The organism is Spiroplasma phoeniceum P40 (genome assembly GCF_003339775.1).
In the GTDB taxonomy this organism is placed as follows: domain Bacteria; phylum Bacillota_I; class Bacilli_A; order Mycoplasmatales; family Mycoplasmataceae; genus Spiroplasma; species Spiroplasma phoeniceum.
Genome location: NZ_CP031088.1, coordinates 173,015 through 403,700 on the forward strand (window position 1 = coordinate 173,015; position 230,686 = coordinate 403,700).

Annotated in this window: 303 protein-coding genes, 9 tRNA genes and 28 pseudogenes; 129 read left to right on the forward strand and 211 right to left on the reverse strand. The window is 24.4% G+C overall.

The window, feature by feature from the left end; all coding sequences use genetic code 4:
• Positions 1 to 1,133: 1,133 nt before the first annotated feature.
• Genes SDAV_RS01170 through SDAV_RS01185 form a run of 4 tightly spaced genes read right to left on the reverse strand, consistent with a single transcriptional unit; the run spans position 1,134 to position 4,661 of the window.
• A complete protein-coding gene (locus tag SDAV_RS01170) occupies positions 1,134 to 1,970 on the reverse strand; it encodes a hypothetical protein (protein WP_114564228.1) in 837 nt (278 codons plus the stop codon).
• Positions 1,963 to 2,877: an ABC transporter ATP-binding protein gene (locus SDAV_RS01175; RefSeq protein WP_114564229.1), complete on the reverse strand. Its 915-nt coding sequence runs from the start codon at positions 2,875 to 2,877 to the stop codon at positions 1,963 to 1,965. Before SDAV_RS01175 ends, SDAV_RS01170 begins: the two co-directional genes overlap by 8 nt.
• Positions 2,878 to 2,917: 40 nt before the next feature.
• Positions 2,918 to 3,754, reverse strand: coding sequence for a hypothetical protein (locus tag SDAV_RS01180; RefSeq protein ID WP_114564230.1), 837 nt, complete (start codon positions 3,752 to 3,754; stop codon positions 2,918 to 2,920).
• Complete coding sequence (locus SDAV_RS01185) at positions 3,747 to 4,661, reverse strand: ABC transporter ATP-binding protein (protein WP_114564231.1); 915 nt, start codon at positions 4,659 to 4,661, stop codon at positions 3,747 to 3,749. The genes SDAV_RS01180 and SDAV_RS01185 overlap by 8 nt, the downstream gene beginning before the upstream one ends.
• 451 nt (positions 4,662 to 5,112) lie before the next feature.
• On the opposite strand from SDAV_RS01185, the gene SDAV_RS11530 reads away from it, so the two are divergent.
• The 9 genes from SDAV_RS11530 to SDAV_RS01205 all read left to right on the forward strand — a co-directional run bounded on the left by SDAV_RS11530 (position 5,113) and on the right by SDAV_RS01205 (position 8,367).
• Positions 5,113 to 5,301, forward strand: coding sequence for a hypothetical protein (locus SDAV_RS11530; protein WP_151202493.1), 189 nt, complete (start codon positions 5,113 to 5,115; stop codon positions 5,299 to 5,301).
• 83 nt (positions 5,302 to 5,384) lie between these two features.
• Entirely contained in the window at positions 5,385 to 5,558 is a 174-nt protein-coding gene (locus SDAV_RS11685; protein ID WP_186823427.1) for a hypothetical protein, read from the forward strand.
• Positions 5,559 to 5,571: 13 nt separating this feature from the next.
• Positions 5,572 to 5,742: a hypothetical protein gene (locus tag SDAV_RS11690; RefSeq protein ID WP_186823428.1), complete on the forward strand. Its 171-nt coding sequence runs from the start codon at positions 5,572 to 5,574 to the stop codon at positions 5,740 to 5,742.
• A 1-nt stretch (position 5,743) separates the two neighbouring features.
• Complete coding sequence (locus SDAV_RS11695) at positions 5,744 to 5,881, forward strand: hypothetical protein (RefSeq protein WP_186823429.1); 138 nt, start codon at positions 5,744 to 5,746, stop codon at positions 5,879 to 5,881.
• A 1-nt stretch (position 5,882) separates the two neighbouring features.
• Positions 5,883 to 6,116, forward strand: a complete 234-nt coding sequence (locus tag SDAV_RS01190; protein WP_114564232.1) for a pentapeptide repeat-containing protein — start codon at positions 5,883 to 5,885, stop codon at positions 6,114 to 6,116.
• Entirely contained in the window at positions 6,116 to 6,886 is a 771-nt protein-coding gene (locus SDAV_RS01195; protein WP_114564233.1) for a hypothetical protein, read from the forward strand. Before SDAV_RS01190 ends, SDAV_RS01195 begins: the two co-directional genes overlap by 1 nt.
• A gap of 1 nt (position 6,887) precedes the next feature.
• Complete coding sequence (locus SDAV_RS01200) at positions 6,888 to 7,430, forward strand: recombinase RecT (protein ID WP_114564234.1); 543 nt, start codon at positions 6,888 to 6,890, stop codon at positions 7,428 to 7,430.
• A 312-nt stretch (positions 7,431 to 7,742) separates the two neighbouring features.
• Entirely contained in the window at positions 7,743 to 7,889 is a 147-nt protein-coding gene (locus SDAV_RS11700; protein ID WP_186823430.1) for a hypothetical protein, read from the forward strand.
• A 292-nt stretch (positions 7,890 to 8,181) separates the two neighbouring features.
• Positions 8,182 to 8,367 carry a hypothetical protein gene (locus SDAV_RS01205; RefSeq protein WP_114564235.1) on the forward strand — a complete coding sequence of 62 codons (186 nt, stop codon included), beginning with the start codon at positions 8,182 to 8,184 and terminating at the stop codon, positions 8,365 to 8,367.
• 18 nt (positions 8,368 to 8,385) lie between these two features.
• Here the strand turns inward: SDAV_RS01205 and SDAV_RS01210 are convergent, their stop codons facing one another.
• From SDAV_RS01210 to SDAV_RS01265, 12 genes and pseudogenes are all read right to left on the reverse strand, one after another.
• Positions 8,386 to 8,745 carry a hypothetical protein gene (locus SDAV_RS01210; protein WP_114564236.1) on the reverse strand — a complete coding sequence of 120 codons (360 nt, stop codon included), beginning with the start codon at positions 8,743 to 8,745 and terminating at the stop codon, positions 8,386 to 8,388.
• A 389-nt stretch (positions 8,746 to 9,134) separates the two neighbouring features.
• Positions 9,135 to 9,440: a hypothetical protein gene (locus SDAV_RS01215; protein ID WP_114564237.1), complete on the reverse strand. Its 306-nt coding sequence runs from the start codon at positions 9,438 to 9,440 to the stop codon at positions 9,135 to 9,137.
• Positions 9,416 to 9,859 carry a hypothetical protein gene (locus SDAV_RS01220; RefSeq protein ID WP_114564238.1) on the reverse strand — a complete coding sequence of 148 codons (444 nt, stop codon included), beginning with the start codon at positions 9,857 to 9,859 and terminating at the stop codon, positions 9,416 to 9,418. Before SDAV_RS01220 ends, SDAV_RS01215 begins: the two co-directional genes overlap by 25 nt.
• Positions 9,860 to 10,124: 265 nt before the next feature.
• Entirely contained in the window at positions 10,125 to 10,340 is a 216-nt protein-coding gene (locus SDAV_RS01225; RefSeq protein WP_114564239.1) for a YneF family protein, read from the reverse strand.
• A 175-nt stretch (positions 10,341 to 10,515) separates the two neighbouring features.
• Positions 10,516 to 11,091 carry a hypothetical protein gene (locus SDAV_RS01230; protein ID WP_114564240.1) on the reverse strand — a complete coding sequence of 192 codons (576 nt, stop codon included), beginning with the start codon at positions 11,089 to 11,091 and terminating at the stop codon, positions 10,516 to 10,518.
• A gap of 204 nt (positions 11,092 to 11,295) precedes the next feature.
• A pseudogene (locus SDAV_RS01235) lies at positions 11,296 to 11,549 on the reverse strand (DUF3627 domain-containing protein); the annotation flags it as partial.
• 325 nt (positions 11,550 to 11,874) lie between these two features.
• Positions 11,875 to 12,126 carry a hypothetical protein gene (locus SDAV_RS01240; RefSeq protein WP_245938441.1) on the reverse strand — a complete coding sequence of 84 codons (252 nt, stop codon included), beginning with the start codon at positions 12,124 to 12,126 and terminating at the stop codon, positions 11,875 to 11,877.
• Entirely contained in the window at positions 12,126 to 12,275 is a 150-nt protein-coding gene (locus SDAV_RS01245; protein ID WP_114564241.1) for a hypothetical protein, read from the reverse strand. The genes SDAV_RS01240 and SDAV_RS01245 overlap by 1 nt, the downstream gene beginning before the upstream one ends.
• 497 nt (positions 12,276 to 12,772) lie before the next feature.
• Positions 12,773 to 14,506 carry an aspartate--tRNA ligase gene (gene aspS / locus SDAV_RS01250; protein ID WP_114564242.1) on the reverse strand — a complete coding sequence of 578 codons (1,734 nt, stop codon included), beginning with the start codon at positions 14,504 to 14,506 and terminating at the stop codon, positions 12,773 to 12,775.
• Positions 14,506 to 15,762 carry a histidine--tRNA ligase gene (gene hisS / locus SDAV_RS01255; RefSeq protein ID WP_114564243.1) on the reverse strand — a complete coding sequence of 419 codons (1,257 nt, stop codon included), beginning with the start codon at positions 15,760 to 15,762 and terminating at the stop codon, positions 14,506 to 14,508. Before hisS ends, aspS begins: the two co-directional genes overlap by 1 nt.
• Positions 15,763 to 16,786: 1,024 nt before the next feature.
• The gene (locus SDAV_RS01260; protein ID WP_114564244.1) at positions 16,787 to 17,533 is read right to left on the reverse strand and encodes a hypothetical protein; all 747 of its coding nucleotides are present in this window, start codon (positions 17,531 to 17,533) and stop codon (positions 16,787 to 16,789) included.
• Positions 17,534 to 17,715: 182 nt separating this feature from the next.
• Positions 17,716 to 17,991: an HNH endonuclease gene (locus SDAV_RS01265; protein ID WP_114564245.1), complete on the reverse strand. Its 276-nt coding sequence runs from the start codon at positions 17,989 to 17,991 to the stop codon at positions 17,716 to 17,718.
• A gap of 727 nt (positions 17,992 to 18,718) precedes the next feature.
• On the opposite strand from SDAV_RS01265, the gene SDAV_RS01275 reads away from it, so the two are divergent.
• Positions 18,719 to 19,036 (forward strand): hypothetical protein, encoded by a 318-nt coding sequence (locus tag SDAV_RS01275; protein ID WP_114564246.1) that lies wholly within the window; start codon positions 18,719 to 18,721, stop codon positions 19,034 to 19,036.
• Between the two features lie 96 nt (positions 19,037 to 19,132).
• Here the strand turns inward: SDAV_RS01275 and SDAV_RS01280 are convergent, their stop codons facing one another.
• The 5 genes from SDAV_RS01280 to SDAV_RS01295 form a co-directional block, all read right to left on the reverse strand.
• The gene (locus SDAV_RS01280) at positions 19,133 to 20,380 is read right to left on the reverse strand and encodes a phosphatase PAP2 family protein (protein ID WP_151202494.1); all 1,248 of its coding nucleotides are present in this window, start codon (positions 20,378 to 20,380) and stop codon (positions 19,133 to 19,135) included.
• Positions 20,381 to 20,495: 115 nt separating this feature from the next.
• Positions 20,496 to 21,005: an HAD hydrolase family protein gene (locus SDAV_RS13850; protein ID WP_281268818.1), complete on the reverse strand. Its 510-nt coding sequence runs from the start codon at positions 21,003 to 21,005 to the stop codon at positions 20,496 to 20,498.
• Positions 20,992 to 21,390, reverse strand: a complete 399-nt coding sequence (locus SDAV_RS13855; RefSeq protein ID WP_281268819.1) for an HAD family hydrolase — start codon at positions 21,388 to 21,390, stop codon at positions 20,992 to 20,994. The genes SDAV_RS13850 and SDAV_RS13855 overlap by 14 nt, the downstream gene beginning before the upstream one ends.
• Positions 21,391 to 21,433: 43 nt before the next feature.
• Complete coding sequence (gene yqeH, locus SDAV_RS01290; protein ID WP_114564248.1) at positions 21,434 to 22,510, reverse strand: ribosome biogenesis GTPase YqeH; 1,077 nt, start codon at positions 22,508 to 22,510, stop codon at positions 21,434 to 21,436.
• Positions 22,497 to 23,093 (reverse strand): YqeG family HAD IIIA-type phosphatase, encoded by a 597-nt coding sequence (locus tag SDAV_RS01295; RefSeq protein ID WP_114564249.1) that lies wholly within the window; start codon positions 23,091 to 23,093, stop codon positions 22,497 to 22,499. The genes yqeH and SDAV_RS01295 overlap by 14 nt, the downstream gene beginning before the upstream one ends.
• A 385-nt stretch (positions 23,094 to 23,478) precedes the next feature.
• On the opposite strand from SDAV_RS01295, the gene SDAV_RS01300 reads away from it, so the two are divergent.
• Positions 23,479 to 23,628 carry a hypothetical protein gene (locus tag SDAV_RS01300; RefSeq protein WP_083436084.1) on the forward strand — a complete coding sequence of 50 codons (150 nt, stop codon included), beginning with the start codon at positions 23,479 to 23,481 and terminating at the stop codon, positions 23,626 to 23,628.
• On the forward strand, positions 23,628 to 24,179 hold the full coding sequence (locus SDAV_RS01305) for a DDE-type integrase/transposase/recombinase (protein WP_114564250.1): 552 nt from the start codon (positions 23,628 to 23,630) through the stop codon (positions 24,177 to 24,179). Before SDAV_RS01300 ends, SDAV_RS01305 begins: the two co-directional genes overlap by 1 nt.
• 306 nt (positions 24,180 to 24,485) lie before the next feature.
• Here the strand turns inward: SDAV_RS01305 and SDAV_RS01310 are convergent.
• The 12 genes and pseudogenes from SDAV_RS01310 to SDAV_RS12800 all read right to left on the reverse strand — a co-directional run.
• Positions 24,486 to 24,749, reverse strand: a pseudogene (locus SDAV_RS01310) (hypothetical protein); the annotation flags it as partial.
• Positions 24,742 to 25,755, reverse strand: coding sequence for a hypothetical protein (locus SDAV_RS01315; protein ID WP_114564251.1), 1,014 nt, complete (start codon positions 25,753 to 25,755; stop codon positions 24,742 to 24,744). The pseudogene SDAV_RS01310 and the gene SDAV_RS01315, both read right to left, overlap by 8 nt.
• Complete coding sequence (locus tag SDAV_RS01320; protein WP_071937469.1) at positions 25,755 to 25,958, reverse strand: DUF2649 domain-containing protein; 204 nt, start codon at positions 25,956 to 25,958, stop codon at positions 25,755 to 25,757. The genes SDAV_RS01315 and SDAV_RS01320 overlap by 1 nt, the downstream gene beginning before the upstream one ends.
• Before the next feature lie 152 nt (positions 25,959 to 26,110).
• Positions 26,111 to 26,560 carry a DUF3627 domain-containing protein gene (locus tag SDAV_RS01325; protein WP_114564252.1) on the reverse strand — a complete coding sequence of 150 codons (450 nt, stop codon included), beginning with the start codon at positions 26,558 to 26,560 and terminating at the stop codon, positions 26,111 to 26,113.
• Positions 26,544 to 26,906, reverse strand: a complete 363-nt coding sequence (locus SDAV_RS01330) for a hypothetical protein (protein ID WP_114564253.1) — start codon at positions 26,904 to 26,906, stop codon at positions 26,544 to 26,546. Before SDAV_RS01330 ends, SDAV_RS01325 begins: the two co-directional genes overlap by 17 nt.
• Positions 26,907 to 27,314: 408 nt before the next feature.
• Complete coding sequence (locus SDAV_RS01335; RefSeq protein ID WP_245938442.1) at positions 27,315 to 27,494, reverse strand: hypothetical protein; 180 nt, start codon at positions 27,492 to 27,494, stop codon at positions 27,315 to 27,317.
• A 72-nt stretch (positions 27,495 to 27,566) separates the two neighbouring features.
• Positions 27,567 to 27,665, reverse strand: a complete 99-nt coding sequence (locus tag SDAV_RS14560; protein WP_408641548.1) for a hypothetical protein — start codon at positions 27,663 to 27,665, stop codon at positions 27,567 to 27,569.
• Positions 27,655 to 27,717 (reverse strand): annotated as a pseudogene (locus SDAV_RS14565) (hypothetical protein); the annotation flags it as partial. The gene SDAV_RS14560 and the pseudogene SDAV_RS14565, both read right to left, overlap by 11 nt.
• A gap of 383 nt (positions 27,718 to 28,100) precedes the next feature.
• On the reverse strand, positions 28,101 to 30,074 hold the full coding sequence (locus SDAV_RS01350; protein WP_114564255.1) for an MOLPALP family lipoprotein: 1,974 nt from the start codon (positions 30,072 to 30,074) through the stop codon (positions 28,101 to 28,103).
• Between the two features lies 1 nt (position 30,075).
• A complete protein-coding gene (locus tag SDAV_RS01355; protein ID WP_114565573.1) occupies positions 30,076 to 31,203 on the reverse strand; it encodes an SGNH/GDSL hydrolase family protein in 1,128 nt (375 codons plus the stop codon).
• Between the two features lie 16 nt (positions 31,204 to 31,219).
• The gene (locus tag SDAV_RS01360) at positions 31,220 to 32,128 is read right to left on the reverse strand and encodes a hypothetical protein (RefSeq protein WP_114564256.1); all 909 of its coding nucleotides are present in this window, start codon (positions 32,126 to 32,128) and stop codon (positions 31,220 to 31,222) included.
• A gap of 383 nt (positions 32,129 to 32,511) precedes the next feature.
• Positions 32,512 to 32,748: a hypothetical protein gene (locus tag SDAV_RS12800; RefSeq protein ID WP_245938444.1), complete on the reverse strand. Its 237-nt coding sequence runs from the start codon at positions 32,746 to 32,748 to the stop codon at positions 32,512 to 32,514.
• A gap of 389 nt (positions 32,749 to 33,137) precedes the next feature.
• Here SDAV_RS12800 and SDAV_RS13860 point away from each other — a divergent pair, with 389 nt between their 5' ends.
• The 8 genes from SDAV_RS13860 (at position 33,138) to SDAV_RS13870 (ending at position 34,929) form a co-directional block, all read left to right on the forward strand.
• Positions 33,138 to 33,269 carry a hypothetical protein gene (locus SDAV_RS13860; protein ID WP_281268820.1) on the forward strand — a complete coding sequence of 44 codons (132 nt, stop codon included), beginning with the start codon at positions 33,138 to 33,140 and terminating at the stop codon, positions 33,267 to 33,269.
• 225 nt (positions 33,270 to 33,494) lie between these two features.
• Positions 33,495 to 33,659: a hypothetical protein gene (locus SDAV_RS11705; RefSeq protein WP_155522072.1), complete on the forward strand. Its 165-nt coding sequence runs from the start codon at positions 33,495 to 33,497 to the stop codon at positions 33,657 to 33,659.
• A 2-nt stretch (positions 33,660 to 33,661) separates the two neighbouring features.
• Positions 33,662 to 33,910 (forward strand): hypothetical protein, encoded by a 249-nt coding sequence (locus SDAV_RS01370; protein WP_114564257.1) that lies wholly within the window; start codon positions 33,662 to 33,664, stop codon positions 33,908 to 33,910.
• A 10-nt stretch (positions 33,911 to 33,920) separates the two neighbouring features.
• Positions 33,921 to 34,118, forward strand: coding sequence for a hypothetical protein (locus SDAV_RS01375; protein ID WP_114564258.1), 198 nt, complete (start codon positions 33,921 to 33,923; stop codon positions 34,116 to 34,118).
• 14 nt (positions 34,119 to 34,132) lie between these two features.
• The gene (locus tag SDAV_RS13865) at positions 34,133 to 34,258 is read left to right on the forward strand and encodes a hypothetical protein (RefSeq protein ID WP_281268821.1); all 126 of its coding nucleotides are present in this window, start codon (positions 34,133 to 34,135) and stop codon (positions 34,256 to 34,258) included.
• A 1-nt stretch (position 34,259) separates the two neighbouring features.
• Positions 34,260 to 34,520 (forward strand): pentapeptide repeat-containing protein, encoded by a 261-nt coding sequence (locus SDAV_RS01380; RefSeq protein WP_222611558.1) that lies wholly within the window; start codon positions 34,260 to 34,262, stop codon positions 34,518 to 34,520.
• A gap of 31 nt (positions 34,521 to 34,551) precedes the next feature.
• Positions 34,552 to 34,794 (forward strand): hypothetical protein, encoded by a 243-nt coding sequence (locus SDAV_RS01385; protein WP_114564260.1) that lies wholly within the window; start codon positions 34,552 to 34,554, stop codon positions 34,792 to 34,794.
• A 3-nt stretch (positions 34,795 to 34,797) separates the two neighbouring features.
• Positions 34,798 to 34,929: a hypothetical protein gene (locus SDAV_RS13870; RefSeq protein WP_281268822.1), complete on the forward strand. Its 132-nt coding sequence runs from the start codon at positions 34,798 to 34,800 to the stop codon at positions 34,927 to 34,929.
• An 18-nt stretch (positions 34,930 to 34,947) separates the two neighbouring features.
• Here SDAV_RS13870 and SDAV_RS11710 read toward each other — a convergent pair whose 3' ends face one another.
• The 5 genes from SDAV_RS11710 to SDAV_RS01405 all read right to left on the reverse strand — a co-directional run bounded on the left by SDAV_RS11710 (position 34,948) and on the right by SDAV_RS01405 (position 37,370).
• The gene (locus SDAV_RS11710) at positions 34,948 to 35,088 is read right to left on the reverse strand and encodes a hypothetical protein (RefSeq protein ID WP_186823431.1); all 141 of its coding nucleotides are present in this window, start codon (positions 35,086 to 35,088) and stop codon (positions 34,948 to 34,950) included.
• Positions 35,089 to 35,155: 67 nt separating this feature from the next.
• Entirely contained in the window at positions 35,156 to 35,455 is a 300-nt protein-coding gene (locus SDAV_RS01390) for a hypothetical protein (RefSeq protein ID WP_114564261.1), read from the reverse strand.
• 4 nt (positions 35,456 to 35,459) lie between these two features.
• Positions 35,460 to 36,158, reverse strand: a complete 699-nt coding sequence (locus tag SDAV_RS01395) for a hypothetical protein (protein WP_114564262.1) — start codon at positions 36,156 to 36,158, stop codon at positions 35,460 to 35,462.
• A gap of 25 nt (positions 36,159 to 36,183) precedes the next feature.
• On the reverse strand, positions 36,184 to 36,978 hold the full coding sequence (locus SDAV_RS01400; protein WP_114564263.1) for a phage terminase large subunit: 795 nt from the start codon (positions 36,976 to 36,978) through the stop codon (positions 36,184 to 36,186).
• On the reverse strand, positions 36,978 to 37,370 hold the full coding sequence (locus SDAV_RS01405; protein WP_114564264.1) for a hypothetical protein: 393 nt from the start codon (positions 37,368 to 37,370) through the stop codon (positions 36,978 to 36,980). Before SDAV_RS01405 ends, SDAV_RS01400 begins: the two co-directional genes overlap by 1 nt.
• A gap of 228 nt (positions 37,371 to 37,598) precedes the next feature.
• Here SDAV_RS01405 and SDAV_RS01410 point away from each other — a divergent pair, with 228 nt between their 5' ends.
• From SDAV_RS01410 to SDAV_RS01425, 4 genes and pseudogenes are all read left to right on the forward strand, one after another.
• Positions 37,599 to 38,591 carry an IS30 family transposase gene (locus SDAV_RS01410; protein ID WP_114564265.1) on the forward strand — a complete coding sequence of 331 codons (993 nt, stop codon included), beginning with the start codon at positions 37,599 to 37,601 and terminating at the stop codon, positions 38,589 to 38,591.
• 333 nt (positions 38,592 to 38,924) lie between these two features.
• A pseudogene (locus SDAV_RS01415) lies at positions 38,925 to 39,907 on the forward strand (IS30 family transposase).
• Positions 39,908 to 39,957: 50 nt separating this feature from the next.
• On the forward strand, positions 39,958 to 40,233 hold the full coding sequence (locus SDAV_RS01420; RefSeq protein WP_151202495.1) for a hypothetical protein: 276 nt from the start codon (positions 39,958 to 39,960) through the stop codon (positions 40,231 to 40,233).
• Positions 40,234 to 40,424: 191 nt separating this feature from the next.
• A complete protein-coding gene (locus tag SDAV_RS01425) occupies positions 40,425 to 40,727 on the forward strand; it encodes a hypothetical protein (protein ID WP_114564267.1) in 303 nt (100 codons plus the stop codon).
• A 286-nt stretch (positions 40,728 to 41,013) separates the two neighbouring features.
• On the opposite strand, the gene SDAV_RS01430 is transcribed toward SDAV_RS01425, so the two are convergent.
• The 5 genes from SDAV_RS01430 to SDAV_RS01450 all read right to left on the reverse strand — a co-directional run bounded on the left by SDAV_RS01430 (position 41,014) and on the right by SDAV_RS01450 (position 48,866).
• A complete protein-coding gene (locus tag SDAV_RS01430; protein ID WP_114564268.1) occupies positions 41,014 to 41,973 on the reverse strand; it encodes a hypothetical protein in 960 nt (319 codons plus the stop codon).
• 12 nt (positions 41,974 to 41,985) lie between these two features.
• The gene (locus SDAV_RS01435; protein WP_114564269.1) at positions 41,986 to 46,062 is read right to left on the reverse strand and encodes an ABC transporter permease; all 4,077 of its coding nucleotides are present in this window, start codon (positions 46,060 to 46,062) and stop codon (positions 41,986 to 41,988) included.
• Positions 46,063 to 46,104: 42 nt separating this feature from the next.
• Complete coding sequence (locus tag SDAV_RS01440; protein ID WP_114564270.1) at positions 46,105 to 46,827, reverse strand: hypothetical protein; 723 nt, start codon at positions 46,825 to 46,827, stop codon at positions 46,105 to 46,107.
• A 61-nt stretch (positions 46,828 to 46,888) separates the two neighbouring features.
• Positions 46,889 to 48,505: a hypothetical protein gene (locus tag SDAV_RS01445; protein ID WP_114564271.1), complete on the reverse strand. Its 1,617-nt coding sequence runs from the start codon at positions 48,503 to 48,505 to the stop codon at positions 46,889 to 46,891.
• A 145-nt stretch (positions 48,506 to 48,650) separates the two neighbouring features.
• Entirely contained in the window at positions 48,651 to 48,866 is a 216-nt protein-coding gene (locus SDAV_RS01450; protein WP_114564272.1) for a pentapeptide repeat-containing protein, read from the reverse strand.
• Positions 48,867 to 49,551: 685 nt separating this feature from the next.
• Here SDAV_RS01450 and SDAV_RS01455 point away from each other — a divergent pair.
• Entirely contained in the window at positions 49,552 to 49,767 is a 216-nt protein-coding gene (locus SDAV_RS01455; protein WP_408641550.1) for a spiroplasma phage ORF1-like family protein, read from the forward strand.
• 185 nt (positions 49,768 to 49,952) lie between these two features.
• Complete coding sequence (locus SDAV_RS01465; RefSeq protein WP_114564273.1) at positions 49,953 to 50,426, forward strand: hypothetical protein; 474 nt, start codon at positions 49,953 to 49,955, stop codon at positions 50,424 to 50,426.
• Positions 50,427 to 50,896: 470 nt separating this feature from the next.
• On the opposite strand, the gene SDAV_RS01470 is transcribed toward SDAV_RS01465, so the two are convergent.
• Positions 50,897 to 51,991: a DDE-type integrase/transposase/recombinase gene (locus SDAV_RS01470; RefSeq protein WP_114564274.1), complete on the reverse strand. Its 1,095-nt coding sequence runs from the start codon at positions 51,989 to 51,991 to the stop codon at positions 50,897 to 50,899.
• A gap of 116 nt (positions 51,992 to 52,107) precedes the next feature.
• Between SDAV_RS01470 and SDAV_RS01475 the strand changes: the two genes are divergently transcribed.
• Positions 52,108 to 52,584, forward strand: a complete 477-nt coding sequence (locus SDAV_RS01475) for a lipoprotein (RefSeq protein WP_114564275.1) — start codon at positions 52,108 to 52,110, stop codon at positions 52,582 to 52,584.
• A 10-nt stretch (positions 52,585 to 52,594) separates the two neighbouring features.
• On the opposite strand, the pseudogene SDAV_RS01480 reads toward SDAV_RS01475, so the two are convergent.
• The 10 genes and pseudogenes from SDAV_RS01480 to SDAV_RS01530 form a co-directional block, all read right to left on the reverse strand.
• Positions 52,595 to 54,789 (reverse strand): annotated as a pseudogene (locus SDAV_RS01480) (spiroplasma phage ORF1-like family protein).
• Between the two features lie 11 nt (positions 54,790 to 54,800).
• The gene (locus tag SDAV_RS01485; protein ID WP_114564276.1) at positions 54,801 to 55,037 is read right to left on the reverse strand and encodes a hypothetical protein; all 237 of its coding nucleotides are present in this window, start codon (positions 55,035 to 55,037) and stop codon (positions 54,801 to 54,803) included.
• Entirely contained in the window at positions 55,037 to 55,414 is a 378-nt protein-coding gene (locus tag SDAV_RS01490) for a hypothetical protein (RefSeq protein WP_071937327.1), read from the reverse strand. Before SDAV_RS01490 ends, SDAV_RS01485 begins: the two co-directional genes overlap by 1 nt.
• The gene (locus SDAV_RS01495) at positions 55,407 to 56,420 is read right to left on the reverse strand and encodes a hypothetical protein (protein WP_114564277.1); all 1,014 of its coding nucleotides are present in this window, start codon (positions 56,418 to 56,420) and stop codon (positions 55,407 to 55,409) included. Before SDAV_RS01495 ends, SDAV_RS01490 begins: the two co-directional genes overlap by 8 nt.
• A complete protein-coding gene (locus tag SDAV_RS01500; RefSeq protein WP_105298526.1) occupies positions 56,420 to 56,623 on the reverse strand; it encodes a DUF2649 domain-containing protein in 204 nt (67 codons plus the stop codon). Before SDAV_RS01500 ends, SDAV_RS01495 begins: the two co-directional genes overlap by 1 nt.
• A 152-nt stretch (positions 56,624 to 56,775) precedes the next feature.
• Positions 56,776 to 57,230 (reverse strand): annotated as a pseudogene (locus tag SDAV_RS01510) (DUF3627 domain-containing protein).
• A complete protein-coding gene (locus SDAV_RS01515; protein WP_114564279.1) occupies positions 57,214 to 57,564 on the reverse strand; it encodes a hypothetical protein in 351 nt (116 codons plus the stop codon). The pseudogene SDAV_RS01510 and the gene SDAV_RS01515 overlap by 17 nt, the downstream one beginning before the upstream one ends.
• Before the next feature lie 324 nt (positions 57,565 to 57,888).
• Positions 57,889 to 58,146 carry a hypothetical protein gene (locus SDAV_RS01520; RefSeq protein ID WP_105299281.1) on the reverse strand — a complete coding sequence of 86 codons (258 nt, stop codon included), beginning with the start codon at positions 58,144 to 58,146 and terminating at the stop codon, positions 57,889 to 57,891.
• Positions 58,146 to 58,295 (reverse strand): hypothetical protein, encoded by a 150-nt coding sequence (locus SDAV_RS01525; protein ID WP_071890527.1) that lies wholly within the window; start codon positions 58,293 to 58,295, stop codon positions 58,146 to 58,148. Before SDAV_RS01525 ends, SDAV_RS01520 begins: the two co-directional genes overlap by 1 nt.
• A gap of 492 nt (positions 58,296 to 58,787) precedes the next feature.
• Positions 58,788 to 59,096: a hypothetical protein gene (locus SDAV_RS01530; RefSeq protein ID WP_053391014.1), complete on the reverse strand. Its 309-nt coding sequence runs from the start codon at positions 59,094 to 59,096 to the stop codon at positions 58,788 to 58,790.
• A gap of 330 nt (positions 59,097 to 59,426) precedes the next feature.
• Here SDAV_RS01530 and SDAV_RS01535 point away from each other — a divergent pair, with 330 nt between their 5' ends.
• Positions 59,427 to 59,744: a lipoprotein gene (locus SDAV_RS01535; protein WP_114564280.1), complete on the forward strand. Its 318-nt coding sequence runs from the start codon at positions 59,427 to 59,429 to the stop codon at positions 59,742 to 59,744.
• 111 nt (positions 59,745 to 59,855) lie between these two features.
• Here the strand turns inward: SDAV_RS01535 and SDAV_RS01540 are convergent, their stop codons facing one another.
• Genes SDAV_RS01540 through SDAV_RS01550 form a run of 3 tightly spaced genes read right to left on the reverse strand, consistent with a single transcriptional unit; the run spans position 59,856 to position 61,742 of the window.
• Positions 59,856 to 60,362: a thiol peroxidase gene (locus tag SDAV_RS01540; RefSeq protein ID WP_114564281.1), complete on the reverse strand. Its 507-nt coding sequence runs from the start codon at positions 60,360 to 60,362 to the stop codon at positions 59,856 to 59,858.
• A 51-nt stretch (positions 60,363 to 60,413) separates the two neighbouring features.
• Complete coding sequence (locus SDAV_RS01545; protein WP_114564282.1) at positions 60,414 to 61,223, reverse strand: TlyA family RNA methyltransferase; 810 nt, start codon at positions 61,221 to 61,223, stop codon at positions 60,414 to 60,416.
• A gap of 6 nt (positions 61,224 to 61,229) precedes the next feature.
• On the reverse strand, positions 61,230 to 61,742 hold the full coding sequence (locus tag SDAV_RS01550) for a hypothetical protein (RefSeq protein WP_114564283.1): 513 nt from the start codon (positions 61,740 to 61,742) through the stop codon (positions 61,230 to 61,232).
• A 433-nt stretch (positions 61,743 to 62,175) separates the two neighbouring features.
• On the opposite strand from SDAV_RS01550, the gene SDAV_RS01555 reads away from it, so the two are divergent.
• The 6 genes and pseudogenes from SDAV_RS01555 to SDAV_RS14245 form a co-directional block, all read left to right on the forward strand.
• A complete protein-coding gene (locus tag SDAV_RS01555; RefSeq protein WP_114564284.1) occupies positions 62,176 to 62,355 on the forward strand; it encodes a hypothetical protein in 180 nt (59 codons plus the stop codon).
• Positions 62,324 to 62,581 carry a hypothetical protein gene (locus SDAV_RS01560; RefSeq protein ID WP_114564285.1) on the forward strand — a complete coding sequence of 86 codons (258 nt, stop codon included), beginning with the start codon at positions 62,324 to 62,326 and terminating at the stop codon, positions 62,579 to 62,581. Before SDAV_RS01555 ends, SDAV_RS01560 begins: the two co-directional genes overlap by 32 nt.
• A 537-nt stretch (positions 62,582 to 63,118) precedes the next feature.
• Positions 63,119 to 63,268: a hypothetical protein gene (locus SDAV_RS12805; RefSeq protein WP_245938446.1), complete on the forward strand. Its 150-nt coding sequence runs from the start codon at positions 63,119 to 63,121 to the stop codon at positions 63,266 to 63,268.
• Positions 63,252 to 63,643, forward strand: a pseudogene (locus SDAV_RS01570) (DUF3627 domain-containing protein). Before SDAV_RS12805 ends, SDAV_RS01570 begins: the two are co-directional and overlap by 17 nt.
• Before the next feature lie 152 nt (positions 63,644 to 63,795).
• On the forward strand, positions 63,796 to 63,999 hold the full coding sequence (locus SDAV_RS01575; RefSeq protein WP_071937469.1) for a DUF2649 domain-containing protein: 204 nt from the start codon (positions 63,796 to 63,798) through the stop codon (positions 63,997 to 63,999).
• Positions 63,999 to 64,507, forward strand: a pseudogene (locus tag SDAV_RS14245) (hypothetical protein); the annotation flags it as partial. The gene SDAV_RS01575 and the pseudogene SDAV_RS14245, both read left to right, overlap by 1 nt.
• Here the strand turns inward: SDAV_RS14245 and SDAV_RS01585 are convergent.
• The 4 genes and pseudogenes from SDAV_RS01585 to SDAV_RS01605 form a co-directional block, all read right to left on the reverse strand.
• Positions 64,498 to 64,683 (reverse strand): annotated as a pseudogene (locus SDAV_RS01585) (hypothetical protein); the annotation flags it as partial. The pseudogenes SDAV_RS14245 and SDAV_RS01585 overlap by 10 nt on opposite strands.
• Positions 64,676 to 65,691, reverse strand: a pseudogene (locus SDAV_RS14250) (hypothetical protein). The pseudogenes SDAV_RS01585 and SDAV_RS14250, both read right to left, overlap by 8 nt.
• Entirely contained in the window at positions 65,691 to 65,894 is a 204-nt protein-coding gene (locus SDAV_RS01595) for a DUF2649 domain-containing protein (RefSeq protein WP_114564286.1), read from the reverse strand. Before SDAV_RS01595 ends, SDAV_RS14250 begins: the two are co-directional and overlap by 1 nt.
• A 152-nt stretch (positions 65,895 to 66,046) precedes the next feature.
• Positions 66,047 to 66,496: a DUF3627 domain-containing protein gene (locus SDAV_RS01605; protein WP_114564287.1), complete on the reverse strand. Its 450-nt coding sequence runs from the start codon at positions 66,494 to 66,496 to the stop codon at positions 66,047 to 66,049.
• 549 nt (positions 66,497 to 67,045) lie between these two features.
• Here SDAV_RS01605 and SDAV_RS12510 point away from each other — a divergent pair.
• From SDAV_RS12510 to SDAV_RS14570, 4 genes and pseudogenes are all read left to right on the forward strand, one after another.
• Positions 67,046 to 67,171: pseudogene (locus tag SDAV_RS12510) on the forward strand (spiroplasma phage ORF1-like family protein); the annotation flags it as partial.
• Between the two features lie 5 nt (positions 67,172 to 67,176).
• Positions 67,177 to 67,521 carry a hypothetical protein gene (locus SDAV_RS12515; protein WP_222611561.1) on the forward strand — a complete coding sequence of 115 codons (345 nt, stop codon included), beginning with the start codon at positions 67,177 to 67,179 and terminating at the stop codon, positions 67,519 to 67,521.
• Positions 67,522 to 67,618: 97 nt separating this feature from the next.
• Complete coding sequence (locus SDAV_RS12520) at positions 67,619 to 67,822, forward strand: hypothetical protein (protein WP_222611562.1); 204 nt, start codon at positions 67,619 to 67,621, stop codon at positions 67,820 to 67,822.
• An 11-nt stretch (positions 67,823 to 67,833) separates the two neighbouring features.
• A complete protein-coding gene (locus SDAV_RS14570; RefSeq protein WP_408641551.1) occupies positions 67,834 to 68,058 on the forward strand; it encodes an integrase core domain-containing protein in 225 nt (74 codons plus the stop codon).
• A gap of 1,338 nt (positions 68,059 to 69,396) precedes the next feature.
• Here the strand turns inward: SDAV_RS14570 and SDAV_RS12825 are convergent.
• Together SDAV_RS12825 and SDAV_RS01630 are read right to left on the reverse strand one after the other, a co-directional pair.
• Entirely contained in the window at positions 69,397 to 69,594 is a 198-nt protein-coding gene (locus SDAV_RS12825) for a hypothetical protein (protein WP_245938450.1), read from the reverse strand.
• A gap of 75 nt (positions 69,595 to 69,669) precedes the next feature.
• The gene (locus tag SDAV_RS01630; RefSeq protein WP_114564289.1) at positions 69,670 to 70,272 is read right to left on the reverse strand and encodes an FMN-dependent NADH-azoreductase; all 603 of its coding nucleotides are present in this window, start codon (positions 70,270 to 70,272) and stop codon (positions 69,670 to 69,672) included.
• A gap of 219 nt (positions 70,273 to 70,491) precedes the next feature.
• Between SDAV_RS01630 and SDAV_RS14255 the strand changes: the two genes are divergently transcribed.
• On the forward strand, positions 70,492 to 70,596 hold the full coding sequence (locus SDAV_RS14255) for a hypothetical protein (protein WP_334199345.1): 105 nt from the start codon (positions 70,492 to 70,494) through the stop codon (positions 70,594 to 70,596).
• A 232-nt stretch (positions 70,597 to 70,828) separates the two neighbouring features.
• On the opposite strand, the gene SDAV_RS01640 is transcribed toward SDAV_RS14255, so the two are convergent.
• The 3 genes from SDAV_RS01640 to SDAV_RS01645 form a co-directional block, all read right to left on the reverse strand.
• Entirely contained in the window at positions 70,829 to 71,764 is a 936-nt protein-coding gene (locus SDAV_RS01640) for a hypothetical protein (protein WP_114564290.1), read from the reverse strand.
• Positions 71,752 to 71,901 (reverse strand): hypothetical protein, encoded by a 150-nt coding sequence (locus SDAV_RS11715; protein ID WP_186823433.1) that lies wholly within the window; start codon positions 71,899 to 71,901, stop codon positions 71,752 to 71,754. Before SDAV_RS11715 ends, SDAV_RS01640 begins: the two co-directional genes overlap by 13 nt.
• Before the next feature lie 338 nt (positions 71,902 to 72,239).
• Positions 72,240 to 75,215 carry an Mbov_0399 family ICE element protein gene (locus SDAV_RS01645; RefSeq protein WP_114564291.1) on the reverse strand — a complete coding sequence of 992 codons (2,976 nt, stop codon included), beginning with the start codon at positions 75,213 to 75,215 and terminating at the stop codon, positions 72,240 to 72,242.
• Between the two features lie 240 nt (positions 75,216 to 75,455).
• Here SDAV_RS01645 and SDAV_RS01650 point away from each other — a divergent pair, with 240 nt between their 5' ends.
• From SDAV_RS01650 to SDAV_RS11720, 3 genes and pseudogenes are all read left to right on the forward strand, one after another.
• Positions 75,456 to 75,890, forward strand: a complete 435-nt coding sequence (locus SDAV_RS01650; protein ID WP_222611564.1) for a hypothetical protein — start codon at positions 75,456 to 75,458, stop codon at positions 75,888 to 75,890.
• A 141-nt stretch (positions 75,891 to 76,031) separates the two neighbouring features.
• Positions 76,032 to 76,499, forward strand: a pseudogene (locus SDAV_RS01655) (spiroplasma phage ORF1-like family protein); the annotation flags it as partial.
• A pseudogene (locus SDAV_RS11720) lies at positions 76,491 to 76,787 on the forward strand (DDE-type integrase/transposase/recombinase); the annotation flags it as partial. The pseudogenes SDAV_RS01655 and SDAV_RS11720, both read left to right, overlap by 9 nt.
• Positions 76,788 to 77,206: 419 nt before the next feature.
• On the opposite strand, the gene SDAV_RS01660 reads toward SDAV_RS11720, so the two are convergent.
• Together SDAV_RS01660 and SDAV_RS01665 are read right to left on the reverse strand one after the other, a co-directional pair.
• Entirely contained in the window at positions 77,207 to 77,725 is a 519-nt protein-coding gene (locus tag SDAV_RS01660; RefSeq protein ID WP_114564292.1) for a tRNA (cytidine(34)-2'-O)-methyltransferase, read from the reverse strand.
• Between the two features lie 59 nt (positions 77,726 to 77,784).
• The gene (locus tag SDAV_RS01665; protein WP_245938451.1) at positions 77,785 to 78,261 is read right to left on the reverse strand and encodes a non-canonical purine NTP pyrophosphatase; all 477 of its coding nucleotides are present in this window, start codon (positions 78,259 to 78,261) and stop codon (positions 77,785 to 77,787) included.
• A 140-nt stretch (positions 78,262 to 78,401) separates the two neighbouring features.
• On the opposite strand from SDAV_RS01665, the gene SDAV_RS01670 reads away from it, so the two are divergent.
• Entirely contained in the window at positions 78,402 to 79,190 is a 789-nt protein-coding gene (locus SDAV_RS01670; protein ID WP_114564293.1) for a phosphotransferase, read from the forward strand.
• Here the strand turns inward: SDAV_RS01670 and SDAV_RS01675 are convergent.
• The 9 genes from SDAV_RS01675 to SDAV_RS01715 form a co-directional block, all read right to left on the reverse strand.
• Entirely contained in the window at positions 79,187 to 79,774 is a 588-nt protein-coding gene (locus SDAV_RS01675) for a DxFTY motif-containing membrane protein (RefSeq protein WP_245938452.1), read from the reverse strand. The genes SDAV_RS01670 and SDAV_RS01675 overlap by 4 nt on opposite strands.
• A gap of 69 nt (positions 79,775 to 79,843) precedes the next feature.
• A tRNA-Gly gene (locus SDAV_RS01680) sits at positions 79,844 to 79,917 on the reverse strand.
• Positions 79,918 to 80,000: 83 nt separating this feature from the next.
• Positions 80,001 to 80,087: transfer RNA gene (locus tag SDAV_RS01685), tRNA-Leu, on the reverse strand.
• Positions 80,088 to 80,103: 16 nt separating this feature from the next.
• A tRNA-Lys gene (locus tag SDAV_RS01690) sits at positions 80,104 to 80,179 on the reverse strand.
• A 4-nt stretch (positions 80,180 to 80,183) separates the two neighbouring features.
• Positions 80,184 to 80,258: transfer RNA gene (locus SDAV_RS01695), tRNA-Gln, on the reverse strand.
• Positions 80,259 to 80,273: 15 nt separating this feature from the next.
• Positions 80,274 to 80,357, reverse strand: a tRNA-Tyr gene (locus tag SDAV_RS01700).
• A 6-nt stretch (positions 80,358 to 80,363) separates the two neighbouring features.
• Positions 80,364 to 80,439, reverse strand: a tRNA-Thr gene (locus SDAV_RS01705).
• Positions 80,440 to 80,451: 12 nt separating this feature from the next.
• Positions 80,452 to 80,527, reverse strand: a tRNA-Val gene (locus SDAV_RS01710).
• 165 nt (positions 80,528 to 80,692) lie between these two features.
• A complete protein-coding gene (locus SDAV_RS01715; RefSeq protein ID WP_114564294.1) occupies positions 80,693 to 81,634 on the reverse strand; it encodes a hypothetical protein in 942 nt (313 codons plus the stop codon).
• Between the two features lie 579 nt (positions 81,635 to 82,213).
• On the opposite strand from SDAV_RS01715, the gene SDAV_RS01720 reads away from it, so the two are divergent.
• From SDAV_RS01720 to SDAV_RS01780, 14 genes and pseudogenes are all read left to right on the forward strand, one after another.
• Complete coding sequence (locus SDAV_RS01720; RefSeq protein ID WP_114564295.1) at positions 82,214 to 82,393, forward strand: hypothetical protein; 180 nt, start codon at positions 82,214 to 82,216, stop codon at positions 82,391 to 82,393.
• Entirely contained in the window at positions 82,362 to 82,508 is a 147-nt protein-coding gene (locus tag SDAV_RS12830; protein ID WP_245938453.1) for a hypothetical protein, read from the forward strand. The genes SDAV_RS01720 and SDAV_RS12830 overlap by 32 nt, the downstream gene beginning before the upstream one ends.
• Positions 82,509 to 83,363: 855 nt before the next feature.
• Entirely contained in the window at positions 83,364 to 83,678 is a 315-nt protein-coding gene (locus SDAV_RS01735; RefSeq protein ID WP_114564296.1) for a hypothetical protein, read from the forward strand.
• A 114-nt stretch (positions 83,679 to 83,792) separates the two neighbouring features.
• Positions 83,793 to 84,086, forward strand: coding sequence for a hypothetical protein (locus tag SDAV_RS01740; protein ID WP_245938454.1), 294 nt, complete (start codon positions 83,793 to 83,795; stop codon positions 84,084 to 84,086).
• Complete coding sequence (locus tag SDAV_RS01745) at positions 84,070 to 84,519, forward strand: DUF3627 domain-containing protein (protein ID WP_114564297.1); 450 nt, start codon at positions 84,070 to 84,072, stop codon at positions 84,517 to 84,519. The genes SDAV_RS01740 and SDAV_RS01745 overlap by 17 nt, the downstream gene beginning before the upstream one ends.
• Positions 84,520 to 84,671: 152 nt before the next feature.
• Positions 84,672 to 84,875, forward strand: coding sequence for a DUF2649 domain-containing protein (locus SDAV_RS01755; protein ID WP_105298526.1), 204 nt, complete (start codon positions 84,672 to 84,674; stop codon positions 84,873 to 84,875).
• Positions 84,875 to 85,890 (forward strand): annotated as a pseudogene (locus tag SDAV_RS14260) (hypothetical protein). Before SDAV_RS01755 ends, SDAV_RS14260 begins: the two are co-directional and overlap by 1 nt.
• Complete coding sequence (locus SDAV_RS01765) at positions 85,883 to 86,284, forward strand: hypothetical protein (protein ID WP_222611566.1); 402 nt, start codon at positions 85,883 to 85,885, stop codon at positions 86,282 to 86,284. The pseudogene SDAV_RS14260 and the gene SDAV_RS01765 overlap by 8 nt, the downstream one beginning before the upstream one ends.
• Positions 86,277 to 86,513, forward strand: coding sequence for a hypothetical protein (locus SDAV_RS01770; RefSeq protein ID WP_053390637.1), 237 nt, complete (start codon positions 86,277 to 86,279; stop codon positions 86,511 to 86,513). Before SDAV_RS01765 ends, SDAV_RS01770 begins: the two co-directional genes overlap by 8 nt.
• Positions 86,514 to 86,524: 11 nt before the next feature.
• Positions 86,525 to 86,734 (forward strand): hypothetical protein, encoded by a 210-nt coding sequence (locus tag SDAV_RS11725; RefSeq protein ID WP_186823492.1) that lies wholly within the window; start codon positions 86,525 to 86,527, stop codon positions 86,732 to 86,734.
• Entirely contained in the window at positions 86,734 to 86,967 is a 234-nt protein-coding gene (locus tag SDAV_RS12530; RefSeq protein WP_222611568.1) for a hypothetical protein, read from the forward strand. The genes SDAV_RS11725 and SDAV_RS12530 overlap by 1 nt, the downstream gene beginning before the upstream one ends.
• Positions 86,964 to 87,245, forward strand: coding sequence for a spiroplasma phage ORF1-like family protein (locus SDAV_RS12535; RefSeq protein WP_408641552.1), 282 nt, complete (start codon positions 86,964 to 86,966; stop codon positions 87,243 to 87,245). The genes SDAV_RS12530 and SDAV_RS12535 overlap by 4 nt, the downstream gene beginning before the upstream one ends.
• Complete coding sequence (locus tag SDAV_RS12540; protein ID WP_222611571.1) at positions 87,205 to 87,477, forward strand: hypothetical protein; 273 nt, start codon at positions 87,205 to 87,207, stop codon at positions 87,475 to 87,477. The genes SDAV_RS12535 and SDAV_RS12540 overlap by 41 nt, the downstream gene beginning before the upstream one ends.
• Positions 87,478 to 87,609: 132 nt before the next feature.
• Positions 87,610 to 88,567: pseudogene (locus SDAV_RS01780) on the forward strand (IS30 family transposase).
• 203 nt (positions 88,568 to 88,770) lie between these two features.
• Here the strand turns inward: SDAV_RS01780 and SDAV_RS13875 are convergent.
• From SDAV_RS13875 to SDAV_RS11730, 4 genes are all read right to left on the reverse strand, one after another.
• Positions 88,771 to 88,899 carry a hypothetical protein gene (locus tag SDAV_RS13875; protein WP_281268824.1) on the reverse strand — a complete coding sequence of 43 codons (129 nt, stop codon included), beginning with the start codon at positions 88,897 to 88,899 and terminating at the stop codon, positions 88,771 to 88,773.
• A 168-nt stretch (positions 88,900 to 89,067) separates the two neighbouring features.
• Positions 89,068 to 89,418: a hypothetical protein gene (locus SDAV_RS01785; protein ID WP_114564298.1), complete on the reverse strand. Its 351-nt coding sequence runs from the start codon at positions 89,416 to 89,418 to the stop codon at positions 89,068 to 89,070.
• A 587-nt stretch (positions 89,419 to 90,005) separates the two neighbouring features.
• Positions 90,006 to 90,287 carry a hypothetical protein gene (locus SDAV_RS01790; protein ID WP_114564299.1) on the reverse strand — a complete coding sequence of 94 codons (282 nt, stop codon included), beginning with the start codon at positions 90,285 to 90,287 and terminating at the stop codon, positions 90,006 to 90,008.
• A complete protein-coding gene (locus SDAV_RS11730) occupies positions 90,274 to 90,423 on the reverse strand; it encodes a hypothetical protein (RefSeq protein WP_186823434.1) in 150 nt (49 codons plus the stop codon). The genes SDAV_RS01790 and SDAV_RS11730 overlap by 14 nt, the downstream gene beginning before the upstream one ends.
• Before the next feature lie 165 nt (positions 90,424 to 90,588).
• On the opposite strand from SDAV_RS11730, the gene SDAV_RS01795 reads away from it, so the two are divergent.
• Positions 90,589 to 91,551: a GMP reductase gene (locus SDAV_RS01795; RefSeq protein ID WP_114564300.1), complete on the forward strand. Its 963-nt coding sequence runs from the start codon at positions 90,589 to 90,591 to the stop codon at positions 91,549 to 91,551.
• Between the two features lie 29 nt (positions 91,552 to 91,580).
• On the opposite strand, the gene rpsU is transcribed toward SDAV_RS01795, so the two are convergent.
• Positions 91,581 to 91,745 (reverse strand): 30S ribosomal protein S21, encoded by a 165-nt coding sequence (gene rpsU, locus SDAV_RS01800; protein ID WP_004028656.1) that lies wholly within the window; start codon positions 91,743 to 91,745, stop codon positions 91,581 to 91,583.
• A 226-nt stretch (positions 91,746 to 91,971) separates the two neighbouring features.
• A complete protein-coding gene (locus SDAV_RS12850; RefSeq protein WP_245938458.1) occupies positions 91,972 to 92,160 on the reverse strand; it encodes a hypothetical protein in 189 nt (62 codons plus the stop codon).
• A gap of 874 nt (positions 92,161 to 93,034) precedes the next feature.
• On the opposite strand from SDAV_RS12850, the gene SDAV_RS01810 reads away from it, so the two are divergent.
• From SDAV_RS01810 to SDAV_RS14575, 16 genes and pseudogenes are all read left to right on the forward strand, one after another.
• Positions 93,035 to 93,298, forward strand: coding sequence for a pentapeptide repeat-containing protein (locus tag SDAV_RS01810; RefSeq protein ID WP_114564301.1), 264 nt, complete (start codon positions 93,035 to 93,037; stop codon positions 93,296 to 93,298).
• Between the two features lie 133 nt (positions 93,299 to 93,431).
• Positions 93,432 to 93,716 carry a hypothetical protein gene (locus tag SDAV_RS01815; protein ID WP_114564302.1) on the forward strand — a complete coding sequence of 95 codons (285 nt, stop codon included), beginning with the start codon at positions 93,432 to 93,434 and terminating at the stop codon, positions 93,714 to 93,716.
• Complete coding sequence (locus SDAV_RS11735; RefSeq protein ID WP_186823435.1) at positions 93,671 to 93,838, forward strand: hypothetical protein; 168 nt, start codon at positions 93,671 to 93,673, stop codon at positions 93,836 to 93,838. The genes SDAV_RS01815 and SDAV_RS11735 overlap by 46 nt, the downstream gene beginning before the upstream one ends.
• Before the next feature lie 5 nt (positions 93,839 to 93,843).
• Positions 93,844 to 94,161 carry a hypothetical protein gene (locus tag SDAV_RS01820; RefSeq protein WP_114564303.1) on the forward strand — a complete coding sequence of 106 codons (318 nt, stop codon included), beginning with the start codon at positions 93,844 to 93,846 and terminating at the stop codon, positions 94,159 to 94,161.
• Positions 94,142 to 94,417 (forward strand): hypothetical protein, encoded by a 276-nt coding sequence (locus SDAV_RS01825; RefSeq protein WP_114564304.1) that lies wholly within the window; start codon positions 94,142 to 94,144, stop codon positions 94,415 to 94,417. Before SDAV_RS01820 ends, SDAV_RS01825 begins: the two co-directional genes overlap by 20 nt.
• Positions 94,418 to 94,552: 135 nt before the next feature.
• Complete coding sequence (locus SDAV_RS01830) at positions 94,553 to 95,011, forward strand: hypothetical protein (protein ID WP_114564305.1); 459 nt, start codon at positions 94,553 to 94,555, stop codon at positions 95,009 to 95,011.
• Positions 95,012 to 95,028: 17 nt separating this feature from the next.
• Positions 95,029 to 96,078: a hypothetical protein gene (locus tag SDAV_RS01835; RefSeq protein ID WP_114564306.1), complete on the forward strand. Its 1,050-nt coding sequence runs from the start codon at positions 95,029 to 95,031 to the stop codon at positions 96,076 to 96,078.
• A 417-nt stretch (positions 96,079 to 96,495) separates the two neighbouring features.
• Positions 96,496 to 96,855 carry a hypothetical protein gene (locus SDAV_RS01840; protein WP_114564307.1) on the forward strand — a complete coding sequence of 120 codons (360 nt, stop codon included), beginning with the start codon at positions 96,496 to 96,498 and terminating at the stop codon, positions 96,853 to 96,855.
• A gap of 2 nt (positions 96,856 to 96,857) precedes the next feature.
• Entirely contained in the window at positions 96,858 to 97,961 is a 1,104-nt protein-coding gene (locus SDAV_RS01845; protein ID WP_114564308.1) for a hypothetical protein, read from the forward strand.
• Between the two features lie 41 nt (positions 97,962 to 98,002).
• Positions 98,003 to 98,464: a hypothetical protein gene (locus SDAV_RS01850; protein ID WP_114564309.1), complete on the forward strand. Its 462-nt coding sequence runs from the start codon at positions 98,003 to 98,005 to the stop codon at positions 98,462 to 98,464.
• Positions 98,465 to 98,476: 12 nt separating this feature from the next.
• Positions 98,477 to 99,004, forward strand: coding sequence for a hypothetical protein (locus tag SDAV_RS01855; RefSeq protein WP_114564310.1), 528 nt, complete (start codon positions 98,477 to 98,479; stop codon positions 99,002 to 99,004).
• Positions 99,005 to 99,407: 403 nt separating this feature from the next.
• Positions 99,408 to 99,617: a hypothetical protein gene (locus SDAV_RS01860; protein ID WP_114564311.1), complete on the forward strand. Its 210-nt coding sequence runs from the start codon at positions 99,408 to 99,410 to the stop codon at positions 99,615 to 99,617.
• Between the two features lie 21 nt (positions 99,618 to 99,638).
• A complete protein-coding gene (locus SDAV_RS11740; RefSeq protein WP_186823436.1) occupies positions 99,639 to 99,803 on the forward strand; it encodes a hypothetical protein in 165 nt (54 codons plus the stop codon).
• 131 nt (positions 99,804 to 99,934) lie between these two features.
• A complete protein-coding gene (locus tag SDAV_RS01865; protein WP_114564312.1) occupies positions 99,935 to 100,303 on the forward strand; it encodes a hypothetical protein in 369 nt (122 codons plus the stop codon).
• Positions 100,303 to 100,539: a hypothetical protein gene (locus SDAV_RS01870; protein WP_015967964.1), complete on the forward strand. Its 237-nt coding sequence runs from the start codon at positions 100,303 to 100,305 to the stop codon at positions 100,537 to 100,539. Before SDAV_RS01865 ends, SDAV_RS01870 begins: the two co-directional genes overlap by 1 nt.
• A gap of 11 nt (positions 100,540 to 100,550) precedes the next feature.
• Positions 100,551 to 102,561 (forward strand): annotated as a pseudogene (locus tag SDAV_RS14575) (spiroplasma phage ORF1-like family protein).
• Positions 102,562 to 102,920: 359 nt separating this feature from the next.
• On the opposite strand, the gene SDAV_RS01880 reads toward SDAV_RS14575, so the two are convergent.
• From SDAV_RS01880 to SDAV_RS01940, 14 genes are all read right to left on the reverse strand, one after another.
• Positions 102,921 to 103,880 carry an HAD-IC family P-type ATPase gene (locus SDAV_RS01880; protein ID WP_245938459.1) on the reverse strand — a complete coding sequence of 320 codons (960 nt, stop codon included), beginning with the start codon at positions 103,878 to 103,880 and terminating at the stop codon, positions 102,921 to 102,923.
• A gap of 244 nt (positions 103,881 to 104,124) precedes the next feature.
• Entirely contained in the window at positions 104,125 to 105,369 is a 1,245-nt protein-coding gene (locus tag SDAV_RS01885) for a replication-associated recombination protein A (RefSeq protein WP_114564313.1), read from the reverse strand.
• 184 nt (positions 105,370 to 105,553) lie between these two features.
• On the reverse strand, positions 105,554 to 106,594 hold the full coding sequence (mreB, locus tag SDAV_RS01890; protein ID WP_114564314.1) for a rod shape-determining protein: 1,041 nt from the start codon (positions 106,592 to 106,594) through the stop codon (positions 105,554 to 105,556).
• 1,349 nt (positions 106,595 to 107,943) lie between these two features.
• The gene (locus SDAV_RS01895; RefSeq protein ID WP_114564315.1) at positions 107,944 to 108,336 is read right to left on the reverse strand and encodes a hypothetical protein; all 393 of its coding nucleotides are present in this window, start codon (positions 108,334 to 108,336) and stop codon (positions 107,944 to 107,946) included.
• 236 nt (positions 108,337 to 108,572) lie between these two features.
• On the reverse strand, positions 108,573 to 109,139 hold the full coding sequence (locus SDAV_RS01900; protein WP_114564316.1) for a hypothetical protein: 567 nt from the start codon (positions 109,137 to 109,139) through the stop codon (positions 108,573 to 108,575).
• Between the two features lie 27 nt (positions 109,140 to 109,166).
• Complete coding sequence (locus tag SDAV_RS01905; protein WP_114564317.1) at positions 109,167 to 110,648, reverse strand: Mbov_0396 family ICE element transmembrane protein; 1,482 nt, start codon at positions 110,646 to 110,648, stop codon at positions 109,167 to 109,169.
• Between the two features lie 6 nt (positions 110,649 to 110,654).
• The gene (locus SDAV_RS01910; protein WP_114564318.1) at positions 110,655 to 110,966 is read right to left on the reverse strand and encodes an Mbov_0395 family pilin-like conjugal transfer protein; all 312 of its coding nucleotides are present in this window, start codon (positions 110,964 to 110,966) and stop codon (positions 110,655 to 110,657) included.
• Positions 110,954 to 111,157 (reverse strand): hypothetical protein, encoded by a 204-nt coding sequence (locus SDAV_RS01915; RefSeq protein ID WP_245938460.1) that lies wholly within the window; start codon positions 111,155 to 111,157, stop codon positions 110,954 to 110,956. The genes SDAV_RS01910 and SDAV_RS01915 overlap by 13 nt, the downstream gene beginning before the upstream one ends.
• 156 nt (positions 111,158 to 111,313) lie before the next feature.
• Entirely contained in the window at positions 111,314 to 111,475 is a 162-nt protein-coding gene (locus SDAV_RS11745; RefSeq protein ID WP_004028635.1) for a hypothetical protein, read from the reverse strand.
• A gap of 15 nt (positions 111,476 to 111,490) precedes the next feature.
• Positions 111,491 to 114,157, reverse strand: coding sequence for an Mbov_0397 family ICE element conjugal transfer ATPase (locus SDAV_RS01920; RefSeq protein ID WP_114564320.1), 2,667 nt, complete (start codon positions 114,155 to 114,157; stop codon positions 111,491 to 111,493).
• Between the two features lie 493 nt (positions 114,158 to 114,650).
• Complete coding sequence (locus SDAV_RS01925; protein ID WP_114564321.1) at positions 114,651 to 115,100, reverse strand: hypothetical protein; 450 nt, start codon at positions 115,098 to 115,100, stop codon at positions 114,651 to 114,653.
• A gap of 108 nt (positions 115,101 to 115,208) precedes the next feature.
• Positions 115,209 to 115,334, reverse strand: coding sequence for a hypothetical protein (locus SDAV_RS13880; RefSeq protein WP_281268826.1), 126 nt, complete (start codon positions 115,332 to 115,334; stop codon positions 115,209 to 115,211).
• A 98-nt stretch (positions 115,335 to 115,432) separates the two neighbouring features.
• Positions 115,433 to 115,720 carry a hypothetical protein gene (locus tag SDAV_RS01930; RefSeq protein ID WP_114564322.1) on the reverse strand — a complete coding sequence of 96 codons (288 nt, stop codon included), beginning with the start codon at positions 115,718 to 115,720 and terminating at the stop codon, positions 115,433 to 115,435.
• Positions 115,721 to 116,290: 570 nt separating this feature from the next.
• Positions 116,291 to 116,782, reverse strand: a complete 492-nt coding sequence (locus tag SDAV_RS01940; protein ID WP_114564324.1) for a hypothetical protein — start codon at positions 116,780 to 116,782, stop codon at positions 116,291 to 116,293.
• A gap of 524 nt (positions 116,783 to 117,306) precedes the next feature.
• Between SDAV_RS01940 and SDAV_RS01945 the strand changes: the two genes are divergently transcribed.
• From SDAV_RS01945 to SDAV_RS01965, 5 genes are all read left to right on the forward strand, one after another.
• The gene (locus SDAV_RS01945; RefSeq protein WP_114564325.1) at positions 117,307 to 117,567 is read left to right on the forward strand and encodes a hypothetical protein; all 261 of its coding nucleotides are present in this window, start codon (positions 117,307 to 117,309) and stop codon (positions 117,565 to 117,567) included.
• Complete coding sequence (locus SDAV_RS11535; protein ID WP_151202497.1) at positions 117,495 to 117,869, forward strand: hypothetical protein; 375 nt, start codon at positions 117,495 to 117,497, stop codon at positions 117,867 to 117,869. Before SDAV_RS01945 ends, SDAV_RS11535 begins: the two co-directional genes overlap by 73 nt.
• 99 nt (positions 117,870 to 117,968) lie before the next feature.
• A complete protein-coding gene (locus tag SDAV_RS01950) occupies positions 117,969 to 118,436 on the forward strand; it encodes a hypothetical protein (protein WP_114564326.1) in 468 nt (155 codons plus the stop codon).
• 53 nt (positions 118,437 to 118,489) lie between these two features.
• Positions 118,490 to 118,921: a hypothetical protein gene (locus SDAV_RS01955; protein ID WP_114564327.1), complete on the forward strand. Its 432-nt coding sequence runs from the start codon at positions 118,490 to 118,492 to the stop codon at positions 118,919 to 118,921.
• 512 nt (positions 118,922 to 119,433) lie between these two features.
• On the forward strand, positions 119,434 to 120,078 hold the full coding sequence (locus tag SDAV_RS01965) for a hypothetical protein (RefSeq protein WP_222611573.1): 645 nt from the start codon (positions 119,434 to 119,436) through the stop codon (positions 120,076 to 120,078).
• Between the two features lie 108 nt (positions 120,079 to 120,186).
• Here SDAV_RS01965 and SDAV_RS14580 read toward each other — a convergent pair.
• From SDAV_RS14580 to SDAV_RS02000, 6 genes and pseudogenes are all read right to left on the reverse strand, one after another.
• A pseudogene (locus tag SDAV_RS14580) lies at positions 120,187 to 121,154 on the reverse strand (spiroplasma phage ORF1-like family protein); the annotation flags it as partial.
• Positions 121,155 to 121,704: 550 nt separating this feature from the next.
• Positions 121,705 to 123,750, reverse strand: a complete 2,046-nt coding sequence (locus tag SDAV_RS01975; RefSeq protein WP_245938461.1) for a type IV secretory system conjugative DNA transfer family protein — start codon at positions 123,748 to 123,750, stop codon at positions 121,705 to 121,707.
• Positions 123,751 to 124,405: 655 nt separating this feature from the next.
• Positions 124,406 to 124,978, reverse strand: a complete 573-nt coding sequence (locus SDAV_RS01985; RefSeq protein WP_114564330.1) for a hypothetical protein — start codon at positions 124,976 to 124,978, stop codon at positions 124,406 to 124,408.
• A 359-nt stretch (positions 124,979 to 125,337) separates the two neighbouring features.
• Positions 125,338 to 125,859, reverse strand: coding sequence for a hypothetical protein (locus SDAV_RS01990; RefSeq protein ID WP_245938462.1), 522 nt, complete (start codon positions 125,857 to 125,859; stop codon positions 125,338 to 125,340).
• A gap of 187 nt (positions 125,860 to 126,046) precedes the next feature.
• Positions 126,047 to 128,365, reverse strand: coding sequence for an endopeptidase La (lon, locus tag SDAV_RS01995; RefSeq protein WP_114564332.1), 2,319 nt, complete (start codon positions 128,363 to 128,365; stop codon positions 126,047 to 126,049).
• Positions 128,366 to 128,879: 514 nt separating this feature from the next.
• Positions 128,880 to 129,677 (reverse strand): UPF0236 family transposase-like protein, encoded by a 798-nt coding sequence (locus tag SDAV_RS02000; RefSeq protein WP_114564333.1) that lies wholly within the window; start codon positions 129,675 to 129,677, stop codon positions 128,880 to 128,882.
• Between the two features lie 533 nt (positions 129,678 to 130,210).
• Here SDAV_RS02000 and SDAV_RS02010 point away from each other — a divergent pair.
• The 14 genes and pseudogenes from SDAV_RS02010 to SDAV_RS14585 all read left to right on the forward strand — a co-directional run bounded on the left by SDAV_RS02010 (position 130,211) and on the right by SDAV_RS14585 (position 141,212).
• On the forward strand, positions 130,211 to 130,453 hold the full coding sequence (locus SDAV_RS02010) for a hypothetical protein (protein WP_245938463.1): 243 nt from the start codon (positions 130,211 to 130,213) through the stop codon (positions 130,451 to 130,453).
• 320 nt (positions 130,454 to 130,773) lie between these two features.
• On the forward strand, positions 130,774 to 131,136 hold the full coding sequence (locus tag SDAV_RS02015) for a hypothetical protein (RefSeq protein WP_114564335.1): 363 nt from the start codon (positions 130,774 to 130,776) through the stop codon (positions 131,134 to 131,136).
• Positions 131,120 to 131,569: a DUF3627 domain-containing protein gene (locus tag SDAV_RS02020; RefSeq protein ID WP_114564336.1), complete on the forward strand. Its 450-nt coding sequence runs from the start codon at positions 131,120 to 131,122 to the stop codon at positions 131,567 to 131,569. Before SDAV_RS02015 ends, SDAV_RS02020 begins: the two co-directional genes overlap by 17 nt.
• A 152-nt stretch (positions 131,570 to 131,721) precedes the next feature.
• Positions 131,722 to 131,925: a DUF2649 family protein gene (locus tag SDAV_RS02025; protein WP_114564337.1), complete on the forward strand. Its 204-nt coding sequence runs from the start codon at positions 131,722 to 131,724 to the stop codon at positions 131,923 to 131,925.
• A complete protein-coding gene (locus SDAV_RS02030) occupies positions 131,925 to 132,938 on the forward strand; it encodes a hypothetical protein (protein WP_114564338.1) in 1,014 nt (337 codons plus the stop codon). Before SDAV_RS02025 ends, SDAV_RS02030 begins: the two co-directional genes overlap by 1 nt.
• Positions 132,931 to 133,308: pseudogene (locus tag SDAV_RS02035) on the forward strand (hypothetical protein). Before SDAV_RS02030 ends, SDAV_RS02035 begins: the two are co-directional and overlap by 8 nt.
• Complete coding sequence (locus SDAV_RS02040; RefSeq protein ID WP_114564339.1) at positions 133,308 to 133,544, forward strand: hypothetical protein; 237 nt, start codon at positions 133,308 to 133,310, stop codon at positions 133,542 to 133,544. Before SDAV_RS02035 ends, SDAV_RS02040 begins: the two are co-directional and overlap by 1 nt.
• A gap of 163 nt (positions 133,545 to 133,707) precedes the next feature.
• A pseudogene (locus tag SDAV_RS02045) lies at positions 133,708 to 135,478 on the forward strand (spiroplasma phage ORF1-like family protein).
• Between the two features lie 564 nt (positions 135,479 to 136,042).
• Positions 136,043 to 137,012, forward strand: a pseudogene (locus SDAV_RS02050) (IS30 family transposase).
• 371 nt (positions 137,013 to 137,383) lie between these two features.
• On the forward strand, positions 137,384 to 138,697 hold the full coding sequence (gene tig, locus SDAV_RS02055) for a trigger factor (protein WP_114564340.1): 1,314 nt from the start codon (positions 137,384 to 137,386) through the stop codon (positions 138,695 to 138,697).
• 914 nt (positions 138,698 to 139,611) lie between these two features.
• A complete protein-coding gene (locus SDAV_RS02060) occupies positions 139,612 to 139,881 on the forward strand; it encodes a hypothetical protein (protein WP_114564341.1) in 270 nt (89 codons plus the stop codon).
• Positions 139,874 to 140,308, forward strand: a complete 435-nt coding sequence (locus SDAV_RS02065; RefSeq protein WP_114565576.1) for a DUF3627 domain-containing protein — start codon at positions 139,874 to 139,876, stop codon at positions 140,306 to 140,308. The genes SDAV_RS02060 and SDAV_RS02065 overlap by 8 nt, the downstream gene beginning before the upstream one ends.
• A 154-nt stretch (positions 140,309 to 140,462) precedes the next feature.
• A complete protein-coding gene (locus SDAV_RS02070; protein ID WP_114564342.1) occupies positions 140,463 to 140,918 on the forward strand; it encodes a site-specific DNA-methyltransferase in 456 nt (151 codons plus the stop codon).
• Between the two features lie 51 nt (positions 140,919 to 140,969).
• Positions 140,970 to 141,212 (forward strand): DNA methyltransferase, encoded by a 243-nt coding sequence (locus tag SDAV_RS14585; protein ID WP_408641553.1) that lies wholly within the window; start codon positions 140,970 to 140,972, stop codon positions 141,210 to 141,212.
• Positions 141,213 to 141,628: 416 nt separating this feature from the next.
• Here the strand turns inward: SDAV_RS14585 and SDAV_RS02080 are convergent, their stop codons facing one another.
• A complete protein-coding gene (locus SDAV_RS02080; RefSeq protein WP_114564344.1) occupies positions 141,629 to 142,621 on the reverse strand; it encodes an IS30 family transposase in 993 nt (330 codons plus the stop codon).
• A 227-nt stretch (positions 142,622 to 142,848) separates the two neighbouring features.
• Between SDAV_RS02080 and SDAV_RS02085 the strand changes: the two genes are divergently transcribed.
• The 6 genes from SDAV_RS02085 (at position 142,849) to SDAV_RS02110 (ending at position 148,074) form a co-directional block, all read left to right on the forward strand.
• A complete protein-coding gene (locus SDAV_RS02085) occupies positions 142,849 to 143,208 on the forward strand; it encodes a hypothetical protein (RefSeq protein WP_114564345.1) in 360 nt (119 codons plus the stop codon).
• Complete coding sequence (locus SDAV_RS02090) at positions 143,208 to 144,725, forward strand: hypothetical protein (protein WP_114564346.1); 1,518 nt, start codon at positions 143,208 to 143,210, stop codon at positions 144,723 to 144,725. Before SDAV_RS02085 ends, SDAV_RS02090 begins: the two co-directional genes overlap by 1 nt.
• Before the next feature lie 4 nt (positions 144,726 to 144,729).
• On the forward strand, positions 144,730 to 145,029 hold the full coding sequence (locus tag SDAV_RS02095) for a hypothetical protein (RefSeq protein ID WP_114564347.1): 300 nt from the start codon (positions 144,730 to 144,732) through the stop codon (positions 145,027 to 145,029).
• A gap of 67 nt (positions 145,030 to 145,096) precedes the next feature.
• Positions 145,097 to 145,567 carry a hypothetical protein gene (locus tag SDAV_RS02100; RefSeq protein WP_114564348.1) on the forward strand — a complete coding sequence of 157 codons (471 nt, stop codon included), beginning with the start codon at positions 145,097 to 145,099 and terminating at the stop codon, positions 145,565 to 145,567.
• Between the two features lie 3 nt (positions 145,568 to 145,570).
• Positions 145,571 to 147,421: a hypothetical protein gene (locus tag SDAV_RS02105; protein WP_114564349.1), complete on the forward strand. Its 1,851-nt coding sequence runs from the start codon at positions 145,571 to 145,573 to the stop codon at positions 147,419 to 147,421.
• Positions 147,422 to 147,849: 428 nt separating this feature from the next.
• Complete coding sequence (locus tag SDAV_RS02110) at positions 147,850 to 148,074, forward strand: hypothetical protein (RefSeq protein WP_114564350.1); 225 nt, start codon at positions 147,850 to 147,852, stop codon at positions 148,072 to 148,074.
• A 7-nt stretch (positions 148,075 to 148,081) separates the two neighbouring features.
• Here the strand turns inward: SDAV_RS02110 and SDAV_RS02115 are convergent, their stop codons facing one another.
• On the reverse strand, positions 148,082 to 148,996 hold the full coding sequence (locus tag SDAV_RS02115) for a hypothetical protein (RefSeq protein WP_114564351.1): 915 nt from the start codon (positions 148,994 to 148,996) through the stop codon (positions 148,082 to 148,084).
• Positions 148,997 to 149,055: 59 nt separating this feature from the next.
• On the opposite strand from SDAV_RS02115, the gene SDAV_RS02120 reads away from it, so the two are divergent.
• The gene (locus SDAV_RS02120; RefSeq protein ID WP_114564352.1) at positions 149,056 to 150,462 is read left to right on the forward strand and encodes a hypothetical protein; all 1,407 of its coding nucleotides are present in this window, start codon (positions 149,056 to 149,058) and stop codon (positions 150,460 to 150,462) included.
• Positions 150,462 to 153,338 carry a hypothetical protein gene (locus SDAV_RS02125; RefSeq protein WP_114564353.1) on the forward strand — a complete coding sequence of 959 codons (2,877 nt, stop codon included), beginning with the start codon at positions 150,462 to 150,464 and terminating at the stop codon, positions 153,336 to 153,338. The genes SDAV_RS02120 and SDAV_RS02125 overlap by 1 nt, the downstream gene beginning before the upstream one ends.
• 32 nt (positions 153,339 to 153,370) lie before the next feature.
• Here SDAV_RS02125 and SDAV_RS02130 read toward each other — a convergent pair whose 3' ends face one another.
• Together SDAV_RS02130 and SDAV_RS02135 are read right to left on the reverse strand one after the other, a co-directional pair.
• Entirely contained in the window at positions 153,371 to 153,835 is a 465-nt protein-coding gene (locus SDAV_RS02130) for a lipoprotein (protein WP_114564354.1), read from the reverse strand.
• A 92-nt stretch (positions 153,836 to 153,927) separates the two neighbouring features.
• A tRNA-Ser gene (locus tag SDAV_RS02135) sits at positions 153,928 to 154,018 on the reverse strand.
• 140 nt (positions 154,019 to 154,158) lie between these two features.
• Here SDAV_RS02135 and SDAV_RS02140 point away from each other — a divergent pair.
• The 3 genes from SDAV_RS02140 to SDAV_RS02150 are packed head-to-tail and all read left to right on the forward strand — an operon-like array spanning position 154,159 to position 156,551.
• The gene (locus tag SDAV_RS02140; protein ID WP_114564355.1) at positions 154,159 to 154,497 is read left to right on the forward strand and encodes a hypothetical protein; all 339 of its coding nucleotides are present in this window, start codon (positions 154,159 to 154,161) and stop codon (positions 154,495 to 154,497) included.
• Between the two features lie 45 nt (positions 154,498 to 154,542).
• On the forward strand, positions 154,543 to 155,949 hold the full coding sequence (locus SDAV_RS02145; protein ID WP_114564356.1) for a hypothetical protein: 1,407 nt from the start codon (positions 154,543 to 154,545) through the stop codon (positions 155,947 to 155,949).
• A gap of 2 nt (positions 155,950 to 155,951) precedes the next feature.
• Entirely contained in the window at positions 155,952 to 156,551 is a 600-nt protein-coding gene (locus tag SDAV_RS02150) for a hypothetical protein (protein ID WP_114564357.1), read from the forward strand.
• Between the two features lie 25 nt (positions 156,552 to 156,576).
• Here SDAV_RS02150 and SDAV_RS02155 read toward each other — a convergent pair whose 3' ends face one another.
• The 13 genes from SDAV_RS02155 to SDAV_RS13885 all read right to left on the reverse strand — a co-directional run bounded on the left by SDAV_RS02155 (position 156,577) and on the right by SDAV_RS13885 (position 161,850).
• Positions 156,577 to 156,762, reverse strand: a complete 186-nt coding sequence (locus tag SDAV_RS02155; RefSeq protein WP_114564358.1) for a hypothetical protein — start codon at positions 156,760 to 156,762, stop codon at positions 156,577 to 156,579.
• Positions 156,755 to 156,925, reverse strand: coding sequence for a hypothetical protein (locus SDAV_RS11755; RefSeq protein WP_186823437.1), 171 nt, complete (start codon positions 156,923 to 156,925; stop codon positions 156,755 to 156,757). The genes SDAV_RS02155 and SDAV_RS11755 overlap by 8 nt, the downstream gene beginning before the upstream one ends.
• 101 nt (positions 156,926 to 157,026) lie before the next feature.
• Positions 157,027 to 157,800, reverse strand: coding sequence for a DNA-methyltransferase (locus tag SDAV_RS02160; RefSeq protein ID WP_114564359.1), 774 nt, complete (start codon positions 157,798 to 157,800; stop codon positions 157,027 to 157,029).
• Positions 157,790 to 158,278: a hypothetical protein gene (locus SDAV_RS02165; RefSeq protein WP_186823439.1), complete on the reverse strand. Its 489-nt coding sequence runs from the start codon at positions 158,276 to 158,278 to the stop codon at positions 157,790 to 157,792. The genes SDAV_RS02160 and SDAV_RS02165 overlap by 11 nt, the downstream gene beginning before the upstream one ends.
• Positions 158,263 to 159,177 carry a recombinase RecT gene (locus SDAV_RS02170; protein ID WP_114564361.1) on the reverse strand — a complete coding sequence of 305 codons (915 nt, stop codon included), beginning with the start codon at positions 159,175 to 159,177 and terminating at the stop codon, positions 158,263 to 158,265. Before SDAV_RS02170 ends, SDAV_RS02165 begins: the two co-directional genes overlap by 16 nt.
• Position 159,178: 1 nt before the next feature.
• A complete protein-coding gene (locus SDAV_RS02175; protein WP_114564362.1) occupies positions 159,179 to 159,961 on the reverse strand; it encodes a hypothetical protein in 783 nt (260 codons plus the stop codon).
• Positions 159,961 to 160,287 (reverse strand): hypothetical protein, encoded by a 327-nt coding sequence (locus SDAV_RS02180; protein WP_114564363.1) that lies wholly within the window; start codon positions 160,285 to 160,287, stop codon positions 159,961 to 159,963. The genes SDAV_RS02175 and SDAV_RS02180 overlap by 1 nt, the downstream gene beginning before the upstream one ends.
• A gap of 33 nt (positions 160,288 to 160,320) precedes the next feature.
• Entirely contained in the window at positions 160,321 to 160,740 is a 420-nt protein-coding gene (locus SDAV_RS02185; RefSeq protein WP_114564364.1) for a hypothetical protein, read from the reverse strand.
• Positions 160,740 to 161,063, reverse strand: coding sequence for a pentapeptide repeat-containing protein (locus SDAV_RS02190; protein ID WP_114564365.1), 324 nt, complete (start codon positions 161,061 to 161,063; stop codon positions 160,740 to 160,742). The genes SDAV_RS02185 and SDAV_RS02190 overlap by 1 nt, the downstream gene beginning before the upstream one ends.
• Before the next feature lies 1 nt (position 161,064).
• A complete protein-coding gene (locus SDAV_RS11760) occupies positions 161,065 to 161,202 on the reverse strand; it encodes a hypothetical protein (RefSeq protein ID WP_157092848.1) in 138 nt (45 codons plus the stop codon).
• Between the two features lies 1 nt (position 161,203).
• Entirely contained in the window at positions 161,204 to 161,539 is a 336-nt protein-coding gene (locus tag SDAV_RS02195; protein WP_114564119.1) for a hypothetical protein, read from the reverse strand.
• 1 nt (position 161,540) lies between these two features.
• Positions 161,541 to 161,708, reverse strand: coding sequence for a hypothetical protein (locus SDAV_RS11765; RefSeq protein WP_186823344.1), 168 nt, complete (start codon positions 161,706 to 161,708; stop codon positions 161,541 to 161,543).
• Between the two features lie 13 nt (positions 161,709 to 161,721).
• Positions 161,722 to 161,850: a hypothetical protein gene (locus SDAV_RS13885; protein ID WP_281268794.1), complete on the reverse strand. Its 129-nt coding sequence runs from the start codon at positions 161,848 to 161,850 to the stop codon at positions 161,722 to 161,724.
• A gap of 936 nt (positions 161,851 to 162,786) precedes the next feature.
• Between SDAV_RS13885 and SDAV_RS02200 the strand changes: the two genes are divergently transcribed.
• The 12 genes from SDAV_RS02200 to SDAV_RS02240 all read left to right on the forward strand — a co-directional run bounded on the left by SDAV_RS02200 (position 162,787) and on the right by SDAV_RS02240 (position 165,861).
• Positions 162,787 to 162,999, forward strand: coding sequence for a hypothetical protein (locus SDAV_RS02200; RefSeq protein ID WP_114564366.1), 213 nt, complete (start codon positions 162,787 to 162,789; stop codon positions 162,997 to 162,999).
• Entirely contained in the window at positions 162,978 to 163,136 is a 159-nt protein-coding gene (locus SDAV_RS11770; RefSeq protein ID WP_186823440.1) for a hypothetical protein, read from the forward strand. Before SDAV_RS02200 ends, SDAV_RS11770 begins: the two co-directional genes overlap by 22 nt.
• Positions 163,137 to 163,141: 5 nt before the next feature.
• A complete protein-coding gene (locus tag SDAV_RS02205) occupies positions 163,142 to 163,333 on the forward strand; it encodes a hypothetical protein (protein ID WP_105298360.1) in 192 nt (63 codons plus the stop codon).
• A 1-nt stretch (position 163,334) separates the two neighbouring features.
• On the forward strand, positions 163,335 to 163,532 hold the full coding sequence (locus SDAV_RS02210; RefSeq protein ID WP_114564367.1) for a hypothetical protein: 198 nt from the start codon (positions 163,335 to 163,337) through the stop codon (positions 163,530 to 163,532).
• 14 nt (positions 163,533 to 163,546) lie between these two features.
• Positions 163,547 to 163,672, forward strand: a complete 126-nt coding sequence (locus tag SDAV_RS13890) for a hypothetical protein (RefSeq protein WP_257785667.1) — start codon at positions 163,547 to 163,549, stop codon at positions 163,670 to 163,672.
• A gap of 1 nt (position 163,673) precedes the next feature.
• Complete coding sequence (locus SDAV_RS02215; RefSeq protein ID WP_222611577.1) at positions 163,674 to 164,132, forward strand: pentapeptide repeat-containing protein; 459 nt, start codon at positions 163,674 to 163,676, stop codon at positions 164,130 to 164,132.
• Positions 164,132 to 164,269 carry a hypothetical protein gene (locus SDAV_RS11775; protein WP_186823441.1) on the forward strand — a complete coding sequence of 46 codons (138 nt, stop codon included), beginning with the start codon at positions 164,132 to 164,134 and terminating at the stop codon, positions 164,267 to 164,269. Before SDAV_RS02215 ends, SDAV_RS11775 begins: the two co-directional genes overlap by 1 nt.
• A gap of 5 nt (positions 164,270 to 164,274) precedes the next feature.
• Complete coding sequence (locus SDAV_RS02220; protein ID WP_114564369.1) at positions 164,275 to 164,508, forward strand: hypothetical protein; 234 nt, start codon at positions 164,275 to 164,277, stop codon at positions 164,506 to 164,508.
• Positions 164,509 to 164,566: 58 nt separating this feature from the next.
• On the forward strand, positions 164,567 to 164,851 hold the full coding sequence (locus SDAV_RS02225; protein WP_114564370.1) for a hypothetical protein: 285 nt from the start codon (positions 164,567 to 164,569) through the stop codon (positions 164,849 to 164,851).
• On the forward strand, positions 164,851 to 165,120 hold the full coding sequence (locus SDAV_RS02230) for a hypothetical protein (RefSeq protein WP_114564371.1): 270 nt from the start codon (positions 164,851 to 164,853) through the stop codon (positions 165,118 to 165,120). Before SDAV_RS02225 ends, SDAV_RS02230 begins: the two co-directional genes overlap by 1 nt.
• Positions 165,120 to 165,545, forward strand: coding sequence for a hypothetical protein (locus SDAV_RS02235; RefSeq protein WP_114564372.1), 426 nt, complete (start codon positions 165,120 to 165,122; stop codon positions 165,543 to 165,545). Before SDAV_RS02230 ends, SDAV_RS02235 begins: the two co-directional genes overlap by 1 nt.
• 82 nt (positions 165,546 to 165,627) lie before the next feature.
• Positions 165,628 to 165,861 (forward strand): hypothetical protein, encoded by a 234-nt coding sequence (locus SDAV_RS02240; protein ID WP_114564373.1) that lies wholly within the window; start codon positions 165,628 to 165,630, stop codon positions 165,859 to 165,861.
• 77 nt (positions 165,862 to 165,938) lie between these two features.
• Here the strand turns inward: SDAV_RS02240 and SDAV_RS02245 are convergent.
• From SDAV_RS02245 to SDAV_RS13900, 27 genes and pseudogenes are all read right to left on the reverse strand, one after another.
• Positions 165,939 to 166,320: pseudogene (locus SDAV_RS02245) on the reverse strand (spiroplasma phage ORF1-like family protein); the annotation flags it as partial.
• 11 nt (positions 166,321 to 166,331) lie between these two features.
• On the reverse strand, positions 166,332 to 166,568 hold the full coding sequence (locus SDAV_RS02250) for a hypothetical protein (RefSeq protein WP_015967964.1): 237 nt from the start codon (positions 166,566 to 166,568) through the stop codon (positions 166,332 to 166,334).
• Positions 166,568 to 166,951: a hypothetical protein gene (locus SDAV_RS02255; protein ID WP_114564374.1), complete on the reverse strand. Its 384-nt coding sequence runs from the start codon at positions 166,949 to 166,951 to the stop codon at positions 166,568 to 166,570. The genes SDAV_RS02250 and SDAV_RS02255 overlap by 1 nt, the downstream gene beginning before the upstream one ends.
• Positions 166,944 to 167,960: pseudogene (locus SDAV_RS02260) on the reverse strand (hypothetical protein). The gene SDAV_RS02255 and the pseudogene SDAV_RS02260 overlap by 8 nt, the downstream one beginning before the upstream one ends.
• Entirely contained in the window at positions 167,960 to 168,163 is a 204-nt protein-coding gene (locus tag SDAV_RS02265; protein ID WP_114564375.1) for a DUF2649 family protein, read from the reverse strand. Before SDAV_RS02265 ends, SDAV_RS02260 begins: the two are co-directional and overlap by 1 nt.
• A gap of 123 nt (positions 168,164 to 168,286) precedes the next feature.
• A complete protein-coding gene (locus tag SDAV_RS02270; protein ID WP_114564376.1) occupies positions 168,287 to 168,736 on the reverse strand; it encodes a DUF3627 domain-containing protein in 450 nt (149 codons plus the stop codon).
• Between the two features lie 778 nt (positions 168,737 to 169,514).
• Positions 169,515 to 169,643 carry a hypothetical protein gene (locus tag SDAV_RS13895; RefSeq protein ID WP_281268828.1) on the reverse strand — a complete coding sequence of 43 codons (129 nt, stop codon included), beginning with the start codon at positions 169,641 to 169,643 and terminating at the stop codon, positions 169,515 to 169,517.
• A complete protein-coding gene (locus SDAV_RS02285) occupies positions 169,643 to 169,792 on the reverse strand; it encodes a hypothetical protein (protein ID WP_105298620.1) in 150 nt (49 codons plus the stop codon). The genes SDAV_RS13895 and SDAV_RS02285 overlap by 1 nt, the downstream gene beginning before the upstream one ends.
• Positions 169,793 to 169,914: 122 nt before the next feature.
• The gene (locus tag SDAV_RS02290; protein ID WP_114564377.1) at positions 169,915 to 170,160 is read right to left on the reverse strand and encodes a hypothetical protein; all 246 of its coding nucleotides are present in this window, start codon (positions 170,158 to 170,160) and stop codon (positions 169,915 to 169,917) included.
• Positions 170,161 to 170,472: 312 nt separating this feature from the next.
• The gene (locus SDAV_RS02295; RefSeq protein ID WP_114564378.1) at positions 170,473 to 170,778 is read right to left on the reverse strand and encodes a hypothetical protein; all 306 of its coding nucleotides are present in this window, start codon (positions 170,776 to 170,778) and stop codon (positions 170,473 to 170,475) included.
• Positions 170,779 to 170,943: 165 nt separating this feature from the next.
• Complete coding sequence (locus tag SDAV_RS02300; protein WP_114564379.1) at positions 170,944 to 171,477, reverse strand: serpin family protein; 534 nt, start codon at positions 171,475 to 171,477, stop codon at positions 170,944 to 170,946.
• Between the two features lie 170 nt (positions 171,478 to 171,647).
• Positions 171,648 to 171,827: a hypothetical protein gene (locus tag SDAV_RS02305; RefSeq protein ID WP_114564380.1), complete on the reverse strand. Its 180-nt coding sequence runs from the start codon at positions 171,825 to 171,827 to the stop codon at positions 171,648 to 171,650.
• 17 nt (positions 171,828 to 171,844) lie between these two features.
• On the reverse strand, positions 171,845 to 172,957 hold the full coding sequence (locus tag SDAV_RS02310) for a DNA cytosine methyltransferase (RefSeq protein ID WP_114564381.1): 1,113 nt from the start codon (positions 172,955 to 172,957) through the stop codon (positions 171,845 to 171,847).
• A 12-nt stretch (positions 172,958 to 172,969) separates the two neighbouring features.
• A complete protein-coding gene (locus SDAV_RS02315; protein ID WP_114564382.1) occupies positions 172,970 to 173,347 on the reverse strand; it encodes an HNH endonuclease in 378 nt (125 codons plus the stop codon).
• Entirely contained in the window at positions 173,328 to 173,606 is a 279-nt protein-coding gene (locus SDAV_RS02320) for a recombinase RecT (protein WP_114564383.1), read from the reverse strand. Before SDAV_RS02320 ends, SDAV_RS02315 begins: the two co-directional genes overlap by 20 nt.
• A gap of 126 nt (positions 173,607 to 173,732) precedes the next feature.
• Positions 173,733 to 173,930: a hypothetical protein gene (locus SDAV_RS02325; protein ID WP_114564384.1), complete on the reverse strand. Its 198-nt coding sequence runs from the start codon at positions 173,928 to 173,930 to the stop codon at positions 173,733 to 173,735.
• A 7-nt stretch (positions 173,931 to 173,937) separates the two neighbouring features.
• Complete coding sequence (locus tag SDAV_RS02330) at positions 173,938 to 174,441, reverse strand: hypothetical protein (protein ID WP_186823442.1); 504 nt, start codon at positions 174,439 to 174,441, stop codon at positions 173,938 to 173,940.
• Between the two features lie 63 nt (positions 174,442 to 174,504).
• Positions 174,505 to 174,678 (reverse strand): hypothetical protein, encoded by a 174-nt coding sequence (locus SDAV_RS11780; RefSeq protein ID WP_186823443.1) that lies wholly within the window; start codon positions 174,676 to 174,678, stop codon positions 174,505 to 174,507.
• A 57-nt stretch (positions 174,679 to 174,735) separates the two neighbouring features.
• Positions 174,736 to 175,278 carry a recombinase RecT gene (locus SDAV_RS02335; protein ID WP_114564386.1) on the reverse strand — a complete coding sequence of 181 codons (543 nt, stop codon included), beginning with the start codon at positions 175,276 to 175,278 and terminating at the stop codon, positions 174,736 to 174,738.
• 1 nt (position 175,279) lies between these two features.
• Positions 175,280 to 176,068 carry a hypothetical protein gene (locus SDAV_RS02340; RefSeq protein ID WP_114564387.1) on the reverse strand — a complete coding sequence of 263 codons (789 nt, stop codon included), beginning with the start codon at positions 176,066 to 176,068 and terminating at the stop codon, positions 175,280 to 175,282.
• 3 nt (positions 176,069 to 176,071) lie between these two features.
• Entirely contained in the window at positions 176,072 to 176,359 is a 288-nt protein-coding gene (locus tag SDAV_RS02345; RefSeq protein WP_114564388.1) for a hypothetical protein, read from the reverse strand.
• A complete protein-coding gene (locus tag SDAV_RS14300; protein WP_114564389.1) occupies positions 176,359 to 176,625 on the reverse strand; it encodes a pentapeptide repeat-containing protein in 267 nt (88 codons plus the stop codon). The genes SDAV_RS02345 and SDAV_RS14300 overlap by 1 nt, the downstream gene beginning before the upstream one ends.
• An 88-nt stretch (positions 176,626 to 176,713) precedes the next feature.
• Positions 176,714 to 176,947, reverse strand: a complete 234-nt coding sequence (locus SDAV_RS02355; RefSeq protein WP_114564390.1) for a pentapeptide repeat-containing protein — start codon at positions 176,945 to 176,947, stop codon at positions 176,714 to 176,716.
• A gap of 1 nt (position 176,948) precedes the next feature.
• Positions 176,949 to 177,086 (reverse strand): hypothetical protein, encoded by a 138-nt coding sequence (locus tag SDAV_RS11795; RefSeq protein WP_162475848.1) that lies wholly within the window; start codon positions 177,084 to 177,086, stop codon positions 176,949 to 176,951.
• Between the two features lies 1 nt (position 177,087).
• Complete coding sequence (locus SDAV_RS02360; RefSeq protein ID WP_114564391.1) at positions 177,088 to 177,285, reverse strand: hypothetical protein; 198 nt, start codon at positions 177,283 to 177,285, stop codon at positions 177,088 to 177,090.
• Position 177,286: 1 nt separating this feature from the next.
• Positions 177,287 to 177,457 (reverse strand): hypothetical protein, encoded by a 171-nt coding sequence (locus SDAV_RS11800; RefSeq protein ID WP_186823445.1) that lies wholly within the window; start codon positions 177,455 to 177,457, stop codon positions 177,287 to 177,289.
• 13 nt (positions 177,458 to 177,470) lie between these two features.
• A complete protein-coding gene (locus tag SDAV_RS13900; RefSeq protein WP_281268829.1) occupies positions 177,471 to 177,599 on the reverse strand; it encodes a hypothetical protein in 129 nt (42 codons plus the stop codon).
• A 409-nt stretch (positions 177,600 to 178,008) separates the two neighbouring features.
• Between SDAV_RS13900 and SDAV_RS02365 the strand changes: the two are divergent.
• A pseudogene (locus SDAV_RS02365) lies at positions 178,009 to 179,359 on the forward strand (spiroplasma phage ORF1-like family protein); the annotation flags it as partial.
• An 11-nt stretch (positions 179,360 to 179,370) separates the two neighbouring features.
• Here the strand turns inward: SDAV_RS02365 and SDAV_RS02370 are convergent.
• A complete protein-coding gene (locus tag SDAV_RS02370; protein WP_114564392.1) occupies positions 179,371 to 179,853 on the reverse strand; it encodes a lipoprotein in 483 nt (160 codons plus the stop codon).
• Between the two features lie 116 nt (positions 179,854 to 179,969).
• Here SDAV_RS02370 and SDAV_RS13905 point away from each other — a divergent pair, with 116 nt between their 5' ends.
• The 4 genes from SDAV_RS13905 (at position 179,970) to SDAV_RS02380 (ending at position 181,936) form a co-directional block, all read left to right on the forward strand.
• On the forward strand, positions 179,970 to 180,104 hold the full coding sequence (locus tag SDAV_RS13905) for a hypothetical protein (RefSeq protein WP_281268830.1): 135 nt from the start codon (positions 179,970 to 179,972) through the stop codon (positions 180,102 to 180,104).
• Between the two features lie 205 nt (positions 180,105 to 180,309).
• Positions 180,310 to 181,017 (forward strand): DDE-type integrase/transposase/recombinase, encoded by a 708-nt coding sequence (locus SDAV_RS02375; protein WP_222611579.1) that lies wholly within the window; start codon positions 180,310 to 180,312, stop codon positions 181,015 to 181,017.
• A 394-nt stretch (positions 181,018 to 181,411) separates the two neighbouring features.
• Positions 181,412 to 181,513 carry a lipoprotein gene (locus tag SDAV_RS11805; RefSeq protein ID WP_186823446.1) on the forward strand — a complete coding sequence of 34 codons (102 nt, stop codon included), beginning with the start codon at positions 181,412 to 181,414 and terminating at the stop codon, positions 181,511 to 181,513.
• Between the two features lie 123 nt (positions 181,514 to 181,636).
• On the forward strand, positions 181,637 to 181,936 hold the full coding sequence (locus tag SDAV_RS02380; RefSeq protein ID WP_114564393.1) for a hypothetical protein: 300 nt from the start codon (positions 181,637 to 181,639) through the stop codon (positions 181,934 to 181,936).
• Between the two features lie 61 nt (positions 181,937 to 181,997).
• Here the strand turns inward: SDAV_RS02380 and SDAV_RS02385 are convergent, their stop codons facing one another.
• The 26 genes and pseudogenes from SDAV_RS02385 to SDAV_RS12865 all read right to left on the reverse strand — a co-directional run bounded on the left by SDAV_RS02385 (position 181,998) and on the right by SDAV_RS12865 (position 197,435).
• Entirely contained in the window at positions 181,998 to 182,183 is a 186-nt protein-coding gene (locus SDAV_RS02385; RefSeq protein ID WP_114564394.1) for a hypothetical protein, read from the reverse strand.
• Positions 182,164 to 182,445, reverse strand: coding sequence for a hypothetical protein (locus SDAV_RS02390; RefSeq protein WP_114564395.1), 282 nt, complete (start codon positions 182,443 to 182,445; stop codon positions 182,164 to 182,166). Before SDAV_RS02390 ends, SDAV_RS02385 begins: the two co-directional genes overlap by 20 nt.
• Before the next feature lie 44 nt (positions 182,446 to 182,489).
• Complete coding sequence (locus tag SDAV_RS02395; protein ID WP_114564396.1) at positions 182,490 to 183,035, reverse strand: hypothetical protein; 546 nt, start codon at positions 183,033 to 183,035, stop codon at positions 182,490 to 182,492.
• A 203-nt stretch (positions 183,036 to 183,238) separates the two neighbouring features.
• On the reverse strand, positions 183,239 to 183,598 hold the full coding sequence (locus SDAV_RS02400) for a hypothetical protein (protein WP_114564397.1): 360 nt from the start codon (positions 183,596 to 183,598) through the stop codon (positions 183,239 to 183,241).
• Position 183,599: 1 nt separating this feature from the next.
• Positions 183,600 to 184,169: a hypothetical protein gene (locus SDAV_RS02405; RefSeq protein ID WP_114564398.1), complete on the reverse strand. Its 570-nt coding sequence runs from the start codon at positions 184,167 to 184,169 to the stop codon at positions 183,600 to 183,602.
• Positions 184,144 to 184,332: a pentapeptide repeat-containing protein gene (locus tag SDAV_RS02410; protein ID WP_114564399.1), complete on the reverse strand. Its 189-nt coding sequence runs from the start codon at positions 184,330 to 184,332 to the stop codon at positions 184,144 to 184,146. Before SDAV_RS02410 ends, SDAV_RS02405 begins: the two co-directional genes overlap by 26 nt.
• 1 nt (position 184,333) lies before the next feature.
• Positions 184,334 to 184,471 (reverse strand): hypothetical protein, encoded by a 138-nt coding sequence (locus tag SDAV_RS11810; protein ID WP_186823447.1) that lies wholly within the window; start codon positions 184,469 to 184,471, stop codon positions 184,334 to 184,336.
• A gap of 27 nt (positions 184,472 to 184,498) precedes the next feature.
• A complete protein-coding gene (locus SDAV_RS11815) occupies positions 184,499 to 184,654 on the reverse strand; it encodes a hypothetical protein (RefSeq protein ID WP_186823448.1) in 156 nt (51 codons plus the stop codon).
• A 27-nt stretch (positions 184,655 to 184,681) separates the two neighbouring features.
• Positions 184,682 to 184,885, reverse strand: a complete 204-nt coding sequence (locus SDAV_RS02415) for a hypothetical protein (RefSeq protein ID WP_114564400.1) — start codon at positions 184,883 to 184,885, stop codon at positions 184,682 to 184,684.
• A 16-nt stretch (positions 184,886 to 184,901) separates the two neighbouring features.
• Positions 184,902 to 185,081, reverse strand: a complete 180-nt coding sequence (locus tag SDAV_RS02420; protein ID WP_114564401.1) for a hypothetical protein — start codon at positions 185,079 to 185,081, stop codon at positions 184,902 to 184,904.
• Positions 185,082 to 185,094: 13 nt separating this feature from the next.
• Positions 185,095 to 185,223: a hypothetical protein gene (locus SDAV_RS13910; protein ID WP_281268831.1), complete on the reverse strand. Its 129-nt coding sequence runs from the start codon at positions 185,221 to 185,223 to the stop codon at positions 185,095 to 185,097.
• A 77-nt stretch (positions 185,224 to 185,300) separates the two neighbouring features.
• Positions 185,301 to 185,435 (reverse strand): hypothetical protein, encoded by a 135-nt coding sequence (locus SDAV_RS13915; protein ID WP_281268832.1) that lies wholly within the window; start codon positions 185,433 to 185,435, stop codon positions 185,301 to 185,303.
• A gap of 780 nt (positions 185,436 to 186,215) precedes the next feature.
• Positions 186,216 to 186,362, reverse strand: a pseudogene (locus tag SDAV_RS11820) (IS30 family transposase); the annotation flags it as partial.
• Positions 186,363 to 186,954: 592 nt separating this feature from the next.
• Positions 186,955 to 187,713 carry a DUF3196 family protein gene (locus SDAV_RS02425; RefSeq protein WP_114564402.1) on the reverse strand — a complete coding sequence of 253 codons (759 nt, stop codon included), beginning with the start codon at positions 187,711 to 187,713 and terminating at the stop codon, positions 186,955 to 186,957.
• Between the two features lie 115 nt (positions 187,714 to 187,828).
• Positions 187,829 to 187,905 (reverse strand) — tRNA-Arg (locus SDAV_RS02430).
• A gap of 59 nt (positions 187,906 to 187,964) precedes the next feature.
• Positions 187,965 to 188,669: an ECF transporter S component gene (locus tag SDAV_RS02435; RefSeq protein WP_114564403.1), complete on the reverse strand. Its 705-nt coding sequence runs from the start codon at positions 188,667 to 188,669 to the stop codon at positions 187,965 to 187,967.
• Positions 188,670 to 188,865: 196 nt separating this feature from the next.
• Positions 188,866 to 190,206 (reverse strand): Mbov_0401 family ICE element transposase-like protein, encoded by a 1,341-nt coding sequence (locus SDAV_RS02440; protein ID WP_114564404.1) that lies wholly within the window; start codon positions 190,204 to 190,206, stop codon positions 188,866 to 188,868.
• 504 nt (positions 190,207 to 190,710) lie between these two features.
• Positions 190,711 to 190,953: a hypothetical protein gene (locus SDAV_RS02445; RefSeq protein ID WP_114564405.1), complete on the reverse strand. Its 243-nt coding sequence runs from the start codon at positions 190,951 to 190,953 to the stop codon at positions 190,711 to 190,713.
• A 47-nt stretch (positions 190,954 to 191,000) separates the two neighbouring features.
• The gene (locus SDAV_RS02450; protein WP_114564406.1) at positions 191,001 to 192,131 is read right to left on the reverse strand and encodes a terminase large subunit domain-containing protein; all 1,131 of its coding nucleotides are present in this window, start codon (positions 192,129 to 192,131) and stop codon (positions 191,001 to 191,003) included.
• A gap of 761 nt (positions 192,132 to 192,892) precedes the next feature.
• A complete protein-coding gene (locus SDAV_RS02460; RefSeq protein WP_114564408.1) occupies positions 192,893 to 193,399 on the reverse strand; it encodes a hypothetical protein in 507 nt (168 codons plus the stop codon).
• A gap of 454 nt (positions 193,400 to 193,853) precedes the next feature.
• The gene (locus SDAV_RS02465) at positions 193,854 to 194,090 is read right to left on the reverse strand and encodes a hypothetical protein (protein ID WP_186823450.1); all 237 of its coding nucleotides are present in this window, start codon (positions 194,088 to 194,090) and stop codon (positions 193,854 to 193,856) included.
• Positions 194,057 to 194,203, reverse strand: coding sequence for a hypothetical protein (locus SDAV_RS11825; protein ID WP_186823451.1), 147 nt, complete (start codon positions 194,201 to 194,203; stop codon positions 194,057 to 194,059). The genes SDAV_RS02465 and SDAV_RS11825 overlap by 34 nt, the downstream gene beginning before the upstream one ends.
• A 4-nt stretch (positions 194,204 to 194,207) precedes the next feature.
• Positions 194,208 to 194,753, reverse strand: a complete 546-nt coding sequence (locus SDAV_RS02470; protein ID WP_114564410.1) for a RecT family recombinase — start codon at positions 194,751 to 194,753, stop codon at positions 194,208 to 194,210.
• A 969-nt stretch (positions 194,754 to 195,722) separates the two neighbouring features.
• Positions 195,723 to 196,454, reverse strand: a complete 732-nt coding sequence (locus SDAV_RS02475) for a hypothetical protein (protein ID WP_245938465.1) — start codon at positions 196,452 to 196,454, stop codon at positions 195,723 to 195,725.
• Between the two features lie 327 nt (positions 196,455 to 196,781).
• Positions 196,782 to 196,985, reverse strand: a complete 204-nt coding sequence (locus SDAV_RS12860; protein WP_245938466.1) for a hypothetical protein — start codon at positions 196,983 to 196,985, stop codon at positions 196,782 to 196,784.
• Positions 196,986 to 197,027: 42 nt separating this feature from the next.
• Positions 197,028 to 197,435, reverse strand: coding sequence for a hypothetical protein (locus SDAV_RS12865; RefSeq protein ID WP_245938467.1), 408 nt, complete (start codon positions 197,433 to 197,435; stop codon positions 197,028 to 197,030).
• Between the two features lie 422 nt (positions 197,436 to 197,857).
• Here SDAV_RS12865 and SDAV_RS02485 point away from each other — a divergent pair, with 422 nt between their 5' ends.
• Positions 197,858 to 198,421: an inorganic diphosphatase gene (locus tag SDAV_RS02485; RefSeq protein WP_114564411.1), complete on the forward strand. Its 564-nt coding sequence runs from the start codon at positions 197,858 to 197,860 to the stop codon at positions 198,419 to 198,421.
• Positions 198,422 to 198,461: 40 nt separating this feature from the next.
• Here the strand turns inward: SDAV_RS02485 and SDAV_RS02490 are convergent, their stop codons facing one another.
• The 9 genes and pseudogenes from SDAV_RS02490 to SDAV_RS02520 all read right to left on the reverse strand — a co-directional run bounded on the left by SDAV_RS02490 (position 198,462) and on the right by SDAV_RS02520 (position 203,281).
• A complete protein-coding gene (locus SDAV_RS02490) occupies positions 198,462 to 199,070 on the reverse strand; it encodes a deoxynucleoside kinase (RefSeq protein ID WP_114564412.1) in 609 nt (202 codons plus the stop codon).
• A gap of 173 nt (positions 199,071 to 199,243) precedes the next feature.
• Complete coding sequence (locus SDAV_RS12870; protein WP_245938468.1) at positions 199,244 to 199,417, reverse strand: pseudouridine synthase family protein; 174 nt, start codon at positions 199,415 to 199,417, stop codon at positions 199,244 to 199,246.
• A gap of 16 nt (positions 199,418 to 199,433) precedes the next feature.
• On the reverse strand, positions 199,434 to 199,607 hold the full coding sequence (locus SDAV_RS12875) for a pseudouridine synthase (RefSeq protein ID WP_245938469.1): 174 nt from the start codon (positions 199,605 to 199,607) through the stop codon (positions 199,434 to 199,436).
• A complete protein-coding gene (locus SDAV_RS12880) occupies positions 199,562 to 199,801 on the reverse strand; it encodes a S4 domain-containing protein (RefSeq protein WP_334199346.1) in 240 nt (79 codons plus the stop codon). Before SDAV_RS12880 ends, SDAV_RS12875 begins: the two co-directional genes overlap by 46 nt.
• Before the next feature lie 21 nt (positions 199,802 to 199,822).
• Positions 199,823 to 200,371 (reverse strand): SMC-Scp complex subunit ScpB, encoded by a 549-nt coding sequence (gene scpB, locus SDAV_RS02500; RefSeq protein ID WP_114564413.1) that lies wholly within the window; start codon positions 200,369 to 200,371, stop codon positions 199,823 to 199,825.
• 5 nt (positions 200,372 to 200,376) lie between these two features.
• Positions 200,377 to 201,138 (reverse strand): segregation and condensation protein A, encoded by a 762-nt coding sequence (locus SDAV_RS02505; protein WP_114564414.1) that lies wholly within the window; start codon positions 201,136 to 201,138, stop codon positions 200,377 to 200,379.
• Positions 201,139 to 201,375: 237 nt separating this feature from the next.
• Positions 201,376 to 201,861 (reverse strand): annotated as a pseudogene (locus tag SDAV_RS02510) (IS30 family transposase); the annotation flags it as partial.
• Positions 201,862 to 201,941: 80 nt separating this feature from the next.
• The gene (locus tag SDAV_RS02515) at positions 201,942 to 202,445 is read right to left on the reverse strand and encodes a hypothetical protein (protein ID WP_114564415.1); all 504 of its coding nucleotides are present in this window, start codon (positions 202,443 to 202,445) and stop codon (positions 201,942 to 201,944) included.
• An 11-nt stretch (positions 202,446 to 202,456) separates the two neighbouring features.
• On the reverse strand, positions 202,457 to 203,281 hold the full coding sequence (locus tag SDAV_RS02520; RefSeq protein WP_114564416.1) for a recombinase RecT: 825 nt from the start codon (positions 203,279 to 203,281) through the stop codon (positions 202,457 to 202,459).
• 80 nt (positions 203,282 to 203,361) lie between these two features.
• Between SDAV_RS02520 and SDAV_RS02525 the strand changes: the two genes are divergently transcribed.
• Positions 203,362 to 203,592: a hypothetical protein gene (locus SDAV_RS02525; protein ID WP_151202498.1), complete on the forward strand. Its 231-nt coding sequence runs from the start codon at positions 203,362 to 203,364 to the stop codon at positions 203,590 to 203,592.
• A gap of 651 nt (positions 203,593 to 204,243) precedes the next feature.
• Here SDAV_RS02525 and SDAV_RS02530 read toward each other — a convergent pair.
• Both SDAV_RS02530 and SDAV_RS02535 read right to left on the reverse strand, forming a co-directional pair.
• On the reverse strand, positions 204,244 to 204,816 hold the full coding sequence (locus tag SDAV_RS02530) for a hypothetical protein (RefSeq protein ID WP_151202499.1): 573 nt from the start codon (positions 204,814 to 204,816) through the stop codon (positions 204,244 to 204,246).
• A complete protein-coding gene (locus SDAV_RS02535) occupies positions 204,770 to 205,264 on the reverse strand; it encodes a lipoprotein (protein WP_114564419.1) in 495 nt (164 codons plus the stop codon). The genes SDAV_RS02530 and SDAV_RS02535 overlap by 47 nt, the downstream gene beginning before the upstream one ends.
• A 175-nt stretch (positions 205,265 to 205,439) precedes the next feature.
• Between SDAV_RS02535 and SDAV_RS02540 the strand changes: the two genes are divergently transcribed.
• From SDAV_RS02540 to SDAV_RS02555, 4 genes are all read left to right on the forward strand, one after another.
• Positions 205,440 to 205,742: a hypothetical protein gene (locus SDAV_RS02540; protein WP_114564420.1), complete on the forward strand. Its 303-nt coding sequence runs from the start codon at positions 205,440 to 205,442 to the stop codon at positions 205,740 to 205,742.
• Between the two features lie 272 nt (positions 205,743 to 206,014).
• Entirely contained in the window at positions 206,015 to 206,263 is a 249-nt protein-coding gene (locus tag SDAV_RS02545) for a hypothetical protein (RefSeq protein ID WP_114564421.1), read from the forward strand.
• A 31-nt stretch (positions 206,264 to 206,294) separates the two neighbouring features.
• Positions 206,295 to 206,690, forward strand: coding sequence for a hypothetical protein (locus SDAV_RS02550; protein WP_245938570.1), 396 nt, complete (start codon positions 206,295 to 206,297; stop codon positions 206,688 to 206,690).
• A 481-nt stretch (positions 206,691 to 207,171) separates the two neighbouring features.
• Positions 207,172 to 207,387, forward strand: coding sequence for a hypothetical protein (locus SDAV_RS02555; RefSeq protein WP_114564422.1), 216 nt, complete (start codon positions 207,172 to 207,174; stop codon positions 207,385 to 207,387).
• 141 nt (positions 207,388 to 207,528) lie between these two features.
• Here the strand turns inward: SDAV_RS02555 and SDAV_RS02560 are convergent, their stop codons facing one another.
• From SDAV_RS02560 to SDAV_RS02610, 10 genes are all read right to left on the reverse strand, one after another.
• Positions 207,529 to 207,726: a hypothetical protein gene (locus SDAV_RS02560; RefSeq protein WP_114564423.1), complete on the reverse strand. Its 198-nt coding sequence runs from the start codon at positions 207,724 to 207,726 to the stop codon at positions 207,529 to 207,531.
• 505 nt (positions 207,727 to 208,231) lie between these two features.
• Positions 208,232 to 209,542, reverse strand: a complete 1,311-nt coding sequence (locus tag SDAV_RS02565) for a thymidine phosphorylase (RefSeq protein WP_114564424.1) — start codon at positions 209,540 to 209,542, stop codon at positions 208,232 to 208,234.
• A gap of 19 nt (positions 209,543 to 209,561) precedes the next feature.
• Positions 209,562 to 210,353, reverse strand: a complete 792-nt coding sequence (locus SDAV_RS02570) for a lysophospholipid acyltransferase family protein (RefSeq protein ID WP_114564425.1) — start codon at positions 210,351 to 210,353, stop codon at positions 209,562 to 209,564.
• A gap of 1 nt (position 210,354) precedes the next feature.
• A complete protein-coding gene (locus SDAV_RS02575; RefSeq protein ID WP_114564426.1) occupies positions 210,355 to 210,837 on the reverse strand; it encodes a dihydrofolate reductase in 483 nt (160 codons plus the stop codon).
• Positions 210,837 to 211,706: a thymidylate synthase gene (gene thyA / locus SDAV_RS02580; protein ID WP_114564427.1), complete on the reverse strand. Its 870-nt coding sequence runs from the start codon at positions 211,704 to 211,706 to the stop codon at positions 210,837 to 210,839. The genes SDAV_RS02575 and thyA overlap by 1 nt, the downstream gene beginning before the upstream one ends.
• 812 nt (positions 211,707 to 212,518) lie before the next feature.
• Positions 212,519 to 212,782 (reverse strand): hypothetical protein, encoded by a 264-nt coding sequence (locus SDAV_RS02585; RefSeq protein ID WP_114564428.1) that lies wholly within the window; start codon positions 212,780 to 212,782, stop codon positions 212,519 to 212,521.
• A gap of 242 nt (positions 212,783 to 213,024) precedes the next feature.
• Positions 213,025 to 213,309: a hypothetical protein gene (locus tag SDAV_RS02590; protein ID WP_114564429.1), complete on the reverse strand. Its 285-nt coding sequence runs from the start codon at positions 213,307 to 213,309 to the stop codon at positions 213,025 to 213,027.
• A complete protein-coding gene (locus SDAV_RS02595; RefSeq protein WP_114564430.1) occupies positions 213,272 to 213,490 on the reverse strand; it encodes a hypothetical protein in 219 nt (72 codons plus the stop codon). Before SDAV_RS02595 ends, SDAV_RS02590 begins: the two co-directional genes overlap by 38 nt.
• A 29-nt stretch (positions 213,491 to 213,519) precedes the next feature.
• The gene (locus tag SDAV_RS02600; RefSeq protein ID WP_151202500.1) at positions 213,520 to 214,035 is read right to left on the reverse strand and encodes a hypothetical protein; all 516 of its coding nucleotides are present in this window, start codon (positions 214,033 to 214,035) and stop codon (positions 213,520 to 213,522) included.
• A gap of 758 nt (positions 214,036 to 214,793) precedes the next feature.
• On the reverse strand, positions 214,794 to 215,819 hold the full coding sequence (locus tag SDAV_RS02610) for a hypothetical protein (RefSeq protein ID WP_114564433.1): 1,026 nt from the start codon (positions 215,817 to 215,819) through the stop codon (positions 214,794 to 214,796).
• A gap of 350 nt (positions 215,820 to 216,169) precedes the next feature.
• Here SDAV_RS02610 and SDAV_RS14590 point away from each other — a divergent pair.
• A pseudogene (locus SDAV_RS14590) lies at positions 216,170 to 216,407 on the forward strand (MATE family efflux transporter); the annotation flags it as partial.
• Here SDAV_RS14590 and SDAV_RS02625 read toward each other — a convergent pair.
• Both SDAV_RS02625 and SDAV_RS11830 read right to left on the reverse strand, forming a co-directional pair.
• A pseudogene (locus SDAV_RS02625) lies at positions 216,408 to 217,546 on the reverse strand (MATE family efflux transporter); the annotation flags it as partial.
• Between the two features lie 108 nt (positions 217,547 to 217,654).
• Positions 217,655 to 217,945: a hypothetical protein gene (locus SDAV_RS11830; protein WP_186823452.1), complete on the reverse strand. Its 291-nt coding sequence runs from the start codon at positions 217,943 to 217,945 to the stop codon at positions 217,655 to 217,657.
• A gap of 70 nt (positions 217,946 to 218,015) precedes the next feature.
• Between SDAV_RS11830 and SDAV_RS02635 the strand changes: the two genes are divergently transcribed.
• Positions 218,016 to 218,249, forward strand: coding sequence for a hypothetical protein (locus SDAV_RS02635; protein WP_114564435.1), 234 nt, complete (start codon positions 218,016 to 218,018; stop codon positions 218,247 to 218,249).
• A gap of 412 nt (positions 218,250 to 218,661) precedes the next feature.
• On the opposite strand, the gene SDAV_RS02640 is transcribed toward SDAV_RS02635, so the two are convergent.
• From SDAV_RS02640 to SDAV_RS11840, 14 genes and pseudogenes are all read right to left on the reverse strand, one after another.
• Entirely contained in the window at positions 218,662 to 218,877 is a 216-nt protein-coding gene (locus SDAV_RS02640; protein WP_114564436.1) for a hypothetical protein, read from the reverse strand.
• Between the two features lie 118 nt (positions 218,878 to 218,995).
• A complete protein-coding gene (locus SDAV_RS02645; protein WP_114564437.1) occupies positions 218,996 to 219,691 on the reverse strand; it encodes a phosphotransferase in 696 nt (231 codons plus the stop codon).
• Between the two features lie 89 nt (positions 219,692 to 219,780).
• Entirely contained in the window at positions 219,781 to 220,248 is a 468-nt protein-coding gene (locus tag SDAV_RS02650; RefSeq protein WP_114564438.1) for a peroxiredoxin, read from the reverse strand.
• Between the two features lie 33 nt (positions 220,249 to 220,281).
• Positions 220,282 to 220,584 (reverse strand): hypothetical protein, encoded by a 303-nt coding sequence (locus tag SDAV_RS02655; protein WP_245938471.1) that lies wholly within the window; start codon positions 220,582 to 220,584, stop codon positions 220,282 to 220,284.
• 88 nt (positions 220,585 to 220,672) lie between these two features.
• The gene (locus SDAV_RS02660) at positions 220,673 to 222,091 is read right to left on the reverse strand and encodes an NADP-dependent glyceraldehyde-3-phosphate dehydrogenase (RefSeq protein ID WP_114564439.1); all 1,419 of its coding nucleotides are present in this window, start codon (positions 222,089 to 222,091) and stop codon (positions 220,673 to 220,675) included.
• 60 nt (positions 222,092 to 222,151) lie between these two features.
• A complete protein-coding gene (gene trmFO / locus SDAV_RS02665) occupies positions 222,152 to 223,486 on the reverse strand; it encodes a methylenetetrahydrofolate--tRNA-(uracil(54)-C(5))-methyltransferase (FADH(2)-oxidizing) TrmFO (protein ID WP_114564440.1) in 1,335 nt (444 codons plus the stop codon).
• On the reverse strand, positions 223,467 to 226,133 hold the full coding sequence (locus tag SDAV_RS02670) for a valine--tRNA ligase (RefSeq protein WP_114564441.1): 2,667 nt from the start codon (positions 226,131 to 226,133) through the stop codon (positions 223,467 to 223,469). Before SDAV_RS02670 ends, trmFO begins: the two co-directional genes overlap by 20 nt.
• Positions 226,134 to 226,444: 311 nt before the next feature.
• Positions 226,445 to 226,597 (reverse strand): hypothetical protein, encoded by a 153-nt coding sequence (locus SDAV_RS11835; protein WP_186823453.1) that lies wholly within the window; start codon positions 226,595 to 226,597, stop codon positions 226,445 to 226,447.
• Positions 226,598 to 226,603: 6 nt separating this feature from the next.
• Positions 226,604 to 228,175, reverse strand: coding sequence for a sodium-dependent transporter (locus SDAV_RS02675; RefSeq protein ID WP_114564442.1), 1,572 nt, complete (start codon positions 228,173 to 228,175; stop codon positions 226,604 to 226,606).
• Between the two features lie 318 nt (positions 228,176 to 228,493).
• Complete coding sequence (locus SDAV_RS02680; RefSeq protein ID WP_245938472.1) at positions 228,494 to 228,757, reverse strand: hypothetical protein; 264 nt, start codon at positions 228,755 to 228,757, stop codon at positions 228,494 to 228,496.
• A gap of 84 nt (positions 228,758 to 228,841) precedes the next feature.
• Positions 228,842 to 229,132 (reverse strand): 50S ribosomal protein L27, encoded by a 291-nt coding sequence (gene rpmA, locus SDAV_RS02685; protein WP_114565578.1) that lies wholly within the window; start codon positions 229,130 to 229,132, stop codon positions 228,842 to 228,844.
• A gap of 2 nt (positions 229,133 to 229,134) precedes the next feature.
• A complete protein-coding gene (locus SDAV_RS02690; RefSeq protein WP_114564443.1) occupies positions 229,135 to 229,449 on the reverse strand; it encodes a ribosomal-processing cysteine protease Prp in 315 nt (104 codons plus the stop codon).
• 291 nt (positions 229,450 to 229,740) lie between these two features.
• Positions 229,741 to 230,031: pseudogene (gene rplU, locus SDAV_RS12885) on the reverse strand (50S ribosomal protein L21); the annotation flags it as partial.
• A 160-nt stretch (positions 230,032 to 230,191) separates the two neighbouring features.
• A complete protein-coding gene (locus SDAV_RS11840) occupies positions 230,192 to 230,362 on the reverse strand; it encodes a hypothetical protein (RefSeq protein WP_186823454.1) in 171 nt (56 codons plus the stop codon).
• Positions 230,363 to 230,686: the final 324 nt, after the last annotated feature.

The window sequence follows — 230,686 nt, forward strand, 5'->3', positions numbered from 1 at the left end:
TTGATTTGTTCAACGCGTTTTTTATATTCGCGTTGTTTTTCTTTATCTAAATTGTTGTATAAATTACGTTTTCATTCCTGGCGAACTCTTACCAATTCAAACTTTTTATTGTATAAAGCTAGTTTGTTAGTAATTAGTTTGTATTCTTTTTGTTTTTCTTTGGTTAAGTTTTCAAATCAACCACTTTTCCAATGTTTTTCTCACTGCTTTTAAACTAATCGACCGGGGTGGTTTTCAATTTTTCATTGTTTTTCTCTTCGTTGATCTTTTTGAACATCATTTTGGTCATAATCAATTTTTGTATCAATATAACTTGCTCGTCGCATATCATCATGTCCTTTCTAGTTTCTTTTTTTCCACGCTAACCACAACAATAGCTATTGTGGAATTTGATAATATTTTTCCATAAATAAAAAATAGGTAAAATGACTGTTTTATCACTCTACCTATACACAAAAATTAAAAAATGTTATAATTTAACCAAGAGCTAACACAAATGTGCAAAGTTCAGTTAAATTATATATTAACCCCAATTAAGCGGTTTGTTAGACCCTTAATAGGTGTATAGAAGAATGACATGGGAGTCATTTTCTTTTTATTTAGTTGTTTTAATTCTATCACAAATGTGCTGATAAAATACTTTTTTATCACCCCTTTGCAAAAACAAATAAAAAGGAAATAACAGACCGCTATTTCCACAAACAAAATTATAATAATTGATAAACACATTCCAAGTTAAATTAAATATGTTAAGATGTCTATGGAAACACAGTTGTTGTTCAAAATGTTTGTGTTTCCGTTTTTAATTGTGTTATAATATACTTAATAAAATATTTTTTTATTTTTGCTATTTTACAAATTTCTCAATTAGTAAAAAATTACTAAGTAAAGAAATAATTAAAATTACTAATTTAAATTCAATAATTGATGCTTATAATACTTTTCATCAAAAGAACAAATAAAAGACAAAATAAAACAATTAAATCCAAGGATAGATATTAGTAAAATCAATTTTACCAATATAACTACAAAATGTGCAAAAGTTAGTTTTAAAAATAACAGAATTATAATAAGATTTGGATTAAAAAATAATTAATTTTAGAATTTGTTAAACAAAATTATTTTTAAAGAAATTATAATGATAAACTTTTTTTAATAAAGATTCAATTTCCTAAGTTAAATAAACCAATTGATAAAACTAACATAGTTGGTAATTGCCAACAAAAATCTAAACTTTTAGGTTGTAATGGATTAGCAATAATAATATTTAAATTATTATTTGGTAAATCAGTAAAATTTAATGCTGAATTAAAAAATGAAATAATTGTTAAAAATTTAAGATATTTTAATTTTTCTAAATTTGTGTTACTACCGCTTAATTCTTCCCCAACAAAAGATAAAATACCAAATAACAAAAACAATATTGAAATAAATGATAACAATGAAATAGATATTGCAGAATTATCAAAATAACAAGAAATAACTCAAACAATAAAAGATCATAATATCCATAAAAATAAAAATGAAAAACTTGTAAGAACTAAATTTATTTGATTTTGTTGATTAAAATCTTTGTAAACCAGAGAGAATAAAATTAATTGTAAAAATAAAAAACCAACATTTAAAATTATAATTGACGAAATTAATGTAAAAATTTTTGAGTTTAAAATTGTTTTTCTTGACATAGGCAATACTAATCAAGAAGCAAAATAACCTTCTTTAATTTCTTTTGTTAATAAAATTTGAGTTACAATTATTGAATATGGAAAAAACATTATAAGACCACAAAAATAACCATACATAATATTATTAATAATTTGACCACCTGAAAGTTGATTAATATTAGTAGCTGGACTAAAATATTTTACAGTTATCGATAGAATTGTTAATAACAAAAACAAAATAAATCATATAATTAAAATTATTTTTATATTTTTAAACTGTAATTTTATAAATTTTAAATTAATCATTGAAAGTCACCTCTTTTTCATAAAATTTAATAAAATGTTGTTCTAAATTAAATGGTAATTCTTTAAAATATTCCAGTTGATAATCTGTTATTTTTTTTAAAAAATTATTTATATTATTTTGACTGATTTCAACTTTTATTATTTTTGTTACTTTATTACTATCAATTATTTTTCATTTTTTATTCATAAAATTATCATAATCATTAATAGATATAAATTTTAATTCATAAATTTTATCAACATTATTTTTAATTTCTTTAATATTAGCTTCTGATACAATTTTACCTTTCTTAATAATTGCTATTTTATCACAAGTATTATCAATTTCACTAAAAATATGTGAACTCATAAAAATGGTTGCCTCTTTTTTTTGTAAATTTTTAATTAATGTATTAAATTTTTGTTGCATTAAAGGGTCTAATCCTGAAGTTGGTTCATCTAAAATTAATACTTTTGGCTTATGCATAAAAGTGCTAATTATAGCTACTTTTTGTTTCATTCCTTTTGACATTTTTTTAATTTTCCGTTTAGGATCAAAATCAAAATATTCAATTAGTTTTTCTACATATTTTCAATCAACATCCTTTCTAATTTCAGAAATTGTTTTTAAATAAGTAATTCCTGTCATATATTCTGGTAAATTAACTTCACCAGCTAAATAGCCTAAATCTTTCATAATATTTTTAGTATCTTTTCACACATCATAACCTAAAATAGTACCTGTACCACTATCCGATTTAATAAATCCTACCATTTGACGAATAACAGTTGTTTTACCAGCACCATTGGGACCAAGAAATCCATAAACTTCGCCCTTTTTAACCGCTATATTAATATTAAAACAACCAATATTAGGTTTATATTCTTTTGTCATATTTTTTAATGATATTATTTCCAAATCAATCATTCCTTTCTATTATTTTAAACAAAATTATTCTTTAAAGAAATTATAATGATAAACTTTTTTTAATAAAGATTCAATTTCCTAAGTTAAATAAACCAATTGATAAAACTAACATAGTTGGTAATTGCCAACAAAAATCTAAACTTTTAGGTTGTAATGGATTAGCAATAATAATATTTAAATTATTATTTGGTAAATCAGTAAAATTTAATGCTGAATTAAAAAATGAAATAATTGTTAAAAATTTAAGATATTTTAATTTTTCTAAATTTGTGTTACTACCGCTTAATTTTTCCCCAACAAAAGATAAAATACCAAATAACAAAAACAATATTGAAATAAATGATAACAATGAAATAGATATTGCAGAATTATCAAAATAACAAGAAATAACTCAAACAATAAAAGATCATAATATCCATAAAAATAAAAATGAAAAACTTGTAAGAACTAAATTTATTTGATTTTGTTGATTAAAATCTTTGTAAACCAGAGAGAATAAAATTAATTGTAAAAATAAAAAACCAACATTTAAAATTATAATTGACGAAATTAATGTAAAAATTTTTGAGTTTAAAATTGTTTTTCTTGACATAGGCAATACTAATCAAGAAGCAAAATAACCTTCTTTAATTTCTTTTGTTAATAAAATTTGAGTTACAATTATTGAATATGGAAAAAACATTATAAGACCACAAAAATAACCATACATAATATTATTAATAACTTGACCACCTGAAAGTTGATTAATATTAGTAGCTGGACTAAAATATTTTACAGTTGTCGATAGAATTGTTAATAACAAAAACAAAATAAATCATATAATTAAAATTATTTTTATATTTTTAAACTGTAATTTTATAAATTTTAAATTAATCATTGAAAGTCACCTCTTTTTCATAAAATTTAATAAAATGTTGTTCTAAATTAAATGGTAATTCTTTAAAATATTCCAGTTGATAATCTGTTATTTTTTTTAAAAAATTATTTATATTATTTTGACTGATTTCAACTTTTATTATTTTTGTTACTTTATTACTATCAATTATTTTTCATTTTTTATTCATAAAATTATCATAATCATTAATAGATATAAATTTTAATTCATAAATTTTATCAACATTATTTTTAATTTCTTTAATATTAGCTTCTGATACAATTTTACCTTTCTTAATAATTGCTATTTTATCACAAGTATTATCAATTTCACTAAAAATATGTGAACTCATAAAAATGGTTACCTCTTTTTTTTGTAAATTTTTAATTAATGTATTAAATTTTTGTTGCATTAAGGGGTCTAATCCTGAAGTTGGTTCATCTAAAATTAATACTTTTGGCTTATGCATAAAAGTACTAATTATAGCTACTTTTTGTTTCATTCCTTTTGACATTTTTTTAATTTTCCGTTTAGGATCAAAATCAAAATATTCAATTAGTTTTTCTACATATTTTCAATCAACATCCTTTCTAATTTCAGAAATTGTTTTTAAATAAGTAATTCCTGTCATATATTTTGGTAAATTAACTTCACCAGCTAAATAGCCTAAATCTTTCATAATATTTTTAGTATCTTTTCACACATCATAACCTAAAATAGTACCTGTACCACTATCCGATTTAATAAATCCTACCATTTGACGAATAACAGTTGTTTTACCAGCACCATTGGGACCAAGAAATCCATAAACTTCGCCCTTTTTAACCGCTATATTAATATTAAAACAACCAATATTAGGTTTATATTCTTTTGTCATATTTTTTAATGATATTATTTCCAAATCAATCATTCCTTTCTATTATTTTAAACAAAATTATTTTACCATAAAAATAAAAAATATATTTTACTTTTCTTTGTTTAGTTTTTTCTCAAAAATTATGAAAATCTTTTATACTTGGCATCCTGTACGATGAACACGTAAAAAAGCAACTCTTGTTAGAGTTGTTTTTTATTTGAAAAACAACTTAATAGCAGAGTGGGGCAGTTATTTAAAATAACTAAGTGCTTCCATAGGAACATGAGTTTATACTCATTCCCACAGCCGTCCTAGGCAAGTACTGAAATAGTGTATGAGAAAAAAGGTAAATCGGGACTGGTTAATAACTAAGCCATAGTCGTGATAAGTCCAAGGCTAATATTGAACGACAATAAATATTGAGATAGTGACTTAAATAATTAAATTTGCGAAATGTGTGGTTGGTTGGAGTTTAAAAAAAGATAGCATTCGGTCCTTCATATGGATGCAAGTAAATTTAATTTCAAAAACTGAGCGTTGCATCCCTGAAAAAGGAACGGAAAAAGGAAGACAATATATGTCTGGTGGAAAACAAATAAAAATAGTTGTATATTTACAAAATACAAAATATAGAACAATTAACATACCGCCACCGCTCGCCCCCAGTGAAGCGGATGGCGTAGTAAATAAATAGATAAATACTTATATAACTAATTCTCGCTTCGGCACTTTCACTTGGGAGTGAGTGCCAGCGAGTTAAAACTAGGAGGAATTATAATGACAGAATATAAAAGTAAATATATTAATGAAACTTGTCTTAAAAAAAGATATTGAGGATATTGCTTTAAATGTAATCAAGAAAATAAATTAAATGAATTAATGCGTAAAAGTTACCTTGTTTCACAAGATGAAATTACTGATGAACATTGAGCATTAGGAAAACAAAATTAGGGGGAATTAAATTATGGAAAAAAGATACTTATTAGTAATGAAATTTGAAAATGAAGTTCTAACTAAATCGTTTTATACATTAAAAGAAGCAAAACTTACTGCTAGTGTTGAAAATGAAAATGAATGATTAACAACCATTATTGATTTAGAAAACGAAAATATTAAATGACAAGGATGTGAATAATATGTGAAAAGATGAAAATGGAAATACTTATACCGAAGAAGATTTATTTAATGAAGCATTAGAAGAATGTTATTCAGAAGAGAGTGCTTATGACTATATTGAAAAATTAATTATGGAAAAGAATTTGGAAGAATTATAAAATGAAAACATTACAAGATTTAATTAAAGATTTAACAGATATTACTGTTGAACAAAATAAAATAAATAATTATTTAAAAAACGAATGATTAGATTTACAAGGTACTGATTTATATGGTGCTGATCTATCTTATGCTCATTTAAAAGATGCTGATTTATATGATGCTAATTTAAGAGGTATCAAAATCACTAAGAAACAATTAGAACAATTAACTGTTATTGAGGATGATGAATAATGACTAATATAGTTCAAAATGTTAATTTCCCATTTTTAATTAAAGGTAATGATTTTAAAGAATTAAATTTAAAAGCATTAAATATTAAAAAATGAATTGATGAAAATGGTCAAGAATTAGCAGAATTTATTTATAATCATCGTAATCATTATAATACTACTGGTTATCAAGATGTACATTTAAAAGATATTCCTAGTCTTGTAAGTAAAATTGATATTGTTTTTAAAGATCCATCAGAATTAATTAAAGTATTTAAAGATGATTTCAATCGAATTCATACTAATATTATTCATTTTGAAAAATATATTGAAAATCATAAAATTGAAATTAAAAATAATATTAATCAAGTACGCATTAAAAAACAAAATGAATTATTTAAAGAACAAGAATTAAAAAAACAAGAATTACTTGAAAAAGCAAATAGTTTAACACCAGATATGGGTCTTAATATAGACCAAATTCAAGATGAGCAAATTCGTGTAATGGAACAAATTGAGCAAATTGATAAATCATTAGAACCAATACAATTAAAAAAAGTTGGTATTAATTTAATTAAAGAAAAATTATTAATAAAAGATATTGAAGTATTAGGGATTGATGATGATTTTTTAGAAAATGCTAATCAATATGAATTAAAACAATTAATTAAATATTTAATTGTTGATGAAAAGTTAGTTAAAAATACAATTAAAGCACAATGAGATACAAATACAGATAATAAAGTATTTGATATTAAAGGAATAAATATTCAAATTAAAGGAGCGAAATAAAATGATAAATGAATTACAACAATATATTAAAGGTACAATTATTAAATATGAATTAAAAGTTAATGATAAATATTTAAAAGAAAATATTTTAGCACTTGAAGAATTAAAAATGAAAAATGGACAAAATTATATGCAATTAGTTAATAATGCTGATAATGCAAAAATAACAGCATTAGGTATTATTAAATTAAGTAATAAAGGATTAATTTTTGGTAAAGATTTTAATATTATTCCGTTTAAAAATAAATTAACTACTGTTATTGATAGTAAAGTTTATTGTAGAATAATTGAAGAAGCAGGATATAGTCCACGAAAATCAATTATATTTAAAGGTGAAAAGTTTGAATGAGATGCTATAAATTCTTGTCCTAAAATACATGAAATTAATTTTAATGCAAATACTAGTTATTATAATGAAATTATTGGTGCTTATGCTTTTGCAAAAGATAAAAATGGAAATTATCAAGGTATTTTATTAAGAAAAGCAGATATTGATCGTTTAAAAAATAGTAGTCCTAGTGGTAATAGTGAATATTCACCTTAAAATAAATGACCAAAAGAAATGGTTTAAGCAAAATTATATCGTAAATTAGCACAAGAATTAGGAATAGATATTAGTGATATTTATTTAGATGAAAAAGAAATTAAAGAAGGTGGTAATTTTGAATATATTTCATTTAAAGATATTGATGTCGCCAAAAATAAGGGGCAAATGAGCGATGAACCCTTATCAAATAATATAATAAAAGATAAGTACCCCGTCTTATACAGAAATAGCTGATAATGTAGTTAAAGAAGAAGATATTTTAAATGTAGTACCAGCAGTTAATAATGAATGAGATTAGGAATGAACAAAATGGGAATAAAAATAGGTATTGACCCATCAGTTACTGGTACTACTGCTATTGTTCTTTATTTAAATAATAAAATTATTCATTCGCAAGATTTTTTTAATAAAGATTGAAAAGAGCATTATGATTTTATAGATGAATATATTGATTAAAAAGGTGATTTTATCACACAAATATGAAATATTAAGATTGCCTATATACAAATGCTAATGCTAGTAAAGATAGAGATGATTTATTACGATTGCTTGGAGTTTGCAAGATAAATCATGAAGATAAATCATGATTTTAATTGAGATCACCGCGCTATACTAAATCAGTTGTTAAAAATATAGTAAATTTAAGTAAATATAATGATAGCTGCGTATGAAAATATGATAAAGATACTAATTTAACTTATCAATATGGTAAAGATTATTACTAATTATGAAAGGATTTAATAATTTTATGAAAAAAGATAAATATAATCAAAAACGGAAAATATATTATTCTAACTTTATTCGAAAAACAGTTAATTTGTATTTGAATCAAGAACAAGAAAAAATATGAAATAATTTACCACAAAACTATACTTTTTCTGAAAAAGTAGAATACTTTATTAATTTTTATATAAAACACAATAAAGAAAAATAAAAAAATAACCTTAATTGGTTATTTTTTTAATTTAAGTCCTGCGACTTTATGTGCTTTATGAGTAATGTCTCATTTTGTTGCTTTATGTTGTAAAGTTGATTCAATTAATTCTTCATTATCATATTTTTCTAAATCAGAAATTGATTGTTTTAAATCATTAATATCTTTTTCAACACGATCAATATTTTGTGTACCAACACCACCAAAATGATTTTTAATATCATTCATAACTAACACAATATTTTCAAAAGCATCTTCAATTTTATTAAAGATTTTTTCTTCTGTTTTTTCTCTAAAATCATCTGTAATGCGTTCTGCTTTTACTGAGATTGCTTTATTTTTAATTAATTTACTAATTATGTAAGCATAAATTGCCACCTTTCTATTTTTAATCTATATATTTTGCCGTACGTATAATTTAATTATAACAAATCTTATTCTTTTATTCATCTTTTTTTCAAACAGTATTCATTTCAACTTTTAACTTGTTATATTGTTTTTTTACAATTATGACAAATATTAATATTATGTTTTTTAAGATATTTACGAAATATTAATCAACCAAATAATATTAAATATAACTTGGTATTTTATAAATTTGTTCTAAGCATTTACCAATCGGTAATTTAATTGCTGGTATTTTAGGTATTTTTGTTGTTAATCAAGCAGTATCATGTAATATTAGATATGATATAATAATTCCAGCATATCCAAAAAACCACCATCAGTTATATTGTGCTGACCAAACATAAATTCTTTAACTGGTTCTAAACTTGGTATTCAATTAAAATGTAAGCTAGTAAAAATAATCCGTATAAACTTAAAAATGGTGTATTATATAAAATTGATAAAGCATTATATCTCATAATATAAGCTTTTTTAATATGAAATGGATATTTATCATATTTTAAAAACTTACGATTTTTTAAAGCTTTAAAACTTTGACTTGGATTTCTTTGTTCAAAACCTAATCTTTGTCAATAAGTACCATTTTCATTTTTAATAATAATAATAATATCTTTATCTATAATATTTACACCTCTAATATTTACACCTCTTGTCGTAAAACCCAAACACTATTAATTGGTATATTAGAACCCTCTGAACCATTAGTTAAATAAACCCGACCACTAGCGCTATATAAAGCAATACTATAAGGGGTTTTATCGATATCATCAATAAAACAAGTTGCTTGATGTTTAGATAAAGTTTTATTTTCTTTTGTTCCTGTAAAATAAGGTGGTTCAAGTCATAACATACCTTCAGCACCTTTACGATTAGTTGGTGATAATCAAACTTGATAACGATATTCTTCTGAAAATTCAGGAATATCAATATACTTAGAACTATCAGGCGTATATGATATCGTTACTTTTTCTCATTTAATTTTTTTACCAATTTCACCTAATAATTTTAAAGCAATTTCAATTGTAATATTATCTAAAAAATCTTTATTAAAAGATAATTTATTTTCTTCAATGCTAATTATCATCTTTGTAGTATTAAGATAACGAAGGTTTCTTCTAACATCTTAAATCAACATAACATATGTAACATATGTCTATTTTGATTTTATTTTTTTCTTTCTTCTTTGCAATTTGTTTTCTTCTTTTTGGTAATAACTAGTAAAATTATAAATTTTTTGCAAATTTATGCAAAAGTATTTCTAATGTTAATTATTTGGTAAAAGAAAAACACATGTTAGATTATTAATCTAACATGTGTTACATTATTGGCAAAAGATATTAAATCCAATTTTATTTTGCACGTTTCATTGAATTCATAACCTTTTTAATATCTGCTTCCGACGGTTTGCGTCCCATTTGCATATACATTGCCCGAATTTGTTTTTCAGTAATTGGGGGATTATCACGTAATTGTTTTTGCACAATTTTTTTGGTAATTAAAAATCCTAAAACCCCACCAATAACTAAACAACCAATCCCAATAATAAGTCCTCCTCATCAAGGCATTCTTGTTGTCCTCCTTTTTTGTAATAAGTAATTATTAGCATAATTCCTATAATATTTTAACATATTTTTTAAAATAAGTCTTATTTTCCTGGTTTTTTGTGGAAACCATATACATTTAAGGCAAGTTCTATCGTTAGATTAAGTATACCGCTTTTTTTATTAATTTTTAAATCAACTAAATTAAATCTAAAAAACGACAAAGTACATTCAAATGCATTATATCATCCAATTTATTTCAGCCAGGACGTTCGTCTCTAATATTCGTTTTTTCGTAATTAAGACATTTATATAATTCATCATATAGGTAACCATATTTTTTTGTAACTATATCTTCACCATTAATATTTTTAGTAACAGTTAAATTTTTTGAAAAATATATTCTTCCAGAAGATAACAAGCGTTTTATTGTAAAATGTCGATCAACTATTTTTCATCCTTTTTCACCCGTAACCAAAATCCGACTAATACTATTTTCAAGACTTTTTTCATCTCAATTATGATTAATAATTAATTTTTCTCGAACAAAATCGCCTACTGTTCGTGCATGATGGCCAATTCTATATTTTAAATCTTCTTTTAATTTATGGTATTTTAAAGATCAATCATTAACTTTATTTGCCATACTAGAAACCTTTTTAGTCATATCTTTAAATTCAGTAGTTGAAATTGATTGTTCTTCTAAAATATAAATTTTAGTTGGAACATCATTTTTGTTTATTTCTACCCCAACTAAAATTTGGGTAGTATTCATTATTCTTAGGTTTTTAATAAAATTAAGTAATTAGAAACAAATTATGTCCCGCTTATGAGTAAATGATAACAAAATTTTTAAAAAATTCAACCTTTTTAAAAATTATATTTTTAATTAAATAAATAATCTTATAAAATTATGAATTTTGACACATTAAAAAGTACTTTTTAAAGTTATTACTAATTTTAAAAAGTTTTTTATTTATCAAATATTTCGCTTTAAATTTTCATCATACTTTATAAAATAGGATAAGAATTATCATAAATCAAACCGATTGCTACTTGATCCGAATGTTTTTCACTCGGATAAATAAACTTATTACTCAATCAAAAACCAATATGACGATTATTATGATTGGGTAAATTAATAAAACTTGCTTTATATGTTTTAAAAGGTATAAATTCCCTACTAATAAAATAATTTTCTATATTCTGATTTTTTTTAACAAAATTACTCAATTTTATTATCTCCTAACTAAATATTTATTTAATAAACATTGTTATATTTAATGTTTATATAATGTTTTTTAATTGTAATAAACAATGATTATTAAAAATGTTATAGATAATGCTAATATATTGTTTATTTAATGCTTAATAAACACTGTTAATAAACATTGTTAAATATATAAAATAATAAAAATTGGCACACTGAAAAATACTATTTAATTTTTAACAATAGTTATTAAAATATAAAATCATAAGTTTTAAGTTGATATTATTTAATCAAATCACATATAAAAACTAGTGTGCCACAGTTAAAATACATGATAAATAATAAATACTAAAATCCTTTAACCATAACACGGAAAAAGTTTAATACTTTAATAATCAAAAAAATGCAAACGGAATTAAAATAATTCACGCATCACCTAAAAAAAACCATTATCTCAGGTAAAATATTTGTTATACCTTCTTTAACTTTTCATAATGCACTAGATAAACCAGTTCAAATCCCAGTCATACCCTCAGTCATAGTTTTAGGTGTAGGTGCTGTTAAAAAATTAACCGCCGTTGTTAAATACATACCTAACATTATTTATTACTCTCCTTTCTTTCAATTTCTTTTTTTTCTTTTTTCTTTCCTCGAATTTGTTTAATTTTTTGATAAATTGATAAACCAATTCAAGCAAAAATCCCTAATATAATAACAACAATAAATATTGTCGTTAATCAAGTTGGCATAATATATCTCCTTTCAAAATTTTTAAATATCGCGGCACGCTTCGCGTGTTCGCTACGCTCAAAATAAACAATATTGAATAAATTACCGCTAATAAATTACGCGGATAATTTATTCATTTTCTTTTACATTATTAATTACTATTTTATTTACAGTATTAATAACAATATCTTTTCCATATTTAATTACTAAGGACCACAAAATAAAATAATGTTTCTTTTCAATAAAAAATCAACTCAGAAAGGAGTTGATTTGTTGCACTTTGATTACAAAATGCACTTTAAAAAGTACTTTTTAATGTGTCAAAATTCATAATTTTATAAAATTATTTATTCAATTAAAAATATAATTTTTAAAAAAGTTAAATTTTTTATAAATTTTGTTATCATTTAATCATAAGCGAAACTTAATTTGTTTCTAATTACTTAATTTTATTAAAAACCTCAAAATAATATATACTACCATAAAAATCATATTGCTAGTTATTGTTATATATTTATTATTTTAAATTAATCCCTAATTCATTCAACTGTTTGTCCTCAACTGGACTTGGTGAAGCTGTCATTGGATCAGTTCCTGTTGTATTCTTCGGAAAAGCAATCACATCCCGAATTGATTCACTATTCGTTAAAATCATTGCTAACCGATCAAGTCCAAATGCAATTCCGCCATGGGGTGGAACACCATAATTAAAAGCATTTAAAAATCAACCAAATTTGTTCTCAATTTCTTGGTTTGATAATTCTAATGATTTAAACATTTGGGTTTGAACTTCACTTTGGTGAATACGAATGCTTCCTCCCCCAATTTCATAACCATTTAAAACTAAGTCATAAGCATCAGCGCGCGCAGTTGCCATTTTCTGCTCAAAATTATCAATAAATTCACTAGTTGGCGAGGTAAAAGGATGATGAGCTGCTTCATAACGTTGATTTTCATCTGATCATTCATATAATGGTCAATTAACAATTCATAAGAAGTGATATTCATTCGGTGGAATTAAAGCAAACATTTTAGCTAATGCTACTCGGACTGCTCCTAAAGCTTGGCAAGTAACTGCTTTTTCATCACTAACAAAGAAGAATGTTCCAGTTTGTTTATTACATTTTTGTAATAATTTTGCTTTTTCATCATCACTAAGTACTTTTGCAAGTGGTCCTTCTCAATTTTTCTTTTCTTGTTTAACTCATGCTAACCCTTGTGCTTTGTTTTGTTGGGCAATCCGTGTTAATTCTTCAACTTGTTTTTTGCTGATTAATTGGGGAAGAAAAATTCCTTTTAAACTCAACTCCTTTTTTAATGCTGTTGCAAAGACTCTAAATTCAGTTTTCGCAAAAATATCTTTTGCATCAAATAACTGTAAATCATAACTCGTATCTGGTTTATCAGTGCCATATTTTTCAATTGCTTCATTATAATCCATCCGAAGAAAGGGCGTTTTAATTTTAACTTTCATCACATCTTGCATAATTGTTTGAAATAATGTTTCAACAAAATGGATAATATCATCGCGCTCAACAAAACTCATTTCTAAATCTAATTGCGTAAATTCTGGTTGACGATCACTTCGTAAGTCTTCATCGCGAAAACACTTTGCAATTTGAAAATATTTATCAAATCCGGCTAACATTAATAACTGTTTAAACAATTGCGGTGATTGTGGTAACGCATAAAAATTATGGGGATTTAAACGCGAGGGAACTAAGAAATCACGGGCACCTTCTGGTGTTGATTTGTTTAAAATTGGTGTTTCAATATCAATAAAATGATGAGCATGACAAAATTGCCGAATTGTTTGCACTAATTGATTTCGTAACATAATTTTTTGTTGCATTATTGGTCGACGTAAATCTAAATAACGATATTTCATTCGAACATCTTCTAACGCATCAGTGACATCATTAATAATTAATGGCGGTGTTTCGGCTTTTGATAAAATTGTGACTTGTTTAGCTGCAATTTCAATTGCCCCGGTTGGTAATTCTAAATTCTTACTTTTTCGTTCAATTACAACACCTTCAACACTAATAACAAATTCATTTCGAATTGTATTAATCATGGCATATTGGGGATGCTCTGGTTGGACAACAACTTGTGTAATCCCTGTTCGATCACGTAAATCTAAGAAAATAATCCCCCCTAACCGACGATTCTTTGCCACTCAACCGCTTAAAACAACCTTTTCTTTAACATTTTTTAATGTTAATTCACCACAAGTATGTGTTCTCTTCATTATTTCTTCTCCTTACTTAAAACTGTAATAATCTTGTCAAACTTAACTTCTTGTTCTTTTCCTGTTTGTTGGTTTTTAATTTTTACAACGTTTTTTTTCAATTCTTCATCACCAATAATAATAGAATTCTTTGCTTTCAAACGCTCTAATGATTTAAACTGAGCTTTAACACTACGTGTTAAATAATCACAATCAACACGAAAAGCACTTGCTCGAAGTAATAACAACAAAGAAGCAGCAAAATAACGCGCATGATCAGATAAACAAATTAAATAAGCATCAAGATAAGCCTCATCAGCTAGGGCAATATCATTCGCAGCTAAAGTTAATAACAATCGTTCTAGTCCTAAGGCAAAGCCTACCGCTGGATAATCTAAACTTGGTTCAAAGGTGTGCACTAATTGGTCATACCGTCCACCACCTAGTAAAGTTAATTCTCGCTCTGCTTCCTCAATCATAATTTCAAAAACAACGCCAGTATAATAATCTAATCCTCGTACTAATTGCGCATCTAAGGTAAAAGGAATTCCTAATTTAGTTAACAACTTTTGAATTGCCACAAATTCTTCATTTTCTGTTGGGGTTAAATAATCATAAATCTTTGGCGCATTACTAAATTTATCATGATCAATTTTACAATCTAATACTCGTAATGGATTCTTTTGTACCCGAATTTGACAATCAGCACATAATGTTTGTTCTTGGAAGAAAGCTGTTAACACACCAAGATACTTTGTTCGTGCTGCACCAATTGTTAAATAATTTAGTTTTAATGTTAAGTTTGTTAATCCAAGTGTTTTTAATAAATTATAACCAAGTAAAATAACTTCAACATCTAATAAATAATTCTTAGCTCCGACCACTTCAACTCCAAACTGATTAAATTGACGTAAACGGCCATGTTGAGGTCGTTCATAACGAAACATATTCCCAAGGTAAAATAATTTTAATGGTAATTCATATTTCCCATATAGTTTATCTTCAATAATACTACGAATAACAGGTGCGGTTCCTTCTGGACGTAAAACAAATGCTCGCTCTTTTTTATCTAATAATTCAAACATTTCTTTGCTAACAATATCGGTTTCTGCTCCTACTGAACGCACAAATAAATCTTTTGCTTCGAAAATTGGAGTTCTAATTTCATGATAGTTATATTGCATAGCAAGACTACGCAGCATTAATTCTAGGGAACTTAATTCACTTGCTTTTTCATAATAAAGATCTTCAGTTCCTCGTGGTTTTTGCATATTCATAACTTTCTTCCCTTCTAAATAAAAAACTAAAAGATTGCTTAGGAACGAAAAATCGCGGTGCCATCCTATTTCATTATCTTTTAGTTAATGCGCTTACTTGTCAAAATCTATTAAATTTTATCTTCATGTTGTCATCACGCTTTAAAATTCCAATAGTTTCCACCAGCCACTATTTCTCTGTTCAATTATTGTCAACAATAATTTCTTTCAATTAAAATTATACCTATTTTTTTAGAAAAGTAAAATGAATTAGCAATTTATCTTGTAAAAACCATTCATACATTCAATCAAAATAAATTGAATTTTTAAAATATTGATTATATATACCAAATTTTTACTACTAATGTATATTGGGAATATTTATATGACCATATATAAGCAAATGCGAAAAGTTATTGGATCACAAACAAAACTACCGTTTAAATCTAAATAATTATTACTTTGATTTTTTCTTATTTTCTTAAATAAAATAAATACAATAATATTTAAAGTTAATATATTATATATGTTAAACAAAATTCTATTTTTTAATAAAAAAAGATAAGAGGAAAACAATAATATATGTAAACTTATTCATCATTGTGCAAACAAAAATGAAATTATAAAAAGTACTATAGCAAATGAAATAACATTAAAGTTAATAATTGATAAAATAATAAAAAGACTTGCTGAAGATATACTACTACAAAATAGAAATCAAAAAAAACATTTTAAAATGGTTTTAATCACTGCCCCAGTCTAAATTTGGAGTTATATCTAAAAATCCAATTCACACAACATTTCCTTTATCTCATTTATAATTATTTTTAAAATTTAAATTTAAAAGTTGTTCCAATATTTTTTCATAATAATATTAACATAATTTTGAAATAATTAAAAATTAATTTAGTGTAAAAACCATCGACACTTAAGACCACTAAATTCTTTAATATAAACTTAGACAGAATTAAAATAATAGCAAGTAATAAAATTATATAAAAAGGGTTAAGTTCTTCTTTAACCCTTTTTTCACATTAATAAAGTATTAAACATCTTCTTTATAATATTTATTTCATGATGCAATATCATCACTATCATTCTTATTAACTGGTTCTAATGATGGCCGTTTTTCTAAGTCAATTTCGTCTTCAACATTATTATTCTTTTTCCGCGAATCAAGGATAAATTCTTTATCTGGTGCTGTCCGATTTTGTAACGCTTGAATTTGCATTCTAATTCGTGACATCGTTAATTTTTTATCTTTAAATTCAATCATTCACTGGATTGGTAACATTAATGGGTCAAGTTTTCCCCCATTACGAATAATCATTAATAGCATATTAATAAATTTACCAAATCCTTCTTCCCCTTTTCAATGTTCCATTTCTAATGGATCATACATTAATTGATTTTTAACCAAATCATAATTGGAAGCATGTGCTTCTGTAATTTTTTCTGCTCATTCTATTTCAGGAATTAAATAAAAATTAGTTGATAAACTACAATTAAATAAATGTTGTTGATTTTTAAATAATGAGAAATTAAACTTATCAACAATAATGGCACTAATACTAATTGTTAAGCCAGTTAAATCAGTTACTTCTTTCATTCATTGAAAGATTGCTTGAACATAACGAAGAATAAATTTTAATTTTCCTGACGAATAAAGAATTGTTTTTCAGCTTTCATAATCAAACTGATATTCTGCATCATGTCGTACTTCACGAATATTTTCATCAGGTTCTAATGCTAAGAAGTCTTCAACTGATAAAATAATCATATCTTTTTTCATATGGTTTGTTTCTCCTAGGTGACCTATCTCATTGACACATTTTCTACTTAATTATATCATAAAACTAAGGAGAAAACTAGGTATTAGGGAAATAATTTAGCGCCTATGTTGGATATTTAATAAATTATTTTCTTAACATATTAATTTTATTATTTTATCTTAAAATAATTCATATAAATTTACTAAGAACTTCCTTTTTTTCTATTACATTTTACATGGACTGCTTGCAAATTCTCAATAGAATTATCGCCTCCCTGTGATTTCGGCTTTTTATGATCTAAATTTCATCTATAAATACTATTCTGTTGATTTTTAACACTTTCATAAGCACCATATATCATTGTTTTTTTACAAATTCCGCAAAGTTTATGGGCATCAGCTTCATCTTGTTGTTTTGATTTACAATTACATTTTTTTGCCTTATCTCAAACCATTTTTGTTTGTTGATCTAGTTTCATATAGTAAATATTCCTTTCTATTATTATTTATAAATTATTAGTTTTATTTTGTTAATTATTATTAGTTTTATATTAAATTAATCCCTACTAATTTATTAAATATTATTTTAAATTAATCAATTATATATAAAATATATGCAAAAATCATAGTTACCTATTAATTTACATTTACCTTTTAAAGTTTTTTAATTTGTTATATCTTATTCCTCATTTAATAAATATATTAATATATGTTAATATTAAAATGTAACTAAATAGAAAGAGGAAAAAATACAAAATAAAACATACAAATATATTAGATTAAATACCTTAGATGATATTAATAATTTTCTTAATCAAGTTCAACCTGAAGATTTTTGTATTGTAACAATTGATTCAACAAGAAAGGTTTGAGTTATTTTTCAAAAAGGATATGCTTTTTTTATTGAAATGAGCAAAACTCAATTCCTAATGAAGAATCTAATCCTGAATTAAAAAATTTAGAATATGAATATAATAAATAATTAAGAAAAATAGTATGTAAGAAAAGGGAAAATTTAAATTTTCCCTTTTCTTACATTAAATTAATAAAAATAAGCATATTTTTTATTATTAACTTAAAAATATTGCTAATTTAAAATAATTATGATAGAATGAACATTGTAAATGATTTTAAAAATATTAATATTATTTTTAAAATAAATGACTTTAATTAAACTAATTAAATAATAAGAAAGAAAATTTTGATATGGGGTTTACATCAGAAATAAAAGAAAGTTTGAAAAAAACTTATAAATCAATCAAAAAAGGAGTTAATTCATTTTTAAAGAAACTTGGTTTTAACAAAAAAGATGCAGCTGAATTTACAGATCATTTGCTTAAAGAAGGCGGAAAAGAAATCGCAAAACGACAAGCAATGACAAAAAAACAAGCCCAAATTCATAACCAAGTTCGCACACAATCTCCAGAAATTAACCAAGAAGTTTTTAGAAACTTTATGGATGTTATGAATGAATTACATGAAAAAACAAAAGAAAAAAATGAAGAACAATCATACGATAGATAATTTGAAAAATTATCCATTGTTTACTATAAGTTGCCTTAACAATCTAGATTATATCTAGATTTTTTTAATTTTTAGACTATATCAGACATACAGTTCTTATTTTTTGTAAATAATATTGTCACGATGTCAATATTTATATTTTTTAGATTTATTAATTTTTGCAGTTCTTACTTTTGCTACAATTCATAAAACACCATCAATATCAAGCAATAAAATTGTTTTCTGACCATTATTCAATTTAACCATCGAATAGCGTTTGTTTTGTTTGTTTCAAATTAATGATAAAACTTTATAAATGACATGATCAGTTGCATAAGCAACTCATTGAAAGAATATTAATAAAACTATTAAACTAAACATTAAATCAGTTAAGTAATGTGTTCTTGAAAGAATTTGCATAAATGCCATCATTGCAATATTTGCAATAAAAAACCCAAATATGAATCATTTTCAGCAAGTAATCTTTTGTTTACGTTTTTCATTCATAAAATATAACAAAAAACCATAAACAGGCATTGATGATGAATTCATGTGACCAGATGGAAATGCCTTATCACTTCAGTTATGTGTTACTTCCCCTACTTTTCCTAATAAAAAAGCTCAGTATTCAGCTTTAAAACCTTGAATTTGTCACCAATCTAAATATTCGGCATCAATAACATTAGTTGGTTTGTTTGTTCAACTATCTGGTAAATGGTCAATAACATATTGATAATCAACATGGAGTCAATATGGTCGTCCAAAGAAAGTTTTCAAAAGTGGATCAAAAGTAATACCAAAAAGCGCAAACACTACAAATATTTTTAAGGCATCAATTCAATAATTATTAGTTAATAAATCATCTCGTTTTGAAAATTTAACTCTTAAAAATCAAGCAATCCCGCCCATTAAGATAACTTCAATACTAAGTTGAATTGTCATTGCAACGATTGTGCTTGTTCCATCAAGACCAAATCAATAATCTCTTCCTTTACCACCAAAAGCAGAAAATGTTGATTGCTGATAAATCATTCAACTAATAATTAAGGTAAATAAAATTATAAATAAAGCATAAACAATAATAATGATAATTGCTAAGAATTTAAATTTTGATTTATATTTGATATTTAAACTTTCTAATAAAATCCCTACTCCTGCAAACATAAATGGAACGGTCATTGTATAAGCTAGTTTATCTCAAAATAAACTTAATCAACTGACAACACCATTATCATTTAAATCACCAATCGCTTTTGCAATTTGGCGGTCTCAAATACTGCCTACAATAAAAAGTGTTATAACAACAGTTAAGGCAATAATTTTTAATATTTTAAAAACAAATTTGTTCTTACTATCTTTGTTCATAAATGCAGAACCGTCAACATAGAACTTTTGTTTGGTGTATCTCGTAAAATTTCACATCTTCATAAAATGATTATATCATAATAAAAAACAGAAACTTGATAAATAAAAAAATGTTTTATTTAAAAACATTTTTAACTTGGGGAAGAAATTCTGCTAGTTGTTCTTTTGATAATACTTCGGTAAAAAGATGTTCACGAACCCCATTATCGGTAACTGTCATTGTTGTTGTATTAGCAATTTTTTTTAATTCTAAGACACTATTCCCCATCGCAACAGTATAACCAACAATTTTAGCAAGTTGAAGGTCATTATAATTATCTCCATAAAAAATAAACTGTTGTGGATCATACCCTTTTAAAGCACATAATTTTTTAAAAGCATAACCCTTATTAATATTTAATGCTTGAATATCAAATAAATCTTTTTGAGAGAAAACACCATCAGCTGCAGCTTTAAAGGGATGATAAATCGTTTGGAATTGCTCTAATTCAGTTGATGAATTAAAAGGGAATAAAATTTTTAAAACTTCAATTTCATTATTTTTTAATAAAGCTACATAATCCGTTTCTGTATCAATTGGAATGCGATAATCATCATTATCTAATTGGGCATTATACTTTAGCATAAAAGCAATTCCGACCAGATTCAGGATAACCATAAACCATATTAGCAGTATAAACAATGTGATCAACATTTACTGCAATGGCCTTTGTTAACACGGCAAGAGCTAATGCTTGTGGTAAAGGTTGTTGATATAATATTTCATTTGTTAAACTGTCACGAATTAACGTCCCATTACAGGAAATAATTGGTGTTTTAATTTTTAATTTTGCAAAATATTCTTTTGCCATTAAGTCTAATTGTCCTGAAACTAAAAACAAGTAATAATCACTAGCTAGTTGATATGTTTGTAATGCTTCATATGTTTCAGGATTAATTATATAACCTTTCCCTGTAATTGTGCCATCTAAATCGGTAATTACATAAGGATATTTTTTAACAAGATTCATAATCTTTTATTTCATTTCTACTTATCTACTTTTAATTATAAAACTAAATAAACTTTTTTCGTAGTGTAATTTTAATGTTTTGATGGGTTTCAACCATTATTTTTTGACCACTTTGCCCTTTAAAACTAATTCATCCTAAACCAGCAATAAAGAGCGAATAATTACCTGGTTCCTTAATTTCGATCATTCGTTCATTTCATTCTTGATAATCTTGTAATCTAACAACAGCAGTTGGTAGATGCTGGGTAAAATAATAATCTTTATTACTTAATTTGGTACGGTGTAATTTCAAATTGTTATTTTTATAAAAATGAAAACTTGTTTTTAAACCCGTCAGATATGAAAAACTAGCTAATCCTTCATAAAAAATTGTTTGCTCTGCAGACAATTGAAATGTAATTGGTTTTAATAGTTGTTTAGTAAGCATATTTTTATTATTTTCGGCAAGATATGGAAGTAGACTATGCTTATTAATAATACCAGGAGTATCATAAACTTTCTGTCTTGTTCCCAAATTAACAACAATTTTATCTAATGTTGTTGCAAGGTTATTCGAAACAGTAATTTTTTGTTGTTGGTTAGTTAACTTAATTAAACTATTTAATAATGTACTTTTTCCTGTATTAGAACTACCAACAAAAACAAGATCATTATCTTGGCGCTTAATATATCGTCATAATTCATCTAAACCATAATTTTTTAAACCACTCACTAAAATAATATCTTCTATTTTTGAAAAAAGCACTGAATTTCGAAAAAGTTCACTAATATAAGTAATAATTTTATTAGCATTAATTAATTTATTTACTAAATCAATTTTATTAATAATTAAAGTTACTTTATTATTTTGTAATAGTTGTTCTAATTTCAAATTCCGTGTTCCATCCAAATCATAAACATCTAAAACATAAAAATAATGTCAATTCAAATGATAATCTTGCCGTAACTTTGCAAAAAAATCAATTGCTGTTATATTATAAGGAACTAGTTCATTATAATGAGTTAACCGAAAACAACGATAACAATAATCTTGCGTTAATGTTTCCACATATCCAAGATTGTTTGGGGTTATAGTTTGTAAAATAACCCCACAACCAGCACACTTCTTATAAGATATCATAGTCTAATCCATATTCTCCTTCATCAAAGAAACCTTTATGTAAAATATTTTTTTGAGCTAACCGTTTATAAAGTAAATTTTCTAATAAACGCATTAATCGGTTTGATTCATTAACACCTGTTACTGGGACAACTAAAATGCTTTCCATATGGGCTCGATTAGCGAATAAAACATCCGTAATTAATTGATCACCAACCATAATCATTTCATGGGGATTAGTATTAAATTGCCGTGAAATCACACGAAAATATTTTAATAATGGTTTTTTAGCATTTCAATAATAATGTTCAATCCCTGCTTTTTGGGCAAACCGTTCAACTCGTTTTCGGGCATTATTTGATACTAACACAAAAATCATCCCTAATTCCTTGACCTTTTGAATTAAATTTAAATTATCAGTATTCGGAATACCACGGTAAAATGGTGTTAAAGTATTATCTAAATCACAAATAAAGACTTTAATTCCATGTTTTTTTAATGATTCAAGATTAATTTTATTAACATTTTTTACATAAATGGATGGTTTAAAATAATTTAGTAATAAATTGCGATTCTTTTTTTTACCAAAAATATTCTTTGCCATTATTTAAAACCCTCATTTCTTGCTATTATTTATTATATCAATTTTCAATAAAAAATGTAGTATACCACACACATTTTGTATTTTTGGTTTTTACAGTTTTGGAAAGTAAATTTTTTTAATTTTTTTAATTGAGGAGTTGAAATTATGCAAACAAAGCAATATTTTATTTTGCGGTCCCTAGTGAAAAAGTATGGTAAAGATAATGTTATTAATACTATTAATAAGATTGCAAAAGATATTGAAATTAAAAAGTAAAAGAATAAATTATTCCGCGTAATTTATTAGCGGATAATTTATTCAGTAGTGTTTTTAATGGAGCGAAGCGACAACGAGCGGAGCGAGTTTGCAAATTTCAATTTTTTAGTTTTTAGAAAGGAGATGTATTATGCCAACTTGATTAACGACAATATTTAGTGTTGTTATTATATTAGGGATTTTTGCTTGAATTGGTTTATCAATTTATCAAAAAATTAAACAAATTCGAGGAAAGAAAAAAGAAAAAAAAGAAATTGAAAGAAAGGAGAGTAATAAATAATGTTAGGTAGTTTGTTACAGATGGACGCTAAATATTTTGTACCAAGTAAATTTCCAGTTGATAAAAAGTATTATGTTTATGATTTTATTGATGAAAAAACAAGATTAGCATTAGGATATGTTTATGATAAATTAAGTACTGATAATGCTATTGATGCTGTTAAAAAAGCAATTAGTGATTCTAAAAATATATTTGGTATTATAATAACACGAATAACACGGATTAGAACTGATAACGGTTCTGAATTTATTAATAATTATCGTAATAATCAAAAAATTAGTGTTAAAAAGACTAATTTTACTCAATTTTTAACAGATAAAAATATTTTGCATCAAACAACACCAGTTCGCTCTCCACAGTCAAACGGTAAGATTGAAAGATTTCATCAAAATTATACTAAATTATTTGTATTTGAAGAAAAAATATTAAATGCAGTTAGTTTACAGAATAAATTAAATGATTATTATTATTTTTATAATTTTGAAAGAGTACATAAGTCTTTAAATTTTCAGACACCATTTAATTTTTTGAATAGTTTAAGTTTAATTTAATAATTTTAAATTATTAAGTTTTTGTGTTTAAACTAAATAAGTTTATTATATTTTAATTAATTAATAATATGTAAATTAACTCATAAAATATGTTATTAAAATAATAAAATATGTATTTATTAATTAAAATTTAATAAATTATTTTTTAGTGTGTTTAATTTTATATTTTTTATTTATTTTATGATATTTTTTTATTATAAATAAATATTTTTATTATTTTTGTTATTTTCTTGTAATCTTTAAAATGTGTGTGGTATACTACATATTACTATTCTGATAAACATTTTTACCAACATTAATACCTTTTCGTACAGTTGACGAATATACTTGCGAAACACCATTATTAACTGTTGAACCTAAATTATTATATTGTGTTGATGTCCCGTGAATTGCATAAATCGATAACTTAATAACCATAAAAAAGATTAAAAAATAAGCAATTGACGTATTTGTCATCGGTAATTTTGTATTTCAAATTACATCAAAAATAAACAAAAATATATCAAAAACAAAACTAAAAATCTTGTCTCAATTACTATTATTATTATTTTCAACTAATAAATTAATCATCTTTACTATTTCCTTTCTCTTTTTTAGGTTTTAAATTCTTTTTCAAAATATCAATATCAAATAATTCCAATCGTTCTTTAACGCTTAATTTTGTGATTTCTGACCAATAATATTCTTTTTTATTAACAATTTCATCATTTTTTAAATCACGCACAAACTTTAACCATTGACTATCATACTTATTAGCGAATTCAAGGGGAATAATTATTTTAAAAAACCGAATTCCTAACCCAACATCCGACTTATGTTTTACTCTTTTACCTTCTGCTGTTCGTTCTACTGATTTTGTTTTTCAAATTTCATAATTCGTTATATCTTGAAAAATTCCCATTCGCATAATAAAGAAACGATTAAAAAAATTAAATCCTTTTTTAGCAACGGGTTTTTTCAATAAAATTGGAATAATAATTCCACTTGCTAACTGGCGAATATTATTTCAAATCATACCCTCACGCTGAACAGTAAACAACGCACGATGTCCAAAATGTCTCGCTAAAACAATTCACGGTATTTTACCACTATGAACTTTTTTCTCATCGTGAGGACTAGTTCCATCAATATACAAATAACTTTCATCAAATAAAATAACACTATCATCGGGTGGGACTAGTTTTGTTCGATCGGTAAAATCTAAATTTTTAAATGTTAAAACTTTAACTTTATCATCTTCTAACGGATAATTACTATAAATTTCATCTGTCAATAATTTCATAGTTTGCGACAAATAAGTTAAAAGTAATGTTTTACCAGTTCCTAACTTACCAATAATTACCGATAACGGATTATCTCAAACAAAATTCACTAACCGAAAAGCATTTAACTGATAAAAAATATTTTTTCACAATCATCACACAAAATATACACATTGCAAAGCAAATAATATTCAAAATACTAAACCAACACAATACAAAGAAATTATCCAAAGTAATAAATCAATTAAACTAAACAAAAGCATTGAACCACTAATATAACAACAATTTTTAAAGAAAAATATAAATTTTTTCATTATTTAAAATACCCAACTATTTTAAAAACCATTCACAAGAAAAACCAAGTTAAAAACAAAATCACAATTCAAACACCAACCATTAAAGTTAAATATTCATTTTGCGTTAAATTCCACATTGTAATACTTTCAACATTCGTTTTATCTATAAACAAAAAGACATGAATAAAAAACTCTTTTAATTTAATTCAATCATTTTGCATATTTAAAAACTCCACATTTTTTGAATAAGTTTAAAAAACATTCCAAAAAACAAAACAATAAATAACACAAACGATATAACATATAAAAACTCAGGGGCATTTGCACCAATAATATAACTAACAAATTGAACTCAATAATCATATAAACTCATTTAATTTAAACTTTCTAAATCATTAATTAATTCTTGTTCTTTTTCAACACTTCAATTTGTTAAATTATTATTGTTATTATTTGCTTTTACTTTTTTAGGTTCACTTAAAAATAAAGCTTTTTTCATTTTAGTAAAATAATTTTGTTTATATTGATTATATAAATTGATTAATTCTGTTCCAGTTAAATATTTTCAAATATTTCGCTTTAAATTTTCATCATATTTTACAATAGGGTAAGAATTATCATAAATAAAACCGATTGCTACTTGTTCCGAATGTTTTTCACTCGAATAAATAAACTTATTACTCAACCAAAAAACAATATGGCGATTATGATTAGGCAAATTTATAAAACTTGCTTTATCTGTCTTAAAAGGGATAAATTCCTTACTAATAAAATAATTTTCTATATTCTGATTTTTCTTAACAAAATTACTCAATTTTATCATCTCCTCGTCTTACTGGTCTTAACATTGTGCCTTTTCCTAATACTCCATTATTAATAATTTCTAACGGTAATAATTGCTTCTTAAATACTGTAACTCTAAATTCCTTAACTTGTATTATATGACCTATAATCAATAATGATAAAAAGGAAACAGAAGCTATTAAACAGAAAAAGGAAATTAAAATATAAATAATATCTCCTACATTTAAAGACCAAATTATAACAACAATAGAAAAACCAGAACAAATGAAAATTAAAAAATAACAAAAACCAAAACACAAATTGAAAAAAATAAAATCTCTCTTTATTTTTTTATATTCCTTAGTTGTTTTAAATTTCATATCCATAATATAATCTCCTAACTAAATATTTGTTTAATAAACAATGTTATAAATAATGTTTATATAATGTTTTTTAATTGTAATAAACACTGATTATTAACAATGTTATATATAATGCTAATATATTGTTTATTTAATGTTTAATAAACACTGTTAATAAACATTGTTAATAAACATTGTTAATAAACATTGTTAAATATAAAAATAATAAAAATTGGCACACTGAAAATAACTATTAAGAACTTTAATAGTAAATATAATAAGTTCATTTTTCTATTTAATAAATTCATTTTTTACAAATGTGATACCATCTATTTTTTGATTATCATGAATGGTATCACCAATTAAAACAATTATTTCACTAAAACTTCCTAGTGTGCCTTAACTAAGATATATAATCGATTATAATAAATATTAAAATCCTTTAACCATAACACGGAAAAAGTTTAAGATTTTAATAATACAAAATATAGCAAATGGAATTAATATAATTCACGCTTCACCTAAGAAAACCATTATCTCAGGTAAAATATTTGTTATACCTTCTTTAACTTTTCATAATGCACTAGTCAAACCCTTTCAAATCCCAGTCATACCCTCAGTCATAGTTTTAGGTGTAGGTGCTGTTAAAAAAATTAAACGCTGTTGTTAAATACATACCTAGCATTATTTATTACTCTCCTTTCTTTCAATTTCTTTTTTTTTCTTTTTTCTTTCCTCGAATTTGTTTAATTTTTTGATAAATTGATAAACCAATTCAAACAAAAATCCCTAATATAATAACAACACTAAATATTGTCGTTAATAAAGTTGGCATATTACATCTCCTTTCTAAAAACTAAAAAATTGAAATTTGCAAACTCGCTCCGCTCGTTGTCGCTTCGCTCCATTAAAAACACTACTGAATAAATTATTCCGCTAATAAATTACGCGGAATAATTTATTCTTTTACTTTTTAATTTCAATATCTTTTGCAATCTTATTAACAGTATTAATAACATTATCTTTACCATAATTTTTCACTAGCGACTGCAAAATAAAATATTGCTTTGTTTGCATAATTTCAACTCCTCAATTAAAAATATTAAAAAAATTTACTTTCCAAAACTGTAAAAACCAAAAATACAAAATGTATGTGGTTTCTACAATTTTCAATAAAAAAGGTTATTATTTTCTATAAATCATAACCTTTTAGCATCTTTAATTCATTATAATTTTACTAATAAAATACTTATTATTATGTAATTCAACAGTAATTGTAATAGTTTTACCATTAATTTGATATTCAAAAACATTATCCATTGGTTGTGCTAGAACAGTAACATCTATTTTAGCAATAGTCTTTTGCATTTCTTGTAAAATAACATTTTGACTTTTATTAAAATCAGTAAGATATTTTGTTAAAGTTGTAAAAACACCATTGATTCCTTTGATGTTTTCTAAAATATGATTTAAATAAAATAAGGGACTATTGTCAATAATTCTCTTATCTTTAAATCCTAATATTTCTAAAAAACGATCTGGGTTTAATAAGGCATCACGTAAAAGTCATGACTGATTCGTAGTTGGTGTTAAAAACTGGTCAAATAGATGATAAACATCTTTTGCATCAATAAATGCTGGTTCAGTTATTGCTGCGGTTATTTCTTTACAAACTTCAAAAATACTTTTATGTTTAATAAAATTAGTTAATTCGTTATTTGGTAATCAATTTTGTAATGGTTCTGTAAAAACCATTTTTAAATTTTTAATTTTTGAAACAGATGAATTTGGTAATAACATTGTCAAAATATCACCTAAGATATCACCGTGATATAATTCCAAGAATAAATCATTAACCGCATTTGGATTATCAATAATTTTGGTGATAATTGGTTTTAAATTTTCTGGTAAGTTCTTTTCAACTAATGATTTTTTTAAAAAAGTAACCATATCATTTAATGTTTCACCAGCCGCGATTGTATTAATTAAATCTCATACTAAATTTCCTGTATAACCTTTTGTTCCAAATAAATCAAGGGGTTGATAAATATTAATGATAACTTTACCAAAAGCGGATAACCCAGCTGGTGTTAAATCTTCTGTTACTAAAAAGGGAAGATTTTTTCAAAGCGTCGGACTAATTTGATGATGTTCAGAACTTTGCAATAAAATGGCCATTAATGTTCGTAATCCCTTCCCGGTTGAATCTCCTAATAATTGTGATAAATTCCGCATAATTTGTTGTAAATCTATTTTTGAATCAAGTTTATAAGAAGCCGAGCGAACTCTGACAATATCATTTCATGTCACATCTTGATTTGCATCAAATTGTTGTAAATAATTTAGGACAATGCGACTAAACCGAATGACTTCACTAATTGCTGTCAAATTATTAATTAGATTAAATTTAAAATTAATTTTTTGTTGCATTATTTCGACAATTGTTGTTCCAAAGGTCTTTAACGCTGTTATATAGTTGTCTGCTGTTGCTTGTAAATTTGTTTTATTTTTATAGTCAAATCGTTCTGACTTCCCTGTTAATTCATTGACAGCATTAACAAGACCAATCATTCCCGATGTCAAGGATTCTTGATAAGTTATTCCTTGGTAAATTGAATCATCAAAAGCATTACGGAAAGAAATTAATGTTTCTTGGTCAAGAATATCACTTGCAAATTTTAAAATCGTTGGTGATAAGAACTCATTTAATAAATGACCGTTTGCAATTAATGTTAATAAACCATGTAATCCTTCTTTAGTAAGAATATTAAAAATTTGTGAACCTCATTGAGCAACATTTAAAATCATTTTATTTGCTTGTTCTGGTTTAAAAGAATTGGTTAAGTTTAAATTTGTTTTTAAATCGCTTTTTAAATAAGCATTCCCATAATATCGACTAAATAATTCAGCATAGCGATTATATTCTTGGAAGTTTTCCTGTTTGGCTGGTTGTGTTGGTAAGTCTTTTAAATACATTGGTTGAGCAAACTGATACATTAAATAATTAAAATCATATTTATGTTGATCACTAATGTAAGCCATTTTGGCAACTTGACTATTTAAGGCATCTAAACTTGCTTGATAATGGCGTAATGGTTGAGCATTACTTTTAGGATTAAGACACCCAATCGTTGGGGCAACTGAAGTTGTTAGTAATGTCAAGCTCCCTAAATACGCTAATAACTTTTTCATGTTAAGTTCACTCCTTTACAGTTTGATAATAATGTTCCATTGCTAACTGATGAACTTCTCTTGTTGGATGAACAATGTCAAAAAAGAAATAATCATCAACATTAGCATTGGATGGTAAGGCTGGATTACGTTGCGCATTTAACTTTTCTTCTTCAATAATTTTCATAAAATCTAAATTTAAATTATTAAAATTAACTGTTACATTGCTCTGCGGATGACGCGTTTTAAATTCTGTCATTAAAACAGGCAAATTATCATATAGTCCTCAATTTCGAATTGCATTATTGTAATAGCTATTTGCTAACTCAATCATTTTTGTTACACGGGAATGAAATTCGGTTGCTATATTATTTGCACGTTTTTTTAAATTCTCATCCGAATCTTGGCTATTGCTATTATAACGTGGAATTATACTGACATTTGGTGCATCAGAAAATAATATTTTTCGAACCCCATTATTTAATAAGGTAAATAATGCTACTTTAATTCGTTCAACACTTTGTTGCATCATTGCTAACTCCACCTGTGGATCTGTTGTATCAATAATTTGAAACAAATCATTGCCCCCTATTTCAAATAAAACTAAGTCTGTAGAACGCAACTTGTGCTGGCTAACTAATGCTTGAGCTTGTTTTTCAATTGTAACACGATTTAATAATACCCCTACTGTTCCTGCCACATCTGCAGCAGTTGCCCCAGCAATTGCATAATTGCGTCCAAAATCACTATCAAGATCATTTGGAATTCCTGGTTTAATTTCATCAAAACCAAGTTTATCATTTAATAAAACAGCTGCTGTATTTCCATTTGTTAAACTGCCATTTTGATAATTTTCTAAATCACTTGGATCATCAGTTCCAATTTTAATATCTAATTTAAAACTATTTTTTATTAGTTTTTCAATTCCATGCGAATCACTTAAACTATCCCCTAAAATATAATAATTTGTAAATTGTAAATTACTTTTTGCATCATCAATTGCTTTTGATTTATCAATATCTTTTCCAATTAATAATAACGAATCATCAGGATTGAGATGTCAGCCTTGTTCAATCGCACAACTCGTAACAATAATAGTACTCCCTGTTGTTACATTCAAAACAGCAAGTAAAGTAAAAAATCTTTTCATATTTTTTTCTCCTTTGTTAATTCTTTTTTCTAATAATGATAATAATAATTGGTCCAATGCTAAGTAATAAAAATTGTCACATTAAAATAAAAACAGTTCCTGCTCTTGTTGCATCTAATGCACTAACAAAATTTGGGTGATATAAATCATCCACAATAATTGGCGCAATAATATCTTGTGGTGTTAAAGCCGAATTAACAAAAACACTTTCACCCCCCATTGCTGTCATAACATAAGCAAGATTTTTTAATTGCATATTTAAAAATCAAACTTTATTATTAACAAGATAGGTTCCAATTGATTTGTTGACAACTAACCCATTGATATCAGGTCCACCATTATCAACCATTTGATTATAATCTTCTTGATTATTAATTGTTTTTTGGATTAATGCATGCTCTTTTAACCCTGCACTAAACATTTGTTGAATCCCACCACTTTTAAACATTCATTGAGTGCCAGTATTAACATACCCATACGAATGAAATTTAACGGCAACTGTTTTATTAAATTCAATTAAATCAAGCCCAACATCATATAAATCAATATTTTCGTGCTTTTTGATGGTTGGCCCCCAGTGATTATAAAATCATGTCTCGGAAAACTGTAAATACTCCTGTTTGATTGTTTCATTTTCATCTGGTTTTTCATAAAAATTTAACGATGATAAAATATCAGCTTCATATGATGATTTTAAAACAGTATTAGTTAGCGTTTCATAAATTTTAATCTTACTATTTATTACAAACTTTCCCTGTGGAAATGCTCGTTGAATTTGATTTTTTAAACTATTAATAAATTTTAAAGATTCTAATCCCATTCCAGGCAGGGTTAACCCAATTCCTAGAATTAAAAAAATACTAAGAAATCCGCTTAAAATTCCTAGTCAAATAAACTTTATTTTCTTTGAAAGATTTTTTAACATTATATTTTTTCCTTCTAATTGATAATTATTTTAAAACTATTAAATTATTTCCATTGAACCCAGTTAATTATATTATAACGAAATAATTGCCAAAAAAAGAAAAAATTTTAAAATTCTATTTTGTTAATTTAACTCCTTTATTAAAATAACCCATTGCAACGCCGACTAAAGCACATGATATGGTATCAAAACAAACTGAAGTTATTGTTGTTCATCATGAAGTATATTCATTAAAGAAAGTTAAAAACAATGTGACAAAACTAATAATTCCAAAAATTAAACCAATAATCCCAAAGATAAAACTTCAAAAATCACAATAAAATGAATAACGTTCACATTTTAAAACTTATGGTTTATCATTTCGTGTTTCATTTTTTGTTCTATTATATAATTTTAATCCTAAATAATAAGCAACCATCGCACTTAAAAACACTTAAACTATCACAACAAATGGTTGTTGCTGTTAAAGCAAACGATTGAGCATCACGAATATTAGCATCAAGACTTCAAAATAGTTCTAACGCTAAAACACTTAGAATTCCAAAAGTAACTCCTAAGAAACCAAAACTAAAACTTAAAATATCTGCTCATATAATTGAATTTTTTAATCGATATAACATCATAATCCTCACATATTTTATGTCTAATTTTCTAACACTAAAAGTAATTATACGCTTTTTTTTAAAAAAAGCAACCCTATTAAATTAGGCGTCCTGTACGATGAACCCGTAAAAAACAACTTTTGAAAAACAACTTAATAGCAGAGTGGGACGGTTATTTAAAATAACTAAGTGTTTTTTTCACATAGGCGGTCTAGCCCAACGGTAATAAGTCCGGAAATAATAGACGCTTTAACAAGCGATAGTCGTGATAAGTGCGAGGTCAACATCGAACGACAATAAATATTGAGATGGCCACTTTATAAATAAATTTGCGTATAGCATTAGGCTCTTCAAGGTGCGAGTAGATTTAATTTAAAAACTCAAAGCTTTGACCTGAAATGGTGCGGATGAAGAGAGACATATGTTCTGGCGTCAAACAAATAAAAATAGTTGTATATTTACAAAATACAAAATATAGAACAATTAACATACCGCCACCGCTCACCCCCAGTGAAGCGGATGGCGTAGTAAATAAATAGATAAATACTTATATAACTAATTCTCGCTTCGGCACTTTCACTTGCGAGTGAGTGCCAGCGAGTTAAAACTAGGAGGTTTATATGAAAAAGAAATATTGTCTTAAAAAAAATATTGAGGTTATTGCTTTAAATGTGATAAACAAAATAAATATATCCTTACCCACAATGAAATTACTGATGAACATTGAGCATTAAATACTAAAAAGAATTAGGAGGAATTAAATTATGACTAAAAAATACTTATTAATTATTAAAAATGAATATTTAACTACTTATGCTTATTACACACTAGAAGAAGCAAAAGTACGAGAAAAAATTGAAAATAATAATTATGGCTTATCAACGGCAATTATTGATTTAAAAGATATTGAATGAAAAGGAAATAAATAATTATGAAAGAAATTATAAATTTACAATTATCAGAATTTCAAAAAGAAATTATTAATAAATTAGATGATGAATATTGTTATGAAATTGCCTATGGATTTGGAAGATATGATGAATATGATGCAATTAAGATTTTTAATAAAGAAATGGAATTCTTAATCACAATAGATAAAAAAGATAACACTGTATCAATAAATAATTACATAGAAAAATTAAAAAAGAAACTGGAATTCTTGGAACTTATATTAAAGTAGGATAAATAATATGAAAAAATATGTTGCTAAAAAAGATATTGATAATTATTTAGATAAAAAATTAGAAGAAGCAAAATTTAAAACCAGTCAAACTGACATTGATACTATTTGAGAAAAAAGTGACGAAGATATTAAAAAAGCAATAGATGAAGTTGTAAATAATCCATTATGAAATCAACTATTTAAGAATTTATCAAAAAATGATTAAAGGAGATAAATAATATGAATTTAAAAGATTTATTAAATGAAATGTTTGATAACTATCCAGATTGCTATAAAGATTATGGTTTGGCTATTATGTATCGTTATGAAATTGAAATTGAAAATAAAAAATTGGAGGAATTATAAAATGAAAACATTACAAGATTTAATTAAAGATTTAACAGGAGTTACTGTTGAAAATTGAAAAATAAGAGAATATTTAAGAATTGAATTATTAGATTTACAAGGTGCTTTTTTAAATTGCCCTAATTTAACTCGTACTGTTTTAGCTGGTGCTAATTTAAAAGATGCTGATTTAAAAAGTGCTAATTTAAGAGGTGCTGATTTATGATGTGCTAATTTAGAAAATGCTTGTTTAGTAGGTGCTAGAATTACAAAAAACAATTAGACCAATTAATTGTTATTGAGGAGGATGAATAATGAATATAACAGAATCAATTAAATTTGACAAACTTAAAGCAGAAAATGAAGCACTTAAAAAAGAACTTGATGAATTAAAACAACAAATATTATATAAAGAAGATTTTAAAGAATTTGCTCATTGTATGAATTGTGGAGATGATTATTTTTTTAATCGGTGCTTAACTTGTGGTTGAAAAAAAATAATTGATTTAAAAGATAATTCTAAATATGACAAATTACCTAGTAAGGAGCGTGAATAATAAATGATAATTACATTTCAATTTCCTTTAAAAGGAGATGATTTTAAAAATGAAAGTATTTTAGCATATAATGTTCAAAAATTTAAAGAAGAAAATAAACAAGAATTAACTGAATATATTTTTAGACATATTTAATCATTATGCATTAAATGGTTATCAAGATGTACATTTTTTAATACGAGTTTCTACACTTGGTAAGACATTAGATAATATTTGCTTTTCTTTTTGTTCTAATAAAGCATTAATTTCATCTTGTGTCATATTTTCTTTATATTCATATTTAAAGTTTGACATACTTTAATCCCTCCATTATTTTTTTATAGAAAATTTCAAAAACTATCGTCACCATCTTACCATCATTTTAATTTTTGTAAACTTGTGGATATTTTTTCTTAATTTCAGTTCTAGTTTCTTCAATACCTTTTTTAAAACCTTTTTCATATTGATCTAAATATTCTTTTTGATTATTTACACCATAATCATAAGTTTCTTTCATTAATTCTTGAAATATTTTAGTATGTTCTTCACAAGCAGGAACACCAATACCATTTCAATTTTTACTTACTTTTTTAAAACATTCTTTACCATCAATTATCATTCAACAAATATTTTTATCCATTCGCATTTTTTCAACATTTCTTTTAATTTGTTTTTTTGCCATAATTTTAACCTCGCTTTCCAAATTGTTTACTTATTAAAAATGGATTATCTAGTGTTTTTATAAAATATTCCATTATATCCATAACAGCATAAGTCATAGCATCGAAACCATCATCAAATAATTTATTATCTTCTAATTTATAAGTAGATTTATTTGCTGGCGGTTTTCTTCATTCCATTTTTAACATATCTTTAAATAATTCTGGTGTTAATCTTTGACTAATTTGTAAATAATTCTTATTTAGCAGGATGATTATAGCATCAATTCTATCAGTTCTATATCATATTTCTTTATTAACTGATTTAAATCTTAATCAATTAGCATCAGGGAAAAACTTTCGTCTAATATTATTTAATGTATTAACCTCTACTAAATGACCACCACCAGTATCAACATTTATTTCTAAACCATTATATAAATCATTTCATTGTGTAGCACATATTATATAAAAATGTACTATTTCATGTAAAACTTTCATTATATCTTTTTGTACCATTTCAGCATTACTATGTTTATATTCCATTAATGGTGCCATTTTTTTATAATCTTTATCTATTCCCATTAAAATTGCATGAGTAGCATGTCCTAATGGTGATTCAGCATAACCTAAATCTAAGCCTGCTCTAAAATTAACTGGTTCAAAATCATATAATTTACTAAATAAATAATTAGCAAAAATACTACCATCTAATGCACCTGGCATTCCAATTCCTCAAACCTCATATTTTTTAGGTCATTCTTGCTTTTAATTCATATAATTTCATTAATTCATCATAATTTAAATTATCTTTATTAATTAAATAATTAGTATAATGATTAATTACTTTTTTATCATATGCTTTTTGACCTGTTTTAGGATCTAAGGCTGGCACTATTAATTTAGATATTTGCTCACCATTACTTTCTAATTCTTTACGATTAAATGGCATTAATTTATTTAAATAATCAATATGATCTTGATAAATACTATCAGGATTAGTACTTGTAATTAATATCATTTTTTTATAATCACGAACTGCTTGCATAATTGCTTCTTTTTCTGCTTTACTAAATTCATTTGCTTCCTCTAATCAAATAATACATAAATCAGCACCATTTGCTCGTGCTGTTCCTTTACCTAATACTTGCGATGAATTACTTTTTCTTGCTCCTTGTAATTTAATAAAACTACCATTAGGAAATAATCAAGTAGGTTTATTAAACCTAGCATTATATTGATAATGACCACCTTTTCATTTTTTAGTAGGATTAAGAATTAAACCTATTTTATCTAATGCATCTTGAATATCTTGTTGCATTTCAGCAGTATCAGCACTATTTAATCTAAAACCATATATTGCTATTTTTTTATCTTTATGTGCTAATACTACACAACTTAATAATGCTATTAATTCATCAATAGAATATGTTTTACCTGCTTTACGACTACCTGCTAAATTAATCTCATCTGCAATATATTCAGTATTATTTAACAAACTAATTACTATCTTATTAAGATAACTATATTCATATAACATTGCCATTATATGTTTCTCCCATCTGTTATGTTAATTACTGGGAGAGCATAATTTATTTCACTTTCATTTTCACGACCATAATACTGAGCATATACAGATACACCCCCCTTAGTTTCATTTAAGAGATGTAATTTTATATTATTTTCTAATATTCTTATTTTCATTTTAAGTTCATTAAATGCTAATAAATTAGCGTCTTTTAAGGTATTATATTCATCTTCTTCTAAATTACAAAAGATTAATAAGGTTTCTTTTGTAGCAAGTTTAATATTATTTTCTTTACAATATTCATCAAATTTTGTTAATTTATCTTTAATCTGACGCTCTTTTACACTATTTCATCATCCTTTTGGTACCTTTGTTACCTTTGTTACCGTCTTTTTTACCTCTTTTTGCATCTTTTTTACCTCTTTTTGTCATCACCATTCTACAAAAAAATATAAAAAAGTAAAATAAAAAAAGACTTTTGCAAGTCTTTATTTTTAGTAATTTTTAAACAAGAGATTTAAGGTTGGATAATCCTACTTGTATTAAATTACATCACCATCCTAACATCTTTTAATAAAATGTCAACAAAATTTTAAATTTTATGATAAAAATATTTTTGGAAAGGTTGGTTAAATCTTATGAAAAAGAAAAAATATAAACATTTTAGTCTTGATGAAAGATATAAATTAAAAGAATATTTAATATCAGAAACATTTAAAAAGAAAAATGGTACACCTAATTATTCTAAAATAGCAAAAGTAATGAATAAAAGAACTAATACAATTAGATTAGAGGCTGAAAGACTTAAAGAAGAATATAATCCTGAAAAAGCAAATGATGATTATAAAAAGAAAAGAAAAAAATCTATTAAATATACTATAATTTCAACAAAAGTTGTAAATTATGTAAGAAAAATTTTAAGTAAAAAAAGTTATTCACCAAGATTAATTATTTATGAATATGAAAAAAAGTATAATGAAAAGTTTCCATTTTCACATGTGACACTTTATAAATATATTGAATATGGGGTTTTTGATGATGAAAATACTGAAATTAAGAAAAAATTACCATTTAAAGGTAAAAAATATAAAACAAAAAAGAAAAAAGATGATCGTGGTCAATTAACTAATATTAGATTTATTGAAGAAGCAGAACATGAAAAGGGAACTTTTGGTTGATTTCAAATGGATTGTATTGTTGGAAAAGAACATAAGTCTGCTTGTTTAACTTTTACCGAAGAAAAAAGTTTATATACGATTTGTTTTAAATTAAATCAACATAATTCAGAAGAGGTTAATAAAGCTCTTAAAAGTATTATTAGAAATAAACTTTATAAAGTAAATATAAAAGGAATTATTACAGATCAAGGTAAAGAATTTAGTAAATGAAAAGAGATAGAGAAAATTACTAATGCTAATGTTTATTTTTGTGATTCTGGAACTCCTACACAAAAAGCAAAAGTTGAAAGAATAAATAGAGATATTAGAGAGTATTTACCTAAGGGAACTGATTTTAATACTGTTACTCAAAAAGAAATTAATAAAGTTATGAAAATTATTAATGAAAAGCCGCGACCGAGTTTAGATTGATTATCCTCCAAAGAGGTATTTTTACAAAATATTAATATTTAATTTTTTTAAATATAAATTATATATTTGTAGCAAACTTTTCTTTTTGTCGTGCTTAAATATTAACTCATATTTAAAAAAATTATTTTTTTTGAAAAAATATTGCATTTTTTGATAAAAGGTATAATATCATATTAACAAGGTTGGAATTACCTAATTGCATCTTTACAATAAACAATTAAAAAAAGACTTTTTCAAGTCTTTTTTTTGTAAAACAAGTATAGAGACAGATATTCGCAACTTGTTATAAATTAATTGTATAACTTTAAAAATAATTGTCAATAGTTTTTTAAAAATAGTGTATAAATAATTTTAAAAAGATTGGAGACAGAATATATGAAAGATTATACACATCTAAAATATTATGAACGAAATTTATTTAAGGATTTATTATCTTCTAATGTTTGTAAAAAGAAAAATGGTACGCTTAATTTATCTGAAATTGCAAGACAAACAAATCGCAGTGTGAATACTATTAAAAGAGAAATTAAAAGATTTAAAAATATAGAAGATTATACACCAGTTGAAGCACATAAAGATTATTTTAAAAAGCGTAAAAAAATGTATTAAAAAACTACCTATATTTACAGAATAACAACAAAAATTATTAAATTTAAGATTTAATATTTTTGGTGATACACCAGCAGAAATTATTCAGCGTTTTTTAATAAAGTTTGGGATTAAATTTCCTGCTTGTCTTAAAACATTTTATAAATGAATTCATTTAGGTTTTTTGGGTTTGTTAAAGAAAAAATTTATTAAATGGTGGTAGAAAAAATAGAACAAAGAAAAGACCTGATAATCGTGGTAAATTAGATGAAAGATTTAGGTCAATTTAAGATATTGAAAATAAAGTTTCTAATGTTGGATGATTAGAAATGGATACTGTTGTTGGAAAAGACCATCAATCTGCTGTTTTAGTTTTAGTAGAACAATCAAGTAAAAAATACTTTGCTATGAAATTAGAAAATCATACTGCTAATGAAGTTTTAGAAAAACTTGAAGAATTAGTTAGAATTAATGGTTTAGTTGGAAAAATTAAAGGAATAATAACAGATAGAGGAAAAGAATTTAGTAAATTTGAAGAGATGGAAAAAATTACTGGTTTTAATGTTTATTATTGTGACCCTGGTTCACCAAAACAAAAACCATTAATTGAAAGAATTAACCGCGAATTTAGAAAACGCTTTCCTAAGGGAACTGATTTTAATAATGTTAGTCAGAAAATAATTGATTGAGTAGTTAATGTTATAAATGAAAAACTCCGACCGTGTTTAAATTGAATAAGTGCAAAAGAAATGTTTTTACAGAATATTTAAAGAATTTATTAATTAAAATTTTAATAAATGCTTTTTTAGTGTGTTTAAATATGGTTAAATTAAGTTATATTTATAAAATATTTTATTTTTTTAAAAAAAGAGTTGCATTTGTTAAAAATGATGTTATCATCAAATTAACAAGAGATAGATTTTGCTGCTTGAATTTACATAATACAAATAGTAAATTAACAAATTTTGTTAATAAATTACTTACATTAATTACAAGTTATTATGATATTAATGACAATATTGAATTTATGGTATTAGGAGATGGTGCACCTTGAGTTAAAAATATGGGAAAAATTTATTCAAGAATATTTCCCTAAAAATAAAAGTACATTACACGATAGATAAATTTCATCTTACAAGTAGATTTAAAAAATTATATCCCTATCAAAGTAAAAACAAACAAAATAAAGAAACATATCATAAAACGGTTGATTATTTTTTTAATGCTAAATATGAAGAATTATTAGAATGCTTAAAAAATAGTGCTTCTTTTATAAAAGAATCAAAAATGAAATTCTTAAAAGAGACAATTAGACTAATTAAAAATAATGAAGAAGGTGTCAGAAATCAAACATTATGAAATAATATTGGTTGTCATATTGAAGGTGATATATCACATTATTGTAAAGGTGTTTTGGTTAAGAAAGCAACTTATCATGAAAAGACTCTTAAAAATAAATTAAATACTAGTATGATGAATTTTAAAAATAAAATTAATTTATTTAATTGCGCGTTATTATTTTTAACTTCTTTTATTGCTTGTGCTAATTGATTTCAACATTTATTGCACATTTCTTCTTCGACAATATAAAAAATATCTTTCAACATAAAAAATCCTTATATAATTAATTTAAAATAATTTAATACATTTTATAATTATTACATCATAGAATTTTCTTATGGAACCATTTTTTCTATTATAATTATACCACATTTATTCTAAAAAAGGAATTTAGTTATATCATATTATTAAATTAAAAATAAATATTTTATTCAAATTATTATAATTATAAAATTATTGCAAATAATTTTTATTAACCACTAAAATAAAAATCACAAATAAAAACCGCTAATTAGCGGTTTTTATTAATATGTAATTAACTAAAACTTATGTTAACACTACCAGTATAGTATTCTGATTTATCATAAGCAGTAATTGTTCCACCTTTGTTATCAGGGTTAATTTCTAAATATAAATCATTTAATAAAGCACTTAGTCGATTTAACTGGCTAACAAAATTAACACTAATAAACATCATCATTACTTGTAAAATATTTACTTTTGGTAATTTACCTAAATTTGTTGTTAACTTCATTTGTCCTAAATCCTCTTTTACTATTGGAGGTTCAGGTGGGACAACAGAAAAAGACACTTTAACTGAACCATAATAATCTGTTCTTGGGTTATTATCTTCTGACCAATGGTCTTTTCCTGAAATTAAAGTTGCTCCAGTTTGATCGGGTTCAATCATAATTTTATCAATTTGCTCAATTTGTCGGTTTCATATTTCTGATGTTTGTGGCCCAATAAAATACTCACCAAACTTATCTAATTCTGAAATAAGTTGCATATTGTTAAAAATAGCGGCAATTAAAATTGTTTTTGGTCGTGCATCAGTAATTTGTCCTAAATCAATACTCTTTACTTTATCATCTAAATGGTTTGAAGTTTTTACTGTTTTATTAATTTTTATTGTATTTAAATTTGTTCCATCACTAAAGTTCAATTCATATTGACCATTACGATACAAATCAATTTTATCAATTGGTTTTGATTGATTATTAAATTTATAATTTTTTATTAACTGATCAAAGTTTCATTTTGCTCCTTGAAACAATTGCTCTAATTGCTGGAATAATTCAGGAATAGTTTGTTTATTATTTTGTGGATCAATTGTTTTAAAATCAACTCCAACAAAACCAGTTACTTCAACTGACAAAACTGGTGGATCAACTGGAATATTATTTCAATTATCATTTTTAGTACAACTAACTACAGACATTACTGGTCCTGAAACTAGAATTCCAACGGCAATAGTTGCTAATAATTTTTTCATTTTAATTCCTCCTTAATCCGCATTCATAATTGCAATCAATGGATTAATTCGATTCATATTGAATCAACTAATTAAATATGCAATAAAGTATAATAATAATCCACTTCCAATTGCAATAAATGGAATCATGACATTCATAAACAGTGGTAAAACTATTCCAATTCGAATTAATATCATATTAGAAATAATTAAGAATAATCATCCAAAGCCAAAACCGGCAATTGTCATTATTACAATAATAGGAATATACATTCCAATAACTAATTTTGTGATATAACGATTTCGATATCCTAATACTTTCATTGTTGCAATAATTGTTTGGTTTTCTGCAATAACAATATTACTTGTTAAAATAATAATCATAAAACTTAATACAAACGAAATTCCAATAATAAAGAAGATAATCGCATTAACTGCTTTTGAAATATTTCCTAAAATTGCTTGTGCTGAAGCAATTGGCATTAAACTGCCAAAAGTACTATTTGCATATGGTGGATAAGAAATTTCACTTCTAATACCACCATTTAAACCATAAAAACTATAGTCACCAAATAATTGACTTGTTCCTAGTCCTGTTTCAATATCATCAATTTTAGTACTATTAGAAATTTTATAATTAAAAATCGGATATTCATTTTCAAAGACAGCAATTCAATTAACTGCACTTTGATGTACGCTTCAATATTCAACAAACTTATTTCATAAGTTATTAACAGGCGTACTTGAATGGTCTTTAATAAATTTTTCTAACAAGTTTAAACTCTCTTTTCTTGATGGTGTTAATTCAGGATTCTTCCTGATAAATGAATTAATTCATTCATTTAAAAACAATTGTAATAAATAATTCCGTGTTTTATCATATCCTAGTAATTGTTGTGCCCTATCTTCATTAATTCAAGCTCGTGGTGAACCATATTGATTAGTAATACCAACAACTGTAAAAGTTTGATTGTTCATTTGATTACTTACTCGATAACTTCCATCATCAATTTTATCGTTTAAAATTGATGGTTTTGTAAAATTTCGGTCAAGTGCATCAATTTTACTTTCTAAAACATATTCATTATTTTCATCTATAACCTTATTTTTATATTTATTATCACCATTAAACATTAATTTACCAACTCGCCCTTGTGCTTGAGCATCATCACCTGTTACATCACTTCCATCTCAACCTTGTAAAATTTGATCAGAAGTAACACCTTGATTACTATCAACTAATTCTTTGCGAATTAAATACGGACTAATTTGATTTCCAACTGTAACATTTAAGCGTTTAGCTAATGATTCATTTAAAACAATATTATTACTTGCTGTAAATAATTTTTCATTTAAATTCGCACCATTTTTATTAGTTAATGCTTGGTTTTTAAATGTACGATTAATTCCGTAAATCTTAAACTCAATACTATTTAATTCAGCATTAATCATTGTTCCCCGATCATCTGTTAATGGATTAAACGGAATTACTCCGAAGGTTAAATTAAAATTACCATTGTTTTGATTAAATGCTTCTTGCATTTTTAACCGAACAGTTTGCGGAGAACGTGAATATACTCCTTGAATAAAACATTGATTAACATTTTCTACAAAGTAAGCATAAATTCAATTATATAAATCATACATTGGTTTTTTTAAACTTGTATTAAACTCATTTCCTGTTGCTGAATTTAAAACATCATAAAACGATACCGACAATGGTTGTTCTAATGCTGGACGAAAATGATTATTAGCTAATGTAATCGTTGGATTTCCTTCTCCAAAATCTCGTTTATAATCACTTTGGGTAAAAATATTGTTTCTTAACTTATCATTTAGATTTAAATTTCCTCGTGAATCAAAATAATCTGCACGTTTAATGTTTAAACCAACAGTTTCCAGATATTTTCAATAAAATAATCGAGATTTTTCTAAAATATCAATATGTTCGCGAGCTGTTTCTGTTGTTCGCAAATATTGTTCAATGGTTGATTTTGTTAAAAGATTTAAAGCAAAATCATTGTAATAACCTCATGTCGTACTACAAATTGCTTTGGATAAACCAGGATCACTTGAAGTTAATTTATTACTTTGCAAAAATTCTTTTGAAATATTACTATATAACAATGACCGCATATCATCTGCTTGATAAGTTGGAGCAAAATTTTCAGAATTAATTTGCCCTGTTTCAAAATCAGTAAGATATTGATTAACATCTGTTGTCATATTTGTATTAGTTAAAAGACTTTTTTTACTATCTCATGGTTTTTGACTTGGATCATATGTTCGCAAAAAAGTTGTTGGTAAATTATAAATCGGACTATTATATTCAACTAGGGTTTTATAATTATCTCCTTCGTATGAATAACGAATATTATTTTGTAAGATAATTGGAATTGTTGTTGACATCGTAATCATAATGGTACTAATAATCATTGTTAAAGATACCCCTACCATTTTTCCAATTGAATTAGATAATTGTACTGATTGAAATCGTGCAGCAAATGTTTTGCGAATTGCAAACATTTTATAAACATTTTTTTTAAAACGACCATTTGAAACTGTTTTTTCTTTACGAATTAATTGTAGTGGTGTTCTTGAAACCATCATAATTGTTCCACTAATCATTGTGACACAAGTTAGTAAAGCAAAAATAAATAAAACACAAGTTACTAATGCTAATGGTGCAAATACAAAATTTCCATATGGTAAATTAAAATATGAACCAAATAAATATTTAACAGTAAATTGTCCACTAATTCCCGTTCCATAACCAACTATTCCCCCAATTAATGCAATCATTAATGGATAGGAAATATAACTAAAGGTTAATACACGACGACGATATCCTAATGCTCGTAACAATCCATTTTGTGGGCCAGTTGCATCAATTTGTCGACTAACAACTAAAATTAATACAAAGAACGAAATAATTAGTAAAATTGTAATTAAAATATAAGAACCACTAATAAAAGCACTTAATGTTGACGTAAAGTATGTAATTCGTTTTGCAAATTCATAACGATTATCTGTCCGAAACGTAGCAATTGGTAAACCAGTTGATAGTGTTTTAACATAATATCCATTTAAACCAATATGTTTTCCCTGGTCAGTATTTAAATAATTATTAATTGTTTGACTATAATTACTTCGCATTTGGTCAACTTTTGTCTGTTGAAATTTTCCAACATAATAAATTTCTCGTTCTAATTGACTTTCTGGAATTAAAATTTGTTTTGTTAAATCTAACTTTGTTACAGGATATTTATTACCAGCTGTATCTTCAACTAAGCCAAATAATCGCGGATCTAAATATGCAATTCCTTCATTTTTCATATTTGGAAACGGATGTCCTGCATCAATAATTGGTGTAACATAATCCGCTGATTGTCCAAACCCAACCACTCGAAACCAATTTTCATTTGAATATGGTGATTTTGGCAATCATTTATTAATATCTTCTCTTTCATATAAAGTTAAATCAACACCTTTTAATTCACTATCAGCAACTTTAATTGTTGTTCCATATCTATCGGGTTGTAATCGAATAATATCATTAATTTTAATATTATTTTTACGAGCAAACTCAGGCGTCAAATAAATCCAATGCATTGTTTCTTCATTAATCGATAATAAATATTTCATATAAAAACTTAACGGCATTCCATTAGCAACAATAAGTTTATCAATTTCTTGATAAGGATTTAATGTTACTGCTTTAATAAATTTATTTTTTCCAAAACTAAATGTTCGTGCTTCAACACGATTATAAATAAAATGTTCATTTCGATTTTTTAATTGTTCGTTAATAAATTCTAAAATTGCATTTTGACGAACCCCACTATCTGTAATTTTTTCAAACTGATCTGGTTCCCCATTTGAATTTTTAACATAAGTAGTATTAGTAAAACTAACAACAAAATCATGTTGATTACTTAATTGTTCAGAAATAAAAGTATTATAATTATTCTCTACTCGTTGTTTAGAAACTTCAATAATTGTAAAAATAAAACTAGTCAAAAATACTAAAACAACTAAACCAAAAAATTGAATTTTATTTTTAACCATGTTTTTAAAATTGTTTTTAAATAATAACTTAAAACCTGTCATTTTTCCACATTCTTTCTTCTTCTCTTTTGTTAATATTTGAATTTAGTTAAAATAAAGATTAGGTGGTGTTGTTTGTTTTTTAAATTGTGTTAATAATTCTGTTTTACGAAGATTATCAACAATACTGGTTTTTTTAATAAATCATTGATTAAAATTATAATTTGGATAAATTATTAATAAAATTGACATTGTTAATTGACTTTGTTGGGGAATAACAATACTAGTTAAAGTACATTTACAAAATGTATAGTAACTAGAAGCAATCACATCATTAATGTTTTTTAAATAACCTATATATAAGCGAAACAATATTAGCATTACAATAAAACTAATAGTAAAAATTGCATAAAAAACATAGCATAAAATAAATAAAAAAGAATATATTGTTTCATATGCAATTATATTTTGCAATTGAAAAATTATTGAAGTATAACCAAAAAATAATATATATGAAATTAAAACAATATTACAAAGTCATAAAATAATAATTTGTCAATTAGAAAATAAAATTAATTTCCACGCTGAAATTGTTGTCTTTTTTAATTGTTTAAAATTAATCAAAATTTGAACTAAAATTCCCATAAAAAAGAGAAAAATAAAACTTGATCAAATAAGATAAAATAAATTTAATGTAATATTTAAAAAACTATAATTACCCGCAATATCAATAATTGAAAACGATGATGAAAATAAAATATAAGCAAAAAAAATAATAAAGAAAATATTAATAAATTTTTGATATTTTTTTAGAACATATATTTTCATTACAATCACCTTTATAGATTTCATTATATTTTGCTTATTCTTATAATTAATTAATATAAACTTAAACAACCTTAAATTCTATTGTTTGTAAAAATGAATAATCATCATTTTTAATATTACTTTCTTCGCGATTAGGAGTAAAAAAGAAACTATAACCAAAATCATTGTAAGATAGATTTATATAGTAAATTGGGTAATTTCCACTAGGATAATGGTTTCTAAATAGTTGAATTGTAATATTTTTATCATCATTTATTATTGTTTCCATTTTAAATTTTGAAATAACTTCTTTCTCTGTTGAATCTGCTACATTAGGTTTATAAATGTGTCATTTAATTTTTCCTGTATCAGTCACAGTATTATTAAAAAGATTAAAAATAGTCTCAAAAATTAGTGTCATTTTTGCATCAATTAAATTTTCTGGTTTAAATAAACTAACTTTTTTAAGTAAAACATCAAAATCTGCTTGGTTCATCTTAAAAACAAGTTTATTATCATAAGTTTCTAATTGATAATAACGTCAAAATGCCATTGTTTTTTCTGCAAATTGCTGTAATTGTTGATCAACTTTATCTCTTGGTACTAAAACTTTAATTGGTGTCTTTAATGTTCTTCATTGTGAAGATTTATCTTTAAAAGGTAAATTCTCAATTGTTAAATTACTTGGCAAAAAATTTCTTATATCTGCTTTTAAATAATATTTATCTTCACTAAGAATAATCTTGTTATGTTCTTTATAAAGTTTTAAAAAGTTTTCTGCAGTTAATTTATCTGGTTGATACCCTTCCCCTACTAAGGCTAATATTGAATCAGGTTTATAAAATCGACTTCATAAATTTAAAGTATCAAAAAACTTATAAAAATAAGGTTGAGAATTAGTTATTATATTGTTTTTATCTAATTCTTGTTTAATAGTTCGTCAAATTGTACTATTCGTATTAATATCATTAAAATGTTGATTTGAAGTATCAATAATTTTATTTTCTTGCTTAATAAATAAATCATGAATAAATTTTATAAATCATGATTCAACTTTTTCTTGAACATTAGTTAGAAATTCCAGATTATTACTTGCAATAACTAACCCATTACTTTCATAAACTTGGTCAAATTCTTTAAATTTAACTGAATAATTAATATCAAAATTAATTGTAATTGCATTTAAATTTTCTTCATTATTAGCAATTAATTTTGATATGTTATTAAAATTAATTTTATTTACTTTTAATCTAATACTATCATCTGACAATAATATTGGAAATTCTTTTTCTATTTTACGATAAAAATTATGATAAGTAATAACAAGTTCATTATTAATATTATTAATTTCTTTTTTAAAATCATTAATTAACTGTTCTAAAAAAGATCATTTGCTAATTTCCGCACCAATAAAAGTTTGTGATTCATCTGGTTTTAAAGTTGTAATAAATTCATTGAATTTAGCAATATCATTAAAATAATTATTAGTATCAATTAGTTCCTTACTATCTCATCAAGTTTTAATTTTCTTTTTAATTAATGTTATTATTTCATAGAACGTTTCAATATCTTTATTCGCTTCTGCTGTATATTCATTATTTTTTGGTAAATTGTTACCTCTTGTTACACAACCATACATTCCAAAGCTACTTGTCGTACCTAATAAAAGAATGCTTAAAATACTTAATAGTTTTTTCATTATTTATACCTCATTTTATTTAAACAATATATTTTATATTATCTTGTAAAAAGGAAAATAAAAAGTAATTTAACTTATTTTTCAAATTATTTGCAAAAAATAATACTAATTAGCAATTTATTTGCTTAAATTATAAATTAAAAAGTTATTGTTGTTTTGTGATTTTAATATCTTTTAAATAAACACCTCGTAAATCAGCATCTATTAAATGAGCACCAGATAAATCAGTACCTATTAAAATAGCATTTTTTAAATCAGCACCTCGTAAATCTAAACATTCTCTGCTTAAATATTCATTTATTTTATTTTGTTCAACAGTAATATCTGTTAAATCTTTAATTAAATCTTGTAATGTTTTCATTTTATAATTCCTCCTTTCTAATTTTTAATATTAATAATTCATCATTTATTTTTCTTAAAAATTAATTTTTTAATAATTTGATGGTTATTTTTGCATTTTAAAGTCAAAAATCAAATACTATAACTTATTTTTTGTTTATTAATAAATTCTAATTTTGCTAAGCAATGCCGAGCATACTTTTTACAATATCATCCGCCTTTTCTGTTTTTAGTTAATTTTGTAAAGTACTCATTGATATAACACTGACATTTATTAATTAATACTTGTCTTATTTGCTAATTTAATTTTTAACTCTTTTCAACAGAGTTCTTTTAAAGACGCTTTCAAAACCTCCTTATAAATAGTAAGATTTCTAAATTTTTTTATTGTGGAACACTCACCCTTTAGCCATTGCAGGTTAAAGATTTATCCCCAAACCACGATAACTCTTTTATATTGCCTAAAAGAATTGCCTCCATTATGTCGTAGCGGTACGGCCACCCCTGTATTGTTTATCCTCGCTTGCTTGATTTAACGACATTCCAAGTAGGAGAGTTTTATTTAGTTGGTTTTGCTGTTATTTTCTTAAACTAAGCAAGGTTAACGACAATTTTAACCTAATTAAAAAATATAGAATTTTATATCTATCTTTTTCTTAGTTTTTGGTAAATTTATACCAACCGAATATTTTACGCGGTCTTTAGATATTCATATTGAAAATGCGGCAATTTGGATTGTAAATAATTTGCCTGGTATGAAAGAAATTTATAAATTTGTTAATGGGATAGTACATGTGTTTAGTAATGTTTCGGAATTGTTTAATAATATTGGTAATTTGTTTGCTTTTGATATTACATTTAAGATTATGTTAAGTTATATTTTAGTTTTAGCAATGGTTAACGGACTTTTACGTTATTTTTAGTAGTAAAAATAATGTTGTTGGTAAAAAAGTAAGGTGGTGCGTGGATAAACCACCACACCACCTTACTTAAAGGGGTAAAAGTCGCGGAGCGACTTAGGGGCAGAGCCCTTTTACTTGATTAAGTAACACAACTGGAGAAAACGAAATAAAAAAATTTTGATATAATTTATTAAGAGGTGTAAATAATGAATAACGATATAAATAAAAATAAAATTGCAATAGAACTTTCAAATGAATTAACTACTAATTTAAGTGATAATGCAAAACAAGTAAAGTTTTTAAAAGCAAAAGCGGAAAATGTTAGTCAGCAAGTAGGAGATAATTATTATGGAGAAACTTTAGAAGAAAAATATTATAATTTAAAAGAAAAGTATTTTGATGTACGTGAAGAAAATATAACTTTAAAAGAGAAAATTAGTGAATTACAAAATATTTATGATTTTGATGAATATGTTTTTTATAAAGGTCTTAATGAACATTGATTATTATTTTTAAAAAAAATTAATGAAAAGCAAATAAGGAATAGAAAATCATTAGGAGATATTAAATCAACACAACATATAAAAATTTTTGTTTTTAAAGATGATGTTAAATCTTTTCTTGAAATATATGAAACTCTTAGAAAACAAGTACAAAATTTCACAGTTGATATTATTTAAAAAAATTGATAATCTTAAAATTAAAAATATAATATAAATTAGAATAAAAAAACATTTTTCTAAATGTTTAATGTATTCAAACCAAAATAAATGGTTTCACGTCAGGAAACTTTAAATATAGGTAAGTGTTTTTTTATTTTTGTTTTAGAAAGGAAAAAGTAAATATGTATATAAATTCATAAAATTGTAGTATACCACACACATTTTAAAGATTACAAGAAAATAACAAAAATAATAAAAATATTTATTTATAATAAAAAAATATCATAAAATAAATAAATAAAAAATATAAAATTAAACACACTAAAAAATAATTTATTAAATTTTAATTAATAAATACATATTTTATTATTTTAATAACATATTTTATTATTTTAATAACATATTTTATGAGTTAATTTACATATTATTAATTAATTAAAATATAATAAACTTATTTAGTTTAAACACAAAAACTTAATAATTTAAAATTATTTAATTAAACTTAAACTATTCAAAAAATTAAATGGTGTCTGAAAATTTAAAGACTTATGTACTCTTTCAAAATTATAAAAATAATAATAATCATTTAATTTATTCTGTAAACTAACTGCATTTAATATTTTTTCTTCAAATACAAATAATTTAGTATAATTTTGATGAAATCTTTCAATCTTAACGTTTGACTGTGGAGAGCGAACTGGTGTTGTTTGATGCAAAATATTTTTATCTGTTAAAAATTGAGTAAAATTAGTCTTTTTAACACTAATTTTTTGATTATTACGATAATTATTAATAAATTCAGAACCGTTATCAGTTCTAATCCGTGTTATTATAATATCAAATATATTTTTAAAATCACTAATTGCTTTTTTAACAGCATCAATAGCATTATCAGTACTTAATTTATCATAAACATATCCTAATGCTAATCTTGTTTTTTCATCAATAAAATCATAAACATAATACTTTTTATCAACTGGAAATTTACTTGGTACAAAATATTTAGCGTCCATCTGTAACAAACCTATTTCTTTAACTTCATATCTTGGATGTTGTTTTTTAATTTCTTTAATTTTATTTTTTATTTTTAATCATCTTTCATCTTTTTTAAGTCAACGAAAAAATGTTTTTAAATTTTTTGGTGCTTTATTTTTTAATTCTTCTCCATGAATTCCTTTTTTTAAATTATAAAACAAAGATAAAACACCACCAGCATGTTTATTACAATATTCAAAATATAAATCACAAATAATTTTGCGAATATCATCACTATATTGATAATTAATATTATTAGGAATTGTTGACTTTAATAATAATTCAGCAAAATCATTATTTTTATATGCAATTAAAATTTTATTCGCTCAATAATAAAAAGTTGAAAATTTATTTTTAAAATATTTTTTAATTAAATCTTTCAATAAAAATTTACCACTATTAACATAATAATCATTACACAAATTAATATATGAAAATATTTTTTGTTTTATTCTTTTATAATATTTATTTTTATAATTTTTACTCAAAAAACTCTTTAATTTTGCTTGTAAATCAAACAAATTAAAATTATTAATAATATATTTCATTATTTTACACCTACCATCAAAAATATATAAAATTAATATTTAATACGAATAATTGATATATAATTGATATAAGATAAAATCAATTATATATAAAACAATAAAAAGGAGCAATCTATATGAAAAAATGACTTAGCATAATAGGAGCAATTGGATTAACCGCAACAAGCACAACAACATTAATCAGTTGTAAAAAAGAAAATAATAATAAAAACGAGGAAGATAATAAACCAAAACCATCATATAACGCACAACAACCACCAAAAGATAGTAATTGAAAATTAATTGATATTAATTGACAAAAAGATAAATATAAATTTGAAAATGAATTTAAAAAGTTAAATAATAAATGATACTTTTTTATTGAATCTGATACATATGGATTTAATAAATATTTAGCAAAAAATAATGGTAATAATATAAAACAAGTAAACGAATGAAATTTTCTTATTTTTAATGGAAATTATGCTTATTTTGATGCTTCAAAAATAAAATTAATTTATTGTTGAGATGGCATTAGTGAACCAGAAACACCAACTATTGACAAAAACACCGGTGAAATTATTGACTGAAAAGAACAAAAAGGAACTAAATAAAAGTTCCTTTTTATATTAATCGCACAAATTTCATAAAAATAATTAATAAAAAGATATTTGTTATTGTACTATACAATGCTGGATTAAATTTTCATACCTCAAATATTTGACTAAAAAAACTATATACTGTTTCAAAAACCTTACCAACACCACTCGCTAATTCATTAACTTGTTTAACACCGGGAATAGTATTGACAATTCAAATCACCGCATTTTTAATATGAGCACCAAAATCTCATCAACCCTCTGGCGTTACATATTGCACTTGTCATCATTGTTTATCGGGGAACAACCCACCATTATTAATCTCTTGTCAGTTATAAATTCCAAAATTAAAATCATAATATCGGTACATATCATTCTCTTTTTGTGCTTGCAATTCAAAAACATTATAACCGATTTTTTGTTCTTCAATTTTTTTATATTGCAAACCATATTTATTTTGTAAATCACCACCAAAAACATAACCCGAATTTAACTTAATATTATAATTATTAGCAACCGAAAAATCATAATTAAAAACACTACCATAATTATTAATCGTATAAAACCGATTTTTAAATGCTGAATATAATTTAATATCTAATTGCTTATATTTATCTGAAAAATAAAAATATCGTGGGTAAATTTTAAAACCATTATTTACTAATAAACCATATTTTTTATTATAACCTTGAACATAAGTATTATTCTCTAAATCAAAAATCGTACGTAAATAATTAGTATAAAATTTCTGTGAAATCTTAAACATACTATTTAATAATTTATCAAATTGCAATTTATCGTTAATATTCTCACTCAACAAAATATTATTAAAATTTTGTAATTTCAAGGCAAAAAAGTTAACTAAAACAGTATCATACTGTAAATTATCAATATATCCATTTTCAATAAACGAACTACGATTTTGAAACACTGGCACCAAAGCACTTGCAAAAAACGACTGTAAAAACTTAGATAAATCAAACTGACCGCTAAACTGTTGATAATACTTTAAATCTTTACTATTTAATGATGAATAAATTGAACCATTAAAATTAAAAACCTCACCCATTCCCATTCGCATAAAACTAAAATTAAAACTTAAATCATCATTATTAATATTATTTAACTCTAAACTACCAGAAATAATTAAATTTGCTTCATCAACAGTTAAAATCATCCGATAAATTGCTTTTTTAATATTTTTAACATCCAATTCATCAACCGTCTCAAAATCAAAAATTATCCGCCTTGTACCAACCTTATTCGGATTTTCATAATCCGCACTACCACCTTGCTGAACCCTAGTATTTTCTAGCAAAACAGAATATAAAGATAAACTAATAAATTCTTTTACGCGAGTTTGTTGATAACTATTTCAATCAGTAATTTGACCACCACTATTTATTTCTGGTGTTTTTGGTTCACCATCACCATCTCAACAATAAATTAATTTTATTTTTGAAGCATCAAAATAAGCATAATTTCCATTAAAAATAAGAAAATTTCATTCGTTTACTTGTTTTATATTATTACCATTATTTTTTGCTAAATATTTATTAAATCCATATGTATCAGATTCAATAAAAAAGTATCATTTATTATTTAACTTTTTAAATTCATTTTCAAATTTATATTTATCTTTTTGTCAATTAATATCAATTAATTTTCAATTATCTACTTTCAACTTAACTCTTGGATAATGATTTTCTTTATAACGACCAACATTTTCTACAATTTTTTTAGATACATCATACATCTTATATTTTACAGCAAAAGCATAAATAAAATCAATTAAATCATTCAAAAAATTCTCTCTTTTAACATCATAAAATTTTTCAACCATATACCTATTTTTTAAACTATGTCATTGTTGATAATAACCCAAAAATATTTCATCAGGTTTATCATAAACAACTCCCGTAGAATAACTATCTTGTAAAAAATCCAAATACCATTTATCATTAAACGATAATTTTTTTGATGTTTTTAAAGTTGGATTAATAAAATAATTTGTTTCCGACCAATTTTCAAAAAAACTACTGCGTAAAAACATTGTATTAATAAAATCAGTTTCATTAATACCTTTACCAGTAATATTTCTTGTTTAAGCGTATATTGCTCCTCATTTAAGGGTCTAAACGCCGTTAAAGTAATAAATGAAATAACCAAACCCAAAAAAGTTAAAATAAATATGGCAAATAAAGATAACGATTTTTTCATAAACTTAACTCCTAACTATACAATGTTTTTGAAACAATAAACCCAACAATATATAAACTCGATATTGTTAACATTAACGGATGACTAAACAAAACTGCCATTCTACCAAATAATCAAAACAACCAAGTATCAGAATTATATAAATCCATAATAATATTTTTTGCTGATGTAAATTGATTAATAATAACAGTAATAAAACCAGTTCCAAATATCGCAATTGCCGCCACCAATAAAACTAATTTAATCATTACTTAACACCTCTTTTAAATTTTGCTTGTTGTCTAACATTTTGACGCTTAATTTCTCGTTTAACTTGCTGCTTATTACTATTTTGATAAACATTTTTACCAACATTAATACCTTTTCGTACAGTTGACGAATATACTTGCGAAACACCATTATTAACTGTCGAACCTAAATTATTATATTGTGTTGATGTGCCGTGAATTGCATAAATCGATAACTTAATAACCATAAAAAAGATTAAAAAATAAGCAATCGATGTATTTGTCATCGGTAATTTTGTATTTCAAATTACATCAAAAATAAACAAAAATATATCAAAAACAAAACTAAAAATCTTGTCTCAATTACTATTATTATTTTCAACTAATAAATTAATCATCTTTACTATTTCCTTTCTCTTTTTTAGGTTTTAAATTCTTTTTCAAAATATCAATATCAAACAATTTTAATCGTTCTTTAACACTTAACTTTGTGATTTCCGACCAATAATATTCTTTTTTATTAACAATTTCGTCATTCTTTAAATCACGCACAAATTTTAATCATTGACTATCATATTTATTCGCAAATTCAAGGGGAATAATTATTTTAAAAAACCGAATTCCTAACCCAACATCCGACTTATGTTTTACTCTTTTACCTTCTGCTCTTCGTTCTACTGATTTTGTTTTTCAAATTTCATAATCCGTTATATCTTGAAAAATCCCAATTCGCATAATAAAGAAACGATTAAAAAAATTAAATCCTTTTTTAGCAACGGGTTTTTTAAATGAAATTGGAATAATAATTCCATTTGCTAACTGGCGAATATTATTTCAAATCATACCCTCACGCTGAACAGTAAACAACGCACGATTACCAAAATGTCTCGCTAAAACAATTCATGGTATTTTACCACTATGAACTTTTTTCTCATCGTGAGGACTAGTTCCATCAATATACAAATAACTTTCATCAAATAAAATAACACTATCATCGGGTGGGACTAGTTTTGTTCGATCGGTAAAATCTAAATTTTTAAATGTTAAAACTTTAACTTTATCATCTTCTAACGGATAATTACTATAAATTTCATCTGTCAATAATTTCATAGTTTGCGACAAATAAGTTAAAAGTAATGTTTTACCAGTTCCTAACTTACCAATAATTACCGATAACGGATTATCTCAAACAAAATTTACTAACCGAAAAGAATTTAACTGATAAAAAATATTTTTTCACAATCATCACACAAAATAAACACACTGCAAAGCAAATAATATTCAAAATACTAAACCAACACAATACAAAGAAATTAACCAAAGTAATAAATCAATTAAACTAAACAAAAGCATTGAACCACTAATATAACAATAGTTTTTAAAGAAAAATATAAACTTTTTCATTATTTAAAATACCCAACTATTTTAAAAACCATTCACAAGAAAAACCAAGTTAAAAACAAAATCACAATTCAAACACCAACCATCAAAGTTAAATATTCATTTTGCGTTAAATTCCACATTGTAATACTTTCAACATTCGTTTTATCTATAAACAAAAAAATATAAATAAAAAACTCTTTGAATTCTTGTCAATCATTTTGCATCTTTAAAAACTCCACATTTTTTGAATAAGTTTAAAAAACATTCCAAAAAACAAAACAATAAATAACACAAACGATATAACATATAAAAACTCAGGGGCATTTGAACCAATAATATAACTAACAAATTGAACTCAATAATCATATAAACTCATTTAATTTAAACTTTCTAAATCATTAATTAATTGTTCTTCTTTTTCAACACTTCAATTTGTTAAATTATTATTATTATTATTATTTGCTTTTACTTTTTTAGGTTCACTTAAAAATAACGCTTTTTTCATTTTAGTAAAATAATTTTGTTTATATTGATTATATAAATTGATTAATTCGGTTCCAGTTAAATATTTTCAAATATTTCCCTTTAAATTTTCATCATACTTTATATAATAGGATAAGAATTATCATAAATCAAACCGATTGCTACTTGCTCTGAATGTTTTTCACTAGGATAAATAAACTTATTACTCAATCAAAAACCAATATGACGATTATGATTAGGTAAATTAATAAAACTTGCTTTTTCTGTTGTAAAAGGGATAAATTCCTTACTAATAAAATAATTTTCTACATTCTGATTTTTCTTAACAAAATTACTCAATTTTATCATCTCCACTTCTTAGCATTTTACCTTCTCCTAATTTTCCAACTATATTTTCTAACGGTAATAATTGCTTCTTAAATACTGTAACTTTAAATTCCTTAACTTGTATTATATGACCTATAATCAATAATGATAAAAAGGAAACAGAAGCTATTAAACAGAAAAAGGAAATTAAAATATAAATAATATCTCCTACATTTAAAGACCAAATTATAACAACAATAGAAAAACCAGAACAAATGAAAATTAAAAAATAACAAAAACCAAAACACAAATTAAAAAAAATAAATTCTTTTTTTAATTTTTTATATTCCTTAGTTGTTTTAAATTTCATATCCATAATATAATCTCCTAACTAAATATTTGTTTAATAAACAATGTTATAAATAATGTTTATATAATGTTTTTTAATTGTAATAAACACTGATTATTAACAATGTTATATATAATGCTAATATATTGTTTATTTAATGTTTAATAAACACTGTTAATAAACATTGTTAAATATAAAAATAATAAAAATTGGCACACTGAAAATAACTATTAAGAACTTTAATAGTAAATATAATAATTTCATTTTTCTATTTAATAAATTCATTTTTTACAAATGTGATACCATCTATTTAGTGTGCCTTAACTAAGATATAATCGATTATAATAAATACTAAAATCCTTTAACCATAACACGGAAAAAGTTTAAGATTTTAATAATACAAAATATAGCAAATGGAATTAAAATAATTCACGCTTCACCTAAGAAAACCATTATCTCAGGTAAAATATTTGTTATACCTTCTTTAACTTTTCATAATGCACTAGTTAAACCCGTTCAAATACCAGTCATACCCTCAGACATAGTTTTAGGTGTAGGTGTAGTTACTGTTAAAAAATTAAACGCTGTTGTTAAATACATACCTAACATTATTTATTACTCTCCTTTCTTTCAATTTCTTTTTTATCTTTTTTCTTTCCTCGAATTTGTTTAATTTTTTGATAAATTAATAAACCAAAATAAAGAAAAATTGCTAATACAATAACAACACTAAATATTGTCGTTAATCAAGTTGGCATAATACATCTCCTTTCTAAAAACTAAAAAATTGAAATTTGCAAACTCGCTCCGCTCGTTGTCGCTTCGCTCCATTAAAAACACTACTGAATAAATTATCCGCTAATAAATTACGCGGAATAATTTATTCTTTTACTTTTTAATTTCAATATCTTTTGCAATCTTATTAACAGTATTAATAACATTATCTTTACCATACTTTTTCACTAGGGACCGCAAAATAAAATATTGCTTTGTTTACATAATTTCAACTCCTCAATTAAAAAAAATAAAAAAATTTACTTTCCAAAACTGTAAAAACCAAAAATACAAAATGTATGTGGTTTCTACATTTCAAAAACATTGTATAGTTAGGAGTTGAGTTTATGAAAATTAAAATTTTAAAGTTTTGAATTTTGTAATCGAAGTGCATTTCATAAAAAAAATTTTATACTAAATTTAAGAAATTAAAAACCTTCTTTCTCAAGAAGGTTTAATTATTAGTTTTCCCTAAATTATTTTTGTAATTGTTGATCATAATATTTTTTTGTTTTATTAATATTGTTTTTGCCAACAAAAACAAAGTTATGTTTTGATTTAATACAATCTGGATTGATACAATGCAATTTATACTCACAAGGTTTTGAGCGACAGAAAAACACCGGTTGTTCACACATTTGGCATGATAAAATTGATTTTTGTGATTCTTGCATTGCAGCACATTTTTTACATTCTTCAGCATGTTGTTCGCAGCCAATGAAGACACTATCTGGCATTGCTAATCTTTTTTTTGTTTCAGTTGAATTGTTATTTTCGAAAGCCATAGTTTTTGTGTTCTCCTTTCATAAAATACTTGTAATAAACACCTCTATTATCAAAAAATTATCGGCGCCAATAGTAAAAAAATTAATGCCTATGAATGATAAAACTTATCTTTAAGGGTTAATACAAATTTTAGTATATATTTTTTAGTAAAAATTAACAATGTTATTCCTTTCAAAAATGTTGATTATTAAGGGTTTGATGAAATAATTTGGTAATTTATGGTAAAAATTAAAAAAATAAATTATTTTAAATAAAATAAGTTATAATTATAAAAAAATACAATAAGATTATCTATAATATTAATCGAATAGAAAGGAAACATATAAAAAATGAAAAAAATTTTAGCAATTCTAGGAGCAATTAGTTTTTCGGCAATTGGAGCAAGTCATGCTATTGCTTGTAATGCAATGCATGAAAATGAAATTAAAAGTCTTCAAAATCAATTATCAACATTAAAAGGGAAAATTAATAACTTAAAAAATATTAGTGAAAAAGAAAAAGAACAATTAAAATTTGCTTTAATAGAACTTGAAAATCAGTTACAAACATTAACTTCCCATGGAATTAAATCAATGTCAAAAACAGAACTTGATTTATTAAAAACAGCAATATCTTTTTTAGAAGAACAATTTAACAAATTAAGTTAAATAAATATTATTTTTCAAACATTGAATGTTCTCAATATTTAAATTAAAAATATTTCTTTTAACTAAGTATTTCTAGTTAAAAGAAACATTTTTTTATTTCATTACAAGTTTTTATTTTTTAATAGTATCTAAAAATTGATAAACTTCGTCATAATTTGGTTCAGAAGAAGTTGGTGAAACAATTTGTAAATAAATAATTTTATTGTCTTGATCTAAAACCATTACACTTCGTGCTAATAAGTTATTAAATGGAAAGTATAATTTTGTTTGTGTTCCAAATTCACGATAATTAGTATCAGATAATAGAATATGGTTTGAATTAATAAAAGCTTCACATGCTCGTTTCAAAGCAAATGGCAAATCACGTGAAATTGTTATTAATTGAAAATTAGGATATTTACTAATAATTGTTTGATTAAATTGTTTTGTTTGTGTTAAACAAACACTAGTATCTATACTAGGTACTGCGGAAATAACTTTATATTCTTTTATTATGGTTGCTAATTCAAAATCTTGTCAATCAACCATATCAGCTTTAAATGATACTTTGTCACCAACTTGAAGATGATCTTTTGCAAGCAAATTTTTAACATCGCCGCTCATTGTTCCTACTGCCATAAAAGTTGTTTCCTCCCTTCTTTTATAAGAATATTATATCCTAAAATATTATTATGATAATAAAGTATTTCAAGTATTTTCAATTATTGTTGCTATAACTTCGTCGGCAATATAATTAATCGGATTTATTGTTCGTTGTAATAAACAAATAAATTCAATGTTTTTCTTTTTATTTCCTAAAATTGGAGAATAGTCACAATTGATAACACTGAAACCATTATTAAGACCTAAAGTAAAGATTTTTTTAATAACATCATAGTGAGTTGCTTTATGATTAATTTTTCCTTTCTTAACAGCTTCTTTTGTACTCTCAAACTGTGGTTTAATTAAGAAAAAAGCATAATGATTTAATAATAAAATATCTTTTAAAGATGGAATAATTTTATCTAATGAAATAAAAGAAACATCACAGCAAGCAAATTCAATTTCATCGGGGGCAAATAATGCTTTAGTAACATATCGAAAATTAGTTTTTTCTAATGAAACAACCTGCGGATTATTGCGTAACTTTCAAGCTAATTGGTTTGTCCCAACATCGACAGCATAAACTTTTTTAGCATGATTTTGTAATAAACAATCGGTAAAACCACCAGTTGAAGCACCAATGTCAAGGCAAACTAGGTTCTTAACGGTTAAATTAAAAGCAGTTAAACCTTTGGCTAACTTTTTCCCTGCTCGGGAAACATATTTTAATGGTTCACCACGTAATTTAATAATACTATTTTCTTTTACTAGTTCACCTGGTTTTAAAGCTGGAACATTATCAACTAAAACATTGTTTGCTAAAATCATTGATTTAGCTTTTTCACGTGAAGGAGCTAAATTATTATTAACCATTAACTGGTCTAACCGAATTTTCATTAAAATTTATTCTCCCTTTCATTTACTTTTCTTAAATGCACGTTTGTTTTGATAACGAAATAATAAGCGTTGCTTTCGATTTTTTGTTTCCCGATAAGTTTCTAAGATTGTATCTTGTGCCAGGATATAATTAGTAATTTCTTTAAAAAAGTAAGCACCATATGATAATGTTCATTTTAAAGAAACAAAATTTTGATCAATTTTAGCTTCAATAATTTTTGAATAATTACTAATAATGTAATTACATTCTAGCATAATGTTATTAATATTATTATATTTAAAAAGATAATATGTTGTTTGTGGTAATTGATATTTTTGTGCTAAAAAAGCAAGATTTTTTGGAATAATTAATTGTTGAGTATCTAAGTCAATTGTAATATCAACTGGTTTTCATAATGGCACATAGTGGATTTTTCCCGATAAAGTTAATAACCGTTGCTTAGTATCTTGTGACATTTGTCACTTTTTCCCTCATTTGTTATTTGCTCAATTATAATAATTAAACTTGTTTTTTTCCATCTAATCACCTATTTGACTAAAGTAATTATACCAAATTTAGGATGAACAAAAAAAGATTTAGATAATAATTTTATTTGCATTATTTATCCTAATATTTCAAATTTGTATAAAGCACACACATTTTGTATTTTTGGTTTTTACAGTTTTGGAAAGTAAATTTTTTTTAATATTTTTAATTAAGGAGTTGAAATTATGTAAACAAAGCAATATATTATTTTGAGGTCGCTAGTGAAAAAGTATGGTAAAGATAATGTTATTAATACTGTTAATAAGATTGCAAAAGATATTGAAATTAAAAAGTAAAAGAATAAATTATTCCGCGTAATTTATTAGCGGATAATTTATTCAATAGTGTTTTTAAAGGAGCAAAGCGACAATGAGCGGAGCGAGTTTATAAATTTCAATTTTTTAGTTTTTAGAGAGGAGATGTAATATGCCAACTTGATTAACGACAATATTTATTGTTGTTATTATATTAGGGATTTTTGTTTGAATTGGTTTATCAATTTATCAAAAAATTAAACAAATTCGAGGAAAGAAAAAAGAAAAAAAGAAATTGAAAGAAAGGAGAGTAATAAATAATATTAGGTATGTATTTAACAACAGCGTTTAATTTTTTAACAGCAACTACACCTACACCTAAAACTATGACTGAGGGTATGACTGGGATTTGAACTGGTTTATCTAGTGCATTATGAAAAGTTAAAGAAGATATAACAAATATTTTACCTGAAATAATGGTTTTCTTAGGTGAAGCGTGAATTATATTAATTCCATTTGCTATATTTTGTATTATTAAAGTATTAAACTTTTTCCGTGTCATGGTTAAAGGATTTTAATATTTATTATTTATCATGTATTTTGACTGTGGCACACTAGTTTTTATATGTGATTTGATGTAAAAAATGAATTTATTAAATAGAAAAATGAACTTATTATATTTACTATTAAAGTTCTTAATAGTTATTTTCAGTGTGCCAATTTTTATTATTTTTATATTTAACAATGTTTATTAACAATGTTTATTAAACATTAAATAAACAATATATTAGCATTATATATAACATTGTTAATAATCAGTGTTTATTGCAATAAATAAACATTATATAAACATTATTTATAACATTGTTTATTAAACAAATATTTAGTTAGGAGACTATATTATGGATATGAAATTTAAAACAACTAAGTAATATAAAAAAATAAAGAGAGATTTTATTTTTTTCAATTTGTGTTTTGGTTTTTGTTATTTTTTAATTTTCATTTGTTCTGGTTTTTCTATTGTTGTTATAATTTGGTCTTTAAATGTAGGAGATATTATTTATATTTTAATTTCCTTTTTCTGTTTAATAGCTTCTGTTTCCTTTTTATCATTATTGATTATAGGTCATATAATACAAGTTAAGGAATTTAGAGTTACAGTATTTAAGAAGCAATTATTACCGTTAGAAATTATTAATAATGGAGTATTAGGAAAAGGCACAATTTTAAGACCAGTAAGACGAGGAGATGATAAAATTGAGTAATTTTGTTAAGAAAAATCAGAATATAGAAAATTATTTTATTAGTAAGGAATTTATCCCTTTTACAACAGAAAAAGCAAGTTTTATAAATTTGCCTAATCATAATCGCCATTAGCAATCGGTTTGATTTATGATAATTCTTACCCTATTGTAAAATATGATGAAAATTTAAAGCGAAATATTTGAAAATATTTAACTGGAACAGAATTAATCAATTTATATAATCAATATAAACAAAATTATTTTACTAAAATGAAAAAAGCTTTATTTTTAAGTGAACCTAAAAAAGTAAAAGCAAATAATAACAATAATAATTTAACAAATTGAAGTGTTGAAAAAGAACAAGAATTAATTAATGATTTAGAAAGTTTAAATTAAATGAGTTTATATGATTATTGAGTTCAATTTGTTAGTTATATTATTGGTGCAAATGCCCCTGAGTTTTTATATGTTATATCGTTTGTGTTATTTATTGTTTTGTTTTTTGGAATGTTTTTTAAACTTATTCAAAAAATGTGGAGTTTTTAAAAATGCAAAATGATTGAATTAAATTAAAAGAGTTTTTCATTCATGTCTTTTTGTTTATAGATAAAACGAATGTTGAAAGTATTACAATGTGGAATTTAACGCAAAATGAATATTTAACTTTAATGGTTGGTGTTTGAATTGTGATTTTGTTTTTAACTTGGTTTTTCTTGTGAATGGTTTTTAAAATAGTTGGGTATTTTAAATAATGAAAAAATTTATATTTTTCTTTAAAAATTGTTGTTATATTAGTGGTTCAATGCTTTTGTTTAGTTTAATTGATTTATTACTTTGGATAATTTCTTTGTATTGTGTTGGTTTAGTATTTTGAATATTATTTGCTTTGCAATGTGTATATTTTGTGTGATGATTGTGAAAAAATATTTTTTATCAGGTTAAATGCTTTTCGGTTAGTGAATTTTGTTTGAGATAATCCGTTATCGGTAATTATTGGTAAGTTAGGAACTGGTAAAACATTACTTTTAACTTATTTGTCGCAAACTATGAAATTATTGACAGATGAAATTTATAGTAATTATCCGTTAGAAGATGATAAAGTTAAAGTTTTAACATTTAAAAATTTAGATTTTACCGATAGAACAAAAACCGGTTCCCCCAGATGATAGTGTTATTTTATTTGATGAAAGTTATTTGTATATTGATGGAACTAGTCCTCACGATGAGAAAAAAGTTCATAGTGGTAAAATACCGTGAATTGCATAAATCGATAACTTAATAACCATAAAAAAGATTAAAAAATAAGCAATTGACGTATTTGTCATCGGTAATTTTGTATTTCAAATTACATCAAAAATAAACAAAAATATATCAAAAAAAAAACTAAAAATCTTGTCTCAATTACTATTATTATTTTCAACTAATAAATTAATCATCTTTACTATTTCCTTTCTCTTTTTTAGGTTTTAAATTCTTTTTCAAAATATCAATATCAAATAACTCCAATCGTTCTTTAACACTTAATTTTGTGATTTCTGACCAATAATATTCTTTTTTATTAACAATTTCATCATTCTTTAAATCACGCACAAACTTTAACCATTGACTATCATACTTATTAGCGAATTCAAGGGGAATAATTATTTTAAAAAACTGAATTCCTAACCCAACATCCGACTTATGTTTTACTCTTTTACCTTCTGCTGTTCGTTCTACTGATTTTGTTTTTCAAATTTCATAATCCGTTATATCTTGAAAAATTCCCATTCGCATAATAAAGAAACGATTAAAAAAATTAAATCCTTTTTTAGCAACGGGTTTTTTCAATGAAATTGGAATAATAATTCCACTTGCTAACTGGCGAATATTATTTCAAATCATACCCTCACGCTGAGCAGTAAACAACGCACGATTACCAAAATGTCTCGCTAAAACAATTCACGGTATTTTACCACTATGAACTTTTTTTCTCATCGTGAGGACTAGTTCCATCAATATACAAATAACTTTCATCAAATAAAATAACACTATCATCTGGGGGAACCGGTTTTGTTCTATCGGTAAAATCTAAATTTTTAAATGTTAAAACTTTAACTTTATCATCTTCTAACGGATAATTACTATAAATTTCATCTGTCAATAATTTCATAGTTTGCGACAAATAAGTTAAAAGTAATGTTTTACCAGTTCCTAACTTACCAATAATTACCGATAACGGATTATCTCAAACAAAATTCACTAACCGAAAAGCATTTAACCTGATAAAAAATATTTTTTCACAATCATCACACAAAATATACACATTGCAAAGCAAATAATATTCAAAATACTAAACCAACACAATACAAAGAAATTATCCAAAGTAATAAATCAATTAAACTAAACAAAAGCATTGAACCACTAATATAACAACAATTTTTAAAGAAAAATATAAATTTTTTCATTATTTAAAATACCCAACTATTTTAAAAACCATTCACAAGAAAAACCAAGTTAAAAACAAAATCACAATTCAAACACCAACCATCAAAGTTAAATATTCATTTTGCGTTAAATTCCACATTGTAATACTTTCAACATTCGCCTTATCTATAAACAAAAAGATATAAATAAAAAACTCTTTGAATTCTTGTCAATCATTTTGCATTTTTAAAAACTCCACATTTTTTGAATAAGTTTAAAAAACATTCCAAAAAACAAAACAATAAATAACACAAACGATATAACATATAAAAACTCAGGGGCATTTGCACCAATAATATAACTAACAAATTGAACTCAATAATCATATAAACTCATTTAATTTAAACTTTCTAAATCATTAATTAATTCTTGTTCTTTTTCAACACTTCAATTTGTTAAATTATTATTGTTATTATTTGCTTTTACTTTTTTAGGTTCACTTAAAAATAAAGCTTTTTTCATTTTAGTAAAATAATTTTGTTTATATTGATTATATAAATTGATTAATTCTGTTCCAGTTAAATATTTTCAAATATTTCGCTTTAAATTTTCATCATATTTTACAATAGGGTAAGAATTATCATAAATCAAACCGATTGCTACTTGTTCCGAATGTTTTTTACTCGAATAAATAAACTTATTACTCAACCAAAAACCAATATGGCGATTATGATTAGGCAAATTTATAAAACTTGCTTTTTCTGTTGTAAAAGGGATAAATTCCTTACTAATAAAATAATTTTCTATATTCTGATTTTTCTTAACAAAATTACTCAATTTTATCATCTCCTCGTCTTACTGGTCTTAAAATTGTGCCTTTTCCTAATACTCCATTATTAATAATTTCTAACGGTAATAATTACTTCTTAAATACTGTAACTCTAAATTCCTTAACTTGTATTATATGACCTATAATCAATAATGATAAAAAGGAAACAGAAGCTATTAAACAGAAAAAGGAAATTAAAATATAAATAATATCTCCTACATTTAAAGACCAAATTATAACAACAATAGAAAAACCAGAACAAATGAAAATTAAAAAATAACAAAAACCAAAACACAAATTGAAAAAAATAAAATCTCTCTTTATTTTTTTATATTACTTAGTTGTTTTAAATTTCATATCCATAATATAGTCTCCTAACTAAATATTTATTTAATAAACAATGTTATAAATAATGTTTATATAATTTTTTTTAATTTTAATAAACACTGATTATTAACAATGTTATAACTAGGGACCGCAAAATAAAATATTGCTTTGTTTGCATAATTTCAACTCCTCAATTAAAAATATTATAAAAATTTTTGGTTCAAAACTGTAAAAACCAAAAATACAAAATGTATGTGGTTTCTACACAAAAAATCGGTTATAATGTTTTTAAATTGCAAGCACAAAAAGAGAATGATATGTACCGATATTATGATTTTAATTTTTTTGATTTACAAGTGGTAAATTTTTATTGAAAGATTTAATTAAAAAATATTTTAAAAATAAATTTTCAACTTTTTATTATTGAGCGAATAAAATTTTAATTGCATATAAAAATAATGATTTTGATGAATTATTATTAAAATCAACGTTACCACATAATATTAATTATCAATATAGTAATCATATTCGCAAAAATATTTGTGATTTATATTTTGAATATTGTAATAAGTGTACTGGTGGTGTTTTATCTTTGTTTTATAATTTAAAAAAAGGAATTCATGGAGAAGAATTAAAAAATAAAGCACCAAAAAATTTAAAAACATTTTTTCGTTGACTTAAAAAAGATGAAAGATGATTAAAAATAAAAAAATAAAATTAAAGAAATTAAAAAAAACATCCAAGATATGAAGTTAAAGAAATAGGTTTATTAAAGATGGACGCTAAATATTTTGCACCAAGTGAATTTTCAGTTGATAAAAGTATTATGTTTATGATTTTATTGATGAAAAAAAGATAATGCTATTGCTGCTGTTAAAAAAGCAATTAGTGATTTTAAAAATATATTTGGTATTAGAATAATACGGAATAGAACTGATAACGGTTCTGAATTTATTAATAATTATCGGAATAATCAAAAAATACTGTTAAAGAAACTAATTTTACTCAATTTTTAACAGATAAAAATATTTTTCATCAGACAACACCGGTTCGTTCTCCACAGTCAAGCGGTAAGATTGAAAGATTTCATCAAAATTATACTAAATTATTTGTATTTGAAGAAAAAATATTAAATGTTGTTAGTTTACAGAATAAATTAAATGATTATTATTATTTTTATAATTTTGAAAGAGTTCATAAGTCTTTAAATTTTCAGACACCATTTAACTTTTTGAATAGTTTAATTAAATAATTTTAAATTATTAAGTTTTTGTATTTAAACTAATTTTTAGTTTGTTTAATTTTATATTTTTTATTTATTTATTTTATGATATTTTTATAATTATAAATAAATATTTTTAATCTTTAAAATGTCTGTGGTATACTACACTAATATTTCAAATTTAATATTTATACTTTCACTTATAATTTAGCAATTAATTATAACTTATTTTTTAAAAAAATATATTACTTTTTTTAAAAAAATAAATATTTTTAAAAAGCAAATTATTTACAATTTTAAGCTTAAAAATGGGAAAAAAATTGATATTTTAATAATTATCACTAAATTAATTGTGCCATAAAATGAGAAGAATATAATGAAAGTGTAAATAATATTTACGGCGTCAATATAGATATTTTTGCAGGAGATGATTAATAATGTTTGGTTATAAGAATATCTTAGTTGGTGTTGGAACAATTGCGTTGGCAACTACCCCGGCATTATTATTATCGAATACAACATTTATCAATAATACATACAATAAAACTGCACATAATATAAAACCGAGGAAAAACTATGAATAACATATCAACAATTTTATCAAAATAATAAATCAAATATTAATCTAACAAATATTAAAAATTTAAAAGATTGGATTAATGAATGTGATTATTATTTTGTTTACTAACACTTATACTTAAATCATGCTTTATTAACCAAAGTTCAAAATGATTTAGTATCAGTTGGCGGAGTTATTGCAGCCTTATTAAGCACAATCCCAGAAATTGCAACTGTCGCTGGAATTGTTACTGCATTATTAATTGCACAATGATATGTCTGAAATATTCCATCATATGATCAGGGTAATGGTGTTGGTATTAACTTAATTGGAGTAGTTCCTCAAATTATAACTTCTGTTTGAACACAATAAGTTATTAGTTTATTATCACAGACAAGGCCCAGATTTATTATTTACACTACTGCTAGTATAAACTAGCAGTTTTTAAATTTAGTTTTTAATTAAATTTAAACAAATAAAAAGAGCACTTTGCTCTTTTTATCTTTCATTTTCAATTTCTTGGTTTTGTTCTTGCTGTGTTGCAATATGTTCTTTATAAATTTTTATCGTTTGTTCTTTAGTTAATTTTTCTAATCTTGCTGGTTTAGGTACTACATTTGGGACGTGTTTTATTACCCCTGTATAAAAGATTGAATTACCTGTTTGTAATATGTTTTCATTTTTGCTATCAGTTTCAGATTAAGGGTTACCAACTTCTAGTCCTGCATTTGCTTTTAATTCAAAAGTATTTAGTTTACTTTTTAAATTACTTAAAGTTTTCTGTGCGACATCAATAATTTCTGGTCCATTTACAATATTTTCTTTTTATCATTGTGAAAATATTGTAAAACTACCTCATTAAATAATTCATTATAAAAATTTTTAATGTCTGATAGTTCTTCTAAGTTTATTATTTCTTTTAGATTATTATCATTTGAGATAACCTCTTGGTATATTTTATATTTTTCATCTAATTCTGCTTTAAAATCTGCATATTCATTTAGCAATAACTTTTAAATTATTAATAAATTCGATTCTTTTCATTGCAATTTTCTTTCAATATTATTTTTAATTATTATTTCTTAAAATGTTTTAACAACTTTTTGAATTTCTTCATCATATTGGTCAATTAACTCATCTGGACTTAGGGCATTGGTTGGAGCAACTTTCGTTCCTGCAACAAGAATTGGTTTATTAACAGTAGCACCAACAAATTCTCATGTTCCTTTTAAATATTCGGTGTGATTTCCCCATGGATATCAACCAAAAGGAGCTCCTTGAGTTGTTAAAATTTGTACTTTTAAATGTGGTAATAACCCTATTGCATCACCTTTTTTTGCATATTTATATGAAAATGTTTTTTCTGCAACTAACACATGATCTAAGTAATTTTTCATTAAGCCAGAAACATTAAAGTTGTTCATTGGACATACAACAATAACTTTTTGCACTTCTTTTAATTGATTAATATAAACATCAGCATCCTCTGAATTAAAATAAGTGCCAAAATTATCACGCGTAAGTGTTTTAAGAGCCATTTGGGTTTCGTTTAAATCTAAAAGAATAATTTCATCGTTTGCATTTGCTGCTTGATAATATTTAAGAAAACGAGCTGCTAAAGCTTTTGAATATGATTTTTCATTAGTACTAACCGTTCCATAAATTACTAATACTTTATTTGCCATGATTATCGTTCCTTTCTCGTTTTATTTTATCATATTTTATTCTCTAAACTAATTAATAATATTGTTAGGAACTGTTTAAAATGATAATTTTTGATAATTTAAAAAATTTAACAAAATTTTTAAAATAGCAAATAATTTTTAGCATTTTAATAATATAATAATGTTATGAAAAAGAGAAAAAAATATTATGTATTATAAAAAAGCAAGGTTATTGTTAAAATAACAAATATCACGCCGTTCGGTGCTTTTTGTGATTTAAAAGACTCAGCTGGTTTAATTCATATTAGTAAATTTTCTGATTTCTTTGTTCGAGATATTCGATAATTTGTTAATGTTGGTGACAATGTTGAAGTAGAAGTTCTTGATTTTGACCCCGTTAAAAAACATGTCAAATTAAGTTACAAAAATTGCCGTCCAGAATTATTGAAAAAAGACAATAATCCAACAGAAAAAACACTGACAAATTCAGAATCATTACCTAATAAGCATGATTTATTATCAAAATAAATAAACTAGTAAAAAGTATAAAAAGGTAAAAGTAGTTTCAAACTACTTTTTATTTTGCTAAATTTAATTGTTTTTGTAACTGGTTTGTTTGTTTACTACTAATTTTATTTTGTGCAAAATAGAATCCAAAGTAACAGCCACTAATAATTAGGGCAAAGGTTGTGTAAACAACAATTGTTTGGACAGCCATCGGAACTTTACCATTTGTATAACTAGCTTTTGGATTTGTAAATTCCATAAAATCATATGGGAAATAACCCGATAATGACATATCTGGTCATGGTTTTCAACTATGAGTTACTTTTAAAATATAACCAAAAATAGTAAACACCAAGAAATAACCTAAAATTGTTGCTAAACTATAACCTCATCAACGTAACATAGTTATTTTGTTATAACTTAAATCATGATGTTGATAAAAAACAAAATAATAAATCACACCTAATAGAGGAATTAAAGAATGTTGCAAAAACATACTCATTCATTGAATTGGTAATCAACTTTTAAAATCACCAGTAATTGGTAAAGAAAGATTATAAAAGAATAACGTAAAGCAAATAACTACCATTGTTAATAATCCTACTTTACTATTATCATATCGCCCTTTTCCTTCTTTTAACGTATTAAACGCAGAATTAAGGAAGAAAGCAGAAAAAAGCAATGTTGAATATGAGGTATATAAGGTTAGGTTTCGAAAAATAACCATAAAACTAATACTAATATCTGATCAACTTTGTAACTCTGCTAATTTTGTTTCATACTTTGGTACTCAACTTTTGGGAAATATTCCATGATGTTTAGACCATAATGTCAATGATAAACTAACACTAGTAAAAACAATAATTGAAATAATTGGTAAAAAACCAATTATTATTTTAAATCAAAACCGTCCACTTTTAGTTAAAGTTTTAATATTATTTTTTAATATTCAAATTTTATTATTATTTAGTTTTAATATTGTTTCGTTGTTTGTTATATTTTCCATTTTTGGGCCTCTTTTAATTCTTCATAAACCATTTTTAATGTCTCATGTGCCATTTTGTTAGGTCATTTTTTGAAATCATCACCACAGATTTGTTTTACTTGTTCTATTTGTTTAACAATATTATTAATTTTTTCCATATATTAAATACTCCTTTGCTTAAAATACCTTTTTAACGATAAAAACCACCTTAGTGATCTTAAATATATATGGTACCTTACATCAACGAGAAAAGCAAGATTTTAATTGGCAATATTTGTGAATTCCAATAACATTTTGGACTAATTTATTAAAATTAAAGGAAAAGTTCTGAACTTAAATATTAAAACATTATATAAATGGCGTAAATATAATGTCGGTTTACGAAAAAGAAAAATACTATATTAATAATACATAAAAAAAGCACGATAATGCTTTTATCAAATTAATTCCAAATTTAAATTAAATTAACAATTATTTTTCTGTTATCCCAATACTTCTAGCGGATTCTTTTTTTAAATCGAAAGTAAAATCATACTCCACCAATTATTATTCCAATAATTGGAATAATAATAACTGGTAATAATCATCGCAAGTATCTTTTATCAGAACCATTATTTGAATTATCTTCCGGAATAATTGGTTTATTAGGATCAATTGGATCAATTGGTCCTGGAGGAATATCTGGAGGAACAATTGCATTAACATCATTTTCAAGACTAAATGATGTCATTCCGGTTGTTAAATCACTAGCATTATTGGCATATAAAAAAATAGTTATTTTCTTTGTTTGTGTTGTATTATCTAAAAAGTCTTTAAAAATAATATCATCAAAATATCCAGGAACATTATTATGGTTATCATCCTCGGGTGGGATGTTATTAATTGAAATGCCATAATCTTGATTAAAAACTAATTGCGAATATTTTGGATATAAACCTTTATTAATATTACCAACAATTCATTGTTTTAATTTTTCAACAGTATAACCTTCAAAATTATATTTCCCATTTTTAAACTTAATTTTTGATAAATCAACTACTTTTTCGGGGTCATAATTTTTTAAATTTTTAATGCTTCCCTTTGCTTCCCCAATTAGTAATGATGATAGCGGTTTTGCTTTAATTTTAATATCAAGATATTTTGGACTTGTTGTGTTATCTAGCAATGGTTGTAAAGCATCTGGGTTACTACTAATATCAAGCCCATCTTTCGTAACAACCGCATAGTCATTGCCTAAAACAGCACCGCTTACTTTTTGATTAATATAATTTTGAGCATAAGCTAAAACTAAGGCACGGATTTTAGTTGTGTCAATTTCATTCATTTTAATTGCTGGGAAATTTCCTGAAATATCATAATAATTTGCTGGATTTGGATCGGGAGGAACTTTTTGGGCAATAATATCACTAGCATATTCTTTTCAGTAACTAGCTACTTGTTCATAGTTTAAAGCTAACATTTGTTCAGTATTTAATTTTTTAATATCAACTAAATAATTTTTTAAATGCATTCCATGCAGAGTTGATCAAAATTCAACCGCTTGATTATTGTTAATAATATCTAGAAAGCGGGGATATTTATTTTGATATTCTGCGCCAATAATCGCATACTTTTGGGCAGTTGTTCCATCTGCCATTGTTACAGTATAATATCAAATTCCAGTATCTGATCAATAGTTACCTGTTTGGTCAGATTGAATTTGTTGGTTTTTTTGACGATTGGTAGGACTCGCAACCCCTAATAAATTGTTAGCATTAACAGCACGGCGATAAACTGAATTAATATTGGCATCATTAAAAACTTGGTTCACTCCCATCCCGGAAATTGAACCTTCTGCAATAAAACCTAAGTCATAATCTTGTGGATTTTTCTTTGGGTCAATTACTTCTCCATTTTTATTTAAAGGGTCAAGTGGCGTTGGCACTTCTGACTTATGTTTAACTCACAAAATTTGTGTTTTAGTTCCAGTGTTTGGATTAATTTCCGAGTCATATTTTGGATTGGGTTTACCATCTGGTAAGGTCTTTTTCACCAGTTCGGCTTGATCAGGATTATTATTTGGATCTCAAGCATATCATTTTAATTGTAGATTAGGAACAAGGGTTTCAATAACAATTTCAACGGTATATTGTTCTTGATAAGTTCTATCCTTATAGTAAATATCAATTAAATAATTATTTTGGTTATTTTTACCATTAATGCGGGTGTCTTCTAACGTTGCACTAAATTTATTATCTAGTACTGAAACTGGTTGACCATTAATTTCAACATATTCCGGATTAATTGTCCCATCATCAGCTTGCTTTAAAGCATCAAATTCCATTCCCACTGAAGTATGATAACGATATTTTCCACCATAACTTTCAGCAATATTTGGCGGTGCTAATGTTTCAGGTTCATCAGTAACCATCCCCTTTGTTGAATCATTTTTATCGACAATTTTTCCTGGAATAATATGTAATCGTTTTGAAATTTCATTTGCTCAATAGCCACTACTTAAGCTAATATTAATCGGAGTTAAAAATTCTCATACTTTTTGTTGGGCAGTTTCTGGGTCACAAAATTTAATTAAAGTTGTTGCTTTTCGGGTTTGATCAGAAAAGGCCGGTGGTAGAATAAAATTTTCTCAACTACTATATTCATTACCTAGTTGTTTTCTTATGATTTCATTTAATTTTGTTGGTAAATCATTACCCTGACCCGCTGGATCTTTAATATTACGAGCATCTGTTAAACTACCAGAATAATCCGATGTAAAATCTAATGTCTTACTTAAGGCAGCATTTAATTTATTTTTTAATTTATTAGCATCATGACTAGAATTAAAGGTTAATGATTTAATGTTTACCCCTGCTCCAACACTTGTTGGTTTGTCATTTCCTCCAGCAACAACGACAATATAAACATAAAAATAAAACATATTTCCACTAACTTGATAATCTCAAGCAATTCCTTCATGAGTATTGGTATCATCGTCAAAACTTTTACTATAAACTGCTAAAAAATCATTTCAATCAGTACTCCAACCCCTATCTGCTCCACGTGCATTAACTTGCCCAATAAAAGGACTATAGTTATCTGGGTAAGCACTACTTTTATTTTGGATCTTTTTGGTTATCGTATTATTATAATCACTATGATGAAAAAAACTTAAACTAAAGTCAATGTTAATTGAATTATAATAATTAAAAAATTCATTGTTATTGTTGGCATATTGTGAAATATCAACCGCATATTCATATCGTTTAACAGCTGATTGTTGTTGGCGAACTTGGTAATTGTAAAAACCATTATTAAAAGTTTTTGTAAAAGTTGGATAAATTGGGGCAACAGATTGTGTTCGCATTAGGTTTATATTATTAATTGCATAATTATCTTGTTGTAACTTGTTACTTTGGCTTTGAAAATAATAATATGTCATTGAATTTGGAAATAATGTACTTGCCAGCAAGAATAAAACAATTGCTCTCATTTTTCCTTTCCAAAATTTAAATTAAAGAACATAAATGTTCTTTAATTTAAATTTTTATAACTAATCATCATTTACCAAGTAATATTTAAACATGGTCATATATATCTTAGATGTTATCATATTTTTAAGTTTAATTTCATGTGAAATTAAATTTTTATTTTAATTGCATATAAAAATAATGATTTTAATGAATTATTATTAAAGTCAACAATTCCTAATAATATTATAATCAATATAGTTATGATATTCGCAAAAATAGCTGGTGGTGTTTTTTCTTTGTTTTATAATTTAAAAAAAGGAATTCATGGAGAAGAATTAAAAAATAAAGCACCAAAAAATTTGAAAACATTTTTTCGTTGACTTAAAAAAGATGAAAGATGGTTAAAAACAAAAAGAAAAATTAAAGAAATTAAAAAACAACACCCAAGATATGAAGTTGAAGAAATAGGTTTATTACAGATGGATGCTAAATATTTTGTACCAAGTAAATTTACAGTTGATAAAAAGTATTATGTTTTTTATGATAAATTAAGTACTGATAATGCTATTGATGCTGTTAAAAAAGCAATTATTGATTTTAAAAATATATTATACCACAGAAATTTTAAATATTACAAGAAAATAATAAAAATAATAAAAATATTTATTTATAATTATAAAAATATCATAAAATAAATAAATAAAAAATATAAAATTAAACAAACTAAAAATTAGTTTAAATACAAAAACTTAATAATTTAAAATTATTTAATTAAACTATTGAACTCTTTCAAAATTATAAAAATAATAATAATTATTTAATTTATTCTGTAAACTGGTAGTGTTTTTAATTATGATTTTTCGGTTGCTAATAATTATGATATTAAGTTAAATTCGGGTTATGTTTTTGGCGGTGATTTACAAAATAAATATGGTTTGCAATATAAAAAAATTGAAGAACAAAAAATCGGTTATAATGTTTTTAAATTGCAAGCACAAAAAGAGAATGATATGTACCGATATTATGATTTTAATTTTGGGATTTATAACTGACAAAAAATAAATAGCGGTGGTTTGTTCCCCGATAAGCAATGATTTCAAGTGCAATATATAACTCCTAAAGGTTGATGAGATTTTGAAACTCATATTAAAAATGCGGTGATTTGAATTGTCAATACTATTCCTGGTGTTAAACAAGTTAATGAATTAGCGAGTGGTGTTGGTAAGGTTTTTGAAACAGTATATAGTTTTTTTAGTCAAATATTTGAGGTATGAAAATTTAATCCAGCATTGTATAGTACAGTTGGAAAAAACCATCAATCTAGTTGTTTAGTTTTAGTAGAACAATCAAGTAAAAAATATTTTGCAATAAAATTAGAAAATCATACTGCTAGGGAAGTTGAGAAAAAGATTAAAGATATTGTTATAAATAATAATTTAATTGGAAAAATAAAAGGAATAATAACAGATAGAGGTAAAGAATTTAGTGAATGACAAGAAATGGAAATATTTGCTGAAACACAAGTATATTTTTGTGATGTTGGTAAACCTCGTCAAAAACCTTTAATTGAAAATATAAATGATGAGTTTAGAAAATGATTTCCTCTCAAAAACAAACTGATTGAGTAGTTAATAATGTATATTAAATTATAAAATATGTCATTAAAATAATAAAATATGTATTTATTAATTAAAATTAATAAATTATTTTTTAGTGTGTTTAAATATAGATAAAATAAAAGAAAAATTAAAATATTTTTAATTTTTTTAAATTTATGGTTGATTTTTGTAATTTTTATTATATTATCTAATTAATAAAGATTTGTTGCACTTCATTTTACATAATTCATCATAAATAATTTCATAAGTTCCTTCTACTTGCCCAACCAATATTACTTGATTCATTCTTTATCATCCTTTCTAAAAACAATCAATATAACTCAATACTAAAAAAATTATAAAAAACTTTTTTTCAAAAGTAAGAAAAAAATTCACAAAAAGCATTGTTATTTTTATTTTAAAAAATTAGCCCCTTTTTGAATTTCAACTTTTGATAAACCAGGATAATCTCATTGCCGCATAATTTCATAACCAACAATCCCAACTGTATTAGCAACATTTAAACTACGGACTTTTTCTGACATTGGAATACGAAAAGTTCGTGATAAATGTTCTTTCAAAATTGTTTTTGGAATACCAGTTGATTCACGCCCAAATAAAATAAAAACTTTTTCTTCCTTTGTAAAATCAATTGCACTATGTGGTTGTTGTGAATAACGAGTTGCACAATATAATTTAAGATTTGGATTTAATTGTGAAAAATGATTTCAATCATTATATGTTTCATAATCAGCAAACTCAACATAATTTGCACTACTACGAGCAATAAATCGTTCATCAAAAATAAATCCAAATGGTTCAATTAAATGTAACTTAGCATTAATTGCAACACAAGTTCGCATAATGGCTCCAACATTTTGTGCAATTTCGGGTTCAAATAAAATAATGTTAATTTTTTTTGTTGTCTTCATCTTTTCCTCCTAGTCATCATTTTTTAAACATTTTAAAAGCCTTTGAACGATGCGAATACTTAATTTTTCTCTTCTACAGTTAATTTAGCATAAGTTTGACCAATTTCTGTTAAGAAAAAAATTGCATCATAACCAAAAACATTATTACCAACTGGTTTTTCAGTAATAAGACCTTTTGTTATTCCTCGAAAATACCTTGTTTCGTTTGTACTTGGATTAATATAACATAAAACACAAACTGCTTGTGCATCACGTTCTTCTAGTGAACGACATTTTTCAATTAATAAATTATTAATAATATTATTATCTGTAATTGGTTTTGCTCAACGGCGAGTATTAACACCAGGAAAATTTCCTAAACCAATAATTTCTAATCCAGAATCATCCGCTAATACTGGCTTATTTAACATTTTGCTTAAATAATCAGCTTTTAAAAATGCATTTTCTTCAAAGGTTGTTCCTGTTTCAGGAATTTCAGGCACAGGCACTATTAAATCTAACAATGATTTAACAATTATATTAATACCTTCAAACATTTCTTTAAATTCTCGTACTTTGTTCTTATTACTAATAGCAATTTAAATTTTATTCATTTTTTATTTCCCCGCTTTTCTTAACTATATATATTGTATAATAAAATTAATAATATATAACAGACAGAATGGAAGTCAGAAATATGATGAAATACCAAATTAAAGCAAAATTAAATTTAGGTATTACTAACCAAAATTATCAAAGTATTGATAATCTTTTTATCCGTTATAGTAATCCTTTTACTAATTTATTCATTGATCATCAAAATGAAATTTTTGTTTTAGAACAAATTAAAAATGCCGATTTAACATTACCAATTGTAGATTATAACTATGATGGTGATCATTTCTTTTTGGTTACACCATACTACCCAACTTTACAATCACTTAGTACGGTTAAACTTACAAACCAAGTCTTAAACCAAGTTGCTACAATAATTAAACAATTATGAGAAACTAAAATTAATCCAAATAATCAAATTAAAACATTTAATCCTAAGCAATTTTTAATTACATTAAAAACAGCAATTTGTAAACAATTGGTAAATTTAGCTCCATATGAAGAGAAACTTGATTATTTAAAATTGCAACCAACAGAACTTGTTTTATGCCATAATGACTTAAATCATGGTAATTTAGTTTTTTTAAACCAAAAGCTTTATTTAATTGATTTTGAATATGCTATGCTAAATGATAAATTTTTTGATATTGCTTCATTTGCTTCTGAAACATTAACAACAAAAGCTGAGCGAACTTATTGATTTAATCTTTTTAATTTAACATCACAACAACAAGAAAAAGTAGTAGCATGAATGTATTACCAAAACATTCTATGAATTTACTGAGCTAATTACATGTATGAACAGACAAAACAAAAAATTTTCTTAACAATTATTGATTTAAAATTAACTAATTTACAAAAAAATAATTAAGGTTCTTTCTTTGTTACCGATGAAGCAACTGGTGAATTATTGTTTTCTTTTTTATTAATAACTGGTGACTCTGATTGTTTCTTACTTTTTTTTATTTGAAAATATCCACGAAGATTACGCATTCATACGGTCATAAATGTACCAACAAAAATAGCAATTAAGAGGAAAAGAAATGATAATAAGCAACGATATAAAATCTTATCTCATCCTCATCAATATCCAGTTAAATAAATTCCATATAACATTCAAGATAATGCAATAGTATAGGTAAACTGGTCAGCTTGATGAAAATGAAAATAAAACCCTAAACAAGTTAATAAAAAAACACTAAAAACCATTGTTAAACCAAAACCAATTCCAATGCCAACATCATAATGGTAGGCAAAACTTAAGTCAGGCGAAGTTAAAAAAAACAATAATAAAAATGGTCCTACAGCTTCAATGATTAAAAATAGAAGACTTTTTCAAAATGCTGTGCGTGAAGCATGAAATTCTAAATCATGTTGCATTTCTGGTGGTAAATGTTCTCAATTACTAGTAGACTTTTTTTTATTATCATTTTTAATGACTTTCAGAACAATCACTAACTCCTCTTTTGCCTCTTATCTTTTTATTTTAACATAAAAAAATTGTTAAACTAACAATTAATATCATGGAGCAGGTGAAGGGAATCGAACCCTCACAGTCAGCTTGGAAGGCTGAAGTTCTACCATTAAACTACACCTGCATTTTAATTTTAAATTTTATCCTAAACTACACTAATATATACCACTTTCTTAACATAATGTCAATTTTTTTAAATAAAATAAATGGTACCCGAGACCGGACTTGAACCGGTACAGTTGTAAAACCGACGGATTTTAAGTCCGTTGCGTCTACCTATTCCGCCACTCGGGCATATATTTTTTATAAATGGTCTCCTGTAAAGGACTTGAACCTTTGACCCACTGGTTAAAAGCCAGTTGCTCTACCGACTGAGCTAACAGGAGACAATGGCTGGGCTAGCTGGATTTGAACCAGCGCATGAAGGAGTCAAAGTCCTTTGCCTTACCGCTTGGCTATAGCCCAAAATATAAATAAAGATGGTGGAGGGGGAGGGATTCGAACCCCCGAACCCGAAGGAGCTGAGTTACAGTCAGATGTGTTTGGCCACTTCACTACCCCTCCAAAGAATGGTGCTGGCTAGAAGAATCGAACTCCCAACCTACTGATTACAAGTCAGTTGCTCTACCTATTGAGCTAAGCCAGCAGGAATCATTAATGGTCGGGTGTAACGGACTTGAACCGCTGACCACCTGCTTGTAAGGCAGGCGCTCTCCCAACTGAGCTAACACCCGATGAAACAATATAAGTATTGTGTTGAAACCTTTTTAATTTTATATAAAACAATAATTTTTGTCAATTAAAATATTATTAATTTTATTTTTTTAAGAAGATTATATTATCTAAAATCAATAATAAAAATGGATTTTAATATTATAAAATCCATTTTAAAAATCTTATTAATAACGACGTTGCATATTGTCAAATGCTTTATATTGTGGAATGTTAATCATATAACCATCTTCACGACGTCATAATCCTTTAATTACTTTTGTAATTAGATAAATCATAAAGATTGTTCCAATTAATGTTGCAGTAAAATTTAAAATATTAGCGGAAATTGCTAGTCCATTTTGTCCTTTTTGGAAGATACGACCAAATGCTTCAATTAGTTTTAATAACGCCGTAATAATTTGGATCACTAACATTATTGTTACTAAAATAGTATAAACAGTTGAAACGAAACGTAATCATTTTCCATAAGAAGTTTCAGCCATCATATTAGCAACAACTTTATTACTATAAAAGCCAGGGACAAAAATTAAACTTAAAACACTAACAACAGCTAAAACTCCCATCATAATGGCAAAATTTTGTTTTGAGTCTCCAACTCAAGTTTTATCTGTTGCCTTGTTATAAAAAATCATAATTGCAACAATACTAGCAAGAGCTGATACTAATCAAGCAGTCCCTAAATAACGGACAATAACAACGCGAGCATTTTTTGTTGCTTTAACATCAGTATTTGGTAATCATGTTAATGCAAATGGTGCAAAAAAACCACCAATTGATAACGATAATACCGCTAAACTTCATTTGTTTGCACATAATTCGGCATCAGTACTGCTAATTGCATAACGAATCAATCCAATATTACAAATTATTGTTGTGAAAAATGAAAAAATCACCACTAGTAAAAGTACAACTTTAACACTTGTTAAATCAGCATATGAATTCATTAATCAAGTATTTGCAGCATTAATATCACCAGGAAAAGTCCCATTGTTATATCGGTCTAAGTAATAAAAGTAAACCCCTACTGCTATTGCCATTCCCGCAATACCCACAATACTTGATAACACAATTCAAAATCTAGTAAAACCAAAATTTCTTGTCATCATTTGTATAATCACTATTCCTTTCTACAATTACACAATTAATTATATGCTGGTTTTAATATGATTACAAGATATTTTTTTATTCTTTTTGTGGAAACCACATACATTTAAGACCATTTCTATCGTTAGATTAAGTATACCGCTTTTTTATTAATTTTCAAATAAATTAAATCTAAAAAATGACAAAGTACATTCAAATGCATTAATAGTATACAATTTATTTCAGCCAGGACGTTCGTCTCTAATATTCGTTTTTTCGTAATTAAGACATTTATATAATTTATCATATAGGTAACCATATTTTTTGTAATGAATTATGTAAAATGAAGTGCAACAAATCAACTTTGAAAGGAGTTGATTTTTTAATGGAAAGAAAACATTATTTTATTTTGCGGTCCCTAGTAACTAAATATGGAAAAGATATTGTTATTAATACTGTAAATAAAATAGTAATTAATAATGTAAAAGAAAATGAATAAATTATCCGCGTAATTTATTAGCGGTAATTTATTCAATATTGTTTATTTTGAGCGTAGCGAACACGCGAAGCGTGCCGCAATATTTTTAGAGAGGAGATGTAATATGCCAACTTGATTAACGACAATATTTAGTGTTGTTATTATATTAGGGATTTTTGCTTGAATTGGTTTATCAATTTATCAAAAAATTAAACAAATTCGAGGAAAGAAAAAAGAAAAAAAGAAATTGAAAGAAAGTAGTATAAAAAATAATGTTAGGTATGTATTTAACAACAGCGTTTAATTTTTTAACAGCACCTACACCTAAAACTATGACTGAGGGTATGACTGGGATTTGAACTGGTTTGACTAGTGCATTATGAAAAGTTAAAGAAGGTATAACAAATATTTTACCTTAGATAATGGTTTTCTTAGGTGAAGCGTGAATTATATTAATTCCATTTGCTATATTTTGTATTATTAAAATCTTAAACTTTTTCCGTGTCATGGTTAAAGGATTTTAATATTTATTATAATCGATCATATATCTTAGCTAAGGCACACTAGCTTTTATGTGAGTTGAATAAATAATTTTGTTGTTTATTTTTGCACTATACACTGTCTACAAATTTATTTTTAAATAAATTTAATTATTTTGATTATTATTGATAATTTTAACAAGATGAAAAAAACTTGTAGGCAGTATATAGTGTAAAAATATCAATTTAATTATATTTAAGGTATTATTATGGTTTTCTCTCTGTATAAAAAAATTTATAAATTTGTTAATTTATAAAAAATTCAAATAATAAATTTAAAAGTTATTATTAAAATTATTATTAGTGAAATAATTGTTTTAATTGGTGATACCATTCATGATAATCAAAAAATAGATGGTATCACATTTGTAAAAAATGAATTTATTAAATAGAAAAATGAATTTATTATTTCTTCGATATTTTATTTCTTCTTTCTATTTAAAATAATTTATACAGAGAGAAAACCATAATAATATCAACTTAATTATAAACTTATGATTTTATATTTTAATAACTATTGTTAAAAATTAAATAGTATTTTTCAGTGTGCCAATTTTTATTATTTTTATATTTAACAATGTTTATTAACAGTGTTTATTAAACATTAAATAAACAATATATTAGCATTATTTATAACATTTTTAATAATCAGTGTTTATTGCAATAAATAAACATTATATAAACATTATTTATAACATTTTTTATTAAACAAATATTTAGTTAGGAGATTATATTATGGATATGAAATTTAAAACAACTAAGGAATATAAAAAAATAAAGAGAGATTTTATTAAAGATATTTTTTTATTAAGTTTAATTGTTTTTTTGGGTATATTGTTCACTTTTGTTTTTTTAAGTTCTTTTATTTATTTTTCAATATTGAGTTGAAATGATAAAGATTTTCCATTCTCTGTATTTTTAATTATTATGTCTGTATATGCTTTTATAGTTATTATTTTTGTGATTATTATGTATATAAAATATATTTTTGAAATTAAGGTAGAATTTGATGTTGAAAAAGAAAAATTAAATCAATATTGACAAATTTAAGGAGTTGATAAAATTGAGTAATTTTATTAAAAACAAATATTTAGTTAGGAGATTATATTATGGATATGAAATTTAAAACAACTGAGGAATAAATTAAAAAAAGAATTTATTATTATGAATTTTGTTTTTGTTTCTATTTATTTTGCTATATTAATTATTTCTGGTCTTTGTATTGTTTTTATAATTTGGTCTTTAAATGTAGGAGATATTATAGGTATTTCAGGCTGTTTAATTCTTTTTGTTGTACTTTTACCATTTGTAATTATGGAGCATATATCAGAAGTTAAGGAATTTAGAGTTGCAGTATTTAAGAAACAATTATTATCTTTAGAAATTATTAATAATGGAGTATTAGGAAAAGGCAAAATGTTAAGACCAGTAAGACGAGGAGATGATAAAATTGAGTAATTTTGTTAAGAAAAATCAGAATATAGAAAATTATTTTATTAGTAAGGAATTTATCCCTTTTACAACAGATAAAGCAAGTTTTATTAATTTACCCAATCATAATCGCCATATTGGTTTTTGGTTGAGTAATAAGTTTATTTATCCGAGTGAAAAACATTCGGATCAAGTAGCAATCGGTTTGATTTATGATAATTCTTATCCTATTATAAAGTATGATGAAAATTTAAAGCGAAATATTTGAAAATATTTAACTGGAACAACCTTCATCAATTTATATAATCAATATAAACAAAATTATTTTAATAAAATGAAAAAAGCATTATTTTCAAGTGAACCTCAAAAAATAAAAACAAATAATAATAATAATAATTTAATAAATTTAAGTTTTGAAAAAGAACAAGAATTAATTAATGATTTAGAAAGTTTAAATTAAATGAGTTTATATGATTATTGAGTTCAATTTGTTAGTTATATTATTGGTGCAAATGCCCCTGAGTTTTTATATGTTATATCGTTTGTGTTATTTATTGTTTTGTTTTTTGGAATGTTTTTTAAACTTATTCAAAAAATGTGGAGTTTTTAAAAATGCAAAATGATTGACAAGAATTCAAAGAGTTTTTTATTTATATCTTTTTGTTTATAGATAAGACGAATGTTGAAAGTATTACAATGTGGAATTTAACGCAAAATGAATATTTAACTTTGATGGTTGGTGTTTGAATTGTGATTTTGTTTTTAACTTGGTTTTTCTTGTGAATGGTTTTTAAAATAGTTGGGTATTTTAAATAATGAAAAAATTTATATTTTTCTTTAAAAACTATTGTTATATTAGTGGTTCAATGCTTTTGTTTAGTTTAATTGATTTATTACTTTGGATAATTTCTTTGTATTGTGTTGGTTTAGTATTTTGAATATTATTTGCTTTGCAATGTGTTTATTTTGTGTGATGATTGTGAAAAAATATTTTTTATCAGTTAAATGCTTTTCGGTTAGTGAATTTTGTTTGAGATAATCCGTTATCGGTAATTATTGGTAAGTTAGGAACTGGTAAAACATTACTTTTAACTTATTTGTCGCAAACTATGAAATTATTGACAGATGAAATTTATAGTAATTATCCGTTAGAAGATGATAAAGTTAAAGTTTTAACATTTAAAAATTTAGATTTTACAGATAGAACAAAAACCGGTTCCCCCAGATGATAGTGTTATTTTATTTGATGAAAGTTATTTGTATATTGATGGAACTAGTCCTCACGATGAGAAAAAAGTTCATAGTGGTAAAATACCGTGAATTGTTTTAGCGAGACATTTTGGACACCGTGCTTTATTTACTGCTCAGCGTGAGGGTATGATTTGAAATAATATTCGCCAGTTAGCAAGTGGAATTATTATTCCAATTTCATTGAAAAAAACCCGTTGCTAAGAAAGGATTTAATTTTTTTAATCGTTTCTTTATTATGCGAATTGGTATTTTTCAAGATATAACGGATTATGAAATTTGAAAAACAAAATCAGTAGAACGAACAGCAGAAGGTAAAAGAGCAAAACATAAGTCGGATGTTGGGTTAGAAATTCGGTTTTTTAAAATAATTATTCCGCTTGAATTTGCCAATAAGTACGATAGTCAATGGTTAAAGTTTGTGCGTGATTTTAAAAATGATAAAATTATTGATAAAAAAGAATATTATTGGTCAGAAATCACAAAATTAAGCGTTAAAGAACGATTGGAGTTATTTGATATTGATATTTTGAAAAAGAATTTAAAACCTAAAAAAGAGAAAGGAAATAGGAAAGATGATTAATTTATTAGTTGAAAATAATAATAGTAATTGAGACAAGATTTTTAGTTTTGTTTTTGATATATTTTTGTTTATTTTTGATGTAATTTGAAATACAAAATTACCGATGACAAATACATCGATTGCTTATTTTTTAGTCTTTTTTATGGTTATTAAGTTATCTATTTATGCAATTCACGGGACATCAACACAATATAATAATTTAGGTTCAACAGTTAATAATGGTGTTTCGCAAGTATATTCGTCAACTGTACGAAAAGGTATTAATGTTGGTAAAAATGTTTATCAAAATAGTAATAAGCAGCAAGTTAAAAAGAACTTAAACGACAAAGTATTAGATATCAAGCAAAAAATATTAGAAGTACTAAATTTAAAGGAGATAAAAAGTAATGATTAAATTAGTTTTATTGGTTGCGGCAATCGCGATATTTGGAACTGGTTTTATTACTGTTATTATTAATCAATTTACATCGGCAAAAAATATTATTATGGATTTATATAATTCTGATACTTGGTTGATTTGATTATTTGGTAGAATGGCAATTTTATTTAGCCATCCGTTAATGTTAACAATATCAAGTTTATATATTGTTGGGTTTATTGTTTCAAAAACATTGTATAGTTAGGAGTTGAGTTTATGAAAATTAAAATTTTAAAGTTTTTAAAAGAAAAATGATGAGAAATATTAGTATATATTTTAGTTGTTGGTTTTGGTTTTGCTTTATTTATTGGATCAATTTACGATAAATGAAATAAATTAATTAATGATTTTGGTATTTTATTCTGATATATGTTAGTTGCAAATTTTATAATTAATTTTAAAAAGAAGAAAGGTGTTAAAGAATAATGCGTAAGTCATTATCTTTATTTGTAATATTTATTTTAACTTTTTTGGGTTTGGTTATTCCATTTATTACTTTAACGGCGTTTAGACCCTTAAATGAGGATCATTATACGCTTAAACAAGAGAATAGTACTGATAAAGGTATTAATGAAACTGATTTTATTAATACAATGTTTTTACGTAGCAGTTTTTTGAAAATTGGTCGAAAACAAATTACTTTATTAATCCAACTTTAAAAACATCAAAAAAATTATCTTTTAATGATAAATGGTATTTGGATTTTTTACAAGATATTTATTCTACAGGGGTTGTTTATGATAAACATGGTGGAGCATTTTTAAATTATTATCAACAATGACATAGTTTAAAAAGTCGATATATGGTTGATAAATTTTATAATGTTAAAAAGGAGAATTTTTTGGATGATTTAACTGATTTTATTTATGCTTTTGCAGTAAAATATAAGATGTATGATGTATCTAAAAAAAATTGTGGAGAATGTTGACCGTTATAAAGATAATCGTTATCCAAGAGTTAGGTTAAACCAAGATAATTGAAAATTAATTCCTAGGGTTAATGATGTTTTAGTACCACCCAAAGTAATTGCTTCTACTGATAAAAATAAATATGTAAAAGAAGATGATAGGAAATATATTGTAATTTATCCATATCTAATCCAACAATGAAACATAATTAAAACAGATGCAAAAAATATTAATAATACCCGGTTGCTCCTATTGTGCTAAGTATTTTTTTCATATATATTGCTCCTTCTTATTGTTTTATATATAATTGATTTTATCATATATCAATTATATATAAATTATTCGTATTAAATATTAAAAATTTTATAAGTTAATGAAAGGTATATAAATGTTATATATAGTCATTTAAGTTTTATGGATAAAGTTAAATTAGAACAATTATTATTATCAAAAATTTTTTTAAAAAGAATGGTGAACTAAATATTTCTGCAATTGCTAAATGTTTGAATAGACATCGTAGTACTATTTTACGGGAAATTAAGAAGTTTAAAAATATTGATGAATATAGTGCTTATAAGTCAGATAAAATGTATTATGAGAAAAAAAGAATAATAAAAGATGTAAATTTACGGAAGAGAAGATTAATTTTATGAAAATTAGACTTAATAAATATCGTGATTCTCCGAGAGAATTTATTTATCGTTATTTTTTAAAATTTGGTGTTAAATTTCCCGTTTGTGTTAAAACATTGTATAAATGAATTCGTTTAGGTTTTTATGGTTTTTTAAAACAGAATTTGCGACATCGTGGTAAAAAATATAAAACAAAAGGAAAATCTGATAATCGTGATAAATTAACTGATTTTAGGTCAATTTGAGATATTGAAAATAAAGTTTCTAATGTTGGATGATTTGAAATGGATACTGTTGTTGGAAAAGAACATTTATCTAGTTGTTTAGTTTTAGTAGAACAATCAAGTAAAAAATATTTTGCAATAAAATTAGAAAATCATACTGCTAGGGAAGTTGAGAAAAAGTTTAAAGATATTGTTATAAATAATAATTTAATTGGAAAAATAAAAAAAATAATAACAGATAGAGGTAAAGAATTTAGTGAATGACGAGAAATGGAAATATTTGCTGAAACACAAGTATATTTTTGTGATGTTGGTAAACCTCGTCAAAAACCTTTAATTGAAAATATAAATGGTGAGTTTAGAAAATGATTTCCTCCTGGAACAGTTTTTAATAATGTTAGTCAAAAACAAATTGATTGAGTAGTTAATAATGTAATAAATGAAAAACTCCGACCGTGTTTAAATTGAATAAGTGCTAAAGAAATGTTTTTGTAGAATATATAAACAATAAATATTTAAAAATGTATATTAAATTATAAAATATGTCATTAAAATAATAAGATATGTATTTTATTAATTAAAATTAATAAATTATTTTTTAGTAAAATTAAATATGGATAAAATAAAAGAAAAATTAAAATATTTTTAATTTTTTTAAATTTATGGTTGATTTTTGTAATTTTTATTATATTATTTAATTAATAAAGATTTGTTGCACTTCATTTTACATAATTCATTTTTAAAAATATACCAGTAGTTCCTATTCTGGTTTGATCAATGCCAATTAATATTCGACTTCTTTTGTCATCAGTAGCTAATTTATTCATTTTACCCCTCATTTACATTTGTTGCTCTTTTTGTCATTTCTTTTGTAATTTTTATGTTTATCAAAAATATTGAATATTTTTTAAATCAAAAAAAATAACTTTACGTAGAAAAATTCTACTATAATATAATAATCTTGTAGACATAGTCTTTATTAAATTCCCCCTCCTTTATAACGCTGATAAATCTTTCAATAATTGTTCTAAATCAACTTCATCAGGTGGATCGGTTTTACTAATAGGGGTTTCTTGTTTCTTACTTTCTAGGACATTGTCCTGGTTTTTTTCTTGTTCTTTTTCTTTAATAATTTTTGCTTTTAAATTATTTCAATGTTCAAGTTTTTTATTTTTTTCTTCAATTGATTTATCAAAAATTTTAATTAAGTTATTTTCATAAGCTACTCAAATTTCATGATCATATAATTCTAAATTAATTAAATCATGAAATAACATATAGCCTTTATATTTTTTATTTGACTCTTTTTTTAAATTATCTTTTATAGATCTAGTTCAATAACTCAATTGCGGAATTATACCAATTAAAAATCAGTCTTCTTTAAATTTATCTTTAAAAACAAAACAAGAAGCTAATATAAATGAACGTTCAGGTGTATTAATTATATAACTAATTACTTCATTGCCACATTTGTTATACGGTTGAATTGATGTTTTATGTATTCGATAGTTTGAAATATTTTTCCTTTTATTATTTTGTTTATGCGGTTCATAAAAACTGCCATCTTCTTTTTTAGAAAATTCAGCACGAAAATCGAACCCGGGTTCGTATTTTTTTCTGTTATTAAATTAATAAATTTTTATGTGGAATATATGCTGCTCATCGCACAGCATATTGATGTATTTTTTTAATTTCTTTTAGTTTTTTTATTTTTTTTCATAGTTTCTTCATAATTTTTTTCCTAGCTTTTTATTTTATATTAAATAAATATTTTTTAAAATATACTATTCATCTTCTTCTGATCCAAACATTGCTTCTTCACAACAAGCACCACATAATTTACCACCACACCAACTAATACAATCACAAGGTTCTAAATCATGTTCTATTGCAGTTTCTTCTGACCAATTTTTTCATTTTCACTTTGGAATAATTATTCCTCCAAACTGTTATATTTATGTGGTTCATCTTCAACAATAGTATTTCCATCTCTTCAAGATTCATCTAACATATGTCCATGTATTCAAACTCTTCCACCATCAGGTAAATCACAACTATGATTAACTTCATAAAAATCACTTTTCTTTAGTCGATTATGACGATACATTTCTAATTTATCTCTGTCTGCTAACAAGATTCAATATTGTTTATCTTTTTCAGCAAGTGCTTCATCTAATAATTTTTTAATTTTATCTAATTTTTTAATTGTTTCCATTTTGGGCCTCTTTTAATTCTTCATAAACCATTTTTAATGTCTCATGTGCCATTTTGTTAGGTCATTTTTTGAAATCATCACCACAGATTTGTTTTACTTGTTCTATTTGTTTAACAATATTATTAATTTTTTCCATATATTAAATACTCGTTTGCTTAAAATACCTTTTTAACGATAAAAAACCACCTTAGTGTTCTTAAATGTATATGGTACCTTACATTTTTATTCTTTTTTAAAAAGAAAAATCGGGTTTCTACCCTTATTTTATGGTACATTTAATAAGTGAGGTGAAATTAAAAAAATGAAAGCATTTGATTATGAAGACATTCAATTAATTCCAGAATTATGTGTTGTTAATTCTCGAAAAGAATGTGATACAACCGTTAAATTAGGAAAACATACTTTTAATTTACCTGTCGTACCTTCAAATATGGCAACGGTAGTGAATGAAGAATTATGTGAAAAATTAGCAGAAAAAAATTATTTTTACATTATTCATCGTTTTAACGTAGATCAAGTTAAGTTTATTAAACATATGAAAAGTAAAAACTTGGTTACATCAATTTCAGTTGGTGTTAAACCAGATGATTTTGCACTAATTGAAAAATTAAAAAAAGAACAATTAGTACCTGACTATATCACAATAGATATTGCTCACGGTCATGCTTTTAGTGTAAAAAAAATGATTGAACATATTCGCAGCCATTTAGGTCATGAAACATTTATTATTGCAGGTAATGTTGGAACACCAAAAGCTGTTCGTGATTTAGAACAATGAGGCGCTGATGCAACAAAAGTTGGCATTGGACCCGGAAAAGTCTGTATTACTAAATTAAAGACTGGTTTTGGTAATGGTGGATGACAATTATCGGCTGTTAAATGATGTAGTAAAGGTAGTTCAAAACCAATTATTGCAGATGGTGGATTACGAGTTAACGGTGATATTGCGAAATCAATTCGAATGGGCGCAACAATATGCATGATTGGTAGTTTATTTGCTGCGCACCAAGAATCACCTGGAAAACAAGTTGAAAATAATGGTATTAAATATAAAGAATATTTTGGATCAGCAAGTGAATATAATAAAGGTGAAAAACGTTATGTTGAAGGTAAAAAAGAGTTAATTGAAATTCGTGGCAGCATTTTTGAAACATTACATGAAATGACAGAAGATTTACAATCATCAATTTCATATGCTGGTGGTAAAGATCTTTCGGCCATTAAAAAAGTTGATTATGTAATTTTAAAAGATAGTAATTTTTAAAAAAAATCCCATTTTAAATGGGATTTTTTTTAACGAAAACTACGTGATTGTTCTTGTTTATAACGTCTTTTTTCTTTTTTGCTCATTCAGTGTTCACGTTTTCGGGCTTCTTTTCTTTTAACTGAAGAAACCTTGTTAAATCGTTTTAAAGCTTTGTCTAGCGGTTCTCCTGCTTTGACAACAACAGTAGCCATAATATTTCAACTCCTAAAACTATATTAAATTAACAATATCATCTTATCACACTTTTTTAACAAAACAAACTTTTCTGATTTTATGTATGCATAAAATTAAAATATTTATTGGAATATAAATATTTTAATTAATTTCTTTAAATTTCCTACCATACCTTAAACTTAATACCATATTTTTATTCTTTTTTAACCTTTGTTAAAATTTCATAATTATTATTCCCGATTGTTAATTTTTCTTGGACAACTGTTTTAATTTTTCGCGATAAAAAAATCCTGCCATTGCTTTTTCATAATCTGTTATAACAACTTCTGAAAAAAGACCTTTTTCAAGGCAAAGTGCTTTTATTTTATATGATGTTCATATCTTTTTACATAAATTTGGAATTAATGTTATTAAATCTGAAACAGATAACATAACATTAAAATTATGATTAAGATATTGTTGAAAGATATTTTGACAATTAATCCAACCATAATTTAATTTAAAAAGGTCTTTTGTACTACGCTGGTAAATTATCGTTGTTTTACTTTTAACATCAACATAAAAATCGGTAGTAAGAAAAAGGTTGAGTTTTTATAAAAAATATAAATAAAGTAATTAAATATAAATTAAAGTAATCGCTTATAAGAGCGATTTTTTTAATTGCATTATTCATCAGATAGTATCTTTAAAATTAAAAATTAACCTATTTTCTCCATCAATTAGTTAATTTTTATAATTTCCTTTCTGTGATTTATTATATTTTTTCGGTTTAACAACTAATAATATCACTTTTAAATAAAAGATACTATCTAATGAATAATGCAATACTAAAACTTAATATTTTGATGCTTAAAGATGGATAACTCATCTATGGCACGAAGCCTTAAAGAAAGTGTGAAAGCGATTGGATTTACTACTCCTATTTATTTCTTTAATTCTCGGCGGGGTTAGTCGCCCGCGAAATGTCAGAGCGTGTGTTTTTGCTTGCTTCATAAAAAGAGTGCTGTTAAACCGAAAAAAAACAATATCGGACACTAAAAAACAAGAGGGAGGAGCTCCAAAAGGTTATTTTCTTTATATAAAGTTGTGTAGGGATGGATGAAGCGTAATTAATAACTGGGTAAACTGTTTTTTTGTTTATTTCCGTGGGGGGTAAACTCTATCAAAATATCCTATCCGCCCCCGCTCACCCCCGAAGTGAAGCGGGCGGCGAAGTAATTAAATACTAAAATAAATTATCTACTAAATATCAAAATATTAACCAATAAAGGAATACTATGTTTTTTTACAGAAAGAAAATTATAAAATGAAAACATTACAAGATTTAATTAAAGATTTAACAGATATTACTGTTGAAGAACAAAAAATAAATGAATATTTAGAATATGAAGCATTAGATTTACAAGGTGCTGATTTACATTGGGCTGATTTAAAAGGTGTTAATTTACAAGGTGCTGATTTACATTGGGCTGATTTAAAAGGTGTTAATTTATCTTGTGCTAATTTAAAAGGTATTAAAATTACAAAAGAACAATTAGAACAATTAACTGTTATTGAGGAGAATGAATAATGAAAAAGTTAAATAAAAAAATTATCAACAAAATAAATGAATTAATGCTTAGAAGTTATCCAGTTTCATTTGAAGATATTACTGATGAACATTGAGCATTAGGTAAAAATAATTAATGAAAGGATTATTTATAATGTCAGAATATAAAAGTAAATATATTAATAAAACTTGAGATGAAATAACAAAATCTTTTGATTGAGTTAATTGTCAACCTATTAATTGCCGTATTTCACATCATAAAAAACATTATGATTTGCAATGTTTAGAATGAGCCAAAATGTATTTAAATTTATTTAAAGACAAGTGAAATCTTATTGCTTCTTATATGGAACATTACAAAATTAACGATATTTTAGATTTAGCATCAGATGGATGAAAAATATTACAATTTGAGAAAAAAATAAATCAAGTAAATTAAAATATATTATTGCAATTGACCCTGCTGGAATTGGACAAACTGGTATTATTATTTATAATTTTTTGAAAAAGAAAATAATTAATAATATTACTTTTAATTCTAATATGAAGAAGAAGCAATAAATAATATGTATTTAATATTAAATGAGTTCAAAAATAAAATTTGTTCTTATTTAAGCAAAGTTATTGTAATAATTGAAGATTACCAACTTCATAAAGGTTTAAAAATAAAAAACCCATTATCTACTCCTAAATTTATTGGTGGTTTAAAAGTTTTATGTAAATATTTATTTAATTTAAATTATGTTTTACAATCGCCAGTTGTTAAGAAAAATTATATTTATAAAGAAAATATTAAAATGACAGAGCATGAATTAGATGCTTGAAAACATTTACAATATTTTTTATTAAAAGGAGTTGATAAAAATGGCACAAACAAAAAGTAATTTATCTAAAAAATCAATAACTAATAAACCTAAAATAAAAAATAAAAAAGTTAATAAGTTAGAATTAACTGTTAAATTACATGAAAATCCTATTAAAACTAAAATTAAAGCACTTGTTGCTGGTGGTATTGAAGTTGATGCTTGTTCGGCTAAATGTCAGTGAGACGGATTAAATTATTCAACATTATCAATATATAACCCATCTGTTTTAACTGAATTTTTGAAATTAAAAAAAAGAAGATTAGATAAAAATTAAAGACTCAGTATTTAATCAGTTAAATATAAAAACTAAACGCTATTTTTTATCTTTTCGAGTAGATAGTTTTGAAATTATACAAAAAGCGATTAGAAAAAGAACAAATACAAATATTAAAAAATAGGAGGAAAAACAATGGCATTAAAAAATGTAAAATATATTCTTATCAATGAAGAAAATGAACCAATTAAAAATGAAGATGGTAGTTTAGACATTAAAACTGCTGAAATTATTTTAGAAAATACTGCTGAAGTTGAAGAATTTAATGCAAGTAATTTAGAAAATAGTAATCAACAAATCAACGAATTACAAACAAAAAATACTGAATTAACTTCTCAAATTGAACAACAAACTATTCAATTAAAACAAATTGAAGTAATTGACTTTATTAATTTTTTAACTGATAATGAAGAATTTAAAAATGTTTTATTAAAATCTTATGATATTAACGATAATATTGAAGTTATCAAAACACAATTGCAAAGTGTTTATGATGAATTAATTAAGGTACAAAAAGTTAATACTGGTGGAGTACCAAAAACAGAAGAACAACAAAACAATATTTTAGATACAGACAATGTATTTAATAAATAGAAAGAAGGAATAAAATTATGGCACAAAATCCACAAAGAATTTTCGTTGATATTGCTAATCAAGCAACAAAACGAGATTGAGAAGCATTTGAAGAATGATATTTACAAAGATATCAACAAAAATTTAGTTGAGAAGCTTTATTTGCGTGAAAAGAAGCAAATAAATTTGGTTTAACATATAAAAGAAAGAAAAATATTAAATATAAACAAGGCCTAGGAAAAGGTGGTCAAGTATTTAATACCAATGATAACTTATTAAAATACTCAACTGTTGAGTTTGAAGATGGAATTGTTGAATTAGATACAATTTTAACTTTTGCTCGTAAATTAGACCCAGTAGAAAGTGATTTTAATCCTAATCTTTGATCCGCTGATATTGAACAAGCAATGGATACTGAAATTGCTTATAAACGAAATAAAATTTTAGAAATTATTAATAATGGAGAAGTTACAACTATTCAAGGAAATAAAGCTGATGATACAAATGCTTTACAAATCCACGATGAAATTATGGATAAAATATATGAAAATGGTTTTACTCCATCAGAAACAGTTGTACTAGGTTCAGCAGATTTTATCCGTGGAATTCGTAATAAATTACAGTTGCAAATTGGAGCAAATGACCAAATTAATAGTGTAATTGAAACAAGCGGAGCAATGAAAACTGTTGAAGGAACAACATATTATATGGTTCCTAAAAAATTACCCATTATTAATGAAGATGGTTCAGAAGGAACAATTACTTTATTACCAAATGGTGTTAATGCAATTGCCTTTAAATTTAGTAAAAAATATGATCCACTAATTTTACGCAAAAAAGACCACACCCCATTAAGGGTTGGTGCAGCAGCATTAGGTACTGGAATGGGTAATACTTTAATTATGGAAAGAGTTTTATATTTAGGTGGTGCAGTAGTTGAACCAAAAGGAATTATTAAACACACCTATGTAATACCTTTATCAACAGTTATTACAACACCTAATTTAGGTAAAATTACAATGGCTGGTGATACACCAACAACAGCAACAGAATTAGAAACTGCTATTAAGACAAAAAAAAAATACTAATTATCAAAATGGAGATGCAACATTCTCTAATATTACATCTACTGGCGCATTAGCAACTGGAAATCCAAATAAATATAGTGGCACAGTCCTTCTAATTTATTCAAAGTAAGTAGCGCCATAGATATCCACGGTAAAATTAAAAATGTTGATAGTTTAACAAATGATGAAATAATTAAAGGAATTGTCGTACCACAAAAAGTATCAAGTGAAGATTTAAGACCGCTTTTAAATGATAAAGTTTTAAAAGAAGTTAAAGCGGTTGATGCAAGTTTAACAGCAGATGATTATGTTTGATGACCTTTATATTATCAAGGTTCACCATCAAGTTATGATATTACTACAACAGATATTTATGTTGATATTTATATTGCTGGTAAAAATAATGCAACTGGTGTTGCTCAAGTTCAGTATTATAAAGTGCAAAAAGTAAATCAAATAAGTATTAAACAATTTAATAAAGATAATATTGGAACTTTAAAAACACCTTGATATAGTGATGTTCCTGATTTAACTAAAAAAGCAGATGTAATTACTGAAATGAATACTGGTTTTATTAAAGCAATTCAAAAACTTAATGCTGATTTAACAACTTCAGATTATATTGTTAATATTTTAGATTATGATCATTCAATTTTTATTGATAGAGATGAGGGTAATTTTAGCAATAATGTTTCGGTACCATATAGTTTAATTGGTACAAATTGATTAACTGGTGAAACAACAGGAATGGAAATTACAGTTCCAGCAGCAACTAAAAAAAACCAAAATAAAAAATAAAAGTGCCAATTGGAACAACAAAAACTGCTCTTATTTATGCTGTTAAAACGCCAACCAGATTGTCAATCCAACAACAAAAAAGTTTTGATTTACAATTATTAGAATTTTTAGGAATACAATTTTTAGCACTTGGTTTATCAGTTTTAACTGGTGGGATTGCTTCTGCTGTTGGATTAGGTGCGGGATTATCTAATTTTGCTGCTACCCTTATATCGTTTGGAGTAGAAACAGCAACTGATTTTAAAGTCAATCAAATATATGATAAATTAACCTCAGAAGTTACCGCAAAAAGTACCGCTTTAAATTTATTGCCAGCAATTGGGGGTATTGGTAAATTAACTCGTGCTGCTAGAATAACAAAAGTTTTAAAATTAGAAAAAGAAACTAAATTACTTGAAAAATTAGGAATAGTAACTGCTAAAAATTTAGAAGATGTTGTTAAACAAGTAGCGGGTAAAAAGATTTTATTTAATAAATTAATATTTGATTTTACTAAACAAGCAAATAATGAGAATTTATTATATACAATTGGAAAATTAGCACGAAATGATTTTTCTAAGGGTTTTAAAATTTCTAATTTAGGGAAAATTAACAATCTATTAAAAATTGAAAAAAACTTACAAAAAATAAGTCCAAAGTTGGTACAAAAAGCACCTAGATTAACAAAAAAATATCAAGGATATGTTAATAATTGATTATCAGAATATGGTTTAAATTTTGAAAAAATAACAAAAATAAGTACTGATGAATGATATAAAATTATGACTGATTTACATAAAAAAGGAATTGCTAAAAAATTATTATTAAATGTTAATTTAATGCGAGCAAATAAAATATATAAAAATAAATTAGTTAATTTTATCCATAAAACTCCAATCAAATTAAATAAAATATTAGAAAAATTAGAAAAAATAAACCCAAATTTTTATATTCAAAAAGCAACTAAAAAAATATTAGCACCAATTGAAAAAAGAATAATCAATATTAAACAAAAAGTAATTCAAAAAATTAATGAAAAAACTAGAAAAGTATTATCTAAATTTGAAACCAAGGCTATTCAAAAAGGACAATTATTACCATTTGCTTATGGTTCTGATTTTTTTTAGCAGTTAAAATTGTTCCAATAAGTGTTGCAGGTGAAGTTGCTTTGACAATATATTATAAAAATCCTAAATATTCCCCAATTGTTGTTACTACAACTGTAATTAAAGCAGAGCAGTTTATTTTAGCAAAAGAACCTTTTAAATTTTATATTAATAGTGAGTGGTTTATTGGTTGGGGATTTAAAAAAACAAGTTTATTTAATTTAGTATCTTTTGCCCCAGTTGTTTATCACCAAGTAGTAAGAGATAGTTTTAAAACATATCGGACAATTGCTAAATTTTTAAAGTTAAGAGAGCAAATAAAAAATAATTGGAACAAAAGTGAAATGTTAAAAACTGTTGAAGATAGTGTGGCAACTAGTTTATTAGGTAGTGGATTAGTTTTTAAAACATATAAACAATTTATAAAAAACAAAAATTTAAGTAAAACAATTAAATCAAAAACATTATTAAATAGTAGAAAATTTATATCAAAAAAAATATATTCTAAAAAAAGAAAATGATAAGGAGATGGTTAAATGTTAAATGAGTTATGAGATGGTGTTACTTTAAAAAACTATAATAATTTTAATCCAATGACAGGTAAAATTACCCAAGTTCCAGTTCGTTATAATAAATTTTTTAAAAATGATGTAGAATTGTGATTTAGAACTTTTGAAATAAGAGCACAAAATATGATTAATTCATATTTAAATTATCCTTTTACAAAATTAAAGTTTGAAACATTTAAAGACCCATTATTAAAGAAAATATGTATTAATATGGTATTTATTACTATTGAACATTGAACATTTAATCGGATCCCAGTTGAGTTTTTTACTTCTGCAACAATGAATATTGGTGATATTAATTATTATTCACAAAACGACCCAATGGCAACATGGCAAGGTCTATTGCCTACTTATGCAAAATCATTGGCTAATCTAACAACTTTAAAGAAAATGTTTCACACTTTTGAAGAAAAAGGAATTGATTTAACAATGATAGATTTAGAAGCATATTATACACAATTAGAAGTTTATACATTAATAGAAGAAAAAAACTAAAATTGATAATAAAGCAATTATTAAAAATAAAAATAATGAGTTATCAGTTCCTTTTGATAATGATACGATTTATTATAAAAATAATGTATGAAAAGCAAAACAAGGTGGTAGTTCAATAACAGTTAATGCCCCGTTACATCAAAAAGATGATAATAGTTTAGAATTATTATTATCAGATGAATTTGGTGTTAAAAATAATAAATTATCTTTAAATCAAAGTTTTAAAGATACTTTTGAAAAAGTAATAAAATGAATTTTTGATATAGGTAAAAAAATAAAATGAGAAAAAGTATCGATATCATATACACCTGGTAGTGCTAATTATATTGATATTACTGAATTTTCAGAAAAATATCGTTATCAAGTTTGAATATCACCAACTAATCGTAAAGGTGCTGAAGGTATGTTATGGCTTGAACCACCTTATTTTACAGAACAGAAAGAAAATAAAACTTTAGCAAAACATCAAGCAACTTGTTTTATTGATGATATGGATAAAAACCCTTATAGTATTGCTTTATATAATGCTACTGGTCGGGTTTATTTAACTAATGGTTCTAATGGTTCTAATATACCAATTAATAGTGTTCGGGTTTTACGACAAGAAGTATAGAAAGAAAGTGAGGTGTTATAAATGGATTTAAAAGAATATAAATCAGAAATTTTGTTATTAATTCGCAAAGTATTTATTTGAGGATTGGGTGCTATTTTAATAATAAGTGCAGTTGTATTATTTTTTTGTAAGGTATTTAAAGTAATTGATATTGAATGACCAGAATATTTTTATATTGGATTATAGTTGCTTATTACTGGGTCTTTTATTTATTTAATTGATAAAGTTTTTGATTTTTTTAAAAAAGACAAAAAACAAGATAGTAATTTGTATTTAATTACTTTATTTTTATTTTTTATAAAAACTCAACTTTTTTCTTACTACCTGAAAATAATAATAGTAATTGAGACAAGATTTTTAGTTTTGTTTTTGATATATTTTTGTTTATTTTTGATGTAATTTGAAATACAAAATTACCGATGACAAATACGTCAATTGCTTATTTTTTAATCTTTTTTATGGTTATTAAGTTATCTATTTATGCAATTCACGGGACATCAACACAATATAATAATTTAGGTTCAACAGTTAATAATGGTGTTTCACAAGTATATTCGTCAACTGTACGAAAAGGTATTAATGTTGGTAAAAATGTTTATCAGAATAGTAATAAGCAACAAATTAAAAAAGAACTTAAACGACAAAGTATTAGATATCAAGCAAAAGTTAAAAGAGGTGTTAAGTAATGATTAAATTAGTTTTATTGGTAGCGGCAATCGCAATATTTGGTACTGGTTTTATTACAGTTATTATTAATCAATTTACATCAGCAAAAAATATTATTATGGATTTATATAATTCTGATACTTGGTTGATTTGATTATTTGGCAGAATGGCAGTTTTGTTTAGTCATCCGTTAATGTTAACGATATCAAGTTTATATATTGTTGGGTTTATTGTTTCAAAAACATTGTATAGTTAGGAGTTGAGTTTATGAAAAAATCGTTATCTTTATTTGCCATATTTATTTTAAGTTTTTTAGGTTTGGTTATTCCATTTATTACTTTAACGGCGTTTAGACCCTTAAATGAGGAGCAATATACGCTTAAACAAGAAAGTAGTACTGGTAAAGGTATTAATGAAACTGATTTTATTAATACAATGTTTTTACGCAGTAGTTTTTTTGAAAATTGGTCGGAAACAAATTATTTTATTAATCCAACTTTAAAAACATCAAAAAAATTATCGTTTAATGATAAATGGTATTTGGATTTTTTACAAGATAGTTATTCTACGGGAGTTGTTTATAATAAACCTGGTGGAACATTTTTAAATTATTATCAACAATGACATAGTTTAAAAAATCAGTATATGGTTGATAAATTTTATGATGTTAAAAAGGAGAATTTTTTGGATGATTTAACTGATTTTATTTATGCTTTTGCCGTTAAATATAAGATGTTTGATGTATCTAAAAAAATTGTCGACAATGTTGACCGTTATAAAGAAAATCGTTATCCAAGAGTTAAGTTAAAACAAGATAATTGAAAAATTAATTACTGATTACAATTATTTTGATAATAATATTGATGATAATTGGTATTTTTTTATTTTAAAAAATGAAAAAGAAAGTAAATTAAAAGAAATAAAATTTATTAATAATAGTAATAATGCTTATGGAATTATTGAATCAAATGGTTTTATTTTTAGTAAATATCTTATAAAGAATTCTTATTTACAAAAAGGATTAATTAAAGGTCTTTATCGTTGAGATGGTAATGGTGAACCACAAATACCTACCATTGACAAAAATACCGGTAAAATTACTGATTGAAATAGTTATCAACAAAATCGTGTAAAAGAATTTATTAGTTTATCTTTATATTCTGTTTTGCGGAAAAATATTAGAGTTCAACAAGGTGGTAGTGCGGATTATGAAAATCAGAATAAGGTTGGAACAAAGCGGATAATTTTTGATTTTGAAACGGTTGACGAGTTAGATGTTAAAAATATTAAAAAAGCAATTTATCGTATGATTTTGACTGTTGATGAAGCAAATTTAATTATTTACGGTAGTTTGGAATTAAATAATATTAATAATGATGATTTAATTTTTAATTTTAGTTTTATGCGAACGGGAACTAGTGAAGTTTTTAATTTTAATGGTTCAATTTATTCATCATTAAATAGTGAAGATTTAAAGTATTATCAACAGTTTAGCGGTCAGTTTGATTTATCTAAGTTTTTACAGTCGTTTTTTGCAAGTGCTTTGGTGCCAGTGTTTCAAAATCGTAGTTCGTTTATTGGAAATGGATATATTGATAATTTACAATTTTAGTTAACTTTTTTTGCGTTGAAATTACAAAATTTTAATAATATTTTATTAAGTGAAAATATTAACGATAAATTACAATTTGATAAATATAAGCAATTAGATATTAAATTATATTCAGCATTTAAAAATAGGTTTTATGCGATTAATAATTATGGTAGTGTTTTTAATTATGATTTTTCGGTTACTAATAATTATGATATTAAGTTAAATTCGGGTTATGTTTTTGGCGGTAATTTACAAAATAAATATGGTTTGAAATATAAAAAAATTGAAGAACAAAAAAACGGTTATAATGTTTTTGAATTGCAAGCCCAAAAAGAGAATGATATGTACCGATATTATGATTATTTTGGAATTTATAACTGACAAGAAATTAATAATGGTGGGTTGTTCCCCGATAAGCAATGATTTCAAGTGCAATATATAACTCCTAAAGGTTGATGAGATTTTGAAACTCATATTAAAAATGCGGTCATTTGAATTGTTAATACTATTCCGGGAGTTAAACAAGTTAACGAGTTAGCGAGCGGTGTTGGTAAGGTTTTTGAAACAGTATATATTTTTTTTAGTCAAATATTTGAAGTATGAAAATTTAATCTAGCATTGTATAGTACAATAACAAATATCTTTTTATTAATTATCTTTATGAAATTTGTGCGATTAATATAAAAAAGGAACTGTTATTAAGTTCCTTTTTGTTCTTTTCAATCATTAATTTTACCGGTATTTTTGTCAATGGTAAGTATTTGTAATATATTATTAAGATATTATTAAGATATATCTTAAAAATATATCTATTTTAAAGATAACATAAAAAAAATGAAAACAAATAATTTTTAATAAAAAAGTTTTTCACTTTTTAACTAAAGTAAAAATTTATTATTAGCCATAATTTTACTTAAATTTTACTTTTATATTATTAAAAACTAATGAATTTAATAAAACTAATAATTGACTAACCCCCATTACAATTGCACCAATTAAATGCGGGATAATAACTCGCTAATGGAATTGAAATTAAATTATAACTAAAAACTCAAAAAAAGTTGAATCAAATTAAACTTCGTGTTAATTTTAATAATTGTAATATCACTATTTTGAATTGCAACTTCACTACCTTGCCCCATTGCAATTGCAAAATCAGCTTGTTTTAAATCAACTAAATCATTAATTCCATCACCAACATAAGCAATAACATTTCCTGCTGCTTGAATTTCTGCAACAATTGTTGCCTTTGTTAGCGGTGAAACATTAGCATAATAACTTGTAATTCCAACTTCATTAGCAATTGCCTTTGTTGTTTGTTCATTATTTCCACTAATCATATGCGTTGCAATATTTTTTTTAGTAAACTTTGTAATTGCTAATTGCTCATAAAACCGAATTGTATCCGTTAAGATAATCACATTCGTAATTGTTTTATTAATTACAAGGGCAATTAAAATTGGATTAATGACTGTTATTTTTTGAACTGCTAATTTCATTTGATTTTGAAAACCTTTGGCTACTGCTGTTTGATAAGATAATAATTGATACATTTGATGCTGGTAAACCCCGCTCACACCAAGCCCTGGTTGTTCTTGAAATTGTTCAAATGAAATTTCATCTTGACAATTAACAAAATAATGCTGAATACTTTTTTCAATTGGATGTGCTGATAATTTTTCTAAATTATAAATATATTTAATATTTTCTTTAGCTCCTAATAAATAATGAACAGTTAACTGACCATTAGTAATTGTTCCTGTTTTGTCAAAAGCAATAGCATCAATTTTAGTAATTTTTTCAAATGCATCGGTATTATTAAAAATAACTCCTTCTTTTAAAGATTTACCAAAACCAACCGCAACTGCTAAGGGGGTTGCTAAACCTAATGGACAAGAACAACTAATAACAGTAATGGCAATATCAATTGCTTTTGTAATATCATAAGGATGAAAAATAAAATATTGACATAAAAATGTAATAATCGCAATAAATAATCGCAATAATTAAAATAAATGGTGTAAATCATTTTGCAATTTGATCATAAATTCATTGAATTCGTGGTTTTTGACTTTGAATTTCATCAACTTTTTCTAAAATATTTGCTAAAACAGTATCAGCACCAACTTTTTTGCTTGACAATAATCTGGTACATGAATTTTTACGACTGTCATTTCTCTCATCCCCATTTCTTTAATTTTATTCTAGCACTAACAAAAAATAAACCAAGTAGTTCTTTCAAAAGTTCTACTTGCCTTTTTTTGTAAACCGTTCATATAACTCATTAATTCGGTTTTCATACACACTATGTAATTTTGGTTGATAATAAACTATACCGCGCATTTCCTTTGGCAGGTATTGTTGCGCAACATAATCATTTGGAAAATCATGCGGATATTGGTATCCCTGTCCATTTCCTAGTTTTTTTGCTGAAGCATAACTTGTATCTCGTAAATGATGCGGAATTGGATAAAGATTACCTTTTAAAACATCTTCATCCGCTTGATCTGTTGCTAAATAAGCACTATTTGATTTTTCACTTAAACACATTTCAACAATTGCTAATCCTAATGGAATTCGTCCCTCTGGTAATCCAATTTGACGAAAACTATCAATTGCTGTTTTGACATGGACCGCAATTGCTGGATTAGCCAAGCCAATATCTTCATAAGCAATAATTAACATTCGACGCAATAATGCTTCGTGATCACCACTTGCTAATAACCGTGCAAAATAGTGTAAAGCTGCGTCAACATCACTACCCCGAATTGACTTTTGCAAGGCTGATTTTAAATCATGATGTTCATCACCTTCTGCAAAATTAATTAAATTAGCCGTTGGGGCAATATTATTAATAATTGTTGTGGTAATTTCTTCTGCAGGATATAAATTTAAACATAATTCTAATATATTAATTGCAATTCGTAAATCACCACTTGCTAATTGACAAATTAATAGTAAAGAATCATTAGTAATTGCTAACGGTAATTTTTTATTTATAATTATTTTTTGTAAGCCAGTTAGCATTTCATCAACAGTAATTCGTTCTAATTTAATAATATTAGCTCGTGATCGTAAAGATGGATTAATCACAAAATAAGGATTTTCTGTTGTACAAGCAAACATAATTAAGTGTCCATTTTCTAAATACTGCAATAAAATATCTTGCCGATCTTTATTCATTCGGTGTACTTCTTCCACAATAATAATAAATCGTTCAAAATTTTTTGCTTGCTTAATAATTTTTTCTAAATCTTGTTTTTTATCAATTTCAGCATTAAAAATTGCATACTCAAGTTGTAAATCATTGGCTAATGCTCGAGCAATACTACTCTTTCCAACGCCCGGATCACCATAAAAAATTAATGAACTTGCATAATTATATTTCAACATTCGTGAAATAACACCATTGTGATCATTAATAAGGTGGCTTTGCCCAATTATATCAGTTATTGTGATTGGTCGTAAGACAAATGCTAATGGTTCAAACATTTTTTCGCTCCTAAGTATTTTTTTACATCATAACATAAAAAAACTGATAATTATCAGTTTTATAATAAACCAATGCTAATCTTGGCAATATTATTGGTTTTGATTTTAATTCATAGTTGCTCTATGCTGACCATATTTGCTATTTTGATATGCTCGTTAATTCTTATAGCAACTTGTAACATTCTTAATAATCTAATTCTTTTGTTTTCTGATGTTCTTGGCGAATAATATCATAAATATCTGATTCAAATTTTTTTGTTCCATTAATAACTGCTAATAATGGTTGTTCACCAATTTTGGCTGGTAATTGTAATGTGTCTTCAAAGTAGTGGTCAATTCCTTTGATTAAACCACCACCACCACAAATGGTAATTCCATTGCGGAAAATATCTCCTGCTAATTCTGGCGGTGTTTCTTCTAAGACTTGAACTGCTAAATCAATAATTCGTGATACTGGAACTTTTAAAACTTCCCGGATTTCTTCTGGCGTCAACTCAATTTCTCGTGGTAATCCTGAAACAACATCGCGTCCATACACTTTCATTTTTCGTTCATCACCATATTTTGCTAATGAACCAATTTCAATCTTAATCATTTCTGCTGTTTTAATTCCAATTTCTAAACCATATTGAGAACGAACATATTTTAGAATTTCAGCATTTAAATAATTTCCAGCAACTTTAACTGATTTTGATAATACAATATCCCCTGAAGCAAGAACCGCAATATCTGTTGTTCCTCCTCCCATATCAATCACTAAATTACCAAAAGGTTTATAAATATCAACCCCACCACCTAACGCAGCCATTTTAACTTCTTCTTCAACAAAAACTTTTGTTGCGCCTAGATTCATCGCGATTTTTCTCAAAGCATTTTTTTCTAATTCGGTAATAACTGATGGACAAGCTAATAACATAATTGAATTAGCTAATTGCTTGGTAACTCTTAAACGATTAAAAATATACTTTAATTGTGCTTCTGTTGCACGAATATCTGTAATAACTCCATCAACCATTGGTCGAACAATTCTAATTGTTTTATTTCCTTTTCCAATCATTTTATATGCTTCATTTCCGACAGCAATAATCATATTTTCTTTAATTTTATATGCCACAATGGATGGTTCATTATAAACAATTCCACTCCCTGAAATATAAACCAGAGTGTAAGCTGTTCCTAAATCCATTGATACAAAAGTTGGCTTTTTATTATTAAATATGGCCATATCAAATCCTCCTTAGTTAATATTATAATCTTTTTTCTTAGTAAAAACAATAAGTATTATTCGTAAACTAGTTAACGTTGGAATAAAGTAAGTATTTTTTTAATAGCCATAAATTTAATGGTTTTATCCCAAAAATAGTAAAAAGACTTTGCCTGGATTAGTAGCTTTTTTTGGACATTTTTTAAATAGACTTTTGTTTTCCTAACAGGTGATTAATTTATTTTTTGGATATTCATATAATTCTTTTTGTTATTAACTCTAATTATTTATTGGCAATAGAATTTTTCTTATTTCCATTTTTAACTTATAATCCATAGTCCCATTTTAATTTTTTCATCTTTTAAGTTCTTGGTAGTATTCATTATTCTTAGGTTTTTAATAAAATTAAGTAATTAGAAACAAATTAAGTTTCGCTTATGACTTAAATGATAACAAAATTTATAAAAAATTCAACTTTTTAAAAAAAATAATTTTTAATTAAATAAATAATTTTATAAAATTATGAATTTTAGAACAATAAAAAGTACTTTTTAAAGTTATTACTAATTTTAAAAAGTTTTTTATAAAGATAAAAATTGGTTTTGTCTTTTATTTAAATAAAAAATATTAAATTTAATTTTTTCTTTATTTTGAATATTTTTTTCAACTTTAACTTCATTAATTTTGCTATTAAGTCTTAACATTGAAGCAATTAAAATATTACAAAATGCAATGGGTTATCCATCTTTAAGCATCAAAATATTAAGTTTTAGATTGCATTATTCAGCAGATAGTACCTTTATTAAAAAAATAATATTATTATCTGTTAAACCGAAAAAATATAATAAATCACAGAAAGGAAATTATAAAAATTAACTAATTTTTAGGGAAAAATAGGTTAATTTTTAATTTTAAAGATACTATCTAATGAATAATGCAAATAAAAAAAACGCTTTAATAAGCGATTACTTTAATTTTTATTTAATTACTTTATTTATATTTTTTATAAAACCTAAGCTTTTTTCTTACTACCAAGTTCTTTGTTATTTTGTTTTTTCATATAAAAAGAACATCTCTTTAATAAAGTTTTAACATAATTTTTATTTTTTATGTCTACTTTATTTTAGATGCTCAAAAATTGATTTTTGTTTTTTATGTAAATACTTTTTAATTAATAAACGAGGGAGAATAATCTCTATGGTATTTGCTACGCTGTCTTAAATGTAAATGATAGATTATAACTTAAACCATTAAAATTAATTTTCACTGCTAATGAAACATTTTTGTTTTCCTCAAAATATTCTTTTTTAATATTTCCTTCTTCATCTAAATATTTTGCTTTATATTCATCGGAAGTAATTAATTTTTCTTTAATACCCAGTTAAGAATAAAGTTTCTAAACTTGTATTTTTAATTTTATAAATATCATATTGTTTTACTTCAACATGTTCATTGTTTAATAAAACTAGACCAATTTTTTCAACAATTTTTTTCATAACTTCTTTACGTTTTTCATCCGTTCATTTCGCCCCTAATTTTTGAGATAAAAGGGGAATAATATTATCATTTAAAAATGTTTCATTAACAAATTGTCATCCATCTTCTGTTTTATCAATGTCTTTAACATCTTTCATATTTTTTAAAACATTTGCAATTTCTTGGTCAATGTTATTTGTCTCTGTGTCTTTGTGACAAGCAGTCAGATTTCCACTAATTACTCCTGACAAAGCAAAAATACCAAATAAGGATAATATTTTTTTCATCTCTTCTTTTCCTTTCGTTTATTCTTTTAATAAAGTATTTTTCCATAGCTAGTAGAATACTATCATAATTATTAAGAAAATTATTTTTAAGATAATCATTTGCTGAAATAAAATAACTATCTACATCTTATGTTGCTAAATCATATTTTTATCATAAAAAAATAATTAATATTGTTAAATATTAATTATTTAAATTTTGCTGTTTAAAACCCATTTTATTATTTTACTTATTTAAATTAAGTTTCATTTTCATTTTCTTTATTTAATTTTTCTAAAATTTCTTCACAGGTTTTAATTAAATTTTTAACTTTATTAATTTCATCTTCACGATATGGGTCAGATGAAGTTGTCATTAATTCCAATTGTTTTTTTAAAATATTATTTTCATTTGTAATAATAGCAATTGCATTTTCTCTAATTTTTTTATCACTAAAATCACAATCATTTTCTAAAAATAAAATTTGGTAATCACAATCATAGACAATTGCTTGATATTCATACATTTCAACCATATTTGCATCTATTATTTCTTGCAATTCAGAACACATTTTTGAACTACCACATATTTCCTGGATTGATTCTGATGAATTTAGTTCATCAATTTCTTTTTTTGTTTTTTCAAATAATTTTTGATTTTTTTCTTTTAATTGCAAATAATAATTGATATCTTTTACTTCTTCTGGTGGCTCAATTGGTTTTAAATTAGGTGGATTTGAACCATAATCAAAACTTTTACATCCAAAAGTATAAATTGTTAATTGCATTGGTATACTGCATAACAAAATTCACAATTGTTTTTTCATAAGTTTTATCTTCGTGCTAAGTTTGAATTAGCGTTCTTTTCTTTTGGCAGTTTTATAACCTCGTTGAACATGCTCATAAGAATGTTTTTTAACTTGTTTGATTCCTTTTGTAGCAATCTTCATAGATTTTCTACCAAGATAATTTGCTCCAGCAAGGGCTTCTGTTTTCATAAAGTTTTTAGTTTGCTTAAAATTTTTCTTAACTTTTCCAAAACTTCCTGTTGATGTTGGATTAACATCATATGAATCTCCTCATGTCGCTTTTGTTGATTCTCATCCATTTTTAACTGCTCAAATTGAACGACCAAGAGCATTACCTCCAACCCGCAATCCTTTTCCAAGCATTCCTAAAGCTCCTGTTCTTGTTTCTAAAAAACTTAGTGGCGTTATCCCTTGGCTTTGGTTTTGACTACCGCCACCACCACTAAACGTATCCATCCCGGGCAGTCCTGCCATTCCCGATGAATCTTTTTTATGTTTCTTTTTCGCAAAACCAAGTGCTTTTTTAGCAACCTTCCCGGCTCCCATTGCAAACATACCAGCTGCCATTGTACTACGAATTGAATTAAGACCATCTGACATTCCAATTGCTTCACCAATAAAAGCTGAAAGTAAATTTGTAATGCCTCAGACACCTAGTGCTCCTCCTAAAATACAAATAATTTGTAAAAGCATTCTTGCATAAACAGGAAAATCAGAAGGACCAAAATTAGGATTTGAAATAACATTAATATATATCATAAAAATATAATAAGCCACCAACGCTGTTGATGCCGCTAACATTTTTGATAACACCATATCTTTTCATGTTAGTGCTCTTTTTCCTTCATCTTGCACCATCGTTGCCATTACAACTGGAGCAACTATAAAAAGAAATAATAATTCAAAAATCTTTTGTGTTAATGACATTCCCAACATTGCAATGGCGAACAGAACAAACCAAACGGAAAAAATTTCAATAATTAAACTTCAATCCATAATATTACTTGGTGGCCCATAATCGCCTGGTTTCCCTGCAACAACATCACTATTTCCAATTCAATATAATACATCAGCTAAATTTTGGTCGCTAGTTCCAAAAATTGTACTTAATATTCCCATAAACCAAGTAATAATTCCATTTAAAAAGAAAAAACCAATTGGAATAAAAAGAACAAAGATTCCAGCTAAACCAGTATATTTAAAGCACGCCATTAGTCTTGGCTGCATTTCTTTTGCATCTTTAAATTGTAATGTTAAATATTGGGTAATAAAAATTATTACTAAGAAAGCTACTGAAACAATGGCAAATTGCCAAAATGCAGTTGGAATATTTGACCAAGAAAAGCCTTCTTGTGAGTTAAATAATAAACTAAAAATTATTCCTGATGATAAAAATTCAAGAACTTGTGTAAAAACTGAAACCAACCCTAACGGGCCGGTAATAAAGATTCCTCATACTGCTTTATATATCCCAATTAAAATTCAGTCAATGATACCTAAAAAAGGTAAATTAAATATTAATTCCATAAATCCCTACTTAGTAGGAGGATCATAACTTCCTGAACTATTAATTAATTCTGGTAATATTGTGTTAATAAATATTGGTGCAAAAATACATAATGCTAATCCAAAAACACATCAACAGACAGCATATATTTGAATATTTCGTTGTTCAGGATCATCAGCAAATTTTTTAATTTTTAAACCATGTTTAATAATATATAAAATACAAATTGCTCCAGCAATAATTGAAACTGGTGATAATATTGCATTTAATAATACAACTACTAAATCGGCAGTTTTTGAAAAATCAGGTGCATTAGCTAGTAAACTTAATAAACTCATAATAATTCTCCTTTTGTAGCAATTTGTATTCTTAAAATTAATTTTAATATTTTACTTTTTAATTTAATAAAAAATTGTTTTGGAGCCTTTTTATTAAATTTGCAAGATGATTTATCAATATTAACATTATGATAAACCATCTTTGCTTCTTTTTTTAATTGTGAACTAAATGGTTGTGCCTTGTTAATCAAAAATATCCCCTGCATATTTTTCCCTTTCCTTTTGTAATATTTTAATAAGAATTATTAAAATATAGATTGTCATTTACCAAATAACTTTTTCTCATAAAATAAATGGTCATTTACAAAAATAAACTTATTACTTTTAACAAATAAATTAAAATATTATTATTCGTCATCACCAAAGTAATTTTGAATTCCTTTTTTAATAAGATGCTTAATTACATAAGCTAATGAATGTTCATCATCAATAAATTTTTGTAATTCCTCATATAATTCAATCGGAACTTTCAATTGTACTTTATAAGATTTACGTTTTAGTCTTTCCATTTTTCTTCCCTCATTTTAGTTTTCTAATAATTTTATGCCAAAGGCTTGTTGCTCAAAATCAGATAATTCCACATGTAAACAATGGCGATTATAATCTGTCACCATAAATAACATATCCCCTCGTTGTGCACCGGCACAAAAATTAATTTCTGATTCCGATAAACCTCCACTTGCACTATATAATTCACTTACATCATGTAAGTCTTTTTGTTTTAATTTTAAAATCCCAACATATTGCGCATTATTAAGAATGGCAGATGCTTCTCGTTCTAATTCGGCAGTCATTCTAAAATCGGTTAGATTTTGTGTTACTAAAATTACCCCGCCATTAAAACCACGGATCATTTTTACTGTTTCAAATAAAAACTTTAGAGCTTGTGGATTGTCTTTATCAATAACAATATGTGCTTCATCGACAGCTAAAATTATTTCATTGTATGTATTAAATCGATTATTATTAATTTCTGTTCGAATATAATTAAGCATTAAAAACATTTGTGCTTTTAAAACTTTTTGTTTTGAATATAGTGTTTGAATATCTAAAATATTTAATAAATTATCATCTAAGGTAATAGTTGAATGTTTATTCCATAATGCAGCATATTTCCCATAACCAGTAAAATCATATTGAATAATTTTTTTAATTTTGTGGAGCATTTCTGCTTCGCCAAGATCTGGTTCTAGTTTTGTTAAAAAATTAAGTAAATCATCAAAAATTGGTCAATCATTATTTTCCATTTTATTAAATTTTTCTTCATTATTAATACCTAGTTTTAAATATAAATCTAAAATTCGTTGTGTTAAAAAACCAACTTCGTCCATTTTTAAACTTGGATGGGTAAAATGAAAAAATGTTTCTAAAATTTGCAAATGGTCACCAATGATTGTATTAATATTTTGATATTGGTCAATTTTTGCATTAATTTGTAATGGATTAAAATTTCCTTTATGCCCAGAACCAACATCAATTCAATTCCCATCATGATAATCGCAAAGTTTTCCAAACTCGCGCTTTGGATCAATAATAATTACTTTTCTACCATTAATGATATGATAATTCAAAAATTTACTAACAGTTGTCGTTTTACCACCTCCTGTTGTGCCAATAAATAGCGCATTTGAATTTTGAAAATCACCACCACGTTTAAATTGGTCAGTAAAAATTACATCACCAGTAGTGTTATAACCAACAAATAATCCTTTTTCATCTTCTAAAGCGTTATTTAAAAATGGAAATGAATTTCCTAATGTTGCACATGGCATTTCATAAGAATTATGATATGCCATTGGATCAGTTGGTTTTGGTAATAAGGCACTATACCCACTTATTTGTCGAAAAAATAAATAATCCATTTTCATATTAAGACTTTTTAATAAAATATGTAGTCTTTCTTCTGATTGTTTTAACATATGTAGATTAAAACCATAATTTAAAAAAATAATATTTACCCGTTTAATTTGTTCTTCACCTGATGCAATTAATTGCACTAAATTTTCAAACGATTCATATTCACGTTCTTTTTCTGAACGATTAACCGTCTTTTTAACAGAAAAATAATTAGTACGGGCATTAATCATTGCTCGATGTAATTGTTCTTTAACTGCATCAAGATTTGTATTCGAAATATTAAAAATAACTGTACTATCTGTTGTACATAATTTTGCAGCTCAACCATCTTGTGGATAGATTGGATAATTTTGGATTCCTTTAATAGAAAATTGCGCATCATTTATGCGAAAACCACTTTTAGTAAAGGTAATATTATCTAATGCTAATAATTCATTAACATTATCTTGATACTCATCAATTTTTTCATTTGAAAACTTTTCATCAAATGGATTAAAAATAAGTTTAATTGTATTAACTAATTCATATTTATCCAAATCAATAGTTCGCAAATTAGTTTCCGTTAACTTCATTTTGATAATATGAATATCTCGTTCTAATTTGCTTATTGAAGTATCATATACAAATAAGACAAATACTTTACTAGTAAAAGAATAACCTAAAATACCAGCTTGATCTTCATAAAGTTTTCGATAACCTTCTAATTGTTCAAAACGACTTTTGTATCCTTTTGCGGTTAAAATTTCATCTCTACGAAGATTAATTAATTTATCAACTGTTTTATCTAAATTAACAATATTTTTTTCTAAATCATAAGGTTTTTCAATTTTTACTAAACTTAATTGACAATCTGTTAAACGAAACATATTTGCCAATTGGTTAAATTTTAATAATTGTTCATTTGTATCTAATGTTGTAATATTAAGTCCTTTAATCTCAATTGCACCAACATATCATTTTTTACCACCTTCTAAAACAGTAGTTTCAATACACATGTCATGCAATTTCTTATATGGCATTAACAAGGATGTGTTATTATTTTTACTATAAATATAAAACTTTCTTTTTTTAGCTAAAAAAACAAATGCTCGAAAAATTATAATATAAATTTTTCCACTATATTTATCAGAATGAATTAATGTCATCATTAAAAATAAGAAAAAAGTAATACCAATAATTACTCTTAACATTATTGATAATGTGATTAAATTGTAACCTAACATAAATGCAAACATTGCATATGTTAAAGTTAAACCTAAATCAACTAACGAAAAATTATCCTTTAAGCGTAGTTTTTGTTTTTTCAACTGCGGTGGAATAATACTGTTATTCATTTAAGTTTTCCTTTATCGCGAAAAGGGTTTAAAATTATAAGCATTTTAACTATTAAAAATTAATATGAAGTTTTACTTTAAAATTATTTGTTTCAAAAAATATACATATTAATCTTAACATATTTATTTAAAAAATTTTATTAAAATTAAAAAATTTTTTATTAAGTTGTATAAAGGCACTATTGAGCATAAAAATAAATTATTACGAAGATACCCTAACAATAGAGATTTAAATAAATACAGTAAGGAATATGGCAAAGAAACAATGCTTTTATATTAAATAAAAGATTAAAAAAACTAAACTTTAAAACACCTTTAGAGATTTAATAAAACTTGTAAAAATATATAATAATTACAAATTAGATTATGTATTAAAAATTCTTTTAAATTCACTATTTTTTTTGCTTCGTTTCACAATTTATAAGACACAATTATTTGCTTAAGGATAACATTCTCCAGCTATGATATTTCAAATGTTCCTCGTACACTAATTTTATTTTATTTCAATTTGTAAATAACTCCCAATTGTATTTGTTACAATTTTTCAACCATGGGTAGAATTTGTTAAAAAACTATTATTTATTATATGAAAATTATCAAATAACACTTTAATTAAAATATTAATATCACTATCATCAAGTTTTCCACCTCATCCACTATGATCTTCTTTGTGAAAACCAGTAATTTTCTCTTTTATTTTTTTAACAAATTCTTGATAATTACTAGAATATTTTTGATAAATTTCAATTATTGTTTTTCATTTAACCGAATCAATACTCAATTTTAGTTTATCATGTGCTAAAAATTGATAATATTTTTCAATTTCATTATATTGATTATGTGATTCATGTTTAACAACAGTTGTTTGATTTGGACCAAAAATTCAATAAAATAATCCTGTTCCAGCAAGAACTAAACCACCAATGATTAATGATAATCCCAATGTTTTTGGGGCTAAACTAGCACTAAATGCTGCTTCTATCCCAATAATGCTTCCTTCACTAACAACAGATACTGTTGCTTCAGTTGTTAATGTTTCAGCAGCGGTTAATTATACTGTTTCACCTGCTGCTATAGTACTAATTTGTGGAGAAGATACCATATTTTTAAGATAATTAGTAGCTTTTGTTAAACTCTTTATTGGTGATATACCAGTTAACTTAGAAACCCCTAACAAACCACCCCCTGAAATCAAGGTAGAAGCAATGACCCCAGGATCTTTATCATTATGTTCAATATTAATTCCAGCGGCATAAACTGTTGTTCCAACTTTTTTTATTTTTTCTTTAAATTTTTTTGTTCATCATCTGGTAAACTTTGATAATGCTCATTGATTGCATCTAATCTTTGCTGCTTGTCTTCTTTTAAAATTAAATTATATTGTTCAACTATTTTACGATTTTGTTTATTAGTTTGATTATTAAATGTATTTTTTAAGTCAATTATCATTAATGGTACATTTGTATCCGGTAAAAGAAATGCTTTCATACTAATATTTGTTAATAAATTTTCAATATTTTGTAAATTATTTATTGTCTCTTTTTCTAAACCTTGTTCTACCATTTAAGTTAATTTAGTAAAATTATTATCATGTTCAATTAAATTAATATCTAAATTTTTGTTATGGTCCAAACTAGATTGTTCATTAGCTTGATTTAAAAAATGATATTCACTATTAGTTTTATCTTTTTTAGTTATAAATTTTTTTATTAAATTAAAATTTATTATATTAAAAATGACTTTCTTTTTTGATATTCTAAAAGAAACAACAATTTTCTCTTCGCACAGATTTCCATAAATAACAGCAAAATACTCATTAAATACATCAATATGAGAAATATCACTTTCTCTGATATGCAAATTATAGTTAAGAAAAGCTCTTTTAATTGTTTCAGCATGATTATTAGGTAATTCTCCTAAATCAGTAGTAGTTGTTAAAGAAGATAAAATAAACTTATCTGCATTAAAATTTACTTCAAAGGGTTTATTATCGTTAATAATATATGTTTTTTCATTATAGTATACAGAATCATAAAGACTAACTATTGCACTAGTTTGTTTTATTTATAATATCTCTTTAACTAACGCATTTCTTATTATTAAAGGATTAAGATTTTTGAATTGCTCGAATATTTAATGCCTGCAATTAGTTTCAAGGTGTTCTAAATTCCGAATTGGAACAACTTTAGATAAAGTAGCAACGAGATTATAATTAATTGTAAAAGTATTAATTCTAGAAATTATTCTATTTGTTCCTATCATAATACTTTGTTGTAAATGTCCTGTTGCCCTTGTTTCTGTAATACTATCAAAAATAAAGTTTTCCAAAAAAGCTGGCTGTGAGAAAATTGAGTGATTTAATGCCTCTAAACGATTACGAATATGTTCTTCATCAATATCAAAAAGTTCAATATCACCAATATTAACTGTTGATGTTAATTCTGCCAATGACTTAGGAGTATTTCTTTTCTTAATGTTATGACCTTTTATTTTAAAAATTACTTTTTTATTTAATAACATTTGGGGATAAGATATAGAAGTTTCTTTAATTTTAAGATATGATCAAAAAATATTGTCTAAAGCATTATAATTATCTTTTGGTATTTCTAATTCAACTTCTTCCATTTTTGCTTTTAGTTATATTGCTTTTATTGCAAGTAAAATTGCTTCTGGTTTATTTTCGTTAATAGTGCCAAGATCTTTTATTGCATTAAGGGGTTCTGCAGAAATTCATTCTTTATAATCTGTAGATTTAATTTCTATAATTCCATCTATTAATACATAAAAGTCATTTCTTAAATTGGCTTTTTTTGCATTATCTGATAATAAATAAAAATTATTAGCTAATAAATTTGGAATAGTTCCAAAAGTTATAGTTACACTAATTAATAAGTGTAATATTTTTTTTCATTTTTTTCTTCCTTTCTTTTATTAGTAAATAGTTAATTCTAAAACATTGTATCACTTTATTATTTTATTAATAGATTTGTTGCACTTGCATTTATAATTTACATAAATAAATCTTAAAATCGGAAATTATAATATAATTATAAATAATATCAATTACAATGTTATTTATAATTATATTAACTATTAAGTCTTATTATTCTAATAAAATAAAAAATATTTGAAAGAAAGGACTTTAAGTTATGAAAAAATTGTTAATTTTATTAGGAACTATAGTAATTACTGGTAATGGTATGACAGCAGTCATCGCTACTAATAGTAAAAATTTAAAAATAATGAAAAACATAAATAAAACAGAATTAAACAAACTTAATGTTATTAATGAACCAATAAGTTTTGTTAAAAAAATTTATAATAATGATGATTCAACTTGAACTTTATCAGTTGTTTTATCAAAAGAAAAATTATTGGATATAATTGGATTATATGTTCAAAGCACATAATATATTTTTATAAAAAAACTAAAGAAATATTAGCAGAAATAAAAGAGAATAGTGTAAATTTATCTGCTGCAGATTTTGATGATAATGCCATTGATGCTTATGCTCATACATTTTTCAAAAATTTTGTTGAAATTTGTAATTTATTTGCAAATTTAGGGAAAAAACAGAAAATTATAACTATTTTATTTATTGAAAATGGAGAATGAATAAAAAATTCTAACTTATTTGAAATTATCGGAGAAAAAAATCAATGAGAAAAAAATGGCCCACCAATAGATTCATATTCTGATAGACGAGGATAATAATATTATTGATTATGCAGAAAAACTATTTATGAATGAAAAATATAAAAATATATTCATTAGATATTGAAATACGGATACTATTTTAAAAAAAAATATATGAAAAAAAATATAAAAATAATTGATGAAGAAATTGAAACAGATATTAGTAAATTTGAAGAATGATTTATAAAAGAAATAAAAACAGATTTCAATAATTCTAATTATTTTTTAAATGAAATTATGCATTCAGATGAAGAAAAAAATAGCTTTGTTGAAAAAATTTATAATTATAATAAATCAATTTGAAATTTATCTATTGTGTTATCAAAAGAAAAATTATTAGATATAGTTAACATATTATTTTCTCAAGATTTTAATAAAAATAATATGTTAATAAAAACTAAACAAATAATAACAGTAATAAAAAAAGATAGTATTAATTTATCTGCTGCAGATTTTGATGTTAGTAATGGTGAATATATTAAAGATGAAAAAACAACAATAATTATTGGTACAAATAATGATTTAAATACAAATGAAATAAAGAGTACGCAATTAATGCCAAGTATAATAATAAAAATATAGGAAAATATTGTAGAATAAATGGTAATGTAGTTGAAAAGTCAACATTTTCTAAAATGAAAATTAAAATTAATAAATTAACTTGAACTATAATAAATATTATTTATTTTTTAACAAAAGATAAAAATATTTTTATTAAAAAAATAACAAATTTATTTTTTAATCCCTCAACATTAATAAAATTAACTTCAACTGTACTTAAATCATTTGCTGCATTAATTTGAAACCACTTTATTGATTACTTTACTTGATTTCAAAAGTTAAGAATAGATGAGTCAATTCGTATTACTTCATTTACTAAGAATCCAGAGGGATATTGATATGGTAATAATCCAGAATTGTATAATCATATTGTGGATAGTAATAATATTATTATTAATTGAGAAACATTTCATAATCGAAAAATAGAGGGTAATTCAGAGAATTTAACATATCAGCACGCTGAATTTAAACGTAGAAAAAGAATATACAATAAACAATTAATATAAAAAAGGAACTGTTATTAAGTTCCTTTTTGTTCTTTTCAATCAGTAATTTCGCCGGTGTTTTCGTTTATTGTTGGTGTTGTTGGTTCACCATTACCATCTCAACGATAAAGACCTTTAATTAATCCTTTTTGTAAATAAGAATTCTTTATAAGATATTTACTAAAAAAACCATTTGATTCAATAATTCCATAAGCATTATTACTATTATTAATAAATTTTATTTCTTTTAATTTACTTTCTTTTTCATTTTTTAAAATAAAAAAATACCAATTATCATCAATATTATTATCAAAATAATTGTAATCAGTAATTAATTTTCAATTACTATTTTCTGGTGGTTGTTGTACTTGTTGCAGTTAATCCGATTGCTCCTATTATGCTAAGTCATTTTTTAATATATATTGCTCCTTTTTATTTTTTTATATATAATTGATTTTATACTATATCAATTATATATCAATTATTCGTATTAAATATTAATTTTATATATTTTTGATGGTAGGTGTAAAATAATGAAATATATTATTAATAATTTTAATTTGTTTGATTTACAAGCAAAATTAAAGAGTTTTTTGAGTAAAAATTATAAAAATAAATATTATAAAAGAATAAAACAAAAAATATTTTCATATATTAATTTGTGTAATGATTATTATGTTAATAGTGGTAAATTTTTATTGAAAGATTTAATTAAAAAATATTTTAAAAATAAATTTTCAACTTTTTATTATTGAGCGAATAAAATTTTAATTGAATATAAAAATAATGATTTTGATGAATTATTATTAAAATCAACGTTACCACATAATATTAATTATCAATATAGTAATCATATTAGCAAAAATATTTGTTATTTATATTTTGAATATTGTAATAAACATGCTGGTGGTGTTTTATCTTTGTTTTATAATTTAAAAAAAGGAATTCATGGAGAAGAATTAAAAAATAAAGCACCAAAAAATTTAAAAATATTTTTTCGTTGACTTAAAAAAGATGAAAGATGATTAAAAATAAAAAATAAAATTAAAGAAATTAAAAAACAACATCCAAGATATGAAGTTAAAGAAATAGGTTTATTACAGATGGACGCTAAATATTTTGTACCAAGTAAATTTCCAGTTGATAAAAAGTATTATGTTTATGATTTTATTGATTAAAAAACAAGATTAGCATTAGGATATGTTTATGATAAATTAAGTATTGATAATGCTATTGCTGCTGTTAAAAAAGCAATTAGTGATTTTAAAAATATATTTGGTGTTAAAATAACCCGAATTTAACTTAATATCATAATTATTAGCAACCGAAAAATCATAATTAAAAACACTACCATAATTATTAATCGTATAAAACCGTTTTTTAAATGCTGAATATAATTTAATATCTAATTGCTTATATTTATCCGAAAAATAAAAATATCGTGGGTAAATTTTAAAACCATTATTTACTAATAAACCATATTTTTTATTATAACCTTGAACATAAGTATTATTCTCTAAATCAAAAATCGTAAGTAAATAATTAGTATAAAATTTCTGTGAAATCTTAAACATACTATTTAATAATTTATCAAATTGCAATTTATCGTTAATATTCTCACTCAACAAAATATTATTAAAATTTTGTAATTTTAACGCAAAAAAGTTAACTAAAACAGTATCATATTGTAAATTATCAATATATCCATTTTCAATAAACGAACTACGATTTTGAAACACTGGAACCAAAGCACTTGCAAAAAACGACTGTAAAAACTTAGATAAATCAAACTGACCGATAACTGTTAATAATACTTTAAATCTTTACTATTTAATGATGAATAAATTGAACCATTAAAATTAAAAACCTCAACAGTTCCCGTTCGGATAAAACTAAAATTAAAACTTAAATCATCATTATTAATATTATTTAATTCCAAACTACCAGAAATAATTAAATTTGCCTCATAAACAGTCAAAATCATCCGATAAATTGATTTTCTAATATTTTTAACATCCAACTCGTCAACCGTTTCAAAATCAAAAATTATCCGCTTTGTACCAACCTTATTCGGATTTTCATAATCCGCACTGCCACCTTGTTGAACTCTAATATTTTCTTGGATAATAACATCTAAATAATTATTTAAAAAATCTTTAACTTTTTGTTTATAAATATCTATTTTAAACTTAACATTACCATTGTTATCAATTTGGGGCGTTTGTGGTTGGCGTTCACCATCTCAACGATAAATTTTATCATAATAATATGAATAAAATTCTTTATTACCATTTCATTTTATAATATTTCATCTATTATCTTTTTTAAAGATACCTATATATCATTTTTTAGTATTTCCTTCTTCTAAAATACTTGATACTAATTTTCAATTATTATTTTCTGGTGGTTTTTCTGCTAATTTATCATCATAACAAGCAATTAAGTTTGTTGTACTTGTTGCGGTTAATCCAATTGCTCCTATTATGCTAAGTCATTTTTTCATATAGATTGCTCTTTTTTATTGTTTTATATATAATTGATTTTATAATGAAATATATTATTAATAATTTTAATTTGTTTGATTTACAAGCAAAATTAAAGAGTTTTTTGAGGAAAAATTATTGCACTTCATATTACATTTTACATATTATAAATAAATATTTTTATTATTTTACTTGTAATCTTTAAAATGTGTGTGGTATAGTACATTACGGTGATTTTCCTAAGTTTTGTGAAAAATACTTAAAATTTAAAAAAATTTTGGTGTCCTTTTCAAAAGATATTAACTACTATAAATATTTATATTAACTTTCAGTAAAATTAATTCCAATATTTTTACATTTTTCTAACAATTTAATTTGTTCAGGTGTTCGTTGTGCAAGAGGAATTTTTAAAATTATTCCAATTTTTTCTTCAATTTCATTTTTCATCATTTCAACTTGACCTGATGTAACATATGAAAATAAATCAAAATAATGATTATTAAGAAAATTAAATGGCTTAATTATTTTTGTATTTTTAAGTTTACCTAAACCAAATACTTTACTATATTTTCATGCTGAATCCATATAAACTAAACCCGGATTTTCTTTTGAACTAAATATAATTCCATAAGGATTTTTTAATTTCATTAAATCACTAGGTTTAATTAACTCCATTCCTTCTTTTCTTCTTTGGACAGGATCAATCATAATTCGTTTTGTTTGTAGACTACGTGAACGTGAATGAGATAAAATTTCAACTGTTTCAGTTCCTAACATATCTGAATATGTTTTTGCAGTATCAAAATTATTAGTTTGAATATAAATATTTAAATTACAGTTTGAAATAATAACTGTTCCATTTTCTTTGCCATATTTTTCATAAACTTGATCTAAATCTTGAACAATTATTAGGAAAAACATTCCCCTACTCCGAGCAACCGTAACAAAGGATTGAAAATTAGGAATTGTTGGCATATTTCCAAACTCATCTAAATAAAACTGAATATCACGCGGTAAGCGTTTACTTTTTCGTTCTGTTGCAATTCCTACATTTGCTTTATATAATTGCGAAATAATTAGCGAAGCAAAAATATGACGATTAGTTTTTTCATCAGGAATAATTAAAAATAAAGCTTTTGGTTTTTCAGTAAACTTAAATAAATCAATTTCATTACTACATACAATAGATTGAATACCAAGATCTTGATATATTTGTAATCCACGATCTAAAGTTGAAAAAATTGAACCTAATTCTTTTTCACCAGTTGCTAATGCATTAGCTCCAATAATTTTTGCTAATGATGTTGATGGTAAACTGGCAAACCAGGCTTTCATTTTTTTACGGTCACTACAAAGCATATTAATTAATGGGAAATTAAATTTTTCTAAGGGTAACGCCGCTGGATTATCATCTAATATTTCTAATAATCCTAAAATAATTGTTTTTGCAATACTAGCAGCCATACTTGCAAAATGGTCATTTTCACCACCAGTTAAAGGTCAAATTGTTAAAACTAAATCATTAATTTCTTCAATTGCTAATGATTTTAATTCATTTCTAGTTGCTTCAACAAATTCTTGTGCTTCTTTTAAATTAAAAAATCATTGATTACGAAAAATTGCAATTTTTTTGTCAACAATATTTCTAAAACATTCTGTGCAATTAAATTCATCATGATAATAACAAACATATTTTTCCAAATGTTTTTGATTTTTAACTATAAAATACTTTAACTCTTTTGTAATAGTAACTGAGTCATAATAATACTTGTAGGAAATTGCTAATGGATTTCAAGAAGAAGAATTTTTAGGATCACGTAAATTTAAAACTAATACTTCATAACCATTTTTTTGTAATAGTTTTGATAAGACATCATATAGTTCTCCTTTAGGATCGGTAAAAATTAGACATGGTTTATATCTTTCTGGTAAACAACTATTATAAATAGCAGAAGGCATGACAATTTTTTGTGATTTCCCAGTATTTGTTGCTCCTAAACATATTGCATGTGTATTAGTACGAATATTAAAATTAATTTTACTATTTTTTTTCAAAAATCTTACTACTCATCCGGCCTTATTTTTAACATCATGTAAATTATGAACAGGATATAATTTATTAAATTCTCTAATACTCCCTTTATTGTCTAATTCATTTACAATTCATTTTGCGCCTCCATATTCTGATGTTTCTGTTTTTTTAACATATATTTTTTCAAAATGTTTTGCCGCAACAAATATTATAAAAGAAGCAATTACTCAAAAAATGATTGAAATAACTGCAATACAAATTAGAACAAAAGTGATATTTTCAGACATAAATTTTCATAAATAAGGAAAAAATTTACTAAAAGTAAAACCTGGCATTTTTCATGCTTTGAAAAATGAAATAAAGATTATCCCAAAGATATTAGCAATCGGGAAAAAAACACACGCAGCGATTAAACTATCTTTTTGGTGTTTTGAAAATCTTTTACTTTTATGCATATAAAAAACTTAATGTCGAAAAAAGGAACATTCCTACGATTCCAATAATTAATACTATAATATTAATTTTCTCTTTATAACTAAGAATGCTAACTACTTTGGTTTTGATATTTTCAATATTTTTTTCTTTATTTATTAAATTTTTATTTGAATTTTTTATTGTTTCATTTAACATATTACTAAAATTTCTTTTACGAGCTCTTTTATATTTTATTAATAAAATTATTTCATAAATAACTAAAATAAAACATAAAATTGCTACCGAAGATAGTCAAGTTCTTACACTCATATTTTCTCCATAAAATAAATTAATGTAATTTACCAGTAACCTTGGTCATATACAAAAAAATTATAGCACAAATATTATATACTCCTTTAGTATTTTAAAAAAATAAAAAAGCAATTAAAATATTAATTGCCTATAAAAACTAGTATGTATATGTATATTTTTGAATAAATTTAAAGTAGTAAATTTTTATTTTTAATAACTTAACCCCTCTTTTAATATTTTTTTATTTATAATAAAATTTTTATTTTATAAACTATATAGTTTATTTTCTTCAATATCCAAGTTTCCATTTTGCCCATTCTTTAATTGTGATAATGGTTTCGCTTGTTTTACATTTGATGTTCAATTTTTGCCAGTTGGTTTTAATGCTTCTTTCGCAAAAAAGATATTCATTTCATTCAATAATTCTTTATATCTTCTAGCACGTTCTTCATCAAATGGTTTAATATCTGCGACTGCTTCTTCATATCTCGGTAATTGTGGTTTTACTTCCTTATATGATGGCAAAACACTCGGTTGATGATATGACTGAGAATTTGTGATTGCTTCACTATATGATGGCAGATCACTTGTTCGATCAAATAATTCCAAATTGTTTCTGTTTCTTTCTTGCTGTAAACTTCTCGGTTCAATTTGATCATTGATTTCTTTTTGAACATATCTACCTATTGTTCCATACATTTCAGTAACAATTTGGTTTGATACTTCATAGGTTTTCTTTTTACTAAAACCAAGCTTTTTTAAAAATATATTAATTCTTTTTTTAATTGATTTGTAAGTTTTTTTAAAAGTTTTTTTAAATCCTGAAGTAATTTCCATAAATTCTTCTTTCTTTTAAGTGTTTAATTAATTATTTATTTTAATAAAATAATTAATTAAAGTCATTTATTTTAAAAATATCAATATTTATATTTTTAAATCATATACATTTTCACTCTATCATATTTATATTAATTTAGCAACAATTTTAAAATTAAACCCCCCTTGGTAATTCTAAATCATTTTGTCTTTAAATATATATTATAGATTGTTAAAAATACCCTTCTAATAACTATATCAGAATTTTTTTATTTTTAACATAAAAAAAAATCTTTTAAATAAAATTATTTTAAAACATTGTTATTAAATGGCTAAAATAAAAATAATATTATTCAAAGATTTTACCTTAGTTTATCATTTTATCTTTCAACAGTATTTTCTTCTACTGCATCATTTTCATTTTCTGTGATATTTTTATACACATCGCTAACTTTTGTTGAATCTAACTTTGGAAATGTAATAATTGTTTCTTTTCTTAATTCTGGAACTGGTTTTGCTGGTGGTAAATAATCATAGATTGGTTCATTTTTAGAAGATGGAATATTATAATAAATTGGCTCAGGAATTGCTTCATAAATTGATTCATAAATTGGCTCATCATTTAATTTAATCGGAATTTCATAACCATCTTCATCTTTAGTACTATCATTATTTAAAAAAGTTCAAGATATATTAGTTAAAAAACCTGGTTCAAAATTTAAATTTTGCTCTGAATCAGTAATTTTTCGATAACTTTCCATTGTTTCTATTAAATTATGTGTGTTTTTTGTTGCAATTTGTACTGATTGCTTTTTACTAAAACCTAATGCTCTTGCAAGTTTTTTAATGTGTTTTCTTGTATTTTTTAGAATTTTTTTTACTAATTTTTCAACTTTTACCATAGCACGCATAGTTTTTACCCTTTATCATTATTATATTTATTAAGGACTAACAAATATAAGCCATGTACTTTAAAAAAAATATTTTTTAAATCATATACAACAAGATATTACTATACTTAAATTATTTTGTCAATTTAGAGTTAAAACAAAGAAAATAAAAATGTATCAAATTGATACATTTTAAAAATTAGTTTGTGCCAAAAACATTTTTGAAAACTTCATCATATGTTCCAACTGGAATAATATTCAATGTTTCTTGCACTTCTTTTGGAATATCTTCAATATCTTTAATATTTTTATGTGGAATTAAAATTGTTTTTAAACCACTACGGTTGGCAGAAATTGATTTTTCTCGTAAGCCACCAATTGGTAAGACTTGTCCTCGTAAAGTAATTTCACCAGTCATTCCAATATCTTTCGATACTGGACGATTACTTAAAGCACTGATAATTGCTGTTGTTAAGGTAATTCCAGCTGATGGCCCATCTTTTGGTACTGCTCCTTCTGGAACATGAATATGAATATCATGTGTTTCAAAGAATTTTGGATCAATGTTAAATTTGCCAGAATTTGCTTTTACATAGTCTAACGAAATTGATGCTGATTCTTTCATTATGTCACCTAATTTTCCAGTTAACACTAATGAACCTTTTCCTAAGAAACTATTAACTTCAATTGGTAAAATATCACCACCAAATTGAGTATATGCTAATCCTGTTACAACTCCAACTTGTGATTCTTTTTCTTTTTCGGTATGTTCAAAACGACGTTTACCTAATAAATCATTAACAGTATCTGGTTTAACTGTTAAATTAACCATTTCTTTATTTAAGAACTTAACAATAAATTTCCGTGCAACAGCATTTAAATCTCGTTCTAACTGACGAACTCCTGCTTCACGCGTATAATATTTAATTATTTCATTAATTGCATCATCAGTAATTATTAATTGTCCATCTGCTAAACCATTATTACTTAATACTTTTGGAACTAAATAATCTTTTGCAATATGGAATTTTTCCAATTCAGTATATGATGATAATTGAATAATTTCCATTCGGTCAATTAAAGCTTCTGGAATATTATCATAATAATTGGCTGTTGCAATAAACATAACATCACTTAAATCATATGTTTCTTCTAAGTAGTGGTCAGAAAAGGTTGAATTTTGTTCTGGATCTAATACTTCTAACATTGCACTAGCGGGGTCACCACGATAATCTGATGCCATTTTGTCAATTTCATCTAATAAAAATAATGGATTTATTGAACCAGCACGTTTAATTGACTGAATAATGCGGCCTGGCATCGCTCCAATATATGTTTTACGATGCCCGCGAATTTCTGATTCATCTTTTACGCCTCCCAAGGCCATTTTAACAAATTTTCTTCCTGTTGCTTCAGCAATTGATTTTGCTAAACTTGTTTTCCCAACCCCTGGTGGCCCTACTAAACAAATAATTTGTCCTTTTAAAGATTTAGTCATTGTTTTAACGGCTAAGTATTCAATAATTCTTTCCTTAACTTTATCTAAACCAAAATGATATTTATCTAAAACTTCTTTTGCAAATTTTAAATCATTTTTTTCTTCTGTTTTTTCCCATCATGGAATTTGCATCATTCAATCAATATAAGTTCGAATAATATTTGATTCACTTGATGCTTGTGGTAATGCTTCGTAACGAGTGATTTCTTGTTCAATTCGTTCTCTAATATTTTTTGGAAATAGTTCTTTTGCTAATCGTTCTTTATATAATTTCATTTCGTCAGCGGCGCCATCAAATTCATCTAGTTCATCTTTAATTGCTTTTAATTTTTCTCGTAAGTAATATTCACGTTGTTGTTCATCAACTCGTTCTTTAATTTTTTTGCTAATTTTATTATCAATATCATTGGATTGTTGTTTATTAACTAAATGATCAAAAATAATTTGAAGTCTTTTTTCAACATCTAATTCTTCAATAATTTCTTGTTTTTTTGCCACTGGAATAAATGGTAAAAATTGAGCAATTGTATCAACAACTTCATTACCATCAACTGAATCACCAATTTGATCTAATAAATCTTCTGGCAAAATATCTTGTAATTCCATTAATTCTTTAATATTCGCTGTTAATTTTTCAACAATTTTATCTTCTGATTTAACAAATGATTTTAAAATATCAATATCAGCATCATAAAATTTTCCTTCGCGTAAATCTAAAATTTTTACTCGATCAACTGCTTTAAAATTAACTGTTAGACTACCATCTTCCCATACTTTACGAATTTTAAACTCTGCTAAAATCCCAATTCGATAAATTTTAGATAATTTTGGATTATCTTCTAACGGTTTTTTTTGACTAACTAACACAATATGATTATCAAAATCCTTGCTAGCTGTATTCACTGCTAAAATTGATTTATCTCGTCCTACCTCTAATACTTGTTCAAAGCCTGGAAAAATATAACTACCCCGTGTTACAAGAACGGGTACATTTTTTAATTGTGTTATTTTTGAATCCATCTTCAAAACACCTCCTGTTTCTTTTCTTCACTTATATTGACAATATCTTATCTTATTTTAAAAAATATCGCAATATAAATTTAAGTTACACAAAAATTATAACAAAAAAATTAGCACTTGCAATAGATAAGTGCTGATTTTTAAAAAATCATCTCACCTATTGTTTATTATATCTTTACCCCAAAATTAAGGAATACCAGTTTAATACTTAATACCAGTTTAATACTTAATATAAAAAGAAAGAAAATTCAGCACTTTTCATGCTAATCCAGATTATCCTCCTATATAAAAAAACTAACATTATTGTTAGTTTTTATTCTATTCACCATTATTTGATTGTATAAATTATTTAAGGGTATTTAATATATTTTAAGAAATTATGGAATAAATAATCCACCTAATTAATTTAAAGATACCATGTTTAATTTTATTGTCAACAAATTTTTATATTTTTTTAAATTTAATCACAACAAAAAATTCATTTTTATTAAAATTATTTAATTTAAAAATAAAATTAATAAAGACGTAATTTTTGTTGTTCAGTTTTATTAAAATTATTATATAAAATACTATTATTTTCTGGTGGTTTTTCTGATTGTTTAAAATCCTTAATATTATTTCTTAATTTTAGCATACTAGTATTCAATTTATTTTTAACAGTTTTTTCGCTATAAATTCTTTTTTTAGAAAATATCCCCTTACCATAATGGGAAACATCGCCCTCCATATGACAACCAATATTATTTCATAATGTTTGATTTTTAATGCCCTCTTCGTTATTTTTAATTAAGTTAATTGTTTCTCTTAAAAAATTTTTAGAACTAGGAATAAATGACTTACTTTCTTTTAAACATTGTAATAATTCATAATATTTTCCATTATAAAAATAATCAATAACTTGTTTAAAAGTTTCTTCATTTTCTTTAATTATTCTTCGGTGGGGTAATAAATCCTTAAATCTTTTTACTAAATGAAATTTGTCTATTGTATAATGAACTTTGTTATTAGGAAAACAAATTGCAATATCTTTTTTAACCTCTTTAATTCAATTTGCGCCATCACCTAAAATCATAATTTCAGTATCATCTTGAATATTATAATTACTTATTATCAAAAGTATTAATTTAACAACAAAACGGGTTAATTTTGTTTTTTTAGAAATATAAATTGGAATATTATCTATTTCGTAAACACCTAACTTATTTGCAATTACATGTCTTTTTTCGGTTGATTTTTCTTGATAATATCCAGTGTGAACGGTAGAAATTAAGGTGTGTTTTTTAATCTTTTTTCCTTCATATCACACTTTCATTTTTAAATATGTTACATCCACTTGAATATATAAAGTATGCGGAACATTTATTTTGTAGAAACCACACACATTTTGTATTTTTGGTTTTTACAGTTTTGGAAAGTAAATTTTTTTTTAATATTTTTAATTAAGGAGTTAAAATTATGCAAACAAAGCAATATTTTATTTTGCAGTCGCTAGTGAAAAAAGTATGGAAAAGATATTGTTATTAATACTGTAAATAAGATTGCAAAAGATATTGAAATTAAAAAGTAAAAGAATAAATTATTCCGCGTAATTTATTAGCGGATAATTTATTCAATAGTGTTTTTAATGGAGCGAAGCGACAACAAGCGGAGCGAGTTTGCAAATTTCAATTTTTTAGTTTTTAGAGAGGAAATGTAATATGCCAACTTTATTAACGACAAATATTTATTGTTGTTATTATATTAGGGGTTTTTGCTTGAATTGGTTTATCAATTTATAAAAAAATTAAACAAATTCAAGGAAAAAAAAGAAATTGAAAGAAAGGAGAATAAAAAATAATATTAGGTATGCATTTAACAACGGCGGTTAATTTTTTAACAGCACCTACACCCAAAACTATGACTGAGGGTATGACTGGTATTTGAACTGGTTTATCTAGTGAATTATGAAAAGTTAAAGAAGGTATAACAAATATTTTACCTGAGATAATGGTTTTCTTAGGTGAAGCGTGAATTATATTAATTCCATTTGCTATATTTTGTATTATTAAAATCTTAAATTGATTCCGTGTTATGGTTAAAGGATTTTAATATTTATTATTTATCATGTATTTTGACTGTGGCACACTAGTTTTTATATGTGATTTGATGTAAAAAATGAATTTATTAAATAGAAAAATGAACTTATTATATAAAGTTCTTAATAGTTATTTTCAGTGTGCCAATTTTTATTATTTTATATATTTAACAATGTTTATTAACAGTGTTTATTAAACATTAAATAAACAATATATTAGCATTATTTATAACATTGTTAATAATCAGTGTTTATTACAATTAAAAAACATTATATAAACATTATTTATAACATTGTTTATTAAACAAATATTTAGTTAGGAGACTATATTATTATGGATATGAAATTTAAAACAACTAAGGAATATAAAAAAATAAAGAGAGATTTTATTTTTTGGAATTTGTGTTTTGCTTTTTATTATTTTTGAATTTTAATTTTATCTATTGGTTTTTGTGTTTGTTTTATTTTGTTTTTAAATGTAGGATATATGTTTGATATTTTAATGTCCTTTTTCTTTTTAATAGTTCTTGTTTTCTCTTTATCATTTTTGATTATAGTTCATATAGAACAAGTTAAGGAATTTAGAGTTACAGTATTAAAGAAACAATTATTACCGTTAGAAATTATTAATAATGGAGTATTAGGAAAAGGCACAATGTTAAGACCAGTAAGACGAGGAGATGATAAAATTGAGTAATTTTGTTAAGAAAAATCAGAATATAGAAAATTATTTTATTAGTAAGGAATTTATACCTTTTGCAACAGAAAAAGCAAGTTTTATAAATTTACCTAATCATAATCGTCATATTGGTTTTTGATTGAGTAATAAGTTTATTTATCCAAGTGAAAAAAATTGTAATCAAGTAGCAATCGGTTTAATTTATGATAATTCTTACCCTATTGTAAAATATAATGAAAATTTAAAGCGAAATATTTGAAAATATTTAACTGGAACAGAATTAATCAATTTATATAATCAATATAAACAAAATTATTTTACTAAAATGAAAGAAGCTTTATTTTCAAGTGAACCTAAAAAAGTAAAAACAAATAATAACAATAATAATTTAATAAATTGAAGTGATGAAAAAGTACAAGAATTAATTAATGATTTGAAAGATTTAAATTAAATGAGTTTATATGATTATTGAGTTCAATTTGTTATTTATATTATTGGTGCAAATGCCCCTGAGTTTTTATATGTTATATCGTTTGTGTTATTTATCGTTTTGTCTTTTGGAATGTTTTTTAAACTTATTCAAAAAATGTGGAGTTTTTAAATATGCAAAATTATTGAATTAAATTAAAAGAGTTTTTCATTCATGTCTTTTTGTTTATAGATAAAACGAATGTTGAAAGTATTACAACTTGAAATTTAACTCAAAATGAATATTTAACTTTAATGGTTGGTGTTTGAATTGTGATTTTGTTTTTAACTTGGTTTTTATTATGAATGGTTTTTAAAATAGTTGGGTATTTTAAATAATGAAAAAGTTTATATTTTTCTTTAAAAACTATTGTTATATTAGTGGTTCAATGTTTTTGTTTAGTTTAATTGATTTATTACTTTGGATAATTTCTTTGTATTGTGTTGGTTTAGTATTTTGATTGTTGTTTGCTTTGCAGTGTGTTTATTTTGTGTGATGATTGTGAAAAAATATTTTTTATCAGTTAAATGCTTTTCGGTTAGTGAATTTTGTTTGAGATAATCCGTTATCAGTTATTATTGGAAAGTTAGGGACCGGTAAAACATTACTTTTAACTTATTTATCGCAAACTATGAAATTATTGACAGATGAAATTTATAGTAATTATACGTTAGAAGATGATAAAGTTAAAGTTTTAACATTTAAAAATTTAGATTTTACCGATCGAACAAAACCAGTCCCACCCGATGATAGTGTTATTTTATTTGATGAAATTTATTTGTATATTGATGGAACTAGTCCTCACGATGAGAAAAAAGTTCATAGTGGTAAAATACCGTGAATTGTTTTAACAAGACATTTTGGTAATCGTGCGTTGTTTACTGCTCAGCGTGAGGGTATGATTTGAAATAATATTCGCCAGTTAGCAAGTGGAATTATTATTCCAATTTCATTTAAAAAACCAGTTATTAAGAAAGGGTTTAATTTTTTTAATCGTTTCTTTATTATGCGAATTGGTATTTTTCAAAATATAACGGATTATGAAATTTGAAAAACAAAATCAGTAGAACGAACAGAAGAAGGTAAAAGAGCAAAACATAAGTCGGATGTTGGGTTAGGAATTCGGTTTTTTAAAATAATTATTCCGCTTGAATTTGCCAATAAGTACGATAGTCAATGGTTAAAGTTTGTGCGTGATTTAAAAAATGATGAAATTATTGATAAAAAAGAATATTATTTGTCAGAAATCACAAAATTAAGCGTTAAAGAACGATTGGAGTTATTTGATATTGATATTTTGAAAAAGAATTTAAAACCTAAAAAAGAGAAATGAAATATGAAAGATGATTAATTTATTAGTTGAAAATAATAATAGTAATTGAGACAAGATTTTTAGTTTTGTTTTTGATATATTTTTGTTTATTTTTGATGTAATTTGAAATACAAAATTACCGATGTCAAATACGGCAATTGCTTATTTTTAAATCTTTTTTATGTTTATTAAGTTATCTATTTATGCAATTCACGGGACATCAACACAATATAACAATTTAGGTTCAACAGTTAATAATGGCGTTTCACAAGTATATTCGTCAACTGTACGAAAAGGTATTAATGTTGGTAAAAATGTTTATCAGAATAGTAATAAGCAACAAGTTAAACGAGAAATTAAACGTCAAAATGTTAGACAACAAGCAAAAGTTAAAAGAGGTGTTAAGTAATGATTAAATTAGTTTTATTGGTAGCGGCAATTGGTATATTTGGTACTGGTTTTATTACAGTTATTATTAATCAATTAACATCGTCAGTAAATATTATTATGGATTTATATAATTCTGATACTTGGTTGATTTGATTATTTGGTAGAATGGCAGTTTTGTTTAGTCATCCGTTAATGTTAACGATATCAAGTTTATATATTGTTGGGTTTATTGTTTCAAAAACATTGTATAGTTAGGGGTTAAGTTTATGAAAATTAAAATTTTAAAGTTTTTAATAGCAAAAATGAAGCACTTAATAGCAAAATATGAATACTTAAAGAAGAAAATGAAGCACTTAAAAAAGAACTTGTTGAGTTAAAACAATAATAATTATATAAAGAAGAAAGGTGGTAAAGAATAATGCGTAAGTCTTTATCTTTATTTGTCATATTTATTTTAAGTTTTTTAGGTTTGGTTATTGCATTTGTTACTTTAACGGCGTTTAAACCGTTAAATGAGGAGCATTATACGCTTAAACAAGATAAGTTAGAGTAGTAGTGTCGGTAAAGGTATTGATGAAACTGATTTTATTAATACAATGTTTTTACGTAGTAGTTTTTTTGAAAATTGGTCGGAAAAAAATTATTTTATTAATCCAACTTTAAAAACATCAAAAAAATTATCGTTTAATGATAAATGGTATTTGGATTTTTTACAAGATAGTTATTCTACGGGAGTTGTTTATGATAAACCTGGTGGAACATTTTTAAAATATTATCAACAATGACATAGTTTAAAAAGTCGATATATCGACAAAAACACCGGTGAAATTACTGATTGAAATAGTTATCAACAAAATCGTGTAAAAGAATTTATTGATTTATCTTTATATTCTGTTTTGCAGGAAAATATTAGAGTTCAGCAAGGTGGTAGTGCGGATTATGAAAATCCGAATAAGGTTGGAACAAAGCGGATAATTTTTGATTTTGAAACGGTTGATGAATTGGATGTTAAAAATATTAAAAAAGCAATTTATCGAATGATTTTGACTGTCGATGAAGCAAATACAATTATTTCGGGTAGTTTAGAGTTAAATAATATTAATAATGATGATTTAAGTTTCAATTTTAGTTTTATGAGAACGGGAACGGGTGATGTTTTTAATTTTAATGGTTCAATTTATTCATCATTAAATAGTAAAGATTTAAAATATTATCAACAATTTAGCGGTCAGTTTGATTTATCTAAGTTTTTACAGTCGTTTTTTGCAAGTGCATTGGTGCCGGTATTTCAAAATCGTAGTTCGTTTATTGAAAATGGATATATTGATAATTTACAATATGACACTGTTTTAGTTAAGTTTTTTGCGTTGAAATTACAAAATTTTAATAATATTTTGTTGAGTGATAATATTAACGATAAATTGCAATTTGATAAATTATTAAATAGTATGTTTAAGATTTCACAAAAATTTTATACTAATTATTTACATACAATTTTTGATTTAGAGAATAACACTTATGTTCAAGGTTATAATAAAAAATATGGTTTATTAGTAAATAATGGTTTTAAAATTTACCCACGATATTTTTATTTTTCAGATAAATATAAGCAATTAGATATTAAATTATATTCAGCATTTAAAAATAGGTTTTATACGATTAATAATTATGGTAGTGTTTTTAATTATGATTTTTCGGTTGCTAATAATTATAATATTAAGTTAAATTCGGGTTATGTTTTTGGTGGTTATTTACAAAATAAATATGGTTTACAATATAAGAAAATTGAAGAACAAAAAATCGGTTATAATGTTTTTGAATTACAAGCACAAAAAGAAAATGATATGTATCGTTATTATGATTTTAATTTTGGGATTTATAATTGACAAGAAATTAATAAAGGTGGGTTGTTTCCCGATAAACAATGATGACAAGTACAATATGTAACGCCAAATGGTTGATGAGATTTTGGTGCTCATATTAAAAATGCGGTGATTTGAATTGTTAATACTATTCCGGGAGTTAAACAAGTTAACGAATTAGCTAGTGGTGTTGGTAAGGTTTTTGAAACAGTATATAGTTTTTTTAGTCAAATATTTGAGGTATGAAAATTTAATCCAGCATTGTATAGTACAATAACAAATATCTTTTTATTAATTATTTTTATGAAATTTGTGCGATTAATATAAAAAAGGAACTGTTATTAAGTTCCTTTTTGTTCTTTTCAATCAATAATTTCACCGGTGTTTTTGTCAATGGTTGGTAATTGTGGTTCACCAACGCCATCTCAACGATAAACAGGAAAATTAATTCCATATTTTAAATGTTTTCAGTATGTATATTGATTTTTTATAAAATTACTATCAAAATAAACTTTTTCGCAAATATATTTATCAGTAATTCGAATATAAAAATATCATTTATTATTTGGTTTTGAAAACTCACTTTCTCTATTATTATTTTCAATTAATTTTCAATTACTATCTTTTGGTGGTTGTTGTTGATTATCTGGTAGTTCTGGTTTATTATCCCTTCTACCGTTTTCATTGTTATTTGGTTTTTCACAACTAATTAATGTGGTTGTGCTTGTTGCTGTTAATCCGATTGCTACTATTATGCTAAGTCATTTTTTTCATATAGATTGCTCCTTTTTATTGTTTTATATATAATTGATTTTATCGTATATAAATTATATATCAATTATTTTGTATTAAGTATTAATTTTATAAGTTAATGAAAGGTATATAAGTTTTATGTATAGTAATTTGAGTTTTATGGATAAAGTTAAATTAGAACAATTATTATTATCAAAAATGTTTTTAAAAAAGAATGGTAAAAAGAATATTTCTGCAATCGCTAAATTTTTGAATAGACATCGTAGTACTATTTTACGAGAAATTAAGAGATTTAAAACTATTGATGAATATAGTGCTTATAAGTCAGATAAAATGTATTATGAGAAAAGAAAAAAGAATAATAAAAGATGTAAGTTTACGGAAGAACAGATTAATTTTATGAAAATTAGACTTAATAAATATCGTGATTCTCTGAGAGAATTTATTTATCGTTATTTTTTAAAATTTGGGATTAAATTTCCCGTTTGTGTTAAAAAATTGTATAAATGAATTCGTTTAGGTTTTTATGGTTTTTTAAAACAGAATTTGCGACATCGTGGTAAAAAATATAAAACAAAAGGAAAATCTGATAATCGTGGTAAATTAACTGATTTTAAGTCAATTTGAGATATTGAAAATAAAGTTTCTAATGTTAGATGATTTGAAATGGATACTGTTGTTGGAAAAAAACCATCAATCTAGTTGTTTAGTTTTAGTAGAACAATCAAGTAAAAAATATTTTGCAATAAAATTAGAAAATCATACTGCTAATGAAGTTTTTGAAAAGTTTAAAGAAATTGTTATAAATAATAATTTAATTGGAAAAATTAAAGGAATAATAACATATAGAGGGAAAGAATTTAGCAAATGACGAGAAATGGAAATATTTGCTGAAATACAAGTGTATTTTTGTTATCTAGCATCACCAACACAAAAACCTTTAATTAAATATATGAATAGTGAATTAAGATATTGATTTCCTAAGGGAACTGATTTTAATAATGTTAGTCAGAAAAGAATAAATTGAGTAGTTAATGTTATAAATGAAAAAATAAGGCCTATTTTGAATTGAATAAGTGCTAAAAAAATGTTTTTGCAGAATATATAAACAATAAATATTTAAAAATGTATATTAAATTATAAAATATGTCATTAAAATAATAAAATATGTATTTATTAATTAAAATTAATAAATTATTTTTTTAGTGTGCTTAAATATGGATAAAATAAAAGAAAAATTAAAATATTTTTAATTTTTTTAAATTTATGGTTGATTTTTGTAATTTTTATTATATTACTTTATTATATTATTTAATTAATAAAGATTTGTTGCACTTCATTTTACATAATTCATAGATAAATATTTATTAGAATAAGGTATCACCAACCGAATATTTTACGCGGTCGGAAAAAAAGTTATTTAAAGTCATTCTTTTTGTTATAATAAATTATGTGCAATAATTAGTTAAGGAGTAAAATATGAAATTTAAAGCGGAAAAAATACAAGATAAAGGAATTGGAAAATGATATGTAACCATTGATGATACAGAATGGACAGATTATATTAAAAAAGCTGAAAAAAAAGCAGCAGAGCAATTAGAGGTTCCTGGATTTCGAAAAGGGAAAGTACCTACTGATTTAATTAAAAAACATCTAACTGAAGCAAAAATTTTAGATGCGGCACATCATTTAGTTGTTAATAAAGCTTATAAGTTTGCGTTTGATCAAAAATCAGATATTGAACCATTTTCATCACCAGTTCCAAGTGTACAAAAAATTAGTAAAACAGAGTATATATTACAATTAGAATTTGATTTAAAACCAGAAGTTAAAATTAGTAAGTATACTGGTTTTACTGATAAAGAATTAAAAAAGACAAAAATTGAAGTTAAAAAAGCAGATATTGATGATAATATTAATCAATTGCGTAATCGTTTTGCAATTTTTAAACAAAAAAAAACAGAAATTACAACTGGAGATACAGTAATTTTTGATTTTGAAGGTTTTGTTGATGGAAAACCATTTAAAGGTTGTAAAGCAACAGATTTTACTTTAGAAATTGGGAGTGGTCAATTTATTCCCGGTTTTGAAGAAGCTATGATTGGTTTAAAAACAGGTGATAAAAAAGAAATTAATGTTACTTTCCCAGTTGATTATCATGTTGAAGAATTAAAATCAACTCCTGCTATTTTTAAGTTAAATATTAAGGAAGTTAAAACAAAAGAATTACCAGAATTAAATGATGAATTAGCAAAAGATGTTAATTTGAAAGGTATTGATACGTTAGCTAAATTGGAAGCACATGTTAAAAATAATATTTATGAGCAATTATTAAAACAAGAATATGATCATTTTATTGGCCATTTATTCCGCTTAATTGCAGAAGATTCAAAGATTGCTTTACCAGAATCAATTATTCGTAAAGAAGCAAATCTATTAAAACATGAGTTTGAACAAAAGTTACAAGGTCAACAAATGGATATAAAAACGTATAAAAAACGAACAGGAATGTCAGAAGAAGATATTTTTAATGAGTTATTTAAAGACGCTAAGAATCGTTTAGAAAATGGTGTTATTGTTGATGCAGTTGTTCAAAATGAAAATATTACTGCAACTGAGACAGAAATTGATGAACAATATGAAAAGTTAGGAAAACAATTTGGAATTGATGGTAAAGCATTGAAGGAAACAAAATTAGTATCCGACCAACAAGTAAAAGAACAAGTTATGCATGATAAGGTATTTGCCTTTTTATATCAAAATAATGGACTGCATAAAAAAAGTAGGGTATAAAAATATAAAGAAATTAAATAAGAATAATTAAACCATTTACTAAAATGGTTTTTTTATTTGAAAAAACCTAAAATAACTAATTGATTCAAAACAAGGACAGCATCTTTATATATTTATAATTTTTAAAATAATAAAAAATTTTTTCCTTTCTGAAAAAACCATATTAAATTAAGAAATTAGTAAATAATACACATACTAACTTAGTAAAGGTATTGTCCTTGTTTTGTTTCACTTAGTTATATTAATAAATCAATCGTTAAATATTAGATTGGAGAAACTAAAAATGGAAAAAATCAATATTATGATTAAATGCAGTAAATGCGGAATGCCAAAGCGAGTTCATAAAGTTAAACATCGCGGAAAAACAAAATGATTTGAAGATATTTATTATAGTCAATATTAAATTTGATTTATAAAAATGAAAATTATTAAACAACAAAAAAATATGTGATGTTATTAATTGTTATAAATTATCATCATTTATCACCGAAGAATTTGAAACAAATAAAATTTTATGAACTTGTGAAAATCACAAAGATTTATTAAATCAAATTAAGTATATAAACAAAGAAAAAATTTGACTTTATAATAATTTGGAAAATTAAAGGATAGAGGTTGATTGAAAAACTGGGTATTTAAAAATCTTTTTTAGTAAAATTAAATGATTCTAATATAACAAGATGAATAACTCATCTATTGCACACTATTTTTTATATGTTATTTGATTTATTAATTTTAATTTTATATTTCTTTTATTAAACTTGTTAATAGTATTTTTAAGTGTGCCAATTTTTACTATTTTATATTTTTAATAATGTTAATAACAATGTTTATTAAACATTAAATAAACAATATATAAACATTAAATATAACAATGTTTATTAAACAAATATTTAGTTAGGAGATTTTAACTAATGAAAAAACAAAATAAAAAACAGTTTATTATTAATAATTTATTATATTCTTTTGTATATTTTTTATCTTTAATTAGTTTTATTTTAATTATTTTCGGTTTTATTTCAAATAAAAGAGCAATATACGATATTTTATTTCTTTCTTTACATTTATTTTTATTATTTATTATTTTATTTTATGAAGTTAAAAAGCATATATCACAAATTAAAGAATTTAAAAGAACAATAGAAGAAAGTAAAAAAAGGAAAGATTTTGATAAAATTGAGTAATTTTGTTAAGAAAAATAAGAATATAGAAAATTGTTTTATTAGTAAGGGATTTATACCTTTTACAACAGATAAAGCAAGTTTTATTAATTTACCTAATCATAATCGTCATATTGGTTTTTGATTGAGTAATAAGTTTATTTATTCGAGTGAAAAACATTCGGAACAAGTAGCAATCGGTTTGATTTATGATAATTCTTACCCCATTGTAAAATATGATGAAAATTTAAAACGCCATATTTGAAAGTATTTAACTGGAGCAGAATTAATCAATTTATATAATAAATATAAACAAAATTATTTTACTAAAATTAAAAAAGCGTTATTTTTAAGTGAACCTAAAAAAGTAAAAACAAATAAAAATAATTTAACAAATTTAAGTATTGAAAAAGAAGAACAATTAATTAAAGACTTAAAAAGTTTAAATTAAAATATTCCCAAAAAAGTTTTAAATAATATACAAAGTTTTAAGATTATATATTAAAAATAGACATAACATATAAAGCTCACTGTATATTTTAAAACACAATAGTATAGTGCCTGCGATCACCTTTAAAGTAAAGCGAAAGGCAAAGGGTGAAAAAATGTTTAAAACAAATTTAGGAAAATTAATAAATGGAGATGCTTTGGAATTTATAAAGACATTAGAAAACGATAGTGTTGATTTAATATTAACTGATACGCCCTATTTATATAATTTATCAAAAAGAGAAAACGAACAAATAAATGAAAAAAGCAATATAACCAAAAGCATAAATAAATATATTAATTCTATTTATGATAATAATTTGCATAATTCATTTGATATAAATACTTATTTAGATGAGTTTTATCGAATTTCAAAAACTAAATTTATGTTAATTTGAATGAATAGACAACAAATTATTGATTATTTAGATTGAGTTCGTAAAAAAGAAATGCTTTATGATTTTATTCTTTGAAACAAAACAAATCCAATGCCAACTAATAATCATATTTATCAAGATAAAGAATATTGTATAATAATTTATTCTAAAAAAACATCGAATTCCGAATTATAAAAATGATTATGAAAGTAAAAAAACAATTTTTAATTATTCAATAGGAAAAAAATAACAAGACACCCAACAGAAAAACCATTATATATATTTAATCGATTAATTAGTAAATATAGTAAAGAAAATGATTTAATTTTAGATTGTTTTATGGGAAGTGGTACAACCGCGTATACTTGTGAACAGTTAAAACGAAAGTGATTGGGTTGTGAAATAAATAATGAATATTACAAAATAATTAAAAAAAGATTAAAAGTATTCAGTTTAAATTTGAATTTTAAGAGAAAGGAAAAAAATTAATATTGCTTCAATTTTTGCTAAGTTAGAAAAAATAGAATTAGAACAACAAAAACAAAAACTTTATTTAATTGCATTATCTAATTGTGGTTTGTCTGACTTACAAAAAACAGAATTATTAAACAACATTAATTTAATTGATGAATAATATAAACAAAAACAAAAAGATAAACAACAAGATAAAAAAATAGGGCTTAGTTATGCTAAATATAAAAAAATGAAAAAACAATAATTATTTTTTATTAATGTATTGTAAAGATGCAAGTAGGTAATTCTAACCTTGTTAATATGATATTATACCTTTTATCAAAAAATGCAATATTTTTTCAAAAAAAAATAACTTTTTTAAATATGAGTTAATATTTAAGCACGACAAAAAGAAAAGTTTGCTACAAATATATAATTTATATTTAAAAAAATTAAATATTAATATTTTGTAAAAATACCTCTTTGGAGGATAATCAACCTAAACTCGGTCGCGGCTTTTCATTAATAATTTTCATAACTTTATTAATTTCTTTTTGAGTAACAGTATTAAAATCAGTTCCCTTAGGTAAATATTCTCTAATATCTCTATTTATTCTTTCAACTTTTGCTTTTTGTGTCGGAGTTCCAGCATCACAAAAATAAACATTAGCATTAGTAATTTTCTCCATCTCTTTTCATTTACTAAATTCTTTACCTTGATCTGTAATAATTCCTTTTATATTTACTTTATAAAGTTTATTTCTAATAATACTTTTAAGAACTTTATTAACCTCTTCTGAATTATGTTGATTTAATTTAAAACAAATCGTATATAAACTTTTTTCTTCGGTAATAGTTAAACAAGCAGACTTATGTTCTTTTCCAACAATACAATCCATTTGAAATCAACCAAAAGTTCCCTTTTCATGTTCTGCTTCATCAATAAATCTAATATTAGTTAATTGACCACGATCATCTTTTCTCTTTTTTGTTTTATATTTTTTACCTTTAAATGGTAATTTTTTCTTAATTTCAGTATTTTCATCATCAAAAACTTTATATTCAATATATTTATAAAGTGTCATATGTGAAAATGGAAACTTTTCATTATATTTTTTTTCATATTCATAAATAATTAATCTTGGTGAATAACTTTTTTTACTTAAAATTTTCTTTACATAATTTACAACTTTTTTTGTAATTGTAGTATATTTAATAGATTTTTTTCTTTTCTTTTTATAATCATCATTTGCTTTTTCAGGATCATATTCTTCTTTAAGTCTTTCAACCTCTAATCTAATTGTATTAGGGCTTTTATTCATTACTTTTGCTATTTTAGAATAATTAGGTGTACCATTTTTCTTTTTAAATGTTTCTGATATTAAATATTCTTTTAATTTATATCTTTCATCAAGACTAAAATGTTTATATTTTTTCTTTTTCATAAGATTTAACCAACCTTTCCAAAAATATTTTTATCATAAAATTTAAAATTTTGTTGACATTTTATTAAAAGATGTTAGGATGGTGATGTAATTTAATACAAGTAGGATTATCCAACCTTAAATCTCTTGTTTAAAAATTACTAAAAATGAAGACTTGAAAAAGTCTTTTTTTATTTTACTTTTTTATATTTTTTTGTAGAATGGTGATGACAAAAGAGGTAAAAAAGATGGCAAAAGTAGATAAAAAGTGATGAATAATGGCAAATTTAACAAAAATAAAGCAAAAATTAACAAAATTTGATGAATATTGTAAAGAAAATAATATTAAACTTGCCACAAAAGAAACCTTATTAATCTTTTGTAATTTAGAAGAAGATGAATATAATACCTTAAAAGACACTAATTTATTAGCATTTAATGAACTTAAAATGAAAATAAGAATATTAGAAAATAATATAAAATTACATCTCTTAAATGAAACTAAGGGGGGTGTATCTGTATATGCTCAGTATTATGGTCGTGAAAATGAAAGTGAAATAAATTATGCTCCCCCAGTAATTAACATAACAGATGGGAGAAACATATAATGGCAATGTTATATGAATATAGTTATCTTAATAAGATAGTAATTAGTTTGTTAAATAATACTGAATATATTGCAGATGAGATTAATTTAGCAGGTAGTCGTAAAGCAGGTAAAACATATTCTATTGATGAATTAATAGCATTATTAAGTTGTGTAGTATTAGCACATAAAGATAAAAAAATAGCAATATATGGTTTTAGATTAAATAGTGCTGATACTGCTGAAATGCAACAAGATATTCAAGATGCATTAGATAAAATAGGTTTAATTCTTAATCCTACTAAAAAATGAAAAGGTGGTCATTATCAATATAATGCTAGGTTTAATAAACCTACTTGATTATTTCCTAATGGTAGTTTTATTAAATTACAAGGAGCAAGAAAAAGTAATTCATCGCAAGTATTAGGTAAAGGAACAGCACGAGCAAATGGTGCTGATTTATGTATTATTTGATTAGAAGAAGCAAATGAATTTAGTAAAGCAGAAAAAGAAGCAATTATGCAAGCAGTTCGTGATTATAAAAAAATGATATTAATTACAAGTACTAATCCTGATAGTATTTATCAAGATCATATTGATTATTTAAATAAATTAATGCCATTTAATCGTAAAGAATTAGAAAGTAATGGTGAGCAAATATCTAAATTAATAGTGCCAGTCTTAGATCCTAAAACAGGTCAAAAAGCATATGATAAAAAAGTAATTAATCATTATACTAATTATTTAATTAATAAAGATAATTTAAATTATGATGAATTAATGAAATTATATGAATTAAAAGCAGAATGACCTAAAAAATATGAGGTTTGAGGAATTGGAATGCCAGGTGCATTAGATGGTAGTATTTTTGCTAATTATTTATTTAGTAAATTATATGATTTTGAACCAGTTAATTTTAGAGCAGGCTTAGATTTAGGTTATGCTGAATCACCATTAGGACATGCTACTCATGCAATTTTAATAGGAATAGATAAAGATTATAAAAAAATGGCACCATTAATGGAATATAAACATAGTAATGCTGAAATGGTACAAAAAGATATAATGAAAGTTTTACATGAAATAGTACATTTTTATATAATATGTGCTACACAGTGAAATGATTTATATAATGGTTTAGAAATAAATGTTGATACTGGTGGTGGTCATTTAGTAGAGGTTGATACATTAAATAATATTAGACGAAAGTTTTTCCCTGATGCTAATTGATTAAGATTTAAACCAGTTAATAAAGAAATATGATATAGAACTGATAGAATTGATGCTATAATCATCCTGCTAAATAAGAATTATTTACAAATTAGTCAAAGATTAACACCAGAATTATTTAAAGATATGTTAAAAATGGAATGAAGAAAACCGCCAGCAAATAAATCTACTTATAAATTAGAAGATAATAAATTATTTGATGATGGTTTCGATGCTATGACTTATGCTGTTATGGATATAATGGAATATTTTATAAAAACACTAGATAATCCATTTTTAATAAGTAAACAATTTGGAAAGCGAGGTTAAAATTATGGCAAAAAAACAAATTAAAAAAAATGTTGAAAAAATGCGAATGGATAAAAATATTTGTTGAATGATAATTGATGGTAAAGAATGTTTTAAAAAAGTAAGTAAAAATTGAAATGGTATTGGTGTTCCTGCTTGTGAAGAACATACTAAAATATTTCAAGAATTAATGAAAGAAACTTATGATTATGGTGTAAATAATCAAAAAGAATATTTAGATCAATATGAAAAAGGTTTTAAAAAAGGTATTGAAGAAACTAGAACTGAAATTAAGAAAAAATATCCACAAGTTTACAAAAATTAAAATGATGGTAAGATGGTGACGATAGTTTTTGAAATTTTCTATAAAAAAATAATGGAGGGATTAAAGTATGTCAAACTTTAAATATGAATATAAAGAAAATATGACACAAGATGAAATTAATGCTTTATTAGAACAAAAAGAAAAGCAAATATTATCTAATGTCTTACCAAGTGTAGAAACTCGTATTAAAACTGAAACTGAAAAACAATATGAAGAAAAAATTAGTAATTATCAGTCAAAAATAAAAGAATATGAGTTATCACAAGTACCACAAGAAAATCGTAAATTAGTTGAAGAACTATTAAATAGTGGTAAAGATATGGAATATGTTAAAACTAACTTTAAAGATTTAATTGAGAAAAAACCACAATTAGATATGAAAAACCTAATGAATGGTGGAATTCAAATTAAAGATGAAAATATGTTTATTGAAGAATTATCACAAAAAATTAAAGAAAATTTACAAGATAATCATAATATTCCCATTAATGAAAGAATTAAAAACTTAGTTCAAAAAGAATACCAGAAAGGAAAATAAAATATGGCATCAATTATAGGATTACATGAAGGGTTTGTTATTGGTAATGGAGTAGCAAATTTAACAAAAGAAGGACATTTATTATTATCAGCACAAGAAATGCGAGTAAAAAATATTTTAACTAATCCTGATTATTATACATTTCACCGTTTAACAGCAACAGCACAATCAAGTCCTAATATGGAAAGTGCAGATTATGCAGTAGCAATTTATACAATTCCAGAACGATTATTTTATGGTGATTCAGAATGAAATCACGAAAAAGGAAATCCAAAACAAAATCAAAATGCTAAGCGTGGTCGTTTAGTAATTGATCATACTATTGGTTTAAAAACACAATGAAGACGATTTGATTTAGATCGTTTAAAAAATACTGACCCATCATTACGCGGTGAATTAGTAGCAAAATGAACTGGTTCAATTACAGAAAATATGATGTTTAATTTAGAATTATACTTTTTAAAAGGTGTAATTGATAATTATATTGCTAGATCAAAATTTAAACCTGATTATGCTTTTATTTATGACACAAGTACAATTAAAACTCAACAAGATGCATTAGATTTAATGTATAAATTAGCACATCGTATGACTGATGAAACAAGAAAAATTAATGCATCTCAAATTGGGACAAATACTAGTGATTGAGAAATGATATGAGAACCACATTCATATTTAGATTTAACACGAGCATATACTCAATTAATTGGTGAAAGTATTTCAGCAAATACAATGGTAACAGGTACTTTATTCCAAGATAAAGTAATGGGTTATATGATTTCTAAATCATTATGACTTGGGCAAGAAATTGAACCTTTATATGGTAAAACATCAGATGGGCAATTACAAGTTAATTTAGAGGGAATGAATAGAACTCGTGGATTTGATTTATCTATTGATAAAAAAATTGAAGGACTTGTAATTCATAGAGAAAATGCAGCAATGATTACTATTTTTACTGAAAATATTAGTTATGTTGATAATGATACACAAGAACCAGCATTTACAAGTCGTGTATTATTTTCATTACCTGCTTTAACAAGACCTGAATTAGGTTTCTTAATTGTTAAAGAAATGTTTACAGAACAAGAACAAAATGATGCCATTGCTCGTTTATGAGATAATACTAATACTACTAGTGATAGTTGACAAAAATATAATGAATTTACTGGTGAATGAGAAAACGAATTAACTTATCAATTATTAGATTATGATCCAAATTATAAAGATTTTTATAATCCTATATTTAAAACTGCAATGCAAAATACTATTAATAATATTAATAATTTAGATGTAGATCAAACAGCATTAAATATGGATGTTAAGAAAAAATATCATGAATTCTTTGGAATTATTCCATCAACTCTTGACACAGCAGAAATTAAAAAATTATTTGATAAAGTATTAGATAATAATTTAACTACATATCAAAAAAACAAAGTTATATCATTTATGCGTTCTGCCATAATATTAAGTGATGGTAAAAATGATTATCCAATTCAAATAAATTCAGCAGGTATTTATTTACCAGTTAATGAAATTGTAAGTGGAAATATTTATTTACATATTAATGCAGGTGTTATTGATAATCAAAATATTAATGATAAAAAAATATTAATTAATAGTACAACAAAACCTGCTTTATCAACAGTTATTACAACACCTAATTTAGGTCAAATTACAATGGTTGGTGATACACCAACTACTGCTGAATTAGAAACTGCTATTAAAGCAAAAAATACTAATTATCAAACTGGAGATGCAACATTCTCTAATATTACATCTACTGGCACATTAGCAACTGGAAATCCAAATAAATATAGTGGAACAGTTTCTTTAATTTATTCAAAGTAAGTAGTGCCGTAGATATTCACGATAAAATTAAAAATGTTGATAGTTTAACAAATGATGAAATAATTAAAGGAATTATTGTACCTCAAAAAGTATCAAGTGAAGATTTAAGACCGCTTTTAAATGATAAAGTTTTAAAAGCAGTTAAAGCGGTTGATGCAAGTTTAACAGCAGATGATTATGATTGATGACCGTTATATTATCAAGGTGAACCATCAAGTTATGATATTACTACAACAGATATTTATGTTGATATTTATATTGCTGGTAAAAATAATGCAACTGGTGTATCACAAGTTCAGTATTATAAAGTACAAAAAGTAAATCAAATAAGTATTAAACAATTTAATAAAGATAATATTGGAACTTTAAAAACACCTTGATATAGTGATGTTCCTGATTTAACTAAAAAAGCAGATGTAATTACTGAAATGAATACTGGTATTATTAAAGCAATTCAAAAACTTAATGCTGGTTTAACAACTTCAGATTATATTGTTAATATTTTAGATTATGATGATTCAATATTTAATGATAGAGATGAGGGTAATTTTAGCAATAATGTTTCGGTACCATATATTTTAATTGGTACAAATTGATTAACTGGTGAAACAACAGGAATGGAAATTACCGTTCCTGCTGCTACTAAAAAATAAAAAGGATTTATTTCCTTTTTATTTTATTTTTTGTTGTATTTATTGGGTTTTTAATTATATTAAATCCTTTTTTAATTTCATTATAAAGATTAATTGTTTTTGGTTTTGATATTATTTTAGTATGTAATTTTTGATAACCTAATTTTAAATTAGTAGCATATTGTTTTTGTTGTGTTAATCAATTTTTATTATCTATATATTGTTTATGATTATTTAATTTAGCATCTTTTGTATTATAAAAATTAGTACTATAACGATTTATTTCTTTATTTAATTCTAATAAGTTTTTATTAATTCTACTTGCTCTTAATTTAACATCTCCGCTACCTTTATTTTGTTGTGTATATATTTGTCAATTAACATATTCTCTTAATTCACTGCGTAATCATACATGTAATCACATATTTCAAAATACTGATCCTGATCCAGTTCCATTTTTACCAGTTGCTGATTTCATTGCTTGTCATACTTGAATGTGTACTTTTGGATATGTATATGGTCCATATCATCTTTTTTGTTTATCATTATCTGATTGAATTAAAATAGTTAAATTACCTATTAATTTTTGTTTATTAGTTATTTGAAAAAATCCCTTTTTACATCAACTACTAGATAATATAGTTCAATTACTTTCTGTTGGTGTTAATGAATTTATAATTTCTTTATATTTATTTTTATCTAAAAAACTAATATCTTTAAATAATTGTATTTCTAAACTTTTAGGTAATTTTGCTAATAAATCACTTAATATATTAGGATTTAAATAATATTGAATTTGTGCTAATTGATGTTCAATATCTTTAATGCTTTGTAAAATTGATTTTATTTTAGAATTCCCATATTTTTCTAATAATTTTATAATTCTTAATGCTATTTTAGGATTTTCTAAAATACTAGTAATTAATGTTAATAATTTTCACATATTTTGACACTCTCCTTATGGTGATTATATAATGGGTGATGACAAAAAGAGGTGTAAAAATGAATAATGAAATAGATTTTAAAGAATTAAATAAACAACCCGAATATTTAAATTATTTGGAAAAAGGAAAATACCCAATATTATCAGAACAAAAATATTATATTGATATTCCTTGAATTATTGCTAATAGAAAAGCAGCTCCATTAACTATTGGACAAGGTCTAATGTTTAATTGTGATAATGATGATACACAAGATTGAATAGAAGAATGATACGAAAAAAACTATGTTTATTCTAAATTATTTCAAAATGAATTAGCAAATAGTTTATATGGGCGTAGTGTAATGTATTTATTAAAAACAGAAACTGATGATTTAACTATTGATGTTGCACCTATTGGTTCAAGTGTTCGTATTGCTAAATATTCAGAAATAGAACAATATGCAGAAATGTGAATATTACCTGCTCAATCTGATTATATGTGATATCAAAAAGTACAATTTTATCCAAGAAAAGCAAAAATAACTTATTATACTGCAAAAGATTTAGAAATTGGTATTTGACAAACTTATGGTGAATTAGAAAGTAAATTAAGACCAGTTTCTATAATGGAATATGATACTGGAATAGATATATTACCTATTGTTGAATTTACAAATTTACCTAAATTAGTTCAAGGTACAAAAACAACAGCAGATGCTGTGCCCGATTGTTTACCTGTATTTAATTTAATTAAAGATGTACAAGATAATATTTATTATAAAAGAATTGAAAGAATTATTAATCGTACTCATTTTGTAGGACGAAAAAATACATCTCCACTTGGTGATAATGATAATGGTAATGGTGATGAAGAATTAGTACAAGCAGATGCTTTAATTAGTAGTACAGTTCAACAATATGCTATGACTGGTACTACTGGTGTTGGTTTAATTCATGCTCAACAAAATTATACTGAAATAACTATTGATAGTGATTATTCTATGAAAATGATATTTAATGGTGCAGGTTATGAATATGATAATTTTTCAGGGAATAATTATACAAATAAAACAGAGTCATTAATGAATAATAAATTAGATATTCATACTACTTTACAAAAAAGATCTTTACGATTTCCTAAATTATATCGCTTATTTGATTATATATTTAAGCATTATAAAAAATGAGATAGTTTAGATGATAACAGTCAGAATAATGATAATTTTAGACCTTATACCTTAGAATTTATAGATATATCAATAGTTAATGAAATTACTCAATCTGAGGTAATTGATAGACAAATAAATAATGGAACTATTACTCATGTTAGAGCAATTCATAAACAAGAAAAAGTAACAAATAAAAAAGCAAGAATGATGTATGAAGAAATTAAAAAAGAACAAAAAGAACAATTAGATCAAGAAATGAGTTATATTGATGATAATCAAACAAGAGAAGAAGATATTAAAGGAGATATACAATAATGCAAGTACCTAATATTAATAGTATTTTTAAAAACTTAAATGAAAGAATAATGGATAATAGTGTTAGATCTGATTTAACTAAATTAGATATTGATATTAAAAGTAATTATTTCTTTTTTCCATTTATTATTAAAACTGGTTTAGTAAATATTACTGATAAAGGTTTTCAACCTAATAATGGAGTACCACAAAACTTTACACAAATGTCACAAATATTTACTGGTAAAGAGGGAATTATTGCACAATGAAAAAATGCTATTAAAATTAGATCTCGTGCTATACCTGATATTTGAAATTATGATTTTTTCCAAAATAATAAAGATTGATTTACTTATTCTATTGATGATTTTAAAAAAAGTTTAACTGATAAAGTTAGTTATTTATATATTACTAGTACCGAAAAAACTTATTTATGAGATGCAACAAAACAAGTTTTTATTAATAAAGAAGAACCTGAGAATAATTATCCAGTTAATGATATTTGAGAAAAAATTAATAATGAAAATGGTTTTAATGTTTATGTTATGAATTTACAAAAAATTGATAAAGCATTAGATAATTTTGCTATTAAAAGAAAATTTAAAGGTGATGCTTATAAATGTCATATTGTTAATATTAATGATACTGTTGAATTTTCTAAATTAGGTGGTGAAGAATATTTTGGTGAATATAATGCTTGATATCTTGATCGTACAATTACGGTTGAAACTACTTATAATTTTCAAAGAGAAGATTTTTTAAGATTTTATTTAGTTCCTTTACAATCTGATAAAGAAGATGTTGATGATAATTTATTAATGTTTATTTCAAATGCTCAACCAAAATATAATGATTTAAATGAATTAGTATATTGAGTTATTACTTTTAGTTATGTTAAAGATTATATTAATACTACTGGACAAACTATTCAGCAATTCGTACAATTTTCAGCACCAGGTGAGGGTTATGTAATACCTAAAATAATATGAGATAATTTAGGTATTCCAAAAGATTATGAAATTAATGAGAAATTTACTGGTGATAATGGTATTAAAAGTATTCAATTAACATTATTAGGTAATAATGGTTTTACTGCACCAATTATTTTTGGTCGCCCTATTGAAAATTTAGGGAAATGAAATGAAAAAGTATATCCACAGCGTAGATTATTCATTGATGATTTAAAAATGCCAGTTGCTGATAGTTTAACAAAATCATCAAAACCATTAACTACTTATTTATTAACGAATGGAATACCCGCTATTAATGGTCAATATGATAATTGATTAAAAAGAAAACAAGGTCAAACAAATCAAGAAATTAAAAAGAATTATGAAGGTTATTTAAATACCAATAGAGAATTAACAAAAGCAACTAACCCAAATAATTTAACTATTAAAGATGTTGCATTAAATTATAAAGGTAATGGTGTTATTAATCGTGATTATGATGTTAGAGCAAATGGTTATTTTAAATATAATTTTGATATTGGACATAATAAAATTAATCCAAGTAAAAATCGTGGGCAATTAAAAGATATGTTAAATTTATTTAGTATTATGGTTAATCATATTATTAGTTTACCAATAGATGTAACAGAAAGTATTGCATGAACTCAGAGAGATATTCCGATTGTTGGTAAATTCTTAAATGCAATAAGTTTAGGAATTCCGATTTATTGAAAAGAAATAAATAAAAATACTAATAATTTATATCCAAATATTAATAATGGTATTCCTTTATTTATTGGAAAAGCAAATTATACTTTTTATGATGAAAGTTATTGACCTATTGTTGGAAGTGGTGGTACACAAGCAAAAAATCAAGGTAATATCCCCTTAGATGCTTTTAGATATAATACCCAAGATGAGGTAAATGATATAATTGGTGCTAGTGCAAGTAATACAAGTTGAGCATTTACTTTAACTGATAAAATAACAGCATCAAGATGAAATAAAAAAACAAAAAAAGAAGATGGAAAAAATTATAGAATTAGTAGTGTTATGATACCTCAATCACTTAATAATGAAGATAGTATTTATTTAATTAATGAAGAAACAATATCATTACCTACAATGGAAAGTCAACAAGTTTTAACTGATATTGTTGGTAGTGGTCGTTATATAATTGATGCAGTTGGATTTTATAATTTAGGTAAAACTGCTTGTCGTATTTATATGTTTTCTGATGATATTGATATATATGACCCATATTCAATTATGAGTTATTTTGTTAGTTTACAAACTACAAGTTTATATAATAATTCAGTTCGAGATTGATTAACTCTTTATTCACTTAGTTATTTAGATCAATATATAGATGATAATATTGTACATGAATGACCTGTTAAATTACCAGACCCACCACCAAGTATTAATTTCTATCCAGTACAAATTAATTTATCAGAAATTAGTGCATATTTAAGATTAAATTCACAAAATCTAAATCCAAATTGAATAAATAAAAGTTATATAATTAGAAAAGATTTATTTGATTTTGGTACATTTGGAATTACAAATTGACAAACAGTTTTAGATAATTATGATAATTTTAGTTTTCAAATGTCTAATGCAAATGGACACTTTTATCCAAGTAGAGCAAGTAAATATCCAGAACATAATTATGATTGAAGAAAAAATATATTAGTTAATTTAAGCGAAATTACAGAATCTGGTACTAATGTTTTTAATAATCATGAAGAATGATTTGTAGGTAATCCTGATACAGGACAAGGTTATAAACTTGATACTAAAATAGTTTTTTATAGAGAAAATATGTATTTAAAATTACTTATTAGTTATACAATTGACCTAAAATATATTTTAGATGGTGCATATGCAGAAATGGCATTTATTAATAATCCAAAAATTATAAATATAAATTTAAAAGAAAAATAAAAGTGCTAACTGCACTTTTTATATTGTACTTACTAAACAATATTTCCATCTTTATCAATATTTGGAATATTTGGAATAGAATTTTCTTTTCATACATATAGTGATTTAAAAAAAATATTATTAAAATCATTTAATCATTCTTTAATGAGATATTTTTTATTATTACGAATTTGATTAATTAATAATTGTGGAGTATTTGAAATATCACTATTTATTTCAAGATTAAAATTATCTTTTTGATCAATAATTATATTTTTTGTTTCGTATTTAAACATACTTATTTTTCAATCGTCATTATTTGATGTTCTTCATATCGTTATATAATAATTATTATCTATATCTTTGAATGGAAAATCAATAATACATAATTGATGTCAATTTCCTTTATTATTCCTTTCACATTTAGATTCATCATATGGATTTTTACAACTTACTACCCCTAATGTACTTGTTCCTACTAAACTAATTGCACCAATAATACTTAATAATCTTTTCATTGTATTCTCCTTTTTATTTATTAGTTAAATTATATAATAAAAAATAAAAAAAGAGATATTAAATCTCTTTTTTATATTTACTTTTTATTAAATGGCGGAACAGGAGAGATTTGAACTCTCACATCGGTTACCCGACCTAACATCTTAGCAGGATGTCCTCTTGTCCAATTTGAGTACTGTTCCATATAGAAATACTAAAAATGTCATTTATTTTACATCTTTTTTAATCGTCATCATCATAACATGTTTTTTAAATAAGTGGTGGACAAATTTTATCTTGATGCTAAGATGGTGATGTGAAAATTAAGAAAGGACGATAAAATATGAGTACAGAACTTTTAATTGGTATTGGAGTTGGAATTGCTTTTAGTGGAATTTTAGGTTATAAAGGATTAGAACTTTTAATTAAAAAAATAATTAAAAATAAAGTTAAAGAGTCTGCAAATAAAGTGGTAGGACAAGAAACATTAGATGCTATTCATTTAGGTTTATTGCAAACTGCTAATACTTTGGGTCTTGGTAATACTGAATGAGCACAAGTATTAGAAACAAATAAACCTGTTAGTGAAGAAGAATTTAATCATATTGTTAAATTACAAAGAGCAAAGAAATCAATTTCTAAAAAAGATATTAAATTATCGGATAAAACAATTAAAGTCTAAAAAAGACTTTTTTTGTTTATAATGGTGATGCGAAGAGGTGAAATTATGGCAGATATAACAAAATTAGAAAGTTTTAAATTAATAACATTAGAAGAGTTTAAAAATTGAGAGGGTTTTGATAAATTAGTAGCACAATATGGTAAAAAACTTTATGATGATACTATTTCAAATTATTTAATTGAGGGTATTACAAGAGCAAGTTTACAATTAGATAGTATTTGTGGTTATCGTTTAGAAACTGAGTTTCCATTGCTTGATCCTAATAGTGAAATTGATAAAAAGCGGATTAATTATGTAAAAATTGCTTGTTGTTTGCAAACTCAATATTTAATAAGAACTGGGATTGAATATTCAAATGGTGGTGAAAATAGTAGTGATAGTGTTGCAAGTTATACATATCCTAGTAATATGAAGATAGAATTTTCCCCTGATATTATTAGTTTATTAGAAAAAGCAAAGTTTTATAAATCACAAACTATAACTAAAATAAACCCTGATAATTATGGTTTTAAAAATGAATATAATACTGGATTTGGGCAACCTGATACTAATCATAAAGATCGACCAATTATGTTAAGTGAGGCAGATGCTAAATATGTATGAAAAAATAGTATGTTTACATCTAATACTTTATCTATTATTCCATGATCTAGTACTGAAAAAAGTGGAATATGACAAATTGAAATATCAAGGGAATTATTAGCAAATTATATTGATAATTATATAAAAAATATTTCCGTTAAACTTGATAATAAAAGTATTATATATAATTCTAATAATGAATTATCAGTGCCTTTTGATAATGATACGATTTATTATGAAAATAATGTATGAAAAGCAAAACAAGGTGGTGATATACCATCTGATGTTATTAAAGATAGTGATTTAAATAAAGATTATATTGATAAAGAAGATGGAAAATATATTGTTAAAAAAGCACAAAGTGGTAGTTCAATAACAGTTAATGCCCCGTTACATCAAAAAGATGATAGTAGTTTAGAATTATTATTATCAGATGAATTTGATATTGAAAATAATAAATTATCTTTAAATAAAGGTTTAAAAGATACTATTGACCAAATGTTAAAATGAATGTTTGAAATAAATAAAAAAATTAAATGAGAAAAAGTATCGATATCATATACACCTGATAGTGCTAAGTATATTGATATTCCTGAATTTTCAGAAGAATATCGTTATCAAGTTTGATTATCACCAACTAATCGTAAAGGTGCTGAAGGTATGTTATGACTTGAACCACCTTATTTTACAGAAACAAAAGAAAATAAAACTTTATCTAAACATCAAGCAACTTGTTTTATTGATGATTTCGATAAAACCCCTTATAGTATTGCTTTATATAGTGCTAGTGGTCGGGTTTATTTAACTAATGGTTCAGAGGGTTCTAATATACCAATTAATAGTGTTCGTATTTTTCGACAAGAGGTGTAAATATGATAGATAAAGAAAATATTATTATTAAAAATGAAAATGGTACTTATTGACAAAGATTAGGTTTTGAACAAAGAAATCCAAGTCAAAGTTTTAAAGCATGAAAAAATCGTAAGTTTTTAAAATATGATAAATATCCATTTCATATTAAAAAAGCATATATTATGCGATATAATGCTTTATCAATTTTATATCATACCCCATTTTTAAGTTTATATGGTTTATTTTTTACTAGTTTACATTTTAATTGAATACCAACATTAGAACCAGTTAAAGAGTTTATGTTTGGTCAGCACAATATAACTGATGGTGGTTTTTTTGGATATGCTGGGATTGTTATATCATATCCAATATTACATGGTACTGCTTGATTGACAACAAAAATACCTAAAATACCAGCAATTAAATTACCGATTGGTAAATGTTTAGAACAAGTTTATAAAATACCAAGTTATATCTTATATTTAATATTATTGGGTTGATTAATATTTCGTAAATATCTTAAAAAACATAATGTTAATATTTGTCATAATTGTAAAAAAACAATAGAACAAGTTAAAAGTTGAAATGAATATTGTCTTAAAAAAAGATGAAATAAATAACATTTAAAAAAATAACCAATTAAGGTTATTTTTTATCTGTTTTTAAGATAATTAAATTCTTTTCACCATATTTATTGATTAAATATTCTCAGTCTCAGGTTGAATTGATATTTACATCTTCAACATCAATACCAGTTATATATTCACCAAGAGGAGTTTTACATGGAATATTACCTTTTTCAGAACGATAACATAAAATATATTTATTCATTTTTATTATCTCCTTTATTATTTACAATATAATAATTGATAAAATGCTGTACTCGTTGGTTATGTGTATATAATTCGGGTAATTCATTTCATATTTTTGCTTGTTCTTTATTTAAGTAAACATTAATATTTCTAATTATAACTTGATGATTTTTTGTTTTCATTTTTAAATAACCTTTTATAACAAACATAATGCATTACTTTATTATTTTTAGAAACAATATTACCATAATTAATATTTTTATTACATTCATTACATTTTATTTTAATAGAATAATGTTGGTTGAACATACTTTAATCGCTCCTTTGTTAATTTATAATATTTTTCATTAATTTCTATTCCAATTCAACGCCGATTTAATTGTTCACAAGCATACGCGGTTGTACCACTTCCTAAAAAACAATCTAATACAATATCTCCAACTTTACTATGCTTATTTATTTGTAATTTAATTAAATTAATATCTTTAATAGTAGGGTGTTTTATATTTCCTATAAATTGATTATTACTATTAGTAATTTGATAAATAGTCTGCATATCTTGATTTCAAACATTACTATAACTAATTGGGTTTTTGTAAATATATAAACATAATTCTTTATCTTTACGATATGCAGCATTAGTAGGTGCATCATTTGTTTTTTTGTAAATTATTAATTCAAACTTTAAGTTATAATTTTCTATTTCAATTAAATAATCTTTTAATTGTTGTTTTGATAAATAAATTATAAAATTTGGTTTTTTAATAATTCGCATTCATTCTTTAAAATATGATGGTATATCAAAACTACTAATAAATTCACCTTGTAAAAATTCAAGTTCCCTTTTACGAATTTGATATTGAATATTAGAACAATTAGGATCTTGTATTTTTTTTAAATTATATTTAATATGCTTTTCTTTATTTTCTAATTTTTTAGCAATATCAGGGTAAAGGTAAGGTGGATCAGTTAATATTAAATCAATACTTTTGTCAGATATTGTTTTTAATATTTCTAAACTATCACCAAAATATAACTGACCTAATTTAGTTTTCATAATTAGCAATTATAATTGCATCGCGGAGATGATTACTTATTTTTTCATTATTATAAAATCAACCTTTACCATATTGATAAGTTAAATTAGGATCTTTATCATATTTTCATAAACAACTATCATTATATTTACTTAAATTTTTAATATTTTTAACAACTGATTTAGTATATTTTGGTGATACTCAATTAATTTCAATTTGTAAATCATTTAATTTAATTTCTAATGCACCTAATAATCGTAATAAATCATCTCTATCTTTTGACCCATTAGCATTTGTTGGTAAACAATTTTCAATATTAAATTTATATGAATTTTTATATCTAAATGCAGAAAATGAATCTATTATAAACTCTAATTGTTTTAATCAATTATTATATATAATTTCAATTTTTCTAATAATTTTATTATCTTCATAAATAACAATACCAGTAGTACCAGTACCTGATGGGTCAATACCTATTTTTATCAAGTTGCTCACTCCTCATCATTATTAACTGCTGGTACTACATTTGAGATATCTTCTTCTTTAACGACATTATCGTTAGTGTCTGCTATTTCTGGATAAGATGGGGTATTATTTATATTATTTAATAATGGTTCATCGCTCATATGCCCTTTATTTTTGGCGACATTAGTATCATTATCAATATAAATATTTTCATCATTAGTAGTAATAACTGATTGATCTGATTTATATGCTTGTTGTAATTCAACAGACATAATACCTCATTTTCTTAATAATGATGTTAATACTGTTTTTAATGCCATTTCATCATAAGTAGCAATATAAAATGATTTATTTTTAGCATAAATTTTAGAATATTTCATAAAATGATTTTCCATTTGTTCTTTTGTCATATATAAAGTTTTTTCAAACCCATTAATTAATTTAAAATATGTTACATAGCCTATAATTTCCAATTTTTCTCTTTCATCTTCATTTTGTATTCAATTAAAACTAGTTCCTTTTAAACGGTCATAATTTACTAATTCACCAACTCTAACATCTGTTACTGCTATATCTAAATATTGTCCACTTCTTTGTGCTAATTGAATATAACCTTTATAACCCATTTGAAATTGTGCTTGAATAATTCATTCTTGTACTTCACGACCATTAATAATTCTTGTTATTTTAGTATTATATGGAACAACATAAGCATAACCAAATTGTTTTTCCATTGGTAAATTTAATAAAACACCTTGATAACAAGCAGTCATAATAGTTCTTGGGTCTGCTTTTTGTAATAAATCATTACTATTTGAGATTGCTACAATATTACTTTTAAATCTTGCAATTTCATTTTCATTAGAAAATTTACTTTTTATTCATTCATTTACCTTATCTGTTTTTAAAAATTCAACAATATTTGTCATTTTATTTCACTCCTTTAATTTTTATATTTATTCCTTTAATACCAACTACTTTATTATCAGTATTTGTATCTCATTGTGCTTTAATTGTATTTTTAACTAACTTTTCATTAACAATTAAATATTTAATTAATTGCTTTAATTCATATTGATTAGCATTTTCTAAAAAATCATTATCAATTCCAATTACTTCAATATCTTTGATTAATAATTTTTCTTTTATTAAATTAATACCAACTTTTTTTAATTGTTTTGGTTCTAATGATTTATCAATTTCATCTACTTTTTCCATTACACGAACTTGTTCATCTTGAATTTGGTCTATATCAAGACCCATATCTGGTGTTAAACTATTTGCTTTTTCAATTAATTCTTGTTTTTTTAATTCTTGTTCTTTTAAAAACTCTTGTTGTTTTTGTTTACGAACTTGTGTCAAATTATTATTAATTTCAACTCTGTATCTTTCAATATAATTCCTATAATTAGTAATTATTTTACCAATTCTATTGTGTTCATCTAATAATTTTTGAATAGGTTCTAATCATTCTTTAAAAACAAAATTATTTTTAGTAATAGCACTTGGAATATCTTTTAAATGCACATCTTGATAACCATTTAATGCATAATGATTAATATGTCTAAAAATATACTCAGTTAATTCTTGTTTATTTTCTTCTTTAAATTTTTGAACATTATATGCTAAAATACTTTCATTTTTAAAATCATCTCCTTTTAAAGGAAATTGAAATGTAATATTATTTACTCTATTTTTTACAATATCACTCATTATTCACCCTCCTTACTAGGTAATTTGTCATATTTAGAATTATCTTTTAAATCAATTATTCTTTTTCATTTACAAGTTGAACATCTGTCATCAAAAGGAAAATAATCATCTATACAATTAATACAATAATCAAATTCTTTAAAATCTTCTTTATATAATATTTGTTGTTTTAATTCAGCAAGTTCTTTTTTATATGTTTCTAAAATATTTTCAAATATTTCTTTATATGATTCAAGAATAACAGGAAAAGTCAAATCCCCATATTTCCCCGAATCATCTGCTCAATCTAATTGGTCTTTTATTAATTCTTTAACTGTTATATTCATTATTCATCGTCCTTACTAGGTAATTTGTCATAATTATTCCTCTAAACTTTCATATTTTTTATATTCAATAATACATCTAATATCTAAATTTAATATATTTCCATAATCTGAACAATATTCATCATGTTCAAATTCATTAACTACTTTAAATAAATTATTATCATCGCAAAACTCCTCTGATTCACATTCATTACATTCAATATAGTGTAAAGTTATATCACTTTTCTTTAATTGAAATTGCTTTAATTCATCAAGTTCTTTTTTAAGTTTTTCATTTTCTTCGATTTTGTCTTCAAACATTTTATTAAGTACTTCTTCAGTTTTTAAACTTCAATTTAAATCTTTATTTAATTCTGTAAGTTCTTCTTTAAGTACATCATTATCACAAAATAAACAATAATCAGAGTTAATTTGATTAACAGGGCATTGACATTTTTTACAATATTTTGCCATTATTCATCCTCCTTAATAACAGTTAATTGGTCTAATTGTTCTTTTGTAATTCTAGCACCTAATAAAAAAGCATCTTCTAAATTAGCACATACTAAACAAGCATTTTCTAAATTAGCACTTCGTAAATTAGCATATTCTAAATTAGCATTTCTTAAATCAGCACTATATAATTTAGCACCAGTTAAATCTGCTTCTTCTAAATTAGCATTAATTAAATTAGTACCTTGTAAATCTAATATTTCATGTTCTAAATAATTATTTATTTGATTTTGTTTAACAGTTATTCCTGTTAAATCTTTAATTAAATCTTGTAATGTTTTCATTTTATAATTCCTCCAAATTCTTTTCTGCAATTAAAGTATCAATATAGTCATAAGCACTTTCTTCTGAATGACATTCTTCTAATGCTTCATTAAATAAATCTTCTTTTGTGTAAACTTTGCCATCTTCATCTTTTCACATATTATTTATTCTCCTTTAATATAAGTTCTAATAATTTAATAGTTTTTTTATGATTTTCAATGCTTTCAGTATATGGTTTACACATATTTAAACTTTTTTTAAGATATCCATTAAGATTTTCAATGCTTTTTTCCCTATTTTTTATTAATTCATTTATTGATACATAGTCGTCGCTACTTGATATTTCTAACAAGAAATTACCATCATTATCAATAATATTAATAGCGGTATCTTTATTTTGTTCTTGTGATGAAATTTTATAGCAGTACTCATCATCTAATTTATTAATAATTTCTTTTTGAAATTCTGATAATTGTAAATTTCTAATTTCTTTCATATTATTTATCTCCTTGTCATTTAATATTTTTATCTTCTAAATCAATAATGGTTGTTTGAGAACAACTTTTATTTTTAGCAGTATATTGTGCTTCTTCTAATGTATAAAATAATTCAGTATCTATTCCAGTAAATGAACTATTTGTTATTAATAAATATCTTTTTTCCATAATTTAATTCCCCCTAATTTTGTTTTCCTAATGCTCAATGTTCATCAGTAATTTCATTGTGTGTAGGGATATATTTATTTTGTTTATCACATTTAAAGCAATAACCTCAATATCTTTTTTTAAGACAATATTTCTTTTTCATATTTACCTCCTGATTATTAATTTTGGTAATTGTTGGTATATTAACTACAATGTTCTACAATTTGTAGTTGTTTGTATAGTTAAGACGCCATATAATTACATTTCTTCATCCGCACCATTTCAGGTCAAAGCGTTCAGTTTTTAAAATAAATTCACTCGCACCTTGAAGAACCTAATGCTAATCGCAAATTTATTTATAAAGTGACCATCTCTATTTTTATTGTGGTTTGATGTTGACCTCGCACTTATCACCACTATCGCTTATTAAAGCGTCTATTATTTCCAGACTGATTACTGTTGGGTTAGACCACCAAAATATCTATTAAATTGTTAGATTGTTTTTCAAATAAAAAAACAACCCTTTAACAAGAGTTGCTTTTTTCCTACTTCATCCTTTATTCTACATTCCAGTTTTTATTAGTACTTTTATTTTAAATTGATATTGATGTTTATTTATTGGTTTTGTTGGTCATTTATTAGTTGATTTATCATTATGAGGTTTTACACTAGGATCATTATGTTGAAATTTAGAAACTGGTTTATTAGCAATTTTATTAAGGATTATTTATTTAATAAAATGTCATAATTTCTGAAAAATTATCCTACTATTATTAATAAATTTAATAATTTATTTTCCAATTGATTTTATACTTTTTTGATTAAATCTTGGAATTTTAAATATAGAACAAATAATAATCGGAGTTTTAATTGTAAACACAATATGCTTACCAACTTTTTATTTATTAAGTATCAAAATAATAAAAAAATAACCAAGGAAATTTAAGGAGGTAAATATGAAAAAGAAATATTGTCTTAAAAAAAGATATTGAGGTTATTGCTTTAAATGTGATAAACAAAATAAATATATTATTACACACAATGAAATTACTGATGAACATTGAGCATTAAAATAAAAAGAATTAGGAGGAATTATTATATGAAATGTCAAAGAATTAATTGTAATAATAAAAATGCTTATTTTGGAAATAATTATATTGAAAAAATTGGTTATAAATTAGAGTGAAATTTAGGTTATAAAAAAGAAATTTTATTATGTAAAGAACATTGATTACAAACTTATCAATTAGAAAATTTAAGTGTAAATAAAAAATTAGGAGGAATTAAATTATGAATAAAAGATACTTATTAATAATTAAAAATGAATATTTATCTACTTATGCTTATTACACAGTAGAAGAAGCAAAAGTACGAGAAAAAATTGAAAATAATAATTATGGCTTATCAACGGCAATTATTGATTTAAAAGATATTGAATGAAAAAGGTAAATAATATGGAAAAAATAAAAAGAAATATTGCTAAATTATTAATTTCAATAAATGATGGTGAATTTGATGGATATGGGCAAAATACTATGAAGCAAATGATTTATGCTGAATTAGAAAAAATTTTTAATCAAATTAATAAAGAAAGTTTTTTAAAATGCGAAATATACAAAGAATTACAAATAAAGGAGAATAAATAATATGAAAAAATATGTTGCTAAAAAAGATATTAATAATTATTTAGATAAAAAATTAGAAGAAGCAAAATTTAAAACCACTCAAGCTGATTTAGATAATATTTGAGAAATAAGTGATAAAGATATTAAAAAAGCAATGGAAGAAGTTATAAATAATCCCTTTTGAAATCAACTATTTAAGAATTTATCAAAAAATGATTAAAGGAGATAAATAACATGAATTTAAAAGATTTATTAAATGAAATGTTTGATAACTATCCAGATTGCTATAAAGATTATGGTTTGGCTATTATGGATCGTTATGAAATTGAAATTGAAAATAAAAAATTGGAGGAATTATAAAATGAAAACATTACAAAATTTAATTAAAGATTTAACAGGAGTTACTGTTGAAAATTGAAAAATAAGAGAATATTTAAGAATTGAAGTATTAGATTTACAAGATGCTTTTTTAAATTGCCCTAATTTAACTCGTACTGTTTTAGCTGGTGCTGATTTACGAGGTGCTAATTTAAAAGAAGCTGATTTAACTTGTGCTGATTTACAAGGTGCTAATTTACATTGGGTTAATTTAAAAGATGCTGATTTACGAAGTGCTAATTTAAAAAAAGCTGATTTAGAGGGTGCTAATTTATATTGGGTTAATTTAAAAGGTGCTAATTTATGATGTGCTTATTTATCTGGTGCTGATTTGTCTTTTGCTAAATTACAAGGTGCTGATTTACGATGGGCTGATTTAAAAGATATTAAAATCACAAAACAACAATTAGACCAATTAACTGTTATTGAAGAGGATAAATAATGGAAAAAAGAAAGTATTGTGAAGATTGTCAAGAAGACGGATTAAATATTCCTTATGATGAAAAAAATGATATTTGATTACCAGATAAAATTTGAGTTTTAAAGAATAACACAAAATATGATAAATTGGAGGAATAAATAGAATGGCTAATACAAGTTGTGGATTTAATTTTAGTGGTTATTATGAATATTTAAGAAAACATTATAAGAAATGCAGTTGTAATTTTAAAGAATATACAAATACAGATCAAATTATTTGTAAATATAATGAAACATCAACAGGAGAATTTGTTAATCAAACTAATTGATGTCAAATATGCAAAGGATGAGTACACCATAATCGTTATTGAGCATTAAAGAAAAAATTTCAAAGCTAAATTGCATTATGTATGTGCTAGTTGCCTTATTTCATATTGCTAGTGAGGAGGATGAATAATGAATATAACAGAATCAATTAAATTTGACAAACTAAAAGAAGAAAATGAAGCACTTAAAGAACAATTAGAAATGGCACATTATTTTAATCAAAATTTAGGTAAAGAACTTGATGAATTAAAACAACAAATATTATATAAAGAAGATTTTAAAAAATTTGCTCATTGTATGAATTGTGGAGATGATTATTTTTTTAATCGGTGCTTAACTTGTGGTTGAAAAAAAATAATTGATTTAAAAGATAATTCTAAATATGACAAATTACCTAGTAAGGAGAATAAATAATGGAAAAATATTGTGATTGCTCATTTTGTATACTTAAAGCAGAAAATGGTCTACTTGAACACAAAATTGAAGAATTTGAAGCAGAATATGGTGTACTTGAAGCACAAAATAATGCACTTAAAGCAGAAATTGATGTACTTGAAACAGAACTTGCTGAGTTAAAACAACAACAATTATATAAAGAAGATTTTAACGAAACGATTTTTGATTCATATATTTTAAAATATAATTCTAAATATAACAAATTACCTAGTAAGGAGGAAAAATAATGGATGTAATAAAAAGCGAAAATCAAATAAATCAAATTATTAAAACAAATAAAGATTTAGATGATTTTAAAAATAAAGATGAATTTATTATATCAACATTAAAAAAATGTGTGGCAAATAATTTACTATTTTTAAAAAATATTGATAATGATTTAAAAAATTTGAATAATTTAATTAAAAATATTAACAATTTTCAAGTTAATAACAAAAGTGATGCAGATTATGGTACTGAATTAAAAATATTATTAAAATCTACAATTAAAAAAATAATAACTCCAATTGTTAATAATCGATCAGAACTTAAAATAATTGATAGTTTGTATAGATACATTACTAAATCTTTTGAAAAATTAGAAACAGATGTTATTCAAATTGAAATATTGACTAAACAAATTAATTGAATGAATGCGGCTGAAAATGTATAATGTACGATGAAGCGGCAAAAAAGCAACTCTTGTTAAAGGGTTGTTTTTTTATTTGAAATAAAACAACTCCTAAAAGGAGGTAATGATAATTAAACAACAAAAAATATGTGATGTTAATGATTGTTATAAATTATCATCATTCATCAACGAAGAATTTGTATCAAATAAAGTTTTATGAACTTGTAAAAAACATAGAAATTTATTGAATAAAGTAAAAGATAAAACACAAAAGCAATTTTATCAAAAACTAGAAAATTCAAAAATTATCTTTGATTATGAAACTGGTTTTTTAAAACTTTGATTTTATAAAACTTAATGCAGAGTGGGACGGTTATTTTATAAATAACTAAGTGCTTCCATAAGAACATGAGTATTAACTCATTCCCACTACCGATTTTTTAAACTATGTCATTGTCGATAATAATTCAAAAATACTTCATTAGGTTTATCATAAACAACTCCGGTTGAATAACTATCTTGTAAAAAATATAAATACCATTTATCATTAACATTTATCATTAAACAATAAATTTTTTGATGTTTTTAAAGTTGGATTAATAAAATAATTTGTTTCCGACCAATTTTCAAAAAAACTACTGCGTAAAAACATTGTATTAATAAAATCAGTTTCATTAATACCTTTACCAGTACTATTTTGTTTAAGCATATAATGCTCCTCATTTAAGGGTCTAAACGCCGTTAAAGTAATAAATGGAATAACCAAACCCAAAAAACTTAAAATAAATATGGCAAATAAAGATAACGATTTTTTCATAAACTCAACTCCTAACTATACAATGTTTTTGAAACAATAAACCCAACAATATATAAACTTGATATCGTTAACATTAACGGATGACTAAACAAAACTGCCATTCTACCAAATAATCAAATCAACCAAGTATCAGAATTATATAAATCCATAATAATATTTTTTGCTGATGTAAATTGATTAATAATAACAGTAATAAAACCAGTTCCAAATATCGCAATCGCCGCCACCAATAAAACTAATTTAATCATTACTTAACACCTCTTTTAACTTTTGCTTGTTGTCTAACATTTTGACGTTTAATTTCTCGTTTAACTTGTTGCTTATTACTATTCTGATAAACATTTTTACCAAAATTAATACCTTTTCGTACAGTTGACGAATATACTTGCGAAACACCATTATTAACTGTTGAACCTAAATTATTATATTGTGTTGATGTCCCGTGAATTGCATAAATCGATAACTTAATAACCATAAAAAAGATTAAAAAATAAGCAATTGAAGTATTTGTCATCGGTAATTTTGTATTTCAAATTACATCAAAAATAAACAAAAATATATCAAAAACAAAACTAAAAATCTTGTCTCAATTACTATTATTATTATTATTTTCAACTAATAAATTAATCATCTTTACTATTTCCTTTCTCTTTTTTAGGTTTTAAATTCTTTTTCAAAATATCAATATCAAATAACTACAATCGTTCTTTAACGCTTAATTTTGTGATTTCTGACCAATAATATTCTTTTTTATTAACAATTTCATCATTTTTTAAATCACGCACAAACTTTAACCATTGACTATCATACTTATTAGCGAATTCAAGGGGAATAATTATTTTAAAAAACCGAATTCCTAACCCAACATCCGACTTATGTTTTACTCTTTTACCTTCTGCTGTTCGTTCTACTGATTTTGTTTTTCAAATTTCATAATCCGTTATATCTTGAAAAATACCAATTCGCATAATAAAGAAACGATTAAAAAAAAAATTAAATCCTTTTTTAGCAACGGGTTTTTTCAATGAAATTGGAATAATAATTCCACTTGCTAACTGGCGAATATTATTTCAAATCATACCCTCACGCTGAGCAGTAAACAACGCACGATGTCCAAAATGCCTCACTAAAACAATTCACGGTATTTTACCACTATGAACTTTTTTCTCATCATGAGGACTAGTTGCATCAATATACAAATAACTTTCATCAAATAAAATAACACTATCATCGGGTGGGACTGGTTTTGTTCGATCGGTAAAATCTAAATTTTTAAATGTTAAAACTTTAACCTTATCATCTTCTAACGGATAATTACTATAAATTTCATCTGTCAATAATTTCATAGTTTGCGACAAATAAGTTAAAAGTAATGTTTTACCAGTTCCTAACTTACCAATAATTACCGATAACGGATTATCTCAAACAAAATTCACTAACCGAAAAGCATTTAACTGATAAAAAATATTTTTTCACAATCATCACACAAAATAAACACATTGCAAAGCAAATAATATTCAAAATACTAAACCAACACAATACAAAGAAATTATCCAAAGTAATAAATCAATTAAACTAAACAAAAGCATTGAACCACTAATATAACAACAATTTTTAAAGAAAAATATAAATTTTTTCATTATTTAAAATACCCAACTATTTTAAAAACCACTCACAAGAAAAACCAAGTTAAAAACAAAATCACAATTCAAACACCAACCATTAAAGTTAAATATTCATTTTGCGTTAAATTCCACATTGTAATACTTTCAACATTCGTTTTATCTATAAACAAAAAGACATGAATGAAAAACTCTTTTAATTTAATTCAATCATTTTGCATTTTTAAAAACTCCACATTTTTTGAATAAGTTTAAAAAACATTCCAAATAACATATAAAAACTCAGGGGCATTTGAACCACTAATATAAATAACAAATTGAACTCAATAATCATATAAACTCATTTAATTTAAACTTTCTAAATCATTAATTAATTCTTGTTCTTTTTCAACACTTCAATTTGTTAAATTATTATTGTTATTATTTGCTTTTACTTTTTTAGGTTCACTTAAAAATAAAGCTTTTTTCATTTTAGTAAAATAATTTTGTTTATATTGATTATATAAATTGATTAATTCTGTTCCAGTTAAATATTTTCAAATATTTTGCTTTAAATTTTCATCATATTTTACAATAGGGTAAGAATTATCATAAATCAAACCGATTGCTACTTGTTCCGAATGTTTTTCACTCGAATAAATAAACTTATTACTCAACCAAAAACCAATATGGAGATTATGATTAGGCAAATTTATAAAACTTGCTTTATATGTCTTAAAAAAGATAAATTCCTTACTAATAAAATAATTTTCTATATTCTGATTTTTCTTAACAAAATTACTCAAATTTATCATCTCCTCGTCTTACTGGTCTTAACATTGTGCCTTTTCCTAATACTCCATTATTAATAATTTCATAACGGTAATAATTGCTTCTTAAATACTGTAACTCTAAATTCCTTAACTTGTATTATATGACCTATAATCAATAATAATAAAAAGGAAACAGAAGCTATTAAACAGAAAAAGGAAATTAAAATATAAATAATATCTCCTACATTTAAAGACCAAATTATAACAACAATAGAAAAACCAGAACAAATGAAAATTAAAAAATAACAAAAACCAAAACACAAATTGAAAAAAATAAAATCTCTCTTTATTTTTTTATATTCCTTAGTTGTTTTAAATTTCATATCCATAATATTAATCTCCTAACTAAATATTTGTTTAATAAACAATGTTATAAATAATGTTTATATAATGTTTTTTAATTGTAATAAACATTGTTAAATATAAAAATAATAAAAATTGGTACACTGAAAATAACTATTAAGAACTTTAATAGTAAATATAATAAGTTCATTTTTCTATTTAATAAATTCATTTTTTACAAATGTGATACCATTTATGATAATCAAAAAATAGATGGTATCACCAATTAAAACAATTATTTCACTAAAACTTCCTAGTGTGCCTTAACTAAGATATATAATCGATTATAATAAATATTAAAATCCTTTAACCATAACACGGAAAAAGTTTAAGATTTTAATAATACAAAATATAGCAAATGGAATTAATATAATTCACGCTTCACCTAAGAAAACCATTATCTCAGGTAAAATATTTGTTATACCTTCTTAACTTTTCATAATGCACTAGATAAACCAGTTCAAATACCAGTCATACCCTCAGTCATAGTTTTAGGTGTAGGTGCTGTTAAAAAATTAAACGCTGTTGTTAAATACATACCTAGCATTATTTATTACTCTCCTTTCTTTCAATTTCTTTTTTTTCTTTTTTCTTTCCTCGAATTTGTTTAATTTTTTGATAAATTGATAAACCAAAATAAAGAAAAATTGCTAATACAATAACAACACTAAATATTGTCGTTAATCAAGTTGGCATAATACATCTCCTTTCTAAAAACTAAAAAATTGAAATTTGCAAACTCGCTCCGCTCGTTGTCGCTTCGCTCCATTAAAAACACTACTGAATAAATTATTCCGCGTAATTTATTAGCGGATAATTTATTCAGTAGTGTTTTTAATTTCAATATCTTTTGCAATCTTATTAACAGTATTAATAACAATATCTTTTCCATACTTTTTCACTAGGAACCGCAAAATAAAATATTGCTTTGTTTGCATAATTTCAACTCCTCAATTAAAAATATTAAAAAAATTTACTTTCCAAAACTGTAAAAAACAAAAATACAAAATGTATGTGGTTTCTACATCTTCTGTATTGTCAAATGTTATAAATCTAAATGCCATTTTTTTGCCCTCTTTTATAAATATTTTTTTTCTAATTTGTTGAATGTTTTATCTCATGTACTATTTAATGCGTTATTAGCAATCATTTTTTTATTCATTGTTTCTTCAATGTTGTTAAAATTATTATTTAGATTGTTGTTTAGTTTTGTGTGTGGTTTTAAGTCTTCTCAATATTTTTGATTTTCTTTTATATTGTAAATTGTGTTATTTTGTAATTGATAGGTAAATAATTCAATATCATAGCTTCATTCTTCGTTTTTAATATCTTCTCATGATAAATTACTTTCATTTAATAATTCGTTTGTTAGTGTTTTAATTTCATTCTTTTTTTGTTCTTAAATTAATATTAAAAATAATTTTTTTAATTGAATTTCCACTGGTTGCTTGTAATTCATATTCTGTATCTTCTTCAATTTCAATAATTCGCCCATAAATTAATATATATGTTTGATTAAAAACAGCTTTATTTCCAAGATTTCTTTTTATTAACTTTTTTTCTTTGTTTAAAAAAATAATATTTTTATCTTTAACAAAAAAACTGGCAAAAAAATCTTGAATAATTCCATCATCACACGCTTCTACGTTACAATTAGGAAATGTTTTTAAAACTATTGCCATAATTTAACCACCTTATTATTTTCATTATTATCTAACATAAAAAAACACCAGCCTTAACAATAATAATTAACCCCATCATTTATTGTCGTCGTGATGATACCGTCATTAAAATTATTTGTCAAATAAAAAAAACAACAAATTAATTTGTTGTTTTTAAAAAAATATTTATTGAAAAAAAATTTTTTTAATTTCTCCATTAATATTTAAAATAATAATAAGACTCTTGCTAGTAGTCATTATTATAGGATTATCAAAAATATTTTTAATTGAATTTAAAAAATTATTATAAAATCTTGTAACATATAATTCATTTTTTATATCTATTTTTGTTATAAATTCTTTTACTTCATCTTCATTATTACCTGCTTCATTTAATATTGTAACTATATGATCTACTACTTGAATAATTTTAATAGCAGGATCGGGAGTTTCATTAAAAATTTTTTTTATATCTTTAATTGATTTATTTGAAAAATAAATCACTCATGGTTCAAAAATAAAATTACCTTCAGGGTCATGGAATAAAGTATCTTTAAATACTTTATCTTCTCCTTCATTTATTTGATCATTAATACCTTGATTTCTTCTATTTGAAGATTCAGGAATATTATTACTATTATTTGGCATCATTGCCATTAATGGTGTTATTCCAGTAGTTAATAATGTAAATGAACTTAATAATCCTAAAATTTTTTTCATGTATATCATTCCTTTCTTTTATAAAAATAGAAATAATAGAATTATTTTCTTTATTATTTCAATAAATTTAAAAAGAATTGATGTAATAATAAAATTTGACACAATAATTTACAGAAACACAAGGAATTAAAAATTTTGTGTTTATACGATATAAAATTATATTTCTATTTTTATAAATTAATCTTATCATATTTATTTTTTATACATTTAACATGTCTATAATAAAGTAATTTATTTTCATTTTGACTAATTTTTATTAATCCTGCTTGGGTAAAAATAATTGGAATTTCTTTATTACAAACAGAACAAATTTTATTATAATATCCTATTATTATTTTATAACTATTCATTTTTTTCACTTCCTTTGTTAATTTTTCTTTTCTGTTTTAAACATTTTTATAAAAATCTTTTCTAATACATCAATCACAATGCTATTACCAGCTTGTTTATAAAGTTGTGTTTCTGAAACAACTTTGTTTGCTTTATCAAAATCTTTATTACTAAACCCCATTAATAATCAACATTCACAAGGTGTTAATATTCTTAAAAAGTATTCTTTTTCATCAATTAAAAAAGATAATATTTTATTAGTATATTGATTTTGTATTTTATTATCAATCATAATTTTATTGACATTACTTGCCGCGATTGTTCCCATATAATTATTTTCTGTTTTTCAAAACCGATTATATGATCCATTAATTAGCAAACCATCTTTTGCTCGTGGTAAAACAATAAAATTACCATAATCCTTAATTGTTGGAATTGCAATAATTCCTGCGTTTCCTCATCGCATTTGTTTTGTTGTAATTGTATAAGCACATTGTTGAATGATTTTAAGTTTATTGTTTTCAATTGCTTTTTTCATTGATTCTTGTCTAATAAAATATTTTTCATTTACATTATTTTCTAAAATATCTTTTACTAAAAATTTTAAATTACAAGGTTGGGGATATTGAAATTTAAAATCTTGCTTTAATGTTGATATCATAAACAATCTTTTTCTATTTTGGGGAATTCCACAATCCTTGGCATTCATTGTAAAATATTGATTATGATATCGTAATTTATTAAGTTGATTTTGTAGATTTTGAAATCCAACAAAAAACTTTTTACTTAATAAATTTGGCACATTTTCCATTAAAAGATATTGAGGTTTTATTGGCATTGTTTTTATTAAATCAACAACTTTGTAAGCTAAACCACTTCGCTTACCATTTAATCCTTGCCCCTTATTTTTGGCGTTTGATATGTCTTGACATAAAAATGATCAAGTTATTAAATCGGCATACGGTAAAGTTTCTAATTTGGTAATATCACCTAAATTTGGTGTGTCATAATCATTAAAAATTGCTCGATATGATTTTTCAGCATATTTATCATTATCACAAATAGCAACTATCTTATAGTTAATTTCAATATTTTCTAATGCTTTTCTTTGACTTCCAATCCCGGCAAATAATTCTATTACTTTAATCATAATAACCTCTTTTTATTCTTCTTTATCGATTATTTTTACTTTGCCAGTTTTTTCGTCAATTATGACATTATTGCGATAACCTTTTTCGGTTTTGTGTTCTTTATTGTGGCATTTCATACATAATAGTTCTAAATTTTTTCAGGCAAAAAGTTTATCAATGTTTCAATTAATAAAATCTTGATCGGTAATATATTCTTTGTGATGAACAATAACACCATTAACTATATATCCCTTTTGATAACATCGTTCACATATTCCCATTTTGCTATTAAAATAATCGTTTCTTATTTTTACTCATTTTTTATTGCGATAAAATTTATGTCTAATTGGACGATTTTTATCATAATTTTTTCAATTATTTTTTATTTTCTTAATCAGAAAACATTTCATCAACAGTTTTAGCAATTTCTTCATCATCATTTATTTCATTAATGCTAAATTCTTGTTCTAAATTTAGATTTAATTCATCTTTTTTGTTATTTAATTCAATAACATTGTTATCTTCTTTATTTTTTATGTTAGGATTATCACTAAACTCTTTGCTGTTATTAATAATTATTGCTTGATTATGTTGATAGGCTTCTTGCATTTCAACCGACATAATACCTCATTTTCTTAAAAGTTGGGTTAATACTGTTTTAAGTGCCATTCCCTTATAACTTCCAGCCGTAAATTTTCCGTAAGTTTGATAATTATTAGCAATACCAGTTATATATTCACCAAGGGGGTTTTACAATGGCGATTACCTTGTTCTGAACGATAACATAAAATATAATTATTCATTTTTATTATTTCCTTTATTATTTACAATATAGTAATTGATAAAGTATTCTACTTTTTCAGAAAAAGTATAGTTTTGTGGTAAATTATTTCATATTTTTTCTTGTTCTTGATCCAAATACAAATTAACTGTTTTTCGAATAAAGCTAGAATAATATATTTTCCGTTTTTGATTATATTTATCTTTTTTCATAAAATTATTAAATCCTTTCATAATTAGCAATAATAATTGCATCGCGGAAATGATTACTTATTTTTTCATTATTATAAAATCAACCTTTACCATATTGATAAGTTAAATTAGTATCTTTATCATATTTTCATAAACAACTATAATTATATTTACTTAAATTTTCCATATTTTTAACAACTGATTTAGTATATTTTGGTGATATAAAATAAGGACAGAATGAAAAACTAAGTCCTCCAATAAGATTAAATTTATTTTCAATTTCAATAGCACCTAATACTCTTAATAAATCATCTCTATCTTTTGAACCATTAGCATTTGTTGGTAAACAATTTTCAATATATATTTTACATTCTTGTTGTTCTCCTATATATTCCAAGATTTTTAATACATGTATTGTTCATTCTTTGCTTATTATTTCTGTTTTATCTACTAATTTGTTATTTATATAACAAACAATACCAGTAGTACCAGTACCTGATGGGTCAATACCTATTTTTATCAAGTTGGTCACTCCTCATCATTATTAACTGCTGGTACTACATTTGAGATATCTTCTTCTTTAACTACATTATCGTTAGTGTCCGCTATTTCTGTATAAGATGGGGTATTTATTATTTGATAAGGGTTCATCGCTAATTTGCCCTTTATTTTTGGCGACATCAATATCTTTAAATGAAATATATTCAAAATTACCATCTTCTTTAATTTCTTTTTCATCTAAATCAATATCAGATATATCAATTCCCATTTCTAATGCTAATTTACGATATAATTTTGCTTAAACCATTTCTTTTGGTCATTTATTTTAAGGTGAATATTCACTATTACCACTAGGACTACTATTTTTTAAACGATCAATATCTGCTTTTCTTAATAAAATACCTTGATAATTTCCATTTTTATCTTTTGCAAAAGCATAAGCACCAATAATTTCATTATAATAACTAGTATTTGCATTAAAATTAATTTCATGTATTTTAGGACAAGAATTTATAGCATCTCATTCAAACTTTTCACCTTTAAATATAATTGCTTTTCTTGGACTATACCCTACTTCTTCAATTCTTTTACAATAAACTTTACTATCAATAACAATAGTTAATTTATTTTTAAATGGAATAATATTAAAATCTTTACCAAAAATTAACCCTTTATTACTTAATTTAATAATTCCTAATGCTGTTATTTTTGCATTATCAGCAGTATTAACTAATTGCATATAATTTTGTCCATTTTTCATTTTTAATTCTTCAAGTGCTAAAATATTTTCTTTTACATATTTATCATTAACTTTTAATTCATATTTAATAATTGCACCTTTAATATATTGTTGTAATTCATTTGTCATTTTATTTCACTCCTTTAATTTGAATATTTATTCCTTTAATACCAACTACTTTATTATCAGTATTTGTATCTCATTGTGCTTTAATTGTATTTTTAACTAATTTTTCATCAACAATTAAATATTTAATTAATTCCTTTAATTCATATTGATTAGCATTTTCTAAAAAATCATCATCAATACCTAATATTTCAATATCTTTTATTAATAATTTTTCTTTAATTAAATTAATACCAACTTTTTTTAATTGTATTGGTTCTAATGATTTATCAATTTGCTCAATTTGTTCCATTACACGAACTTGTTCATCTTGAATTTGGTCTATATCAAGACCCATATCTGGTGTTAAACTATTTGCTTTTTCAATTAATTCTTGTTTTTTTAATTCTTGTTCTTTTAAAAAATCTTGTTGTTTTTGTTTACGAGCTTGTGTTAAATTATTATTAATTTCAACTCTGTATCTTTCAATATAATTCCTATAATTAGTAATTATTTTACCAATTCTATTATGTTCATCTAATAATTTTTGAACAGGTTCTAATCATTCTTTAAAAACAAAATTATTTTTAGTAATAGCACTTGGAATATCTTTTAAATGCACACCTTGATAACCATTTAATGCATAATAATTAATATGTCTAAAAATATATTCAGTTAATTCTTGTTTATTTTCTTCTTTAAATTTTTGAACATTATATGCTAAAATACTTTCATTTTTAAAATCATCTCCTTTTAAAGGAAATTGAAATGTAATACTATTTACTCTATTTTTTACAATATCATTCATTATCATTCATTATTTCACATCCTTACTAGGTAATGTGTCATATTTAGAATTATCTTTTAATTGTCAAGTTCAATCATCTTTATGTTCATTGTTATGGCAAATTTCATCTGCTTGTCAACTTGTTTCACAATCTTCATCATAATCAACATTTCCCCATCGACATTGAAAATAAAAATCTTCTTTATATAATATTTGTTGTTGTTTTAATTCAGCAAGTTCTTTTTTAAGTGCTTCATTTTCTCATTTAATTGCTTGAATTTTGCTATTAAGTGCATCAATTAATTCTGTTATATTCATTATTCATCCCCCTCAATAACAGTTAATTGGTCTAATTGTTGCTTGGTGATTTTAACACCTTTTAAATTAGCATTATATAAATCAGCACCTTGTAAATTAGTTCATTCTAAATTAGCTCATTGTAAATTAGAACCGTTCAAATCAGTACCACGTAAATTAGTATCTTCTAATTTAGCACCTTGTAAATTAGTTCATTCTAAATTAACACCCTCTAAATTAGCACCTTGTAAATCAGCACAACGTAAATTAACACATCGTAAATCTAATTTTTAACTTTCTAAATATTTACTGATTTTATTTTTTTCAACATCAATTCCTGTTAAATCTTTAATTAAATCTTGTAATTTTTTCATTTTATAATTCCTCCTCAATAACAATTAATTGGTCTAATTGTTTTTTTGTAATTCTAGCACCTTGTAAATTAGCACATTGTAAATCAGCGCGATATAAATTAGCATCTTGTAATTTAGCGCCTCGTAAATAAGCACCTTGTAAATCTAATGCTTCATATTCTAAATATTCATTGATTTTTTCTTGTTCAACAGTAACTCCTGTTAAATCTTTAATTAAATCTTGTAATTTTTTCATTTTATAATTCCTCCAAATTCTTTTCCATAATTAATTTTTCAATATAGTCATAAGCACTTTCTTCTGAATGACATTCTTCTAATGCTTCATTAAATAAATCTTCTTCTGTGTAAACTTTGCCATCTTCATCTTTTCACATATTATTTATTCTCCTTTATCAAAAATAATTCATTGTATGTTTTAGGGTTCATAATTTTTAATTTTTGGCATCCTTTAACCAATTCTTCACTACTTTTAATAAGATTTGCTTTCATAAATTCTTTTAATATATCTAATAAAGTATCTATTTGATATTCTTCTAATGTAATTTCATAATTTCTAATCTTAATTTTTTCCATATTATTTATCTCCTTGTCATTTAATATTTTTATCTTCTAAATCAATAATGGTTGTTTGAAAATACTTTTTATTTTTAGCAGTATTCTCTGCTTCTTCTAAGGTATAAAATAATTCAGTATCTATTCCAAATATAATTTCTGATTTTGATATTAATAAATATCTTTTTTCCATAATTTAACTCCTCCTAATTCTTTTTATTTAATGCTCAATGTTCATCAGTAATTTCATTGTGGGTAAGGATATATTTATTTTGTTTATCACATTTAAAGCAATAACCTCAGTACCTTTGTTTAAGGCAGATTTTCTTTTTCATATAAACCTCCTAGTTTTAACTCGCTGGCACTCACTCGCAAGTGAAAGTGCCGAAGCGAGAATTAGTTATATAAGTATTTATCTATTTATTTACTACGCCATCCGCTTCACTTCGGGGGTGAGCGGGGGCAGTATTATCTTTGTTTTAGCATCTATTAAAAATCTGCAACTATATTTTTAAATTAGACGCCAGACATATATATGTCTTCCTTCTCCGTTCCTTTTTCAAGGAGGCAACGCTCAGTTTTTGAAATTAAATTTACTCGCATCAATTTGAAGGACCTAATGCTAATCGCAAATTTAATTGTTTGTGTCACCATCTCTATTTTTATTGTGGTTTGATGTTAACCTTGGACACATCACCACTATCGCAAGTTATTAAAAATAATAACCAACGCCGATTTACCTCTTTCCTCATACACTATTTCAGTACTTGCCTCGGACGGCTTATGGTTGAAAAATTTTATGATGTTAAAAAGGAGAATTTTTTGGATGATTTAACTGATTTTATTTATGCTTTTGCAGTAAAATATAAGATGTATGATGTATCTGAAAAAATTGTGGAGAATGTTGACCGTTATAAAGATAATCGTTATCCAAGAGTTAAGTTAAACCAAGATAATTGAAAATTAATTGATAAAAATAATATTAATAATCAATTTAGTATATATGATGAAAAGTGATATATAATAATTGCAAAAAATACAACTAATCAATCAATTGAAATTATTAAATTTAAAAATAATCAAAATGAAAAATCAATTTCTCCTATTATTAACAATACATTTTATATTTATCCTATATATAATAATTGATATTCTATTATTAATTTATATTGTTGAGATGGTGATGGTGAACCACAAACACCAACTATTGAAAAAAACACAGGTGAAATTACTGATTGAAATAGTTATCAACAAACTCGCGTAAAAGAATTTATTAGTTTATCTTTATATTCTGTTTTGCTAGAAAATACTAGGGTTCAGCAAGGTGGTAGTGCGGATTATGAAAATCCGAATAAGATTGGTACAAGGCGGATAATTTTTGATTTTGAGACGGTTGATGAATTGGATGTTAAAAATATTAAAAAAGCAATTTATCGGATGATTTTAACTGTTGATGAAGCAAATTTAATTATTTCTGGTAGTTTAGAGTTAAATAATATTAATAATGATGATTTAAGTTTTAATTTTAGTTTTATGCGAATGGGAATGGGTGAAGTTTTTAATTTTAATGGTTCAATTTATTCATCATTAAATAGTAAAGATTTAAAGTATTATCAACAGTTTATCGGTCAGTTTGATTTATCTAAGTTTTTACAGTCGTTTTTTGGAAGTGCTTTGGTTCCAGTGTTTCAAAATCGTAGTTCGTTTATTGAAAATGGATATATTGATAATTTACAATATGATACTGTTTTAGTTAACTTTTTTGCGTTAAAATTACAAAATTTTAATAATATTTTGTTGAGTGAGAATATTAACGATAAATTGCAATTTGATAAATTATTAAATAGTATGTTTAAGATTTCACAGAAATTTTATACTAATTATTTACGTACGATTTTTGATTTAGAGAATAATACCTATTCCCGGTGTTAAACAAGTTAATGAATTAGCGAGTGGTGTTGATAAGGTTTTTGAAACAGTATATAGTTTTTTTAGTCAAATATTTGAAGTATGAAAATTTAATCCCGCATTGTATAGTACAATAACAAATATTTTTTTATTAATTATTTTTATGAAATTTGTGCGATTAATATAAAAAAGGAACTGTTATTCAGTTCCTTTTTGTTCTTTTCAGTCAGTAATTTCACCAGTATTTTTGTCAATTGTAGGTGTTTCTGGTTCACCATCACCATCTCAACAATATAAATTAATAATAGAATATCAATTATTATATATAGGATAAATATAAAATGTATTGTTAATAATAGGAGAAATTGATTTTTCATTTTGATTATTTTTAAATTTAATAATTTCAATTGATTGATTAGTTGTATTTTTTGCAATTATTATATATCACTTTTCATCATATATACTAAATTGATTATTAATATTATTTTTATCAATTAATTTCCAATTACTATCTTTTGGTGGTTGTTGTGGTAATTCTGGTTTTTCTGGTTTAGGTTTTGGTTTATTACTTTTTCCGTTTTCATTGTTATTTGCTTTTTCATATTTTTCACAACCGATTAATGTTGTTGTGCTTGTTGCGGTTAATCCGATTGCTCCTATTATGCTAAGTATTCTTTTCATATAGATTACTCCTTTTTATTTTTTTATATATAATTGATTTTATCTTATATCAATTATATATCAATTATTCGTATTAAATATTAATTTTATATATTTTTGATGGTAGGTGTAAAATAATGAAATATATTATTAATAATTTTAATTTGTTTGATTTACAAGCAAAATTAAAGATTTTTTTGAGTAAAAATTATAAAAATAAATATTATAAAAGAATAAAACAAAAAATATTTTCATATAAAAGATTTAATTAAAAAATATTTTAAAAATAAATTTTCAACTTTTTATTATTGAGCGAATAAAATTTTAATTGCATATAAAAATAATGATTTTGCTGAATTATTATTAAAGTCAACAATTCCTAATAATATTAATTATCAATATAGTGATGATATTCGCAAAATTATTTGTGATTTATATTTTGAATATTGTAATAAACATGCTGGTGGTGTTTTATCTTTGTTTTATAATTTAAAAAAAGGAATTCATGGAGAAGAATTAAAAAATAAAGCACCAAAAAATTTAAAAACATTTTTTCGTTGACTTAAAAAAGATGAAAGATGATTAAAAATAAAAAATAAAATTAAAGAAATTAAAAAACAACATCCAAGATATGAAGTTAAAGAAATAGGTTTGTTACAGATGGACGCTAAATATTTTGTACCAAGTAAATTTCCAGTTGATAAAAAGTATTATGTTTATGATTTTATTGATGAAAAAACAAGATTAGCATTAGGATATGTTTATGATAAATTAAGTACTGATAATGCTATTGATGCTGTTAAAAAAGCAATTAGTGATTTTAAAAATATATTTGGTATTATAATAACACGGATTAGAACTGATAACGGTTCTGAATTTATTAATAATTATCGTAATAATCAAAAAATTAGTGTTAAAAAGACTAATTTTACTCAATTTTTAACAGATAAAAATATTTTGCATCAAACAACACCAGTTCGCTCTCCACAGTCAAACGGTAAGATTGAAAGATTTCATCAAAATTATACTAAATTATTTGTATTTGAAGAAAAAATATTAAATGCAGTTAGTTTACAGAATAAATTAAATGATTATTATTATTTTTATAATTTTGAAAGAGTACATAAGTCTTTAAATTTTCAGACACCATTTAATTTTTTGAATAGTTTAAGTTTAATTAAATAATTTTAAATTATTAAGTTTTTGTGTTTAAACTAAATAAGTTTATTATATTTTAATTAATTAATAATATGTAAATTAACTCATAAAATATGTTATTAAAATAATAAAATATGTATTTATTAATTAAAATTTAATAAATTATTTTTTATTGTGTTTAATTTTATATTTTTTATTTATTTATTTTATGATATTTTTTTATTATAAATAAATATTTTTATTATTTTTGTTATTTTCTTGTAATCTTTAAAATGTGTGTGGAATACTGCATATTATCAAAATAAATATTATTTTTGAATATTTATATTTTAATTATATTTTCAATAAATAATCATTAAATTTGCATAATTCATTATATAATTTTTATATAAATAAAATATCAAGAAAGGACTGGTTTTTTATGAAAAAATGATTAAGTCTTTTAAGTGCAATTACATTACTAGAAACAAGCACAACAAGTCTAGTTGCTTGTAATAATATACCACAATACACCGAAGATTAATTAACAAAATTAAAAACAGAAAATCAAATATGCACAAATTGCCAAGAAATAAAAGAAAACTTAGAATGAATTTGTCCACAAGAAAAACCATTTAATACAGTTGATAATAAATATTATTATGTAGTGTGACGTGGTGATGAAAATGATGTTTGAGAAATTGTTAAATTTAAGCATTCCGATTACTTACATAATATTAAGTATATTAAAAATAATATAAATTTAAAAATTGGAAAAAGAGGAGTAAGTGAGAGTATATCAATATTTTCATATGACTTAGTTGTTTTTAAACCACCTTTTTATTATTATTGAGCAGAAGATAAAGGAATTTACTTTAAAGCAGTTTATCGTTGGGATGGTGATGAGCAAAAATTACCTGATTTAATTGTTGATAATAATGGCAATGTAAAAGTTAATAGTGAATAAAAAAGCAATTTAGTAAAAATTGCTTTTTTAATTTATTTAATTTTCTTTTTCATCATCTTTTTTAATTATGTCAAATATTATCTTCTTTATTTTCATCTAACAAAATACATTCATTATTAATTTTTTCTTTTAATTTTAGCATTAGTTTATTAATTTTAGTGAATAAAATTGGCAATACCAATGTTAAACCGTGAACTATTCAATATGCTAATCGTAGAAAAAATAACTTAGTCTTTTTCTTTTTCATTTTTATTACCATCCTTGTTTTTTTGTCTGATATTTATTTTGTTGTTATTAGCAAGTTTGTTATTTATAATTGTAATAACATCTAATTTCGTATTAATATTATTAATTTCAATTTTAATATCGTTTATTTTTTCTTTTAATTCTTTGTTTTCATCTCTGATTTTTTGTTGTTTTTTGCTCAAAATAGTTGCCGTTATGCCGGTTGTTCCACCAGCAAAAAGTGATATAACAAAAACAATAATTTCTAAAATAGTTTCACTCATTTTTTATTCTCCTTATTATCAAATTAATATTTATCAATTAGTACTTAATGCCCAAATGCTCGCAAACCAATAACAGCCGTTGTCACAATACCACGCTGTGCTTTTTCTCATGTTTTAAAATCTTTTCATACCCAAAATTTAATCATATCCCTTTCATCATCATATGCTAATATTGGTGATCATTCTTCGCCACCATTCCAACGATAAACTGCTTTAAAGTAAATTCCTTTATCTTCTGCTCAATAATAATAAAAAGGTGGTTTAAAAACAACTAAGTCATATGAAAATATTGATATACTCTCACTTACTCCTCTTTTTCCAATTTTTAAATTTATATTATTTTTAATATACTTAATATTATGTAAGTAATCGGAATGCTTAAATTTAACAATTTCTCAAACATCATTTTTTTCACCACGCCATACAAGTTCAACGCTCATTTGCCCTTTATTTTTAGCGAAAGTAATATCATTAAAAGGTATATATTCAAAATTACCATCTTCTTTAATTTCTTTTTCATCTAAATCAATATCACTAATATCTATCCCTAATTCTTGTGCTAATTTACGATATAATTTTGCTTCAACCATTTCTTTTGGTCATTTATTTCAAGGTGAATATTCACTATTTCCACTTGGACTACTATTTTTTAATCTTTCAATATCTGCTTTTCTTAATAAAATACCTTGATAATTACCATTTTTATCTTTTGCAAAAGCATAAGCACCAATAATCTCATTATAATCACTCGTATTTGCATTAAAATTAATTTCATGTATTTTAGGACAAGAATTTATAGCATCTCATTAAAACTTTTCACCTTTAAATATATAATAAATTTTCGTGAACTATATCCTGCTTCTTCAATTATTCTACAATAAACTTTACTATCAATAACAGTAGTTAATTTATTTTTAAACGGAATAATATTAAAATCTTTACCAAAAATTAATCCTTTATTACTTAATTTAATAATTCTTAATGCTGTTATTTTTGCATTATCAGCATTATTAACTAATTGCATATAATTTTGTCCATTTTTCATTTTTAATTCTTCAAGTGCTAAAATATTTTCTTTTAAATATTTATCATTAACTTTTAATTCATATTTAATAATTGCACCTTTAATATATTGTTGTAATTCATTTGTCATTTTATTTCACTCCTTTAATTTGAATATTTATTCCTTTAATACCAACTACTTTATTATCAGTATTTGTATCTCATTGTGCTTTAATTGTGTTTTTAACTAACTTTTCATCAACAATTAAATATTTAATTAATTGTTTTAATTCATATTGATTAGCATTTTCTAAAAAATCATTATCAATTCCAATTACTTCAATATCTTTAATTAATAATTTTTCTTTTATTAAATTAATACCAACTTTTTTTAATTCTTTTGGTTCTAATGATTTATCAATTTGCTCAATTTGTTCCATTACACGAATTTGCTCATCTTGAATTTGGTCTATATCAAGACCCATATCTGGTGTTAAACTATTTGCTTTTTCAAGTAATTCTTGTTTTTTTAATTCTTTTTCTTTAAATAATTCATTTTGTTTTTTAATGCGTACTTGATTAATATTATTTTTAATTTCAATTTTATGATTTTCAATATATTTTTCAAAATGAATAATATTAATACGAATTCGATTTAAATCATCTTTAAATACTTTAATTAATTCTGATGGTTCTTTAAAATTGTTTTTTAGTGATTTCAATATTTTTTAAATCAGCACCTAGTAAATTAACATCTTCTAAATTAGCACCTTTTAAATCAGCACCTCGTAAATCTAATCGTTCGTTTTTTAAATATTCATTTATTTTATCTTCTTCAACACTAATTCCTGTTAAATCTTTAATTAAATCTTGTAATGTTTTCATTTTATAATTCCTCCAAATTCTTTTCCATAATTAATTTTTCAATATAGTCATAAGCACTTTCTTCTGAATAACATTCTTCTAATGCTTCTTCAAATAAATATTCTTCGGTATAAAATTTGCCATCTTCATCTTTTCACATATTATTTATCCTCCTTTAATATAAGTTCTAATATTCACATCCTTTTCATTTAATATTTTCATTTTCTAAATCAATAATGGTTGTTATTCAACCATTTTTATTTTCAACATTAGCAGTAATTTTTGCTTCTTCTAATGTATAAAATGATTTCGTTAAAATATCATTTGAAAAATAACTTTTCATAATTAATAATTATTTTTTAGTCATAATTTAATCCTCCTTAATCATTTTTACTCGTAATAAATTATTTAATTCACTTGTATTTTTAAAATTAAAATATAATTCTGATAATGTAAATATTTCAATAGAATTATTTTTTCAATAACATTTATATTTTTTATCTTTACATTTTTTTCAATTAATACCAATAAATGTTAATCAAGCATTTTTATAATTAATTTCATTTTTTAACATTATTTATATTCTCCTTTTAATTTTTTTTATTTATAATTAAATTTTCTAATTGATAAGTTTGTAATCAATGTTCTTCACATAATATAATTTCTTTTTTATAACCTAAATTTCACTCTAATTTATCACCAATTTTTTCAATAAAATTATTTCCAAAATAAGCATTTTTATTATTACAATTAATTCTTTGACATTTCATAGATTTTTTAATCCTAATTCTTTTTACCTAATGCTCAATGTTCATCAGTAATTTCATCTTGTGAAATTATATGTTTATCTTGTTTATCACATTTAAAGCAATAACCTCAGTACTTTTGTTTAAGGCAGATTTTCTTTTTCATATAAACCTCCTAGTTTTAACTCGCTGGCACTCACTCCCAAGTGAAAGTGCCGAAGCGATAATTAGTTATATAAGTATTTATCATTTATTTACTACGCCATCCGCTTCACTGGTAGTAAGCGGTGGCGGTATGTTAATTGTTCTATATTTTGTATTTTGTAAATATACAACTATTTTTATTTTTTTGACGCCAGAACATATATCTCTCTTCATCCGCACCATTTTCTTTCAGGTCAAAGCGTTCAGTTTTTAAAATAAATCTACTTGCACCTTTAAGAGCCTAATGCTATACGCAAATTTATTTATAAAGTTGCCATCTCAATATTTATTGTCGTTCGATGTTGACCTATCACTTATCACGACTATCACAAGTTATTAAAAATAATAACCAACGCCGATTTACCTTTTTTCTCATACACTATTTCAGTACTTGCCTCGGCCAGCTGTGGGAATGAGTATAAACTCATGTTCTTATGGAAGCACTTAGTTATTTAAAATAACCGCCCCACTCTGCATTAAGTTTTATAAAATCAAGGTTTTAAAAAACCAGTTTCATAATCAAAGGATAATTTTTGAATTTTATAAGCGTTTATAAAACCGCTTTTGTGTTTTATCTTTTACTTTATTCAATAAATCTTTATGTTTTTTACAAGTTCATAAAACTTTATTTGATAAAAATTATTCAGTAATGAATGATATTACTTGATAACAATCATTAACATCACATATTTTTTGTTGTTTAATTATCATTACCTCCTTTTAGGAGTTGTTTTATTTCAAATAAAAAAACAACTCTAACAAGAGTTGTTTTTTTGGAGCTTCATCGTACAGGATGCAAAATTAAAAATATTTTAATTTTTCTTTTATTTTATCCATATTTAAGCACACTAAAAAATAATTTATTAATTTTAATTAATAAATACATATTTTATTATTTTAATGACATATTTTATAATTTAATATACATTTTTAAATATTTATTGTTTATATATTCTACAAAAACATTTCTTTAGCACTTATTCAATTTAAACACGGTCGAAGTTTATCATTTATAACATTAACTACTCAATTTATTTTTTGTTGACTAACATTATTAAAATCAGTTTCAGGAGGAAATCAGTGTATTAATTCACTATTCATAATAAATTCTAATTTTGCTAAGCAATGCCGATCATACTTTTTACAATATCAACCGCCTTTTCTGTTTCTAGTTAATTTTGTAAAGTACTAATTAATATAACACTGACATTTATTAATTAATACTGTCTTATTTGCTAATTTAATTTTTAACTCTTTTCAACAGAGTTCTTTTAAAGAAAATTTCAATTCTTCCTTATAAATAGTAAGATTTCTAAATTTTTTTATTGTGGAACACTTACCCTTTAAACATTGCAGGTTAAAGATTTATCCCTAAACCACGATAACTCTTTTATATTGCCTAAAAGAATTGCCTGCATTATGTCGTAGCGGTATGGCCACCCCTGTATTGTTTATCCTCGCTTGCTTGGTTTAACAACATTCCAAGTAGGAGAGTTTTATTTTGTTGGTTTTGCTGTTATTTTCTTAAACTAAGCAAGGTTAACGACAATTTTAAACTAATTAAAAAAGATAGAATTTTATATCTATCTTTTTCTTATTTTTTGGAAATTTTATACCAACAGAATATTTTACGCGGTCCTTTTTTCCCCAATTTATTTTGCTTTTTTGGTCTAATTCTAAATAATAATTTATTTTATAATTCTTGTTGGTTTAAGTAAGGAAGATATTTTTTTACTATTTCAACTTGAACTGTAAATTGTTTTGCCAGATCTTGGATTACTATTTCTTCGCCATACATCCCATGACCTTGATATATAATTGCAATTGTTAATGCTTTTTCTTCATTATTTTCTAAAAAATAAGGATATAAGTTATAATAATATGTTTCTAGCAAATATAAACAAGTATGGTATAAACTAGGATTATCATTATAAACTCATTGGTCTAATAATTTCATTATGGTTTTAACTTGTTCATTTTCTTTATATGGTATTATTTGACTTGGATTCAAGTGAAAAATACCATTTGTTTTTTTCACTTCAAATATTTCTGTAATTTCTTGTTTTTTTAATAAGTATAATAAATAAATCTTTGCAAAATCAGTGACTTTTTTATTCAGAAAATATTGACGAATTACTGGTAAAATTTGTCGTAAATTTTGGTCTTTTAAATATTGAAAAGCTAATAATTGAGTTTCCTCATCACATGGATTCGCTAAAATATCACTAATTTTTGCTAATGTTCAAACTGTTGTTTCACTTGACTTTTGTTCTCGAATTTTTTCATTAACTTCTTGTAATAATGTTGTTAATACTTTCTCAACTTGTTGAGGAATATAAGGCATCAACAATTCATCATTAATTTTGATAAGTGTACCATTGTAATTATGATTACTAATTAATTCTTTAATTTCATTAATTAATTCATCATAATAATTTAATGGTGTTTGCATTTAATAAATCCTCCTTAGATAAAACAATCTTTTATATTATTATAACAATTTTAAAAAAATAAAACCTTATTTAATCATTTAAATAAGGTTTTTAATTTAATTACAATTTAAAAAATGGCGCCCACGGAGAGATTCGAACTCCCGACCCTACGCTTAGAAGGCGCATGCTCTCTCCTACTGAGCTACGTGGGCATACCATACAAATAATAACATAAATTAAAGAATATTTTCAAGAAAATAAGTTTGCTTTTTTAAAAATAAATTTCATCAATAATATTATAATCATGTAATACTTCTGTTACTTTTTTTGTTGGTTTTATTATTATAAATTGCTTTTGAAGGTGAATTACTGCACGATAAATTAAAATAAAAACAATACTATTAATCGTAAATTTCAATAAATTAAAAGGAATAACTATCTGTACTAAAATACTTTTAAATCATTGTACTGTTTCGTGGGGAAGATGTAAGAAATGAGCATACATGTCATAAATAAATAATCAATTAAATAATGTCATTACAAATGAAGCAATAATTGTTGCTAAACTAACATTTATTGTTGTAATTAAATAATCAGCTTTTTTTGAAAAATTATTTTTAAACAAGTGATTAAATCCTTTTCGTAAAAAATTATCGCCTAATCAAAAAACTAATAAAAAAATTAAATCTGCTAACATTAAAGCAAATACATCAATGGGAGTATCACCTAAATAAACCATTCGTAATCAACTAACACTAATAGTTAAAAAACTAGCATAAATAATACCAAACAAACGAAGAGATAATAACATTAAAAAATCAGTTAACTCAATTTTTAAAAATGGAGCAACGGGAAAAACTGTTAAATTCATTATTTTACTTAATCATGACAATAAAACATATAAAGCAATCACAATTGCCATTCCCACAATTCTTTTTGTATCTAAGTAAAATAAATTTTTTATTTTTGTTTGCATATTATCACCTTGTTTAATTATAAATTATTTTTAGGTCATATAAATTATTTTGGGGTATTTACTATATTTTAAGAAATTATGGAATAAATAATCAACATACTTAACTTAAAGATACCATGTTTAATTTTATTGTCAACAAATTTTTATATTTTTTTAAATTTAATCACAACAAAAAATGCATTTTTATTAAAATTATTTAATTTAAAAATAAAATTAATAAAGACGGTAATTTTTGTTGTTCAGTTTTATTAAAATTATTATATAAAATAGTATTATTTTTTGGTGGTTTTTCTGATTGTTTAAAATCCTTAATATTATTTCTTAATTTTAGCATACTATTATTCAATTTATTTTTAACAGTTTTTTCGCTATAAATTCCTTTTTTAGAAAATATCCCCTTACCATAATGGGAAACATCGCCCTCCATGTGACAACCAATATTATTTCATAATGTTTGATTTTTAATGCCATCCTCGTTATTTTTAATTAAATTAATTGTTTCTCTTAAAAACTTTTTATAACTAGGAATAAATGACTTACTTTCTTTTAAACATTGTAATAATTCATAATATTTTCCATTATAAAAATAATCAACAACTTGTTTAAAAGTTTCTTCATTTTCTTTAATTATTCTTCGGTGGGGTAATAAATCCTTAAATCTTTTTACTAAATGAAATTTGTCTATTGTATAATGAACTTTGTTATTAGGAAAACGATTTGCAATATCTTTTTTAACCCCTTTAATTCAATTTGCTCCATCACCTAAAATCATAATTTCAGTATCATCTTGAATATTATAATTACTTATTATCAAAAGTATTAATTTAACAACAAAACGGGTTAATTTTGTTTTTTTAGAAATATAAATTGGAATATTATCTATTTCGTAAACACCTAACTTATTTGCAATTACATGTCTTTTTTCGGTTGATTTTTCTTGATCATAACCAGTATGAACAGTAGATAATAAGGCGTGTTTTTTAACCTTTTTTCTATCGTATTCTATTTTAAGAAAATTTCCATCAATTTGAATATATAAAGTATGCGGAACTTTTATTTTAATAGTGGTATTATTAATATAATATTTGTAGTTTGTTGTTGCGTTTTTTATTGTATTTGAAATTGTAATTAAACTAATTTTTGCTTGTTCTAAGGCATGTAAAATATCGCGGTATTTTTTATCATCACTTAAAAACAATAAAATTCTTTCTTTAACATCATTTCCTACTTTTTGTCATTTTTTAATTAGTAAAACTTCATCTAAAATAAAAATATATTCTTCTTTTCCTGTTATTGGGTTAATTTTATAATATATTCGTCTGTTAAACGTTATTTTACCTTTTAAAGTGATTAATGTTCTTTTAATATTATCTTTTACTCGATAATGTTTAAATTTATCATATTTTTGATAATTTTGAAAAATAAGATCATCTCACTTTTCTAACCTATATGCAATTTCTCCAACAACATTTCTATTCAAATCTTCATATGTTTTATTAAAAAAGTTTTCACCATTAAAAATATTATTAATATTCATTTTAAAGTTGTTTACTTTCCTGATTTAAAAATAAATCATCACACACATTAAAATAAACACCCAAAAAAAGCAAGTTTTTTTAACTTGTTTTTCAAATATTTATTTTTTTTAATATTATTTAATACAATTTTGATACTTTTTTTATAACAAATATATTATATCTTAATTTAAAATAAAAAAACAAGATTTTTAATCTTGCTTAATTATTATTTTTTTGTTTATTTTGTAAATTCATTAATGTTTGATAAAATTTTTTAAAGACTTTAAAACCTAAATAAAAATCATCTTCTTTGTCTTGTTCCTTATATGTTTCTATATTTTCTTTTAAATCATTAGTTATTTTTCCTTTTTCATCAAAATTAACAAATATATAGTCATGATAAAAACTTCCCTCAGGAGTTATTTTAAATTCAATACCTGAAACATTATCATTTTTATCAAGATAAACAGTAAGAATTTGTATTCAAATATCTTGCTTAATTTTTTTGATTTCTTCAAAAAGTTCTAATATGTTGTGGTTTCAATTGCATTATCTAAATGTTGCTTTAAAAGATACGAATTAAAAGTATCATATCCTATACCATAACAAATTAAATTATATTTTTTCATTATATTTATAATATAATTAACAATTTCACTAATATTGATTTCTTCTCCTTTGAATAATGTTAATATTCCTTGTTCTTGGTAAAGTTTATATGGTATTTTATCTTCTGTTGTTTTTTCAATTATTCTTGCTTCTGGCATAAAAAATTGTGATAATAATATAAATTCATTTGTGTCTAAATTTGGGATTAAAAAACAACTGCACTTAGATCGTTTGTTTTTGATAAATCAATTCCAATAGTACAAATTCTATTTTTTATTAAGTATTCATCGGTATTAATAATTTTATTATTTTTAGTTTCTAAATCTAATCGACTAAAAAGGGCACTATCTAAATTGCTCTTTAAATTACAATGTTTAATTAAAAAATTTGGTTGTTGAGTTGGTGTAATTAATGCTTCTTGTCATTCGGCTTTAAAATTATCAATATATTTAGAAATACCCAAATTTGGATTAGCTTTATAAAGATTATTAAAATTTTTTCATTCATTTCTTTCATCAAGTTCATAAATTCAAGGTAAAAATTTATTATCTTTTATTGTATTTTCTAAAACTTTCTCAGCATAAGAATATCTTTCATAAAAAATATTTTCTCTAATAGATCCATTGGTTGTTATTAATAACATTAAATAATCTTTTCTTTTTGCGGTTGCTGTTCGCATAACATCATAAATATCACGCTTTTCCATCATTGCTACTTCATCTAAAACAACAAAATAGGGGTTTAAACCATCTAATGTTTTTGTTTCTGATGATAGTGGTTGAAAAAAAGAATTATTATGTATAAACTCTATTTTATGTCGCTTAACTTTTAAAATTTTATTTAAGTTAGGATTAATAAAAATCATTCGTCGCATTTCTTCATAAACTCTTTTTGCTTGATCTCGTTTGGTTGCAATAGAATAAAGTTCGGCATTTGCTTCATTATCTAAAATTAAACTTTTTAAAGCGATTGCAGAAGCAAGGGCGGTTTTTCCATTTCCTCTTCCGACAATTAAGAGTGCTTCTTTAAATCTTCTTAAATTTGTTTTTTTATCATAAAAACCATATAATGCTTCTAAAAATGCTTTTTGCCATAATTCTAATTTAAAATTTTGTTTATTATATTCTCCAGTTGTATGAAAACAAGATTTTTCAATAAAGCTAATTGTTTTATTTGCTTCTTTGTGATTAAAATAATAATCTTTATTTGATTTTAATTCTTTTACTAATGTAAAAACAATTTTTTTAATTTTTATTCCAACTTTATTTTTATTGGAGTTTTTATTTATTCATTCATAATATAGTTCTAAATTTGTTTTTTCATTATTTGCTTGCATTCTTATTTTTCCTCTGAATTATCATATAAATTATTAAAATTAAAAGTATCGAAATTATCTTTTTGATTAGCTATTTTTATTCATTGTTCTATTATTTCATATCCAGCTTTATAATCTTTATATGCTTGTCCATAAGAAATTAAAGCGGGGTGTCTTACTTCTTTTGGTTTTCCACGATTATTATCGGTTTCAGAAAATAATTTACCGTCATTAATTAAGGTTTGGATTTCATTATTAATGTTATTTAAAGTTAATTTAAGGGTACAAAATTATTCTAAAAAATCAAGCTTAATAATATCTAAAATAACATTTTTTCTTTTAAAAATCGTTTATATTTATTTATTAATTTTTCTTTATCTTTTTCTCAATTTAAAAGGTTTTTGTGTTGGTTTAAGTTATTGTTTTCTTTTGTTAAAATGCTTTCATTTTTTGTTAAAAAAGGGGCATTTTTTGTTAAATTTTGGCTATTTTTTGTTGTTTTTTGCTATTTTTTAACCCATTCATTTATAAAAACTCTTTTATTTACGGGGTTTTTTATTATTTTTAGTATAAAAGTGCGGTTTTTTTCAAAATTAAAAAAAGTGTACACAGAACCCCACCATCATGGAACCCAAAAAGTCCTTATTTTAAAGGACTTATAGGGGGGTATATAAGTAAAATAAAATTAATATTTATATAACTAACTACACCGTGATGATACCGTCATTAAAATTATTTGTCAAATAAAAAAAACAAAATTAATTTTTGTTTAATTAAAATATTTATTGAGAAAAAACATTTTTAATTTCTCCATTAGTATTTATCAAAAGAATAATACCTTTATTACTATTTATTAAAGGATTGCTAAAAATATTTATAATTGAATTAAAAAAAATATTATAAAATTGATGTTGTGGATTCATTTTTGATACAAAAAGTAATTCATCATTACCACCGGTTTCCCTTAATTTTATAAGTATATAATTTATTAATTGTTGAATATTTATAATAGAATTTTGAGATCTTTGATTAAAAATTATTTTTATATCTCTAATCGATTTATTTGATAAATAGATTGCTCATTCTTCAAGATAAAAATTATTATTATCGTCATGAAATAAATTATCTTTTAATACTTTATTTTCTCCTTCATTTATTTGATCATTAATAACTTGATTTCTTCTATTTGAAGATTCAGGATTATTATTATTTGGCATCATTGCCATTAATGGTGTTATTCCAGTAGTTAATAATGTAAATGAACTTACTAATCCTAAATTTTTTTTCATATATATCACTCCTTTCTTTTATAAAAATAGAAATAATAGGCTTATTTTCCTTATTTTTTCCATAAATTTAAAAATAATTAATATAATATTAAAATTTGATACAATAATTTATAAAAACACAAGGAATTTAAGCATTTTGTGTTTATACACTATAAAATTATATTTCTATTTTTATAAATTAATTTTATCATACTTATTTATTAATTTTTAATAATCCTGCTTGGGTAAAAATAATTGGAATTTCTTTATTACAAACAGAACAAATTTTATTATAATATCCTATTATTATTTTATAACTATTCATTTTTTTCACTTCCTTTGTTAATTTTTCTTTTCTGTTTTAAACATTTTTATAAAAATCTTTTCTAATACATCAATCACAATGCTATTAGCAGCTTGTTTATAAAGTTGTGTTTCTGAAAAAACTTTGCTTGCTTTATCAAAGTCTTTATTCTTATTTATCGATTATTTTTACTTTGCCAGTTTTTTCGTCAATTATGACATTATCGCGATATCCTTTTTCGGTTTTGTGTTCTTTATTGTGGCATTTCATACATAATAGTTCTAAATTTTTTCAAGCAAAAAGTTTATCAATGTTTCAATTAATAAAATCTTGATCGGTAATATATTCTTTGTGGTGAACAATAACGCCATTAACTATATATATCCTTTTTGATAACATCGTTCACATATTCCCATTTTGCTATTAAAATAATCGTTTCTTATTTTTACTCATTTTTTATTGCGATAAAATTTATGTCTAATTAAACGATTTTTATCATAATCTTTTCAATTATTTTTCATTTTATTAAGCAATTTCTTCATCATCATTTATTTCATTACTGCTAAATTCTTGTTCTAAATTTAGATTTAATTCATCTTTTTTGTTATTTAATTCAATAACATTGTTATCTTCTTTATTTTTTATGTTAGGATTATCACTAAACTCTTTGCTGTTATTAATAATTATTGCTTGATCATGTTGATAGGTTTCTTGCATTTCAAATGACATAATACCTCATTTTCTTAAAAGTTGGGTTAATAATGTTTTAAGTGCCATTCACTCATAACTTCCAGCCGTAAATTTTCCGTAAGTTTGATAATTCTTAGAATATGTTTTAAAATGATTTTCGTATTTTTCTTTACTTCAATATAAAGTTTTTTTATAACCATTTAGTAGTTTAAAAAACGCAACATATACGATTGTTTCTTTTTTTGTTCGTTCATTTTCGTTGGTTATTCATTTAAAATTGTATTCTTGTTCTAATTCGTCAAAATTTAATAATTCACCTTGTTTTACTTCTATTGCGTTTATTGTTAAATATTTTCCTGTTCGGATTGCCCTTCGCTTCACTTTAAAGGTGATCACAGACACTGTACTATTGTGTTTTAAAATATACAGTGAGCTTTATATGTTATGTCTATTTAATATATAAGGCATCGTGTACGATGCCTTAGTTAAAATCTCCTAACTAAATATTTGTTTAATAAACATTGTTATATTTAATGTTTATATATTGTTTATTTAATGTTTAATAAACATTGTTATTAACATTATTAAAAATATAAAATAGTAAAAATTGGTACACTGAAAAATACTATTAACAAGTTTAATAAAAGAAATATAAAATTAAAATTAATAAATCAAATAGCATAACTAGTGTGCCATAGATGAGTTATTCATCTTGTTATATTAGAATTATTTAATTTTACTAAAAAAGATTTTTAAATACCTAGTTTTTCAATTAACATCTATCCTTGAATTTTCCAAATTATTATAAAGTCAAATTTTTTCTTTGTTTATATACTTAATTTGATTTAATAAAACTTTGTGATTTTCACAAGTTCATAAAATTTTATTTGTTTTTATTTGTTGTAGTATCTGGTTGTTTAATAATTTTCATTTTTATAAATCAAATTTAATATTAACTATAATAAATATCTTCAAATCATTCTGTTTTTCTGCGATGTTTAACTTTATGAACTCGCTTTGGTATTCCGCATTTACTGCATTTAATTATAATATTAATTTTTTCCATTTTTAGTTTCTCCAATCTAATATTTAAAGATTGATTTATTAATATAACTAAATGAAACAAAACAAGGACAACACCTTTACTAAGTTAGTATGTGTGTTATTTACTAATTTCTTAATTTAATATGGTTTTTTTCAGAAAGGAAACAACTTTTTATTATTTTAAAAATTATAAATATATAAAGATGCTGTCCTTGTTTTGAATCAATTAGTTATTTTAGGTTTTTTTAAATAAAAAAACCATTTTAGTAAATGGTTTAATTATTCTTATTTAATTTCTTTATATTTTTATACCCCAATCTTTTTTATGCAACCTAACTCTTTTGCTAAGTTAACAAGTTTTTCTTTAATTTTAATATTTTTAATATCTTCTCTGTTTGTTATTGCCTCTATCGTATCTTTTTTGTTTTTATCAATAAAGTTTCATATATAAGGCAATGCTACTTCTAATTTTTGTTTTACATTCAATTCTGAACCATCAGCTATTCCTTTGTTTAGAATTTGAACTAAAATTGCATATACAGTATATTCTAATGTATCAGGGCCTTGTGACAATTGAACACTATCTAATATAATATGTATTGTATCTTTTGCAGAACCAAGTTGTAAATCAATTAAGATCTCATTATTTCCCATTCTTAAAACAGCATTTTCTTCAGTGATTTTTGCATCACTATTTTTCAAACTATTTATTAATGTAATAATCTCTTCTCTGACAGTTTTATCACTAATATTGTTTGCTTTTTCTACTGCTTTAATTTTAGATTGCTCAATTGCAATTCATAATAATTGGAAAGCAGTACTATAAGTTTGTCCTGCATCTAAAGTTGATCCATCAACTGATTCAATTTCACCAATTGCTTCTTTAATGTAAGTTAAAGCAATTGCTTCTAATCCACAGTTACAATCAGAATCTTTTAAAACATCTTGATTTGAGTTAAAACTTGGTAATGAAGTTGTTGTAACAATTGGTCCAGTTAAAAATCCTGCTAATGTAAGGCATTTAATTAATTTATACATAGTAATTTATCTCCTTTTTTATTTTTTAATAATTAAATAAATTGCTTCATACAATTTATTTATATGAAGCAATTTTAGTATTAATTTTATTCTAATGATTTTTTACTGTTTATTAAACTTCAAGTGCTTTAACATTAACTAAGATTACAGACATAATATTATTTGTTTCTTTAATTTTTAAATTAATTGTTATTTTTTGATATCCAGCTTTTAAAAGTTTAGTATCTCCACTTAGAATTATTAAATTTTATGCTTTAATATAATTAATTACGGTTGTAATTTCTCTAGCATCCATATAATTTTCAATTGAAGCAATTGCATCAACTTTTACTTCATCAATTTTATTATATATATTAAATCTTTTGCGCTATTGATTACTTCACGTTCTGTTAATGACGATCCATCAACTGGATTTTCATGAATTTGGTCAAAAATAACTTTAGCAGCTTTTTCTTCAATAGAAGCTCTTTCTTGCAATAAATTATATTCATCGCCAGTTCCACTACCAATTGGTTTAACATTAATTAACATAACACTCATAAGATTATTTGTGTCATTCATTTTTAAATTAATTTAAATTGTTTGATAACCAATTTTTAGTGATTTAGTATCTCCTTTTGGAATTTCTAAATTATCAATAGTAAGATTGTTAATATCTTTAGTAATTTCTCTAGCATCCATATAATTTTCAATTGAAGCGATTGCATCAGCTTTAACACTATCAATGTGGTTGAAAATTACTTCTTTTGCTTCATTTAATTTTTGTCCTTCTGTTAATGATGATCCATCTGCTGGTTCAAGACGAAGTTGATTAGCAATTGCTTTAGCAGCTTTTTCTTCAATAGTAACTGCATCTTGTAACAAACTACTTGATGAAATAGCAGTATTGCTATTAGTTTCTAAGATTGGTAATGAAGTTGCAGTTGCAACAGATACTGCTGCAAGTCCTGCTAATGTAATGTATTTTAATAATGTATTCATAGTAATTGGCTTCCTAAATTTATCAATTTTTTATTTTTTATAAGGTTGATAATTTGGCAATTTAATACAATTGATACATTTTAATACAATTTTTTGTTTCTTCATAGACTCCTTTTTTACTTTCATTGTATACCTAAAATTGATAAAATTACCAAAATTTTTTATTTTTTTTAAAAAAAATAAATAAAAAATAATTTATTAATTATATTAAAAATATGTTATTATATAATTTAATATATTTTTTTTTAAATTTATAAATTACATAAAAATAATAATTATCTTTTATTTTTTTTTTGAATATAATACAATACTTTTATTTGATTTTACTGCGAAAAAATAAAAAGGATTTTAAAAAGACATAACATTATTTGCCTTTCTATGCTATATTAATAATTAGGAAAGTAATGAAAGGAAGAAAAATAATGAGTAAAAATAATGTTTTACCAATTATCGTTGAAATCCCTAAGGGGTCTGGTCATAAATATGAATATGATCTTAAAACAGGGCGAATTGTTATAGACCGGGTTTTATATGGTGCTAATTTTTATCCAGGAGAATATGGTTTTATTGAAAACACATTAGATTGAGATGGTGATCCCCTTGATGTAATTTCATTAAGCACTTACCCCACAATTCCTAATTGTCAAATCAATGTTCGTATTTTGGGAACAATTAATATGATTGATAATGGGGAAATTGACACAAAATTAATGGCTGTGATGGCTGATGATCCGCGTTTTAATCATATTCAAACTTTAGAAGATGTTCCATTAGCAATAAGAAATGAAATTGAAACTTTCTTTTTACAATATAAAACTTTGCAAAAAAAAGAAGTTAAAATTAATGGTTGAAGTGGCTTAGACCAAGCTTTAAAAGAAATTAAAGAATGTCAAGAACGTTATTTAGAATACAAAGATATTTTAGAAACAAAAGGAAAAGATGCTGTAATGAAAATTTGAAAAGAAAAAGGATTAGGGCAAATTTAAACAAATAAAAACTAGTGTAAACACTAGTTTTTATATTGTCTTATTTCTTTTCAATTAATTTTTCTGAAATTATGGTAACAATTTCTTCTGGTGTTTTATGATTGGCATCAATAACTAAAAAATTAAACTTATCTTTTGAGCGTTCATATCATTCCTCATATTTTCGGTTTAATAATGTTCAATAAGCGCTGCCAATATTTTGTTCACTAGCTCGGCCTCTTTTGGTAATTCGTTCCATTGCTATTTCTGGATCAACTCGTAAATAAACAACTAATTCTGGTTTAATGTTTTCATCTAAATATAAACTTTGTAAAACAACAACATCATAAAATTCTTTATAAACTTTATAATCTGTTGTATTCATATATCCTAGTTCATATAAGACATCAACAAAAATTGGATCCTCTAAAATACTACGGTCAAAAATAATATTAGATGTTATTTTTGCTTGTTTTAATTGTTTACTACGCGCCATTACCATATATACTTGCATTTTAAAAGCCATATCTTTTGGATCAGCATAATACTGATCTAAATATGGATTTTCCTCAACTGGTTCATCCATTACCATATAATGATTTTTTTCTCCCAATAACTTACTAACAGTTGATTTCCCTACTCCAACAACTCCTGCTAATGTAATCCGCATTGTTTTTTCTCCTTTATTTTATTTTTAAGTGTGATGCTATTCCAAAAAACGTTTAATTTCTTTAGGTTTTAAATAACGTCATTCACCAGGCTTTAATGTTTCATCTAATTGTAAAAACCGATTGCAATTCGTTTTAATTTAATAACTTCATATTCTAATGCTTGTATCATTTTTTAAACTTGATGTTTTCTGCCTTCATGAATTGTTAATAGAAGAATCGAAACATTTTTTGCTTCTTCATATTTTACTAATTTTGCTTGCGCTTTGCTTGTTATAATTCCTGGTTCAATTTCAAGTCCTGTTGCTAATTTTTGTAGTTGTTGTTTTGAAAAATAACCAGAAACCAAAACATGATATGTCTTATTAAATATGACTTGGGTGTATAATAATATTAGTAAATTCTCCATCATTAGTCAATAGCAAAAGCGAACTAGTATCATAGTCTAAACGACCCACCGGATAAATTCGCTCTGAAACACCTTTAACATAGTTTAAAACTGTTTTGCGATGTTGCGGGATAACATCGTTGAAACACAATTTCGTGGTTTATTCAACATCAAATAAACTTTATTTGCATTTTCATTCGTAAGGATTTGATTGTTTATCTGTATTTGATCATTTTTGCTAACTTTAGTACCCAACGTTGTTACCACAATATTATTAACTTTAACTTGTCCTTGAATAATTAATTCTTCTGCTTTTCGTCGTGAACAATAACCTTTTGCTGCAATAACTTTTTTGTAAGCGTTCCATTATTTAAATAAATCCTGCTCTTTTTCTATCACAGTTTCCTTAATTTGTGGTAAATCTGCTAAAGAAGTTAAATTAAAAACTTTTAAAAATTCTTCAGTAATATTATATGTCATTGGTTTCCCTGGTAATTCGCTTTTACCAACTTCATCAATTAAATCACGTGCGCGTAATTTGTTAATAACACTGTCAGAATTAACTCCCCGTAACTCTTCAATTTCTGGTTTACTAATTGGTCCACGATAGGCAATAATTGCTAATGTTTCTAATGCTGCTTGTGATAAACGTGCTTCTATTTTATTATTAGCTAATTTTAAATAAAATTGATAATATTCTTGCTTTGTTGCTAAGCGATATTTATCAGCAAAAGATGTTATTGTTAATCCACGATTATTATTAGTTTGATATTCTACTTTTAATTTTGCTAAAACCTCCTCACACTCAGGAACAGAAATTTCAAGAATATGAGCAATTTCTTTTAAATTAATTCCTTCATCACCGCTGATAAATAATAGTCCTTCTAAAACGGCCATTTTTTCATTTAAATTCATCTAATTTAATTCCCCTTTTTCTGTAAGTATGGTCTAATGTAAATTGCTTCTAAATGTTGGTATTGCTCAATTTCAATTTTTTGATGACGAGCTAAATCTAACAAAGCAATAAAACAAGAAACAAAAACTTGTAATGATAAAGTAAAATTAACTAGCAATTCTTCTAATGTTCATTCTTTATCATCTTGCGCTAATAATGCCATAATTCGCTCCGCCATTTCTTCTAGAGAAACTTCAGTAATAACAACATTTGATTCTAATGGTTTTGCTGCATTAATTCGTTCTAACATTTTTAAAAAACTATTAGTTAATTTATCAATATTAATTTTTGGCGATAATGGTAAATATTCTTCTTTAATTTGATTTCCTTTAATAATTGTTCGTGGTTTTGACAAATAGCGAATTCCCTCTTGATGTTGATATTTAAAATATTGACTAACTTCTTTAATTTTTTTATATTCTAGTAAACGATTAATTAGTTCATCACGAGCATCTTTTTCATAATTATCAGCAATTTCAACTTCTTCTTTTGGTAACACTAATTTTGTTTTTGTCTCAACTAAATAACTTGCCATTGTTAAATATTCTGATGCAATTTCAATATTTAATTGTTCCATTTCTCTAATATACGCTAAAAATTGATCAGTAATTTCTGTCAATTTAATTGCAAAAAGGTCCATCTCCTTTTCTTTAACTAAATGCAACAATAAATCTAATGGTCCTGAAAAATTATCAATTTTTACTTCATATCGCGGCAAATTTAACATTTTTTCTCTCCCATGTTTATTTTCTTAGTTAATAATAACACTATTTTAAAAAAAATTAAAGATATGAATCCTGTAAATGCAAGCAGTAATTTTTTTTCTTTTTATCCTTAATAGTAACATCATTTTTCGAAAATGCAACTCTTTTTTAAAAATAATAAAATATTTTATAAATATAGCTTAATTTAACCATATTTAATCACACTAAAAAATCATTTATTAAATTTTACACAAATAAATTTATATAAAATTCTCTAAAAATAAATCTTTTGCTGTTCTTCAATTCAAAATAGGCCTTATTTTTTCATTTATAACATTAACTACTCAATCTATTTTTTGTTGACTAACATTATTAAAATCAGTTCCCTTAGGAAATCAGTGTCTTAATTCACTATTCATATATTCAATTAAAGGTTTTTGTGTTGGTGATGCTGGATCACAAAAATAAACATGTGTCTCAGCAAATATTTCCAGTTCTCTTCATTTACTAAATTCTTTTCCTCTGTCAGTTATTATGCCTTTAATTTTCCCAATTAAATTATTATTTATAACAATATCTTTAAATTTTATTAAAACATCATTAGCAGTATTATTTTTTAATTTCATTACAAAATAATTTTTACTTGATTGTTCAACTAAAAATAAATTACTAGATTGATGGTCTTTTCCAACGACTGTATCAATTTTGAATCAACCAATATCAAATTTTTTATTTTCAATACAAATACAAATTAACTGTTTTTCGAATAAAGCTAGAATAATATATTTTCCGTTTTTGATTATATTTATCTTTTTTCATAAAATTATTAAATCCTTTCATAATTAGCAATAATAATTGCATCTCGTAAATGATTACTTATTTTTTCATTATTATAAAATCAACCTTTACCATATTGATAAGTTAAATTAGTATCTTTATCATATTTTCATACGCAACTATCATTATATTTACTTAAATTTTCCATATTTTTAACAACAGATTTAGTATAGCGTGGAGATACTCAATTAAAATTAATTTGTAAATCATTTAATTTATTTTCTAATGCACCAAGCAAACGCAATAAATCGTCTCTATCTTTACTAGCATTAGCATTTGTTGGTAAACAATTTTCAATATTAAATTCATAATTCATTTCATATCAATTTTCATATCTAAATACAAATTCAGGAAATGCATCTATTATAAACTCTAAATGTTTTAATCAACTAGCGTATATAATTTTAATTTTTCAAATAACTTTATTGTTTTCTAATGCAACAATAGCAGTAGTACCAGTATCTGATGGGTCAATACCTATTTTTATTGCCATTTTGCTCATTCCTAATCTCATTCATTATTAACTGCTGGTACTACATTTGAAATATCTTCTTCTTTAACGACATTATCAGCTATTTCTGTATAAGACGGGGGGTACTTTATTATATTATTTGATAAGGGTTCATCGCTAATTTGCCCCTTATTTTTGGCGAAATCAATATCTTTAAATGAAATATATTCAAAATTACCATCTTCTTTAATTTCTTTTTCGTCTAAATCAATATCACTAATATCTATTCCTAATTCTTGTGCTAATTTACAATATAATTTTGCTTCAACCATTTCTTTTGGTCATTTATTTCAAGGTGAATATTCACTATTTCCACTTGGACTACTATTTTTTAATCTTTCAATATCTGCTTTTCTTAATAAAATACCTTGATAATTACCATTTTTATCTTTTGCAAAAGCATAAGCACCAATAATTTCATTAAAATCACTCGTATTTGTATTAAAATTAATTTCATGTATTTTAGGACAAGAATTTATAGCATCTCATTCAAATTTTTCACCTTTAAATATAATTGATTTTCGTGGACTATATCCTGCTTCTTCAATTATTCTACAATAAACTTTACTATCAATTACAGTAGTTAATTTATTTTTAAACGGAATAATATTAAAATCTTTACCAAAAATTAATCCTTTATTACTTAATTTAATAATTCCTAATGCTGTTATTTTTGCATTATCAACATTATTAACTAATTGCATATAATTTTGTCCATTTTTCATTTTTAATTCTTCAAGTGCTAAAATATTTTCTTTTAAATATTTATCATTAACTTTTAATTCATATTTAATAATTGCACCTTTAATATATTTCAAAAGCAGATTAAAAGAAATGACACCAGACGAACAACCTTTTAATCAAGTTGATAATAAGTATTATTATGTCGTATGGCGTAGTGAAAAAAAAAAAAAAAAAATGAAGAATTGCTAAATTTAAAAATAGTATTAAAGTAAACGATAGTATAATTATTGATTTACAAGATAATAATAGACTTAGACTTGGAAAATTTGGTCATTTAATGATAAATTCTGGTGGTTTTTTTGAGGTGAAGCCCCAAGATGGGATATTGAAAAAATTAAATATGTTTACCGTTGAAATGGAGGAGAAGAGTGATCGCCGATATTAACATATGATGGTGGGATGATTAAATTTTGGGTATGAAAAGATTTTAAAACATGAGATAAGGCACAGCGTGGTATTGTGACAACAGCTGCTATTGGTTTGCTATCGTTTGGAAGTTGAGAACAATTAATTTGATAATAAGGAAAATAAAAAAAAAAAAAAAATGAATGAGACTATTTTAGAAATTATTGTTTTGGTTATATAACTTTTTACTGGTGGAACAACCGGCATAACGGCAACTATTTTGAGTAAAAACAACAAAAAATCAGAGATGAAAATAAAGAATTAAAAGAAAAAATAAATGATATTAAAATTGAAATTAATAATATTAATACAAAATTAGATGTTATTACAATCATAAATAACAATAAAATAAATATCAGACAAAAAAAGGATGGTAATAAAAATGAAAAAGAAAAAAACTAAGTTATTTTTTTACGATTAGCATATTGAATAGTTCACGGTTTAACATTGGGATTGCCAATTTTATTCACTGAAATTAATAAACTAATGCTAAAACTAAAAGAAAAAATTAATAAAGAATGTATTTTGTTAGATGAAAATAAAGAAGATAATATTAACGAAATAATTAAAAAAAATGATGAAAAAGAAAATTAAATAAATTAAAAAAAGCAATTTTTATTAAATTGCTTTTTTATTTATCCTTAACTTTTAAATTGCCATCATTATCAACAACTAAATCAGATAAATTTTCTTCTCCTCCATTTCAACGGTAAACATATTTGATTTTTTCAATATCCCATCTTGGGACTTCACCTCAAAAAAAACCACCAGAATTTATCATTAAATAACCAAATTTTCCAAGTCTAAGTCTATTATTATCTTGTAAATCAATAATTATACTATCGTTTACTTTAATACTATTTTTAAATTTAGCAATTCTTCATTTTTTATTTTTTTCACTACGCCATACAACAAAATAATATTTATTATCAACTGTATTAAATGGTTTTTCTTGTGGTGCTATTCATTCTAAGTTTTCTTTTATTTCTTTGCAATTTGTGTATATTTGGTTTTCTTTTTTTAGTTGTTGTAATTCATTTTCGTTATATTGTGGTATATTATTAAAAGCAACTACGCTTGTTGTGCTTGTTCCTAGTAATGTAATTACTCATAAAAAAATTAATCATTTTTTGATTTTTATTATCCTTCCTTCTTTCTTAAACTTTTGGAATTGCTGGTAAAACAACATCAAATTCTTTTTCACCATGTGCTCTATTTTTTCCACTAATTATTATTGTAATTTTTTTGGATATTGTTAAATCAATTTCTCGCGGCTGAAGGTGATTAAAATAATCTTTAAAAGCAATTATAAAATCATCTTCTGTTAATGACTCATCAATTGTTTTAATTGATTCTAAAACTTTAGATTTTAAGGACAAAAATAATTCATATTCTTTTACTGCGTTTGGTTTATTAGCATTAATTATAATGGGAGGATTAATAGAATTAATAAATAAAATATTTTTATCAATCTTTCATTTTAGTTTTTGATTTTCATCTTTTAGTTTTTGATTTTCATCTTTTAGTTTTTGATTTTCATCTTTTAAGTTTGGTTCTGTATTATTAACTACTGGTTTTCCACAAGATATTAAATTTGTTGTTCCAGTTGTTATTAAACCTACTAAACTTAAAATACTTAATAATCTTTTCATAAAAACCATTTCCTTTCTTAATATTTTTTTATATAAAAATTATATAATGAATTATGCAAATTTAATGATTATTTATCAAAAATATAATTAAAATATAAATATTCAAAAATAATATTTATTTTGATAATATATTAGTAGTATAAAACAATTTTAATTTTAAGAAAGGAAATAAAATATGGTTCAAAATAAACCATCATTGAGTTTAAAAATGGACAAATATTTACAACTTTATAAACAAAGTTATATATTATCAGTTAAGGGACTAGCTCTTTTAGAAATACTAGAAAAATTAATTCTTAAAGAAGAGGCAAAAAAAGAATATGAAGAATTTGTTGATATAGCTGCTAAATTTATAAAAACATTGTGAGAAGAAGATAAATTAAAAAAAGAAATTAATTTTGATTTTTTAAGTAAAAATAAAATTAATAAAATTTATAAAATTTATAAAGAATTAAAAGACAATTCAATATTATTGTAAATATTTTTGCTACATCAAACACCATTAAAGAAGAAAATAAAATAAGTTTTAATTTTAAAGGTTTAAATACCAAAATTGTATTTGATAATATTAAAAAAAAATATATATAAAATCAAGCAAAATTAAAAATCTTGTTTTTTTATTTTAAATTAAGATATAATATATTTGTTATAAAAAAAGTATCAAAATTGTATTAAATAATATTAAAAAAAATAAATATTTGAAAAACAAGTTAAAAATAACTTGCTTTTTTTAGTTGTTTATTTTAATGTGTGTGATGATTTATTTTTAAATCAGGAAAGGAAACAACTTTAAAATGGTATATTAATAATATTATTAATGGTGAAAACTTTTTTAATAAAACATATGAAGATTTGAGTAGATATGTTGTTGGAGAAATTGCATATAGGTTAGAAAAGTTAGATGATCTTATTTTTCAAAATTATCAAAAATATGATAAATTTAAACATTATCGAGTAAAAGAAATAAGAACAAAAAACATTAATTACTTTAAAAGGTAAAATAACATTTCGCAGACGACGATATTATAAAATTAATCCAATAACAGGGAAAGAAGAATATATTTTTATTTTAGATGAAGTTTTAGGAATTAAAAAATGACAAAGACTGGGGAATGACGTCAAAGAAAGAATTTTATTGTTTTTAAGTGATGATAAAAAATACCGCGATATTTTAGATGCATTAGAACAAGCAAAAATTAGTTTAATGACAATTTCAAATACAATAAAAAACGCAACAACAAACGACAAATATTATATTAATAATACCACTATTAAAATAAAAGTTCCGCATACTTTATATATTCAAATTGATGGAAATTTTCTTAAAATAGAATACGATAGAAAAAAGGTTAAAAAACACACGCCTTATTATCTACTGTTCATACTGGTTATGATCAAGAAAAATCAACCGAAAAAAGACATGTAATTGCAAATAAGTTAGGTGTTTACGAAATAGATAATATTCCAATTTATATTTCTAAAAAAACAAAATTAACCCCTTTTGTTGTTAAATTAATACTTTTGATAATAAGTAATTATAATATTCAAGATGATACTGAAATTATGATTTTAGGTGATGGAGCAAATTGAATTAAAGGGGTTAAAAAGATATTGCAAATCGTTTTCCTAATAACAAAGTTCATTATACAATAGACAAATTTCATTTAGTAAAAAGATTTAAGGATTTATTACCCCACCGAAGAATAATTAAAGAAAATGAAGAAACTTTTAAACAAGTTGTTGATTATTTTTATAATGGAAAATATTATAAATTATTACAATGTTTAAAAGAAAGTAAGTCATTTATTCCTAGTTCTAAAAAGTTTTTAAGAGAAACAATTAACCTAATTAAAAATAACGAAGAGGGCATTAAAAATAAAACATTATGAAATAATATCGGTTGTCATATGGAGGGCGATGTTTCCCATTATGGTAAGGGGATATTTTCTAAAAAAGGAATTTATAGCGAAAAAAAAACTGTTAAAAATAAATTGAATAATAGTATGCTAAAATTAAGAAATAATATTAAGGATTTTAAACAATCAGAAAAAACACCAGAAAATAATACTATTTTATATAATAATTTTAATAAAACTGAACAACAAAACTTACATCTTTATTAATTTTATTTTTAAGTTAAATAATTTTAATAAAAATGAATTTTTTGTTGTGATTAAATTTAAAAAAATATAAAAATTTGTTGACAATAAAATTAAACATGGTATCTTTAAATTAAGTAGGTAAATTATTTATTCCATAATTTCTTAAAATATATTAAATACCCTTAAATAATTTATACAATCATTTTTCTTTGTATTTAATGCTCAATGTTCATCAGTAATTTCATCTTGTGAAACCAGGTAACTTTTACGCATTAATTCATTTAATTTATTTTCTTGATTACATTTAAAAAAATATCCTCAATATCTTTTTTTAAGACAAGTTTTATTTAAATTTTTCATATTTACCTCCTAAATTTATTGTTCTATATTTTGTATTTTGTAAATATACAACTATTTTTATTTGTTTGACGCCAGAACATATGCCTCTCTTCATCCGCACCATTTTCTTTCAGGTCAAAGCGTTCAGTTTGTAAATTAAATCTACTCGCACCTTGAAGAACCTAATGCTGGCTTTGTGGTTTTTAACCCTTGCCACTTCTAAGAAGTAAATCTTTCGCAGATTTAATTGTAAAGTCACTATCTCTATTTTTATTGTTGTTTGATATTAACCTTGGACTTATCACGACTATCGCAAGTTATTGCGTCTATTATTTCCGGACTGATTACCGCTGGGTTAGACCGCCTATGTGGAAAAAAAAACTTAGTTATTTTAAATAACTGTCCCACTCTGCTATTAAGTTGTTTTTCAAATAAAAAACAACTCTAACAAGAGTTGCTTTTTTACGGGTTCATCGTACAGGATGCCATATTAAAACAAAAAAGTGATTAACTTAAAGCATCACTTTTATTGAATTATCTCATAAACTAATTCTTCTTGTGGTGGTTTTGTTGAAACAATTCGAAAAGTTCGTTGTGCTCAATCATAAACTGGGGCAGTAACATAACGGTTAGTATATAAAGTCATTACAACATCATTTTTTGCAACTTTTTCACCAGTTTTTTTGTTTAAATAAATACCAGCATGATAATCAATTGTTTCATCTTTTGTATTACGGCCAGCTCCTAAACGAACAGCTAATAATCCTAACTTATTAGTATCAATAATTTCCATAAATCCCGATTGGGTTGCTTTAATTTCAACTATATTTTTTACTTTTAATACTTCTTTTAAAGTTAAATCATTATCAATAAAACTTAAATCTCCACCTTGCTCGTTCACAAAAGCACGGAAGTAATTTAACGGTTCTTCTGTTTGTAATTTTTTTTCACAAGCTTTAACTGCCATTGCTAAATCTTTAAAAAGCCCTGCTTGGCATAAACTTAAAGCTGCTGCTTCACATACAATGTAAGTCAAATCATCAGGCCCTTTTCCTCGTAATGTTTGTAATGCTTCATAAATTTCAATTGCATTACCGATAGTACGGCCTAATGGTTCTGTCATATTAGTAATTTCAGCAGCAATCTTCTTATTAAATTTAATTCCAAGTTCAACCATAATTTGTGCTAATTTCCGTGCATCAGATATTGTTTTCATAAAAGCACCACTACCACATTTAACATCTAACACAATTCCATCACTACCAGTCGCAATTTTTTTACACATAATACTTGCTGCCACTAATGGTAATGAATCAACTGTTGCCGTCACATCCCGTAAGGCATAAATCTTTTTATCAGCAGGAACAAGATTATCAGATTGAGCCATAATTGATAAATTTGTTTTATTAATAAAATCCTTAAATTCATTAAAAGAAAGTTCAACTTTAAAACCGGGAATACTTTCCAACTTATCAATTGTTCCTCCTGTTTGGCCTAATCCCCGCCCTGACATTTTTGCCACTTTTAAACCAAATGCAGCAACTAAAGGCGCATAAATTAAACTAACCTTATCACCAACTCCACCAGAAGAATGCTTATCAACTTTAAAACCAGGAATTGTAGTTAAATCATATACTTCTCCTGAATTAATCATTGCTTCAGTTAAAAACGAAATTTCTGTAACTGACATTGATTGAAAATAAATTGCCATTAAAAAAGCTGACATTTGATAATCTGGAATAATCCCTGATGTATATCCTTTGACAATAAAGCTAATTTCTTCTCATGATAACTCTTGTCCATTTTTCTTTTTATCAATTAATTCTAAAATATTCACTATTCGATACCTTCTTTTTTTAAGTCGTTTTTTTCTTTAATGAAGTTTTATATTCTTCATAAGTTTTTTTATGATTAACATCTTGATATTGATCAATTCCTTTTTGAATAATTTGTTTAACATTATTTGCAATTAATTCAGTTGATTTGGTCATAAACGTATCTGGCTTAATTGGCTTATGAAACACAACATGAACATACTTTTTCCCTCTTTTTTTAAATTCTTTATTAAAAATTGGATAAGAGTTAACAATTGAAACAGGAATAATTGGAACATGTGCTTTTTGGGCAATTTTAAAACTTCCAGCATGAAATTCTCCCATTTCTTGCCTGCGACTTCGTGTTCCTTCCGGAAAAACAACCATTGTTCGTGGTACACGAATTAAATCATTTGCCTCTTTAATAACTTCTAAGGTCTGACGAGGGTTTTCCCGATCTAAAAATAAAATGTCAATTAATGTTAAGAAATTTCGATATGTTCGATTATCTTGTAATTCTTTTTTAGCAATAAATGCACAAGGTGCGGTTTTATTAAAATCATTTAGAGCAAATAATAATGCCGGATCCACATTCGATTGATGATTTGCAATCATTAAACAACCCTTATCAATTCAATTATCACGATAATGAACAATTATTTTAACATCGTGCACTCATAACATATAGCGTGTTCGTTTTTGTAATCAATGATAACGATATTCTTCTGAAACAATATTTGGATCTCGTTTAATTTTTTTACTAATACTTCTTGCCTTAGTAATTGTTCGTAAAAATCGTGGTCATGTCAGAAGAATTTTTCAAATATTTAACATTTTAACTTTGTTCCTTTCTTTTATAATATTTTATTACAAATTGCTGATATTCGTTTGATTTAATTAAAGTAAATTGGTTTAAATCAAACGAAGGAAAATAAGTATCACCTTGATATTTTCCCTTAATATAACTAATGATTAATTCATAAGCATATGGTAATGTTGCCTCATAAATTTTTTTTCCCCCACAAATATAAATATCTTCGTTTGAATTTTGATGATAAAAATTAATAATTGCTGTTAAATCAGTTACTACTTCCACATCCGGATGATTAATTTGATAATCAAGTTGTCTTGTTAAAACTAATGTTTTTCGTTTCGATAATGGTCGTCCAATTCCTTCATAAGTTAATCGACCAAATAAAATTGTTTGCCCTAATGTTGTTTCTTTAAAATGCTGTAATTCTTCTCTTAAATGTCATGGTAATTGGTTATTTTTACCAATTAAATTATTTTCATCCATTGCTCATAATAACTTAATCATTATACTGCGACAGTTCCTTTAATTAATGGGGCTGAGTCATAATTTTCCAACATAATATCTTCAAATTTAAAATTAAATAACGAAGTAATGGTTTGATTTAACTTCAAAGTTGGTAATTTTCGCGGAGAACGTGTTAATTGTTCTTTAATTTGATTAAAATGATTTTTATAAATATGACAATCTCCTAAAGTATGGACAAAATCGCCAACATCTAAACCAACAACTTGGGCAATTAAATGGGTTAATAAAGCATAACTTGCTATATTAAAAGGGACTCCTAAAAAAACATCCGCACTACGTTGATATAATTGACAACTTAATTTATTATCTTTTGAAACATAAAACTGAATTAAAGTATGACATGGTGGTAAAGCCATTTCATCAACTTCTGCTGGATTTCAGGCACTAATAATATGACGACGTGAATATGGATTCTTTTTTAAATTTTCTAATAATTTTGCTAACTGATCAATTCCGTTAAAGTTTCGTCATTGTTTCCCATATACTGGTCCTAAATCACCAAATTCAGCAGCAAAATTTGCATCAGTTTTAATTTTTTCAACAAATTCAGCTAATGTTTCATTATTATATTTTGCTGATGCTTTATATTTTTCATATGGTCATTCATTTCAAATTCGAACATCATGATCTACTAAATATTTAATATTAGTATCGCCTTTAATAAATCATAATAATTCATAAACTACTGACTTAAAATGAACTTTTTTTGTTGTTAAAAGTGGAAAGCCTTTGCTTAAATTAAAACGCATTTGATAACCAAAAAAAGAAATTGTTCCCGTATTTGTTCGATCATCTTTTTCTTGCCCGTGTTCTAAAATAAAACGAGCCATATTAAGATATTGTTCCATCATTTTCACCCTATTTTCTATTCTCATATACTTAAATCTTACCTTATTTAAAAATAAAATCATCTGAAAAAATAAAAAAATCTTAACAAGATTATTTTTTTTATGTTATCATATTGCTAATTAAAAGAGTTGAGCAGTAATGAATAAATTTTTAAAAAAATAATTAAAAAAAAAAAAAAAATTAAATTTTCATTAAGTTTATTTATTCCTGGCACATTTAATACTCTACGAAGCAAATATGAAAATGAAGCCGAATTTAATTATGCATATATTTTAAGCAATTCAATTCATCAACAAAATGTTATTGATAAAACTAAAATTATATTAGAAGAAAAAGATAATAATTGTCAATATGATAAACAAATTATTAAAAAATTAATCGTTTTAAAAAAACTAATAAAAATAATATTTTAGTAATTTTAGTTTTTGTTGTTTGGTTTTTTAAAATCAAAAATAATACATTACCACCACAAGATTTTAAAAAGACAATACAAGCAAAATAAATTAACGACCTAAAATAATAAAATAATTTTTTCAAGTAAAAAACCTTTCAAATTTTGTGGAAACCATATACATTTAAGACCAGTTATATCGTTAGATTAAGTATACCGCTTTTTTATTAATTTTCAAATAAATTAAATCTAAAAAATGACAAAGTACATTCAAATGCATTAATAGCATCCAATTTATTTCAGCCAGGACGTTCGTCTCTAATATTCGTTTTTTCGTAATTAAGACATTTATATAATTCATCATATAGGTAACCATATTTTTTGTAACTATATCTTCACCATTAATATTTTTAGTAACAGTTAAATTTTTTTAAAATATATTCTTCCAGAAGATAACAAGCGTTTTATCGTAAAATGTCGATCAACTATTTTTCATCCTTTTTCACCCGTAACCAAAATCCGACTAATACTATTTTCAAGACTTTTTTCATCTCAATTATGATTAATAATTAATTTTTTTCGAACAAAATCGCCTACTGTTCGTGCATGATGCCCAATTCTATATTTTAAATCTTCTTTTAATTTATGGTATTTTAAAGATCAATCATTAAATTTATTTGCCATACCAGAAACCTTTTTAGTCATATCTTTAAATTCAGTAGTTGAAATTGATTGTTCTTCTAAAATATAAATTTCAGTTGGAACATCATTTTTGTTTATTTCTACCCCAACTAAAATTTGTACAGCATCGTCTTTTCCTTGAATACTATCTGCATAATCAGACCCAACAGCTATAAAACTAAATCAATATTTATTAATATCTTTTCATCAAAATTCAGTTGGATCAAAAAAATTTGCTCCTTATATTAGTTCTTTTCTATTAGTTCTTTTCGATAACTATATTTTTCCAAAGCAAATTGACGTTCTTTTCCTAAAAATAAAGAATCGTATGTTTGTGGATTATTTTCCTTTAATCAGTTACCTAAATCAAACGTACGTTTATTTAAGTTTTTATCATTAACTTTTGTAGTACCTCGAATAACGGTTATACCTATTCCATTCATATAATTTGGATCATTATAACAAGAAAAATAATTGTCTTCTAATTCTTTTTTAATTTCTTCAGTAAGCGGAAAAAATCGATTGTACAAATGTTTGATAAATTATATGATCAGCATCATGATTATTAAATCCAAATAATACCATTTGTTCTTTTCTTAAATTTAATTCAATTTCATCATCTTTATAACAAAGCTCTGGAATAATTTCTTTTGATGTTTTAATATTTTGCCCCCGGGAAATTTGAATTATCATATTAAATAAACGATACATATATTCTTCAATATCTAAGATAACTGTATCTAAAGGTATGACTTCATCAAGTTTAAAAAACCATACTCCCCTACTGGCGCTTCTTGCCCTTCTCATGTAGAACTATTATCAAATCCAACAATTTTAATAATTCTACCATTGGGTCATTTGTATTCAAATCGATTGTCGTTATTGGTTACCTTAATTATTTTTTCTTTGATAGCTTCTTTAATTGTGACTCCAAACTTTTCTAAGTCATTAATAACCCTGGTTATTTTTTTATCAAAGTTGTCGCGTGCTGAATTATATTGGTACCGTGCTAAGATGGAATTCCAATCTGTAAAATTGCAAGGAAAGAATAATGCTAATAAACAAAATAAATATGATTTTCCAAATCCTTTAGCTCCAGTTAAAATTTTAAATACTGCGGTTCAAGAAAATGGTTTACAAAATTTTTTAATAAAAACTTTTGCTAAAATATCAATATTAAAATTACAATTATTTTCTGATCAATTCAAATCTATAGAATACTCAATTATAATTCCTCCTGTCAGTAATTGATGCACTATTTTTTACTATTTGTCAAGAAAATTCGGGCGAGCAAACCAAACGAAAAAAACACCTTGCGGCGCATTCTAAAATAATGGAGACATCTACAATTATGGTAGTAAGAAAAAAGTTTATTTTTTATAAAAAATATAAATAAATTAATTAAATACAAATTAAAGTAACCGCTTATTAGAGCGATTTTTTTATTTGCATTATTATTCATCAGATAGTACCTTTATTAAAAATGATATTATTAGTTGTTAAAACGAAAAAATATAATAAATCACAGAAAGGGAATTATAAATATTAACTAATTTTTGGGGAAAATAGGTTAATTTTTAATTTTAAAGGTACTATCTGATGAATAATGCAATCTAAAACTTAATATTTTGATGCATAAAGATGGATAACTCATCTATGGCACGAAGCTTTAAAGAAAGTGTGAAAGCGATTGGATTTACTATTCTATTTATTTCTTTAATTCTCGGCAAGATTAATCACTTGCGAAATGTCAGAGCGTGTGTTTTTGCTTGTTTCATAAAAAGAGTGTTGTTAAACCAAAAAACAATATCGGAAACTAAAAAAGCAAGAGGGAGGAACTCCAAAAGGTTATTTTCTTTGTATAAAGTTGTATAGGGATGGATGAATCGTAATTAATAACTGGGTAAACTGTTTTTTTGTTTATTTCCGTGGGGGGTAAACTCTATCAAAATATCCTATCCGCTCCCGCTCACCCCCGAAGTGAAGCGGGCGGCGAAGTAATTAAATAACATTTTTAAAACCACGGCTCAAATGGTACATCAAGGCCAAATCAACCATTAATTAAGTCATGAACTGCTTCTATATTAAAATACAACATTACAATTGTTATAACTGATAAAACTAAAAGTACTATCACAACAATTAAAACTATTGCTCAAACTGGTAATTTTCGCTTGCTTGTTTCTTCATCATATTGAAATGGCATTTTTGTTGCATCAATTTTACCCAAAACATTGCTATTATTAAAACCATCTGATGGAGAAAAATCAGATGATGAACTAAAGCTTGGTGCTGCATTAAAATCTGGTGTTGGTCCAAAATTTGAATTTCCTTGGTCAAAATCATTTTGACCAGAAAAATTAGCACTACCAAAGTCATTTGTTTGATTAAAATCATGGTTTGTCCCAAAAGGATTTCCCTCATTAAACGTATTATCAAAATTATCATCAAAATCGTTATTGATTCCCTGTTGTTGTTTCATCAAATCTGGATTCATAATTGAGTAATGACGGCCCGAATCTTGCGAATACTGTCTTTTATTAAAATTAGAATCTTGACCAGCAAATTGTTGTTCTACTTCTGGTCCTGCTATTGGAGGATAAGTTAACATTCCGGGATATTGTGACATTTGCGGATAACCCATCATCATTGGAAATTGTGGCATCATTGGATAAGGGAACATTTGCGGATAACCCATCATCGGATTATATGCCCCCATTCCCATCGCATTCATTGGATTAGGCATAATAGGCATAACAAATGGTTGATAAATAATTGGTTGATAAATTGGTTTATTATGTTGGGGTTTAACTTCTGTTCCATTAATTCCCAAAGTTTTTGAAATGTAAGAAGAATTAAAAGGTGGATTAGTTTTTGTTTTAAAATCGTTTGGATTACCAGGAACTCTAATTGGTTTTGTTAGTGGTGTTACTGGTGCATTTTGGTTTAATAAATTATCATTGCCAAAACTATTGTTATTTTCAAACGAATTAAAATGATTTTCATTTTCACCACTAAATTTTGGATCATTATTATTCATGCTATACCCCTCCATATTAATATGCCAACTTTTCTTATAAATAAATTATATCACATATTTAAGTAAAATTAAAATAAACTATTGTCATAATTATTAGAAAGGTATATAATTATTTACCATTTTATTTAATTTTAATACCTTGTTTATTGTTTTTCACTTTGCAAATATTCTTGATCTTTTTCATCAACTTCATTAAAAATATGATAACAATGTTTGTATCAAAATAAATATAAAATAATACCTAAAATGATAGCTGAAATTAAATCATTTAACCATAATAATATAAAATAATAAATATTACTTTGGTCTGTGCCATCCGATAATCCATGTGCTAAGAAATATCCACACTTTTTACTTTATTATTATTTATTGCTCTTGGACCACAATTGTTAATGTCTTTTGTTTTTCCTGCTGATTTAGTTGATGAATATCGGTGAATAGCAGTTTTAATGTTAATGAGTTATCCTTGTGCTGCTATTTAATTTTTTAGGTGTTTAGTTATTTCAAGGGATGAATAACGCACGAAAAGCAGCATTATGCTCTTCATTTCGTGCTTTTATTGTGTTACCAATTTTAATGTTATGTGGAACCACTAATAATTGCTAATCCATATCAACAAGTTTGATACATTCGTAAATATTTTTTTGTTCCATAATTATACCCAATAATTTTTTTCATCCATTGTGCAATCCCTAATGCAATTGAAGTAAAAAAAGCAATTCAAGGACTTATTGCACTATTAAATAATTGGAAGTATGCTAAACCATATTGCTGGAGTTGAATAAATTGTCCTGGTAATGATGAAATAATTGTTGATGATAAAATTGAAACTAAAACAGCACCTAAATTATTAATAAAAGATGAAAAACCTAATCGAAAAATTTCTTTAATTGTTGTTTTATGTAAATAAAAAAGATCACGCCAATGAAATCGTAAATAAGAATTTTTATTATAATAAATACAAAATAATAAAACAATAATAAAAAAAATCAGGAACTAATTGTTCCTAACATTGTACATTCTAACAACATTCGACCATATTTTACAAAAACAATTGAAAATAAGACATTAATCGCAATTGCTACAATTGTAATGTAAATTGCAACATGACTTTTTCCATCTGTTCGTAATAATGTTAGTAATAAATAACTAACAAACATTAAAGTACTAGCAAGTAACATTGGAAAAACATAATGCCAAGTTAAATCTTGTACGATTCCTTTTTTACTTAATTGAATTAAAATCATAATATTATCTCATTGTGGAAAAACTAAACAAAAAACAAAAAAAGCTGCAACAAATGAAAATAAAAAGGTAATTGTCAAAGCATTTCCTGCTAAAGATTGTGTTTGTTGTTTATTACTTTGCCCAGATTTAATTGCAAATGTAATTGATGTTCCTGTCGCAAATAAAATTGCAAAAGCAAATAATAAGTTATAAATTTGCATTGAAAAATGGGCTGACAAATTAACAAAAATTTTTGCTGATTCATATGTTCATAATTTACCATTATTAATTGTAATATGTTCTTTATATCAATCCAAATATGGCTGATGATGAAAAACATTTGGTGATACAAATGTTAAAGCAATAAATTTATCGAAGATTGGATATAATGCTGTCATTGCCATCACAAAGACAGTTGGTAAATAAAAAATAAAAATTGTTTTTCATAAATTGTCATAACGTAACTTAATCTCGTTTTTTGAAAAAACGGTTTTCTTTATTATCTTCGTCCCCCTTTACAATACTATTTATCTATTATTTTATGATATTTTTAATTAAATTGCCAGATTCAAAGGGGACATATTTTAGTTAAAGGGGATTTATTTATTTTATCCTAACATTGTCTCTTTATTTTTGCTAAGCAATATTAAATACATTATAAGATTAACAATAAATGACCCTAATAAAGAAAAACTATAAATTAAAATAATTAATTTTATGTTTAGGAATAAAATATTAACTGCAATTAATATAAATGGAATTAAATAAACTGTAAAATTTATTACACATGATTTTATTAATAAAAATTTTAATTTGCCAATTCCAATAAAAACTGCATCAAGCAAAGTCGCTCAAGTATAAAAAAAATAAAATCAAATAACAATTCTCATAATTTGCATTGATTCGGTCATTTTTGTTTGATCATTATCAGTCAAAAATCTAGAAAAAGGAATTCATAGTCCATAAAATATGCTTGCTGAAACAGCAAATAAAAGAAATGAAAGCTTAAAATATTTAATAAATTTTTTATTAAGTTCTTTATTATTTATGCCCTCATATACATTAATGGCAACTATAGCTTTAAATAGTTCAACTAAAGCAATTATTGGTAATAAAATTCAATTTCAAATTAATTGATTTGCTAATCAATATGAACCAGATGCAGTTAATGAATTTAATGTTTTTGCAATTACCAATAAATAGAAAAAGTTATCAATTGACAATGATAAAAAAGTAAAAATAAAATTAAGAAAAAAACTTTATTAAATTCTAATTTTGTTAATCGAAAAGTCTTAATATTTCAAAAAATTTTAAAACTAAAAAAGTTGGCAATAATTAATAAAGAAAAAAGAAATAAAAATATATTAGTTAAAATACTACTTAATCCCAAACCAATATATGTATTTGCAAAAACATTTTCATTTGCTAACGTAAAATCTTAAAATAATATAAATTATCATTTTACCTAAATAATAGAAAAAAGAATGCCTTACTTTTACCAATATTTAATAAAAAACAGTAGAAATTAATAACAAAACTTCTGGAATTTTTGAAAATAATTGCAAATTAAAAAATATTATTTGATCATTATAATTATAACCATCAATAACTTTAATTAGATTATCAGTAAAAAAGAAAAAAGAAAAATAATTCCTAAGTAAATTAAAAAAACAAATAAATAAATTTGACGAATTTTATTTAAGTCATCAATTTTATTATTTTTAATTTTTCCAATAAAAAAGAATAATGGAAAAACAAAAACTTCTTGAAGAATTTCAAGCATAATATTAAGATATTCTCATTGAGCATAAGTATCTAATGAAACATCCATATATTTTGTAATAATATTGTGCGAACTAAAATTCATATTGATGGAATTAAAGAATATAAGAAAAAACTTAAATATAAATTAATATCATTTTTATTTAATTTTATATTAAAAAATGTTTTTAAATTCAAAGCTTTTTTCATTCATATTTAACCCACTTTATACAGTTTAAATAACATTTTAACAATCAATCATTACTCTTAATTTGATAAGAATGTTTTTTCATTTCACTTTTTATAACTTTATAAATTCATCGTTTAAGATACTTAAGGTCTTTTTGATTATAATGCAAAGTGTTTTTAAAAACATTAGCTTCTTTTTTAATTTCACTAAAACTTTTATTATTTCCACCAAAATTTATTCATAATCAAAAAACATATGCTGAATCTTGATATTTTGAACCAAGTTTAACATTATCTCAATCAATTATTTTTTTAATTTTTAAATCTTGTTCAAAAATAACATTAACGGGAATTAAATCGCCATGAACAATATATTTATTTTTATATTTTAATTTTTGTAAACTTTGTAGGACTGACAAAATACTTTTTAATTCTAACATCCCAGTATTTCCAATTTGAGTAAAAGTATATCCTGCAATTAAATCATATGAAATATAATCTGGAAAAATAGTTATATTAAAAATAGTTATATTAGTAATATAATTATTGTTACTTAATAATCAACTAATAATTGTTTTTGTTTTATTGCTTAATTTAATATATTTAAAAACTTTATTATAATTAATAATAATTTTTTGGTTAGATAAACCATTATATTTAAAATTTGTTGATAAGTTTATTAAATTTTGTACCATATTAAAACCCTTTCGTAATTTTAAATATTTTTTCTCCTAAAAACTTACATTACAATGCTAATTATTACTAAAATAATATAAATATAACACTAAGATTTATTATTTAAATCAGTTTCTGTTACTACTGACAATACTGTTTTAATATGTTCAACTGGTTTAACTTTCCGTCATTCTTGAATAATCTTAAAATCATTATCCAACAAAAAAGTGCTTCGTTCAATGCCAAAATAAACATTATTAAACATTTTTTTTTCTTTCAAGACACCAAACATTTCACATAATTTAGAATCAATATCACATAACATGGGGAAAATAACATTATTATCATTTTGAAACTTAGTTTGTTTTTTTAAATTATCACGACTAATACCAATAACATTATAACCAGCAGTTAAAAATTTTTGATAATAACGATTATAAGCAACTGTTTCTAAAATACAGCCTGGTGTTGCTGCTTTCGGAAAAAAATAAAAAATATAGCCCTTTTCTTTTTGAAAATCAGTAATAAGATGTTCTTCTCCATCTGTAAACAAAAACTTTTCTTGTTTTAAATCCATTTTTAAATAACCTCCCCTAAAAATAATAATTAATTACTGTCTTTTAAAAAGTTGGATTAAATATTTTGTTACTTCTAACTTATTTTTTAAAATATTAAATGATAATTTTAAATCTAAAAAAATTAAATATAGTGAAAATTCGGTAATATCAAACTTATATTCTAAATCATTAATTTCCTTAGCAATATTGGCAATTTGCTCACCAATAGTATCATATTCATCAAGAACAGCATTCTTTTGTAAACTTGCTCGTTCTTGTAATTCAGTAAGATCTAAATTAATTGCTTGAATTGTTGACATTAGTTCATTCAAAGTTTGTTCAATTTTTTTCTTCACGCAAAGACATTTGCTCTACTTTATTTTCCATTTTTTACTTTCACCTACTTATAATTAAAATATATCATAAAACTAAAAAAGATTAGTTTTAATAATTAATTACTAATCCTTTAAAACGTGTCACTGAATTAATTGTTTCACGAATCCCTTGAACTCCTTGTCCAGAATCATTAATTCCGAAAAACGGGAATGAATCAGGTCCTCGTTGAGTACGACCATTAATATTAACCGTTCCTGTTTCTAATTCATTAGCAATATTAAGTGCTGCATTAATATCTTTTGTAAAAATACATGCTTGCAATTTAAAATTTGATTTATTTGCTAAAGTAATCATTTCTTCAACATTCTTACAACGAATAATTGGTAAGACTGGACCAAATGGTTCTTCTCATGCTAATCGCATTTCTGAGGTAACATGGTCAATTAAAGTTGCACTAATTAAATTATCTTTTCGTTGATTACCAAGTATTAATGTTGCTTTTTTTACTAAAGCATCATCAATTAAACCTTGTACAAAATCTGCAGCTTTTAAATCAATGACAGGAATAATAGCTTTATTATCTAATGGCGAACCTGCTTCTAACTTGCTAACTTCTATTTTTAATAATTTTACTAGTTCATCAGCAATTGTTTCATCTACTAATACTCGCTTAACAGCCGTACAACGTTGTCCAGAATATGCATAAGCACCAGCAACAATTTCTTTTACTGCTTTTGTTAAATCAGCATCTTTTAATACTAAAGCTGGATCTTTTCCTCCTAATTCTAATACTAAGTATTTTCCATGTCCTAATTTGCGAATATGATTGCCAACAGCAACTGACCCAGTAAATGAAATAACATCAATTTCAGGATTTAAAACTAATAAATCTCCAATATCACGTCCACGACCAGTTACAACATTAAAAACACCTTTCGGAAAACCAACTTCAAAAGCTAATTTTGCCATATATAACCCAGTTAAACTGCCATTTGTTGCCGGTTTAAAAACAACAGTATTACCAACAACTAAACTTGGTACAATTTTTGCAATACTTAAATTAACAGGATAATTAAATGGTGAAATTGCCAAAATAACACCTTTTGGAACACGAGAAAAAATCCCTAATTTATTTTTAATATTTCAACCATCCCCAGTTAATGTTTCTGGAAAAACTCGTTTTGCTTCTTCAATTGTGTAATCAATATATTCAATACTACGCTCTACTTCAACTTGACCATCTTTTAAACTTTTTCCAATTTCATGGGCCATAATTTTCGCAAGCTCTGTCTTATGACTTTCTAATAATTTTGCTCATTTTTGCAAATAACTAATTCGTTCAAATAAAGTTAAATTTGATCATTCTTTTTGTGACTGTCGAGCCCACTTAAACGCTTCATTTATTTCTTTTTCTTTTAGAGCTGGAACACGACCATATGGCTTATTATTAATTGGTGAAATTATTTCTAATCAATCCCCATTATTGATTAATTCACCATTAATTAATGCATTCAATTCCAAATTCATTTTTACCGCCTCGTTTCTTTCTGCATTATTCTATTTATATTTTATGCTTTTTTAAAATTATTAAAAGATACTTTCCACATTTAAATTATTGTTTATAATAAAATGTTTTAATGTTGTTAACGCACGTTCACTATATGCTAAATATTTTTCATTTTTACTTTTAAAATGTTGTTCAAAGGGAGGGATAATGCCAAAATTTGCTTTCATTGGCTGAAAATTAGTTTTTGAAGCATTAATAATATAATTCACTAATGCGCCCATCATTGTTTCGGGTGGAAATGTTAACATTGGGTCGTTATTTAATAATCTTGCAATATTTAGTGCACTAATAATTCCTGTGGCTGCTGATTCAACATATCCTTCAACGCCAATAATTTGACCAGCAAAAAATACATTCTGATGTTTTTTTACTTGTAAAAATTGATTTAATAAAATTGGAGAATTAATAAAATTATTCTTATGAATAACACCATATCTTACAATCTGAGCATTTGCTAAACCTGGAATCATACTAATAAGGCGTTGCTGCTCTGGAAACTTCAAATTAGTTTGAAAACCAACTAAATTATATAATGTATCAATTGCATCATCTTGACGTAATTGTACAACAGCATATGGACGGTTACCATTTGTGGTTTCTAAACCAACTGGTTTTAATGGTCCAAACAATAATGACTTAATCCCCCTTTTTGCCATTATCTCAATTGGCATACACCCTTCAAAATAAATTTCTTTTTCAAAATCATGTAAAACTACTGTTTCTGCTGTAATTAATGTTTGAACTCATAATTCAAATTCATCCTTGCTCATTGGACAATTAATATAATCTTTACTATTGCCTTGATCATAACGTGATTTATAATATACCTTAGTAAAATCAATACTTTCTTTTGTAATAATTGGTGCGGCTGCATCATAAAAGTAAAAATATTCTTGCCCCAATAATCCTTGAATGGTCGTTTGAAATTTTGATGTTGTTAAGGGGCCAGAAGCAATCAATGTAATTGCTTTATCATCAATAGTTGTTGCCTCTTGGTCAATTAAAGTTACATTTGAATTATTTATTAACCATGTTGTAATATATTCTGAAAACTGATTCCGATCAACAGCTAATGCTCCCCCAGCTGGAACACGGCTTGCATAAGCTGCTTTAATAATTAATGAATTAAATGCTAGCATTTCTTGTTTTAATAAACCAACACCATTCGTTAAACTTTCACTACGTAACGAATTTGAACAAACCAATTCTGCAAAGGAATTTTGTTTTTGCACTGGATTTTTTATTAATCGTTTACTTTCATATAAATTGACCTTAAAATCTCGTCGTGCTAATTGATACGCTGCCTCGGTTCCTGCTAATCCAGCCCCAATAATGTTAATCGTTGGAATTTCCATTTGTTATTTTTCCTTTTAATTGTTGATATTGTTCTAAATATTGGGCATATTTTTCTTGTTCAAGTTTAATCTTTTCAGGATTTGCTTTTGCTAAAAAACTTGGATTATTTAAAATATTTTTGCTTCGTTCTAGTTCTTGTTCAAGACGAGTTAATTCCCCATTGATTTTTTGTTGTTCTACTGTTTCATCAACAATATCATTCAACCCAACTTCTAAAATAACATTCGTTAATGGAATTGTGGCATATTTTTGGTTTGCATCTTTTTCTTGAAGTACACCCATCACTTTACTATTAACCATTTTTAAAATAAATTCATTAATTAATGCAATAACATTTGTAGTAATATTGTTTTTAATACTTATTTGATCAAATCAAATTTCAATAATATCTTCTTTTTTAATTTGATAATTACTTCGCAATTCACGGATTACAGCAACAATTTCCGTTACTAAATTCAAATAATCAACATTATAATTAAAATTAATTTTTGGGTAAACTTCTAACATAATTGACTCTTTCAAATTTAATTTTTGATAAATTTCTTCTGTTACAAATGGAATAAATGGATGTAACATAATTAAAATTTGTTTTAAAACATAAAACAATGTTTGAATTGTTATCTTCTTGATTGTGGCATTATTACTTTGTAAATTAACTTTTGTTAATTCAATATATCATGAACAAAACTTATTTCATACAAAATCATACAAATCTTTGCCAACTAAAACAAATTCATATTTTTCCATATTCGTTTGTACTTTAGCAATTGTTTTTGTTAATTCAGTTAAAATTCATTGGTCAATAGCATTTTCTTGATGGTTTAATAATAAGTTTTTAATTTCTGTTTCAAAATTAACCAATGGTTTAAAATCACTTGTTAAATTCAGTTCAACATAACGAGCAGCATTTCATAACTTATTAATAAAATTTCAAGCACTATTAACTTTTTCTAAAGAAAAACGTAAATCTTGTCCTGGTGCACTATTTGTAACTAAAAAATAGCGTAATGTATCTGCACCATATTCTTTGATAACATCCATCGGATCAATCCCATTCCCTAATGACTTACTCATTTTTCGGCCTTCTTCATCACGAATTAAACCATGAATTAAAACATCATTAAATGGTTTTTCCTTTGTAAACTCTAATGAGTCAAACATCATTCTTGAAACTCAAAAGAAAATAATATCATAACCAGTCACCAAAACATTAGTTGGAAAATAGCGATGAAATAATGTTTTATCTCAATTTCATCCTAAAGTTGTCATTGGTCATAATGCTGATGAAAATCAAGTATCTAAAACATCTCCATCTTGAATTCAATTTTTACTATTATCTGGTGGAGTTAAGCCAACATGAATTTTTGTTGAATCATCTTTATGATATCATGCTGGAATTTGATGTCCTCATCATATTTGCCGTGAAATACATCAATCTTGAACATTTTTCATTCAATTAATTAATGTTGTATTAAATCGAGAAGGATAAAATTGAATTTTATTTGGTGATGATTGAAATTTAATAATTTTTTCAGCAAAATATTCCATTTTAACAAATCATTGGTCTGATAAATATGGTTCAACAATAGCACCACTTCGTTCTGAAAAACCAACTTGATGAGAATGATCTTTAATTTTAACAATTAACTTTTGGTGATCTAAATCATGAACTAAATTTTGACGGGCAGTAAAACGATCTTGGTGATGATATTTTCCAGCCAATTCGTTCATTGTTCCATCTAAATTCATACAAATTGGCATTGCTAAATGATGACGCAAAGCAATTTCAAAATCATTAGCATCATGTGCTGGTGTACATTTCATTGCTCCCGTTCCAAAATCTTGGTCAACATAATTATCACAAATAATAGGAAGCAATTCACCATTTGCTGGATTTATCACTTTTTTATTTCAATATTTGCTATAACGATTATCATTTGGGTTAACAACAACACATTGATCAGCAAACATTGTTTCTGGGCGTGTTGTTGCAATTGTCAAAAAATCACTTGTACTATTTTCTAAAAAATATTTAAAATAATACATTTTGCCTTTTTGCTCTTGATAAATAACTTCAATATTTGATAAAGCGGTTTTTTGTAAAGGGTCTCAAGAAATAATCCGTTTACCACGATAAATTAATCCTTTTTGGTATAAATCAATAAAAACTTTTTGTACTGCTGATGTTAAATTATTATTTAATGTAAATTGCTCACGTGAATAATCTAATGCTAATCCTAATTTAGCTCATTGCTCACGAATAATTTCAGCATATTCTTCCTTTCATGCTCAAACTTGTTCAATAAACTTTTCTCGTCCTAAATCATGTCGTAAAATATTTTTTGTTATACGTAAACGTTCTTCTACTTTTGCCTGTGTAGAAATTCCTGCATGGTCCATTCCTGGTAAATATAAAGTATCAAATCCTAGTAATTTTTTATAGCGAATAATCAAGTCTTGCAATGTTGTATCTCAGGCATGACCTAAATGTAATTTCCCAGTCACATTTGGGGGTGGAATAACAATACTAAACTTTGGCTGTTTACTTGTAACATCTGCAGTAAAATAACCTTTTTTCTTTCAAAATTGATATTTTCCTGTTTCGACCAAGGCATGGTCATATTTCTTTGTTAATTCTTTTCCCATTTTTGTTTCCTTTCTAAATAAAAACTCCTATTATTTAAATAAAATAATAGGAGCAATTATTTTCTAAATAATTACGGTACCATCCTTTTTTAAAAAGTATCACTTATTACCTTAATTAAAATATCAAGTTAAAATATTTAGCAACCTTCATTAAAACAATAGATTAATTTCACACCATTAATTAACTCTCTGAACTATTTTTTTAATTAATCCTATAATATTTATGGTTTCATTATAATTCTTTTTCAATTAATTGCAACCTTTTTTGTTCCTCCAAGAATATTATTCTAAAATAAAAATAAAAGTTATAATTAACTTTTATTTTTATTTTTTTCTAATTTTGTGTCTTCTGCCATTTTAATATTATTGTTTCAATCTTTATACATAAAAAAGACAAATCCGCCAAATAAAACAAGAAACAACGCAATAATAATCGTCAATGTAATAATTAATCAAGTTGCCATCATTTTTTAGTTCTCCAATCCTTCTTTTCACATTCCAACTGGTACTGGTTTAATTTGATATTTTCTTAACACAGTAACCGATAAAATACTACATATTAACGGCATAATAATTCCTAATAATACTGATAATACTGATAATCATCAAGGTTTTGATAACCCCGAACTAATAAAGACATAAAACATAAAAACAATATTAACTGCTAACAACAATGGTGTTAAATACGAAATCGCAAATTTATATGTTTTACCAATTTTAATTAACGAGTGTGCATTATTGTAGACAATCATTATTGGTAATTTTTTGTAAATATGAATAAATAAAATAATTTCAACTAAAGCCATCACTAACATATTAACACTACCAGCTAAAGCTTGGAACGAATAAAGTAATTGGTTAGTATCTTTAAACATTAAGACTAAACCAATGGCAGCCATTAAAATCATTAATAAAATAATAACTTGTTTTTCCTTTACCTTGTAATTTGAAAAAATTCCATTTATGACAACTTCAATCATTGCAATAATACTACTTAATCCAGCAAATAATAATGCTGTAAAAAATAAAATGCCTAAAAAGTTTCCAAAACCAACAAAGGTTTGTTTATTAATAGCATTAAAAGTTTGTGGAAAAACATTAAAGATAAAACTAGCACCACCATTCTTTGGAAACGCTTCATCAATTGCTTTGGTATAATCATCAATCGTAATTAATCCAGGATTTTGTTCATGAACTAAAATGCCTGCTGAACCAAAAACCATAATTAATGTTAAAAGTGAAATTGCTAAAACACCAAATGATAAAATATATGCTTTATTTGTATTATCCTGTGTTTTTGGTGCTGCACCAGCAAATAACATCATAAATCCTGAACCAACACAAACCGTAAACACACCTAATCCAAAGGCATCACTTCATACTTGCAAGCTTCCAAAGGAACTTAAGGTTCTTTGCGTTGGCATTAAAACTGTTCCTAGTCCTTCTAATGCTCCTGGAATTGTTAAAACGTAAATTGCTAAAACTAATAAAATAACAAATAAAACTGGAATAAAAATAACATTTGCTTTTTCAATTCCTTTTGCTCGAAACATCACAATTGTCCCAGCAATAATAACAATTACAATAAAGGCTAAGTATGCTAATCATTGAAAATTAGCATTACCGGCTACAGCAATTCCACCAGGATTTAAAATATTATTATCAAACCATAATGGTGTATTAATTGACGATGTAAAATTTAATATTAATAAAATTAAAACATAACCAATTAATACGGTATAGTAATTAGCGACAATAAACATAAAGGCTGATTTAAATCAACCGATAAACCCACTTGCTTTTGGGTTTTCTTCATCAAAAATATTAATTAACGATTTACGTCGCATATTACCAATGTTGAATTCTAAAATTAATAACGGAATGCCACAAGTAATAATTGCTAAAATATATAAAACAAAAAATGCTAAACCTCCATTTTGCTTTAATAAAGTGGGGAACCCCCATACATTACCAAGTCCAATTGCTGCCCCTAATGTGGAAACAATAAAACCAAACTTGCTAACATGCTTCTTCTTTTTCATTTTTTAATTCCTTTCTTTTAAAAATAAAAAACAATTACTAATAAATTATTAATAATTGTCCTTAACGAATAATATTTCTTTTTATTAATAAAAAAATATCGCTGCATTTTTTTCTCAAATTTTTCTTATTATCATAATTCTGTCTCTAAAATATTGAATAATAGTTTTAGTTTAGAAAACTAATTCTGAAGCAACTATCACCGTGTTCAGAAATCATCGTGCACCAAATACTCCTGCAAATACTTGATGCACATTTAAGAAAAATATTGATAGGTGCATGCCTTCCCTGTTTGGTAAAGACACTTCCCATTGACTATATTAATAATTTTTCCAATAATTGGATAAAAAAATTGGATAAAAATATAATTTTCAAAGATTTTGTTCTTGATAAATATTTGTTCCTGTTATCTCACTTTGATATTTTATAAAAGATAAGAAATAAATAATTATCACAATTGAGCCTATGATATAAATATATTTAATTGATAAAACAACACTAAAAAAACTAAAGCCGATTAAAATGGCAAACAATAATTGATAATAAACTTGTCAATCTTTTCAAGTTTTTTTATTGCAAATCATTCTAATTCTCCTTTTAATAGATATATTATAACCATAAAAAAATACTAATTCTACTTTTTTTCAACAAATTAGTATTTTTTTTATTTATTTAAATTGTTTTTGATAAACTGATGCTTTTGTTTTATTTCGTCCAAATTTTTCAAACTTAACAATCCCATCAATTAAGGCAAATAAGGTATCATCACCACCACGCCCAACATTTACTCCTGGGTGAACTTTTGTTCCACGTTGACGATAAATGATTGATCCTGCTCTAATTGTTTGGCCATCAGCTCTTTTTGCACCCAATCGTTTTGAATGTGAATCACGACCATTTTTAGTCGATCCTACTCCTTTTTTTGAAGCAAATAACTGTAAGCCTAATGCGAACTTCATCATTATTCTTCAACCTCCTTTACACTAATAAATTTTTGATATTGCTGATAAATTGTTAAAAATTGATAATAAATTGTTTGTAACATAACTTGTAAGTCAGCACTATTATTTTTTACTGTAATAATAATTAGTCCTTCCTTAACAATGAATTGACAACTATTTGGTTTAATTTGATCAATTGCATTTAAACCGCCAATTGCAATTCCTGTTATTGCGGCGCAAACAAGATCTTTACCATATTCCGCTGCTTTAGCATGACCAGTAATTTTAATTTTTTTAATTTTTTTCTCAGTTTTCGTAATTATAATCTTAATCATAATGTTTTACTTGTCACTTTGTTTTGTTTTTGATGCTGGTTTTTTTGCTGATGTTGTTGAAGAACTTTTAGTTGCTGACTTTGCTACAGTTGTTGTTTTTCCTGCTGGCTTTGCCGCTACTGGTTTTTTATCACCCGAATAAACTGTTTTTGTTGTTGCTGTTTTTTCTGTTGTTACTGTTTTTTTATCAGTAACAGGTTTTACATTTGACTTTGTAGCAGTTGTTGATTTTGTTACCGTAGGTTTAGCTTTGGCATCTGTTGTTGTTCCTTTAGCAGAACCTGATAACAAAATTTGATCAATTTTAACTTTTGTATATGGCTGACGATGCCCATATTTTTTATGTTGTGTTTTCTTTGGTTTATAATGGAAAACAACAATTTTCTTTTGCTTTCCTTGTTTTAAAATTGTTCCTGTTACTGATGCCCCTTTAATAAAAGGAGTTCCTACTTCTCTATCAATCATTAAAACTTCAGTGAAATTAACTTTTTCACCTTCATTACCATTTAACATTTCAACAAATATTTCATCACCTTGAGAAACACGAAGTTGTTTCCCTCCAGTTTTAATTATTGCAAACATTTTTACACCTCCAGTTTAGACTCGCCTTGTAAGTAGATAAGTATTGCATATCCTTTAGGTACTTAAAAGTCAAAGAGCGGTTGAAACTGAAACAACCATAATTAATTATATCGTTATCTTAAAAAAATTCAATAAATTTTATGTTTTTCTTAAAAATAAATTATTCTTCAGATTGTAAGACAAGTTCTTCTTTTTTATTACAATTACAACATTCTTCGCAACTATCGCATACTTTACAATCTGGATCTAAATCATTAATTTTGTTGCATTTTTTTCCACAATCACAAGTAATTTCACGATATGTCCCCATAATGTTTATATACGTTCCCATTTATTTGCACTCCAATCTTTTTGCTAATTTTATCCCTATTTTATTATTATTAGATATCTTATTATTTCTTATTATCGACTATATGTTTCATCTTCCTCAACTTGTTCAACAGTAAATCTTCAATTCGTTTTGTTTAATTCTTTTCTATCTTTTGGAAAAAATTTATTAGCCTCATTAAATATTTTTTATATTCATTAGCATAATCTTGATTATATTCTTTATTGTTTTCAATATTTTTATTTTTTACATTAAATATTGGTTCTAATGCTTTGGCATCAATTTCAGCATTAATTCCACTATTTACATATGTTTCTAATGTTTCAT